Genomic DNA, 181717 nt, shown 5'->3' with positions numbered 1-181717 from the left:
TTTGCTCGCGACAGCGAACAAATTTGCACAGTTATTTTCGAATCAGAACACTAGAATAGCCCCACCTTATTCGGAGCCAGAGCCCGTATGTCAGAGTCGGTTGACGCCCCAGGGCTGTCAGATTTACCGCTGGAAGACCTGGTGGCCTGTCACGAGTGCGACCTGCTGATGCGCAAGCCAATTCTTGCCCATGGCGAGAAAGCGCTCTGTCCTCGCTGCGGTTACGAGTTGTACGCTCACCGTCATAACGTGGTGCAGCGCAGCCTTGCCTTGGTGATTGCAGCGTTATTGTTGTACATCCCGGCAAACTTTTTGCCCATCATGCAGCTCAATATCCTCGGACAGTCTTCGCAGGATACGGTCTGGAGCGGCGTTCTCGGCCTGTTCAACACCGACATGCAGGGCGTTTCGATTGTCGTCTTCCTGTGCAGCATGGCCATACCGTTGCTCAAGTTGCTGTGCCAGTTGTTCGTTTTACTGACGATTCGTTTCAACGTCGGCCGCAGCTACGGTCTGCTGCTCTATCGCATCTACCACCACCTCAAAGACTGGGGAATGCTTGAGGTTTACCTCATGGGCGTACTGGTGGCGATCGTCAAACTGGCGGACATGGCGGCGATTACCGTAGGCCTCGGCCTGGCGTGTTTTATCGGTTTGTTGTTGGTGCAGGTTTGGCTGGAAGTGGTGATGTCACCTCACCAGATCTGGCAGGCGTTATCAGGAGAGGACGCTCATGCGGGCGATTGATGCGGGCATTCTGGTGTGTACCGAATGTCATGAGTTGAACAAACAGGAAGCGGACGCCGACGAGCAAACCTGCACCCGCTGCGGTGCGCTGGTTCACGCTCGCCGTCCGAACAGCCTCGTACGCACCTGGGCACTGCTGATCACCGCCGCGATTATCTATATCCCGGCCAATGTCTTGCCGATCATGACTGTCAGTTCTTTGGGCCAAGGTGATCCGAGCACCATCATGTCCGGCGTGATCCAGTTGGTACAGCACGGCATGATCCCGATTGCCGCTGTGGTGTTCATCGCCAGTATCCTGGTGCCGACCTTCAAACTGGTCGGCATCGCGCTGCTGCTGTTTTCAGTGCAACGACGTCAGCCGTTGTCTGCCCGTCAGCGTATCTGGATGTACCGCTTCATCGAGTTCATCGGTCGCTGGTCGATGCTCGATATTTTTGTGATCGCCATTCTCGTGGCGGTCGTCAACTTCGGCCGGCTTGCCAGTGTCGAAGCCAATCTTGGCGCCATCGCCTTCGCCAGTGTGGTGATTCTGACGATGCTCGCCGCAGTAACTTTCGATCCCCGACTGATTTGGGATAACACGGAGTCGGACGACGACCATGACTGATTTGCCCGTAGCGAAAACCCGACCGGCCTCGAACTGGTCTGCCATTTGGGTCCTGCCTCTGATCGCGCTGATCATCGGTGGCTGGCTCGGCTGGCGTGCCTATTCCGAAACCGGTATCGAAATTCAGATCCGCTTCGAGAGTGGCGAAGGCATCCAGGCCAACAAGACCGAGGTCATGTACAAAGGCATGTCGGTCGGTAAGGTCAAGGCGCTCAAGCTCGACGATGAGGGCAACTCCAAAGGCGTGATTGCCACCGTCGAGATGAATAAGGACGTTGAGCAATACCTCAAGACCAGCACGCGTTTCTGGCTGGTCAAACCAAGCGTGACCCTGGCCGGTATCACCGGTCTGGAAACCCTGGTGTCGGGTAACTACGTGGCCATCAGTCCTGGCGAAGGCGAGCCTGTGCGCAAGTTCAAGGCGCTCTCCGAGGAACCGCCGTTGTCCGACGCCAAGCCGGGTCTGCACCTGACCATCAAGGCTGATCGTCTCGGTTCACTGAGCCGAGGCAGCCCGGTGTTCTACAAGCAGATCAAGGTTGGTCAGATCAAAAGCTACGTGCTCTCGGAAGATCAAAGTACTGTCGAGCTCAAAGTCTTCATCGAACCGACCTACGCCAAACTGGTGCGCAAACACACGCGTTTCTGGAACGCCAGCGGCATCAGCATCGACGCCAACCTGTCCGGTGTGAAAGTGCGCAGCGAATCCCTGGCCAGCATCGTCGCCGGCGGTATCGCTTTCGCCACACCAGAAAACCGCAAGGACAGCCCGCCGACCGATCCGAGCCTGCCGTTCCGTCTGTATGAGGACTTCGACGCTGCCGCTGCCGGGATCCGCGTAAAGGTCAAACTCAGCGACTTCGAAGGACTGCAGGCCGGCCGCACACCGGTGATGTACAAAGGCATTCAAGTCGGCAACATGAAGGCGCTGAAAGTTGATCCTGACCTGAACAGTGCCACAGCCGAGCTCACCCTCGATCCATTGGCTGAGGACTATCTGGTCGATGGCACGCAGTTCTGGGTAGTTAAACCGTCGATTTCTCTGGCTGGGATCACCGGTCTGGAAGCCTTGGTGAAAGGTAACTACATCGCCGTACGCCCAGGCGATAAAGGTGCGGCACCGAAACGCGAATTCGAGGCCCGGCCAAAGGCGCCGCCGCTGGATCTGCGCTCACCGGGCTTGCACCTGGTGCTGTTCACCGATGTCCTCGGCTCGATCGATGTCGGCAGTCCAATTCTGTACAAACAGGTCAAGGTCGGTTCAGTGCAGAGCTATCAGTTCTCCAAGACCAAGAAGCAATTGGTCATTGGCGTGCACATCGATAAGGAATACGAAAACCTGGTCAACGCCTCGACGCGTTTCTGGAATGTCAGTGGCATCACGTTGACCGGCGGACTGACCGGTGGCATTCAAGTCAAGAGTGAGTCGCTGCAGACCCTGATGGCCGGTGGCATCGCCTTCGAGACACCGCAAGCCAAAGCGCCGCTGCAGAAACGTATTCCGCGTTTCCGCCTGTTCGCCAACCATGATGAGGCGAATCAGAAAGGCGCGGTGGTGACGATCAAAGTCGATCGCGCTGATGGTCTGCGCAGTGGCACCCCGGTGCGCTTCAAGGGCCTGGATGTCGGCAAGATCGAAAGTGTCGATCTGACTGACGATCTGCAATCGGTCATCCTCACGGCGCGCATCACTGAAGTGCCGGAGAAGATCGCCCGGGTCGGCAGTCAGTTCTGGGTGGTCAAACCAGAGCTGGGCCTGATCAAGACTGCCAATCTGGAAACCCTGGTGACCGGGCAGTACATCGAAGTGCAGCCGGCGGCGAAAAATCTCGGCCCGCAGAAGAACTTCGTTGCCCTGACCAACGCGCCGGAAGTCACCAAGCAAGAGGCGGGGCTGAGTCTGGTATTGAGCGCTGCCCGTCGTGGATCGCTGAAACCGGGTGTGCCGGTGACTTACCGTGAAATCACTGTGGGTAAAGTCACCGGTTATGAACTGGGACAGACGGCGGATCGGGTGTTGGTGCACATTCTGATCGAGCCGAAGTACGCGCCGTTGGTGCGCAGCGGTAGCCGGTTCTGGAACACCAGCGGTGTTGGTTTTGATATCGGTCTGTTCAATGGTTTGACGGTGCGCACCGAGTCGTTGGAGACGGCGATTCAGGGTGGCATCGCCTTCGCCACGCCGGATGGCGAGCGTATGGGCAACCCGGCGCGTGCGGAGCAGACGTTCCCGTTGTTCGACAAGTTTGAGGATGAGTGGCTGACGTGGGCGCCGAAGATTTCGCTCGGTAAGTAACCTGAAGTTGATGTGGCGTCTATTAAGACGCCTTCGCGAGCAAGCTCGCTCCCACATTTGAAATGCGTTCCAATGTGGGAGCGAGCCTGCTCGCGAAGAGGCCTCCAAGCTGAGCACAAACCCAAAGCCGTAAAAAAGGGCCGCGATCCAGACAGATCGCGGCCCTTTTTTTGTCCTTCAGTTAACGCTGATCAAACCGCATCCAGCTCCGGTTCATCCGCCTCAACATTCAACGTGGCCTTCACCACATCATGGCGACGGATGTACTTCCAGTCCGCCTCATCAATGTAGATCCCCGCCGGGCCGCTGCCGCCTTCCAGGTCGATCGCGACACTGGCGCAGACCTGCGGCTTCACACTCGCCAGAATCGGCACGAAGCCCAGTTGCAGGCTGGTTTCCAGCAGCGCGGCCTGGTTCTTCTCATCGATATCCGCCGCCTCGTCGAGGTAGTACGGCAGACGCACGCGACCGGCCTGATCGCGATCCATCAAGTGCAGCAACAAGTACATGTTGGTCAGCGCCTTGATAGTCATGGTCGTGCCGTTGGAAGCCGCGCCATCGATGTCGGTGTGGATCACCGGTTGACCGTTGACCTTGGTGATCTCGAACGCCAGCTCAAACAAGTCCTTGAGACCGAGCTGGTTGTGGTTTGCTGCGACCAACCGCGCCAGGTATTCCTTGGCCTCTTCGTTCTTGTTGTCCTGCTCGGCGCTTTGGCTGAGATCGAACACCGACAGGGTTTCGCCTTCTTCGTACTGACCGGCGCTGTGGATGATCTGGTCGATGTGCTTGAGCGCTTCTTTGTTCGGCGCGAGGACGATGCGGAAGCTCTGCAGGTTGGAGACCTGACGCTTGTTGATCTCGCGGTTGAACAGCGCCAGTTGATGCTCGAGGCTGTCGTAGTCGCTGCGAATGTTGCGCAACGTCCGGGCGATGTCGGTGACCGCCGCACGGCGGGCCTTGCCCAGCGTCAGCGCTTCATCGGTACGGTGCGCGTAAGCGTTGATCAGCAGCGACAGGCGGCGCTCCATGTCGTCTTCGCTGTCGAACTTGGCCACACCTTTCAGGCGCACTTGCGCGTACAGCGCTTCGATCTGGCCATCGGCGCGCAGCAGGCCTTGCCAGCTGTCTTGATAGTCGTTGAGCAGCGGCAGCAGGTTGTCCATCGAATCGTCGACCGGATCCATGAACGGCGTACCGAACGGCAGATCCGCTGGTAGCAACTGACGACGACGCAGCGCATCGTCGAGGGTGCGTTGCTTGGCTTCCATGTCAGCGATCTGGCGGCCGACCAGTTGCAGCTTGGCCGACAGTTGCTGGACGCGCTCGGTGAAGGCATCGCTGGAACGCTTGAGTTCGTCCTGCGCGCCTTCCATCTGCGCCAGTTGCTCAAGCTTGTCGCTTTCTTCGGCGCTCAGGGTCTGGGTGCGGCGGAAATCTTCCAGCGCCTTCTGCGCGTCCAGCACTTGCTGGTACAGCGCTTCGGTCTGGGTCTTGCTCGCGGCGCGGTCGGCGGCCACGGCCTGCTGGGTTTTCAGTTGCTTGAGTTCTTTTTCCAGGCGTTCTTTCTGATCGCGCAACGCGGCACGGTCAGCCAAGGCTTGCAGGGCCGGTGGCTCGATGTTCGAGATGTCGATCGACAGGCCCGGCACTTCGAAGCGCTCGCCTTTGAAGCCATCGAGAATCAGCTCGACCGATTTCACCCACGCGCCGTCGTCGTCGAGGGTAATTCCGTGTTCGCCCAGCGGCAGGCTGAACAGCGCGCTGTTGAACAGGCGCATCAGACGCTCGACGTCCTGCTGCGAGAACTCTTCGCGCAGACGGGCATAGCTGTTGTTGTCGGCGTGATCGAGTTGCAGTTTCACCGACTTCAGGCGTTTTTCCAGATCGCGCACGCGCTCTTCCAGATCTTCCGCGCTGAACTGACGCGATTGCGCCAGAGCACCGGCCAGTTCGTCGTGGGCGTCTTTGGCCGCGAGCAGTTGTTGCTCCAGCACTTTGACGTCATCGACCAAGGCGAAGCGATTCTTCAACACCGACAGCTCGCCGAGCCAGCGCTGGATGCCGGAAATTTCCCGCTCCAGACGCATCAGTTCCTGAGTGCCACCGCGCTGATCGTTTTGCAGACTGTCCTGCTCGCCACGGTAGTGGTCGGCTTGAATGGTCAGCTCTTCCTTGCGCGCACTGGCGTAGTCCGACCAGGTACCGAGCAACGAGTCGAGCAGTGGCGACAGGCGATGCAGTTTGCCGCGCAGCACGTCGCGTTGTTTCACGCCGTTGGCCAAGGCTTCAACCAACGGGCCGGCAGCGACCAGCGAGTTGTAGTCCTGTTCCATCCGGCGCACGTCGCGGAAAGCTTCTTCGCACGCGGCGATGTAATCGACGCTGCCGGAACGCAGGCTGTGTTCGAAGGCATCGAGGAACAACTGCTTCAACTTGGCGGCAGTGATTTCGCGCATGTGCAGCAGGTTGATGAACAACGCGCGGAAGGTCTTCAGGCTCTGCTCGCTGGTGGAGCGCAGCGGAATCAACGTCAGATCCAAAGGAATCGAGGTGTGACCGCCGACCAGCAAGCGACGCAATTCGTCCGGCTTGAGTTCGTAAGCCTTCAGGCCTTCTTTCTCAAGGTTGCTGAACAGCTCTTTCTGACGCAGGCAGGTGTCGTTCTTCTGGTAATGCGCCAGGTCGAGCTTGCCGGCGTAGGCGAAGAACTGGTGACCGAAACCGCCGCCCGGGCCACGACCGACCACACCAATGACGTGCGGGCCGTGCGGCAGGTTTACTTCGACGAGGATGTAGCTGGTGTCGGAAGCAAAATAGAAACGCCGCGATTGTTCGAGGCTGTACTTGCCGAAACTCATGTCCGACATGCGCGCCAGAATCGGGAACTGCAAGGCGTTGATCGACGCCGATTTACCGAGGTTGTTCGCGCCGTAAACCGACAACGGTTCTTCCAGCGGGAACAGGCCGAGGCTGTAACCGGCGGTGTTCAAAAGGGCAAAGCGGCGGATGCCGTAGCGTTCCTGGCTCATGCGTCGGACTCCTGTTCTTCGGCAATGGCGCGGGCCAGTGCGTCTTCTTCGCTTTCTTCATCGAATTCGGTGAGATCGAGCGGATCGTCGGTTTCGAGGAATTTGGCTTCCGCCGCTTCGTCGATCAGCACCGGCGCTGGCAGCGGCAATACGCTGTGCACGCTGGCTGCCAGATCGCGATCCTGCTGTACCGACAGGCACACATCGAGGAAACGGTGCATCGGCGGCAGGAAGCGGTACACGCCGTTTTCTTCGCCGGCGAAACCGAGTTGAGTCATGCGGCGCATGATCTTTTCTTCGAGCTCTTCCACGGTCTGCACTTCGGCCTGAATGAACAGGTCGCGGTATTTCTCCAGCAGCGATGGCAGCTCTTCGCGGCCGAGGCTGCCGCCATCAAGCACGGCGATCGGGTCGCGGCCCTGATCGGCCAGATGCTCGACGAGGATGAAGGTGAACAACGCCAGACGCTGGGCGGTCTTGTTCACCGCCGCAGCGGCCATGTCCGGCACAAAGTAGTAGAAACCACGGGTATCGCAGACCAGTTCAAAGCCCAGCGCCTTGAACAGCGTGCGGTACTGATCCTGGAAGTTCGACAGCTGCGCGTACAGCTCCGGGTCGCGGCGGCTGACGTGGTAACCCTTGAACAGCTCGCGGAAAATCGGTGCGAGTTGCGACAGTTCGGAAAGATCAAGATGCATTGGGGATGCTCGCAGAATTCTCGGAGGCAGAGTCGCTGGCCGAGAGCAGGGCGAAGGAGCGCAGGCTGACCTGGTGCTCGTGAGTGTGGTATTCGCGGCGTTCCAGACGCTCGCGCTTGAAGCGTTTTTCCCGCGACAGGCGCGAGAACCAGTAGAGCAATTCGTCAGTGGCACCGTCCGGTTCCTGCTCCAGCAGCCAGGTCATCAGATCCGGCATTGGCAGAGCTTCTTCGCAACGGTCGACCATCTCGCGCACAGTGCGTGGCGCGCGTGGGGCTTCGCCTTTCTGCGTCTTGTGCGCCTTGGGGAAGCGTGCCGGTTTTGGCTCGAAACGCGCCAACGCATAAACGTAGGCTTCGACCTGACTGGCGCTGCCGAGGAAGGTGCTTTGCGGGCGGGTGAACAGCGGCATCGCCGCTTGCGGCACGGCGTCGATGCCTTTGCGGCGGATCGCCGCCAGTGCAAGTGCGGCACCACGGGTCACGGCGTTGTGCCGGCGCGCTTCTTCACGCAATGGCAGCAGCAGTTCGCGGGCATGACGTAAGGTCAGTTGTGCGCTGGTCTGCATTTCGAGGATGCGTGCGTGGGTGCGCAGCAACATGTCGTCGTCAACCAGATGGCCGAGACGTTGCTGTTCGCTGAGCATTTTCAGCAGCACGGTTTCGACCTTGCGCACGCCTTGCTCGAAGGCGCCGTCGGCGTTGACCAGATCGATCATCGGCTCGACGTATTCGTCCCACGTCGCCAAGACTTCGGCGTAACGCTGACGCAGCGGAATCTGCCGGTCGCTGGTCTTCGCCCGTTCAGCGACGGCCACCAGCGCCTGTTCGTCGTTGTCGAGTTTCTTCAGCACATCACGCACACGCATGTCGAGCAGGCGCAACTGGCGGGCCAGGTCGTGGCCGTCACGGACTTCGAACGCGTCCTGGATGTAACCGGCCAGGCGCTCGAGGTGGCGCAGATAGGCTTCGATTTCCAGGCACAGGCCCAAGCGGTGTTCACGACGCAAGTAAGCGAGGAAGTCGTGAATCTGTGCGTTCAGCTCGAAACGATTCGGGCTTTTTGCCACCGGAATCAGAATATCGAGGCGAATCCACACGTCGAGCAGGCTGGTGATGTCCTGCGGCGTGCTGTCCAGTTGTTGGGCGGCCAGTTGCGTGCGCAGTTCGTTGAGGCTCAGTGTGCCTTGGTCGAAGTGCTCGCACAGTGGCTCCAGAAGTGCCCAGTGTTCAGCGAGGGCGCGCAAGACGCGCTTGGGTTCGATCATCGGAATGGCCGGCTGGTTGACGATTAAAAGCCGCGATTGTACTGCATCGCGAAGGATGCGATTCACTCTCGGGACGGGCTGTCGCATTTTCCAAGGGGCGAGCTTAGGTAAAGGCTATCGATCAACAGCAAGCGATCTTGAACGAAGGGCGGTAGAATCAGCCCACTTCAGTTATCCACAAGTGGCCGACCCTTTGCTAATCGAGTCCCGCCGCCGCGCCTATTTGAACGCCATGCAGGTGGTCAACTGGCTGCCGCGCACCGAATTGCCCTTCGCCGCGCCTTCGCGGCCCGAGCTGCTGGACATGCCCGAGCCCGAGGTAGAGACCCCGGTGGCGCCTGCGCCGCAGGTCGAAGCGCCTGCGCAGCCTGCCGTTCGTCCGGCCGAACGACCAAAGATCGACGTGCCGCGCCCTTCGTTGGCCAGCACGCGGACCAACGCCAAACCGGCGGAAGAGGCCGACGACACGCCAGTGGTCGCCAAACCGGCGCCCGTGCCACCACCACGTTTTGCTCTGCAATTGCTGCGCGCCGGGCGTTGCCTGCTGTTGGTCGAGTTACCCACAGGCGAACCGTTCCAGAGTCGCGATCCGGCGTATTTGCTGCTGAAAGACATGTTGCGTGCCGCCGGTCTGCCGGATGCTCCGCAGATCGTCGGCGAGCCTGTGCGTTGGCCGTGGCTCAATCGCGGCACCATGGATCAGGGCCCGGAAGCGGCGCGTGACTTTGTGCAGGGTTTCCTTTCCGTGCAAATGGAAGCCGCACCGTGCGCCTGCCTGTGGCTGATTGGCCTGCCGGCGGTGCGTTTTGCCGGCGAAGCGGACGCCGAAGCGTTCAATCGTGAGTTGCAGATCGAAGGTCTGGGCTCGGCCTGGGCCATTCCCGGTCTGGAATTGTTAATGGAAGAGCCACAGCGCAAGGCCGCTGTGTGGCAAGCCATGCGTCGGCTGATGGCGCGCTGGAAAGAATCGAATGAGTGACGCTGTATCGTTCCGCCCGATGACCGAGGCGGATCTGGAAACCGTGCTGAAAATCGAGTACGCCGCCTACAGCCATCCGTGGACTCGCGGAATCTTTCTCGACGGGCTGGGCAAGTACCAGATCTGGCTGATGTTTGAAGGTGAGCAACAGGTCGGGCATGGGGTGGTGCAGATCATTCTGGATGAAGCGCATCTGCTCAACATCACGGTCAAACCGGAGAATCAGGGGCGCGGGCTGGGGCTGACGTTGCTTGAGCATCTGATGTCGCGGGCGTATGCGGCTTCGGCGCGGGAATGTTTTCTGGAAGTGCGTGACAGCAATACGGGCGCGTTCAAGTTGTACGAGCGTTATGGCTTCAACGAGATTGGCCGGCGTCGGGATTATTATCCGGCGGTGGGCGGGCGTGAAGACGCGGTGGTCATGGCCTGCACCCTGGTTGACTGATCGCCTTTAAAAGCTTCGCGAGCAGGCTCGCTCCCACATTGGACTCAGGGCGTTCACCAATTTGTGCGCACCCCAAAACCCCTGTGAGAGCGAGCTTGCTCGCGAAGGCGTTCTGTCAGGCCGCGACGATTAGCGGTTGCCATCCAGCGGATCGCGCCGCGCCAGCTCCGCTTCATCCAGGCCATTGCCGCCGCCGATGTCATCCTCATCGACAATGCTCAAATCCCAATCCGCCTGATTGCCTTGACCCGCTTCCTCGGCATCCCGCGCGCCGTCTTCATGAATCAGCGTTTCCGGGCTCAGGTCATCGTCCGTCGGCTCATGATCACTGATCGAGGCCCCGGTCATACCCGCCTCACGCACCCGTTCACGCGGCATCAACTGCTCACGTTCACGTTGCGGAATCTCATCACCAATCTTCGCGCTGGGCTCGTCTTCATCAAAATCCAGCTCATGCACCGAACCCATGCGGTCTTCGTTATCATCGATGGGTTCTGGTTGCACCGCATCGTAAGGGCGTCGTGAATCATTCATGGCAATTCCTCATACTGTGGGCCTTACTTAGGTGGACTCACCGGGCACACGAGAATTCCAATGAAATCACTTGCGCTGGCGGCGTGACCCCGACGGGCGGTCGTCTGTCATACCAGCGCATCTTTCTTGAGGCCTTACAGCATGCACGACTTACAAGACCTGATTGATAACAACGAGCGTTGGGCTGACGCGATCACCAAGGAAGACCCGGATTTCTTCGCCAAACTGGCGCGCCAGCAAACCCCTGAATACCTGTGGATCGGTTGTTCCGATGCGCGTGTGCCGGCCAACGAGATCGTCGGCATGCTGCCGGGCGATCTGTTCGTCCACCGCAACGTCGCCAACGTCGTACTGCACACCGACCTCAACTGTCTGTCGGTGATCCAGTACGCGGTCGACGTACTCAAGGTCAAACACATCCTCGTCACCGGCCACTACGGCTGCGGCGGTGTGCGCGCGTCGATGCAGGACCGGCAGTTCGGCCTGATCGACGGCTGGCTGCGCTCGATCCGCGACCTGTACTACGAAAAGCGCGAAGAGCTGGCCAAGCTGCCGACCGAAGAAGAGCAGGTTGATCGGATGTGCGAACTCAACGTGATCCAGCAAGTGGCCAATGTCGCCCACACCAGCATCATCCAGAACGCCTGGCATCGCGGGCAGAGCCTGTCGATCCACGGATGCATCTACGGCATCAAGGATGGCCGCTGGAAAAGTCTGAACACCACCATCAGTGGGTTCGAGCAATTACCGCCGCAGTATCGTTTGCGTCCGGTTGGCGCGGTATAGCTCAGCTTTCAGCGCGACCCTGAATGCCGCCAGCGCTGTAGAAAGTGCTGGCCTTCGAGACTGGGTGGTTCGTCGTAACCGGTGATCCACCCACGGCAGCGTGGTGAACCGCAACCGCAGGCAAACTGGTGCAGCAGTTTGTCTTCAGTGGCGGTGTAGTCCATGGTCAGCCGTTCGCCCCGGTGGATATCTTTCAACGCCCACAACCATAACTCGCTCATGTCGAGAAACACGTTGGGGTCGCAGGCGTGTTCGATCAAACCGCAAAAGCGCGGATCGTAGATGTGGATGCCCGTCAGCAATTGTCGGGTCTGGCGACAGCGATACGGCAGTAATTGCCCGGACACCCGGCACATCCGGCGGGTGTGCAGGAACTCGCGCCGCGCGGCGACCGCCGCAGGGGCACCGTATCGATCCTGAAGGATTTCGAAATCGGCGCTGGCCGGAAACCCCAGGCGCACGGGCAGGCCGGCGAAGGGATAGATGCCTTCAGTATCGCGTGGCGGCGAGTGCGCCCTGGCGTGGATATTCATAGCAGTCCTTGTCGCAAGGCTCTTGCGACTTCCTTGGGTTGACGTCCTGTCAGCAGTGCAATTCCTGCGCTTGGATCCAATCGTGGCCTATTAGGTATAGCCGGTCTACTGTCAGATCTGACAGGCGATTTATACGCTTTCCCGCGTCAGCCTTGGCTGACACGGGAAGGCTTCAGGCGATTACAGGTGCGGGGCGGGGATTGCGGTGGCTGGCAGCGGTGCCTGCAATTGTTTCAGTTGCGCCTTGATCGGGGTGGTCGCGCACTTGGCGGTGGCCTGTTCCGGGGTCAGATTGCGGATCGAGGTGTAGAACAGCTCGCAGGTTTTGACTTTCTGCGTGACCTGCCACGTCTGTGTGCAACTGTTGAGCGTTGTTTGCGCATCGCTGCCCGGTTTGCTGCCCATTCCGGCCTGCCAGCAAGCGGCGCTCAAATCCTGACCCATGACTTTCAGACCCGCCGCATCGGCTTTGGCTTGCGCATCGTCGCCGGTGTAGCTCTTCGGGTCGGCGGCGTACCAGATGTAACTCGGGTGGTTGGAGCCCAGCACCGGCACTTTCACGCCTTCGCTCGGGCTGATGGTCGCCAGCCCCAAGACATTCACGGTTGGTCCGTATTGCTGCTTGATCCAGTTACGCACCGGCGCGCCGAACGCGACCATCGGCAGCGTCGTGCCGCTGGCAGTCTGGCTGAACTGTTTGACCAGCGTGGTCTGGTAATCCTTGAAGTAGTCATACACGCCTTCCAGATCGCTGCCGGCATTGGACGGCGCGGCAATCGGGGCGATGTCGATGATGGTTTGATAAGCGGGGGTTTGCCCGGCCGGAATGCCGTTGTCAGTCAGCAACGTCGCCCAGCGATCGGTGGTGTTCGACCGCAGATAATCCTGTGCCTGGGTCAGCGAGTAATCCGGCGGAAAGTGCAGCAACTCGACACTTTTACGGTTTTCCAGGGCCATGCCCAGCGGCAGGAACAGATACCAGCTGTAGGCCCATTTACCGTCGGCGTTGAGTTTGCTGGCGCCGGTGTAGGCCAGATCTCCTGCGTCCAGCAGCGCCGACAACGGTTTGTCGTAATCCTTAGGCACGCCGGTGATTTCGGCGTAGAGCTGGCCGTTATCGGTTTTCACCAGCACTTTGGCATCGGCATAACCATCGCGTTGCACGCTCTGGCTCAGGTAGTGGGTGACAGTCTGTTCCAGCGTCCAGTTGCGGAAGCAGATCACGTTGCAGTTGTTGGGGTAAGCGAAGAGGCGGGTAACGCGTTCGGTGCTGCCCAGTTTCAGATCGACATCGGCGTGGGCGGTCGCGCTCAGCGTGAGTGCGGCTAGAGCGAGTGCGGTCGGGTTAAATCCTGCGAGTTTGAACATGCTCAGATCCTTTTCAGCGTCGGTTCCCCCGCGTATCGGGGGCGGCTCATAGTGGATCAGCCGCGTTTGACAGAGAAGCCGTCATCGGCAGATTTTTGCGCAAACTCGCAGGGCTGGTTTTCAGGCCTGAAAATGCAGAGCGTTGGTCAGATCGCCCATGGGCTTCTGGCCCCGGGCAATCATCGCCTCGTCCCGTTGTTTGAGGCCGTCGAGGGTTTCCAACTGGAAGACGCGAGTGATCAGCCGCAGGATCGACGCCGTGTCGTAGATCGTGTGATCCACCGTGCCTTTGCGCGCAAACGGCGACACCACCAACGCTGGCACGCGTGACCCCGGGCCCCAGCGGTCCCCCTTGGGCGGTGCGACGTGATCCCACCAGCCGCCGTTTTCGTCGACCGTGACGATCACCACCATGTTTTGCCATTGCGGGCTTTCGCGCAGCACTTTCAGCGCGCGGACGATGTGCCGATCCCCGGACGCCACGTCGGCATAGCCGGCGTGCATGTTCAGGTTGCCCTGGGGTTTGTAGAAACTCACCGCCGGTAACTTGCCCGCTTCGGCATCGGCGAAGAATTTGTTGCTGCTCGACTCATCGCCCAGACCGGCATCGCGCAGGCGTTTATTGCGCTCTTGCGGGTTTTCCGGGCCTTGCTGCTTGAAGTAGTTGAACGGCTGGTGGTGATACTGAAAATTGGGAATCTTCGGAATGCCGCCGGAATCCTTGTATTGATCCAGCGTCGCCTGCCACGCGCCGGCGTACCAGGCCCAATCGATGTTCTTTTTCGACAGCTTGTCGCCGATGTGTTCGTGGGTTTGCGGCACCATGACGTTGGGCAGATCCGCTTTGGAGTACGCCGGGCGCTCCGGATCGCGAATCCACGTGGGCCAGTAGGGCGGGGCGAGGGTATTGACGCCGAAGCCATCCGGGGTCAGTGCACTTGGGCCGAACTGCGGCGGGCCGGTCATGGCGCTGGCCGGTGATGCGTCCAGCGGCTTGAGGCGCGGATCGGCTGGATTGTCACTTTGCAGCGCGGCGATCTGTGATTTGGCCACCGAGTTGGCAACGTCCGGATAGAACGGCGCGGTGGCGCTGATCAGGTACTGGTGATTGAGGAACGAGCCACCAAAAGCGCCCTGGAAGAAGTTGTCGCACAGCACGAATTCCTGCGCGACGTCCCACAGGCGCAGTGAATACCGGCTCTGGGCGTAGTGGCCCATGGTCAAGCCACCGGAGTCGGCCCAGGCGACAAAGCCGTCGTTCTTGCCGCCGTTGATCTGCATCTGGTTCTGATAAAACACATGCCACAAATCGCGGGTCACCAGACCGAATGGCAAATCTTCGGCGTTCGGGCCTTTGAGAGCGAACGGTGCGTTGGCCAGGTTTTCCTGAAACTGCGTGGCGCTGGGGTAGGTCACGCCATCGAGGGTTTGCGGGCCGATTTGCAGGACGCCGCCCCAGACGGGCGGCAGGGTTTGCAGCAGCGAGCCGTCGCGGTCACGTTGTTGATAGTCGCCGGGCTTGAGCGCTGCCAGCGGTTTTTCGACACCGGGGAAATCACCGAACAGGTTGTTGAAGCTGCGGTTCTCGGCGTAGATCACCACCACGGTTTTCACCTGATCGCGCAGGGCTTTGTCCAGCTCGGCGGGCGTCAGCGGGCGTTCGGTCGGTTTGCCCGGTTGATCAGCGGCGCTGCCGCATCCGGTCAACGTGGCACCGACGCCCAGTACCGCCACGCCGCCAAGGAAGCGGCGGCGGCTGGTATCGGTCGGGTTATCGGATTCAGGTGCGTCAGTGCTGTCTGTTTCGTCTTTCATCGGTCAGCCCGCTTGCTTAATTGTTTCAGTATGTTTCGGGCGGACGCTAGCAAGTGAATGTGACGGTTGGGTGACAGACGACACTGGCGCTGCATGCCTAGCCGGGCATGAGTTGACTGAGCGAAAAACCCAGTCTGCTGGCCGCCGTAATCGCAGTCATGACCACCAGAAACAGCAATTGCAGCGGACTGAAGTGCGCCCAATGCAACGCTGTCAGCCAAGGGCGGCGGCTGCTCAACTGCGGATCGAGCGAACCGATACGGCGTTTGTGCACCAGCCCGATCAGCAGCGTGCCGACATAAGTGATCGCCCCCAGCGGGCCAAGCATCAGCGAAAACAGCAGCACCATCACCCCTTGCGGTACTCCGTGGCGTATCACCAGCCAGCGCGTGTCAGGGTTCCATTTGCGTGGGATCAGGCTTTCGGTGAGCCACAGGTCCGGCACGATGACATGGGCCGTGAGCACCACCCACCAACTCAGTGCGAAGCGGAAAAACCATACCGGTACGCAGGCAAATATCATTGGAATGAAGATAAGGTCTGCGGAATTTCTTTTCCCAAGGCCCAGATAGATCAGGCATAGCGCCAAGGCAATGGCCGCCCACACGCGCACCCAGGTTTCGGCAGCGATGGGCCGTGGGAAGAACCGCCGCCAGTAAAAAACATCGGCATAAGGTAATCGCGCTAGCAGTTCCGGGAAGCGCCATTTGAGCTTTTCCGACAGATCGTGGCAGGCCTGCCATTCGTTCTGGCCAAAACCGTCGATGATTTTCTTCTGCTGCATCGGCTTGAGCGGATTGATCAGCAGATGCGCCGCTTGCACGTCGGCCGCCCAGGTGCGGTCGCTTTCAGCCTTGGCGCGCAGATTGTCGTAGAAGCTTTCCTGATCGCAGCGTTCGATCAACGTGTCCCAAAGCCAGACCGGTTGCGGGTGCAGGCCTTTGCTGTGATCCCAGCCGAACAGCTGGCCGATGCGGTCGAACAGCGGCACGCTCCACTCGCTGTCATTGAGCAAGTGCAGCAGGGTTTGCTGCCATTGTTCGCGGCGATCGAAAACCTGCAGCCACGGTTGGGCGCTGTAGCGTTTGAGCACGTTGAGGAATTCGCGTTCGCTCTGACTTTCGAGCAGCGCTTGCAGGGTGTTGCGATAGTCGGACATCAGGCTTTCGGCGAGCCGGTCGCGCTGATGATCATTGATCAGGACTTCTTGCCACGGCCCCAACCATCCGAGTTGCTCGACGGCCCAGTGCAGCACCGGAGCGCGCAGTTGTGGCTGTTCAAAACACAGTTGCAGCAACAGCCTTTCGAAGGCCTTGGCGCAGCCTTGCTGTTGCGCCTGACTCCAGCGCTCGTCGAGGTTGTCGGGCGATAGCCCCTCAAGCAGTTGCCGTGCGGCCTGCGCTTCAAGCGCATACGCTTCTGAGTCCGCGGCCGCGGTCACTGGCTCGACAGGCAAAACATCATCCTTCGCCGGCGCTGCAAAAGGCTCAGGAGCGGCCGGGTTGACGGGCGGAAAGTCGAGACCGGCAAAATCCCACGCCGGGTTTTGCGGCTGGCTGTGTTTGTTTGCCAGCGCAGCATCGAATGCCAGTGCGGCAAAGGTACTGGATGCCGTGGCCACGGCGACGTCGTCCTCGTCCGCAGGCTCAGCGTTTTCAAGGCGCCACCGGGCAATCGCCAGCGCCTGTTCGTAGGCTTCGCGCAGGCGCTGGAAACCTTCGGCGTCCTCATCGGGGCGGAAGGTTTTCAACAGGCGCGCATAGGCGCGTTTGATGTCGCGGGCTTCAGCGTCATCGTGCAGGTGCAGCACCGACCAGCAATCCATGGCCAGGCTCCTTATTGCCACGGGGTGCGATCAAGTTCGCTCAGGCGGCGGCTCAAGTCGGTGCGCACTTCACGGATCTGCCGCTCGTCCTGAGAGTCGAGGGCGATCTGGAATTGCTTGGCCCAATCGCCCATCAGATCACGCAGATCGCCCAGGCTCTCCTGATAGAGACGCTCCAGACGTGCAGTCAGCAGCGTGTTGACCTGCTGCTCGCGCGGATGAATTTTCAGCTGTGCCAGGTTTTGCAGGCGTTGCTGGATTTCCTCGGGGGAGAGCACGCCCGGGTTGTTCTCGATGACCAGCGAATGCTGTTGCCCGGTCAGGGGGATTTTCACCTGGGCTTCCAGCAGGCCGTTGTTGTCGTAGGTGAAACGCACATCGAGGGCAACTTCGCCGGCCTTGCGTTTCGGCACCTTGATGTCCAGTTCGCCGAGCGCCACGTTGTCTTTGACCAGACGGCTTTCGCCCTGAAAGATCCGCACGACCACGTGTTCCTGATTGTCGTGCAGCGTGTACACGGTTTTCACCCGACTGACCGGCACGATGCTGTTGCGTTCGATGATCGGCAGGTAGTGGCCGCTCTCATAGTTGCGGCCGACCTGCGTTGAAGTCTCGATACCCAGCGTGTAGGAGCAGACGTCGGTCAGCACCACTTCTTCCAGCGCGGCGGCGCGGGCCTTGAGTGCCGCCTGAATAGCCGCGCCCTGTGCCACCACCTGATCAGGATCAAGGGTGATCGACGGGAACCGGCCGAACAGCCCGGCGGCGAGTTTGCGCACCAGCGGCATGCGTGTGGTGCCACCGACCAGCAGAATTTCGTCGAGGTCGCTGACGCGGATGCGCGCATCGCGCAGTGCCCGTTCAATCGGCGCGCGCAGGCGTTCGAGCAGCGGCATGTACAGCGTCGCCAACTGTTGCTGGGTGATGGTTTGCGTCCACTGCCGCTCACCGAGTTGCAAGCGGAATTCGGCGCTGTCGTCCTGCCCCAGCGCCTTGCGCACACGCTCGGCCTCGCGACGCAGCGGCTGGATGACGCTGCTGCGCTCAGGGAAGTCTGCGGCTGAGCGGTGCTGGCTGATGAAGTGCTCAAGCAGCACAGTGTCGAAGTCTTCGCCGCCGAGGAAGTTGTCACCGGCGCTGGCGCGCACCTCCATGACCCCTTCGAACAGCTCCAGAATCGACACGTCGAACGTGCCGCCACCAAGGTCGAAAACCAGAAACGAAGTTTCCTTGTCCCGTTGGTGCAGTCCATAGGCGAGGGCGGCGGCGGTCGGTTCGTTGATCAGCTTCTCGACCTTCAGCCCGGCCAGTTCGCCGGCGATCCGCGTGGCCTTGCGCTGGGCATCGCTGAAATAGGCCGGGACGCTGATCACGGCTTCGCTGACGGTTTCGCCAAACGCGCGCTCGACGTCTTCTTTCAGACTCTTGAGCACCAGCGCGGAGAGTTCTTCCGGGCGAAACGCTTTGTCGGCCAGATAAACTTCCGTGGCGCTGCCCATGTGGCGCTTGAACAGCGATGCGGTCAGGCGCGGATGCGTGTGCAGACGCTCACGCGCCGCCTGGCCGACCAGAATCCGGCCTTGGTCATCCAGCCCGACAACGCTCGGTGTCAGGAACTGACCCAGGGCATTGGGCACCAACTCGGTGGCATCACCACGCCAGACGGCGACCAGGCTGTTGGTGGTTCCCAGGTCAATCCCTACGATCATTGCAACGAACTCCCTTTGCGCTTGGTAAACAAATGAAACATTTATGGGCGCGCAGAATATTACTGAGGGTGCGATGCGGTAAAGCAGGATGATGGCTCTGAGCCATTATTTGCGACAGACAGCCCGATACACGGCTGTTTCAGGAGCAAAGTGCAGGGCGCGGCCACATGACTGCGCCCGTTTGGGTTTACGGCATGACCGGCGGCGTATACGCCAATGTCGTCCCCAGTGCCCACAGCAACAGCAGCACCAGCGGCGTGTGCACCAGCAACTGCACGAACGAGAAGCCGATCAGATCCCGCGCCTTCAGTCCGAGTACGCCGAGCAGCGGCAGCATGTAGAACGGGTTGATCAGGTTAGGCAGCGCTTCTGCAGCGTTGTAGATCTGCACCGCCCAGCCAAGGTGATATTGCAGATCATTGGCGACCTGCATCACGTACGGCGCTTCGATAATCCACTTGCCGCCGCCCGACGGAATGAAGAAGCCCAGTATCGCCGAGTACACGCCCATCAGCAGTGCATAGGTGTCGTGGGAGGCGATGCTGACGAAGAACGTCGAGATGTGGTGCGCCAGGGTTTGCGCATCGGTGCCTTTGACCGTGGTCATCAGCGCGGCAATCGAGCCGTACAGCGGGAATTGGATCAATACGCCAGTGGTGGTCGGCACCGCACGAGCCACGGCATCGAGGAAACTGCGCGGGCGCCAGTGCAGCAACGCGCCGAGCATGATGAACAGGAAGTTGTAGGTGTTCAGCCCGGAAATCGCGGTGATCGCCGGTTTGGTCGAAAACTCGTGGAACAGCCATCCCGCCGCCAGCAGCACCAGCACGATGATCAGCAGCGGACTGTGTTCCAGCCATTCACCGGGACGCGTACGCGGTTGCAGCGGTGGCAGGTTGAAGGCCGGGTCGATGCCACAGGCCTTGGCATCGCGCGCCGAGTTCGGTCCGGGGGCGGTGGCGTAGGCGATGATGATCGAGATCACGATCAGCGCCAGCAGCATGACGCCGGACTGCCAGAGGAAAATCGTTTCGGTGAATGGAATTACCCCGGTGATCGACAGGATCGACGGCGGCAGGCTGGCGGGGTTGGCCTGTAATTGTGCAGCCGACGACGACAAACCCAGCGCCCACACCGCACCAAGGCCCAGGTAGGCAGCGGCACCGGCGGCGCGGTAATCCATTTTCAGGTCAGTGCGGCGGGCGAGGGCGCGGACCAGCAAACCGCCGAACACCAGCGACAGGCCCCAGTTGAGCAGGGACGCGACCATCGAGATCAGCGCCACCCAGGCCACGGCGGAACGGCCGTTTTTCGGGATCCGCGCCAGGCGATCTATCAGTTTTACAGCGGGTGGCGAGCTGGCGACCACGTAGCCGCCGATCACCACGAAGGCCATTTGCATGGTGAACGGAATCAGGCTCCAGAAGCCGTCACCGAAGGCCATCGCCGCATCGGTGGGTTTGGCGCCCATGGCCAGCGTGGCCAGGGCGACGATGATCACGGCCAGCGCGGCGAATACCCAGGAATCGGGAAACCAGCGTTCGGCGAAACTTGAACAGCGCAGGGCAAAGCGTGCGGAGCGGCTATCTTCGATATCAACGGCCACAGGGAGTACCTCGGATTTTTATGGTTATTGTGGTCCGCGGGAGCAGGCGCCCATCTCGACAGCGCGGAGATCCCCTGTGGGAGCGAGCCTGCTCGCGAAGAGGTCGGCACATTCAACATTGAGGTCGCCTGAACTGACGCTTTCGCGAGCAGGCTCGCTCCCTCATGAGGTTCACTGCGGTTGGCCGGGGTTGGCGTGATCCCGCTGGACAGGCAATAACAGTAATTCAACTGCCGATGCTTTGTGAGCAGGTTTTGCAAAACCGGGACTATGGTCTAACGGGTTGTCCATCCGCGCATTTGCGTAGACCATGGGCGCCTTGGTTTTTTGCCTGTTTCCGAGTTCTTTGCCATGACTGCCCAATCCCCGGCCAAACCTGCGCCGTTCAGCCGTTCCGACTACAAGACCCTCGGCCTTGCAGCCCTTGGCGGTGCGCTGGAAATCTACGATTTCATCATTTTCGTATTCTTCGCCCTGACCCTCAGCCAGTTGTTCTTCCCGCCGGAAATGCCTGAGTGGCTGCGCCTGCTGCAAAGCTTCGGGATTTTCGTCACCGGTTATCTGGCGCGGCCGCTGGGCGGGATTCTGATGGCGCATTTCGCCGACAGACTCGGGCGCAAGAAAGTCTTCAGCCTGAGCATCCTGATGATGGCGCTGCCGTGTCTGCTGATCGGGATCATGCCGACCTATGCGCAGATCGGTTATTTCGCGCCGTTGCTGTTGCTGGCGCTGCGCATTCTGCAAGGTGCGGCGGTCGGCGGTGAGGTGCCGAGCGCCTGGGTGTTCGTCGCCGAGCACGCACCGACTGGACATCGCGGGTATGCCTTGGGCTTTTTGCAGGCCGGGCTGACCTTCGGTTACTTGATCGGCGCATTGACCGCGACGTTTCTCGCGCAAGTCTTCACACCTGCTGAAATCCTCGATTACGCCTGGCGCTACCCGTTCCTGCTCGGCGGCGTGTTTGGCGTAATTGGCGTTTACCTGCGCCGCTGGCTGAGCGAAACCCCGGTGTTCATGGCCATGGAAGCGCAGCGTGAAGCGCGGGTCGAGCTGCCGCTGCGCACGGTGCTGCGCGAGCATCGATTGGCGATGTTGCCGGCGATGTTGCTGACCTGCGTATTGACCTCGGCAGTGGTGGTGTTCGTAGTGATCACCCCGACCATGATGCAGAAAACCTTTGGCATGACCGCCAGCCATACCTTCGCCCTCAGTGCATTGGGCATCGTCTTTCTCAACATCGGTTGCGTGATCGCCGGCCTGCTGGTCGACCGCATTGGCGCGTGGCGCACGGTCATGCTGTATAGCCTGCTGCTGCCGCTGGGTATCGGTGTGCTTTACGGCTGCCTGATCAGCGGTGGCGAGTGGATTGGTATCGCCTACGCCATTGCCGGTCTGGCGTGTGGTGTGGTCGGCGCGGTGCCATCGGTGATGGTCGGCCTGTTCCCGGCGCGTATTCGTGTGTCAGGCATTTCCTTCACCTACAACATCGCCTACGCCGCCTGGGCAAGCATCACACCGCTGCTGCTGATCGGTCTGATGCCGTGGAGCCCGTGGATTTGTGTGATGTTCTGCGCGGTGATGGGCATGGTCGGCATCGTCAGCGCGGCGTATTTTGGCGCGCGCATGCCCCGAGTCGGCAGCCAATCCGTGGCGCCCTGTTCCTGAAGGCGAGTTAACGGCCTCTGCGCAAACCCGCCGAGGCCGTCACGTCAACCAGTGCCACCACAGCAACGTCCCTACCAGGCCCACCACCGAGACGATGGTCTGCAGGATCGACCAGACCCAGATCGTCTGTTTCAGCTGCAAGCCAAAGTACTCGCGAACCATCCAGAAACCGGCGTCGTTGACGTGGCAGAAGAACACCGAGCCGGCGCCAATCGCCAACGCCACCAACGAACTTTGTGTTGCGACGAGGCCCGCCATCATCGGCGCCAGAATCCCCGCCGTGGTGGTCGTGGCCACCGTCGCCGAGCCTGTGGCTTGACGCAATGCCACGGCGATCAGCCAGGCCAGCAACAGGTACGGCATGTGCGCGCCTTCAGCGACTTTACTGATGGTCTGGCTGACGCCGGCATCCAGCAAGGTCTGCTTCAAACCGCCACCAGCACCGATGGTCAGCAACAGCACGGCAATCGGCGCGAGGCTTTTGCGCAGGGTGCCGCCGACGTCTTCGCGGGGCATGCCATTGGCCCAGCCGAGGCAGATCACCGCCGCCATCACTGCAATGCCCAGCGCCACCAACGGTTCGCCGAGGAACTTCAGGGTCAGAGCGACGCTGCTTTCAGGGCTCATCGCGACTTTCGCCAGAGTGCTGCCGAGCATCAGCAGCACCGGCAACAGAATGATCAGCAGCGACATGCCGAAACTCGGCTGGCGCGGCGCTTTCGGCGGCGCACTGAACAGGGCGCCGAGCTCTGCCGGCTCATCGACATGCATGCGTTTCGACAGCCAGTTGCCGTACAGCGGCCCGGCCAGAATCACCGCCGGGATGGCGATGCTGAAACCGAGCAACATGGTCAGCCCGAGATCGGCATGCAGCGCGCTGACGGCAATCAACGGCCCCGGATGCGGCGGCATCAGCGCATGCAGGGTGGTCATCCCGGCCAGTGCCGGAATCGCGATTTTCAGTAGCGGCTGACCTGAACGGCGAGCCATGACGAAGATGATCGGCACCATCATCACCAGCCCCACTTCAAAAAACAGCGGCAGGCCAATCACCATCGCCACCAGCGCCATGACCCACGGCAGTGACTTGCCTTTGCCCAGCCCGAGCAAGGTCGAGGCAATGCGGTCGGCGGCGCCGGATTCGGCCATCAGCGCACCGAGCATCGAACCCAGCGCAATGATGATCCCCGCTTCACCGAGAATCGCCCCGGCGCCTTTGCTGAACGCCTTGGCCACGTCTTCGGGCGGTAAACCGGCGCCGACACCGGCGATGAAAGTGCCAATCAGGATCGATAGAAACGGCGGAAGTTTGGTGGCACTGATCAACACGATGATCGTCGCAATGGCCAGCAGGCAGCAGAGAATCAGGCGGGTGTCATGCACCATCCAGGCAGCGGTCGATAAATCCAAAACGGGACTCCTTATCGGGCGAATACCGGCAACATGTTGTTGCAATTTATCCTGAGAATACCTGATATGGCCGGGCCAGAGCGCTGGGTTTTGTATCTGGCTTGTGGAGGGTGGAGCAGTCCGACGGCCTGTCGAGATTATTTTTGACTGACCGGTCGCAAGCGCTCTTCAGAAAAGATTTTCAAGGCCGATGGCTAGGCTGCATCCCGCTTTCTATCCTGCCCATCGGTACTTTCCCATGTTCAACAAACGCTTGAAGCAAGAGCTGGCCGCTCTTCGTGAAGAACTCTCCAGCCTTGTGCAAGTGAAGGAAAGCCTGGAAAGCGAGATGCTGGTGCTGACCCTTGAGCCCGACGGGCGCATTCAATCGGTCAACCAGAACTTCCTCACCGAGATGCTCTACAAGGGTCATGACCTGATCGGTCGTGCCATTGAAGACATCGTCCCGGCACATGTGAAGTCAGACGAGTTCCACCACCGCTTCAAAAACGCCATGAATCGCGGCGAGCATTTCGCCGGTGCCGTGCGCCTGTTGCGTGGCAATGGTGAAGAAGCGTGGCTGCGTTCGATCGTGCAACCGGTGCGTTCTTCGGATGGGCGCATCAAGCACATTTCGCTGTTTGCCAGCGACCTGACCCGCACCATTGAAGCTTCTCGTGAACATGAAAACCTGATCGGTGCGCTGGTGCGTTCCACTGCGGTGATCGAGTTCGACCTCAACGGCAATGTGCTGAACGCCAACGATCGCTTCCTCAGCGGCATGGGTTACAGCCTGGCGCAGATCAAGGGCAAACATCACCGCACGTTCTGCGCTCCGGAGGAATACAACAGCGCCGAGTACCAGAATTTCTGGCGTCGTCTGAACAATGGCGAGTTCGTCGCTGACCGCTTCAAACGTGTCGACAGCCATGGTCGTACGGTGTGGCTGGAGGCGTCCTACAACCCGGTGGTCGATGCCAACGACAAACTCTACAAAGTGGTGAAGTTCGCCACGGTGATCACCGATCAGGTCAACCGCGAGCAAGCCGTCGCCGACGCAGCCAGCATCGCCTACAGCACTTCGCAGCAAACCGACAGCACCGCGCAACGTGGCACCACCGTGGTGACTGAAGCGGTCAACGTAATGCGAGATCTGTCGCGGCACATGCAGGCCGCCGGCGAAGGCATTGAAGCGCTGAATGAGCAGTCGCAGGTGATCGGCACCATCGTCAAAACCATCAGCGGCATCGCCGAACAGACCAACCTGCTGGCGCTCAACGCTGCCATTGAGGCGGCGCGTGCCGGTGAGCAGGGCCGTGGTTTTGCGGTGGTGGCCGACGAAGTGCGGCAACTGGCCTCGCGTACCAGTCAGGCGACCGAAGAGATCGTCACCGTGGTACGGCAGAACCAGGAAATGGCGCGCAATGCGGTGGCGCTGATGACCGACGGCAAGCTTCAGGCCGAACAGGGGCTGGCGCTGGCGGCAGAGGCAGGTACGGTGATTGTCGAGATTCAGGATGGTGCGCAGAAAGTCGTGAATGCTGTCGGCCAGTTTGCCAATCAACTCTCCCACTGACCTGCACTGAGCCCATGTGGGAGCGAGCTTGCTCGCGAATGCGTCAGTTCACTCAGCAGTGCTGTTGACTGACACGCCGCTTTCGCGAGCAGGCTCGCTCCCACAGGTTTTTCCCCCGCCTTCTTTCTGTGGTCTGGCGCTACAATCGGCTCCTTTTCCCCCGGAGCAGATCCCATGAGCGATTCCCACCGCCGCCCGGTGCCCCTGAACAAAGCCTACCGTCTGCTCAACCACGGGCCGACCGTACTGGTCAGCGCCGCCCACGACGGTCAGCGCAATATCATGGCCGCCGCTTGGGCAATGCCATTGGACTTCGAACCACCGAAAGTCGCCGTCGTCCTCGATAAATCCACCTGGACCCGCCAACTTCTCGAAGCCTCGGGCACTTTCGTGCTCAACGTCCCTTGTGTCGATCAAGCCGACATCGTGCAAACCGTCGGCAATACCTCGGGTCTGGACATCACCCAAACCCAAGGACAAGACAAGTTTCAGGCTTACGGCCTGCAGACGTTTGCTGGCGAACGAGTCGAAGCGCCGCTGCTAGAAGGCTGCGTCGCTTGGCTGGAATGTCGTTTGCTGCCAGAGCCGCGCAATCACGAGCAATACGACCTGTTCCTCGCCGAAGTCATCGCCGCCCACGCCGATGAACGCGTATTCAGCGAAGGGCGCTGGCATTTCGAAGGGCATGACGGTTTGCGCACCTTGCACCATGTGGCGGGTGGGCATTTCCTGAAGATTGGTGATGCGGTGGATGGCAAGACGCTAACGGTTTGAATAATAGCTTTGCGTTGATGTTTGACCTTTGGCCCAATCAAAAAAATCCGATGCCTTCGCGGGCATCGGATTTTTTATACGTCGAAGTAATTACGCCGTCGGCTGAACGTTATCCAGCGCCTGATTCACCGCCAGCTCAGTCAGCATGACGATTTGCGCGATGCCCAGCGCGGTCTTGCGGTGTGAGGTATCAAGCATGGCGGCAAAGTTGTTGAGCATCTCGGTGACCGAGCCGAGGGTTTCGCTGGCATTGGCCAGCAACGATTCCGTGTCGTACACCGGGTTGGCGAGGTACATCGGCTCGTAGGGGCGATTGGACGCCATGAGGTGAGCAGTCGGTTTTAGGTAGTGGTCGAGGGCGCGGTCGGCCGCTTCGTGGAGTTTTTTGCTGTCGATGGAGGCGTAGGGGGAGGTTGGATCGGTGTTTGTTTCGGGGGGATTGGGTGTTGGCTTTTTCATGATGATTACCCTGTGTGACGGTTGTAGCTGGTCCATTCGATTTCCAGGCGAATGGGTGGCAGCTGTACGCAGGCTGGAAATCCGGGACAGAGTAACCCGGCAGACCCGAAGGTCTCCCGCGCACAGCCGCCATAACAGAGTGCACACCATAAGGGCGCGCAAGGATACGTTATGAATGGCGCTGGTGCGCACAACTGTCGTCGGATTTCCAGGCCCGGTCACTGAATTGGCAGCGACGTGCACAGCCTAGAGAGCGGACGTCCGACGGACAACCTGAAAACCTTGTGGGACGGTTCTGTATTTTTACGGCATTTTTAAACATTGAAACCTTGCTCGCGGGACAAACAACGCCCCTTACTCGTTGTTCGCCCCGATAAAAAAAGGCCTACCTCGCGGTAAGCCTTTTTTGTTTGCCTCCTAGCCTCAATCCCCCAAAGCTTCGCCTTCCCGCCGTGGATCCGCGCCACCCTCCAGCGACGCTTTCCCCTGCGCATCCTTGACCCGCACGATGGCCTGGGTGCCGCTGGTCATGTCGATTTCACTCACCGCATGCCCTTTGTCTTTTAGCGCCTTGATCAGCGCCGGGCTGAACTGGCCCTGTTCCAGTTCGGTCGGGCCGTTGCGGCTGCCGAAGTTGGGCAGGCTGATGGCGCTTTGCGGGTCGAGGTTCCAGTCGAGCAGGCCGACGGTGGTTTTCGCTACGTATTCGATGATTTGCGAACCACCGGGCGAGCCGACCGTGGCGACGAATTCGCCGCTGTGGCGATCGAAGATCAGTGTTGGCGCCATCGACGAGCGTGGACGTTTGCCGGGTTCGACGCGGTTGGCGACTTTCTGGCCGTTCTCTTCGGGGATGAACGAGAAGTCGGTCATCTGGTTGTTGAGCAGAAAACCCTGAACCATCAGGTGCGAACCGAACGCGGCTTCGATGGTGGTGGTCATCGACACCGCGCCGCCGAGGTCATCCACCGCGACCACTTGCGAGGTGGAGATGCGCAGCGGCGAACGGTCCGGCGCGTAGGCCACCCGCACGCCCGGCGGTGTGCCCGGTTTGGCGCTGCCCATGCTGCGTTCGCCGATCAGGCTGGCGCGGCTGGCCAGATAACCCGGGTCGACCAGGCCTTTGACCGGCACCGGCACGAAGTCGGTATCGGCGACGTATTGCGCGCGGTCGGCGTAGGCCAGACGCTCGGCCTCGGCGATCAGATGCACGGCTTGCGGATCCGGTTCAATGCCGGCCGGTTTGTCGGTCTTTACCGGTTTCAGCGGCGTCAGGGAAAGACGTGGGTCGCGGGTTTCCAGTGCCTGCAGTGTGCCGAGAATCTGCGCCACGGCGATCCCGCCCGACGACGGTGGCGGCATGCCGCAGACCTGCCAGCGCTTGTAATCGGTGCACAGCGGCGCACGTTCCTTGGCCTGATAGCGCTGCAGATCGTTCAGCGACAGGCTGCCGGGGTTGGCGTGGCCCTGAACCTTGGCGACGATTTCTGCGGCGATCGGGCCTTTGTACAACGCGTCCGCGCCTTCGGTGGCGATGCGTTTGAGCACGGCGGCCAATGCCGGGTTTTGCAGACGCGTGCCAACAGCTTTGACGCTGCCGTCGGCGTTGAGGAAGTACTTGGCCATGTCCGGCGACTGGCGGATCACCGGGTCTGCTTCCAGTAGCGAGTGCAAACGCGGGGATATCGCAAAGCCTTGCTCGGCCAGTTTGATCGCCGGTTCAAACAGCTTCGCCCAGGGCAGGCGACCGTGTTGCTTATGCGCCATTTCCAGCGCGCGCAACACGCCCGGCGTACCGACCGAACGACCGCCGATCTGCGCCTGCGGGAACGACATCGGCTGGCCGTCAGCGCGTAAGAACAGCTTTTCGGTGGCGCCGGCCGGTGCGGTTTCGCGACCGTCATACGTGCGCACCTGTTTACCGTCCCACAACACGATCATCGCGCCGCCGCCGATCCCGGACGATTGCGGCTCAACCAGGGTCAACACCGCTTGCATCGCAATCGCCGCATCAATCGCCGAACCGCCCTGACGCAGCATCTCTCGACCGGCTTCAGCGGCCAGTGGATTGGCAGCGGCGGCCATGTGTTTACTGGCGTGGCGGGTTTGCAGATCGGTGCGGAAACCGGACGCCGCTTCCGGTGCCAACGGCAAGGTCGAGGAGGGTGGGGCGTTGCACGCGGTGAGGGTCAGGGCGCTGATGATCAGCGTCAGGGCAGGCAGGCGAAAGCGGCTCAAGGGCAAGGCTGAAAACACGCGGGCTCTCCGTCCGTGGGATAAAAGTCACAGGGACTTTATCGACCGCTCGGTCGCGACGCAAACCGGTGGGCATTTTTGTCTTTCTTTTCGGGGCGAATGTTCGCTAGGGTCAACCGCAAATCCGTTGAGCTGCACTGAGCACCTGTGGGAGCGAGCTTGCTCGCGAATGCGGTGTATCAGCCAGCCTGAATATTGAATGAAGCACCGCTTCGCGAGCAGGCTCGCTCCCACAAATACAAAACCAACAAGAGGCCAAGCATGCACAGCGAATTCCCCACCGAATCCAGCTACCGCAATCAACGCGAACAGTTTCTGGCCGCCGCCAACGCCGCCGGCGCCACGCTCACCTCCTACGCACATCCACGCTGCGGGCCATTCGGCGAACCGCTGAGCACCGACGTCGCCATACTCGGCGATCCACAGGCCAAACGTCGTCTGGTAGCACTCAGCGGTACTCACGGGGTCGAGGGTTATTACGGCTCGGATTGTCAGATCGATTGGTTTAAGGCATTCGTACCGGGCTCGCTGCCCAAGGATGTCGCGGTGGTGATGGTGCACCTCATCAATCCATGGGGCACGGCGTGGTTACGCCGGGTCAACGAAGACAACATCGACCTCAACCGCAATCACCTCGATTTCACAGGACCCTTACCGGATAACCGCGCGTACGCCGCACTGCATGAAATCTACGCCTGCACCGATTTGCACGGCCCCGAGCGCCAACGCGCCGATGCCTTGCTCGATGCGCAAATCAACGAACACGGTTGGCCAGCGGTGATGTCGATTGTCGAGGGTGGTCAGCACAGCCATCCCGACGGACTGTTTTACGGTGGCCGCGCGCCGAGTTGGTCGAATCGCACTTTGCATCAAATCATCGAAACGCATCTGGCTGGCGCTGAAACGGTGATGTGTTTCGACCTGCACACCGGCGCTGGCGAGTACGGTCATCCGATGTTGCTGACCATCACCCAGGCGCCGTACCCGGCACTCGCGCAGGCCCAGGCAATTTATGGCCCATGGCTTTACACCCTGCACACCGGCGCCGACACCTTGAGCGAAACCGGCATCGCGGCGACAGCCACCGGTTACACATCGCAAGCATTGCTCAATGCTTTGCCGGGTGCGCAACTGATGCCGTTCGTGATCGAGTGCGGGACGTATCCGGGGCCGGATGTGCATCGGCATTTGCGTGATGACCAGTGGCTGCATCTGCATGGTGATCCGCTGGATGCGATAGGGCGCGAGATCAAACTGAATCTGCTCGAGCAGTTCTATCCCGCTGATCCGGATTGGCGCGCAATGGTCGGTTTGCGCACGCGGCAAATCTGGGCGAAAGGGTTGGCGGCGTTGGCTTGCTGAAAAGGCATTTCGCGCCTGTAGTACCTCGCCCCGACCTAGCGGTTGCTCCACATTTCTCCTACAAACCTTTCAGGTCGACAACTTACGCGCCTTTACCTGAGGATGGTTTCTATCGTTTTTCCAGGATGGATTTCAGATGAAAAGGATGAGTCCGTTGCCATTCAACTCTATTTTCAGTCGGCCATTGTCATGAGTATTTCCGATGAGGACCGCGATTTTCTAGTGGCGATGGGAAGTCGCATTGCGCACTTACGCACAGTGCACGAGATCACACAGACTCGGTTTGCAAGGGCTCTAGGTCTTTCCCGGCAAACCTTTCAGGGCTACGAGGAGGGCACGCGCAGCATGCCGGTCACGACGCTGGTGAAGATGGCGTTTGCGCTTCGCGTGCCTGTTGAAGACCTGCTCGGGGTTCCCTCGTACACGGAGACGCCCAGACGCAGCTTGACCTCGACGTGGTATCGACGGTTGCAGTCCATCAATGAGCTTTCGAAGGTCCAACAGAAGGTCATTGCGCAGATGCTCGACGCCCTGATCGCACAGGCAGCGACCAAAGCGAGCGACGAAGAAAAAGATGTTTTGAAGTAACAGATAACCGAGGCTTTTCTCGAGGCATAAAAAAACGGCCTACCTTTCGGTAAGCCGTTTTTAGTACTTGGTGGCTACACAGGGACTTGAACCCCGGACCCCAGCATTATGAATGCTATGCTCTAACCAACTGAGCTATGTAGCCAAGTGGCGCGCATTATTCCCCTGAAATGGAAAAGCGTCAAGCGTAAATTTAAAAATTTTTTCTACGCTTTCAACCGTTTATCAAAATCACTGCCTCAGCAGCGGCGAAGGGCAGCGTTGGAACCAGCGGCTGGCCTGCTCATACGCGTGCGCCAATTGCAGGACAGCGAAGTCGGCCTGGTGCTTGCCGATGATTTGCAGGCCCATCGGTAAACCCTGCGCATTGAATCCCGCCTGAACATTGGCGACCGGGCAGCCCGACAGCGTGCCGGGGATGACCACCTCCATCCAGCGGTGATACGTGTCCATCGCCACGCCTTCGATAGACGTTGGCCACGGCTTGGTTTTGTCGAAAGGGAACACTTGGGCGCTGGGCAGCAGCAGGTAATCGTACTTTTCGAACAGCCGGGAAATCGCCCGATACCAATCGCTGCGCACCACTGAGGCGGCGAACACTTCGCTGGCCGACAGCTTCAAGCCATTCTCCACTTCCCAGATCGCTTCCGGTTTCAGCAACACGCGTTTCTGCGGATCGGCATACGTCGCGCCCAGCGACCCCGCGACCATCCAGTGCCGCAACGTCCGCCAACTGCTCCACAGCTGCTCAGGCGCGAAATCCGGCTGAACGGACTCAACGTGGCAGCCAAGGCTCTCAAAGTCGCCGAAGGTCTTCTGACACAGCGACAGCACGCCTTGCTCCATCGGCAGATAACCATTGAAATCGCCTAACCAACCCAACCGCGTGCCTTTGAAATCACGCTCCAGCGGCGCCGCAAACGCCTCACCGGATTCAGCGATGGACAACGGCGCCCGCGCATCACCGCCAGCCTGCACCGACAACAGCAACGCCGCATCTTTCACACTGCGCGCCATTGGCCCCTCATAACCGAGCTGATCAAAAAACAGATCCGCACTGTCATCGAACGGCACACGACCCTGCGACGGACGAAACCCAAAGATGTTGTTGAACGCCGCCGGATTACGCAGCGAGCCCATCATGTCGCTGCCATCCGCGACAGGCACCAGATGCATCGCCAGCGCCGCCGCTGCACCGCCACTGCTGCCGCCGGCGGTTTTGCTCGGGTCATACGCGCAAGCGGTGGCGCCAAATAACGGGTTGTAACTTTGCGAGCCGAGACCGAATTCCGGGGTGTTGGTCTTGCCAATAATGATCGCCCCAGCAGCCTTGATCCGCTCGACCATGATGCCGTCGCGCTCAGGCACAAAGTCCTTGTACAGCGGCGACCCCAATGTGGTGCGGATGCCTTGGGTCAGTGATAGATCCTTGATCGCATGAGGCAAGCCATGCATCCAGCCACGGTACTCGCCGCGCGCCAGTTCGGCGTCGTGCTCATCGGCCTGAGCCAGCAGATGTTCCGGTGATTGCAGGCTGATCAGCGCATTGACCAACGGGTTGAAACGTTCGATATGGGCAAGGTAAGTCTGCATCACTTCCCGGCAGGACACCTGGCGCAGGCGGATGCGGTCGGCGAGCGCGTGAGCCTGCAACAGGACCAGTTCGCTGATGTTATTAGAGTTCATTGCAAGCGGCCTTTCAGACGGCTGGAAAAGCGCCCCGCCAGTGCGACGGGGCGGTAAAGATCAACGCATCAGGTTGGTCCAGAGACGGTCAGCGAGGCGGATCGCACCCTCGCCGCAGGTCTTGCTGAACACCACGTTAGTGCCCTCGGGAATGTGCAATTCCGGCGCATCCTTGAGCGCTGCGTCGAGGAACGGTTCGACGCCTTTGATCGGGCTCTGGTGCTTGAGGAAGTTCTGCGTCATCGCCGAGTTTTCCGGCTGGCTGAGGAAGGCGATGAACGCCTTGGCATTCGCCGGATTTTTGCTGCCGGTGGGGATGACCATGTTGTCGACCCAGGCCAGCACGCCTTCTTTCGGGTAGAGGTATTTCAGCGTCGGTTTCATCTCGCGGGCGCGCATCGATGAGCCACCCCAGAACATCGACATATCGATTTCACCCGAGGCGAGGTTCTCGCGAATCGAACCGGCCTTGGAGCTGTAGGTTTTTACGAACGGCTTCTGCGCCTTGAGCAGCGTCAGCACCTGCTGCATCTGTTTCGGGTCTTCGCTGCACAGCGGAATGTTCAGGTACAGGCTGGCCATGTCGACCATGTCGCTGACCGAGTCGAACATGTTGATGCGTCCCTGCAATTCGGCTGGCGGCTCATACAAAACCTTGTAGCTGTCGGCCGGGCCTTTGTAGCGCGCGGAGTCCAGCACGACGCTGGTGGTGCCCCAAATGAACGGCACCGAATACGCGCCTTCCGGGTCCCAGCTCGGTTTTTTCAGGTTATCCACAACGCTGGCGTAGTAGGGCTCCTTGACCGGGTCGAAGCGTTCGAGCAGGTTTTCCTTGATCAGGATCGGCACGAACTGGTGCGACGGAATCGCCACGTCATAACCGGCGCCACCCTGCTTCAGTTTGGCCAGCAGCGTCTCGTTGGAATCGTAGGAATCGACGGTGACTTCGATGCCGGTCTGTTTCTGGAACTTGGCAAGAATCTCCGGCGAAAAATAGCCGCTCCAGCTCACCACATTGAGTTTTTCGGCGGCCTGAACGCTGCCTGCCATCACCAGCGGCACAGTCAGGAACAACGAAGTGACGACGCTTTTTATCCACTTGCTCATGCTATTTCTCCACAGGTCGTAGAAGGTTCAGGCGTTCTTTTTGCCCAACAGGTAAGAGAGGCTGACGAACAGCACCGAGACGCCGAGGATCAGCGTCGAGACGGCGTTGACGTCGGGTGTCACGCCCATGCGCAGCAGGCCGAAAATGAAGATCGGCAGGGTCGTGGTGCCAGCCTGCGAGACCATCATCGAGATCACGAAGTTATCCAGCGAGACGATGAAGGCCAGCATCAGCCCGGAGAAAATCCCCGGCATCAGCAGCGGCAGAGTGACCTTGCGAAAGGTTCGCCACGGGCCGGCATAGAGGTCGGCCGAGGCTTGTTCCAGCGACAGGTCCATGTCGTTCAGCCGCGCGCGAATCGGCAGGTAAGCGAAGGGAATGCAGAACACCGTATGGGCGATGATCAGGTTGCCGTAACCCAGCGACAGACCGATGGTCGAGAACAGCGCCAGCGTCGCCACACCGACGACAATCTCCGGTAACACCAGCGGCAACATGATCGCGCCCATCGACAAGTGCAGGCCCTTGAACTTGGCGCCGCGCGAGGTGCCGAGGGCGGCGAGGGTGGCAATCGCGGTGGCGATCATGCTCGCGCACACCGCGATCAACAGGCTGTTGCCGGCGGCCTGGCGCAAGGCCTGATTGGCGAACGCGGCGCGATACCAATCGAGGCTGAAACCGGTCCACACCGTCGCCGATTGGTTGGCGTTGAACGAGAACACCACCAGCACCACGATCGGTGCGTAGAGGTACAGATAGAACAGAAAACTGAAGCCGCCGAAACCGGGGAAGTCCTGCACGCCCAGCCCTTTGCGTTTGAATAGCGCGAGCATTACGCACCTCCTTTGGCGATGCGCTGGCGCTCGGCGCGCAGGGCATACACGGTCAGCACCAGCATCACCGCAGCCATCAGCACCAGCGACAACGCCGCACCGAACGGCCAGTTACGCGCATCGCTGAACTGCCGGAAGATCAGGTTGCCGAGCATCATTCGCGTGCCACCGCCGAGCAGTTCCGGGGCGATCATCGCGCCCAGGCACGGTACGAAAGTGAGGATGGCACCGGCGAGAATCCCCGGTTTGGCGATCGGTAAAACCACTTTGCGCAAGGTACGTATGCGTCCTGCGTAGAGATCCTGCGCGGCTTCGAGCAGACGGATATCCATCTTTTCCAGCGTCGCGTAAATCGGCAACACCACGAACGGCGCGTAGGTGTAAACCAGCCCCAGCAGCACCGCGCCGTCGGTGTACAACAGCTGCAACGGTTCGTGGATAACGCCCATGCCCATCAGACTGTTGTTGATCACCCCGGTGTTGCGCAGCAGCAAAATCCACGCGTAGGTGCGGATCAGCAGGTTGGCCCAGAACGGCACGGTGATCAGAAAGATCAGCAAACCGCGTCGGTGCGCCGGCTGCATCGCCAGCCACACCGCCACCGGAAAACCGATCAGCAAGGTGATGATGGTGGTCAGTCCGGCAATCCCGATCGAGCGCAAAGCGATGATCAAATACGAGTCGGCAAACGCGAGGCTGTCGTCCAGTTGCCGTTCGAACAGCAGCGAGGTGTAGGCGTCGCTGCTGAAAACTTTGTTGACCCCGCCGTAGGGGTTGGCCTCCATCAGCGAATAGCCGATGACGATCAGGATCGGCACCAGCAGAAACAGGCCGATGGCGATCAGCGCCGGGCTGACCCCGAGGAAACTCTGGAAAGCCTTGCGGCGTTCCAGCGTGTTGGCAATCGGTAAGGCGTGCATGGCAATTCCTCCGGCTCAATCGTGCAGGACGCTGGCGCTTCCACGGTCGAACAACAGACCGGCCTGAGAGCCGACGGCAAAGCGCAGGCTCTGGTCGACGCAGTTGGGCGTACGCACGGTGAGACGCGAACCGTCGCTGATGCTGACCTGATATTGCAGGTCGGTGCCCAGATAGATCTGCGCTTCGATCCGGCACGGCAACGCGTTTTCGGTAGCCGCTGGTACCAGATGCAGACGCTCAGGTCGCACCGACAAGGTGACATTGGCGCCGACCTGCACATCGCTGCACGGTTGCGCTGGCAATGGATGACCCGCCGGGCCGGCGAACCACGCCTGACCGTTTTCCACGCGAGTGACGGTGGCTTCGATGAAATTGGTTTCGCCAATGAAGTCGGCGACGAAGCGATTGCGCGGCCGTTCGTAAATGTCTTCCGGCCGCCCGACCTGCTGCACTTCGCCTTCGGACAACACGGCGATGCGGTCGGACATGGTCAGCGCTTCTTCCTGGTCGTGGGTGACGAAGATGAAGGTAATGCCGGTCTTGGCCTGGATGGTTTTCAACTCTTCGCGCATCGCCTGACGCAGCTTGAGATCAAGTGCCGACAGCGGCTCGTCGAGCAAGAGCACTTTCGGATGCGGTGCCAAAGCGCGGGCGAGGGCGACACGTTGTTGCTGACCGCCAGACAGTTGCGCCGGCTTGCGATTGGCGAAGCGCTCCATCTGCACCAGCGCCAACATCTCGCGCACGCGCTCGGCGATTTGCGCCTTGGTCAGAACCTTGCCCATTGGGTGCGATTCAAGCCCGAAGGCCAGGTTCTCGGCGATGGTCATGTGCGGGAACAGTGCGTAATGCTGGAACACCGTGTTGACCGGCCGCTGGAACGGCGGGCGATCAGCGATGTTTTCGCCGTAGAGCAGGATCTCGCCTTCGGTGGGAAATTCGAAACCGGCGATCATCCGCAGCAACGTGGTCTTGCCGCAGCCGGATGGGCCGAGAAGGGTGAAGAATTCGTTGTCGCGGATGTCCAGGTCGATGCTTTTCAGCGCCACCGGACCGGTCTGCGGATCACCGTAAACCTTGCGCACTGAGCGGATCGAGACCGCCAGCGTTTGCAGCGAATGCAGGGCATTCATGCGTTACCTCCGATTCCCCCATCGCCTGCGACTCGCTCTGAAAAGGGTGGTCGGCGGGCCATGGATATTATTTTTTTGGGCAGGATCGAGATTGCGTTCGGGTGTGAAACCAGCTGTTTTTTTGTTCTGCTGTGGCTCGATTATCAGCCAGGGGTTGCGCGTCGCGACACTTCAATTTAAACATGGCAGGTGTTAGTTAATTTAACAGCCGAAGGTGCCAGGAATCATGCCCGACCACCGTTTGCCGCCGCTCAACGCGGTGCGCGCCTTTGATGCCGCTGCGCGTTTGGGCAGCTACGTCGAAGCCTCGAAAGCCCTGCACGTGACCCAGCCTGCGATTGGCCGCCATGTGAAACTGCTTGAGGACTGGTTGGGCATTCAATTGTTCGAGCGCACCTCGCGTGGAGTCAACCTGACGCCAGCGGGGGAGAAGTACCACCGCAAGATCAGCGCCGCTTTGCAGTTGATCATCGAGGCGGGCAAAGAAGCGCAGCCGAAAGATGCCGAGCGCTGGTTGCGGATCATGGTGGTGCCGGGTTTCGCCAAGCGCTGGTTGATGCCGAGGATCGAAGCGCTGCGGCATCTGCGGCCGGGATTGAAACTGGCGATCGAACCGAATTCGACCTTCACCGAAGTCGATGGCAAAAGCGCCGATCTGGGCATCGTCTACGGCCTCGACGGGCAATATGCCGACTCACGGGAAGCGCTGATTTGTCCTCGGGTTTTTCCGATCTGCACGCCGGCGTATCTGGCCAGCATCGCACCGATCAACAGCCCGGCTGATCTGGTCAGCCACGAACTGATCCACGTCGACGACGGCGAATGGTGGAATCTGTGGTTCGCCGCCCACCACCTCGATATTCATCTCAATTCCGACATGCTCTACGTCAACAACGATCACGCGCTGTCCGTGGCCGAGAGCGGGCAGGGCATCGCGCTGGCCAACGAGGTGCTGGTGCGCCATGAACTCGCCAGCGGAAAACTGGTGCGCGCGGTCGACGCTCAGGTGAAGCTTGAGAGCTATCGGGTGCTGACGCCGTCCGCCGAACTTTCGGCGGATGTGGCGTGGTTCATTCAATGGCTCAAGGCTGAACTGGAAACGGACTTCCCCGAGGCCGTGATCAACTGAGGCGAAAGCGTGCGGTGTTGTCGCTCAGCGCCTTGCTGCCTTGGCTCAGGGTATCTGCGGCAAGATTCACCGCCCGCGCGCCTTCGAGCAAACGCACGGCGGCTTGATCGACCTGTTGGATATTGCCGCTGACTTCATCGGCGGTACTCGCTTGCTCCTCAACTGCCGTGGCGATCTGCGCCAGGGTGTCGGTGACGCTCTGCACGGCGCTGGCGATTTCGCCCAGGCGTTCACCGAGACCAGTCACCGACTCGGCATCGGTTTGCGCCTGGCCGCAGGCGGCTTCCATCAAACTCACGGCTTCGTTGACCGTAGCGCGCAGGCTGTCGACGGTGCCGGCGATCTGCGCTGTGGACGACTGTGTGCGTTGCGACAGGCTGCGTACTTCGTCGGCGACCACGGCAAAACCGCGACCTTGTTCACCGGCTCGCGCAGCTTCGATAGCTGCGTTGAGCGCAAGCAGATTGGTCTGTTCGGCGACGCCGCGAATGGTGTCGACGACCAATTGAATCTGCTGGCCTTGCTCGCTGACTCGACCGAGTGCCGCTGCGGTGTCGTTCAAGCGCTGATTGAGCTGCTGAATACTCGCCGTGGTGCGCTGGCTGTCGCGGCTGCTGTCGGCCGCGATGCGCCGGGTGTGCTGAGCGCTGCCGGAGGCCTGCTCGCAACTCTGCGCCACACCTTGCGAGGTCGCGGCCAATTGCGTGGCGGCTGCGGCGATCTGGCTGATCTGCAATTGCTGCGCTTCGACTTCGCCGAGAGCGCCACTGGAGTGCTCGTTGAGGCTGCGCACGGCGTGGCTCAACTGTGAGGTCTCGTGATCGACACCGAGCATGCTCGTGCGCAGTTGCACCACGGCAACGTTGAGTGCGGTGCTGATCGCTGCCAGTTCATCGCGGCCCTCGACCGGCACTTGCAGACTGAGGTTGCCATCGCGCAGGGCTTCGGCGAGCAGGGTGATGCCGCTGGCGCTGCGGCGGATCGAGGCTTGCAGGCAGACAAACAGATACAGCGCAGCGAGCAGCAGGCAGCCGAAGATGGCTGCGACGATGATGAACTGACGGATCGCCGAGCTGTGGTAGGCATCGAGTCGTTGATCCAGCGACACCAGCGACTGCTGGCGCAGGGCGGCGAGGTCGGTCAGTAGCGCATCAAGGTTGCGTTCAAAGTCGTCCGGCTTGAGCGTGATGCTGCCGCCGAACACGCCGTCATCCAGCACCTTCAAACCGTTGTCGAGGCGTTTCAGGCTGTCGTGGTATTGGCCGGCCCAGCTCTGCTGATCTTTCGGCAGGCGTGCTTCGAGCAGCGTGGCAGTTTTGACCAGTTGCTCGCGGGCATCGCCGATACGGCTGCGCAGGTCGCGCAACTGCAAACGGCTTTGCAGGGTGAATTGGCCGGAGACTACCGAGGCCTGGCCGACCGCAGCGAGGCGGCCGACTCGTTCGATGAGGTCTGGCGCGTGTTGGGTCGAGATCTGCGTGAGCAGATAGGTTTCCAGCCACGGCGCGAGGGTCAGGCGGTTGTCCATGACGATTTGTTCGCGCAACGCTTGCAGGGCGCTGAGGGCGTTGGTGAAACGGTCGTAACCGTCCGGCCACCAACCGACGCTGCTGAGGCTTTTCGAATCCAGACCATTCAGAGCAGTTTGCAGCGCCTGATAGCGCGTGAGGGTTTCGCCTTCGGCACCTTCGTTTTTCAGCGCGTTACCCAAGTCCGTGGTGGCTTGCAGAACTGCCGGTTGCACCGCGTCGAATGCGCCCATCGCGGCGAGGGTGGCCGGTGTCGGTTGGCGATTGGTTTCGGTGGCGCGCCAACGGGCGGCGCGGTCACGTTGGGCGGCGAGCAGGTTGTCCAGCGCATCCAGCGCCAGCAACTGCCGCACGCCGGCGCGTTCGCCGGAAATCAGATTGAGCTTGTCGCGATAGTCCTGGCCGATCATCAACAGGCTGCCGGCCAACGGCAGAATGAACAGCAGAAACAACAACTGGAATTTACCTGCGAAGCCAAACCGCCCCAGCAATTTGATCCCCGGTGAAAGGAAAGCCTGCATGCCCCATGACTCCTCTGGACACCACGCACCAATGGCGTGCATCGAGGTCGTGCGACCTGGATGTTGTGCCCTGCTAAAAGGCCTCGAAAGTTCACTCTCGCCCGCTCTGTAGGCCGGCTCTGTAGCGAAACTTCCCATTGTCGGTCGCCTTTGTAAGGCGCCCGCGTTCAAGGGGAGAAGCAAGGCAAGATTCAGACCATGGCGTTGTGCAATCACTTTGCAGTCGACGGTCTGTCAGTTAGTTAGCTGGCTAAGGGGATGGCGCTGACGCACTGAAAAATGGCACATTGACGCACCTGCCTGCGTGCACTCATCTGCTGTCCGGAAATTCCCATGGCTATCAGCAACGTTCAGACCGCCGCTGCCTCGGCGCCCGCTGCTCCCCAAAGCAGTCCATTGGTGATGCGTATCATCGGCGCAGTGGCGCTGGCGCATTTGATCAACGACCTGATCCAGTCGGTTTTGCCTTCTATCTATCCGATGCTCAAGGCCAATTACGGCCTGACGTTTACTCAGGTCGGCCTGATCACCCTGACCTTTCAACTGACCGCTTCGCTGTTGCAGCCGTGGGTCGGTTATCACACCGATCGGCACCCGAAACCGTGGCTGCTGCCGGCCGGTTCGATCTGTACGCTGATTGGCATCGTGATGATGTCGATGGTCGGCAGTTTTCCTTTGATTCTGCTGGCGGCGGCGCTGATCGGTATTGGCTCCTCGACGTTCCATCCTGAAGCTTCGCGGATTGCCCGGCTGGCCTCGGGCGGACGCTTTGGCCTGGCGCAATCGACCTTCCAGGTTGGCGGCAACGCCGGTTCCGCGTTCGGTCCGTTGCTGGCGGCGGCGATCATCATTCCGTTTGGTCAGGCCAATGTGGCGTGGTTCGGTTTGTTCGCAGTGTTTGCGCTATTCGTGCTGTACCGCATCAGTCGCTGGTACGCCCATCACTTGAACCTGTTCAAGCTCAAGGCCGGTCAGGCAGCGACTCACGGGCTGTCGAAGGGCAGGGTGACCAGTGCGTTGGTGGTGCTGGGGCTGTTGGTGTTCTCCAAGTATTTCTACATGGCCAGCCTCACGAGCTATTTCACGTTCTACCTGATCGAGAAGTTCGACCTGTCGGTGGCCAGTTCGCAGTTGCACCTGTTCCTGTTCCTCGGTGCGGTGGCGGCGGGCACGTTCTTTGGCGGGCCGATCGGCGACAAGATCGGGCGTAAGGCGGTGATCTGGTTCTCGATCCTCGGCGTGGCACCGTTTACGCTACTGATGCCCCACGTTGACCTGTTCTGGACCACTGTTCTCAGTGTGGTGATCGGCTTCATTCTAGCGTCGGCGTTTTCAGCGATTGTGGTGTACGCGCAGGAACTGGTGCCGGGCAATGTCGGGATGATTGCCGGGGTGTTCTTTGGTTTGATGTTTGGTTTTGGCGGGATTGGCGCGGCGTTGCTCGGGCATCTGGCGGATGTGCACGGGATCGAGTACGTGTATTTCCTGTGCTCGTTCCTGCCGCTGTTTGGCGTGTTGGCGATTTTCCTGCCACGCACCAAAAAGGCCTGATTCACACATTTCCCATTGTAGGAGTGAGCCTGCTCGCGATAGCGGTGTGTCAGTCAGCACATCTGTAGCTGATAGAACGCTATCGCGAGCAGGCTCACTCCTACAGGGGATTGGTGGTGCGGCGGAAAATATTTCAGACACAAAAAAGCCGCGTATCAAACGCGGCTTTTTCTTGGGCGTGTCGCTTACACGTTGAAGCGGAAGTGCATCACGTCGCCGTCCTTGACGATGTAATCCTTGCCTTCCAGACGCCATTTACCGGCTTCTTTGGTACCCGCTTCGCCCTTGTACTGGATGAAGTCGTTGTAGGCGATCACTTCGGCGCGGATAAAGCCTTTCTCGAAGTCGGTGTGAATCACGCCGGCAGCTTGTGGTGCGGTGGCACCGACTTTGACGGTCCAGGCGCGGACTTCTTCGACACCGGCGGTGAAGTAGGTCTGCAGGTGCAGCATTTCGTAGCCGGCGCGGATCACGCGGTTCAGGCCAGGCTCTTCCAGGCCCAGAGCCTCGAGGAACATGTCTTTCTCTTCGCCGTCATCGAGTTCGGCAATTTCCGCCTCGATCTTGTTGCAGACCGGAACAACCATGGCGCCTTCTTCTTCGGCGATGGCACGAACCACGTCCAGGTGCGGGTTGTTCTCGAAACCGTCTTCAGCGACGTTGGCGATGTACATGACCGGTTTGGTGGTCAGCAGGTGGAAGCCCTTGATCACCGCTTTTTCGTCGGCGCTCATGTTCTTCATCAGGCTGCGCGCCGGTTTGGCTTCGGTGAAGTGCGCGATCAGTTGCTCAAGCAGAGCTTTCTGAACCACGGCGTCCTTGTCACCGCCCTTGGCGTTACGCGCGACTTTCTGCAGTTGCTTCTCGCAACTGTCGAGGTCGGCGAAGATCAGTTCCAGGTCGATGATTTCGATGTCGCGTTTCGGGTCGACGCTGTTGGAAACGTGGATCACGTTTTCGTCTTCGAAGCAGCGCACCACGTGAGCGATCGCGTCGGTTTCGCGGATGTTGGCGAGGAACTTGTTGCCCAGGCCTTCACCTTTCGAGGCGCCGGCAACGAGGCCTGCGATGTCGACGAATTCCATGGTGGTCGGCAGGATACGCTTCGGATTGACGATGGCCGCCAGAGCATCCAGACGCGGATCCGGCATCGGCACGATGCCGCTGTTCGGCTCGATGGTGCAGAAGGGGAAGTTTTCGGCCGCGATACCGGATTTGGTCAGGGCGTTGAACAGGGTGGACTTGCCGACGTTAGGCAGGCCGACGATGCCGCAATTGAATCCCATGGTGTTTCCCCTCGGAGTAGAGTCAGGCCTTCTGGCTGTGCAGGTTTTTCATCGCGCGGTTCCATTCACCGGCGAGGATATCCGGCAGCACGCCGAGGGCAAAGTCGATGCTGGCATCGAGTTTTTCCTGTTCGGCGCGTGGCGCACGACCCAGGACGAAATTTGAAACCATACTGGCGACGCCCGGGTGGCCAATGCCAAGCCGCAGGCGGTAGAACGTATTCTGATTGCCCAGTTGCGCAATGATGTCGCGCAACCCGTTGTGACCGCCATGGCCGCCGCCCTGCTTGAGCTTGGCAACGCCCGGAGGCAAGTCGAGTTCGTCATGCGCCACGAGGATTTCTTCAGGCTTGATGCGGAAGAAACCGGCGAGTGCCGCCACGGCCTGGCCGCTGCGGTTCATGTAGGTGGTGGGAATCAGCAGACGAACATCCTGACCCTGGTGCGAATAGCGCCCGGTCAGGCCGAAATATTTGCGATCGGCCACAAGGTTCACATTCTGTGCGTGGGCGATGCGCTCAACAAAAAGGGCCCCTGCGTTATGCCGGGTCTGGTCGTATTCGGCGCCTGGATTTCCCAGGCCAACGATCAGTTTGATGGCAGTCACGATAGGGGCCCTTCCTTTGAGTGGTGAGTAACATCGCCGCGATCAGGCAAAGCGGCGAAAGTGGACGAAAAATGCTCATTTACCATGGATGTAAACTCCGCGTTCTCGCCCGCTTTCTCGCTACGTTCCAGTCCGCGATGTTACTTGCTCACTCAGGCTAAACAGAGTGAATTACTCTGCTGCGCCTTCTTCGGTAGCTTCTGGAGCAACGCGTGGAGCGTGTACGTTTGCAACAGCTTTGTCGTCACCGTGAGCCAGTGCAACGAACTCAACGCCTTTAGGAGCTTTGAGGTCCGACAGGTGAATGATCGAACCGATTTCAGCGTTAGCCAGATCGACTTCGATGAACTCAGGCAGATCTTTCGGCAGGCAGGAAACTTCGATCTCGGCAACAACGTGCGAAATCTCGCCGCCTTTCTTCACTGGAGCAGCTTCGTTGATGAAGTGCACAGGAACGATAGCGGTCAGTTTCTGGCCAGCGACAACGCGTACGAAGTCAGCGTGCAGAACGTGACCCTTGGACGGGTGACGTTGCAGAGCTTTGATGATGACGTTCTGCTTGGTGCCGCCAACGTTCAGCTCGATGATGTGGCTGTAAGCCGCTTCGTTTTCGAGCAGTTTGGCAACTTCTTTGGCCAGCATGCTGATGGATTCAGGGGCTTTTTCGCCACCGTAAACAACAGCTGGAACCAGAGCGGCGAGACGACGCAGGCGGCGGCTCGCACCTTTCCCCAGGTCGGAACGCAGTTCAGCATTCAGAGTAAAATCGTTCATTGTGTATCTCCAAAATAGCCATGACCGGGTTGACGTTTGCGACCAGCGCCAAACACGGTATGGGCAAAAAAGCCCCGCCCCGGCAGGAATGCCGGGGCGGGGCGCTTTTCGTCAACGAGACATTTCGCGAAGGGCAGGGCCCTTAACGGAACATCGCGCTGATCGATTCTTCATTGCTGATGCGGCGAACCGCTTCGGCAACAACCGGTGCGATATCCAGTTGACGGATACGTGCACAGGCTTGTGCTGCAGCGGACAGCGGGATGGTGTTGGTCACCACCAGCTCGTCCAGCACGGAATTTTCGATATTCTCGATGGCCCGACCCGACAGCACAGGGTGTGTGCAGTAGGCAAAGACCTTGGCTGCGCCATGCTCTTTCAGGGCCTTTGCCGCGTGGCACAGAGTGCCGGCGGTATCGACCATGTCATCGACCAGAATGCAGGTACGCCCTTCGACATCACCGATGATATGCATCACTTCAGAGTGATTGGCTTTCTCACGGCGTTTGTCGATGATCCCGAGATCCACGCCCAGGGATTTGGCAACAGCACGTGCACGCACGACGCCACCAATGTCCGGGGAAACGATCATCAGGTTTTCGAAGCGCTGATCTTCAATGTCATCCACCAGAACCGGGGAGCCGTAGATGTTATCTACCGGAATATCGAAGAAACCCTGAATCTGGTCAGCATGCAGATCAACCGTGAGAACACGGTCGATGCCGACTACGGTAAGCATGTCAGCAACGACTTTCGCGCTGATAGCCACACGTGCGGAACGCGGACGGCGATCCTGACGGGCATAACCAAAATAAGGAATAACAGCAGTGATACGAGTAGCCGAGGAGCGGCGGAAGGCATCAGCCATCACTACCAGTTCCATCAGGTTATCGTTGGTCGGAGCGCAAGTCGGCTGAATAATGAAAACGTCTTTACCGCGAACGTTTTCATTGATCTCGGCAGTAATTTCGCCGTCGGAGAACTTACCGACAGAGATGTCACCGAGAGGGATATGCAGCTGACGTACAACACGCCGAGCCAGATCGGGGTTAGCGTTCCCCGTAAAGACCATCATCTTGGACACGCGCAGTACCTAGAGGCTGAGGGTAACCTGGATGAGTATGGAAAATGGCAGGGGCGGCTGGATTCGAACCAACGCATGGCAGGATCAAAACCTGCTGCCTTACCGCTTGGCGACGCCCCTGTATCTGTTGCATCAAGTGCCGAGCACCTGGTTCCTTTAGAGCAGACTTTGCAGCTTGCGGTGCAACATCGAAACGTTGCTGCCTTTGGCTACAAACCCTGTAAGGGTCTCTGTCAGAAGGGCCGAGACTTTATCAGCTTCAGCTTTGCTTGGGAAGCCCCCAAACACACAACTTCCAGTTCCGGTGAGTTTTGCTTCGGTAAATTTACCTAACAAATCCAATGCGTTACGTACTTCTGGATAACGCCTTGCAACCACCGGCAAGCAGTCATTTCGACTGTTTCCCTCGGGAACGGGGCGCACTTTAATGGGCGGCGTGTTACGTGTCAACAAAGGATCGGAAAAAATTTCTGCCGTACTAACAGAGACTTGCGGCACGAGCACCAGATACCAAGGTTCTTCGGGTTCCACCGGGGTCAGTTTCTCGCCCACGCCTTCGGCAAAAGCCGCATGACCACGAACGAAAACCGGCACGTCGGCCCCCAGTGACAAACCCAGTGCGGCCAGACGATCTTCGTCCCAACCCAGCTGCCACAAATGATTCAGGCCGAGCAACGTCGTCGCCGCGTTCGAGCTGCCGCCACCGATACCGCCGCCCATAGGCAACACTTTATCAATCCAGATATCGATGCCGAGCGAGCAGCCGGACTGTTGCTGGAGCATTTTCGCCGCGCGCACGATCAGATTACTGTCATGCGGCACGCCAGCGAACTCGGTGTGCAGTTGAATCACGTCGTCGTCACGCACGGCAAAGGTGATTTCATCGCCGTAATCGACAAACTGAAACAGCGTCTGCAATTCGTGATAGCCGTCTTCACGGCGACCGAGAATGTGCAGCATCAGGTTGAGCTTGGCTGGCGAAGGCAGGGTCAGGCGTGCAGCGGTCATGCGTTATTGCCCCAACTTGCGCGGTTGCCAGGTCTTGATCACCAGCGTTACGTCGAGATCAGTGCCGTGCAGCTTGATGCGTTCCGGCAACCAGTAACCGTTTTGTTCGGTGTAAGCGGTGTATTCGACTTTCCAGCCATCCTGTTCAAGGTTGGCCAGACGGCTGTTGGCATCCAGATTCAGGCGACTTTTGCTGTCCGGAGCGGGCAGGCCACGCACCCACCAGGCCAGATTCGACACTGGCAGTTTCCAGCCAAGCTGTTCTTCGAGCAGGGCTTCCGGGGACTGCGATTCATAGCGGCCCTGATTGGCGACTTCCAGCGAGACCTTGCCCGGACGCCCGGTCAGGCGTGCGGCGCCACGACCCAGCGGGCCGGACAAACGGATGTCGTAGTAATCCTGACGCTGCAGCCAGAACAGCGTGCCGCTCCCGGAATCTTTTGGTGCGCGGATGCCGATCTTGCCGTCGATCTGCCAGCCATCGAGGCCGGTCAGCTGTTGTTTGTTCGCGGCCCATTGTGCCGGGCTGCCGTGGCCCTCGACCGATTCGCGGGTACCAAAACCCGAGCAACCGGCGAGCAGGGCGATGAAGCTGAAAACAATAACGTGGCGCAAAAACATGGGTTAAAGAGTCTCGGATCCGGTCAGGCGCTTGATGGTGCTGCGCAGAATGGTGCTGTCGGGCTGATCCTTGAGGAATTTGCCCCAGATTTGTTTGGCTTCGCGCTGCTTGCCCTTGGTCCACAACACTTCACCGAGGTGCGCGGCGACTTCGTGATCAGGGAAACGCTCCAGCGCCTGACGCAGATATTTCTCGGCGTCATCCAGATTGCCCATGCGGTAATTCACCCAGCCGAGGCTGTCGAGAACCGCCGGATCTTCCGGATTGATCTGGTGCGCCTGCTCGATCAGCGCCTTGGCTTCAGCGTAGCGGGTGGTGCGGTCAGACAAGGTGTAGCCCAAAGCATTGAGTGCCATGGCGTTGTCCGGGTCGCGCTTGATGATCAGGCGCAGGTCTTTTTCCATCTGCGCCAGGTCATTGCGTTTTTCCGCGAGCATCGCCCGGGTGTACAGCAGATTCAGATCATCCGGGTACTGCTGCAAGGCTGTCTGCAAGACTTTCCAGGCCTTGTCGTCCTGTTTGTTGGCCGACAAGGTTTCCGATTCGATCAGATACAACTGAATCGCGTAGTCCGGTTGCTCGTCGCGCTGGGCAGCGAGTTTGCTTTGCGCTTCAGCGGTCTTGCCGTTGTTCATCAGGATGTCGGCCTGACGCAATTGCGCCGGCAGATAATCGTTGCCCGGGCCGACCTGGGCGTACTCGATGAGTGCGCCTTGCGGATCGTTGCGTTCTTCGGCGATACGGCCGAGGTTCAGATGCGCTGAATCGACGTGGCTTTCACGGGCGATCAGGTCTTCCAGATAACCCTTGGCCTCGTCCCAGGCCTTGGCTTCCAGGCAGACCAAGGCCAGCGAGTAGCGCAGTTCGTCATCTTCCGGATATTGCTGAACCAGGCTGGAGAACTCGGCCTTGGCGTCGTCCATCCGGTCCTGTTCGACCAGCATGCGTGCGTAAGTCAGGCGCAGGCGTTTGTCGTCCGGGTACTTCTTGATGCTTTTTTGCAGCAATGGCAGCGCTTCGTCGCCACGGTTCATCACTTGCAGCAGGCGTGCACGCAGCAGAATCGGGGCGATTTCGCCTTCTTCCGGCGGATGGTCTTCGAGCAGGCTCAGGGCGGCTTTGTTGTCGCCGTCCTGTTGCAGGAGCAGGGCCTTGCCGAAAATCAGCTGACTGTTGTTCGGATGGCGCTGCAACAAACGGTCAAAACTTTTCATCAGGCCGTTGCGGGTTTCCTGATCAGTGTCAGCCGCCGACAGCGCGAGAAAGTCGAAGTGGGTGTCGCCTTTGCCCTGCAGGACTTTCTCCATATAAACCATGGAGTCGTCATAGCGCCCGGCGCGGGCCAGTTGCACGGCGGCGGCGCGTTGCGCTTCGAGATCGTCCGGGGCGTTTTTTGCCCAGATCAGCGCGGTATCGAGGGCCGGTTGATCGGCGCCCAGATATTCGGCGATGCGGAAGGCGCGTTCGGAGACGCCCGGATCCTGGGTGTTGATGGCCTGGGTCACGTAATTGTCCAGGGCAATGTCGAAACGATTGCGCTGGCCGGCGAGTTCGGCGCTCAACAGGCTGAAAACGGTTTCCTCGCTGAACGAGCTGTAAACCTTGGGCTTTTCAGGCGCGGGCGTGGTGTCTTCAACCGACGGCGTACCGTCCGGCGACACGGGTGCCAAGGCCTGGCAGCCGCTGAGGAAGACAAAAGCGAGGAGCAACGCGGAAGATCTATTCATATAGGAAGAGGACGACTAACCTGCGGTCGGATCATCATGACACAAGCCTTCGGCCAAACATAACCGAGTCTCAATTGTGCCCATTATAGGGGCTGACGATTGGGACAATAGTCAGCGGTAGTTGTTCTGAATCTTTCGAAGTAGGACAATTGCCGGCTTCACGTCACCATCAGCGACCTTGAATGGCCTTCCTTGCACTCGGTATCAACCACAAGACTGCGTCAGTAGACGTCCGCGAGCGCGTGGCCTTTACTCCTGAACAGCTGGTGGAGGCCTTGCAGCAGCTCTGCCGACTGACCGACAGCCGCGAAGCCGCGATCCTCTCCACCTGCAATCGCAGTGAGCTTTATATAGAACAGGATCAGCTTTCTGCCGATATCGTGCTGCGCTGGCTGGCCGACTATCACCATTTAAGCCTCGATGAGCTGCGCGCGAGTGCTTATGTGCATGAAGATGATGCGGCAGTTCGTCACATGATGCGCGTCGCCTCCGGGCTCGACTCGCTGGTGCTCGGCGAACCGCAGATTCTCGGCCAGATGAAATCGGCCTACGCCGTGGCCCGCGAGGCCGGTACCATCGGCCCGTTGTTGGGGCGACTGTTTCAAGCGACATTCAATGCGGCCAAGCAGGTGCGCACCGACACGGCGATCGGGGAAAACCCGGTGTCCGTGGCGTTTGCCGCGGTCAGTCTGGCCAAACAGATTTTCAGCGATTTGCAACGCAGCCAGGCCTTGCTGATCGGCGCCGGCGAGACCATTACTTTGGTCGCGCGCCATTTGCACGAGCTGGGCGTCAAGCGCATCGTCGTTGCCAACCGCACGCTGGAGCGCGCCAGTCTGCTGGCCGAACAGTTCGGCGCCCATGCGGTGCTGCTCTCGGACATCCCTGCAGAACTGGTACGCAGCGACATCGTCATCAGTTCCACCGCCAGTCAGTTGCCAATTCTTGGCAAGGGCGCGGTGGAAAGCGCGCTGAAGCTGCGCAAGCACAAACCGATCTTCATGGTCGACATTGCCGTTCCCCGGGATATCGAGCCGGAAGTCGGCGAGTTGGACGACGTTTACCTCTACAGCGTCGATGATCTTCACGAAGTGGTTGCCGAGAACCTCAAGAGTCGTCAGGGCGCAGCCCAGGCCGCTGAAGAGATGGTCTCGGTCGGCGCCGACGATTTCATGGTGCGCCTGCGCGAGCTGGCGGCGGTCGATGTGCTCAAGGCCTACCGTCAACAGAGCGAACGCCTGCGTGATGAGGAGCTGCAAAAAGCCCTGCGCCTGCTCGCCAACGGCGGCAACGCCGAAGATGTGCTCGGGCAACTGGCCCGTGGCCTGACCAATAAACTGTTGCATGCGCCTAGCGTGCAGCTGAAAAAGCTTTCTGCCGAAGGCCGCCTCGATGCGCTGGCCATGGCCCAGGAACTCTTTGCCCTTGAGGGCTCACCGGATAGCTTTTCGGATAAAAAACCGCAATGAAAGCGTCACTGCTCAACAAGCTGGATGTCCTCCAGGACCGTTTCGAGGAACTGACCGCGCTGCTCGGCGACGGCGAAGTCATTGCCGATCAGTCCAAATTCCGTGCTTATTCCAAGGAATACGCCGAACTTGAACCGGTCGTGCAGGCCTATCAAAAGCTGCTCAGCGTACAAAGCGATCTTGAAGGCGCCCAGGCGCTGCTCAAGGACAACGACCCGGATATGCGCGAAATGGCCGTGGAAGAAGTCCGCGAAGCCAAGGAATTGCTGATCACTCTGGAAGACGATCTGCAGCGCATGTTGCTGCCCAAGGATCCGAATGACGGGCGTAACGTCTATCTCGAAATCCGCGCTGGCACCGGTGGCGACGAGGCGGCGATTTTTTCCGGCGACCTGTTCCGCATGTACTCGCGTTACGCCGAACGTCGTGGCTGGCGTGTGGAGATCCTTTCGGCAAACGAAGGCGAACACGGTGGCTATAAAGAAGTCATCGCGCGCATTGAAGGCGACAATGTTTACGGCAAGCTGAAATTCGAATCCGGCGCGCACCGCGTACAGCGTGTACCCGCCACCGAATCCCAGGGTCGTATCCACACGTCGGCCTGCACCGTGGCAGTATTGCCCGAGCCGGACGAGCGCGAAGCCATCGAGATCAACCCGGCGGATTTGCGCGTCGACACTTACCGCTCCTCCGGGGCCGGTGGTCAGCACGTCAACACCACCGACTCGGCGATCCGCATCACGCACATACCGACCGGCACCGTGGTCGAGTGTCAGGAAGAACGTTCCCAGCACAAGAACCGTGCCCGGGCGATGGCCTGGCTGGCGGCTAAACTCAACGATCAGCAAACCGCAGCGGCGGCCAACGCGATCGCCAGCGAGCGTAAATTGCTGGTCGGTTCCGGCGACCGTTCCGAGCGGATTCGCACCTACAACTATGCCCAGGGCCGGGTCACTGACCATCGCGTCAACCTGACCCTGTATTCCCTCGATGAAATTCTCGCCGGTGGCGTTGAAGCGGTGATCGAGCCGTTGCTGGCCGAATACCAGGCTGACCAGCTCGCAGCGATAGGTGAATAAATGACCATCATCGCCAGCCTGTTACGCGCCGCCGAACTGCCGGATTCGCCGACGGCGCGTCTGGACGCCGAATTGCTTCTCGCCGCTGCGCTGGGCAAGTCGCGCAGCTTTCTGCACACCTGGCCCGAGCGCATCGTGCCGAGTGAAGCGGCGCTGACGTTTGCCGAGTACCTGCAACGTCGTCGTGGCGGTGAGCCGGTGGCCTACATTCTCGGTCAGCAGGGTTTCTGGAAACTCGATCTGGAAGTCGCGCCACATACGCTGATCCCGCGCCCGGACACCGAATTGCTGGTGGAAGCAGCGCTGGAATTGCTCCCCGCGACCCCGGCGAAAGTGCTCGACCTTGGCACCGGCAGCGGTGCGATTGCCCTGGCCTTGGCCAGCGAGCGTCCGGCATGGAAAGTCACGGCGGTGGATCGTGTGCTGGAAGCTGTGGCACTCGCTGAACGCAATCGTCAGCGTCTGCATTTGAACAACGCCACGGTGCTGAGCAGCCATTGGTTCAGCGCGCTGGAAGGTCAGCGTTTCCAGTTGATCATCAGCAATCCGCCGTACATTGCCGCCGCCGATCCGCATCTGGTCGAGGGCGATGTGCGATTCGAACCGGCCAGCGCGCTGGTTGCTGGTGAGGACGGGCTCGACGATCTGCGCTTGATCGTCGATCAGGCGCCGGAGCATCTGCGGGCCGCTGGCTGGCTGATGCTCGAGCACGGCTATGATCAAGCCGAAGCCGTACGCGACTTGCTGCTGACGCGCGGTTTTGAAGAAGTCCACAGCCGCACCGATCTGGGCGGTCATCAACGCATCAGTCTGGGGCGCCTGCCGTGCTGAATGATCAGGAATTGCTGCGCTACAGCCGGCAGATTCTGCTGCAACACATCGACATCGACGGGCAACTGAAGCTCAAGGACAGTCGCGTGCTGATCGTCGGCCTCGGCGGTCTCGGGGCGCCGGTTGCCTTGTATCTGGCGGCGGCGGGTGTCGGTGAGTTGCACCTGGCGGATTTCGACACGGTCGATCTAACCAACCTGCAACGCCAGATCATCCATGACACCGACAGCGTCGGCATGAGCAAGGTCGATTCGGCGCTCAAGCGTCTGAGTGCGATCAATCCCGAGATTCAGTTGATCGCCCATCGTCAGGCGCTGGACGAGGATTCCCTCGCGGCAGCTGTGGCAGCGGTGGATCTGGTGCTCGACTGCTCCGATAATTTCTCCACCCGCGAGGCGGTCAACGCGGCGTGCGTGGCGGCGCAAAAGCCACTGGTCAGCGGCGCGGCGATTCGTCTGGAAGGGCAGTTGTCGGTGTTCGATCCGCGTCGCGCCGAGAGCCCTTGCTACCACTGTTTATACGGCCACGGCAGCGAAGCCGAACTGACCTGCAGCGAGGCCGGGGTGGTCGGGCCGCTGGTGGGCCTGGTCGGCAGCCTGCAAGCGCTTGAGGCCTTGAAGGTCCTGGTCGGGTTCGGCGAGCCGCTGGTGGGCCGTCTGCTGTTGATCGACGCACTCGGTTCGCGTTTCCGCGAGTTGCGCGTCAAGCGCGATCCGGGTTGCAGCGTCTGTGGTTCGCGCCATGCGTGAAGCGCCGATCGGCGTGTTCGACTCCGGTGTCGGCGGCCTGTCGGTGCTGGCGGAAATCCAGCGTTTGCTGCCCAATGAAACATTGCTCTATGTCGCCGATTGCGGGCACATTCCTTATGGAGAGAAAACCCCGGAATTCATCCGTCAGCGTTGCAGCGTGATGGCAGGGTTTTTCCGTGAGCAAGGCGCCAAGGCGTTGGTGCTGGCCTGCAATACGGCCACGGTTGCCGGGGTCGCCGATTTGCGCCGCGACTTTCCTGACTGGCCGATTGTCGGTATGGAGCCTGCGGTCAAACCAGCGGCAGCCGCGACCCGCAGCGGTGTCGTCGGCGTGCTCGCCACCACCGGCACTTTGCAGAGTGCCAAGTTCGCCGCGTTGCTTGATCGCTTCGCCACTGACGTGCGGGTAATCACCCAGCCATGCCCCGGCCTGGTCGAACTGATTGAAAGCGGCGATCTGCACAGCGCCGTGTTGCGCCAGTTGCTGCAAGGTTATGTCGAGCCACTGTTGGCCAGCGGTTGCGACACGATCATTTTGGGCTGCACCCACTATCCCTTTCTCAAGCCGATGCTCAGGTCGATGATCCCTGAGGACATCAGCCTGATCGATACCGGCGCAGCCGTAGCGCGGCAACTTCAGCGGCTTTTGGCGGAGCGCGATTTGCTCGCTGCCGGCCCGAACCAGGCGGTCAGATTCTGGACCAGCGCCGATCCTGCGTACTTGAAAAAAATCCTGCCGCTATTGGGCCAGAGTGCCGGTGAAGTGCAAAACTTCAGCTTGTAAAAAAATTGTGAAATAACTAAAACTTCAGCTGAACTTCTGAGCAGGCGCTAGCTTCTATAGCGAAGAGTTACCTAGAAAACCAAACGATCGTTCCGGAAAAGGAAGTTTCAACTTGAAGCGACTATTCTGCTTGGCCGCGATTGCGGCCGCACTGATGGGGCAAAGTATTACTGCGCAAGCGGCCGGTGTGGAGTTCGCGGTGGGGGCCACCAGCGACTCGACCATGACGTACCGCCTGGGCATGAATTTCGACTGGGACAAGAGCTGGCTGCAAAGTGATGTCGGTCGTCTGACCGGTTACTGGAGCGGCGCCTATACCTACTGGGAAGGTGACAAGACCTCCAGTAACAACAGCCTGTCGTTCTCGCCGGTGTTCGTTTACGAGTTTGCCGGTCAGTCGGTCAAACCCTATGTCGAGGCGGGAATTGGCGTCGCGGCGTTCTCCAATACCAAGTACGAGTCCAACAACCTCGGAGGTTCTTTCCAGTTTGAAGACCGCTTCGGTTTTGGTCTGCGTTTCAATGGCGGGCATGAAGTCGGGATTCGTGCGACGCACTATTCCAACGCCGGCCTGGCCAGCAGCAACGACGGTGTAGAAAGTTACTCGCTGCATTACACAATGCCGCTCTGACGGCTAAACGCTTGATCCCTGTGGGAGCGAGCCTGCTCGCGAAAGCTATTTCATGTTCAACGAAGATGTTGAATGAAAGAGCGCTTTCGCGAGCAGGCTCGCTCCCACATTTGTTTTTAGGGGTTCTTGGGATCAGCGGTAAGCGGTCGTGATGCCTTTGCGCTCTTCAATGCATTCCGGCGCGCCCATTTCGAACTCGCGGCAAATCAGCGGACGCTTTTCGTAAATCGTGCACATCATGCTGTCGCGATCCAGCGCCGCGCACCAGCCGTCGTCCAGCCGCAGCATCACTTCGCCGCCCCACTCATCGGTATCGATAAAGCGATCAGGCACGCCGGTGTCGGTGATTAGCATCACTTCGAGCTGGCAGCAGCACGCCGCGCAGGTCGAGCAGGTGACCGCAGGCTCGGTGATTTGCTGGTGGGGTATGGTTTTCATCGCGGCAGTGTAAGGCAGTCGCCGCTGTGCGTGTGAAAGGTCTGACAGACGCTCAGTGCGCCAGCCGTCGCGCCATCGCATGCAGCAGCGGAAACAGCAGTGCCCAGAGCAGGCCGATGCCGATCAGGGTCGGTAACTCACCGTAGGGAAATTGCACCCCGGCCAAGCGTCCGCCGGCGTAATACGACAGCGCTCCACCAACTGCGCCGAGCACACTGGCCAGCCACCACGGCCGGGCGCTCCATTGCAGACAATGGCGCAACGTGGTCGCCAGCAGCGCCCAGAGCAGCATCAGCCACAGCGGAATCAGCGGCGACTGATCCTGAAACTCGAACACGCCGACACCGCGCAACAGACTGTCCACAGCGGTGCCGACAATCACCACGCTCAAAATCAAACGACCTTCAGCCGCCCAACTGCTGATCCAGCGCAGATGGATCACCAGTACCGCCAACGCCAGCAACAACCACAAGCTGTTGCCGCCGAGTACACAGGTCAGCCAGCCGAGCTGGAACAGCACGGCATTGGCAACACGCTCAAGCATCGAAACGCCCGAGCAACGGCGCGGTCATTGCGGCCGGTTTGGCGAGCAACAATTGCGCGGTACCGATAGTGCGTTCGAGGAAGCCGCCCTCGCAGTAGCACAGGTAAAACTCCCACAGGCGCAGGAAGTAATCGTCATAACCCAACTCGCTCAAACGACCATGGGCACGGCGGAAGTTCTCGTGCCACAAGCGCAGGGTTCGCGCGTAATGCAGGCCGAAATCCTCCATGTGCAGCAGGTTCATATCGGTATCGCGGCTGACCACTTCGAGCATTTTCTGCACGCAGGGCAGGGCGCCGCCGGGGAAGATGTAGCGCTGGATGAAATCGACGCCGCGTTTGGCCTGCTCGTAGCGCTGCTCGCGGATGGTGATCGCCTGGATCAGCATCAGGCCATTGCTCTTGAGCAAGTGCGCGCACTGTTTGAAGTAGGTCGGCAGGAAACGGTGACCGACTGCTTCGATCATCTCGATCGACACCAGTTTGTCGTACTCGCCGGTAAGGTCGCGGTAGTCCTTGAGCAGCAGCGTGACCTGATCCTGCAAGCCCAGTTGCTCAATGCGCTTTGCGGTAAATGCGTACTGCTCGTGTGACAGGGTCGTGGTGGTCACGCGGCAGCCGTAATTCTGTGCGGCATACAACGCCATGCTGCCCCAACCCGTGCCGATCTCCAGCAAATGGTCGCCGGGTTTGAGCGCAAGCTTCTGGCAGATCCGCTCCAGCTTGTTCAACTGCGCCTGTTCGAGGCTGTCCTCAGGGGTGAGAAATTGCGCCGCCGAATACATCATGGTCGGGTCGAGAAACTGTTCGAACAGGTCGTTGCCCAGATCGTAGTGGGCGGCGATGTTTTTCTGCGAGCCCTTGCGCGTATTGCGATTGAGCCAGTGCAGGCCTTGCACCAACGGCCGGCTGAGACGGGCCAGACCACGCTCCATGGCATCGAGCACGTCGAGGTTGCTGACGAACACGCGCACCACCGCTGTCAGATCCGGCGAACTCCAATAGCCGTGGATAAAGGCCTCACCGGCACCAATCGAACCATTGCCGGCGACCATGCCCCAGACGGCCGGATCCGTCACATGGATTTCCCCGAGCAAGGCACTGCCCGGTGTGCCGAACATCAGCTGTTCGCCATCCTCGACCACCATCAATTGCCCTTGTTTGAGCTGAGACAATTGACGCAATACGCCGCGACGCAGCAACGACCCGGTCAAACCGTTGGTGCTGAGCCGACTGACCGACAGGCTAGAGGATTTCATGGCGGTGCTCCTTGGGAGGCACAGTGGCGGTTTGAAAGCTGCCGTCGGCAGCCTGATGAGCAAAAATCGGTGCGCGCTTGAGTAGCAGCCGCAGCGCCTGCCAATAAATCGCCAGGGCGGTTTTCGCGGTCATCCACGGAAAGCGCCGCAGGTAACGATGCACGCTGCGGCGATCAAGGTTTTCGCGTCGGAGATTGAGCGTCGCGTCGAACAATTTGTGCTCGCCCTGCCAGTCGGCCATGTGCACGCCGAGGGTTTGCGCAGCGGGGCTGAAGCTCATGCGGTATTCAAGATCGCGCGGCAAAAACGGTGAAACGTGAAAGGCTTTGGCCACGGCGAAGTGCTGATGAAAATCCTGCAGGTCGACAGGCGTGCGTGCCGGCAGCACATAGTGATAACGCTCGCGCCACGGCGTGTTGGTGACTTCGCAGACGATTGCGGCGAGTTGCCCATCCGCCTCATGGCAGTAAAAGAAACTCACCGGATTGAATGACAACCCCCAGCTGCGCGCTTGGGTCAGCAAGCAGATCGAGCCTTGCGGTTCGTGGCCGATGGCGAGGCCAACCTGCTGGCGCACAGCATCGATCAGGCGCACGCCACGGCTGGTAAAAGTCTTGAGATAGTCGGTCTCGCGAAACGAAAAAGGCGCAAAGCGACTGCGCCCGGCCAGCGGCGACAGTGCAAGCACGGCGTCCTGCTCGCTGAGGTCGAGGTAGAGCAAACCGATCCGGTAGCGGAATTCATGGCGGCGCGGCGAGAAGCGCCGATGGCCGATCCAGCCACTGTAAAGGGCGCTGTTCATAAGGTTTCCCCGAACGCGGCGGCCACGCGCAATGCGCTGACCACACCATCCTCATGAAAACCATTGGCCCAGTAGGCGCCGCAATAATGCGTGTGTTGCGCGCCATCCAGTTCGCCCCAGCGTTGCTGTGCGGCCGCTGCCGCGAGGCTGAACTGTGGGTGGGCGTAGGTGTAGCGGGCGAGCACTTTGTCGGGGCTGATGCCGGCACTCTGATTGAGGCTGACGCAGAACGTGGTGTCGCTCTGAATGCCCTGCAGAATATTCATGTCGTAGGTGACGGCGGCGTGGGTATGGCCGGTGCCGCTGAGCCGATAATTCCAGCTCGCCCAAGCCAGTTTGCGTGTCGGCAGCAAACGCGTGTCGGTGTGCAACACCACTTCATTGTCGGCGTAGGGCAGGGCGCCGAGGATCGCGCGTTCGGCATCGCTCGGCACCGCCAGCAGTTGCAACGCTTGATCGCTGTGGCAGGCGAACACTACCTGATCGAAGTGTTCGAGCCCCGCCGGGCTGTGGATAACCACGCCATGCACATCGCGATCAACCCGTGTCACCGGGCAATTGAGACGAATCCTGTCCTTGAACCCAGCTGTCAGCGGCGTGATATAGGCGCTGGAACCACCTTCGATAACTTGCCATTGCGGCCGATCGCTGACCGACAACAGCCCGTGGTTCTTGAAGAACCGCACAAAAAACTGCAGCGGGAAATTGAGCATTTCCGCCATCGGCATCGACCAGATCGCCGAGCCCATCGGCACGATGTAATGCAGGATAAAGCGTTCGCCGTAACCACCAGCCTTGAGGTAGTCGTCGAGGGTGGTGTCAGCGGCGATGCGCAGTTCGATGAGGTCGCGCTGGGCTTCTTTGTTGAAGCGCAGAATGTCGCGCAACATGCCCCAGAATCCCGGCGAAAACAGATTGCTGCGCTGGGCGAAGAGGCTGTTGAGGTTGTTGCCGTTGTATTCCAGACCGGTGTCCGGGTCGGTCACCGAGAAACTCATTTCCGTCGGCTTGAACGCCACGCCGAGCTGGCCGAGCAAGCGGATGAAGTTCGGGTAGGTCCAGTCGTTGAACACGATGAAGCCGGTGTCCACCGCATATTGGCGGCCATCGACGGTCACCGGCACCGTGTGCGTGTGGCCACCGACCCAGTCGCCCGCCTCGAACACCGTCACTTCATGGCGGCGATTGAGCAGGTAGGCGCAGGTAAGCCCGGCGATCCCGCTGCCGACGATGGCTATTTTCATGTCGGATCCGTCAGCGGAGGTGACTTGCGCACCATGCGCTTGCCGATTGCCAGTTGTACCCGCGCCGGCAGTTTCGACAGCGGCCATAGCGCGGCCATGAACAGCGCCGGAAAGGCGATTTCCAATGGCCGATCCTTGAGCTTGGCGAAAATGTGCCGTGCGGCCTTATCCACAGGCCAGCTCAAAGGCATGGGGAAATCGTTTTTGGCAGTCAGCGGTGTTTCGACAAAACCGGGGCTGACCACGGTGACTTCAATGCCTTCGTCAGCCAGGTCAATGCGCAGCGATTCGAACAGGTAGCGCAAACCGGCCTTCGAGGCGCCATAGGCTTCGGCCCGTGGCAGCGGCAGATAGGTCACCGAGCTGGCCACGCCGATCAAATGCGGCGCGGTGCCCTTACGCAACAGCGGCAGGGCGGCCTCGATGCAATAACTGCTGGCGAGCAGATTGGTGCGCACCACATGCTCGATGATCGAGGAATCGAACTGTTTGGCATCCACGTATTCGCAGGTGCCGGCGTTGAGAATCACCGAGTCCAGCGAACCCCAGTCCTGCATGATCTGCTCGCCGATTTCGCGCACCGTCTGGCTGTTGGTCAGATCCCCCGGCACCACCAGTACTTGTCCCGGATAGCGTTGCGACAAGACTTTGAGCGGCGCAACCTGACGGGAACTCACCGCCAGGTGTGCGCCGGTTTTCAGAATTTCCTCAGCCAGAGCTGCGCCGATGCCACTGCTGGCACCGGTCAGCCAATAACGCCGTGGAGGTGTACGACTCATCCCATTCTCCTTTTCAGCCAGGCGATGACCCGGCCCAATACTGGCAAATGTTCATACAGCAGCGCCCCGGCATCGAAATAATCCCGGTGGCGATAAACCTTGTCGTGCCACAGCAAGTGCGAGCAACCGCTGACGCGAATCACACGGCCGCCCGCCAGGCGCGGATGGCGATAACTCATGACCCAGCGCAAATAGCCTTCGCAGTCGCCGATCTGGTCGAAACCATGAAAGTCGAAGCGCAGTTCACTGACGTTGGCGTACAACTCGCCGAAATAGTCGCGTAGCTGCGCCAGCCCCTGAACCTCGTGCAGCGGGTCGGTGAAGTGAATGTCATCGCTGTACAGCTCGCCCAGGCTTTGCAGGTTGTCTTTGTTCAACGCTGAAAACTGCCGGGCGAAGCGGCGCAGGAATTCACTCATCGTCGCCTCCTGTAGACGTACGCGCAGGCAGGTTCTTGAAGGCTGCCAGTGCCCGTTGCCGTGAGTCGCTGAGGTTGACGATCGGCGACGGGTAATCCACCGCACCGAACAAACCACCGAGGTTGGCCGGGTTGTGCAATTCTTTTTTGTTGAGGTCGGCGAGTTCCGGCAACCAGTGCCTGATGAACAGGCCTTCGCTGTCGAATTTTTCCGACTGGCTCAGCGGATTGAAGATGCGGAAATAAGGCGCCGAGTCGGTCCCGGTCGAAGAGCTCCACTGCCAGCCACCGTTGTTCGCTGCCAGATCCCCGTCGATCAGATGACGCATGAAAAAGCGTTCGCCTTCGCGCCAGTCGATCAGCAGGTTTTTTGTCAGAAACATCGCCACGACCATGCGCAGGCGATTGTGCATCCAGCCGGTTTCCAGCAATTGGCGCATGGCGGCATCGATGATCGGCAGACCGGTGCGCGCCTCTTGCCACGCGGCGAGATCGTCCGGCGCATCACGCCAGGCCAGTGCTTCGGTTTCCGGGCGGAAAGCGCGATGCCTTGAGACCCGTGGGTAGCCGACCAGAATGTGCTTGTAGAACTCGCGCCACAGCAGCTCGTTGATCCAGGTGACCGCACCGACCTTGCCGCTTTCGAACTCGCCTTGATTGCTTTGCAGGGCGGCGTGCAGGCATTGGCGCGGCGAGATCACGCCAGCAGCGAGATACGCCGAGAGCTGGCTGGTGCCGGGTTTGGCCGGGAAGTCGCGTTCGCTCTGGTAGTAAACGATCTGCGCGTCGGTGAAGGTGTCGAGACGGCGCCGGGCTTCCTGTTCGCCGGCGGGCCACAGATCGCGCAGGGATTGGCTCGGTGTGGCGAAGCCTTTAATGGACTCGGGAATCGGGTCGCTGTCGACCTCAAGTTTCTCCTGTTTGCCGGGGGCTTTAACCAGGGCAGGCATCGAGCGGTGCAGGCGTTCGTAGCAGACCTTTCTGAACTGGCTGAATACCTTGAAGTAACTGTCGGTCTTGGTCAGCACCGTGCCTGGTTTGAACAGCAGTTGATCAAGATAGCTGTGGAAATCGATGTCCTCGGCCTTCAGCGCCGCGGCGACCGCTGCATCGCGACGATTTTCATGGACGCCATATTCTTCATTGACGTGAACCGCCGCTATCTTCAGTTGCCGGCAGAGCTTGAGCAGTTCCGCAGGGGCCTTATCCCAATGGGTTGCAGTGCGAATCAGCAACGGGATGTTGAGTTTGCCAAGGCTTGCGCTCAGCTCACGCAGGTTGCGCAGCCAGAAATCGACCTTGCAAGCTGCATCGTCATGCTCAAGCCATTGCTGCGGGCTCAACAGGTACACCGCGACCGTCGGGCCGCGCGCTGCGGCGGCCGCGAGGGCGGTGTTGTCATGTAGGCGCAAGTCGCTGCGCAGCCAGATCAATTGCATGTCGGAACTCACTGCGTCCATTAGATCAGCCCACGCTGAACGAGTACCTGGTGCGCCATCAGCGGATCTTCAGCCAGGAACAAATCAACAATCTCGGAAGTTCTTACGGACAACTCGGCGTGGTGGATGCATACCGTTGGTCCGACCAGCATTTTTGGGCAACTGACTCCGTTCAATAGTTTCGGCAACTGCGCAAGGTTCATGGCTTTGCTGGAATACAGCAGTACGCCACGGGCTTGCAGGTGTTCCACGGCCAGTGCCAATTCGCCGGCCGGCAGCGGCCAGTCCAACACTTGCACCGGGCAATCGGCACTGCTGATCAGCCACGCGCATAGCCACAGATGAGGTTCCAGTGGCAGGTCGGAATGATTGATCAACAACAGTGGGGCAGCATTTAACTGACGATTGTTATGGTAGATGCGTGCGCCGAATTTGCTGCGTAACCACGAGTAAAAAAACACCCGCTCCATCTGCGCGCCGAATTGGCCCTGCCAGCGCTGCTCCAGTTCAGCCAGCAGCGGCATCAGCAATTGCTCGCACAACGTGCGTGGCGGGTAGAGCGCCATGGCCTGATTGACGCTGTCATCGAGGCTGCGTTCACTGAGTTGCGTGACGGCGGTCAGCAACGTATGGCGCAAGCGTTGCCAGTCGTTTTCCACCGATTCGCTGAACGCCTGTGGCGTGTCGAGCAGTGGTTTGACCTGACTGACTGCCACGCCACGGTTGAGCCAGGTGAGGATGGTCAGAATTCGCTGCACATGTTCGGCCGAGTAGAGCCGGTGCCCCTTCGGCGTGCGTTGCGGGACCACTAGCCCGTAGCGGCGTTCCCATGCCCGCAGGGTGATGGCGTTGACGCCGGTCTGCCGCGCGACTTCGCGAATCGGCAGCCAGCCTTCGTCGAGGGCTTTTTTAAAATCAGCGCCAAGGTCTTCCCGGGCACTGCTATCGAGTTTGTCGTTCATTAGATGGCGTTTCGCAGACTGAGGTTTTCCGGGTGCGGTTGCAGGTAAACCTGTTGCGCGATGTACGGGTCCGGATGGAGGCGAAAGTGATGCTTGAGCAGCGTCAACGGCACCACCAAGGGCACGATGCCGAGGCGGTATTGGCTGATGACGTGGACCATTTCCTGTTTGTCTTCGGCGCTGATCACTTGTTTCAGATAACCGCTGATGTGCAGCAGCACGTTGCAGTGCGTGCCACGGGTGGCGCATTTTTTCAGCGCCGCCATCAGTTCGCTGAAATAGCGCGGGCCGAGTTCGACGGGATCGGTGTCGGCCATATTGCCGAGCAGTTTGCCCAGCGCCTTGTATTGCAGCGGGTTGTGCGCCATCAGCAAGTATTTGTAGCGCGAATGGAATTCGGTGAGCGTGCGGCGGCTCAAGCCTCGGGCGATGACTTGTTGCCATTCGCTGTAGGCGAACACGCGGGTGATGAAGTTCTCGCGCAGCACTGGATCGTTGAGGCGCCCGGCTTCTTCTACCGGCAGATCCGGATGACGGGCGCAGAACGCTTGGGCGTAGATCCCGCGCCCGCCGCCGTTCACCGGGGCGCCGTTGGCGTGGTAGACCTTGACCCGTTCCAGACCACAGGACGGCGATTGCTGCATGAAGATGTAGCCGCAGATGTCATCCAGTTCGGCGGCCATTTTCTCGCCGTATTCGGCCAGTGGCCGGGTGACGTTGATCGCCGGGTTTACCGTGCCGATGGCTTCAGGATGTTCTGGATCACCGACGAGGCGGATCGGCTCGCGGGGAATGCCCAGGCCGATTGCGACCTCCGGGCAAACCGGGACGAAATCGAAATGCTCGGTGAGGGTGCGGCTGCACAGCCGTGATTCCTTGTGCCCACCGTTGTAGCGCACCTCGGCACCGAGCAGACAGGCGCTGATGGCGATTTTTGGTTTGGCTACGCAAGGATCGGACATGGGCACCTCGAATCTATACCTGTACAGAGGTTTATCTCTGTACAACTTTCTTCAGCATAGATTCATGGGTGTACAAGTCAAATCATTTGTATAACTTTTTCGGATTGAGCGCAGTTTACTGTGGGAGCGAGCTTGCTCGCGAAAGCGGATTAACATTCAACAGATGCTTTGGCTGATTCACCGCGTTCGCGAGCAAGCTCGCTCCCACAGGGGAGGGTATTTACTTCCAGCCCTGCAGCCATTCAGCGTTGTTTTGCAGTACCTGCCAATCGAGGCGTTCGGCGCGTTTGGTCAACACCGCCTGCAATTCAACTTCCAGCACGGTGCCTTCCTCATCACGGAACAACTCAGTCACCAGAAAGTGTTTTTCACGATTCTGCGGGTGAGCTGCTGTCCATTTCGACAGCAGCAATTTTTGCGGATTGATGCGCTTCACTGCAGGTGCTCATGCAAGCGACGTGCAGCCTCCTGACCGCTCAGCCAGGCCCCTTCGACGCGGCCGGAAAGGCACCAGTCGCCGCAGGCATACAGGCCCAGATCGGCGTCGGCCAGCGTGGCCCATTCGTGCCCTGTCGCCGGACGTGCATAGAGCCAGCGGTGGGCGAGGCTGAAGGTCGGCGCGGGCATCGCGCTGTGCAGCAATTCGGCAAACGCACCGTGCAGATGCTCGATCACCGCTTCCTTGGACAGGTCGATGTGTTGCCGGCTCCACGCGCTGGTGGCATGCAGCACCCACGTGTCGAGGGTGGTGTCGCGTCCCGGTTTGCTGCGGTTGCGCGCCAGCCAGTCGAGTGGGCTGTCTTGCACGAAGCAGCCTTCGATCGGCGTATCCAGCGGCGTTTCGAAGGCGAGGGCGACGGCCCAGGTCGGGTCCATTTTCACCCCGGCGGCGGCACCGGCCAGCTTCGGCGCAGCGGCCAGCAATGCCGTCGCTTGCGGGGCTGGCGTGGCAATCACCACGTGGCTGAATGGCCCGTGGGTGAAGCCTTCGGCGTCTTGCAAATGCCAGTGCTCTTCACCGCGAAAAACCTCGGTAATCCGGCAGGCGAAATGCACTTCCAGACCGTCGAGCAAACCACGGGTGATGGCGCTCATGCGCGGCGTGCCGACCCAGCGGGTCTGCTCGTCCGGCGACAGATTCAACTGCCCGCCCTGATAGGTGTAGAGCTGCGGCGTCCACTCGGCGACCCAGCCCTGGCTTTGCCAGCGTTGCACTTCGGTGACGAAGCGGCGGTCGCGCGCGGTGAAATATTGCGCGCCCAGGTCCAGCGAGCCAGCGTCGCTGCGCTTGCTCGACATGCGCCCGCCGCTGCCGCGACTTTTATCGAACAATTGCACGGTATGCCCGGTCTCTGTCAGAGCCTGGGCGGCGGAGAGCCCGGCGATGCCGGTGCCGATGATTGCGATAGGTACAGTCATAGGGGCCTCGTTTACCTTTCTGTACAGACTACGCCGTGGATGAAACCTGTACAATTTTGTTTTTTGGTATAACTTCTAGCGTTCTCGTTCTGACAGCTTGGCCTATGGTTAAACAATAGAGCCTGCCCGATAGAAAAGATCCCTGCTTATAAAAATAGACTAGTGATCCGGGTTAAACGCCACGCGAGGAAGATGTCATGCACATATTGCTGACCGGCGGTACTGGTTTGATAGGACGTCAGCTCTGCCGGCACTGGTTGGGGCAAGGGCATCGCCTGACGGTGTGGAGCCGCAAACCGGAAAAAGTCGCGAAAATCTGTGGTGCGCAGGTGCGTGGCATTGCGCGTCTGGAAGATATTGGCGAAGAGCCTGTCGACGCGATTATCAATCTGGCCGGCGCGCCGATTGCCGATCGGCCGTGGACCCATCGGCGCAAAGCGTTGCTGTGGAGCAGCCGTATAAAGCTCACGGAAACCTTGCTGGCATGGCTTGAAACGCGATCACAGAAACCGGCGCTGCTGATTTCCGGATCGGCGATCGGCTGGTATGGCGACGGCGGTGAGCGCGAGTTGACCGAAGAATCGCCGCCAGTGATTGACGACTTCGCCAGCCAGTTATGCATTGCCTGGGAAGAAACCGCATTGCGTGCCGAGTCGCTGGGTATCCGCGTGGTGCTGGTGAGAACCGGTCTGGTGCTGTCGGCCGAGGGCGGCTTTTTGTCGCGGTTGCTGTTGCCGTTCAAACTCGGATTGGGCGGGCCTTTGGGCAATGGCCGGCAGTGGATGCCGTGGATTCATATCAACGATCAAATCGCCCTGATTGATTTTCTTCTGCACCGCGAGCAGGCCGCTGGTCCTTATAATGCCTGCGCGCCGCAACCGGTGCGCAATCGCGAATTTGCCAAGACGCTGGGCAGCGTTTTACACCGCCCGGCGTTCATGCCGATGCCGACCCTGGCACTGAAGGTCGGCCTCGGTGAGATGTCTTTGTTGTTGCTCGGCGGCCAGAAGGCCTTGCCGGCACGCTTGCTGGAAGCGGGTTTCACTTTCCAGTTCACGGATTTACGCGCGGCCCTGGACGATCTCTCCGGCCGCCTCTGAAATAGGACGTTGCATGACCGATCACGCTTTGCTTCTGGTCAACCTGGGTTCCCCGGCCTCGACTTCTGTGGCCGATGTGCGCAGTTACCTCAATCAATTCCTGATGGACCCGTACGTGATCGACCTGCCATGGCCGGTACGGCGTCTGCTGGTGTCGCTGATCCTGATCAAGCGCCCGGAGCAATCGGCCCACGCCTATGCGTCGATCTGGTGGGATGAGGGTTCGCCGCTGGTGGTGCTCAGTCGTCGTCTGCAACAGCAGATGACCGCGCAGTGGAGCCACGGCCCGGTCGAGTTGGCGATGCGCTACGGCGAACCGTCGATAGAAACCTGTTTGCTGAAACTGGTCGCGGCAGGTCACCAACGCATCACGCTGGCGCCGCTGTATCCACAGTTCGCCGACAGCACCACCACGACGGTGATTGAAGAAGCCAAGCGGGTGATCCGCGAAAAGAAACTCAACGTGCAACTGTCGGTGCTGCAACCGTTCTACGATCAGCCGGAATACCTCGACGCGCTGGTCGAAAGCGCCAGGCCGCATCTGCAACAGGATTACGATCACTTGCTGCTGAGCTTCCACGGTTTGCCTGAGCGGCACCTGACCAAACTCGATCCGACCGGCAATCATTGCTTCAAGAATGAAGACTGCTGCAAGAACGCCTCGCCTGCGGTATTGGCCACCTGTTATCGCGCGCAATGCCTGCGTACCGCAGCGTTGTTTGCTGAGCGCATGGGTCTGCCAGAGGGCAAATGGTCGGTATCGTTTCAGTCGCGTCTGGGGCGGGCGAAGTGGATCGAACCGTACACCGAAGCGCGCCTCGATGAATTGGCGAAAAGCGGCGTGAAGAAGATTCTGGTGATGTGCCCGGCGTTTGTCGCCGATTGCATCGAGACGCTGGAAGAGATTGGCGATCGCGGCAAGGAGCAGTTCCGCGAAGCAGGGGGCGAGGAGTTGGTGCTGGTGCCATGCCTGAATGACGACCGGCAATGGGCCAAGGCCTTGGCGACCCTCTGCGAACGAGCGCCGCTGGCCCTTTAAAAAGCCAAAAGCTTCGTCGGAACGCCGCCCGGAGCAGGCTCGCTCCCACATTTGAATGCATTCCAATGTGGGAGCGAGCCTGCTCGCGAAAGCTATCTTTCAGGCAGCGACGATCTAAAGGTTCAGATCAGCGGCTCATCCGCCTTCTTGTTCTTCCAGCCATCATTGCCCGGCAGAATCAGGTTCAGCGCAATCGCCACCACCGCGCACAGCGCGATGCCTTTGAGGCCGAAGTCGTCCGGGCCAGTCCCGGTGCCGACCAGCACACCGCCAATCCCGAACACCAACGTTACCGACACGATCACCAGATTGCGTGCTTCGCCCAGATCAATCTTGTGACGGATCAGGGTGTTCATCCCCACCGCCGCGATCGAACCGAACAGCAAGCACAGAATCCCGCCCATCACCGGCACCGGAATGCTTTGCAGCAGCGCGCCGAACTTGCCGATGAACGCCAGGGTGATAGCGAAGATCGCTGCCCAGGTCATGATTTTCGGGTTGTAGTTCTTGGTCAGCATCACTGCGCCCGTCACTTCGGCGTAAGTAGTGTTTGGCGGACCACCGAACATGCCGGCAGCGGTGGTGGCAATGCCGTCACCGAGCAGGGTGCGATGCAGGCCCGGCTTCTTCAGGTAATCGCGACCGGTCACGCTACCGACCGCAATCACGCCGCCGATGTGTTCAATGGCCGGGGCCAACGCCACCGGAACGATGAACAGAATCGCCTGCCAGTTGAACTCCGGTGCAGTGAAGTGCGGAATCGCAAACCAAGGCGCAGCGGCAATCTTCGCGGTGTCGACCACGCCGAAATAGAACGCCATGGCAAAACCGACCAGCACGCCGGAAATGATCGGCACCAAGCGGAAGATGCCTTTGCCGAACACCGCCACGATCAGCGTGGTCAGCAATGCCGGCATCGAGATCATCATCGCGGTCTGGTAGTGGATCAGTTCAGAACCGTCACCAGCCTTGCCCATCGCCATGTTCGCGGCAATCGGCGCCATGGCCAGACCGATGGAAATGATCACCGGACCGATCACTACCGGTGGCAGCAAACGGTCGATAAAACCGGTGCCTTTGATCTTCACGGCAAGGCCGAGGAAGGTGTAGACGAAACCGGCCGCCATCACGCCGCCCATGGTCGCAGCAAGGCCGAACTGGCCCTTGGCGAGAATGATCGGGGTGATGAAAGCGAAGCTCGACGCCAGAAACACCGGTACCTGACGCCCGGTGACGATCTGGAACAGGATCGTCCCTAAACCCGCGGTAAACAGTGCCACGTTCGGGTCCAGGCCCGTGATCAGCGGCATCAGCACCAGAGCGCCGAAAGCCACGAACAGCATCTGGGCGCCGGACAGCACCGTGCGCCAGAGCGGATCGTTGAACTCTTGCTGCATGGTTACGCGTCCTTCTGCTTGGTGCCGAAGATCTTGTCACCGGCGTCGCCAAGTCCAGGGATGATGTAACCGTGCTCGTTCAAGCGCTCATCGATGGACGCGGTGTAGATGGTTACGTCCGGGTGAGCTTTTTCTACTGCGGCGATACCTTCCGGCGCGGCAACCAGCACCATCGCGCGGATGTCCTTGCAGCCGGCTTTCTTCAGCAGATCAATGGTCGCAACCATCGAGCTGCCGGTGGCGAGCATCGGGTCGATGATCATCGCCAACCGTTCGTCGATTTCCGGAACCAGTTTTTCCAGATAGGTGTGCGCTTGCAGGGTTTCTTCGTTGCGGGCGACGCCCACAGCGGAAACCTTGGCGCCCGGGATCAGGCTCAGCACGCCTTCAAGCATGCCGATACCGGCGCGCAGAATCGGCACGACGGTGATCTTCTTGCCGGCGATTTTCTCGACCGACACAGTGCCGCACCAGCCTGCAATATCGTAGGATTCCAGCGGCAGATCTTTTGTAGCTTCATAGGTCAACAGGGCGCCGACTTCCTGAGCGAGCTCACGGAAATTCTTGGTGCTGATGTCAGCGCGGCGCATCAGGCCGAGTTTATGGCGGATCAGCGGATGGCGGATCTCAAGGATGGGCATGGAAAAACTCCGGCGGCGGGCAAAAAAACCGGCCTAGATTAATCTATCCGAGGGTGATGTCCTATAGGACATTCTGTACGTTAGTCCATAAAGGCTTGATTCGACCGGGCGGGATGCGTACCTTTGCCCGCTTTTCCAATTCCGCCACCCCCCTGGAGAGCGCCATGTCCGCTGATCTCGAGCATATCCGTCAAATCATGCGAGAGGCTGACTGCCTGTACACCGAATCTGAAGTCGAGGCCGCCATCGCCCGCGTCGGTGCACAAATCAACGAACAACTGGCTGACAGCAACCCGGTGGTGTTCTGCGTGATGAACGGCGGCCTGATCTTCTCCGGCAAACTGCTGACGCATCTGCAGTTCCCGCTGGAAGCCTCCTACCTGCACGCGACCCGTTATCGCAACGAAACCAGCGGCGGCGACCTGTTCTGGAAAGCCAAGCCGGAAGTCTCGTTCATCGACCGCGACGTGCTGATCATCGACGACATCCTCGATGAAGGTCACACCCTCGGCGCGATCATCGACTTCTGCAAACACGCCGGCGCGCGCAAAGTGCACACCGCCGTACTGATCGACAAGGATCACGACCGCAAGGCGCGTCCAGACCTGAAGGCCGATTTCGTTGGCCTGCCGTGCATTGACCGCTACATCTTCGGTTACGGCATGGACTACAAAGGCTACTGGCGCAACGCCAACGGGATCTTTGCCGTTAAAGGCATGTAAGAACCCCGCGCTATCCCCTGTGGGAGCGAGCCTGCTCGCGAAGGCGTCGTGTCAGTCAGCATCATTGAAAACTGACACACCGCTTTCGCGAGCAGGCTCGCTCTCACAGTTGTTTTGTGTGTGCTGATCCATCCGCGATACCCATGCTAGAGTGCTCGGCCCCGCCTTCCGGAGCCTGTCATGCGCCTCTTGATCCGCAGCCTCGCCGCATTTTCCTTGATCTTCTGCCTGCCTCTTTCCGCCGCGCCGATGCACAGTCAATTCCTGCCGCCGGACGATCTGACCGTGCGCGATGCCGAGCCCGAGCAGCAGCAACTCCTGCAGGTCACCGACTACTCAGTGGTGGTCGGCGCACAACGCCAGTCCAATCAGCAGCCGATCCCGGTCACCTCACCGCTGATGATTCGCCTCAAGGGCAAATCCCTGAACAAAGGCGCGACCATCGCTCAGGTGTTGGTCAATTTCGACGGCGAAAGCAAAAGCCTGAAAAAGCCGATCTACGACGACAAAAGCAAAACGTTGACGTTGTTTTATCCACAGGCCCAGTACCGCGTGATCATCGATCTGCTGCGCAATGACACCGTGTATGTGCAGTTCCTCAGTTACGCCAACGGTCATATCTGGGCCGATTTGCACACTGGGGCGGTGCGATCGCGTTGAGCCGGGCGGCCGGGCAGGGGTAAACTGCCCGCCCCGTGTCATGTCTGCGAGCTGGAGTCGGCAATGCGTAAAGATAAGAAACAAGTGATTGGTGACGAGATCGGCGATGAGCAGATCAAGCTGTTCCTCGATTTTGAGCCGGTCGACGCCACTTCGCCGTCGCTGCACAAACTGATCAAGGCTTACCGTGGCCTGCGCATCGATGACTTCGAACGCTTCTTGGGCTTCTTCGTCGAAGCCGGTTACGACGTCGATGGCAAGGACGAGCAGGGTAAGACCTTCGTTGAGCTGATCGCCGATCAGCGCAATGCCCCGGAATACATCGAGCTGATCGAAAAGTCCCGCACCTGAGACTTTTCCCAAGCATAAAAAAACGCCCCGCACTCACTGAGTACGGGGCGTTTTTTATGCGGCGTGATCAAGCGTAGCTTGGGGTCTCGCTGCTTTCTTCAACCAGTTCCAGCGCGATGTTGTTCTGCGTGTTGATCTTGCGATACAGCGCAGCATCGGTTTCCAGAACCTTTTCACGGGCCGGGAAGATTTCCGCCAGTTTGCCAGCCCACTCGCCTTTGGCCTTGGCCGGGAAGCACTTCTCGATCAGCTCAAGCATGATCGAAACGGTCACCGACGCGCCTGGCGAAGCACCGAGCAGGGCGGCGAGGGAACCGTCCTTGGCCGACACCAGTTCGGTACCGAACTGCAGGATGCCGCCCTTTTTCGGGTCTTTCTTGATGATCTGCACCCGTTGGCCGGCCACTTCCAGGCGCCAGTCTTCGGCTTTCGCCTCCGGGTAGAAACGGCGCAGGGAATCCAGGCGCTGTTCCATCGATTGCATCACTTCGCTGACCAGGTACTTGGTCAGGTCCATGTTGTTTTTCGCCACGGCCAGCATCGGCCCGATGTTGCCGGCGCGAACCGACAGCGGCAGGTCCATGAAGGAGCCGTGCTTGAGGAACTTGGTGGTGAAACCGGCGTATGGCCCGAACAGCAGGGATTTCTTGCCGTCAACAACGCGGGTGTCGAGGTGCGGCACCGACATCGGTGGCGAACCTACAGCAGCCTGGCTGTAGACCTTGGCCTGGTGCTGTTTGACCACTTCCGGGTTGTCGCAACGCAGCCACTGGCCGCTGATCGGGAAGCCGCCGAAGCCTTTGCTTTCTTCGATGCCCGAAGCCTGCAGCAACGGCAGGGCCGCGCCGCCAGCGCCGAGGAAGACGAATTTGGCGTCGACTTCACGAGTGCTGCCGCTGTTGACGTCCTTGATGCTGACGGTCCAGCCACTGCCGTTACGCTTGAGGCCGGTCACGCGCTTGCAGTATTTGACTTGAGCATCGGGAGCGCTGGTCAGGTGCTTGAGCAACTGATTGGTCAGGGCGCCAAAGTTGACGTCGGTGCCGTTCATCACGCGAGTGGCGGCGAGGACTTCGTCCGGCGCGCGGCCCGGCATCATCAGCGGCATCCACTCGGCCATCTTGGCCTTGTCTTCGGTGTACTCCATGTCGGCGAACGCGTGATGCTTGTGCAGCACGTCGAAGCGGGACTTGAGGAAGGACACACCATTGTCGCCCTGGACGAAACTCAGGTGTGGCACCGGGCTGATGAAGGATTTGCACGAGCCGAACGTGCCTTTTTTGGTCAGGTACGACCAGAACTGCTTCGACACCTCGAACTGGGTGTTGATGTGCACGGCTTTCTTGATGTCGACGGTGCCATCGGCGGCTTGCGGCGTGTAGTTCAGCTCGCACAGGCCCGCGTGACCGGTACCGGCGTTGTTCCACGGGTTGGAACTCTCCGCAGCACCGGAATCCATCAGCTCGACGACTTCCAGCTTGATCGCGGGGTCGAGCTCTTTGAGCAGTACGGCAAGGGTGGCACTCATGATGCCGGCCCCAACCAGTACTACGTCGACTGCTTCGTTATGCGCCATTTAACGCGTCTCCAAAATCTGCAGCACCAAATTGTCGGCATGGCTGCCAGGCGTTCCGGGACAGGTCAGTGATGTCCGGGCTATCCGTGGTCAGGTTCGCCATGTCCGAATCTTCGCAATTTTTCGCAACTTCGACGGATGTATGCGGCTTGGCTTTCAAGAGCTCCATGAACTCATTTCAGCACGCAGCTGGCAATTCGACTTATGGTCGAGACATCCGTTTTTGTGCAACCAAATCCGTAGCGGACAGGCTTCAGGCTCCGATATTCGAGGTATACCCGGTCCTGTGTCGTTGGGCTGTTTCAGACGCTAATGGTGCATGTTCAGACGCAAAACTTTTCATTTGCTCGCCACACTCTTGTGAAGTTGTGAAAACCCGTTTTTTTCACGCTCTTTTGAAGACGTGAACCTCAAAAAAGGGCTGTCCAGGCCTGGCACCTTGCCCGCAAAGGCAAAACAACGCGGTGGCCGAGCGTCATGACAGCTCTGCAGATTCGCGAAAAGCGGGGTTTTTGCCGGAAGAACAGGCAAGCGCGCCAACTTCACTCGATCTGTGTGGGCGGCTCTCTGTGGGCGATTTTGGGTGTCGATGCATGCGCATTGACGCTGTTGCGGGGCCCGATCAGGAGACGTCCTTATAATCGGGGGGAGATTGTATCGAAGAAATGCGGGCAGTTGCTCGTGTTTAATGACTTTTATTAGGCATCCGGTCAGATGCTCAACATCGCTTGCACCCGTGCGCGGGGCTGCGACGCTATGACGCGGGCGCTGGCGGGGAGTGGCTGGTGCAACCAGTTGAGGCGGATTTCTTCGATTTCCACCCAGCCGTCACCCATCGGTTGAAGGCTGCACTGCTTGAATGCCTGGCAATGGCCGTTGCGATCGAGCAGAGCGAAGCTGCGGTGCAGCGGGCGTGGCGCGAACAACGAGATCAGATAACGCATGATTGAGTACCTTGTGGGGACTGATTGCAAGGTTGTCAAAGCGCCGTGACGTGAACGTGTATGCCGGGTGAATAATCTGTGACAGGAACCGCTTTCCCAGGGGTTTGTCAGACATTTCAGTATTCACTGTGCGGTGCTGGTGACCCACAGTGGCCCACCGCTATACTGCCGGCCTGTTTGTGCCTGATTCTGGAGAGAAGAGCATGTTGCAACGCCTGTTGTTCGGTTTGATCACTGTGGCCGGTTTGACCCTGGCCGGCTGCGCCCACAGCCCGCAACAACTGAGCCCGGAGCCGAAGCTGACCACCCAGCTGGCACCGGTCGGCCGTGGCCAGCCAGTCGTCGTGCGTGTGGTCGACGGTCGTCCGTCGCCAACCCTCGGTACCCGTGGCGGCCTGTACCCGGAAACCAGCGCCATCACCGTGCAGCGCGAGCAGATCCTGCCGAAGCTGCAGGCTCAGGCTGAAGCCGCCGTGCGTCTGCTCGGCTTCACCCCGACCAACAATGCGCCAAACGCTCCGCAGCTGACCGTGACCCTGGCCGAGCTGAAGTATCAGTCGCCGAAAGAAGGCATGTACGTGACTGAAGCGACCATCGGCGCGACCTTCCGCTCTGATGTGCAGAACGCCAACCGTCGTTACAGCGGTCGTTACGGCGCTTCGCTGGACCAGCGTTTCGGCATGGCGCCGAACCAGGAAACCAACACCAAACTGGTCAGCGATGTGTTGAGCGATGCGTTGACGCGTCTGTTCAAGGATCCGACTGTGGGTCAGGTGCTCGCTGAGTAAGTTTTCGGCGGATGTGAAAAAGCCCGGGATCAGTGATGAGCCCGGGCTTTTTTGTGGGTGTCAGGGTTGGAATTTGTGTCGTATGGGAGATCGATCCCCCTCACCCCAGCCCTCTCCCCCAAGGGGGCGAGGGGGAAGGGAGCCGATCGGTGTTGTTCTTGAGACCTGCATTCATCTCGGACTTTCAGGTCGATGTACCTCGAATAAACAACTCGGTCAGTCCCCTCTCCCTCTGGGAGAGGGCTAGGGTGAGGGGCTCTTGACTCAGGCAGCCTGCGAGTAAAAGTCGAGGACACTGACGCCAGTCAGTAAGTCAGTCTCGGGCAAATCCGCATGCTGATGCCCGCCCAGCGCGCAATACACCAGCCAATGGCGATCCTGAACATTGAAGGCGAGGCTGCCGACGAGGCTCTGTTGTTCGTCGTAAGGGGTGATGAGGTACAGACGATCCTGGTTTTCAGCGTGAAGCATGTCGCGTTCCATGTGTGTTTCGAGGCGCGCAGGGTGGCCTATCCATATGACGAAGCCGTGACACAGGACAGCCATCGGTCGATTGTCAGGTTATTTGTCGCAAAGGCTGGGGTTGAACCGGCAGGTTTGGGTAGAATCCGCGCCGCGGTCGTCGATCTGGCGTCTGCCACACCGGTTCAGATAGAGGTCTGTGATGTCGCTGCACTTGATGACGCTGTTTACCGCCCATCCCGCCAAGTTGATCAACTTGCTGGCGTTGTTGTTGGCGTTTCCCGGCAGTTGGCTGCTGCACGCCACCCGCCGCCGTGAACAGCGCGCGATGGCCAGCATTGCCGCCCAGCGTCAGGCGCAGCCGAATGCCGAGCCGATCCTGGACTGGGCGACCTTGCGCATGAACCGGTTTTTCTATCGTTTCGGTTTTGCTTGCCTCGCTCTGGCCCTGATCGTTTCTTGGATCAGTACGCGCTTCTGAAAGCTTCAGGCATAAAAAACGGCGCCCGAAGGCGCCGTTTTTGCGTCAGCTGGAAACCGCTTATAGCGGCAACCCAGCCTTGACCCGGTACTGATTACGCACCGGCGTCGCATATTGCAGCACCAGATACGGACGATGCTCTTGCGGGCACGCGTCCAGCCGGCTCTGCCATTCTTCCTGCGCCTTGGCCAGCTCATCCGCCGGGAACACCTCGGCCGCCTTCGGCACATTCAATTGCGGATCGGCATCAGCCCACTGCGAATACGCCAGGTAATGCACCGGGAATAACCGGTAACCGCCGAGAATCTGCTTGTCCATCTCGACCGCCAATTGCTTGGTGTCCTCGAACGGCTCGGTGATCGGCGCGGCAAAGTTCACGTGCACCCGGCCCTTGTAGCCGGTGATGCCCTTGGCAATGCTCACATCATCCTCGCCCGGCGCTTTCGCGTAGGTGCCGGTGGTGGCGCGGATGTACAGCTCGCGAGCCTTGGCCTGGTCGCACGGGTCGTATTCGTAGCTGATCGACACCGGGGTGACGTTCAGCGAGCGGATGACTTCGCCGAACGGCTCGTCCTTGCGGCTCATGTGGAACATCTTGAGGATCGCCGACTCGGTGCGGTCATCGCCGTCCTTCGCCCGGCCTTCAGCCTGAGCGATCCAGATCGAGGCGCAATCGTTGCGTATCGAATGGTTGATGTACGCCGACAACAGTTGATACGCGGCCATTTTTTCGCGACGGCCGGTGATTGAACGGTGGACGATGAAGCTCTTGTTCAGACGCATCAGGTCGCTGACAAACGGCTTCTGCAGCAGATTGTCACCAATCGCAATGCGCGGCGTCGGCAGGCCGGCGTGGTACACGGCGTAGTTGACGAAGGCCGGGTCCATGACGATGTCGCGGTGGTTGGCGATGAACAGATAGGCGCTGCCGGACTTGAATTGCTCGACACCGGTGTAGGTCACGCCGTCGGTGGCGCGCTCGATGGTGTGGTCGACGTAGGACTCGACCTTGTCCTGCAACGTCGCCACTGATGTCACGTCGGCGAACTCACGACGCAGCCGATGGGCTATAAGTGGTTTGAGCATCCAGCCGAAGGCACCGGCAAAACGCGGGAAGCGGAAGTGGGTGAGGATATCTAGAAACGCCTTGTCGCCGAGCAGTCTTGCCAGTACCACAGGTACTTCGCTGTCGTCGTAAGGTCGGATGGCATCGAATTCGCCCATCATGCTCTCTTGTTGGAAACGGCTAGGGTAAGTAAAGATTTTGATCGAAAACCCGCGGGGCACGGTCTGAAAAAGTAGCCAGACAAAAATAGCCCTGCAAATAGACCGGCGATTATACGCACAAGTCACTTGGGAGACCGCGATGCTGGAAACCGCTGAATACGAATGTCCTTATTGTGGTGAAACGGTCGAGACGACAGTAGACCTGTCCGGCGGCGATCAGACCTATATCGAGGACTGTCAGGTGTGTTGTCGGCCGATCACGTTTGTCTTGCAGGTCCACGGAGAAGATTGGTTTCTGGAAGTCTTCAGCGAAAACGAGTGAGGCGCGCCCATGCAGCGAATCTACGAGCCGGAAAACCTGATGGAAGGCGAAATGCTCAAGGGCATGCTCGCCAGTGAAGGCATCGAGGCGCATCTGGTTGGCCGCGATCTGCTCGGCGGCACCGGTGAGTTGCCGATCTTCGGCCTGCTCGGGCTGTCGGTGGATAACGATCAGGCTGAATACGCCCGCGAGCTGATCACCGCGTACAATGCCGCGCTGCCGCTGCCCGGCGATGAACCGGAGAGCTTCCCCGGCACGCTGGTCTGTTAGGCTGAGCTTCGTTTTAATTCAGAGTCGTGTTGCCCCATGTGTGGACGTTATGCCCTGTTTCGCTGGAACCGCGATTTCGCGGCCCTGCCAGGTTTTCCCGCCGATCAGCAGGCGCAGTGGAACATTTCCCCCAATGATTCGGTGTTGATGCTGCGTGCCGGTGAAGATGGCCAGCGCACCTTAGCCCGCGCCCGTTGGGGCCTGACGCCGCCGTGGCTGACCGATCTGTCGAAGACGCCGGCGCATGCCCGTGCGGAAACGGTTGCCGAGCAACCGATGTTTCGTGAGGCGCTGCGCCAGCGTCGCTGCCTGCTCCCCGCCAACGGTTTTTACGAATGGCGCGGCACCCAGCGCAAGCGGCCCTACTGGCTGACGCCGGGGGAGGGCGCTTCGCTGTTTTTTGCGGCGATCTGGGAGGCGTATCCGGTGCAGGAGCAGGTCTGGTTGAGCACGGCGGTGATTACTCAACCGGCGTCGAGTCAGCGGCGGCCGTTGATTCTTGATGAGGCGGGGCAGGCGGCGTGGCTCGATCCCGAGACGCCGTTGCATGTGTTGCAGGGGTTACTGGCCAGTGAACCCGCTGCATTGCGTGAGCGGGTGTTGGCGAATCTGATCAATGATCCGAAGCTCAATGGGCCGGAGTGTTTGACCCCGGGTTAAAGCCTGTGGATCAAAAGCCCCTCACCCTAGCCCTCTCCCGGAGGGAGAGGGGTCTGATTGGGGGATATTGACGAAATACACCGACTTGAACGCTCAGCTTTGAATCCATAATCGACTGCTTATTTCAGGTCGATGTATGACGGGAGACAACTCGGTCAGTCCCCTCTCCCTCTGGGAGAGGGCTAGGGTGAGGGTGCTCTTGGCTTTTCAGACCTTGAACTGATTGATCAACCGCCGCTGCTGCTCCGCCAGCTTGGTCAGATCGGCGCTCGCCGAACTCGACTCATCCGCACCGCCCGCCACTTCATTCGCTACCTGCCCGATGTTGATCACATTGCGGTTGATGTCATCCGCCACCGCGCTTTGCTCTTCGGCCGCACTGGCAATCTGCGTGTTCATGTCGTTGATCACCGACACCGCCTGAGTAATCGTTTCCAGCGCTTGAGCCGCTTTCGCCGCGTGCTGCACGCTTTCATCGGTACGGTTCTGGCTGTCTTCCATGACCCGCACGACATCGCGTGTGCCCTGCTGCAGTTGCTGGATCATGCTCTGGATTTCTTCAGTGGCTTTCTGGGTTTTCTGCGCCAGATTGCGCACCTCGTCGGCCACCACGGCAAAGCCGCGACCTTGCTCCCCGGCGCGCGCTGCTTCAATTGCCGCGTTCAGCGCCAGCAGGTTGGTTTGCTCGGCAATCCCGCGGATCGCCGTGAGAATCGCATTGATGTTTTCGCTGTCCTTGGCCAAGGTTTGCACCACGTCTACGGCCTTGCCGATTTCCACGGCCAGTACGCCAATCGAATTGGACGTGTCACGCACGATTTGCATGCCCTGACTCGCTGCCTGATCGGCATGGCTGGCCGCTTGCGCAGCCTGCGTAGCGTTGCGCGCGACATCCTGAGCAGTGGCGGTCATTTCCTGCACCGCCGTGGCCACCTGATCGATCTCGGCCATTTGTTTCTGGATACCGATGTTGGTGCGAATCGCGATGTCGGCGGTGTGTTCCGAAGAATCGCTGACGCTCTGCACCGACGTCACCACCTGGGTGATCATCGCCTGCAACTTGGCCAGGAACGTGTTGAAGCCTTTGGCGATCGAGCCCAGTTCATCACTGCGGTCGCTGCTCAGGCGACGGGTCAGATCACCTTCACCTTGAGCGATGTCATTGAGCATCGCGACCATCTGCTTCAGCGGCCGGGCAATGCCGTGGCCAACCAGCCAGATCACCAGCAGGCCGAGGCCGGCGATGAGCAGACCAACCATGGCCATGCCGAAGGTGTCGGACTTGCGTTGCGCATCGAGGTCGGCCTGCAGTTTTTGCAGATCCGCCATTACCGCGTTCAAAGGCAATTGCAGCATCAGTGTCCAGCGTGCGTCGGTCTGGCCGATGCCGAATGGCAGGTACAGTTCGATGCGACCCTTGTCCTTGTTGACCGAGTAAGTCACTTCGCCGCGCTTGAGATTGGCCATGTTGGCAATCTGCTCGGCGTCGAGGATGTCGCTGACTTTCTCGCCGAATTTGCTGGCGTCTTTGGTGTAGGCAACGATGCGGCCGTTGCCGCCGATCAGGGCCATTTTCCCGGCGCCGCTGTAGAGCTTCTGGTTGGCAGCGAGGAGCATTTCCTGGATGAAGTTCACCGACAGGTCAGCACCGACGATGCCCTGGAAGGCGCCGTTGAGCATGATCGGTTCAATAAAGGAGGCGAGCATGACGATCTTGTCACCGACCTTGTAGGGTGCCGGATCGATCACGCAGGATTTTTTGCTCTCTTTCGAGCACAAGTAGTACTCGCTGGCGCGTACACCGGTGGACAGGGTTTTCTGGTCGTCGACGTCGACCAGTTTGTCCAGGCCGAGGGTGCCGTCATCGTTGCGGAACCACCATGGCAGGAAGCGTCCGTTGGCCGCGTCGATGCCAACCACGCTGGTGCCGACGTAGGCCGCGTCGTTGTGGTCGAGGGCGTTCTTTTCCCAGCCGATGTAAGTGCCGAGAATCTTCGGGTTCTTTTCGACGTTCTCTTTGATCAGGCTGATCAGTTGCTCGCGGCTGACAGTGAGGCGCGGCTGACCATCGGCGCCCGGTGTGCCGAGCAGGGCGTTGACCCGCACCAGCCCGCCGGCAATCAGCAGCGGCGCTTCGAGTTCACGCTGGATCTGACTGACCTGGGTTTGTGCCAGCGAAGTCAGGCGCTGCTCGATGACTTGCTCGAACTGCGCCTGGGTGCGCTGCTGCACCATCTCTTGCGTACGGGCGCCGGAAAACAGCGCATACAGCACCAGCGCAGCGACCACGCTGAGGACGATGGCGCCAGCCAGGGCGGCGACGGAAAACTGGATCGACTTGAACTTCATGGGAGCTCCGCACGCAAGAGGACGTCTGCGGTGATGTATCGGCAGGCGGCATTGGGCCATGAGTGCGAGCCAGTGCAATTGCAAGCCGATGTCGCAAATGGATCTGTGCGCGACGCAGTTGCACGGGGCTTGGCAGTCGCTGTGAATTTTTTACGACAGCTCTGGTGGGAAACGTCTGAAAGTCGCTGCAACACGTCCGTTGTATCTGGCGTCGATACAATTACCCGCCTAGGATACGCGCAGGTTTTCAGGGAGCTTTTGAATGAACAAGACATTGGTTGTAAGTGCACTGAGCGCAGCGCTGTTGCTGGCCGGTTGTCAGTCGGTCAACACCACCAGCGGCGGCGCCGTGGGTGTGGAGCGCAAGCAGTACATGTTCAGCATGCTGTCCTCGCAAGAGGTCGACCAGATGTATGCCCAGTCGTATCAGAAGACTGTCGGTGAAGCCTCCAGCAAGGGTGTGCTGGACAAGACCAGTCCTGAGGCCAAACGGGTTCAGGCAATTGCCAATCGCTTGATCGCCCAGGCGCCGAATTTCCGTCCGGATGCGGCGCAATGGCAGTGGGAAGTCAATCTGATCAAGAGCGATGAGCTCAACGCCAACTGCGGGCCTGGCGGCAAGATCATTTTCTACACCGGGCTGATCGACAGCCTGAAACTCACCGACGATGAGATCGCCGCAGTCATGGGCCATGAAATCGCCCACGCCTTGCGCGAGCACGGTCGTGAAGCGATGTCCAAGGCCTACGGGATTGAAATGGCCAAGCAGGGCGCGGGTGCATTGCTCGGTCTGGGTCAGGACAGTCTGGCGCTGGCCGATACCGTGGCCAACTACGGCATGACCCTGCCGAACAGCCGCGCCAACGAAAACGAAGCTGATCTGATTGGCCTGGAGCTGGCCGCACGCGCCGGCTACAACCCGAACGCCGCGATCACCTTGTGGAACAAAATGAGCAAGGCGTCGGAAGGTGCACCGCCGGAGTTCATGAGTACTCACCCGGCCTCGGCCAGCCGGATTGCCTCGTTGCAGGCGGCGATTCCGAAGGTTATGCCGCTGTACGAACAGGCTCCGAAATCCTGATGGTTTTGCAGCGAGGCTGATGGCCCCTTCGCGAGCAGGCTCGCTCCCACTTTGAAATGCATTCCATTGTGGGAGCGAGCCTGTCTCCGGGCGGCGTTCCGACGAAGAACGCTGACGCGGTCTATCGACTTACGCCGTCACACCCAGCCACTGCTCTGCATCGCCTTGTACACCGCAACGATCGCCAGAATCATGAACGCCGAAGCCGCGAGGCGGCGGATCAAGGTCAGCGGCAGTTTGTCCGCAGCAAAATTACCCGCCAGAACCACTGGCACGTTGGCAATCAACATGCCCGCAGTAGTACCGATAATTACCAGCCACAGTTCCGGATATTGCGCGGCGAGCATCACTGTCGCGACCTGAGTCTTGTCGCCCATTTCCGCCAGGAAGAACGCAATCAGCGTGGTCAGGAACGGCCCGAACTTGCGCGCGGTGCTGGTTTCATCGTCGTCCATTTTGTCCGGGACCAGCGTCCACAACGCCGTGGCCGTGAAGCTTGCGGCGAGGATCCAGTGCAGTGTCGCATTCGAGAAGAAACTGCCGAACCAGGCGCCTACCGCACCGGCTGCTGCGTGGTTGGCCAGGGTCGCAGCGACAATGCCGGCAATGATCGGCCAGGGTTTGCGGAAGCGAGCGGCGAGAATCAGCGCGAGCAGTTGCGTCTTGTCGCCGATTTCGGCCAAGGCAACGATTGCGGTGGGAACGAGTAACGAGTCCAGCATCAGGATTTCCTAAGGGGCGGGTCGACACGGCTATGACACGTACAGCCTTCCCGCCCCGGGTAAGGTGTGCGTGTCATAGGTCTTGTCAAACCCTGCGATCCGTCTGCTGCGGACGCTTGGGTCGCATACGCCATGATCTGAGGATCAAGTATGTTGACGTATGCCGGACGAGCTTGGCGCTCGTGGGAGACTACTCCCCTAGGACGGAGCGGATTCTGCCTAGGCAAATCCGATTGAGCAAGCCTCTTTTTTAAAAGAGGTTTCAGCCGCGCTTGGCTCGGTAAATCCGGAAACCATTGCCCTCGGCCTTGATCGCACACACGCCCAGATGTTCTTCGATCAGCGGCTGATACTTGAGGAAGCTGTTCGCCACCAAGCGCAGTTCGCCGCCGTTTTTCAGATGTTTGGCCGCTTTTCGCAGCAAGTTTTCCGTAGCGAAATAATCGGTGTGTACGCCGACATGAAACGGCGGGTTGCTCAGAATCGCGTTCAAACCCATCGGCGCAGCGTCGATCCCGTCCCCGGTCAACACTTCGGCTTCCAGACCGTTGGCAGCCAGCGTCAGACGGCTGCTGGCAGCAGCGAAAGCATCCACGTCCAGCAACGTCACTTGATTGTGCGGATAGCGACGTTTTACCGCAGCCCCCAGCACGCCAGCGCCGCAACCGAAGTCGAGCAAATGGCCGCTCGGCAATTTGTCCAGATGCTCCAGCAACAGGGCGCTGCCGCGATCCAGGCGACCGTGGCTGAACACGCCCGGCAGGCTGATGACTTTCAATGGGCCTTCAGCCAGTGGCAGTTCGTAAGTCTGTGCCAGACTTTCCAGGGATTTCGCTTCCGGGGCGTTGGCCACAGTCACTTGCCACAACTGGCAGTGGCGCGCGCTGTCGAGCTTGCGTGGCTTGCCGAACGGATTGAGCTGCTTGGATGCACCCTCGATGCCGCTGCGTTTTTCCCCGACCAGAAACACTTCACGCCCGGCCAGACGCGCAGCCACGGCGTTGAGGATGTAATCGGTCAGGTCCTTGGACTTGGGCAGAAACACCACGGCGCTGTCGAACTCGCGCTCCGGCACGTTCACGCCGAAATGGCTGCGACCTTCGAAACGTGCGTCCAGCGCGGCCTGGTCGCCGGCATGCCAGCACCAGCCGAACGCGTTGGGCAGGCGACCGAGCAAATCGTCGGCGGGCAAACCGGCCAGCAACAGCGAACCTTGAAACAACTCGGGCTGACGAAGCAGTACTTCACTGCGCGGATCCATAACTGCTCCTCAAAAAAAAGTGCCGCAGTTTATCAACTGACGACCCGCAGCGCCTTACCGCTGAAGAACGCCTGAGCGTTTTCGCGCAATTGGCCGACAATGCGCTGGCGTGCCTCGCGACTACCCCAGGCGTTGTGTGGCGTAACGATCAGGCGTGGAATGTCCGCCGCGAGCAACGGATTGCCTTGGGTCGGTGGCTCGACACTCAACACATCGGTAGCCGCGCCGCCGAGGTGGCCATTGCGCAAGGCATCGGCCAGCGCCTGTTCATCGATCAGACCGCCACGGGCGGTGTTGACCACGAACGCACCGGGCTTCATCGAGGCCAGTTCGCGGGCACCGATGAAGTGGCGCGTGTGCTCGTTGAGCGGGCAATGCAGAGTGAGGGCGTCGATTTGTGGCAGCAATTGATCCAGCGGCAGACGATCCGGGCGAGCAGGGCGCCCGGGAATCTGCCCGAGCAACACGCGCATGCCGAAGGCTTCGGCCAGCCGCGCTACCGCGCCACCGAGTTCGCCATGACCGAGCAGGCCGAGGGTTTTGCCTTCCAGCTCAACGATCGGATAGTCGAGCAGACAGAACTGTTTGGCCTGCTGCCAACGGCCTTCGCTGACGGCTTTCTGGTAATCGGCCAGGCGGGTGGCGAGGTTGAGCAGCAGCATGATCGTGTGCTGCGCCACCGACGGCGTGCCGTAACCCTGGCAGTTGCACACGGTGATGCCCTGCGCGCGGGCGGCAGCGAGGTCGACGTTGTTAGTGCCGGTGGCGGTGATCAGGATCAGTTTCAGATCGGGATTGGCGGCCATCGCGGCGGCGTCGATCAGGATCTTGTTGCTGATCGCCACGGTGGCGCCTTGCAGGCGCTCGGCAACCTGCTCGGGCAAAGTCTGGGCGAACAACTGCAAATCGCTGAAACAATCACGCAATGGACTGAGGTCCAGATCGCCGAGATCCAGCGAAGGGTGATCAAGGAATACCGCGCGGCGCGTGTTCGTCATCAACTGTACCTTTTGTGCTGTGAGCGTAGGGCGTAATCTGCCGAGCCTACCAGATGAAACAAATTGATACGCTTGGCCGAAAGGAGCCCCCATGTACTGGACCGAGTTCGTGACCGTTGCACTGATCCATCTGTTGGCCGTGGCCAGCCCCGGCCCGGACTTTGCCGTGGTGGTGCGCGAGAGCGTGACCCACGGTCGCCGCGCCGGCACCTGGACCGCACTGGGTGTGGGCACGGCAATTTTCCTCCACGTCGGTTATTCGCTGCTCGGTATCGGCCTGATCGTTTCGCAGTCGATCGTGCTGTTCAACGCCTTGAAATGGGCCGCTGCGGCTTATCTGCTGTACATCGGTTTCAAAGCCTTGCGTGCGCAACCGGCAAAAACCGTGACCGATGATCTGCACAAAGAGGCCGGCGTGCGCACCGCTCGCGGCGCGTTCACCTCGGGCTTTGTGACCAACGGTCTGAATCCGAAAGCCACGCTGTTCTTCCTGTCGCTGTTCACCGTGGTGATCAACCCGCATACGCCGCTGGCGATACAGGCCGGTTACGGGGTTTATCTGGCGGTCGCAACGGCCCTGTGGTTTTGCCTCGTCGCGATGCTGTTCAGCCAGCAACGCGTGCGCGCCGGTTTCGCCCGCATGGGCCACTGGTTCGATCGCACGATGGGCGCGGTGCTGATCGCTCTCGGCGTGAAAATCGCCTTCACCGAGATGCATTGAGAAAACACCGAGAACAACCTGTGGGAGCGAGCCTGCTCGCGAAGGCGTCTTGTCAGTCGATATCGTTAGCGGCTGATTTACCGCCTTCGCGAGCAGGCTCGCTCCCACAAGTTATTGGGGTGATTTCTAAAGGAGTGCGCTGAGCTTGCTCAGGGTATTCAAGTAGTCGCGGGGATTCTCCCCAAGCAAACGCCGAAACATCGCGCTGAACGCCCGCGCGCTGCCGTAACCCAGGTCCTGCGCCACACGCTGCACGCTGTCTCCGGCGAGCAGGCGCGGCAGGGCTTCCATCAGGCGCAATTGCTGGCGCCAGGCGTTGAAACTCATCTGCAATTGTTGCTGGAACAACCGCGCCAATGTCCGTGAGCTGGCACCGACCTGCTGAGCCCAGTCTTCCAGCGTATTGGGATGATCGGGCGTGTGCAGCAGCGCCAGACAGATGTTCTGCAGGCGCCGGTCAGTGGGCATCGGGATATGCAGCGGCAGGTTTTCCAGGCTGGCCAGTTCTTCGAGCATCAATTGCTGAATCAACGGATTGTCGGCGTGCGGCGGGCCTTGCACGGCACGCAGGATCAGCTCGCGCAACAACGGCGTCACCGCCAGCACACAGCATTGCTGCAGGGCGGCGGGCGACAGCTCGGGAGCGATGAACAGCGAGCGCATTTGCACATCGCCACTCATGAAAATCTCGTGCCCCACCTCTGGTGGAATCCATACCGCGCGGCTCGGCGGAATCACCCACGCCCCGCGTTCGGTGACCACGCGCATGATCCCGCTGACGGCATACAACAACTGCGCCTCGCGATGCAGATGCAACGGCTGGTGCGCGCCGTCCAGATAATCCCGGGGATAGGCGCTCACCGGGCCGTGTTCGAAGTGGCTGATCAACATGTCGGATTCGATGACTTGTTTGGCAGGAATGCGCTTTTTCGCCAACTTAGCATAAGCGGTACACAACAACGTAAAAGCGTGCAGCCATGAATCAATCGAGAAACGTCATCCGCTACATCAACGCCGCGCATGTGATCGATCACATGTTCATGCTGATTTTTCCCGCCGCCGTGCTCGGCATGACCGAGGCCTTTGGTCTCGACTATGCCGCGCTGATCGGCCTGTCACTGGGGGGCTTCATTGCCTTCGGTGCCTGCTCGCTACCCGCCGGTTGGCTCGGCGATCACTGGAGTCGGCGGCAGATGATGCTGGTGTTTTTCTTCGGTATTGGCGCTTCGGCGATTTTCACCGGCCTGAGCAACAGCCCGACCATGCTGGTGACCGGCCTGACCCTGATCGGCATTTTCGCAGCGATTTATCACCCGGTGGGCACGGCGATGCTGGTGGCTTATGCGCAAAACCGTGGCCGTGAAATTGGCATCAACGGCATGTGGGGCAATCTGGGCGTGGCGTTTTCGGCGCTGATCACAGGCTTGCTGGTGGCGCAGTTCGGCTGGCGCTCGGCGTTTCTGTTACCGGGCGTGGTGGCGATTGTGTTGGGCATCGGTTTCGCCTTGCAGGTGCGAGAAGAACCGATCCCGAAACGCCCGCACACGCCGCTCAAAGGCGCCGCGGGCCAGCGCATTTCGATGGTCATGGTGTTTGGCGTGCTGGCGCTGGCCACCGCCACTGGCGGCGTGGTGTTCAACGCCACCACCATGACTTATCCGAAACTGTTTCAGGAACGTTTGCATGAGCTGTTCGCTTCGCCGCAAACCCTCGGTGTGGTGGTCAGTCTGGCTTATGCGTTTGGCGCGGTGGCGCAGTTGAGCATTGGCCGAGTGTTGCACCGCTTCAGTCTGAAGTGGCCGTTCATTGTCCTGACGTTGTGCCAGGCACCGCTGCTGTTCGCGCTGGCTTATGCCGACGGCTGGACGGTAATCGCCCTCGGCGCAGCGTTCATGTTCGTGGTGTTTGGTCAGGTAACAGTGAACGATGCAATGGTTGCCAACTTCGTCGCCCCGCAATGGCAATCGCGAATCTTCGCCCTGCGTTACTGTTTATCGTTCGGTGCCAGTGCGACGGCGATTCCGCTGATTTCCTATGTCGAACCGCGCCAAGGTTTCGTAGGCCTGTATTTGATTCTTGCGGGCTTCGGCGCGTTGACCTTCCTCGCTGCGGTGGTTTTCCCACGTACGCCTTCTGAAGAGGCTGTAGGACAAACCGCCTGACAGATAACGAAAACCGGCAAATGCTGGCGCAAAGCTAGCATTTGTACGGCTTTGCAAATCATTCCTTTGGCTGATTTGGCTGGCGTATAAGGGTTCTAGAGTACCAATCTCTACGCCAACACCGTGCAGTCAGAAAAGGGATTCTTATGTTGCAGACTCGCGTCATTCCCCCGGCCGATGGGGCCTACCAGTATCCATTGCTGATCAAACGGCTGCTGATGTCCGGCGCCCGTTACGAGAAAACCCGCGAGATCATCTACCGTGACCAGTTGCGCTATAGCTACCCGACGCTGATCGAACGGGTGGCACGCCTGGCCAATGTGCTCACGGCGGCCGGTGTGAAGGCCGGTGATACGGTGGCGGTGATGGACTGGGACAGCCACCGTTATCTGGAATGCATGTTTGCGATTCCGATGATTGGCGCGGTGATCCACACGATCAACGTGCGTCTGTCGCCGGAACAGATCCTCTACACCATGAACCACGCCGAGGACCGCTTTGTGCTGGTCAACAGCGAGTTTGTTGGCCTGTACCAAGCGATCGCACCGCACCTGACCACGGTCGAGAAAACCCTGCTGCTGACCGATCTGCCGGAGAAAACTGCCGACTTGCCGAATCTGGTCGGCGAGTACGAGCAACTGCTGGCCGCCGCGAGCCCGCAGTACGACTTCCAGGACTTCGACGAAAACTCCGTCGCCACCACGTTCTACACCACCGGCACCACTGGCAACCCGAAAGGCGTGTATTTCACCCATCGGCAACTGGTGCTGCACACCATGGGCGTGTCGACGATCATGGGCTCGATTGACAGCGTGCGCCTGCTTGGCACCAACGATGTGTACATGCCGATCACGCCGATGTTCCACGTTCACGCCTGGGGTCTGCCGTACGTGGCGACCATGCTTGGCCTTAAACAGGTTTATCCGGGGCGTTACGATCCCGAGTTTCTCGTCGAGTTGTGGCGCAAGGAAAAGGTCACCTTCTCTCACTGCGTGCCGACCATCCTGCAAATGCTGCTCAACGCCAAAGGCGCGCAGAACACTGATTTCGGCGGCTGGAAAATCGTCATTGGCGGCAGCGCGCTCAATCGCACCCTGTACGAAACCGCCAAGGCGCGCGGCATTCAGCTCACCGCCGCCTACGGCATGTCGGAAACCGGGCCATTGGTTTCCTGCGCGCACCTCAACGATGAGCTGATGGCCGGCACCGAAGACGAACGCACCACTTACCGGATCAAGGCTGGCGTACCGGGGCCGCTGGTGGAAGCGGCGATCGTTGACGGCGAGGGTAAATTTCTCCCCGCCGACGGTGAGACCCAAGGCGAATTGGTGCTGCGCGCCCCGTGGCTCACCGAGGGTTATTTCAACGAGCCGCAGAAGGGCGCCGAGCTCTGGGCCGGCGGCTGGCTGCACACTGGCGACGTCGCCACACTCGACAGCATGGGCGTGATCGATATCCGCGACCGCATCAAGGACGTGATCAAGACCGGCGGCGAATGGATCTCTTCTCTGGACCTCGAGGATTTGATCAGCCGTCACGTCGCGGTACGCGAAGTAGCAGTGGTGGGCATCGCCGATCCGCAGTGGGGCGAGCGTCCGTTTGCTCTGCTGGTGATCCGCGAAGGGCACGTGATCGGGGCGCGTGAGCTCAAGGAACACCTCAAGCCGTTCGTGGAGTTGGGCCACTTGAGCAAGTGGGCGATTCCGAGTCAGATCGCCCTTGTTACCGAAATTCCCAAGACCAGCGTCGGCAAGCTCGACAAGAAGCGCATCCGCCTCGACATCACCGAATGGCAGGCCAACAACAGCACCTTCCTCTCGACACTTTAAGTGTCTGCTGGCGCGCCGAAACCGGCGCGCCAGACCCACCAAGCAAGCGCTTGGCTTGTGAAATCGAAAAATTAGGCCATCCTTGCCGTGCCGACATCTGTCGGACTGGCGAAAGGACTGTTCCAGAGTGGTTGGCAGCTGCAAATCACACTTTAGAGGGATCAAGCAGTACCACCTGCTGGCTATAGTCCGCTCAAGGATTTTTAAGAACGGGGCAAACGCACAAAACGGGGCGATGCATCTTTGGAGTGACTTCGGGCTGTCTCTGGCACCCGGTCCTTCAGGCGTTTTTAAAAGTACTCACTGCCATAACAATAATGCACATGGAGTAGCGTCGATGACCTCAGTAAACCAGTTCTGGCGCCGGGCGAAACTGCCTCTGGCGGTCAGTCTTGCCTCTTCGCTCGCCGGGCCCGCATTCGGCGTCAGTTTCAACGTCGGTGAAATCGAAGGCCAGTTCGACTCATCCCTGTCGATCGGTGCCAGTTGGTCTACTCAGAACCCGAACAAGAACCTCATCGGCGTCAACAACGGCGGCCACGGCCTGTCGCAGACGTCCGACGACGGTCACGCCAACTTCAAGAGCGGTGAAACCTTTTCGAAGATCTTCAAGGGTATCCATGACCTTGAATTGAAGTACGGCGACACCGGCGTGTTCGTCCGTGGCAAATACTGGTACGACTTCGAACTCAAGGATGAAAGCCGCGAGTTCAAGGACATCAGCGATTCGGGCCGTAAAGAAGGCGCCAAGTCTTCGGGCGCCGAGATACTCGACGCCTTCGTCTACCACAACTACTCGATTGCCGATGAGCCGGGTTCCGTGCGACTGGGCAAGCAGGTAGTGAGCTGGGGTGAAAGTACCTTCATCGGCGGCGGCATCAACTCGATCAACCCGATCGACGTCTCCGCTTTCCGTCGTCCGGGTGCCGAGATCAAGGAAGGCCTGATCCCGGTCAACATGTTCTACGTCTCGCAGAGCCTGACCGAAAACCTCTCGGCCGAAGCGTTCTATCAACTGGAATGGGACCAGACCGTTGTCGACAACTGCGGCACGTTCTTCTCGCAGCCGGATATCGTGGCCGACGGTTGCAACGACAACCTGCGCGTGCTGAACAAGCGTTCACAAATCCCGGCCATCGCCCTGGGACCATTGGCCGCCAACGGTGTCAACGTCAACGAAGAAGGCGTTCTGGTGCGCCGTGGTCCGGACCGCGATGCCCGCGACAGCGGTCAGTGGGGCGCATCCTTCAAATACATGTACGAGCCGCTCGACACCGAGTTCGGCGCCTACTTCATGAACTACCACAGCCGTGCGCCGATCTTCAGCGCCACCGGTGCGCCACAATCGGTCTACAACACGGCACGCGCGCTGCCAGGTCCTTTTGCGGCACTCGCCCCATTGCTGGTCGCGGGCAACTCGAATTACTTCATTGAATACCCTGAAGACATTCGCCTCTACGGTCTGAGCTTCTCCACCACGCTGCCTACCGGTACGGCGTGGAGTGGTGAGATCAGCTACCGTCCGAACGCACCGGTACAACTGAACTCCACCGACATCCTGTTCGCCGGTGTGCGTCCGATCGGCGGCGCACTGACCAACGCTTCGATACTGAACGGCGTGCCGGGTCAGGATCTGCACGGTTACGAGCGCAAGGAAATCACCCAGATCCAGACAACGTTCACGCACTTCTTCGATCAGGTCATGGGCGCCAGCCGTCTGACCCTCGTCGGCGAAGTCGGCGCGACCTACGTCGGCGGGCTGGAAAGCCGTTCCGACATGCGTTATGGCCGCGATCCGGTGTACGGCCCGGGTGAGTTGCCGGCCACTGGCGGTGTCAACACCTGCGCCAACATCCTCAATGCCAGCACCATCAACGGTGCAGGGGCAGGTTCGCCGCAGAACAACCGCAGCCGCAACTGCGACAACGACGGCTTCACCACGTCGATGTCGTGGGGCTACCGCGGTCGCGCCATCTGGGAATACAACGACGTCTTCGCCGGTGTGAACCTCAAGCCGAACGTGGCCTGGTCCCACGACGTCAGCGGTTACTCGCCAGGCCCTGGCGGTAACTTCGAGGAAGGTCGCAAAGCGGTCAGCCTGGGCGTCGATGCCGAATACCAGAACACCTACACCGCGAGCCTGGCTTACACCAACTTCTTCGATGGCAAGTACACCACTGTGGATGATCGCGACTTCGTTGCGCTCAGCTTCGGCGTGAACTTCTAAGCACTGCATTTCAGGACGAACGAATTTATGAAAATAACAAAGAGTCTGTTCCACGCCAGTGTTCTGGGCCTGTCGCTGCTGGCGACCGGGGTCATGGCTGCGGTGCCTGCTGCAGAAGCCGACAAACTGGGCAAGAGCCTGACGCCGATGGGCGCTGAAATGGCCGGTAACGCCGATGGTTCGATCCCGGCGTGGAAGCCGCTGCCGAAGAATGCCGGCAGCGTCGACGCGCGTGGCTTCCTGTCCAACCCTTACGCCAGCGAACAACCGCTGTTCACCATCACCGCCAAGGATGTCGACAAGTACAAGGACAAGCTGGCGCCGGGTCAATACGCGATGTTCAAGCGCTACCCGGACACCTTCAAGATGCCGGTTTACCCGTCCCATCGCGGTGCGACCGTGCCAGATGACGTGTTTGCCGCGATCAAGAAAAACGCCACCACCACCAACCTGGTGTCCGGCGGCAACGGTCTGGAGAACTTCGAAACGGCCGTGCCGTTCCCGATTCCGAAGAGCGGTGTGGAAGTCATCTGGAACCACATCACCCGCTATCGCGGTGGCAGCGTGACTCGTCTGGTGACTCAAGCCACGCCGCAACCGAACGGCTCGTACAGCCTGGTGTACTTCCAGGATCAGTTCGTGTTCCGCGACAAGATGAAGGACTACGACCCGAAAAACCCGGGCAACATCCTGTTCTACTTCAAACAGAAAGTAACCGCGCCGGCGCGTCTGGCCGGTGGTGTGCTGCTGGTGCACGAGACCCTCGACCAGGTGAAAGAGCCACGTTCGGCGTGGGTCTACAACGCCGGTCAGCGTCGTGTGCGCCGCGCGCCACAGGTGTCCTATGACGGTCCGGGGACTGCGGCGGATGGCTTGCGGACCTCCGACAACCTCGACATGTTCAACGGTGCGCCGGATCGCTACGACTGGAAGCTTGAAGGCAAGAAAGAGATGTACATCGCCTCCGACAGCTACAAGCTCGACGATCCGAAGCTGAAATACGCCGACATCATCAAGGCCGGTCACATCAACCAGGATCTGGCGCGTTACGAGCTGCGCCGCGTCTGGCATGTGGTTGCGACACTGAAGGAGGGTCAGCGCCACATCTACGCCAAACGTGACTTCTACATCGACGAAGACACCTGGCAGGCAGCGGTGATCGACCACTACGACGGTCGTGGCCAACTGTGGCGCGTTGCCGAAGCGCATGCCGAGAACTACTACGACAAACAAGTGCCGTGGTATGCCTTGGAAACCCTCTACGACCTGCAGTCCGGCCGCTACCTGGCACTGGGCATGAAGAACGAAGAGAAGCAGGCGTATGACTTCGGTTTCACTGCCACCACCAGCGACTTCACCCCAGCCGCATTGCGTCAGGATGGTGTTCGCTAACCCGGTGTAACCCGAGGCCGCATCCTCGTGAAAACGCCCCGACCGGTTCGGGGCGTTTTTTTTGCGCGGCCTGCGCGCCTTCGAACCGCTTTTGTAGGAGTTGCCGAAGGCTGCGATCTTTTGATCTTTTGTTTGGACCGTGGGTTTTGGGGGCATATCCGTTGTTGCGGTTGGGGCCTCTGGCGGTTTCGCTCTTACAGCGAGTCCCTTTTTCAAACGCCAAAAAGGAATCAAAAGGCTTGGCCCCCGGCGTACGGCACTTCGCTTAGGCTCAGTGTTCCCTCGCTACGGTGTTCATCCGGGGGCATCGCCTACGGTTTGCTTCGCTGCACCTCCTCTCGATGTATGCGGCTACGCCGCACGGCGCTGCGCGCCTGCCCCGGATGAACGCCTTCGCTCGGCCTGCCGATGGGGGCGAAAATCAAAAGCCAGATCAAAAGCAGATCAAAAGATCGCAGCCTTCGGCAGCTCCTACAGGTCGAAATGGGGGGGGAATGGCGCATTCTGGAAAGACTTTTGTAGCCATTTGTAGCAGCAACCTTCATTCCCGGTACGTTTAAGGCTAGTCTGCGGACATCTGCAACGCCGCCAACAGCAATTCGAACAAGAGCCGGCCATGACTGATCTGTCCCCACTTCCGGGTCCCGCAAGCGTTGCCGTCGCGGCACTGGACGGGCGTTTTTTTCGCCCGCCGCTGCCCGACGGCTACGTCTTGCGACCACGTCTTTGCGAGCGCCTGCAGGCCGGGCTCGGTGGACGGCTGTTGCTGGTCAGCGCCCCCGCCGGGTTCGGCAAGAGTTCGCTGGCGGTGGAGTTCTGTCAGAGTCTGCCGGCGCACTGGCAAAGCCTCTGGCTGGGGCTGAGTCCTCGTGACAGCGACCCGGGGCGGTTTCTCGAACGTTTGCTTGAAGGCCTGCAGGACTACTTTCCGCAACTGGGCAGTCGCGCACTCGGCCTGCTGAAAATGCGTCAACGTCATCAGCCGTTTGCCTTCGAAGAATGGCTCGACGGCTTGCTTGATGAGCTGGCGCTGCACCTCGATCCTGCTGCGCCGTTGCTGCTGGTGCTCGACGATTACCATCTCGCGCAAGGCCCGGTGCTTGACCGTTGCCTGCAGTTTTTCCTCAATCATCTGCCTGATGGCTTGCTGGTGATGGTCACCAGTCGCCAGCGTCCGGACTGGCATCTGGCCCGCTTGCGTCTGTCGCGGCAGTTGCTGGAGTTGCATGAAGCGGATCTGCGCCTGACCCACGACGAAGCTTTGACCTTGCTCGATCGCCACAGCAGTTCTCTGCGCGGTGAAGCCCTGGAAAACCTGATTCAGCGCAGTGAAGGTTGGGTTGCCGGTTTACGTTTCTGGTTGCTGGCGATGTCTGAAGCCGGCAGCGATGCAGCATTGCCGCAAACGTTGAACGGCGGGGAAGGGCTGATCCGCGATTATCTGCTGGAAGAAGTCATCGATTGCCTGCCGGCCGAAGTGCAGGCCTTTCTCTACGACACCGCACCTCAGGAGCGCTTTTGCAGCGAGTTGTGCGATGCCGTTCGCGAGGCCCATGACAGCGCCGAGATTTTGCGTTTCCTGTTGGCCCATCAGGTCTTTCTGGTGCCGCTGGACGAGCACGGTCACTGGTATCGCTATCACCATTTATTCTCTGATTTATTGCGCAGCCGGCCGATTGCGCAAGCGATGGTGCCGACCGCCACGCTGCACCTGCGCGCCTGTCGCTGGTTCAACGCCCAAGGCTTGCTCGACGAGGCGGTAGAACAGGCGTTACGCGCAGGCCACCTCGATGTGGCGGCAAATCTGGTGCAAAACCTTTCCGAAGAACAACTGCTGGCCGAGCAAAATGTCGGCATGCTGCTGCGCTGGAAAATGGACTTGCCCGACAGTTTGCTGATAAGCACGCCGCGCTTGATCGTGCTTTACAGCTGGGCGTTGGGCTTGGCCTGTCAGCTCGATGCCGCCGAAGAGTTGTCCAGCCACCTGAGCCGGTTCCTGCCGGCGCCTTCCGCTACCGCGCAGAAATCGATGCTGGCGCAATGGCTGGCACTGAGCGGAATCATTGCCCGTGGTCGCGGCCATCGTGAGCTGACGCTCAGATACTGCAGTGAAGCTTTGGAAAGCCTGCCGGCGAAACGTTATGGCCAACGGCTGATGTGTTTATCAACCTTGTCCAATCTGGCCATTGCCGATGGCGATCTGTGGCGCGCACGCGGTCTTAACCGAGAGTCCCTGGAGCTGGCGCAGCGTGTCGGCAATCCGTTGTTCGAAGCGCTGGCGCATTACGACCGTGCGCGGGTGTTGCAGGCTCGCGGCGAGATCCTGCGCGCCCTCGATGAAGTCCATCAGGGGCTGGAGCGTTTGCGCGGCTTGTCACCACAACGCCTGTATGCGGTGCGCGCACGACTGACGCTGTATGAGGGCTTCCTGTTGGCGATGCGCTTGCAGCCGCAGGCTGCGCGTGTGCGTTTGTTGGCCGGCATCGGCGAAGCACGCGCCTGTCGCGATATCAGCGTGTTGATCGGTCACTGCGTCATCGCGCGACTGGACGGCAGCAGCGGCGATTTCGCCAAGGCCTTTGCCGAACTCGCTGAAGCCGAACGCCTGATGCACATCTGGGACGTACCGCCGATCTACTATCTGGCGATGATCACCCTGGTCAAATGTGAGCTGTGGCTGGCGCAGGGCCGTACCGATCTTGCCGAGGCGTGGCTCGCGCGTCTTGGTCAGACTTACACAGGCGAGCGCGGCGCCGCGCCACCTGAGTTTCATCCACAGCTGCCGTTGCATGTGGAACTGCAACAAGCGCTGCTCGACATGATTCAGGGGCAACCGATGCTCGCCGAAGGGCGATTGAACGTGTTGCATGAAAACGGCCAGCAAACCGGCCGGCAGTTGCTCAGCGTGATGGCGTTGACCCAGAAGGTTTCGTTGTTGCTGGCCAGTGGTCGTGAGCCGGAAGCACGCAAGGCTTTGAGTCAGGCGCTGGAAGCTGCGGCTGGGGGAGTGTTGCAGCCATTCGATGTGTTGGTGAAAGGGCACGCTGACTGGTTGCGGGGGCAGTTGCAGAATTCGCCCGCGCTGGCAGGACAGCAACTACTTGAACACTTCCCCGCGGCAACGCTTCGTCCGGTTGTCGAGTCCGGCGTGGCTGAACAACTCAGCAGCCGCGAACTGGCGGTACTACGCCTGATCGCCCAAGGCTGTTCGAATCAGGAAATCAGCGAGCAGTTGTTCATTTCCTTGCATACGGTGAAAACCCACGCCAGCCATATAAACAGTAAGTTGGGAGTTGAGCGGCGAACGCAGGCGGTGGCGCGGGCCAAAGGACTGGGCATTCTTTGATGGAAACCTAGCGACAAAGGTTAGATAGTTGCGTTTCCAAGTCAAAGATTATCGCTTTAAGTTTGTCTGGCGAACATGCAGTTATTTTGGAAACTGCCATTCTTCGGAAGGAAATTTCCTCGTTGGCTTTAATGAGCTTTTGTATAGCTACATCGTCAACCTTCTTACTAATTGACTCCATGCTCAAACTGATCAGTGGTATTCCAGTTCCTTCTTCGTCAGTCCGGCAGGCAAGATGTTGTACGTCAAAGAGTGTTCCTAGCTCATAGAGCTTGGTTTCCGAGGTTGCTACGTAGGATACGTTTATTTCTGGAAGGTAGTTTGGAGTTAGAAGAGTTTCTGGCATTTTAAGAAGGAATATATCCCATGCGGTTGCCTTGAGATCATGTATAGCATGTTCCAATGGCATATTCGCTTGAGTGTTGACAAGTTTTCCTGCCAATCCGCTGAAATAGTACAGAGCTAAACCTGACTCCCTCGCGAGGCGAATGCCCAGTTCGTCAATCATGAATTTTTCGAACTGTTCACATTTTTTTACGACGCCTTTATTGTCGACGAATTTAATTAGTACCATCTTTAATAGGCTGGCGTAGGTGAAATCTATTAAATGTGTTGTATCTTTTTTGTTTATGCCGGAAGCGATTTGTTTTACCCAGGCATTCGCGCAGTCATCAAGGTTGTCTTCACCGTAGAGGTTGCAATAGTGAGCTATAGCATCTGGTTTTAGCTTGATTTTTCTTTCTTTAATGAAGGTGTTTTCGCACATGGCCTGTAGCTTTAATATTGAGGCTAATACCTTGGGGACATATCGATTGAAATCTTCAGATGTGGATTTTAGGTAGGCTTCTGTAACATAAAACAATGGGGAGAAGTCACACTTTGTTTCAGCTAAATGAAGTATGAAGGCTTCAGCGGTCTGATATTTTTCAGGTGATAGCGGTTCTGGGTTTTCTACGTATTCGTGTAGCAAGCTTGCGACGTGTGAGTCTAGGGTTATTGAGCACCAAAACATAAGTTCCAGTTGAGAGTTATTTGTGCAGAATTGATGGTTGAAAAGGGCGGGACGCTTTCCACAAAACTGATCGATGATATGTATTCTGTGCGAGTCATTGCCGAAAAAAAGGGACTCCTCGTAGAAAAACGACGGATAGGGCGATGCTGCAATTTCAAAAAAATGAGCGTTGGTGTCATCGGTGGATGTGAAATAGTTTTTATACTGCTGATACATGTGTTTGGCTCATGAAGGGTTATAAGGTGGTGGTGTTTAGGCAGAGAATGTGATTGAGTTGCGCGATGAGCGTTTTCGTTAACGTTGTGTCGCCATTGAGAAAATGCAATTACCTGTTCAAGCTACTATTAACAGAATGATCTCTTGCTGAGGATGCCTTGCGCAAACTTAATACGATTAGACCTTAGGAGTATCTATGGGAGATTTATTGCCCGCGCTCATCCGCGAAACCTTCCCCGTCGGCCCGCTCCAGTGCAACTGCACCATCATCGGCGATCCGATCACCAAAAAAGCTATCGTCGTCGACCCGGGCGGCAATCCTGACCTGATCATGGCCCGCCTCGATGCGCATGGCCTGAAAGTCGTCAGCATCATCCACACCCACGCGCACCTCGATCACTTCCTCGCTTCCGGGCAAATGAAGGAGAAAACCGGTGCAACCCTGCATTTGCACAAGGAGGACCAGTTCCTCTGGGACAACCTCGAAATGCAGTGCCAGATGTTCGGTGTGCCATACACTCCAGTGCCATCGCCAGACCGCTGGTTGAGCGACGATGAGGAACTGGCCTGCGGTTGCGGCGTGGCCCTGCATACGCCGGGACATACACCCGGTTCCATGAGCTTTTGGTTTTCCGAGGCTAAGCTGTTGATAGCCGGCGACACGTTGTTTCGTCGCGGCGTAGGGCGCACGGATTTGTGGGGAGGCGATCAGGCGACCATTGTGCGCTCGATCAAGCAGCGGCTGTACACGCTGGACGAGGATGCGACCGTGGTGACCGGACATGGGCCGGACACGCGTCTGGGTGACGAAATGCGCGAAAACCCGTTTGTGCGCGCCTAAATATTTTGTCACGAGTGCCCGTCGGAATTTTTGTGCATTGTCATGATCCAACGCCCGCGCAGGTCCATTTTACCCAGTGGCCGCTGCACCACAGAATGCGAAAAACCAGGAGCTCTCCATGTTCACCAAGCGTCGTTTGATTATTGTCGCTACTGCCGTGGCCTTGCTGTCCGGCTGCGCCTCGCCTAACCCGTATGACAATCAGGGCCAGGCTGACAGCGGCTCTCAAGGCATGAGCAAAACCGCCAAATACGGCGGCCTCGGTGCACTTGCCGGCGCACTGGCCGGTGCCGCCATCGGTCACGACAACCGTGGCAAAGGGGCATTGATCGGCGCCGCTGTGGTCGGTGCTTCCGCTGCCGGTTACGGTTACTACGCCGACCAGCAAGAAAAGAAACTGCGCGCGAGCATGGCCAACACTGGCGTTGAAGTGCAGCGCCAGGGCGATCAGATCAAGCTGATCATGCCTGGCAATATCACATTCGCCACCGATTCGGCGAACATCGCTTCCAGCTTCTATCAGCCGCTGAACAACCTCGCGGGCTCGCTGAAAGAATTCAGTCAGAACCAGATCGAAATCGTTGGCTACACCGACAGCACCGGCAGCCGCCAGCACAACATGGACCTGTCCCAGCGTCGTGCGCAGAGCGTGGCGACTTACCTGACCTCGCAAGGTGTCAGCGGTGCCAACCTGTCGGCTCGTGGCGCCGGCCCGGATAACCCGATTGCCAGCAACGGTGATGTGAATGGCCGGGCGCAGAATCGTCGGGTTGAAGTCAACCTGAAAGCGATTCCGGGTCAGCAGTATGGTGGTCAGCAGCAACAGCAGCCGGGTACGGTTCAGCAGTATCCGTAAGTGCTTGCCTGAATGAAGAAATGCCCGGTCCGCTGATCGGGCATTTTTTTGTGTGGTCAGCGCCGGCCCCTTCGCGAGCAGGCTCGCTCCCACAGGTATTGAAGGTGTACACAAAATTTGTGTTCCACACCTAACCCTGTGGGAGCGAGCTTGCTCGCGAAGGGGCCATAACATTCACCCACAATCATCGGACACAAAAAAGCCCCCGGACACATCGTTGTCCGGGGGCTTTTGTTTGTCAGCGAAGACTGATTACTTCTTCAACCCGTAATGCTCATCGAGCATGCCCGGCGAGTTCGGGGTCTTCGGTGCGTAGTCGCGCGGCGGCTCCTGATCGCGCGGTGGCGTCAGGCGTTCACGTGGCGCGACTGCCGCGTCAGCGTGCAGGGCAGCGATCAGGCGCTGGCGGGTCTGCTCGTCCAGGGCCAGACGATTGGCGCCCTCGGCGAGATGATCCTGCACTTCCTGATAGCTCTGGGTCAGTTTCTTGACCAGCATCGCAGTGCTGTTGAAGTGGGTGACCACCTCGTTTTGATAACTGTCGAAACGCTCCTGGATATCATCCAGTTGACGCTGCGTACGGCTCGGCGCGGCGTTCGGCGCAACGCGCGCGATCAGGAATCCAATGGCGACACCCACAACCAGGGCAACAGTCGGTAACAACCAAACTAAGAGCGAGTGTTCCACGAGTCCTTCCTCTATAAACGGCTTTGCTTTACGTTAACGGCTCGAACCTGCGCTGTATACCGCGATTCACTCGCAATAGATTGGCACAGACAATTTGCTAGACGAGTCGACCCGATTCGAGGTCACGGAGTTCCTTCCTTGCTGATGCGTGAAACCCCAGTTGTGATTGATGGCCCGGTGGGTCAACTTGAGTCTCTGTACCTGGACAACGAGCAGCCGCGCGGCATCGCGCTGATCTGCCATCCGAACCCGGTGCAGGGCGGCACCATGCTCAACAAGGTTGTCTCGACCTTGCAGCGCACCGCGCGCGACGCGGGCCTGATCACCTTGCGCTTCAACTATCGCGGCGTCGGCGCCAGCGAAGGTTCCCACGACATGGGCACCGGTGAAGTCGATGACGCCCAGGCTGCCGCCGCATGGCTGCGCGAGAAACACCCGGATCTGCCGTTGACCCTGTGCGGTTTTTCCTTCGGTGGGTTTGTTGCAGCAAGTCTCGGCGGTCGTCTCGAAGCCCAAAGCGTGCAGCTCAAGCACCTGTTCATGGTCGCGCCGGCAGTCATGCGTCTGGGCGAGCAGGATCAACTGCCGCAACATGGCGAACTCACCGTGATCCAGCCAGAAACCGACGAAGTCATCGATCCGCAGCTGGTTTACGACTGGTCTGACAAACTCCAGCGCCCCCATGAGCTGCTGAAAGTGGCAGAATGCGGACACTTTTTTCATGGCAAGCTGACCGATCTCAAGGATCTGCTCCTGCCGCGTCTCTCGAATTGATTGCAGTCTGACAAGCGATTACCCATGACGAACCGTACCCGCATCCTCACCGGCATCACTACCACCGGCACGCCGCACCTGGGCAACTACGCCGGCGCCATCCGCCCGGCGATCCTCGCCAGCCGCGACAGCAATGCCGATTCGTTCTACTTTCTGGCCGACTACCACGCCCTGATCAAATGCGATGACCCGCTGCGCATCCAGCGCTCGCGTCTGGAAATCGCCGCGACCTGGCTGGCCGGTGGCCTCGATGTCGACCGCGTGACCTTCTACCGCCAGTCCGACATCCCGGAAATCCCTGAGCTGACCTGGCTGCTGACCTGTGTCGCCGCCAAAGGCCTGCTCAACCGCGCGCACGCCTACAAGGCCTCGGTGGACAAGAACGTCGAAACCGGTGAAGACCCGGATGCCGGCATCACCATGGGGCTCTACAGCTATCCGGTGCTGATGGCGGCGGACATCCTGATGTTCAACGCGCACAAGGTGCCGGTCGGTCGTGATCAGATCCAGCACGTTGAAATGGCCCGCGATATCGGCCAGCGTTTCAACCACCTGTTCGGTCAGGGCAAAGAATTCTTCACCATGCCCGAAGCGCTGATCGAAGAAAGCGTGGCGACGTTGCCAGGCCTCGACGGTCGCAAGATGTCGAAGAGCTACGACAACACCATTCCGCTGTTCTCCAGCGCCAAAGAGATGAAGGATGCGATCTCGCGGATCGTCACCGACTCCAAAGCGCCAGGCGAAGCGAAAGACCCGGACAACTCGCACTTGTTCACCCTGTTCCAGGCCTTCGCCACGCCAGCGCAGGCTGACGAGTTCCGTAGCGAATTGTTGGGCGGTCTGGGTTGGGGCGAGGCGAAGAACCGTCTGTTCCAGTTGCTCGATAACGATCTCGGTGAAGCGCGCGACAAGTATCACCAGTTGATCGAGCGTCCGGCGGATCTGGAAGACATCCTGCAGATCGGTGCGAAAAAGGCCCGTGCCGTGGCAACGCCGTTCCTCAACGAACTGCGCGAAGCCGTCGGCCTGCGCTCCTTCGTCAATCAGGTTCAGGTTGCTGCGACGACCAAAAAGAAAGCCGCGAAAGCCGCGCGTTTCGTCAGCTTCCGTGAGGACGACGGCAGCTTCCGTTTCCGCATGTTGAACGCTGATGGCGAGCAAATGTTGCTGTCTCGTAATTTTGCTGACGGTAGAACCGCAGGAAGTTTTAGCAAGCTACTGCAGGCGGATGAGCAGGTAGAGGTACGCGTCGAAGCATTGAGCTTCAGCGTATGGATAGGTGGCATTGCAGTCGCTGACAGCCCGGCGTTCGCCGACGCTGCTGCGCGGGACGCGGCCATCGAGGCGCTGCGCGTCGCGCTGACCCCGGTTCAGGACTAATCGGCGGCACGGTCCGACCAAGGGCCGATTGCCATTCCCACGGGCCGTCGCTACAGTGACGGCCCGTTTTTGTTGCCTTGCTAACGAATTATGACGCCCCTAGAACGATACCAAGCTGATCTGAAACGCCCGGACTTCTTCCATGACGCCGCGCAGGAGACTGCTGTGCGTCATTTGCAGCGTCTGTACGACGATCTGATCGCCGCCGATCAAAACAAGCCGGGTCTGCTGAGCAAGCTGTTCGGCAAGAAGGATCAGACGCCGGTCAAGGGCCTGTACTTCTGGGGCGGCGTGGGTCGCGGCAAAACTTACCTGGTCGACACCTTCTTCGAAGCGCTGCCGTTCAAGGAAAAGACCCGCACCCACTTCCACCGCTTCATGAAGCGCGTGCACGAAGAGATGAAAACCCTCGGCGGCGAGAAAAACCCGCTGACCATCATCGCCAAGCGTTTTTCCGACGAGTCGCGAGTGATCTGCTTCGATGAATTCTTCGTTTCCGACATCACCGACGCGATGATCCTCGGCACGCTGATGGAAGAGTTGTTCAAGAACGGCGTGACCCTGGTCGCAACGTCGAACATCGTTCCGGACGGTCTGTACAAGGACGGTCTGCAACGTGCACGCTTCCTGCCGGCGATTGCGCTGATCAAGCAGAATACCGAGATCGTCAACGTCGACAGCGGCGTCGACTATCGCCTGCGTCATCTCGAACAAGCGGAGCTGTTCCACTATCCGCTCGACGAAGCCGCTCATGAAAGCCTGCGCAAGAGCTTCAAGGCGCTGACGCCGGAGTGCACGGCTGCGGTCGAAAACGATGTGCTGATCATCGAGAATCGTGAAATCCGTGCCCTGCGTACTTGCGACGACGTGGCCTGGTTCGACTTCCGTGAACTGTGCGACGGTCCGCGTAGCCAGAACGACTACATTGAACTGGGCAAGATCTTCCACGCCGTGTTGCTCAGCGGTGTCGAGCAGATGAGCGTCACCACTGACGACATCGCTCGCCGCTTCATCAACATGGTCGACGAGTTCTACGACCGCAACGTGAAGCTGATCATTTCCGCTGAAGTCGAGCTGAAAGATCTGTACACCGGCGGCCGCTTGAATTTCGAATTCCAGCGCACGCTGAGCCGTCTGCTGGAGATGCAATCGCACGAATTCCTGTCGCGGGCGCACAAGCCTTAAGCAGAATCGCGAAACAAAAAAGGGCCTGCAATTGCAGGCCCTTTTTATTTGCACTGAATATCCCCTGTGGGAGTGAGCCTGCTCGCGAAGACGGTGTGTCAGCCAACAATCTTGTTGAATGTGAAACCGAATTCGCGAGCAGGCTCGCTCCCACAGGGGTACTGCGCTGTTCTGGGAGGGTTACGCAGCCTGCTGAAACTGCTGCCGATACTGGTTCGGCGACAATTCAGTGTGCTGACGGAACAACCGCGCAAAGAAGCTCGCATCGTCGTAACCGACCTCATAACTGATGGTCTTGATGCTCTTGCGGCTGCCCGACAGCAAGCCCTTCGCCGTCTCGATACGCAGGCGTTGCAGATAGTGCAGCGGCTTGTCGCCGGTGGCGGTCTGGAAGCGTCGCATGAAGTTACGGATGCTCATGCCATGCTCGCGGGCTACGTCTTCGAAGCGGAACTTGTCGGCGAAATGCTCTTCGAGCCAGTGCTGGATCTGCAGGATGATTACGTCCTGATGCAGCTTCTGGCCGCCGAAACCGATGCGTCCCGGCGAGTAGCTGCGCTGCACTTCGTAGAGGATGTCGCGGGCCACGGCTTGTGCGACGTTGGCTCCGCAGAAGCGTTCGATCAGGTAGATGTAAAGGTCGCAGGCTGAGGTGGTGCCGCCGGCGCAATACAAGTTGTCGGCATCGGTCAGGTGCTTGTCCTGATTGAGATAGACCTTTGGAAAGCGCTCGGCGAAGGCATTGAAGAAACGCCAGTAGGTGGTCGCTTCCTTGCCGTTGAGCAGGCCAGCCTCGGCCAGCCAGAACACCCCGGTGGCTTCGCCGCACAACACGGCGCCGCGTGAGTGTTGTTCGCGCAGCCACGGCAGGACTTGTGGATAACGGCTGCACAGCGTATCGAAATCGTCCCAGAACGCCGGAAGGATAATGACATCGGCGTTTTCCAGTCCGCCGTCGACCGGCATCACGACGTCACTGAAACTGTTCACCGGTTTGCCGTCGGGGCTGACCAGGCGTGTTTCGAACGCCGGTGTCAGGCCGTGGCCCAATTGTTTGCCATAACGCAGGCTGGCCAGATGGAAGAAATCCTTGGCTTGCATGAGAGTGGAGGCGAAAACCCGGTCGATTGCCAGGATGCTGACGCGCCGCAAGGGCGTGGAGACTTGCTTGGACATAATTCAACTTTTGTTTTGTTTTTATAAGGGAAAGTGGTCACCAGACGGCTGGATCGTCTTATTTTTTGTCGGATGTGTCCAGTGTCCTGTGTCAGAGGGGAGGCTTAGTCTCTGAAGGTCATCTCCCGCCAACAACAAAGAAAGGTGCCGCATGATCCCCAGAACCTTGTTCAGCTCCGAGCACGAATTGTTTCGCGACAGCGTACGAACCTTCCTCGAAAAAGAGGCCGTGCCGTTCCATGCGCAATGGGAGAAACAAGGCTATATCGACCGCAAACTCTGGAACAAGGCAGGCGAGGCGGGGATGCTCTGCTCGCACCTGCCGGAAGAGTACGGCGGGCTGGGGGCGGACTTTCTCTACAGCGCAGTGGTGATCGAAGAGGTCGGTCGATTGGGTTTGACCGGTATTGGTTTCTCGCTGCATTCGGACATTGTCGCGCCGTACATCCTGCATTACGGCAGCGAAGCGCTTAAGCACAAATACCTGCCGAAACTGGTCTCGGGCGAGATGGTCACGGCCATTGCCATGACCGAACCGGGCGCCGGTTCCGATCTGCAAGGTGTGAAGACCACGGCGGTGCTGGACGGTGACGAGTATGTGATCAACGGTTCGAAAACCTTTATAACCAACGGCTTTCTGGCGGATCTGGTGATCGTGGTCGCCAAGACCGACCCGAAGGCCGGCGCCAAGGGCACCAGCCTGTTTCTGGTGGAGGCGAACACGCCGGGCTTCGACAAGGGCAAGCGCCTGGAGAAGGTCGGGATGAAGGCGCAGGACACCTCGGAGCTGTTCTTCCAGGATGTGCGCGTGCCCAAGGAAAACCTCTTGGGGCAGGCCGGCGCAGGGTTCGCTTATCTGATGCAGGAATTGCCACAGGAGCGTCTTACCGTGGCCATCGGCGGTCTGGCATCGGCCGAAGCCGCGCTGCAATGGACGCTTGATTACACCCGTGATCGCAAGGCCTTCGGCAAGGCGATTGCCGATTTCCAGAACACCCGTTTCAAGCTGGCAGAGATGGCCACCGAGATTCAGATCGGCCGAGTGTTCGTCGACAAATGTCTGGAACTGCATCTGCAAGGCAAACTGGATGTGCCAACCGCGGCGATGGCGAAATACTGGGGCACCGACCTGCAATGCAAGGTGCTCGACGAGTGCGTGCAGTTGCATGGCGGTTACGGCTTCATGTGGGAGTACCCGGTGGCCCGGGCGTGGGCGGATGCGCGCGTGCAGCGGATTTATGCCGGCACCAATGAAATCATGAAGGAGATCATTGCGCGCTCGCTCTGATGATCGTTCCCACGCTCTGCGTGGGAACGCCGCCGGGGACGCTCCGCGTTCCGCTTTGAAGGTGATCTGATAGGCCTCTTCGCGAGCAGGCTCGCTCCCACAGGGGATCACCGTACCTGTGGGAGCGAGCCTGCTCGCGAAGCTTTTAACGGTCGATCAAGGCGCAGGATTCGGATGATCCTTGTGAATCGCCTCAATCCCCGCCAGCACTTCATCGGAAAGCTTCAGATCGAAACTGGCAATGTTGCTGTCCAGTTGCTCAAGCGTCGTCGCCCCAATGATATTGCTGGTGACAAACGGTTGCTGAGTCACAAAAGCCAAAGCCATCTGCGCGGGATCCAGACCGTGTTCACGAGCCAGCGCCACGTATCGGCTGCATGCCGCTTCCGATTGCGCGTTGAAATAGCGGCTGAAGCGGCTGTAGAGGCTCAGGCGACCTTTCGGCGGCCGCGCACCACCCTCGTACTTGCCTGACAGGAAACCAAACGCCAGCGGCGAATAAGCGAGCAGACCGCATTGTTCGCGGATGGCGATTTCCGCCAGACCCACCTCGAAGCTGCGGTTGAGCAGGTTGTACGGGTTCTGGATCGACACCGCGCGCGGCCAGCCACGGGCTTCGGCCAGCGCCAGAAAACGCATGGTGCCCCACGGCGTTTCATTGGACAGGCCGATATGGCGGATCTTGCCGGCCTTCACTTGTTCGTCGAGTGCTTCGAGGGTGTCTTCGAGCGGGGTCAGGTTGGCTTCGATCTTGTGTTTGTAGCCCAGCTGTCCGAAAAAGTTGGTGCTGCGCTCCGGCCAGTGCAATTGATAGAGGTCGATGTAGTCGGTCTGCAGGCGCTCGAGGCTGGCATCCACTGCTGCGGTGATGTGCTGGCGGTTATGGCGCAGGTTTTTGTCGCGGATGTAGTCGATGGTGTTGCCCGGGCCGGCGATCTTGCTGGCGAGAATCCAGTCGGCACGGTCGCCGCGACTTTTGAAGTAATTGCCGATGTAGCGCTCGGTGGTGGCGTAGGTTTCGGCTTTTGGCGGCACCGGGTACATCTCGGCGGTGTCGATGAAATTGATCCCGGCCTCTTTGGCGCGTTCAATCTGCGCGAAGGCTTCAGCTTCAGTGTTTTGCTCGCCCCAGGTCATGGTGCCGAGGCAGATTGCACTCACGTTCAGGTCGGTACGGCCTAGCTGGCGATAGTCCATCGGGTGCTCCTTGGGCAAAACAATCATAAAAGCAGGTTGAAATATTTTTCGCAATCTGCATAATTGCCGACCTCTTTCTGCAGTGGAAGTGATGCGCCGCCGCCGAAGAATCTTGCCGTTGAACGGACGCGCCGACCCGAGCCCCCGAAAGCGTCTGTATCCGGCTGCCTTTGACTTGTCAAAGTACGCACTATTCAGTAAGATCCGCCGTCTAATTTACAGGGCGGCCCCTGAGGCTATAAAGAATGAAAACTTTTACTGCTAAACCGGAAACAGTAAAGCGCGACTGGTTTGTCGTCGACGCTGCTGGTCAGACCCTGGGTCGTCTGGCCACCGAAATCGCGAGCCGTCTGCGTGGCAAGCACAAGCCTGAGTACACTCCTCACGTTGACACCGGCGACTACATCGTCGTAATCAACGCTGAGCAGATTCGTGTTACCGGTGCTAAAACCACTGACAAAATGTACTACTCCCACTCCGGTTTCCCGGGCGGCATCAAGTCGATCAACTTTGAAAAGCTGATCGCCAAAGCCCCTGAGCGCGTGATCGAGACCGCGGTTAAAGGCATGCTGCCTAAAAACCCACTGGGTCGCGACATGTACCGTAAGCTGAAAGTCTATGCGGGCGCTGCACACCCACATACTGCTCAGCAGCCCCAAGAACTGAAGTTTTAACGGAATAGTACATTATGTCGGCGACTCAAAATTACGGCACTGGCCGTCGCAAGACCGCAACCGCACGCGTTTTCCTGCGTCCGGGTACTGGTAACATCTCCATCAACAACCGTTCGCTGGAAAACTTCTTCGGCCGTGAAACTGCCCGCATGGTAGTTCGCCAGCCGCTGGAGCTGACTGAGACTGTCGAGAAGTTCGACATCTACGTCACCGTGATCGGCGGTGGTGTAAGTGGTCAAGCTGGCGCAATCCGCCACGGCATCACTCGCGCTCTGATGGACTACGACGAAACCCTGCGTGGCGCTCTGCGCAAAGCTGGCTTCGTTACTCGCGACGCCCGTGAAGTTGAACGTAAGAAAGTTGGTCTGCGTAAAGCGCGTAAGCGTCCGCAGTACTCGAAGCGTTAATTCCGCTTCCACGTTCAAAAAGAACGCCCGCCTCCTCACGGAAGCGGGCGTTTTTTTATGTCTGTGATTTATCAAAGAATTGCGCTGCGACAACTTGCCACTTCCGTAGACCCCCTATACTGCAAGGCTTGAGGGTAAGAGCTCCGGGTAATTCCCTTGTCAGAATTGGGGCTTTTCATTACCATTCGGCAAAATTTTTATAAGTAACATTGATTTATTTAGTAGATGCCTGATTTAACAGGCCACAAAAGCTGATGGGAGAGGACTGAATGAGCAATGACGGCGTGAATGCAGGCCGGCGTCGCTTCTTGGTAGCAGCCACATCCGTGGTGGGTGCTGCAGGAGCGGTGGGGGCTGCGGTCCCGTTCGTGGGGTCATGGTTTCCCAGTGCCAAGGCGAAAGCCGCCGGTGCACCGGTGAAAGTGAATGTCAGCAAAATCGAGCCAGGACAGCAGATGATTGCTGAGTGGCGCGGCCAGCCGGTGTTCATTGTCCGCCGTACTACGGAAATCCTGGGGAATCTCAAGAAGATCGAGGGCCAGCTCTCCGATCCGAACTCCAAAAACTCCACGCAACCCACCTATGTCGACCCTGAAACGCGTTCGATCAAGCCGGAAATTCTGCTGCTGATCGGGATCTGCACGCACCTGGGTTGCTCACCAACCTTCCGTCCCGAAGTGGCACCTGCGGATCTCGGTAAAGACTGGGTTGGTGGCTATTTCTGCCCTTGCCACGGTTCCCACTACGATCTGGCTGGCCGCGTCTACAAGTCGCAACCTGCGCCTTTGAACCTGCCAGTCCCGCCGCATTCCTATGAGACCGATGACCTGATCATCATTGGTACTGATCCGGAGAAAGCGTGATGAGCAAGTTCATGGATTGGGTTGATGCGCGCTTTCCTGCGACCAAGATGTGGGAAGACCATCTCAGCAAGTATTACGCTCCAAAAAACTTCAACTTCTTCTATTTCTTCGGCTCCCTGGCGCTGCTGGTTCTGGTCAATCAGATCGTTACCGGTGTCTGGTTGACGATGAGCTACACCCCGTCAGCGGAAGAAGCCTTCGCTTCCGTTGAATACATCATGCGTGACGTCGAGTACGGCTCGATTCTGCGTCTGCTGCACTCGACCGGCGCTTCGGCGTTTTTCATTGTGGTTTATCTGCACATGTTCCGTGGCTTGCTCTACGGTTCTTACCAGAAGCCGCGCGAGCTGGTCTGGGTCTTCGGCATGCTGATTTACCTGGCGCTGATGGCTGAAGCGTTCATGGGTTACCTGCTGCCGTGGGGCCAGATGTCGTACTGGGGTGCCCAGGTGATCATCTCGCTGTTCGGTGCGATTCCGGTCATCGGCAACGACCTGACCCAGTGGATTCGTGGTGACTACCTGATCTCCGGGATCACCCTGAACCGCTTCTTCGCCTTGCACGTTGTTGCGCTGCCGATCGTGATTCTCGGTCTGGTGGTGCTGCACATTCTGGCGTTGCATGAAGTGGGTTCGAACAACCCTGACGGCGTCGACATCAAGAAGCACAAAGACGAAAACGGCATCCCGCTGGACGGCATTGCCTTCCACCCGTACTACACCGTGAAGGATATTGTCGGTGTCGTAGTGTTCCTGTTTATCTTCTGCTTTATCGTGTTCTTCTTCCCGGAAATGGGCGGTTATTTCCTCGAAAAACCAAACTTCGAGCAAGCCAACCCGTTCAAGACGCCAGAACACATTGCCCCGGTTTGGTACTTCACGCCGTTCTACGCAATCCTGCGTGCAATCCCGGACAAACTCATGGGCGTTATCGCTATGGGGGCGGCGATTGCGGTGCTGTTCGTGTTGCCATGGCTCGATCGCAGTCCGGTCAAATCGATGCGCTATAAAGGCTGGATGAGCAAAATCTGGCTGCTGGTGTTCTGCATTTCGTTCGTGATTCTCGGCGTTCTTGGTGTGCTTGCGCCGACGCCGGAGCGAACCTTGCTGTCGCAGGTCTGCACCTTCCTGTACTTCGCCTACTTCATTCTGATGCCGTTCTACACCAGGCTCGAGAAGACCAAACCGGTTCCGGAAAGGGTGACTGGCTGATGAAAAAGTTATTTTTTGCTCTGATTTTTGCTGCGTTGCCTGTGCTGTCTTTCGCCGCTGAACACGGTGGTCCGGAGCTGGAAAAAGTCGACATCGATGTCTCCGACAAAGCTGCCTTGCAGGACGGTGCGCGCACCTTCGCCAACTATTGCATGGGGTGCCACAGTGCCAAGTTCCAGCGTTACGAGCGCGTTGCCGATGATCTCGGTGTGCCGCACGAACTGATGCTGGAGAAGCTGGTGTTCACCGGCGCCAAGATCGGTGATCACATGACCATCGGGATGCAGCCGGCGGACGCCAAGACCTGGTTCGGCGCGGCACCACCGGATCTGACTCTGGTCGCTCGTGTGCGTGGCACTGATTGGCTCTACGGTTACCTGAAGTCGTTCTACGAAGATCCGGCACGCCCATGGGGTGTGAACAACAAGGTCTTCCCGAACGTCGGCATGCCTAACGTGCTGGTCGGCCTGCAGGGTCGTCAGGTCGTGGGCTGCAAGCAAGTGCAGATCGTCGAAGACGGCAAGAAGCAATATGATCCGCTGACCGGTACGCCTCTGACTCATGAAGCGTGTGATCAGCTGACCATCGTGCCGAAATCCGGCGCTCTGAACGAAGAGCAGTTCGATGAGAAGGTCAAGAATCTGGTAACCTTCCTGGCTTACTCGGCTAACCCGGTTAAGCTGCAACATCAGCGCATCGGTACTTATGTCTTGCTGTACCTGGCGTTCTTCTTTGTGTTCGCCTACCTGCTCAAGCGTGAATACTGGAAAGACGTGCACTGATACGCTTCAAGCATTGCTGTTAATCGCGCGCGCCCAAGGGCGCCTCCGATAGCGCAACATCTGGTCCGCCAGGTGTTGCGGGAGGCGCCCTCTGGGCGCGCGCGTTTTTCCGGTTCCGACAAATTCAACAAGCGAGGAGGATCGCCATGGGCGTGACCAATCGGTTGGCCTGTTACTCCGACCCCGCCGACCACTATTCCCACCGAGTGCGCATTGTGCTTGCAGAGAAGGGTGTCAGCGCCGAGATCATTTATGTGGAAGCTGGTCGCCAGCCGCCTAAACTGATTGAGGTAAACCCTTACGGCAGTCTGCCGACGCTGGTCGATCGTGACCTGGCGTTGTGGGAGTCGACCGTGGTGATGGAATATCTGGATGAGCGTTACCCGCATCCGCCATTGATGCCGGTTTACCCGGTGGCGCGTGCCAACAGCCGTTTGCTGATTCATCGTATTCAGCGCGACTGGTGTGGTCTGGTGGATCTGATTCTGGATCCCAAGTCCAAGGAGGCCGCGCGAGTCGTGGCGCGCAAGGAATTGCGTGAAAGCCTGACGGGCGTGTCGCCATTGTTTGCCGACAAGCCGTTTTTCCTCAGTGAGGAACAAAGTCTGGTGGATTGCTGCCTATTGCCAATACTCTGGCGTTTGCCGATTCTGGGTATTGAACTGCCGCGGCCAGCCAAGCCGCTGCTTGATTATATGGAGCGCTCGTTTGCGCGTGAGGCTTTCCAGGCGAGTCTGTCTGGTGTCGAACGCGATATGCGCTAAGGCTTAAGGAGCCGCTATGAACTCCAGTCGACCTTATCTGGTCCGCGCGCTCTACGAGTGGATTGTTGATAACGATTGCACCCCGCACATGCTGGTCAATTCCGAATACCCGGCGGTGCAGGTGCCGCAGGGTTTCGCCAGTGACGGCCAGATCGTCCTGAACATCTCGCCAAGTGCCGTGCGTCATCTGCACATGGACAACGACGTGGTGACCTTCGAGGGTCGCTTCGGTGGTGTTCCGCACAGCTTGTACGTGCCGATCAGCGCGATTCTGGGTATTTATGCCCGGGAGAACGGTCAAGGCATGGTGTTCGATCTCGAGTCACCGATGGATGACGAAGAAGAGATCGAGGCGGATGACGACTTGCCGCCACCGGACAGTGAGCCACCGCGCCCTAGCGGCCGGCCTAGTTTGAAAGTGGTGAAGTAATAAAAAAGGCGATCCGGATGGATCGCCTTTTTTGTGTGCGCGTTTCGGCTGTCAGTCGATGTATTCGAACAGCTTGACGATTTTCTGTACGCCGGAAACACCCTGAACCAGGTTGGTCGCCTGAGTGGCTTCCTGTTTGGTCAGCAGACCCAGCAGATAGACGATGCCGTTCTCGGTCACGACCTTGATGCGCGAACCGGGAATGCTGGCGTCGGTGAGCATCTGGGTTTTGATCTTGGAGGTCAGCCAGGTGTCGTTCTGGCGCGCCAGGAAGCCGGAGGGCGGTATGACTTGCAGTTCGTTGTGAACGGTTTTCACCCGCTGGACGGCTGCTGCCGCTTGTTCAGCCTTGGCTTTCAAATCTGCGCGAGGCGTTTGACCGGCCAGCAATACCACGCCGTTAAAACTGGTGACGACGATGTGCGAATCGTTGTCCAGGGCCGGGTCGGCTTTGGCCACGTTTACGCCCACTTTGGTTTCGATCAACGAGTCGTCGATCTTGCTGCCGAAGGTGCGGGTACCGCGGTCGTCATCGATCGGTGCTTCACGGCTGGCGTTCACCACCGAGGTGCAGCCGCTGATGCCGAGGCACAGGGTCAAGGCCAGAAGGCCAAGGCGATTAGGGGTCATTCTTCACTCCCGAACAGTTGGCTGTCGATCAGATCGCAAAGGCAATGGATCGCCAGCAAGTGGACTTCTTGAATACGTGCAGTGACATTGGCCGGTACGCGAATCTCGACGTCCTCGGGCAACAGCAGCGACGCCATGCCGCCGCCATCGCGTCCGGTCAAAGCTACGACAATCATTTCGCGATCATGTGCGGCCTGGATCGCTTGAATAATGTTTGCCGAGTTACCGCTGGTCGAAATCGCCAGCAAGACGTCGCCCGGCTGACCGAGCGCGCGGATCTGTTTGGAGAATATTTCGTTGTAGCTGTAGTCGTTGGCGATCGAGGTGATCGTCGAGGTGTCGGTGGTCAGGGCGATAGCCGGCAGGCTCGGGCGCTCGCGCTCGAAGCGGTTGAGCAGCTCCGAAGAGAAGTGCTGGGCATCACCGGCCGAGCCGCCATTGCCGCACGAAAGCATTTTGCCCTCGTTGAGCAGGGCGTTGACCATGATCTGGCTGGCTTGCTCGATGTGCGGTGCAAGTACGTCCATCGCCTGTTGCTTGGTGTCGATACTGGCCTGGAAAAGCTGGCGAATTCGGGATTGCATGTCCATCTGTGTGACCTTAAGTAGCGCGGCTGTCCGGCACATGAATGTGCAGCCCGCAAAGCAAAGAGCAAAATTTGTCGGTGGGATTGTCCGGGTCGCAACGCCGACGATCAACTGTCGAAAGCATTCTGCAACCAGTTCAGCTGATCCGGATGGCTGTCGATGGCCACCACGTCGAAGCGGCAAGGGGAATTGGCCCAACGCGACTCGCGCTGAAGAAAATACTGCGCAGCGAAAATCAGTTTCTGCTGCTTGCGCTCATCGATGCTAGCGAGCGCGCCACCCCATTGAGTGTTTTTTCTGTAGCGAACTTCAACGAATACTACTGTATCGCCATCAAGCATGACCAGATCAAGCTCGCCGCGTTTACAAAACCAGTTCTGCGCCAGCAAACGCAGACCTTGTTGTTGCAGATGCTCGAGCGCTTGGCGCTCGGCATCCTTGCCGCTTTGCGAGCGTGACCTGTCGGGCATTAGCGCGGGGTGTCCGGCAGGCGCTGAACCTGGCCGCTGACGAACTGCGCCCAAGGCAACTGACGCACAACGCGTTGAGTCTGGGTCATGCCGAGGCTGCCCGACTCACCGTCGATGCGGCTGTCCGGCAGAGCCTTGAGTTGACCCAGGCGCGGTGCCAGGCGGTAGGCATCGACACCCATCGCGTACAGGCGACCGAGGCTGCCGGCGGCTTGCGGCCATTGTGCAACCACTTGCTGACGCAGTGGATCGCTGTTGTCCAGCAGCCACGGCGTTTCGCAGAAGCGAATGCCGTTCATGTCGTTGTACTGGTTGACGTCGCCGCTGGCGCTGTAAACGTGCGAAGTCGCGTAAACCGGAACATCGCCTGCGTATTGGAAGTTCAGGGTCGGCTTGATCTGCTGCGCCTGTTGCGGCGTGGCGGCCAGGAAGATGAATTCGATGTCCTGACGACGCGACGGCTGCGCTGCTACGTTGGTACCGGCAGCATTCTGCAGGCTCTTGGCGCGGGCTTCGCTTTGGCGCAGCTGGAACATGTCGGCAATCTGCTGGGCCAGTTGCACCGGCTGATCAACGCGTTCGGTGGCGACGATGCTGCCACCGTTAGCCTGCCAGTCCTGGCTGAATGCGCGCAGGACGCGGTCGCCCCATTCGCCTTTCGGCACCATGATCGCAGCGCGGTGCAGACCATCGGCACGGGCACGGCGCGAGACTTCGCGGGCTTCGTCTTCGGCGGCCAGACCAAACTGGAAGAGTTGCGCCGGGCCTTGATCGCCTTCGCTGTAGTTCAGCGCGAGGGTGGTGATCGGCAGTTGCGGACGGGTGCTCAGTTGTTTGACCAGTGGTTTTTCCAGCGGTCCGACGACCAGTTGCACGCCGTCAGCCTGAGCCTTGCGGTAGAACTCGTCCATCGAAGTCAGTTTCGAGCTGTCGTAGAACTCGATCGCTGGCGGCTTCTGTCCGGCCTGCTGCGCCTGATAGTGCGCAGCCATGAAGCCTTCACGCAGTGCCTTGCCAACGGCGGCCAGTGGACCGTCTTGTGGCAGCAGCAGGGCGATCTTGCTCAGCGGCTGGCTGGCCAGTTCCTTGAGTTTGGTCAGCGGCAGCGGCAGGTTGATTGCGGCCGGGTGCTTTGGATTCTGCGCGCGCCAGGTGTCGATCGCGGCTTGCTGCTGTTCCAGAGTGCCGGCAGATTTCACTGCCATGGCCAGGCCCATCCAGCCGCCGAGGTCGTCGGTGGTGTTGGGTTGCAGCTGGTCGGTCGGCAGCGAGCCGATCAGGGTCCAGATCGCTTCGTGGTTCTTGCTCGCGGCTTCGCCTTGCAGCATCGGTGCGATGAATACGCGCTCGCGAGCGGCAGCCAGTGTCTGGCCGTCGGCTTCAAGGGCGCGGGCATGCACGGTGCCGGTGCGCACTTGCTGCTCTTCAGGCATCTCGCCCAGGTGTTGCAGGCTTGGATGGCTCAGGGCAGTCAGCGCAGCTTTCGGCTGATTGCGGGTCATGGCCAGTTCGGCATTCAGCGTGCTGGCAAAAATCTGCTGGCCTGGCTTGAGTTGCTCCATCGGCACTTGTTGCAGGATCTGCGCAGACTGACCGGCATTGCCCTGGCGGTAAGCCAGATCCGCAGCGCTGAGGCGCAACAGAGCGGCTTTTTCCGGGGTTTTCGCCTGGGTCGCCTGTTCGAGCAGTTGCTCGATGCTGGCATCCGGGGTCCGTGGAAGTTCGCCAAGGCTGGAGGAAGGGGAGCTGGCGCAAGCCGCCAACAGGGCAGCGAGGCAGAGGGCAGTGAACAGCCGCAGGCAAGCGATCATGTAAGTGTTCCTGATACTCGATCAAATTAGCGTCGAATTGTACCCAAGCACTGGCCGGGGCGCGATGTTAGTGGCGTGAAACGGACAATTTAGCTGGAGTAAATGTTGCGGCGGCGCACAACTGCGTACAAAACCGGGCTCGGCTTGAACGCATCGCAAGTCTCGTGACGCGCTACAATGGCCGCTTTTACCGATCACGAGGTGTGCGCTTTGACTGCTCCAGGTTCCCTGAATTCCGCTGCTGGCTCGCTTTATGTGGTGGCGACGCCCATCGGCAACCTGGACGACATCAGCGCCCGGGCCCTGAAAATCCTTCGTGAAGTGGCACTGATCGCTGCCGAAGACACTCGCCACTCGGCGCGCCTGATGCAGCATTTCGGGATTGCCACGCCGCTGGCCGCTTGTCACGAACATAACGAAAGAGATGAAGGTAGCCGCTTTATTACCCGTTTGTTGGCGGGCGATAACGTCGCGCTGATTTCCGATGCGGGGACGCCACTGATTTCCGATCCGGGTTATCACTTGGTGCGTCAGGCCCGCGCGGCCGGGATCAACGTAGTCCCGGTGCCTGGCGCCTGTGCGCTTATCGCGGCGCTGTCGGCGGCCGGACTGCCGTCTGACCGTTTCATCTTCGAAGGTTTTCTGCCGGCCAAATCGGTCGGGCGCAAGGCGCGACTGGAAGCTGTTAAAGAAGAGCCGCGCACGCTGATCTTCTATGAAGCTCCGCATCGCATCCTTGAATGCCTGCAGGATATGGAAGAAGTGTTTGGTGGTGAGCGTCAGGCATTGCTCGCCCGTGAAATCACCAAAACCTTTGAAACGCTCAAGGGCCTGCCTTTGGCTGAGTTGCGCGCGTTCGTCGAGTCGGATAGCAATCAGCAGCGCGGCGAATGCGTCGTGCTGGTGGCCGGATGGACTGCGCCAGAGTCTGAAGATGCAGTCAGCAGCGAGGCGATGCGCATCCTCGAGCTGCTGCTCGAAGAAATGCCGCTCAAGCGCGCCGCCGCGTTGGCAGCGCAGATCACCGGCGAACGCAAAAACGTGCTGTATCAGGTCGCGCTGGAGAAACAGAAAGGCGTGTAAGCCGTCGCCCATAGCGGTCTTGAGGCTTTTAGCGCTTGTTCTTCAGGCGCTCTGCCGTTAACCTTCGCGGCGGAGAGTCGATCGGACAGTCGCTGCCCTCTATGAAAATTAGGGGGGGGAGGAAAGTCCGGGCTCCATAGGGCGAAGTGCCAGGTAATGCCTGGGAGGCGTGAGCCTACGGAAAGTGCCACAGAAAATAACCGCCTAAGCGCTCAAGCGCCGGTAAGGGTGAAAAGGTGCGGTAAGAGCGCACCGCACGTCTGGCAACAGTTCGTGGCTAGGTAAACCCCACTTGGAGCAAGACCAAATAGGGTCCCAAGGCGTGGCCCGCGCTGGGACCGGGTAGGTTGCTAAAGATGTCCAGTGATGGCCATCGTAGACGAATGACTGTTCAAGACAGAACCCGGCTTACAGATCGACTCTCCACCTTTTTCTTTCCCTGCTTGAATCAATGGCAACAGGGCTGTGTAATATCAGCAGGCCTGCTCTGAAAGTTCGGCAGCGGCAAACGCAGTAATAGCCATTTCCCACCTTGCTTCAATCATCAGCAGAAGCGCTTTTGTAATACCGAAAAAATCTTACTCTTAACAAATCACTTTAACTTTCGAGCGCAGCTATCAGTGCTGCATCAAGTTATGGGTCGAAAGTCTGCGCCAGATTGTCGTTACACCTCCTTTTAAGCTCCTAAATCTCCGTTCTGTAAGGGTTTTCCTTTAATCCGCGCCTTGACGGTGTGGTGGGCGCATTCCTATAGTGTGCGCAAGTGGCGGAAAGTGGCATGAAGTGGGTTTTTTGAGCTCAAAACGATAAAAATTGGAGAAACGCAGACGTGTTTCGCGGAGCTAACGCTATCAGTCTCGACGCAAAGGGCCGTCTCGCCATGCCGAGCCGGTACCGTGACGAGCTCGATTCGCGCAGTTCGGGCCAATTGATCGTGACCATTGATGCCGTTGATCCATGTCTGTGTGTCTATCCGCTCGACGAGTGGGAAATTATTGAAACCAAGTTGCGCGCGCTTCCTTCGCTTCGCGAAGAGAACCGTCGCCTGCAACGTTTGCTGATTGGTAATGCCGTCGACCTCGAACTCGATGGCAGTGGTCGTTTTCTGGTTCCACCGCGTCTGCGCGAATACGCCAAGCTCGATAAGCGCGCAATGCTGGTAGGCCAACTGAACAAGTTCCAATTGTGGGACGAGGATGCATGGAACGCGGTATCTGCCGCTGACCTTGCTGCTATTCAACAACCGGGCGCGATGCCTGATGAACTGCGTGATTTGATCCTGTGACTATTGATAGCGGCTTTAACCACATCACCGTACTGCTTGACGAAGCCGTCGAGGCTCTCGCCGTACGTCCTGATGGCTGCTATCTGGACGGAACGTTCGGGCGCGGCGGACACAGCCGGCTGATCCTCAGCCAGCTCGGCACGGACGGTCGGCTCATCGGATTCGACAAAGATCCTCAAGCGATTGCCACCGGGCAAACGCTAGCGGCCGAAGACGGCCGCTTTGTCGTTGTGCAGCGCAGCTTTGCCGAGCTCGGTTCGGTGGTCGCCGAACAAGGTCTGAGTGGCAAGGTCAGCGGCATTCTGCTCGACCTCGGCGTGTCTTCGCCGCAGCTCGACGACGCTGAGCGCGGCTTCAGTTTCCTCAACGACGGCCCGCTGGACATGCGCATGGATCCGTCCCGTGGCATCAGCGCTGCCGAATTCGTCAACACCGCGCCGGCTGAGGAAATCGCCCGGGTGTTCAAGGAATACGGCGAAGAACGTTTCTCCGGTCGCATGGCTCGCGCTGTCGCCGAGCGTCGCGACATCAAGCCGTTCGAGCGCACTGCCGATCTGGCCGAAGTATTGAAAGTCGCCAACCCGGCATGGGAAAAGGGCAAGAACCCGGCCACCCGTGCATTCCAGGGTTTGCGCATTCACGTCAACAACGAACTGGGCGATCTGGAAGCCGGCCTCGAAGCCGCACTGGATGCTCTGGAAATCGGCGGCCGTCTGGTGGTGATCAGCTTCCACTCGCTGGAAGACCGTATCGTCAAACTGTTCATGCGCAAACTGGTGAAAGGCGAAGCCGACAACCTGCCGCGCAACCTGCCGGTTCGCCACGTCGCGTTCGAACCGAAAATCAAAGTCCATGGCAAAGCGCAGACGGCCTCCGACGCCGAACTCAAAGCCAACCCACGTTCCCGTAGCGCCGTCATGCGCGTCGCGGAGAAGTTGCGGTGAGCAAGCTTTTCGCCAAGCCATTGCCCGGCGGCAGCTTTCTGATGCTGCTGCTGTTCATCGGCGTGCTCGTCTCGGCCATCGCCGTGTCGTACAGCGCGCACTGGAACCGGCAGTTGCTCAACACTCTTTACAACGAACTCAGCGTGCGCGACAAGGCGCAGGCCGAGTGGGGCCGCCTGATTCTCGAACAGAGCACCTGGACCGCGCACAGCCGCATCGAAGTGCTGGCCACCGAACAACTGAAAATGCACATTCCCGGCGCGGCTGACGTGAAGATGGTGGCGCCATGATGAAACTCGAAGGCGCACTGTTCCCATGGCGCTTCCGCCTGATGGTGGCGCTGCTCGGCGTGATGGTCGCGGCGATCTGCTGGCGCATCATCGACCTGCAAGTGGTTGACCGTGACTTCCTCAAAGGTCAGGGCGACGCGCGCAGTCTGCGTCACATTCCGATTCCGGCTCACCGTGGTCTGATCACCGACCGTAACGGCGAGCCTTTGGCCGTGAGTACCCCGGTGACCACACTGTGGGCCAACGCCAAGGAAATGCAGACGGCGAAAGAGAAGTGGCCGGCACTCGCTGCCGCGCTGGGGCAAGATCCGAAAGCCCTGACCGAACGCCTCGAAGCCCAGGCCAACAAAGAATTCATTTACCTGGTGCGCGGGTTGACCCCCGAGCAGGGCCAGGCTGTGCTCGACCTGAAAGTGCCGGGCGTTTATGGCATCGAAGAATTCCGCCGGTTCTACCCGGCCGGTGAAGTCACCGCACACATGGTCGGGTTTACCGACATCGATGACCACGGTCGCGAAGGTGTCGAACTCGCTTATGACGAATGGCTTGCCGGGGTGCCCGGCAAGCGGCAGGTCATCAAGGATCGGCGCGGTCGGCTGATCAAGGATGTTCAGGTCACCAAAAACGCCAAGGCCGGCAAGCCCTTGGCGTTGTCCATTGACCTGCGTTTGCAATACCTGGCCAACCGCGAACTGCGTAACGCAATCATCGAGAACGGCGCCAAGGCCGGCAGTCTGGTGATCATGGACGTCAAGACCGGCGAGATTCTGGCCATGGTCAACCAGCCGACCTACAACCCGAACAACCGTCGCAACCTGCAACCGGCGATGATGCGTAACCGCGCGATGATCGACGTGTTCGAACCGGGTTCGACCATGAAAGCCATCTCGATGAGCGCCGCGATCGAAACCGGTCGCTGGAAACCGAGCGACACCGTCGAGGTGTATCCGGGTTCCCTGCAGATCGGCAAGTACACGATCAAGGACGTTTCCAGGACTGAAGGCCCGGTGCTCGATCTGACCGGCATTCTGATCAATTCCAGTAACGTCGGCATGAGTAAGGTCGCCTTCGATATCGGCGGCGAAACGATTTTCCGCCTCGCACAGAAAGTCGGTCTCGGTCAGGACACCGGCCTCGGCTTCCCGGGCGAGCGTGTCGGCAACCTGCCGAACTATCGCGAGTGGCGCAAGGCTGAAACCGCGACGCTGTCCTATGGCTACGGTATTTCCGTGACCGCGATTCAGCTGGTTCACGCGTTCTCGGCGCTGGCCAACAATGGTCGCCTCGCACCGCTGACCCTGATCAAAACCGACAAGATGCCGCAGACCACCCAAGTGCTGCCGGAAGCCGTGGCGAAAACCATGCAAGGCATGCTGACCCAAGTGATCGAGGCGCCGCGCGGCGTATTCCGTGCGCAGGTGCCGGCGTATCACGTGGCGGGCAAATCGGGTACTGCGCGCAAGACCTCGGTGGGCACCAAGGGCTACGCCGAAAACTCTTACCGCTCACTGTTCGCCGGTTTCGGCCCGATGAGCGATCCGCGTTACGCGATTGTGGTGGTGATCGATGAGCCGTCCAAGGCCGGTTACTTCGGTGGTCTGGTATCGGCGCCGGTGTTCAGCCGCGTGATGTCCGGCACCCTGCGCCTGATGAACGTCACGCCGGACAACTTGCCGACGACGCAACAAGCCAACGCCACCCCGGTCGTTCCGCTGAAAGCCAATGGAGGGCGCGGCTGATGTCATTAAGTCTGAACAAGATATTCCCCCACGCCGGCCACGATCTGTTGATCCGTGAATTGGCGCTGGACAGCCGCAACGTGCGCGCGGGCGATCTGTTTCTCGCCGTGCCCGGCGGCAAATTCGATGGCCGTGCGCACATTGCTGACGCACTGCAACGCGGTGCTGCGGCTGTAGCTTATGAAGTCGAAGGCGCCACCGTGCTGCCGATCACTGACGTGCCGCTGATTCCGGTCAAAGGTCTGGCGGCACAGTTGTCGGATATCGCCGGGCGTTTTTACGGTGAGCCGAGCCATCACCTGAATCTGATCGGCGTGACTGGTACCAACGGTAAAACCAGCGTGACCCAATTGGTTGCGCAGGCACTGGATCTGCTCGGCCAGCATTGTGGCATCGTCGGAACCTTGGGTTCCGGCTTCTATGGCGCACTGGAAAGCGGTTTGCACACCACGCCGAATCCGATTGCCGTGCAAGCGACTTTGGGCGACCTGAAAAAGGCCGGCGCCAAAGCCGTGGCCATGGAAGTCTCGTCCCACGGTCTGGATCAGGGCCGCGTCACTGCACTGGCGTTCGATGTCGCGGTGATGACCAACCTGTCCCGCGATCACCTGGATTATCACGGCACCATGCAGGCGTACGCCGAGGCCAAGGCCAAGCTGTTCGCCTGGAATGACCTGAAGTGCCGCGTGGTCAACCTCGACGACGATTTCGGCCGGCAACTGGCCGCTGAAAAACGTGAATCGCGCTTGATTACCTACAGCCTGCTCGACAGCAGCGCCTACCTGTATTGCCGCGAAGCGCAGTTCGACGACCACGGCGTGCGCGCCACGCTGGTCACGCCGCAGGGCGAACATCATCTGCGCAGCACGCTGCTCGGCCGTTTCAACCTGAGCAACGTGCTGGCGGCGGTCGGCGCGCTGCTCGGTCTGGATTACGCGCTCGACGAAATTCTCAAAGTGCTGCCGAAACTCGAAGGCCCGGCCGGGCGCATGCAGCGTCTCGGTGGTGGTACGCAGCCGTTGGTGGTGGTCGATTACGCCCACACCCCGGACGCGCTGGAAAAAGTCCTGACCGCGCTGCGCCCGCACGTCAAAGGTCAACTGCTGTGCCTGTTCGGCTGCGGCGGCGACCGTGATCGCGGCAAGCGTCCGTTGATGGCTGAAGTAGTTGAGCGTCTTGCCGATCAGGTGCTGGTCACCGACGACAACCCGCGCACCGAAGATCCAGCGGTGATTTTCGACGACATCCGCGCCGGTTTCACGGCTGTGGATAAAGTCACTTTCGTCGCCGGCCGTGGTCAGGCGATTGCACAACTGATTGCCGGCGCGTCCGCCGATGACGTGATTGTCCTGGCCGGTAAAGGTCACGAGGACTATCAGGAAATCAACGGCGAGCGCCACGCTTTCTCCGATCTGGTCGAGGCTGATCACGCCCTGACCGCGTGGGAGGTGGCCCATGCTTAAGGCTTTGAAACTCAGCGAACTGACCAACGCGCTCGATGCCCGTTTGATCGCGGCTGATGCCAGTTTTGACGGCGTCAGCATCGACAGTCGTGCAATTCAGCCTGGCCAACTGTTCATTGCCCTGACCGGTCCGCGTTTCGACGGTCATGACTATTTGAATGACGTCGCTGCCAAAGGCGCCGTGGCTGCGCTGGTCGAGCGTGAAGTCGCCGACAGCACGCTGCCGCAACTGCTGGTCAAGGACACCCGTCAGGCCCTCGGCCAGTTGGGTGCGCTGAACCGTGCCGCCTTCACCCAGCCTGTCGTCGCGATCACTGGCTCCAGCGGCAAGACCACGGTCAAGGAAATGCTCGCGAGCATCCTGCGCACGCGCGGCCCGGTACTCGCCACCCGTGGCAATCTGAACAACGACCTCGGCGCACCGCTGACCCTGCTCGAACTGTCCCCGGAGCACACTTCGGCGGTGATCGAACTGGGTGCTTCGCGTCTCGGCGAAATTGCTTACACAGTCGGGCTGACCAAGCCGCACGTGGCGATCCTCAACAATGCCGGCACCGCGCACGTCGGTGAGTTTGGCGGGCCGGAAAAAATCGTCGAAGCCAAAGGTGAAATCATCGACGGGCTCGCGGCCGACGGTGTCGCCGTGCTCAATCTCGATGACAAGGCTTTCGGTATCTGGAAGACCCGTGCCGGCGCGCGCAAAGTGCTGACCTTCGCCCTGAGCAACACTCAGGCGGATTTCCATGCCAGCGATCTGACCACCGATGCGCGTGGTTGCCCGGCCTTCAATCTGCACACACCTGAAGGTGTCGAACGCGTTCAACTGAACCTGCTCGGCACCCACAACGTCGCCAATTCCATGGCCGCCGCCGCTGCCGCGCACGCCTTGGGCGTGTCGCTGTTCGGCATCGCCACCGGGCTTGGCGCCGTGCAACCGGTCAAGGGCCGCACTGTCGCGCAACTGGCGAAAAACGGCATGCGCGTGATTGATGACACTTACAACGCAAACCCCACCTCGATGTGCGCGGCCGTTGATATACTCGCCGGCTTTTCCGGCCGCACCGTCCTGGTGCTCGGAGATATCGGCGAGTTGGGCGATTGGGCGGAGCAGGGGCACCGCGACGTGGGCGAGTACGCCCGTGGCAAGGTTTCCGCGCTTTATGCCGTTGGGCCAAACATGGTTCACGCCGTAAACGCTTTCGGTGAACAGGCGCATCACTTCGGCACGCAAGCCGAACTGATTCAGGCCCTCGACGCCGAGCAGGACACAAACACCACCATTTTGATCAAGGGTTCGCGCAGTGCAGCGATGGAAAACATCGTTGCGGCTCTGTGCGGGTCCAGTCTGGAGAAACATTAATGCTGCTGCTGCTAGCGGAGTATCTGCAACAGTTCTACAAAGGCTTCGCGGTCTTTCAGTACCTGACCCTGCGCGGGATTCTCGGTGTACTGACCGCGCTGGTTTTGTCGCTGTGCTATGGCCCGTGGATGATCCGCACCCTGCAGAACCGTCAGATCGGTCAATCCGTTCGTAACGACGGTCCGCAATCGCACCTGTCCAAGTCGGGCACCCCGACCATGGGCGGCGCGCTGATTCTCTCTTCGATCGGCGTCAGCACCCTGCTTTGGGCTGACCTGAGCAACCGTTATGTCTGGACTGTTCTGCTGGTGACCCTGCTGTTCGGCGCCATTGGCTGGGTCGACGATTACCGCAAAGTCATCGAGAAAAACTCCCGTGGCCTGCCGAGCCGCTGGAAGTATTTCTGGCAATCGGTGTTCGGCCTCGGCGCGGCGATCTTCCTTTATATGACCGCTTCCACGCCGGTGGAAACCACGCTGATTCTGCCGATGCTCAAGGATTACAGCATTCCGCTGGGCCTCGGTTTTATCGTGCTGACTTACTTTGTGATCGTCGGTTCGAGCAACGCGGTCAACCTGACTGACGGCCTCGACGGTCTGGCGATCATGCCAACCGTGATGGTTGGTGGTGGCCTCGGCATCTTCTGCTACCTGTCGGGTAACGTGAAATTCGCTGAATATCTGTTGATTCCTTATGTGCCGGGCGCGGGCGAGCTGATTGTGTTCTGCGGTGCGCTGATCGGTGCCGGGCTGGGCTTCCTCTGGTTCAACACTTACCCAGCGCAAGTGTTCATGGGTGACGTCGGCGCACTGGCACTCGGCGCGGCACTGGGCACCATCGCGGTGATCGTCCGTCAGGAAATCGTCCTGTTCATCATGGGCGGCGTGTTCGTGATGGAAACCCTGTCAGTCGTCATTCAGGTTGCGTCCTTTAAGCTGACCGGTCGCCGTGTGTTCCGCATGGCACCGATACACCACCATTTTGAACTCAAGGGCTGGCCCGAGCCGCGCGTGATCGTCCGTTTCTGGATCATCACCGTGATTCTCGTGCTTGTCGGCCTTGCCACCCTGAAGCTGAGGTAGAACGAGTGTCTCTGATCGCTTCTGACCACTTCCGCATCGTTGTCGGCCTCGGCAAGAGCGGCATGTCCCTGGTTCGCTTCCTGGCGAACCGGGGCACGTCGTTTGCCGTGGCGGACACGCGGGAAAATCCACCGGAACTGGCCACGCTCAAGCGTGACTATCCGCACGTGGAAGTGCGTTGTGGCGAGCTGGACGTCGAATTCCTCTGCCGTGCCGACGAGCTCTACGTGAGCCCCGGCCTGGCGCTGGCGACCCCGGCCCTGCAAGCCGCTGCGGCCCGTGGCGTGAAACTGTCCGGCGACATCGAGCTGTTCGCGCGTAACGCGCAGGCGCCGATCGTGGCCATCAGCGGTTCCAACGCGAAAAGCACCGTCACCACTCTGGTCGGCGAGATGGCGGCTGCGGCCGGCAAGCGCGTCGCCGTCGGCGGCAACCTCGGCACCCCGGCGCTGGACCTGCTCAGCGACGACGTCGAGTTGTACGTGATGGAACTGTCGAGCTTCCAGCTGGAAACCACCGACCAGCTCAACGCCGAAGTGGCCACCGTGCTGAACATCAGCGAAGACCACATGGATCGCTACAGCGGTCTGCCGGCGTACCACTTGGCCAAGCACCGGATCTTCCGGGGGGCGAAGCAGTTCGTGGTCAATCGTCAGGATGCGCTGAGCCGTCCGCTGATGGGCGAGGGCCAGCCGTGCTGGACCTTCGGCCTGACCAAACCGGATTTCAAGGCCTTCGGTATTCGTGAAGAAGACGGCGAGAAATATCTGGCCTTCGAATTCCAGAACCTGCTGCCGGTACGTGAACTGAAGATTCGCGGCGCACATAACCAGTCCAACGCCCTCGCGGCACTGGCGCTGGGTCATGCCGTGGGCCTGCCGTTCGACGCCATGCTCTCGGCCTTGCGCAACTTCGCCGGTCTCGAACATCGCTGCCAGTGGGTACGTGATCTCGACGGCGTCGCTTACTACAACGATTCCAAAGCCACCAACGTTGGTGCCGCACTGGCCGCCATCGAAGGCTTGGGCGCGGACATCGACGGCAAGGTCATCCTGATCGCCGGCGGCGATGGCAAGGGTGCCGAGTTCAACGATCTGCGTGATCCTGTCGCGGCCAACTGCCGCGCCGTGATCCTGATGGGCCGCGACTCCGACAAGATCGGTGAAGCCATCGGCGATGCCGTGCCACTGATTCGCGCGACCTCGCTGGTCGACGCCGTCGCGCAATGCCGCGCCGCCGCCCAACCGGGGGATGTGGTGCTGCTGTCGCCGGCCTGCGCCAGTTTCGACATGTTCAAGAATTACGAAGACCGTGGTCACCAGTTCGTCCGCGCTGTGGAGGAATTGGCATGAGCCTGCGCAATATCATCAAACCGTATCCGTCGCCGATCATCACCGGGCGCGGCATCGACCTCGACTTCCCGATGCTCGCCGGTTGCCTGGCGTTGCTCGGTCTCGGTTTGATCATGATCGCCTCGGCGTCCACTGAAGTGGCAGCCGCGCAGTCGGGCAGTCCGCTGTACTACATGATTCGCCACCTTATTTATGTGGTGCTGGGCCTGGGCGCGTGCATCGTCACCATGATGATTCCGATCGCCACCTGGCAGCGCCTCGGCTGGCTGATGCTGATCGGCGCGTTCGGCTTGCTGGTGATGGTGATCATTCCCGGCATCGGTCGCGAAGTGAACGGTTCGATGCGCTGGATCGGGTTCAGCTTCTTCAACGTGCAGCCGTCGGAAATCGCCAAGGTGTTCGTGGTGATCTACCTCGCCGGTTATCTGGTGCGGCGTCAGAAAGAAGTACGCGAAAGCTGGATGGGCTTCTTCAAGCCGTTCATCGTGCTGCTGCCGATGGCCGGTCTGTTGCTGATGGAGCCGGACTTCGGAGCCACCGTGGTGATGATGGGCGCTGCGGCGGCCATGCTGTTCCTCGGCGGGGTCGGACTGTTCCGCTTCTCGCTGATGGTGGTGTTGGCGGTCGGGGCCGTGGTGCTGTTGATTCAGATGCAGCCATATCGAATGGCGCGTCTGACCAACTTCGCTGACCCGTGGGCTGACCAGTTCGGCGCCGGTTATCAATTGTCGCAAGCCTTGATCGCTTTCGGTCGCGGTGAGTGGCTCGGCGTCGGCCTGGGCAACAGCGTGCAGAAACAGTTCTACCTGCCGGAAGCGCACACCGACTTCGTGTTCTCGGTTCTGGCTGAAGAATTAGGCGCCGTCGGCTCGCTGTGCACCGTCGCGCTGTTCGTGTTCGTGTGTATTCGCGGCATGTACATCGGCCTGTGGGCGGAGAAAGCCAAACAGTTCTTCGCTGCTTATGTGGCCTACGGTCTGTCGTTCCTGTGGATTGGTCAATTCCTGATCAACATCGGGGTGAACGTCGGCCTGCTGCCCACCAAAGGTCTGACCTTGCCGTTCCTCAGTTACGGCGGCAGTTCGTTGGTGATCTGCTGTGCCTGTCTCGGCTTGTTGCTGAGGATCGAGTGGGAGAGTCGAACCCACCTGGGCAGTGAAGAGATGGAATTCCATGAGAGCGACTTCGCCGAGGAGCCGAATCATGGGCGCTAACGTATTGATCATGGCCGGCGGCACCGGCGGCCACGTGTTCCCGGCGCTGGCCTGTGCCCGCGAGTTTCAGGCGCGCGGTTACACCGTGCACTGGCTCGGCACACCACGCGGGATCGAAAACGAACTGGTCCCGGCCGCTGGGCTGGAACTGCACCGCATCAACGCTACCGGCCTGCGCGGCAAGGGCAAGCTGTCGCTGCTCAAGGCTCCGTTCATGCTGCTGAAATCGGTATGGCAGGCGCGGGCGATCATTCGTCGCTTGAAGCCGGTGTGCGTGGTCGGCTTCGGTGGTTATGTGACTGGCCCCGGTGGCCTCGCCGCAAAACTGGCCGGTGTGCCGGTGATCGTTCACGAGCAGAACGCCGTGGCCGGCACCGCCAATCGGTTGCTGGTGCCGTTCGCCGCCCGGGTGTGTGAAGCGTTCCCCGACACCTTTACTCTGTCGGACACCCGCCGTACCACCGGCAACCCGGTGCGCAGCGAGCTGTTCCTCGACACATCGCGACCTGCTCTGGCAGGGCGCAAAGCGCGTTTGCTGATCCTCGGCGGAAGCCTTGGCGCAGAACCGTTGAACAAATTGCTGCCTGAAGCCCTGGCCCAAGTCGCTGCCGATTTGCGCCCGGAAGTGTTTCATCAGGCCGGCAAAAACCACGATGAAGTGACTGCAGAGCGCTACCGCGCCGCCGGCGTCGATGCGCAGGTGCAGCCGTTCATCAAAGACATGGCCCAGGCCTATGGCTGGGCTGACCTGGTGGTGTGCCGCGCAGGCGCGTTGACCATCAGTGAGCTGGCTGCCGCCGGTCTGCCCTCGATGCTGGTGCCTTTGCCCCACGCGATCGACGATCACCAGACCCGCAACGCCGATTATTTGGCCCGTGAAGGCGCTGCCTTCCTGATGCCGCAAAGAACGACTGGTGCCGCGGACCTTGCCGCGCGCCTGACAGAGGTCTTGATGCAACCGCAACGACTCGAAGATATGGCCCAAGCGGCCCGCCGTCTGGCGAAACCCGATGCCACCCGTAGCGTGGTCGATACCTGTCTGGAGGTGGCCCATGGTTGAGAATCAGAAGGCCATGCCACAACCGGAAATGCGCCGCATCCGTCGCATCCACTTCGTCGGCATCGGCGGCGTGGGCATGTGCGGGATTGCTGAAGTGTTGTTGAACCTGGGCTATGAAGTCTCCGGTTCCGACCTGAAAGCTTCGCCGGTGACCGAGCGTCTGGAATCGTTCGGCGCGCATATTTTCATCGGCCACCGTGCCGAGAACGCCGCGACCGCCGATGTGCTGGTGGTGTCGAGCGCTGTGAACACCTCCAACCCGGAAGTCGCGACCGCGCTTGAACGTCGTATTCCGGTAGTGCCGCGTGCCGAAATGCTCGCCGAGCTGATGCGCTATCGCCACGGCATCGCCGTCGCCGGTACCCACGGCAAAACCACCACCACCAGCCTGATCGCTTCGGTGTTCGCTGCCGGTGGTCTGGACCCGACGTTCGTTATCGGTGGCCGTCTGAATGCTGCGGGCACCAATGCCCAGCTCGGCACCAGCCGTTACCTGATCGCCGAAGCCGATGAAAGCGATGCGAGCTTCCTGCATCTGCAACCGCTGGTGGCCGTGGTCACCAACATCGACGCCGACCACATGGCGACCTACGACGGCGACTTCAACAAACTGAAGAAAACCTTCGTCGAGTTCCTGCACAACCTGCCGTTCTACGGTTTGGCGGTGATGTGCCTGGACGATCCGGTGGTGCGCGAAATCCTCCCGCTGGTGAAGCGTCCGACCGTGACCTACGGCTTCAGCGAAGACGCTGACGTGCGCGCGATCAATGTTCGCCAGCAAGGCATGCAGACCTTCTTCACCGTGCTGCGTCCTGACCGCGAGCCGCTGGATGTTTCCGTGAACATGCCGGGCAATCACAACGTGCTCAATTCGCTGGCAACCATCTGCATCGCCACCGACGAAGGCGTCAGTGATGAAGCCATCGTTCAGGGCCTATCGGGCTTCCAGGGTGTTGGTCGGCGCTTCCAGGTCTACGGCGAACTGCCGGTGGACGGCGGCAACGTGATGCTGGTCGATGACTACGGTCACCACCCGACCGAAGTCGCGGCGGTGATCAAAGCCGTACGCGGTGGCTGGCCGGAGCGCCGTCTGGTGATGGTCTACCAGCCGCACCGCTACAGCCGCACCCGCGATCTGTACGACGACTTCGTCAATGTACTGGCCGATGCCAACGTGTTGCTGCTGATGGAAGTCTATCCGGCCGGCGAAGAGCCGATCCCCGGCGCCGACAGCCGCAAGCTGTGCAACAGCATCCGCCAGCGTGGTCAGCTCGACCCGATCTACATCGAGCGTGGCGTCGATCTGGCGCCACTGGTCAAGCCGCTGCTGCGTGCCGGCGACATCCTGCTGTGCCAGGGCGCCGGTGATATCGGCGGTCTCGCGCCGAAGCTGTTGAAAAGTGAATTGTTCGCTGGCGCCGTGGCGGCGTCGGTCGAGGGGAAGTTGAAATGACTGCTGCCTACGCCAAGCTGTTTTCCACTATCGCGCCGAAAGACTTCGGCCGCGTTGCCGTGCTCTTCGGCGGCCTGAGTGCCGAGCGTGAGGTGTCGCTGAAATCCGGTAACGCCGTGCTCGACGCGCTGCAAAGCGCTGGCGTGGACGCGTTTGGCATCGACGTTGGCGACGACATTCTGCAGCGTCTGCTCAGCGAAAAGATCGACCGCGCCTTCATCATTCTTCACGGCCGTGGCGGTGAAGACGGCTCCATGCAGGGCCTGCTCGAAGTGGCGGGTATTCCGTACACCGGCAGCGGCATTCTGGCTTCGGCACTGGCGATGGACAAACTGCGCACCAAGCAGGTCTGGCACAGCCTCGGGATTCCGACGCCGCGTCACGCCGTACTGTGCAGCGAAGCCGATTGTATTTCGGCAGCGACGGAACTGGGCTTCCCTTTGATCGTCAAACCGGCGCATGAAGGTTCAAGTATCGGGATGGCCAAAGTGAGTTCTGCGTCCGAGTTGATCGACGCATGGAAAGCGGCCAGTACCTACGATTCGCAAGTCTTGGTTGAGCAATGGATTCAAGGTCCGGAGTTCACCATCGCCACCCTGCGTGACCAGGTGTTGCCTCCTATCGCCCTGGGTACACCGCACACGTTCTACGACTACGACGCCAAGTACATCGCCAACGATACCCAGTACCGCATTCCGTGCGGGCTGGATGCCGCCAAGGAACAGGAACTCATGGATCTCACGGCCAAGGCCAGTGAGGCGCTGGGTATTGCCGGTTGGGGCAGGGCGGACGTGATGCAGGACGCCGACGGGCAGTTCTGGTTCCTGGAAGTGAACACCGCTCCGGGCATGACCGATCACAGTCTGGTGCCGATGGCCGCGCGTGCGGCCGGTCTGGATTTCCAGCAACTGGTTCTGGCCATTCTGGCCGCCAGTGTTGAAGACGCTCGAGGTTAAGACGATGCAAGGCGCTCAGCTCCGACATCAGCCTCCCGCACCCGGCCGCAAGCCGGTGCCGCGGGGTGCCAGCCGCATGGTGGCGAAAGAGCCGATGTCCGCGCGCCTGCCGAAAGCCAATTTCAGCTTTCTGAAAAGTCTGTTCTGGCCGGTGCTGTTGGTCGCGCTGGGCTTTGGTACATACGAAGGGGCAACGCGTCTGCTGCCATACGCTGACCGGCCGATCACCAAGATCGCCGTGCAGGGCGACCTGAGCTACATCAGCCAGCAAGCGGTGCAGCAGCGGATCGCGCCGTACGTGGCGTCGAGCTTCTTCACCATCGACCTGGCCGGCATGCGCACCGAGCTTGAGCAGATGCCATGGATCGCCCACGCCGAAGTACGTCGGGTGTGGCCGGACCAGGTGGTGATCCGCCTCGAAGAGCAACTGCCGGTGGCGCGTTGGGGCGACGAGTCGTTGCTGAACAACCAGGGCCAGGCATTTACGCCCAAGGAACTGGCGAACTACGAACACCTGCCACAGCTGTTCGGCCCACAACGGGCCCAGCAGCAAGTCATGCAGCAGTATCAGGTGCTGAGCCAGATGCTGCGGCCGTTGGGCTTCTCGATTGCACGCCTGGAACTGCGTGAACGCGGGAGTTGGTTCCTGACCACCGGTGCCGGCAGTTCCGGCCCCGGCATCGAGTTGCTGCTGGGACGCGGCAACCTGGTGGAAAAGATGCGCCGCTTTATCGCCATCTATGACAAGACGCTTAAAGACCAGATTACGAACATTGCGCGCATCGATCTGCGCTACGCCAACGGCCTCGCTGTTGGCTGGCGGGAACCTGTAGCGCCGACGACAGCCCAACCCGCTGTCGCAAAGAATTAAGAAGAGGCAGGACCCATGGCAAACGTGCAAAGCGGCAAAATGATCGTCGGTCTCGATATCGGCACCTCCAAAGTGGTGGCGCTGGTCGGCGAGGTTTCCGACGACGGCTCGCTGGAAATCGTCGGGATCGGTACCCATCCGTCCCGTGGCCTGAAGAAGGGCGTGGTGGTCAACATCGAGTCCACCGTGCAATCGATCCAGCGCGCGATCGAAGAAGCCCAACTGATGGCGGGCTGCCGCATTCACTCGGCGTTCGTCGGCGTGGCGGGCAATCACATCCGCAGCCTGAACTCCCACGGCATCGTCGCGATCCGCGATCGTGAAGTCAGCTCGGCCGACCTTGAGCGCGTGCTCGACGCCGCTCAGGCCGTGGCGATCCCGGCTGACCAGCGTGTGCTGCACACCCTGCCGCAGGATTACGTGATCGATAACCAGGAAGGCGTTCGCGAACCACTGGGCATGTCCGGCGTACGTCTGGAAGCCAAGGTTCACGTGGTCACCTGCGCCGTCAACGCCGCACAGAACATTGAAAAATGCGTGCGCCGCTGCGGTCTGGAAATCGACGACATCATTCTTGAGCAACTGGCTTCGGCCTACTCGGTGCTGACCGATGACGAGAAAGAGCTGGGTGTGTGCCTGGTCGACATCGGCGGCGGCACCACCGACATCGCGATCTTCACCGAAGGCGCGATCCGTCACACCGCAGTGATCCCGATTGCCGGTGATCAGGTGACCAACGACATCGCCATGGCGTTGCGCACCCCGACCCAGTACGCCGAAGAAATCAAGATCCGCTACGCCTGCGCCCTGGCCAAACTGGCCGGTGCCGGTGAAACCATCAAGGTGCCAAGCGTTGGCGACCGTCCACCGCGCGAACTGTCGCGTCAGGCCCTGGCCGAAGTGGTCGAGCCGCGTTACGACGAACTGTTCACGCTGATTCAGGCCGAGCTGCGTCGCAGCGGCTACGAAGACCTGATCCCGGCCGGCATCGTCCTGACCGGCGGTACGTCGAAGATGGAAGGCGCCACTGAACTGGCCGAGGAAATCTTCCACATGCCGGTACGCCTCGGTGTACCGCATGGCGTGAAAGGCCTGGATGACGTGGTGCGCAACCCGATTTATTCCACTGGCGTTGGCTTGTTGATGTACGGCCTGCAAAAGCAGTCCGACGGGGTTTCGTTCTCCGGCATCGGCAGCCGCGACAGCTACAGCAACGAAGAGCCACAGGCGCCGTTGCTGGACCGATTGAAGAAGTGGGTTCAAGGCAACTTCTAAAGATTTACCGCAACACCGCAACAAAAAAGCAGTAGGCGAAAAAACTAGAGAATGTAAGGAGAGGGAAAATGTTCGAACTCGTAGACAACATCCCCGCAAGCCCGGTAATCAAAGTTATCGGTGTTGGCGGTGGCGGCGGCAACGCTGTCAATCACATGGTCAAGAGCAACATCGAAGGCGTCGAGTTCATCTGCGCCAACACTGATGCTCAAGCGCTGAAAAACATCGGCGCGCGCACCATTCTGCAACTGGGTACCGGCGTGACCAAAGGTCTGGGCGCTGGCGCCAACCCTGAAGTAGGTCGTCAGGCCGCTCTCGAAGACCGTGAGCGCATTGCCGAAGTCCTGCAGGGCACCAATATGGTGTTCATCACCACTGGCATGGGCGGCGGTACCGGTACCGGTGCTGCGCCGATCATCGCCGAAGTGGCCAAGGAAATGGGCATTCTGACCGTTGCGGTAGTAACGCGTCCGTTCCCGTTCGAAGGCCGCAAGCGTATGCAGATCGCCGATGAAGGCATCCGCATGCTCTCGGAAAGCGTTGACTCGTTGATCACCATTCCCAACGAGAAGCTGCTGACCATCCTCGGTAAAGACGCCAGCCTCTTGTCGGCTTTCGCCAAGGCTGACGATGTACTGGCCGGTGCCGTTCGCGGTATCTCCGACATCATCAAGCGTCCGGGCATGATCAACGTCGACTTCGCCGACGTACGTACCGTGATGAGCGAAATGGGCATGGCGATGATGGGCACTGGCTGCGCCAGCGGTCCGAACCGTGCACGTGAAGCCACTGAAGCGGCGATCCGCAACCCGCTGCTGGAAGACGTGAACCTGCAAGGCGCACGCGGCATCCTGGTGAACATCACCGCCGGTCCTGACCTGTCCCTGGGTGAGTACTCCGACGTGGGTAGCATCATCGAAGCCTTCGCTTCCGAGCACGCCATGGTCAAGGTCGGTACCGTTATCGATCCGGACATGCGCGACGAACTGCATGTAACCGTGGTTGCCACTGGTCTGGGCGCGAAAATCGAGAAGCCTGTGAAGGTCATCGACAACACCGTTCATACCTCCATGGCTTCCGCCCAGGTACAACAACCGGCTCCGGCCCGTCAGGAAGCGCCAGCGGTCAATTACCGTGATCTGGACCGTCCGACCGTCATGCGCAACCAGGCTCAGGCCGGTGCTGCGGCTGCCGCGAAGATGAATCCGCAGGATGATCTGGACTATCTGGACATCCCGGCTTTCCTGCGTCGTCAGGCCGATTGATGGAATGTATCAGGGCTATGAAGGTGATTGGTGTTCAGCAAAGGCTCGGTCTGCTATTATCGCCAGCCTTTGTTGATACCAGTTCGCAATTTGCGCTGAAGCGGCCCAAGCCATGATTAAACAACGCACACTGAAAAATATTATCCGTGCCACAGGTGTAGGCCTGCACTCCGGTGAGAAGGTCTATCTGACCCTCAAGCCTGCGCCTGTCGACACTGGCATTGTGTTTTGTCGCGCTGACCTCGACCCTGTGGTGCAGATTCCTGCCCGCGCGGAAAACGTCGGTGAAACCACTATGTCGACGACGCTGATCAACGGCGACGTCAAAGTGGACACGGTAGAGCACTTGCTCTCGGCCATGGCTGGCCTGGGCATCGATAACGCCTACGTCGAGCTCTCCGCGTCCGAAGTCCCGATCATGGATGGCAGCGCTGGACCCTTCGTATTCCTGATTCAATCGGCAGGCCTGGAAGAACAGGACGCCGCCAAGAAATTCATCCGCATCCTGCGTGAAGTGACAGTGGAAGACGGCGACAAGCGCGCCACTTTCGTCCCTTTCGAAGGGTTCAAGGTGAGCTTCGAGATCGATTTCGATCACCCGGTTTTCCGGGACCGCACCCAAAGTGCAAGCGTGGATTTTTCCAGCACTTCGTTCGTAAAAGAAGTCAGCCGCGCCCGTACCTTTGGTTTCATGAGTGATATCGAGTACCTGCGCAAGCACAACCTCGCACTCGGCGGCAGCGTTGAAAACGCAATCGTGGTCGATGCTGATGGCGTGTTGAACGAAGACGGTCTTCGCTATGAAGACGAATTCGTGAAGCACAAGATCCTCGATGCCATTGGCGACCTGTACTTGCTGGGTAACAGCCTGATTGGTGAGTTCAAAGGCTTCAAGTCCGGTCATGCACTGAACAACCAACTGCTGCGAAAGTTGATTGAGCAGACAGATGCGTGGGAAGTGGTGACGTTCGAAGACGCCAGCACCGCACCAATCTCTTACATGCGCCCGGTTGCGGCGGTGTAAGTAAAAAACCTCTCTAGTTTTTTGAAGGCCATCCTCGGATGGCCTTTTTTTATGCCTGTGGTTTTTCTAGTGCCTGATCCGGCCTCTTCGCGAGCAAGCTCGCTCCCACAGGGGAATGCATTTCAAATGTGGGAGCGAGCTTGCTCGCGAAGGCGCCAGCGCAAACTGCGCAGAACATTCAGGAAGCCACCACGACTCGATTACGCCCTCCCTCCTTGGCCTGATACAACGCCTTGTCCGCCGCAAACAACAACTGCTCCAGCGTCATTTCACTCGCCACCGCCCACGTCGCGATACCAATGCTCACCGTCATCGGCCGCTCAGCCCCGTCGACCAACGGCAACTGCTCCACTGCCTGACGAATATGCTCGGCAATCTGCTGCGCGCCATGACCATCGGTCTCGGCGAGAATCACCGAGAACTCCTCGCCGCCATAACGCGCGACCAGATCCGCCGGTCGCCGGACATTTTCAGTGATGACACGGGCCAGCGTCTTCAGTGCCTGATCCCCGCCCTGATGGCCATGTCGATCATTGAATGCCTTGAAGTGATCGGCATCGATCATCATCACCGACATCGGTTTACCCGAGCGCTGAGCGCGGAACCACTCGTGACGCAATGCCTGATCAAGCATCCGACGATTTGCCACACCGGTCAGCGCGTCGGTGGCGGCCAATTGCGCCAGTTCGTGCTCGGCACGCTGACGTCGGCGCAACTCGCGGGCCAGCAACCAGGTCAGCCATAACAAACCCACGCACAGCACGCCGGTGGCCCCACTGATCAACATCGCGGTGCGCCGCCAGGTGCCGAACACTTCATCGCTGGACAGCGCGACCATCACTGTCAGCGGCAAATTGCCGACTCGCGAATAGGTATAGAGACGCTGTTGATGATCCATGCTCGAAGTACTGGTGAAACTGCCATTGCCATCCTTGTCGCGCAGGATCCGTATCACGTTGGGTCGGTTACCGAAGCTCTTGCCGATCGAATCACTCTGCAGATAGGGCTTCTGCGCCAACAGGACGCCGTCGTTGTCGATGATGTTCAGCGTGCTGTCCTTGCCGATGTCGAGGCTGTTGAACAGCTGATCGAAGTAGTCGAGCTTCATCGACGCCACCGCTACGCCGGCGAATTCACCGGTGTCCGAGGAAATCCGTCGGCTGAAACTGATGCGCCATTGATTGGCTTCGTCGCAATCGCAACGGGTCTTGAACGGTCGGCTGATGAACATGCCGATGTCACGGTTGAATGCGTGGGCGAGGAAGTAATCCCGGTCGGCAAAATTGCCCGGTTTCGGCTCGACCCGCGAAGAATCGGCAATGACGTTGCCGTGTTTGTCGAGCAACAGAATGTCGCCCTTGAAGCGCGCGGTGGTTGAGCGGTCGAACAGCGCCAGATGACGAATCTGCGGTGAGACAGTTTGCAGATCATCGCGTTGGGCGGCAGCGATCAGGCCTTGCAGGGTCAGGTCGTACAGCTCGACCGTGCGCAGCACATCGGCGTCGATCAGTTGCGCGATGGTGGTGGCGCTGCGGGTGGCCGATTCCCGAGCGTTGGCGTGCTCGCGGATCAGCAGGAAAGTGACGATGCCGACAATCGCGATCACGCTCAGCAAACTGCCGCAGATCAGCAGCAGCTCGGGGCGTCCGGTCTTGCCCGAAACGGGTGGGGTACGGCTCGCGATCATGATTGGGCTGTCGGTTGGGAATTCTTATAAGCGTAGTAGGCCAAACACTGCAGCCGAAGCCAGAAACCATGCCCATTGTGGGAGCGAGCCTGCTCGCGAAAGCGCTGTGTCATTCAACATAGATGTTGAATGGTAGACCGCTTTCGCGAGCAGGCTCGCTCCCACAGGGTGCATCACTGAATTCAGGACGGTGTTATGGCGCCGATCTTAGAAGACGTTGATCGGGTAGTCGATGATGACGCGGTATTCATCTGTGTCCGAATCGATCACGCCGTAACCGTTGCCGCCACGGTTGGTTGCCCATTGCAGGTGCACCGCCAGATCCTTGGCCAGACCGCTCTGCACGACGTATTTCAGATCGAGATCGCGTTCCCAGTGTTTGGCGTTGCGGCCGTCGGCGCTGTACCAGTTGGAATAGCCTTTGCTGTCGGCGTCGACCTTGGTCAGGTCTACGGTCCCGCGCGAGTAGGAGACCGACGAGGTCAGTCCCGGCATGCCGACACCGGCGAAGTCATAAGCGTATTTGAGCTTCCACGAGCGCTCGTTCGGGCCGTTGAAATCGGAGTACTGCTGCGAGTTGTCGAGGTAAACGCTGTCGCCCTGGCTGATGTAGTCGAACGGGGTGTTGCCGTTGACCCGCTGATACGCAGCAGTAACGCTGTGGCTACCGATACCCACGGTGAAATGCAGGCTGTAGGTGTTGTTGTCGATGTTGCCTAGCAGCGCATCGCCGGTGTCTTGCGTGTGATAGAAGTGCAGGCCCGGGTTGAGGCTGACCAGATCGCTCAACTGCCAGGTGTAGTCGAGGTCGTAGTAGTACTGGTTCCAGATGTCCTTGAGCTCAGAGGCGTAGAGGCTGCTGGTCAGACCTTCGACGCCGCTCCAGGCCACACCGGCCCAGTTCAGGTGCTGGCTCTCGTCGCCGTCAGCCAAGGTGCCGTAGGAAGTGCCGATACGCGTGTGACCGCTTTGGTTGTACGGCTTGGTGAAACTGGCCTGACCACCCTCGATCAGCCAGCCGTCGAAGCTGTGGTTGCTCAGACTCACACCACGGAAGGTCTGCGGCAGCATGCGCGTGTCACCGCCGGCAATTACCGGGTTGGTGAGGAACAGGTCACCGGCCTTCAACTCGGTATCGAACGCGCGCATTTTCAGCGTGCCGCCCGCCGTGGAGAACGAGCCCGGCGCTTTGCCGTTACCGTCGCTGACCGGCAGGATGCTCGAGCCGTCCGTGCCGCCACCACCATCGAGCTTCAGCCCGAGCATGGCGTGGGCATCAATGCCGAAACCGACCGTTCCTTCGGTGTAACCCGACTTGAAGATGCCTAGAAAGCCCTGGCCCCACTCGATGTTGTCGTCCGCTTTCTGCAAGCGGTTGCGATTCATGTAGTAGTTGCGGGCGTTGAGGTTGAGGCTCGAATCTTCGACGAAACCTTGTTTGGCAGGCTCGTCGGCGTGAGCGGCAGGGGCAATCGTTGCGGCAATTGCAATGAACAACGGAGAGAAGCGGACTGGGTAACGCACTTGCGATGGAGCTCCTTGGGTCAACTGGCCCCTCAATGTCCTGAGGGGCGTGATGTTTCTTGTTGTTACAGACGAACCAAACGGCTTTCAGACCACAACGAAAAAAGGCCGCTGAAAGGCAGCGGCCTGGAATGACGACGGTTGAACGGGAATAGCCAAACAACCGCGTCGAGGGAAACGTTGGCGCGGTGCGCGACTCAGCTGTCTTTCTCGGATGCTTGAGCCTGGGAAGTGGCAGCCTGCGGGGCTTGCGAGGCGTCTTGAGCCTTGGCCATCACTTCGGCCTGATACTGATCGTAGGCCTGAGCGCGAGCGACGTTGTGCGCCACGAACGACTGCGATTCTTCGGCCATCGCCATTGGCGACAGGATCAATGAGGACAAAACGAACGCGCTGACAATACCCATACTGTTGGACATCTTGAAAACCTTCTCGCTTGGCGAGTGCTGTTTGGTGCGGGCAAAGATAAGGTTGCCGGGCGTTGGGAAACAGCGTGATTTTCATAAATGACTGTTGCGCAGGAGGTAAAAGTCGAAGTTCGCGGTGTAGCCAAGAGCAACCCCCTCACCCCAACCCTCTCCCCCAAGGGGGCGAGGGGGAAGGGAGCAGATTGGGGGCTTTTCAAAGCCTGAGTTCGACTGGATATTTCAGGTCGGTGTAACTCGAGAGAACAACTCGGTCAGTCCCCTCTCCCTCCGGGAGAGGGTTAGGGTGAGGGGCTTTTCAGACCGGCAAATAAATCCCGAAGGTATTCATCCCCCGATCACTGCGCACGAACACATCGCCGCCATGCATCAGCGCAATCGCCTTGACGATCGCCAGCCCCAGCCCATGGTTATTGCCACTGTTGCTACGCGACGCATCGACCCGATAAAAGCGCTCGAACAAGCGCGGCAAATGCTCGCTGGCAATTGGCGATCCCGGATTGGCCACACCAATACTCACCTGATGCGCTTCCACCTCAATACGCACCTCGATCACCTGGCCCGGCCCGGTGTGCTGCACCGCATTGCTCAACAAATTGATCAGCGCCCGACGCAGATGCGCGACCTCGATCTGCACCAGCGCATCACCGCTCACCTGCACTTCGACCTGTGCATCTTCAAGAATGAAATCCAGATATTCCAGCGTCGTTGCCACCTCATCAGCCAGCGAAGTCGAGGTGAGTTTGGTCGCCTTGTTGCCCTGGTCGGCACTGGCGAGAAACAGCATGTCGTTGATGATCGAGCGCAGCCGTTCCAGCTCTTCCAGATTGGATTGCAGCACTTCGAAATAATGTTCGGCAGAGCGCCCACGGGTCAGCGCCACTTGCGTCTGGCCGATCAGATTGGTCAGCGGTGAACGCAATTCATGGGCGACGTCGGCGTTGAACGACTCCAGTCGCGAGTAGGCCTGCTCGACCCGTTCCAGCGTCGAGTTGAACGAGTCGACAAACTGCGCAAGCTCCGGTGGCAGCGGCGACAAACGCAAGCGCCCGGCGCGTAGTGGTGGCGCCAGTCGCTGAGCCTCGTGGGACAGTTTGATCAACGGCTTCAAACCAATCCGGGCGACCCAATACCCCAGCGCCGAAGCCATCAGCACGCCGACAATCGCCAGCCCGATCAGCGCGATCAGCAGGTTATGCTGAGTCTCGTGGAAGGTCTCGGTATCAATGCCGATCATGAAGCGCAGCGGCGGTCGCTGATCCTTGGCCGGCAACTCGGTCAGCAGCACTTTCAGCGGATAAGGATGGTCGGGCAACTGCAGGTCATGCATGCCCAACGGGCCTTGGGCAAACGCGCGAATCGCCGCATCCGGCTGACCGTATTCGTAACCCGGATCACCACTCACCACCCAGAAACGAATGCGTTTGTCTTCCTCACCGAGCAGCTTCAACTTGGCGTTGATCTTCACCCAGTGCTCCGGCGTGCCGAAGCGATTGAGCGCCGATTCGAGCACGCTGTAACGCGCCTCCAGCTCGGCTTCCGGCAGCAGCCCCAAGCCTTTATCGACCTGCTGATACAACGCGCCGCCAATCAACAGAAACACCACTAACGCCACCAGCGTGAACATTCCGCTCAGGCGCAGGGCAATCGAATTGTGAGGGTAGGTCATCATTCATTTCCTGCGCCGCGCCGAGTCTGCTGTTGTGCAGGGCAAGGCGCGAGGAGCGCGGTTTGGTCGTTCCAAATAAGCTCCGAGCAACGCAGCCCTGCACAACAGCAGGCTCGGCCCTCCGGGTTGTCGTCTGAAAGCGGGCCATGCTGCGTTACAGCCCTCGGCAAGGAAACAACCCTTACCGTCGGGCTGCGCCTTGCCTGGCCCGCTTTCAGACGGCAACGCGGCGCAGGAAATGAATGATGACCTACCCTAAACACCACGGCTCTCCAGCACATAACCCATGCCGCGAATGGTGTGCAGCAGTTTCTCGTCGAACGGTCCGTCGAGTTTGGCGCGCAAGCGTTTGATCGCGACTTCGACGACGTTGGCGTCACTGTCGAAATTGATGTCCCAGACCATCTCGGCGATGGCGGTTTTCGAAAGGATTTCACCTTGCCGACGGGCCAGTACGCTCAGCAGCGAAAACTCTTTGGCGGTCAGATCAAGCCGCGTGCCGGCGCGGGTGGCCTTGCGGCTGATCAAATCTATCCACAGGTCGGCGATGCTCACTTGCACCGGTTCATGCCCGCCGCTGCGCCGGGTCAACGCTTGCAAACGTGCGACCAGTTCAAGGAAGGAAAACGGTTTGCCGAGGTAATCGTCGGCCCCGTCGCGCAGGCCTTTGATGCGGTCTTCGACGCGCTCGCGGGCGGTGAGCATGATCACCGGGGTCTGCTTGCGCGCACGCAACGCGCGCAGCACGCCGAAGCCATCGAGGCCCGGCAACATGACGTCGAGGACGATCACCGCGTAGTCGCTTTCCAGCGCCAGATGCAGGCCCTCGACGCCGTCGCGGGCCAGATCCACGGTGTAACCCTGTTCCGTCAGACCGCGGTGCAGATAGTCCGCGGTTTTTTCCTCGTCTTCGATAATCAGAACGCGCATGACCCTGCCTCAGTCTGTGGTCGCCAACGCCGCTACGGGCGCGGGTTTGGGCCTGTGGAACAGCCGCTCAAGCCACAAGTATATGACCGGAGTGGTAAACAACGTCAGCATCTGGCTGACCAGCAAACCGCCCACCACCGCGATCCCCAGCGGCTGGCGCAACTCGGCGCCGGTGCCGTAGCCGAGCATCAGCGGCAGCGCGCCAAGCAGGGCGGCGAGGGTGGTCATGATGATCGGCCGAAAGCGCGTGATACACGCCTCGAAAATCGCATCCTGCGGCGACAGGCCTCGGTGGCGCTGCGCTTCGAGGGCGAAGTCGATCATCAGGATGCCGTTCTTCTTGACGATACCGATCAGCAATACCAGGCCGATCAGCGCCATGATCGAAAAGTCCTGGCCGCAGATCCACAGCATGATCACCGCGCCCAAGCCTGCTGCCGGCAACGTTGAAATGATCGTCAGCGGGTGCACGAAGCTTTCATAAAGCACACCCAAAATGATGTACACCGCCACCAGCGCCGCAAGAATCAGCCACGGCTGGCTGGCCAGCGAACTCTGGAACGCCTGCGCCGCGCCCTGGAAATTGCCGCTGATGGCGGTCGGCATGCCGATTTCTGCCTTGGCCTGATTGAGCAGAATCACTGCATCACCCAACGCCACGCCGGGCGCCAAGTTGAACGACAGGTTGGCGGCCGGGAACATCCCATCGTGGGCAATCGACAACGGGCCGATGGTCGGCGCATCGAATTTGGCCAGCGCCGACAGCGGCACCATCTCGCCACTCAGCGGCGAGCGCAGGTAGAAGTAGTTAAGGCTTTCGGCCTTGCCGCGCTGTTTGGTGTCCAGTTCCAGAATCACGTTGTACTGATTGACCTGGGTCTGGAATTCATTGATCTGGCGTTGGCCGAAGGCGTCGTACAGCGCCTCGTCGACATCACTCGCGGTCAGGCCGAAACGTGCGGCGGCGCTGCGGTCGATGCTGATGTGAGTGATGCTGCCGCCCAGTTGCAGGTCGTTGGAAATGTCGCGGAACGCCGGGTTGCTGCGCAGTTTTTCGGTGAGGCGTTGCGTCCATGTCGCGAGGGTTGCGCCGTCGTTACTCTTCAGCACGTATTGATACTGCGCGCGGCTTGGGCCGGAGCTGAGGTTGATGTCCTGGCCGGCGCGCAGATAGAGAACTATGCCGGGGACTTTCATCAGTTGCGGGCGGATGCGGTCAATGAACTGGCTGGCGCTGACGTCACGGTCGCCGCGTTTTTTCAGGGCGATCCAGAAGCGGCCGTTGGCGATGGTCTGGTTACTGCCGGACACACCGACCGAATGGGAGAACGCCTGCACGGCGGGGTCGGCAGCGACGATTTCGGCCATCGCCAGGTGTTTTTTCACCATGTCGCCGTAGGAAATATCCGCAGCGGCTTCGGTGGTGCCGAGGACGAACCCGGTGTCCTGCACCGGGAAGAAACCCTTGGGGATAAAGATGTAACCGCCGATGGCCATGGCCAGTGATAAACCGAACACACCAATCATCAATTTCTGATGGGCGAGGGCGCGGCGCAGGCCTCGTTCGTACCAGCCGAGCAGGCGTTCGCTGAAGCCCGGTTTGTCGTGGGCGTGGTGCACCGGTTTACGCATGAACAATGCAGCGAGAGTCGGCGCCAGGGTCAGCGACACCACCACGGAAATCATGATGGTCGAGGTCGCGGTCAGGGCGAATTCCTTGAACAGTCGCCCGACCACACCGCCCATGAACAGCAGCGGAATAAACGCCGCCACCAGCGAGAAACTGATCGAGACCACGGTGAAGCCGATCTCGCCGGCACCTTTGATGGCCGCCTCGCGCATATCATCGCCGGCCTCTAGGTGTCGGTGAATGTTCTCCACCACCACAATCGCATCGTCGACCACAAATCCCACGGCCACCACGATCGCCACCAGCGTCAGGTTGTTCAGGCTGAATCCGAGGATGTACATCAAAGCGAAACTGGCGATCAACGACACACCGAGCACCGCCGACACAATCAGGGTTGCCGACAATTGGCGCAGGAACAGTGCCATCACCGCGACCACCAACATGATCGCAATCAACAGGGTGATCTCGACTTCATGCAGCGAGGCACGAATGGTCTGGGTCCGGTCGATCAGGGTTTTTACTTGCACCGAGGCCGGCAACATCGCTTCGAGGCCGGGCAGGGCGGCTTGAATGCGGTCGACGGTTTCGACGATGTTGGCGCCGGGTTGGCGCGAGATCACCAGGTTCACCCCCGGTTGATCACCGGCCCACGCTTGCACGTAGGCATCTTCCGAACCGTTGACGACTTTGGCGACATCGCGCAGGTGAACCGGGGCGCCATCCTTGTAGGAAACGATGAGTTGGCTGTAGTCCTCGGGGTGGAACAACTGGTCGTTGGTCGACAGCGTGGAAATACTCGATTCGCCGTAGAGCGCACCTTTGGCCAGGTTGAGGCTGGTCTGCTGGATCGCCAGACGAATGTCGGCAAGGGTCAGGCCGATCGCCGCGAGTTTGTCCGCCGAGGCTTGTACGCGGATCGCCGGACGTTGCTGACCGGTGATGTTGATTTGGCCTACGCCGTCGATCTGACTGATCTGACGCGAGAGCAGGGTTTCCACCAGGTCGCTGAGTTCGGTGCCGGGCATTTGCGTCGAGCTGACGCTGAGAATCAGCACCGGGCTGTCGGCCGGGTTGACCTTCTTCCAGGTCGGTAGCGTCGGCATGTCCTTGGGCAGTTTACCGGCGGCGGTGTTGATCGCGGCTTGTACTTCTTGCGCGGCGGTGTCGATGCTTTTATCGAGGGTGAATTGCAGGGTCAGCAGACTTGAGCCCAGCGCACTGCTGGAGGTCATCTGGGTCATGCCGGGGATGGCGCTGAATTGCACCTCCAGCGGCGTGGCCACGGACGAGGCCATGGTGTCGGGGCTGGCGCCGGGCAACTGCGCGGAAACCTGAATCGTCGGAAATTCCGCTTCCGGCAGTGGGGCGATTGGCAGGCGCGGGAAGGCGATCAAACCGACCAGCACCAGCGCGATGGTCAGCAGAATCGTCGCCACCGGATGATCGATGCACCACGTGGAGACGCCTTTGTGTGCCTTCATGGTTTCGGCTCCGCTTGCACCACCTGCGCCGGTTCGGTCATGACTTGCACGGTCGAACCGGGTTTTAGTCGCGACTGGCCGTCGGTGACCAGCACATCGCCGGCCTTCACGCCTTTGATGATGTCCTCGCCGCTGCCCTGATAAACCATCTGCACCTGCACCGCTTCGACCTTGTCGCCGTTCACCCGGTAAACGAAGTGTTGGTCGAGGCCGCGTTGTACGACGGTGGGCGGTACAACCAGCGCATCTTTGTCGAGGGCTGTCTGAATTTTTACCGTGACCAGCAGGCCGGGCCAGAGCTTCTGGCTGGCGTTGTCGAATTCGGCCTTGGCGCGGATGGTGCCGGTGTTGGCGTTGATCTGGTTGTCGATCAGGGTCAGGTGACCGTCGCCGAGCAGGTTGCCGGTTTCGCCATCGGTGTCTGCGCCGATGTAGGCCTTGACCTGAGCGCGTTGCGGGTCGCTGATCAGGCCTTGCAGGGTCGGCAGCATTTGCTGCGGCAGCGAAAATTCGACGGCGATCGGATCGATCTGGGTGACGGTGAACAGGCCGGCGGTGTCGGTCATGCGCAGGAAGTTGCCTTCGTCTACTGTGCGAATACCGACGCGACCGGTGACCGGGGAGCGGATCTGTGTGTAGGAAAGTTGTACTTGTGCCGCATCAATAGAGGCTTGGTTGCCTTGGGCGGTGGCCTTCAACTGGTTGACCAAGGCTTGTTGCTGGTCGTAGGTCTGTTTCGAGATGCCGTCGTCGACGGTGAGCAGTTTGTAGCGCTTGAGGTTGACCAGGGCGACTTGCAGTTGCGCCTGGCTTTCGCCCAGTTGCGCGCGGGCCTGATCGAGGCTGGCGCGGATGGAGCGGTCGTCGATGGTGGCCAGCAGGTCGCCTGCTTTGACGAGTTGGCCTTCTTTGACGAGGATTTTGGTGAGGATGCCGTCGATCTGGGGGCGTACTACGACGCTGTGTAATGAGAGGACGGAGCCGATGCCGCTGGTGTAGCGGGGGACGTCTTTTTCGCTGACCGCTATGACTCGCACGGGGATTGCTGTGGGGGTGGCGAGTTTGGTTGGGGCGGGTTTCAGGGCGTACCACAGACCTGCGCCTGCGAGGACGATCAATAGGGTGGCGAGCAGGGTTTTGTTCTTTTGGATTCGCATGCGGGGTGGGCGCCAAGGGTATGGAGTTTGGGCAGGTTGGGTAGTTATAAACTTGTTTGGGGGTCAGGAGGGTGACGGCTAGCTGTCGGCGCTGTCAGTTTCGCTGGGTACATATCCGTTGCTGCGGGGGTTGCTGATTAGGGTTCCGCCCTTACGGCGGGTCACTTTTTCCAGACGCCGAAAAAGTAACCAAAAAGGCTTGCTCCTACGTGCGGCCCGCTCGCTGGGGCTCGGGGTTCCTTCGCTGCGGGATCGATCCGGGCGCAGCGCCTACGGTTTGCTTCGCTGCACCTCCTCTCGCTGTGTTTGGCTTCGCCAAACGGTCGCTGCGCTCCCACCCCCGGATCAATCCCTCCGCTCAGCCTTCCGACGTCGCCCGTGGATCAAGATCAAGAGCAGGCGAGCTGACACTCGGCCTATTGAGTGGTGAAGAGCGGGGCGTGGTCGGCTATGGATTTGTGGTGGATTTTCCCCTCACCCCAGCCCTCTCCCGAGGGAGAGGGGGCCGATTTGTGTGCTGTTCAAAGCCTGAGTTCAACTCGGTATTTCACGTCGGCGTACTTCGTCCAAACACCACGGTCAGTCCCCTCTCCCTCCGGGAGAGGGTGAGGGTGAGGGTTGGCTTTGGCTGTTTAAATTTGTGTCAAATAACCAGAACCTTCCCACAAGGTTTTCAGGTTGTCCGTCGGACGCGCGCTCTCTAGTCTTTGGTTGTCGCCGAAAACTCGGTGATCGGGTGTGAGAACCCGCTGAGATGTTTTAATCAAACACGAGTACGACCATAATCGCCGCCAGCTCATCTGCTGCCGGCAATTCTTTATGGCGGCTGTGTGCGGGCGAACTTCGGTTCGGCCGGGTTGCTCTCTTACCGGTTTCTCACTCCGCACATAGCTGCCACCTCTTCGTCGCGTGAGAAACGACAAGTGATGGCTTCAAATCATTTGATAAGAGAGTTTTCCAATGACTAAGCCAGTTCCAGATCCACCCATCGATCCCACCACCCCACTCGAAGACGCCCTCCGCGCCGACGACCAGATAAAAACCCGCGAAGCCATCAAGCGCGCGCTCGATTTCTACCTTTGCCCCGAACCAGTCAAACCGCGTCAGCCCAGCACAATGTTCCTCATCCACCCGGACATCGATACCGAAAGCCTGCTCGCCCACGCCTGTGAATCGCTGGCCTCAGCCAATGTCATGGCCGGTGATCTGGCTGATCAGCTCAGTCGTCCGCAGCGCAGTTCGGCGCTGGCGATCCAGCAGATCGTCATGCTCGCCGAGCTGGCGGTAAACCGGGCGCTGGATCGGGTTGATCCACAAACGTAATCCGTCTGAGCACCGCGTCATCGTTCTTCGCGAGCAGGCTCGCTCCCACAGTTTGAAACGCAGTCCACCTGTGGGAGCGAGCCTGCTCGCGAAGACGTCTGATTGGGCACCGCATCTCTAACGGCCATTTTTTTGTTAAGCAGTCCCAAAAAGGGACCGGTCAGTCCCTATTCGGGACCTATCGCCCACTACGCTTCTCAAGATCCGTCCCTGCACGCGGATAAACATTGTGTAGCCCGGGTTCTCTGGGCCGCTCAATCCGGGAGTGTCTTGAAATGAAGCTGAAAACCGCTCTGCCGTCTGTGCTTCTCTTGCTTCCACTCGCAGCCTTCGCCGCGCCTGCCAGTCAATCCGGCGAGATCCGTTTTACCGGGCAAATTGTTGACTCGGGCTGTCAGGTCGGACCGGTCGGGGCGTTTGCGTCTCGTGAGTCTCGCCAGATCGAAATCAAGCCCGGCGTGAAAGTCGATGTCGACACTGAGCGCAACGCCTGCAGTCATCAGGCGCTGCCGATTTCCATGCGCTATGAAGCGCTGAAGACCTCGACCGACAAAGGCATCGTCATCATCAGTTACCTGTAAACCGTTCGGCGTGCGCTGCAAATCTTCAGGTGCCCAACCTTGGCGCACAGGTATACTGCGCGCCTTCGCGGCTCACTGATCGGGCCCGACTTTTTGCTTTCCGGAGCTTTTATGACTTCCCCGACCCTGCCGCCGGTTGACGACGCCGTGAGCGATGTCCCGGCTGAACTGGCCGACACCAGCGATACCAAAGCCGAAATCCCGGCGTTCAAATTTCCGTTCAAGCCGGGCGAACTGGCTTCTGCCAAAGGCTCGAACCAGCCGTGGTACAAGAACGGTGCCAAGAATGGCCACACCAAGACCCCGGGCATGGCGCCGCCGGGCACCCGTCGTTCGATGGGCAAGCGCTGAGTTTTATTCCTGCCTGCGCTCAACGCGGCGATTGATACTGCCTGTGCCGGCCCTTTCGCTGGCAAGACAGCTCCCACAGGGTTCACTGTCGTACACAAATTATGTGAACGCCCGAGATACCTGTGGGAGCTAGCCTGCTAGCGATGTGGCCAGTTCGATCGCTGCAAAAACCCGATCAAGCCGCGCGCAACGAGATAAACGCATAGGTCTGCGCCGGCTCCGTCACCACCTGCGCCCCGGCTGCCAACACCTGCCCGGCAACATCCTCGCCCGACAGATGAAACACCCACTCACTCGGCGCCATCGTCAACGGCTGTGCCGTCACCTGATCAATCACCGCAGCAAACGCCTCCATGTTCGGCAAGTACGCAGTAAACCCGTCACCCTTCAACGCTGTGGTGCGAATCCCGAGCATCGCGCAAATCGCGTCCTTGATGCCGATGTCATCCCGATCCGCCTGACGCGAACGTTGAATCAACTCCACCAGTTCCAAATCCACAAGCTCGCCGCCAGCAATCAACACCGGCCCCTGTTGCCAAGACTCCGGCGGGCAGTCCTTGGCGGCAGGATTGAGCGGGATATGCGGGTTGATTTCCGCCGGATAAATGCGGCACACCAACGGCCGCCGCTCGTAGATCCGGCACAGCTTGTCCTCGTCAAGATTCCGGCAGGGGCCGACGTTGTACGCGGCGAAGGTGATTGCCACATGGGCGTCTGTCGCGCCGCTGCGAACGACCGCTGAGCGACGTTCGGCGTGTTCCCGCTGCTGCGCCGGCAAACCCAGGCCATTACCAAGAAAAGCCTCGACCAGCACGATCACCTGACCGCCATCCGCCGCCCACATACGGGCTTCGGCCAAGGTCAACGGGACATGGTGGTCGGTGCAGCATTTGCCACAGCCTACGCAGGAAAACGTCGTATTCATTGAGCGATCTGTCTTCAATCAGGGTGTGAAACGGTGGCGGAAAACCACCGCACAGAACTGGATCGAAGCAAGTTATGCGCCATTCACTTGGTTTTAACGGGCGGGCGGATCGAGTCCCACTCGGTGACGAAAGCGGTTTTCGACTGTTTGTTGTACAGACACAGTTCGGTGCCTTGCTGACCTTTCATGTGTTTTTGCGGGTATTGGCCTTGCAGCAACACGGCGGTGTAGCCGACGCGGTCATCGAATTGTGCGGGCGTGCCGACCGGTTTGGCGTTTTTCAGGCCGCTGGCTTTGGTGCAACTGGCGAGCACGGTTTTGTCGTAGGCGGCCCAGGCGTCGGGGCTGGAGGCGTGCGCCTGGGAGGCTAGGGCGGTGAGGCAGAGCAGGCTTGCGGTGAGGGTTTTCATGGTGGGCGTCCTTGGGCGTGGGTGGCCAAGGTTGGAGTGTGTCTGAGAAGGGAAGTTGCCTGCGCTGGCCTCTTCGCGAGCAGGCTCGCTCCCACCGTTTGAAATGCATTTCAGGGTGGGTGCGAGCCTGCTCGCGAAGACGCTCGATCAGTCCGGCACCCGTTCCCGGCGGACCACATACATCCCGGCACTTTCATACAAGCGCTGCGCCCGCCGGTTGTCTTCCAGCACCTTCAGATCGACAAACCCTTCGCGGCGTTGCTGAAACACCTTGAATGCATTGAACAACAACGCCCGACCCAATCCGCGGCCCTGCATGCGCGGATGCACCACCAGATTCTTGATATAGGCGCTGGTCCAGCATTGCGCCACACCGACCACGCCTTCGCCATCACGGGCAATTAAACACAGGCTCGGATCATATTCAGGATCGGTCTCGAACTGCTGCTGCCAAGCGTCCAGTGCTGGCACCCGGCCGCCGCCTTCGCGATAGCCGAGTTGCATCAAATGATGCACGTCCGCCGCCAGTTCGACGGAGTACGTGCACAGTTCAATGTCTTGTGGCCAAGGCACATCCGGTGCGTCCTGACCGAGGTCGCGCCGCATCAAAAAACAGTACGTCTCGGCCAAGACTCAGTGTCCGTGGGCGGCGACGTGTTTGGCCGCTTCGATCAGGCAGTGGGTCAGTTCCGGCGAGGAGAACTTGGTCAGCACACCGTTCGCCCCGGCCAGACGCGCTTTTTCGCTGTTCATCGCGCTGTCGAGCGAGGTGTGCAGCAGCACGTACAAATGGGCGAAGTCCGGGGTTTCACGCAGGGTGCGGGTGAAGGCGTAACCGTCCATCTCGGACATCTCGATGTCGGAGACGATCAGGTTGATTTGCTGCGCGGTGCCTTGCAGGTCGAGCAGGCAGTCGATGGCTTCCTTGGCGCTGCGTGCGGTGTGGCATTGCAGGCCGAGGTTGCGCAGGGTGTGCACCGATTGTTGCAGCGCTACCTGGCTGTCGTCGACCACCAGAATCCGCGCGTTGCCGAGCACTTCGGCGTCTTCCATGGTCAGGTCGGTCGGGGCCATTTCGATCTGCGCCGGGGCGATGCTGTGGATAACCTTTTCGATGTCGAGCACCTGCACCAGCGTGCCGTCCACCGAGGTCACGCCGGTGATGTAGGCGCGCGAACCTCCGGAACCAAATGGCGGCGGTTTGATGTCGGTGGTCAGGCAGTGGACGATTTTGCTCACCGCCTGCACGTGCAGACCCTGCTTGGAGCGACTGACGTCGGTGACGATCAGGCAGCCACCGTTCGGGTCCTCCAGCGGACGTTCACCGATGGCGCGGCTGAGGTCGATAACCGACAGCGAGGCGCCGCGCAACGTGGCGATACCTTTCACGTGCGGGTGCGACTCCGGCAGTTTGGTCAGCGGCGGGCAGGGGATGATTTCACTGACTTTCAGCAGGTTGATCGCCATCAACTTGCCGCTGCGCAAGGTAAACAGCAGAAGCGAAAGTGAGTCTGCGCGGGCTTTTGTGGAGGACATATGAACCTTCTGTGGAAAGGTGGTGGGCGAGGGTACAAATCGCCAGAAACTATTGATGCCGGGTTATCGGCGTTAAAGGGGTGGGCTTTAGGTTAGTTGTCGGGTGGCGTTTCGATCAAAAGCCAAAGCCAAAGCCCCTCACCCCAGCCCTCTCCCGGAGGGAGAGGGGGCCGACCGAGTTGTTCGATGTTATGCATCGACCTGAGAAACCGAGTTGATTATGGATTCGGCAAAGCAGGGTCACGTCGGCGGAATTCTTGAATATCTCCCAATCAGTCCCCTCTCCCTCAGGGAGAGAGCTAGGGTGAGGGTGTGCTTTTAGCTCTTCATGCCCAGTCGTTTGGCCATGCGCCCAAGATTCGCCCGATCCAGCCCCAACTCCCGCGCCGCACTCGCCCAGTTATCCTGATTGCGCTCCAGCGCCGCACTGATCAACCGCCGCTGATATTGCTCGGTCGCACTGCGCAAATCCCCGCTGACCAGCGGCATCTCAGCCACCGCACCGGCAACCGCCTCAACCGAGTTATCCACAGCCTCGCGCGGCAGATCCAGATCCGCCGCGCTCAGGCTGAGAATCTTCGGCCGCACTTTGCAGTTGCCCAGCGCCTTCAGCGCACTGCGGCCGATCAAGTGTTCCAGCTCACGCACGTTTCCCGGCCAAGTGTAGGCGAGCAGTGCTTCCTGGGCGTCGCTGTTCAGGCGCAGGCTGTTGAGGCCCATGCGCGAGCGATTCTGTTCGAGGAAGAAGCCACTGAGCAGCAACACATCGCGGCCGCGATCACGCAGCGCCGGCACGCGCAACGGGTAGACGCTGAGGCGATGGTAGAAGTCGGCACGATAGCGACCGCTGCGCACTTCTTCCGCCAGGTCGCGGTTGGTCGCGGCAATCAGGCGCACATCGACCTGATGCTCCTTGTCCGAACCCAAACGCTGCAATTGGCCGCTCTGCAAGACACGCAGCAATTTCGCCTGCACGGTCAGCGACAACTCGCCGACCTCATCGAGAAACAGTGTGCCGCCATTGGCCAGTTCGAATTTGCCACGACGGTCGCTGGTAGCGCCGGTGAAGGCGCCGCGCACGTGGCCGAACAGTTCGCTTTCTACCAGCGTGTCAGGTAGCGCGGCGCAGTTGAGGCTGATGATCGGTTTGTCGGCGCGTGCAGAAGCGGCGTGAATGGCCTGGGCGACCAGCTCTTTGCCGACCCCGGTTTCGCCGGTGATCAACACGGTCAGATCACTGCCGCCGACCAGATTGATTTCTTCTACTAACTTCTTCAGCGCCTTGCTCTGGCCGATCATTTCGCGATTCTGCTGGCCGCTCGCCTGACGATAAACCTCGGCGCGCTGATGTTCGTCTTCTGCGCGATTGGCCAGGCGTTGAATACGTTCGGCGGCATTGACCGTGGCCGAGGCGAGGCTGGCGAAAGCTTGCAAGGCATCGAGTTCGATCGGCTCGAAACGCTCGGGATCGAGAGCATCGAGGGTTATCAGGCCCCAGAGCTTTTCATCGACGAATAAAGGACAGCCGAGGCAATCGTGAACCTCTAGATGCTCGTCGAGGCCATCGACCAGGCCGTCATAAGGATCGGGCAAGTCACTGTCGGCGGCGAACCGCGTGGGCCCGGCACCGCTGAGGAGTATTTCGAAGCGCGGATGCTCGCTGACCTTGAAGCGGCGGCCGAGGGTGTCGGTGCTCAGACCGTCCACCGCCAGCGGCACCAGCGCTTCGCCGTCGAGGCGCAGTAACGCCGCCGCATCGCAGGGCAGCAGGGCGCGCATGGCTTCGAGCAAACGTCGATAACGTTCGCCTTCCGGAAGTTCGCGGGACAGGTCGGAGACGAGGGGCAGCAGGGCAGTGAGCAGGGATTTGGCGGTCATGGTCTTGTAGTCAAAGAGACAAGATGTAGTCCGGATGACTATAAGGGTCTTTAGGTCTTTATGACTACGATATTTTTAACATATTGATTTATATAGATAAATAAGTTGGCACGGAACCTGATAACTCTAAGGTAACTTTTCAAAGAAGCTCAGGAGTCAACCTTATGCTTAGCGTCCAGGATCGTGCCATCGTCAAATCCACCGTGCCTCTGCTGGAGAGCGGCGGTGAGGCGCTGATCACTCACTTCTATCGCATGATGCTCTCTGAATACCCGGAAGTCCGGCCGCTGTTCAACCAGGCCCACCAGGCCAGCGGTGACCAGCCACGCGCTTTGGCCAACGGCGTATTGATGTACGCGCGGCACATCGATCAGCTCGACCAGTTGGGCGATCTGGTGGTGAAGATCATCAACAAGCACGTTGCCCTGCAGATCCTCCCGGAGCATTACCCGATTGTCGGCGCCTGTTTGCTGCGCGCCATCTCCGAAGTGCTCGGCGAAGAGATCGCCACGCCAGAAGTGATGAGCGCCTGGGGCGCGGCGTACGGGCAACTGGCGGATATTCTGATCGGCGCCGAAACCGCGATCTACGACCAGAAGGAACAAGCCGTCGGCGGCTGGCGCGGTGCACGTGAGTTCATCGTTGCGGCCAAAGTCGAGGAGAGCGCAGAAATCATCTCCTTCTACTTCGAGCCCGCGGACAAAGGCCCGATTCTCGCGGCCGAACCGGGTCAGTACATCGGCATGAAGCTGATCCTCGATGGCGAAGAAATCCGCCGCAACTACTCGTTGTCGGCCTTGGCGAACAACGGTCAGTACCGCATCAGCGTCAAACGCGAACCGGGTGGCCGTGCGTCCAATCACTTGCACGATCAACTGCATGTCGGCGCGAGCATTCAGCTGTTCCCGCCATCGGGTGAGTTCACCTTGACCGCGAGCGACAAGCCATTGGTGTTGATCAGCGGTGGCGTCGGCATCACGCCGACTCTGGCGATGCTTGAAGCGGCGCTGGAGACCGAGCGTCCGGTGCACTTTATCCACTGCGCGCGCAACGGCAGCGTGCATGCGTTCCGTGACTGGATTGATGAGTTGGCTGAACGTCATCCGCAGTTGAAGCGTTTTTACTGCTATGCCGAAGATGATGGTGTCAGCCCGGAGGCGGATAAGGTCGGCATGCTTGATCAGGCACTGCTTGGCGAATGGCTGCCGCAGCAGCGTGATGTCGATGCGTACTTCCTTGGGCCGAAGGGCTTCATGGGCGCGATCAAGCGGCATCTGAAAGCACTGGGTGTGCCGGAGAAGCAGAGCCGTTATGAGTTCTTCGGGCCGGCTTCAGCTCTGGAATAATCCAGAACCGGGTTGCCGTCATTCGCGAGCAGGCTCGCTCCCACAGGGGATTTGTGTTCGACGCAGATCCAATGTGGGAGCGAGCCTGCTCGCGATCGCCGTTACGCGGTCTCGATTCTTAAATTCTGTTTAAAGGTTAATCGTTTCTTAACCGCTTTATCGTTTATTCCCCCGGTGTAGACTTGCGACAACCTTCAGCCGCGAGCCGGTTGAACCATGGACATATAAAGGAAACGCGATGAGCGAGGAAACGATTCGACTGGGACGTGAGCGGCGCTTTCTGGTGCTGTTGGGCATCATCTGCCTGGCACTGATCGGCGGTGCGCTGTACATGCAGATCGTACTTGGCGAGGCGCCGTGCCCGCTGTGCATTCTGCAGCGCTATGCGTTGCTGCTGATCGCGCTGTTTGCGTTTATCGGCGCGGCCATGCGCAGCCGTCGCAGCATCACCGTATTCGAAGTACTGGTGGTGATTTGCGCGCTTGCCGGGGCGGCTGTGGCCGGGCATCACGTGTACACCCAGTTCTATCCGGCGGTGAGCTGCGGCATCGATGTGCTGCAGCCGATTGTCGATGATCTGCCGCTGGCGAAGATCTTCCCGCTGGGCTTCCAGGTCGACGGTTTCTGCTCGACGCCGTACCCGCCGATCCTCGGTCTGTCGTTGGCACAATGGGCACTGGTGGCGTTCGTGCTGGTGGTGATCCTGGTGCCGCTGCTGACCTCGCGTAACCGAAAAGCACTGCGCTGAATCAACTAATCGGCAGTCTGGCCGATACAGAAAACGCCCCGATTTGCGGATCAGCCAATCGGGGCGTTTTGCATTTTCAGAGTGTTGGTGAAAACACCGTGACGGACGGCAAGGCAGGGTGTGGCAGGTGTGCGACATGTTGTCACACACGCCGTGTCGCAGGGCGCTTCGGTGAAGCGGAATCGGCCGTTGTTACAAAAAAGGATTGGTCTGTTTCGGGGTTTTTCGGCTTTAGCACGCGAGTGCCAGAGCAGGCAGTTTTAACAAGCGCCGGCATAGGGCCAAAAGCCTTGGGTTATCGGGCTTTGCGCTGTTCAGGTGTCAGGAAAAAGCCTTCAGAGCTGTCTGAACTGACGCGGGTACACCTACAATTTTTGGTGTTTTTGTTGAGAATCGATTTCGATAACATGCGGCACTTTTGCAAAAATGGCGATGGATTGTTGCTCGAACGGATAAAAATTATTTCGGGATAAGACATGGTGTATAGGGCGCTACCTATCTACAATCGCCCGCACTGAATTCCCGGCACTGTTCAGCCTTTATTAAGGAACTGATCAGAAAGTCGGGTGTCGAGCAAGTCGAAAGGCTTTCAAGACACCCAGGTGTCGGTGCCTTCCAACTTTCCGCACCAAATGGAATTGGTCTGTAACAAGGCCTTTGACCACGAATTCGAATAAGAACTGACCGCTGTCCCAGGTTTTGTCGAGCGTCTGACGCGCGACGGGCGGCCCTTATTCAATCCAAAGAAAATGCCAACCCTTGGCAGGGTGAAGTGTTGGCGATCAAAACCCAACTGCATTGCGCAAGCTGCTTTAGAGGTCGTGAGATGAGTAAAAACAGGTACCCCAGATTACTAGGCCTAGTGCCGCTGCTCGGCACGTTGTTGCTGGGAGGCTGCAACATGACCTTGCTCAATCCAACGGGCCAGGTTGGCCTGGAACAGCGAAACCTGATCATCACCGCGACCCTGCTGATGCTGTTGGTCGTCGTGCCGGTTATCGTCATGACCTTTCTGTTCGCCTGGAAGTACCGCGCGTCGAACAAGAACGCCGTCTACACCCCGAAATGGTCGCACTCGACCAAAATCGAAGTGGCAGTCTGGACCATCCCGGTCCTGATCATCATTGCCCTGGGTTACATCACCTACATTTCGACCCACGAACTGGACCCGTATCGTCCGATTCAGTCCGACGTCAAGCCTGTGACCATCGAAGTGGTCGCGCTGGACTGGAAGTGGCTGTTCATCTACCCGGAACAAGGCATTGCCACGGTCAACAAGATCGTGTTCCCGGCGCACACGCCAATCAACTTCAAGATCACCTCTGACGCTGTGATGAACTCGTTCTTCATCCCGGGTCTGGGCGGCCAGATCTACGCGATGGCGGGCATGCAGACCAAACTGCACCTGATCGCTGACCGTAACGCTGAAATGGACGGTATCTCCGCCAACTACAGCGGCGCGGGTTTCACCGGTATGAAATTCAAGGCTATCTCCACCACTCAGGAAGATTTCGACGCCTGGGTAAGTGAAGTCAAGAAGTCACCTAAACAGCTTGATCAAGCTGAATACGCGGCCCTTGCCAAACCGAGCCAGAACAACCCAGTCGAGCTCTACTCCTCGGTCACGCCGAACCAGTTCCAGATCATCGTCGACAAGTACGAAGGTATGAAGCCGGGCAAGCCGCTGAAGCACGAGAAGAAAGAGAAAGAAGTGGCGGCCACGGAAATTGACTCGAGTTCGCATTCAGCTGCCGGGGCAGAGGAGTAAACGATGTTTGGTAAATTAAGTTGGGAAGCGATCCCGTTCCACGAACCGATTGTGATGATTACCATCTCCATGATCGCGCTCGGTGGTCTGGCGTTGTTCGCTGCAATCACCTACTTCAAGAAGTGGACGTACTTGTGGACCGAGTGGTTGACCTCGGTTGACCACAAGAAAATCGGCGTGATGTACATCATCGTCGCCATGGTCATGCTGCTGCGCGGTTTTGCCGACGCCATCATGATGCGTACCCAGTTGGCCATGGCCACCGAGGGTTCGCCTGGCTACCTGCCACCTGAACACTATGACCAGATCTTCACCGCTCACGGTGTGATCATGATCATCTTCATGGCGATGCCATTCTTCACCGGCCTGATGAACCTTGCAGTGCCGCTGCAGATCGGCGCGCGTGACGTTGCGTTCCCGTTCCTGAACTCCCTGAGCTTCTGGCTGCTGGTATCCGGCGTAGTACTGATCAACCTGTCCCTGGGCGTCGGCGAGTTCGCCAAGACCGGTTGGGTTGCCTATCCACCATTGTCGGGTCTGCAATACAGCCCTGGCGTGGGCATGGACTACTACATCTGGGCGCTACAGCTATCCGGGTTAGGTACGACGCTAACGGGGGTTAACTTCCTCGCGACCGTACTGAAAATGCGCACCCCTGGCATGAAACTGATGGACATGCCGATCTTCACCTGGACCTGCACCTGGGCAAACGTTCTGATCGTGGCTTCGTTCCCGATCCTGACCGCTACCCTGGCACTGCTGACCCTTGACCGTTACATGGATTTCCACATTTTCACCAATGAACTTGGTGGCAATCCAATGATGTACGTCAACCTGTTCTGGGCGTGGGGCCACCCTGAGGTTTACATCCTGATCCTGCCGGCATTCGGCATCTTCTCGGAAGTGATCTCGGCGTTCACCGGCAAAAAACTGTTCGGCCACCACTCGATGATCTACGCCTCGGGCGCGATCTCGGTACTGGGCTTCATGGTTTGGCTGCACCACTTCTTCACCATGGGTTCGGGTGCCAGCGTCAACGCCTTCTTCGGTCTGGCGACGATGCTGATTTCCATCCCGACGGGTGTGAAGCTATTCAACTGGCTGTTCACCATCTACCAGGGCCGTCTGCGCTTCACCAGCCAGGTTCTGTGGACTCTGGGCTTCATGGTGACCTTCGCCATCGGCGGCATGACCGGCGTACTGCTGGCCATCCCGGGTGCTGACTTCGTTCTGCACAACAGCCTGTTCGTGATCGCGCACTTCCACAACGTGATCATCGGCGGTGCGGTATTCGGTTACATCGCTGGTTTCGCGTTCTACTTCCCGAAAGCGTTCGGCTTCAAGCTGCACGAAGGCTGGGGTAAAGCAGCGTTCTGGTTCTGGATCTCGGGCTTCTTCGTCGCGTTCATGCCGCTCTATGCACTGGGCTTCATGGGCATGACCCGTCGTCTGAACGCCACCACCAACCCTGAGTGGGTACCGTACCTGTACGTTGCCATGTTCGGTGCGGTGATGATCGCTGTGGGTATCGCCTGCCAGCTGATCCAGCTCTATGTGAGCGTGCGTGACCGTAACAAGCCAGAGAACGTTTGCGATCACGGTGACCCGTGGAATGCACACACTCTGGAATGGTCGACCTCGTCGCCACCACCGTTTTACAACTTTGCCGTGCTGCCTAAGGCTGACTGCATCGACCCGTTCACTGAAGCCAAGGAAAACGGTACTGCGTACCAGCGTCCGGCCAAGTACGAGCCGATCCACATGCCGAACAACACCGCCACTGGCGTGGTGATGGGCGCACTGTTGACCGTCTTCGGTTTCGCGATGATCTGGCACATCTGGTGGTTGGCGATCGCCAGCCTGGCCGGCACCGTCATCTACTTCGTGATCCACGCTGCACGTGACGACCAGGGCTATATGGTTCCGGTTGAAACGATCGAGCGTATCGAAGCCGAGCAGCACAAGCGTCTGGTTGCGGCAGGGAAAATCCCGGCCGGTGCCACCCGTGTTGAAACCTCGTTGGAACAGGCTTAAACCATGTCGAACTTAGTGACCAATGTTGGACACGCCCATGGTGACCATGGGCACGATGACCATCACCACGACTCGGGCGAGATGACCGTATACGGTTTCTGGCTCTACCTGATGACCGACTGCATTCTGTTTGCGTCGATCTTCGCGGTGTACGCAGTACTGGTAAACAACGTAGCCGGTGGCCCAGCGGGCCACGACATCTTCGAACTGCCATACGTGCTGGGCGAAACCGCTCTGCTGTTGTTCAGTTCGATCACCTACGGCTTCGCCATGCTGGCGTTGTTCAAAGGCAAGAAGCAGCAGGTTCTGGGTTGGTTGTTCATGACCTTCCTGCTGGGCGCAGGCTTTATCGCCATGGAGATCAACGAGTTCCACCTGCTGATCTCCGAGGGCTTCGGTCCTAGCCGTTCGGGCTTCCTGTCGGCGTTCTTCACCCTGGTCGGTACCCACGGTCTGCACGTGTCCGCTGGTCTGATCTGGATGGGCATCATGATGTACCAGGTCAACAAGCACGGCCTGACGGCGACCAACAAGACCCGTCTGAGCTGCCTGAGCCTGTTCTGGCACTTCCTGGACGTGGTGTGGATCTGCGTATTCACCGTTGTTTACCTGATGGGGACTCTGTAATGGCTAATGCACACTCCCATGACAGCCATGATGCTGGCCACGGCAGCGTAAAGTCGTACGCCATTGGCTTCATCCTGTCGGTGATCCTGACCGTGATTCCTTTCGGTCTGGTGATGTACCCGAGCCTGCCGAAAGCCACCACGCTGGCAATCGTTCTGCTGTTCGCAGTGATCCAGGTGATCGTTCACCTGTATTACTTCCTGCACCTGGACCGTTCCATTGCTCAGCGTAACAACGTGATTGCATTCGTCTTCACGGCGATCGTGATCGTGCTGCTGGTTGGCCTGTCGCTGTGGATCATGTTCAGCATCCACACGTACATGATGGCGAAGTGAGGTAGACCCGATGTCGCTCAAGCACTTTATCCAAATCACCAAACCGGGGATCATTTTCGGTAACGTGCTTTCTGTGGCAGGCGGGTTCTTCCTGGCCTCGAAAGGGCATGTCGATCTGGCGGTGTTTCTGGCTGCCATGATCGGTACATCCCTGGTTGTCGCTTCCGGTTGCGTGTTCAACAACTGCATCGACCGCGACATCGACCTGAAGATGGAACGCACCAAGAACCGGGTGCTGGTGCAGGGCTTGATCTCCCTGAAACTGGCCCTGGTCTATGCGACCATCCTTGGTGTTCTCGGCGTTGCATTGTTGTACAAGGTGGCCAACCCGTTGGCCGCTCTGTTCGCGGTAATCGGCTTCATCATCTACGTCGGCTTCTACAGCCTGTACCTCAAGCGCAAGTCGGTTCACGGCACGCTGGTGGGCAGTCTGTCGGGCGCCATGCCGCCAGTGATCGGTTACGTTGCCGTAACCAACAGCTTCGACATGGCCGCGCTGACGTTGCTGGTGATGTTCAGCCTGTGGCAGATGCCGCATTCCTACGCCATCGCGATCTTCCGCTTCAACGATTACCTGGCCGCATCGATTCCGGTGTTGCCAGTGAAGCGCGGGATTCAAGTGGCCAAGAAGCACATCCTGCTCTACATCCTGGCGTTCCTCGTAGCGACCTTGATGCTGACCTTCAGCGGTTACGCCGGCATGAGCTACCTCGCCGTCGCCGCGGCCATGGGCATGTACTGGTTGTACATGGCCTGGACCGGCTACAAAGCGGTGGATGACACGGTCTGGGCACGCAAGCTGTTCGTGTTCTCGATCTTCACCATCACTGCGTTGAGCGTCATGATGTCCCTGGACTTCAAGGTGCCCGCAGAGCTGCTGCTGACGTACGCGCCGTAAGGCTCAAAGGCTTGAAGAAAAACCCCGCACATTGAGAGATGTGCGGGGTTTTTTGTTGGGTGCTATTTAAGGTTGAGCGTGTCTTTGGGAAACGACTGTCTGCTTATAGAGAGATTTCCTACCTTCAGAAAACTTTTCATTAGTTAGGATCCCAGGGGCTATTTTCTAATGGGGCAGGTTTGGATGAAAAAGCGCGATCTGTTTGCGGAGTTAATGCAGGGCGTCGCAGAGATGGCGGCTCACCGTGAAAATGTGGCGAAGGATGCCTTAGCGGCCGGTTGCTATCACTTCGTGAAACACCTAGATTTGGATCCAACTATGTCGATGGCCTGCCACAAATCGAATCTCCGGCAATCATCGGTCTTAACCTACGGTTCTTCATGCACTGATCATAAGGCTGGGCGAAATGACTGAGAGGATGACCTGCGACGAGCGTTTTATTGCCCTGGCCCAAGAGCTGAACTACGACATTTATGGTGAGAACACCGCCGGCGGCAATTACGCGCCGCTGATCCGTCATCACGATGAGTTGTACATCAGCGGTATGGTGCCGCGCACCCACGGCAAGATTCAGTACCCCGGTCGGGTTGGGCTGGAACTGAACCTCAAGGATGCGCAAGCCGCCGCGAGTATCAGTGCAATGCGTTGTCTGGCGCTGATCGTCGATGCCGTCGGTTCGCTGGACAAGATCAAGGCGTTGTTGCGGGTCACCGTGTACGTGAAGTCGACGCCGGACTTCGTTGACCTGAGTGAAGTGGCCAACGGTGCGTCGGACGTGTTCAGTCATGTGCTTGGCGATGCCGGTCGGCACACGCGCACCACGGTCGGTGTGTATCAGTTGCCGAAGAATGCGGCGATTGAAGTGGACATGATTGTGGCGTTGCATCCTTCGGCTTGAGATCGGCGGTGGCTGCCCTAACCCTCTCCCGGAGGGAGAGGGGACTGACCGGGGTGGTTGGGCGGGGATGCGTCGAAACGGAGTATCGCGTCGAACACGAATCTTGAACGGCACGCAGATCGGCTCCCTCTCCTGGGGGAGAGGGCTGGGGTGAGGGGCTACAATTCAAGCAACACCGCTAATCCCAAGCCGAGCAACAAAAAGCCCCGCCTGAATCTCAGCGCGGGGCTTTTTTGTACAGCGGCTGCGCTATTACTGCGCGGCGATGCTGTAACCATCAAACGCAGTCTGCTGTTGCAGCGCGGTGATGATGTTCTTGCGGTTCACCGCCTGCTCGGTACCAGCGTTATCGACGAATACTTCGCTTTCCAGCTCAGCTTCTTCGCCTTCACCAACGAAGGTGAAACCGAGGAACTCCAGCGCTGCACGGTCAACGTTCAGACGCGAACGTGGCGTGCGCATTGGCAGGGTCACGCTGATGCCGTCCTTGCTGATGGTGAAGATTTCGACTTCTTTCTTCTTCGCAGCCTTGCTCTTGCCGCCGCTCGGATTGCTGATCGCCTGATGGGTCTGGTTCAGCACTTTGAGGGCCAGGCCGTATACGATTTCCTGGAACGCCGGATCGTCCTTGAAGCTGGACAGAATGCGGCCGATCGAGAACTTGCTGCTGAGGTCTTCGAGAGCGGCGAGGTCGGCAGCTTCGGCATCTTTCAGCGCCTTGAGTTCGCCCATCAGCTCGTAGGCCTTGTCGTCATCGAAGCTGTCGTGAGCCTGACGGATCGCCGCGCGCAGCTCGCGGATCTGGTCGCTTTCGCGGGTCGACTGGAAAGCATCCAGGACCATCTCGCTGATGATTTTGGCTTGTGGCAGGTGTTGTGAAAGATTGATGGAGTTTTCGTATTCCGCTTTGGACGATTCGGTGACTACGGATTCAGCGGTGTTGAAATCGGACATTGAAATTTCACTACTTTTTAACTTGAGTGGAGATGAGAAAACCCGAGGGCTTTTTCAGGCCGACTAATTTAGGGGAGCGGCGCGGCGTTGTCACGGAGCAACGGGCCGGCGGTCTCAACTATTTGCCGGGGCTGTGCAAATTCATTGAACGCATCATCCACTGTTCGGCGCTTTGCTGATCTGTTGATAGCGAGAAGCGGAACGTCGCGCCGCGCCCGCTCATGTCCAGTAACTGGATATCACGCCCGTGCAATTGCAGGATACGGTGCACGATACGCAGGCCCAGTCCCCCGTCACGCCTTGCGCCACCGATATTGAACGGGCGCAGGAACAACCCTTCGCGCAACTCGGGAGCGATGCCGGGGCCAGTGTCATTGACCGTCACATCGACCAAAGCCCCGTGATGTTTCAGATCGAATTCGATTTCGCCGCCCTGAGGGGTATGTCGCAATGCGTTGTCCACCAGATTGGTCAGCACCCGCTCGATTAACCCGAGGTCGGCGCAGACCGTCGGCAGATTGGGGACGAAATGAGCCTTGAGTTCGACTTGCCGCGCTTCCGCCGTCAGTTCGAATTTCTGGAAGATGTCCTGCACCAGATCGATCAGGGAAAAGCGCTCCAGTATCGGCTGCACAAAACCATGTTCAAGACGCACCAGTTCCAGCAGCGATTGCGCCAGGCCGCCGACCTTGCGGCTTTGATCCAGAGCAATGCCCAGATAGCGTCGGCGTTCCTCGGCCGACAGCGTGGCGTCCTTCAGCTGCAGGGTTTCCAGATACCCGTGCAACGAAGCCAGCGGCGTGCGCAAATCGTGGGAAATATTCGCCACCAATTCGCGGCGCTCCTGATCCTGTCGCGTAAGCGAGCGCCATTGTTCGCCGAGGCGGTTCTGCATCTGGCGGAAGGCAGCATCAAGCACGGCGATTTCATCCGGGTCAGCGGTTTTATCCACCGCTGTCGTTATCGGCAGAGGTTGCGGCGCGCCATCGATGTCGAAGCGGCTGACGGTTTCGGTGAGTCGCCGCAATGGCCGAGTGATCAGGTTGAATGCCGTCAGACCGGCGATCAGGCACAGCAACGCGACCAGTCCAATGGATAACAATGCGGTGTTGAGCGCGGCGCTGGTGGCGCCTCGCTCGGCATAACGATCATGGGCTTCGCTCAGCAGCACCACATACAGATAACCGGCAGCTTTACCGTTGACCTGCAGCGGCGCAGCACTGAACACCTTGCGTCCATCGACACTGCGCGGGTCATCACCGAGGATCGGTAATGGCTGGTCGTCGAGCAGTTGGCGGATCGGCGCCAGATCGACCTGTTGGCGCCGCATCCTTCCTTCGGGTGCGGCGTTACCGACAATGCGCCCCTCGGTGTCGAGCAGATACACCTCGACACTCGGGTTGACCAACATCAACTGGCTGAACAGTTCGCGCACGGCACCGGGCATCAGACCGTTGCTGTCCATCAGCACCGTGTCGTGGGCGATGTGTTGCGCCAGATCCCGAGACAGCCCCTGCACCACTTCCAGTTCATGCATCTGGCTGGAACGTACTTGCAGCCATGCCGATGTGCCGCAGCACACCAACAGCAGCACGGCGAATACCACGGACAGGCGCTGCGTCAGGGTCAGTTTCATGGCTGCTCGGTACCGAATTTATAGCCGCGACCCCACACGGTGAGGATGCGAGAGGGCTGGGCCGGGTCTTTTTCGATCTTCGCCCGCAGGCGATTGATGTGGGTGTTGACCGTGTGTTCGTAACCTTCGTGGCTGTAACCCCAGACCGCGTTGAGCAGATCCATGCGCGAGAACACCTTGCCCGGTTGGCGGGCGAAGAAATACAACAGGTCGAACTCACGAGGCGTGAGGTCCAGACGCTGAGCGTCGAGGCTGACTTCGCGGGTGATCGGATCGATGCTCAACCCGTCGAGACTGAGACTGCCGGCGTCCATTTTCAGATTGCGCGCCATCGCATCGACCCGGCGCAGCAAGGCTTTGACCCGCGCCACCAGCTCGAGCATGGAGAACGGTTTGGCGAGGTAATCGTCGGCGCCCAGCTCCAGGCCAAGAATGCGGTGCAATTCACTGGAACGGGCGCTGGTAATGATGATCGGTGTGTAGCGGGCCATCGCGCGGGCGCGGCGGCAGATTTCCAGACCGTCGACCCCCGGCAACATCAGGTCGAGGATCAGTGCATCCCAGTGACCTTGCTGCAGCAGGCGCATGCCTTCGTCGCCGTCGGCGCTGTGTGTCACCTCGAATTGTTCATCCCGCAGATGCAGGCAGATCAGGTCGGCGATGTGTTGGTCATCCTCGACCACAAGGATGCGTTTGGTCTGTTCCATGGAGCTCAATCCTTCGGCGCGATAAGCGCATTGTGCGGGTTTTCCTCCGGGCGAGTTATCACGAATTCGTTAACTCCCCGTGAGGATTTGGCGATCAATCCAAGCCTAGGCTGTGTTCCATGAAGGGCATCTGGAATTTTTGGAGACGGCCATGTTTTCACGGCGACAGATTCTGTTAGCGGGCGGCGGGCTGGGGGTTGCAGCCCTGGTGGCGGGTGTATTGCCAAAATTGTCGACTGCCACGGCAGTGATCGGCGAGGCACACGCGGACGAGGCGTTCGAGGTGACACACAGCGACAGTGAATGGCACTCGATCCTGAGCGACGAGCAGTACCAGATCCTGCGTGAGGAAGGCACCGAACGGGCCTATACCAGCGCGCTCAACAACGAACATCGCACTGGCACGTTTGCCTGTGCCGGCTGTGATCTGGCGCTGTTTTCATCCGCCACCAAATTCGACAGTCGTACCGGTTGGCCGAGTTTCTGGGCGCCGCTGGAACACGCGGTGGCGACGCGTCAGGACCGTTCGTTCGGCATGTCCCGCGACGAAGTTCACTGTCGCCGTTGCGGCGGCCATCTGGGCCATGTCTTCGATGACGGTCCCAAGCCCACCGGTCTGCGCTACTGCATGAACGGCCTGGCGATGACCTTCAAAGCCGCGGCGGCTTGAGTCATGACCCGCTCGCGATCTTCACTTCAGACAGGACGAATTTATGTGGCTCTTGGTTCTCGCTTATCTCGGTGGTGTGCTGACGATCGTCAGCCCGTGCATCCTGCCGGTGCTGCCTTTTGTCTTCGCTCGCACCGGTCAGCCGTTTATCAAAAGTGGCTTGCCGCTGCTGGCGGGGATGGCGGTGACCTTTGCGCTCGTCGCCTCGTTGGCAGCGGTGGGCGGCGGTTGGGTGGTGCAAGTCAATCAGTACGGGCGCTGGCTCGCGTTGCTGTTCGTTGCTCTGTTCGGGTTGACCTTGCTGCTGCCGCGTGTGGCCGAGCGCCTGACCCGGCCGCTGGTGTCGGCCGGCAGTCGGCTGTCGGAAGCCGCCGGGCAGGACAATCGTCCGCGTCCCGGCGCTTCGTTTCTGATCGGCGTCGCCACGGGACTGTTGTGGGCACCGTGCGCCGGACCGATTTTGGGGCTGATTCTGACCGGTGCCGCGCTGCAAGGGGCAAGTATCGCCACCACGCTGTTGTTGCTCGCCTACGCGGCGGGTGCGGCCACCTCGCTGGCCGCAGCGCTGTTGCTGGGCGGTAAGGTATTTGCGCTGATGAAACGCTCGATTGGCACCGGTGAGTGGATCCGTCGGGGTCTGGGCGTAATGATGTTGGCCGGCGTCGCAGCCATTTCGCTGGGGCTCGATACCGGGGTTCTCGCACGGTTGTCGACGGCTTCCACCGGAGGCCTGGAGCAGGCACTGGTCGGCAAGCTATCGGGTAAATCTGCTAACGCCAACGGCACGATGATGGCGCAGATTCCTACTGAGGAAGGCGCTGCGAACGGCAGCATGATGGCCGCCGGCGGTGCAATGAAAATGGCCGCGAAGGCTCCGGGCACTTTACCGGTTGAAGGTCAGTTGCCGCCGCTTGAGGGGGCGGTGCAATGGCTCAATTCGCCGCCTCTGGACGCCCAGGCATTGAAGGGCAAAGTGGTGCTGGTGGATTTCTGGACTTACTCCTGCATCAACTGCTTGCGCACTTTGCCGTATGTCAAAGCCTGGGCTGAAAAGTATCGCGATCAGGGCCTGGTGGTGATCGGTGTGCACGCACCGGAGTTCGCCTTCGAACGTGATGTGAGCAATGTCATCAAAGCCATGAAGGAACTGGGTATCAACTACCCGGTCGCCATCGATAACGACTACAAGATCTGGCGTGCTTTCAACAATGAATATTGGCCAGCGCATTACTTTGCCGACGCTCAGGGACGTATTCGTTACCACCATTTTGGCGAAGGGGACTACGCCGAGTCGGAACGCGTCATACAACAGTTGCTGCGTGAGGCGGGTGCGAAAACCGTGGCGGACGGCTTGATCAATGCTGACGCCAAGGGCGTGCAACTGGCGCCGGACATGAACGAAGTGCAGTCGCCAGAAACCTATGTCGGCTACCAGCGTGCGGAACATTTCGTACCGGAAATCAGCCTCGTGCCTGACAAGGTCGCGGCCTACAACCCACCGGACAAACTGGCACTCAATGACTGGAGCCTCGGTGGTCAATGGTCGGTGGGCGCCGAGCGTGCCACGGCCAGTGCGCCGGCCAGTCGCATCGTTTATCGCTTCCATGCCCGCGACTTGCATCTGGTGCTCGGTCCGGCAGCGGACGGCAAACCCGTGCGCTTCAAGGTGATGATCGATGGCCAGGTTCCGGGCGATGCCCATGGCGTCGACGTCGCTCCTGACGGCACGGGCCATGTGACCGAACAACGCCTGTATCAGTTGGTGCGGCAAAACGACGGCGTGCAGGACCGAACCTTCACCATCGAATTTCTCGACCCGGGCGTATCGGCATACGCCTTTACCTTCGGTTGATCAGGAGTCATTGAAATGAAAATCACATGGCGTCGCGTGTTGTTGGGGGTTGCAGTGGCCGGAGTGATCGGCCAGGTTTCGGCGTTCTCCTTTGGGGGCGAGGATGCTGTGCTGATTCCGCCACCAACTCTTGATGAAGTGACCCAGGCGCACAGCGAAACTGCGGTGTTCGCCGGTGGCTGCTTCTGGGGTGTGCAGGGTGTTTTCCAGCACGTCAAAGGCGTGCAGAAAGCCGTCTCCGGATATGCCGGCGGCGCTGCCAATACGGCGGAATATGAGCGTGTCAGCGAAGGCGATACCGGCCACGCCGAGTCCGTGCAGGTCACCTTCGATCCGACTCAGGTCAGCTACGGCAGTCTGTTGCAGATCTACTTTTCGGTGGCGCACAACCCAACTGAGCTCAATCGCCAAGGCCCTGACAGCGGCACGCAATATCGTTCGGCACTGTTCCCGGTCAACGCCGATCAGTTGAAGGTCGCGCAGGCCTACATCGCCCAACTGGATGCGGCTCACGCCTACAGCAAACCCATTGTCACCAAACTTGAAAGCTTCAACGGTTTCTATCCGGCAGAGGACTATCACCAGGATTTCCTGACCGAGCACCCGAGCTATCCGTACATCGTGATCAACGACATGCCGAAAGTGGCGAATCTGAAGCAGATGTTCGCGCAGCGTTATCAGGAGAAACCGATGTTGGTGAAGGACGGGTCTTGATCAAGGCTCGTTATTTGAGCCTCGGTCGCTCCATGGCAATCACTGACGTCTCGAAACCCAGACTGGCAAAAAATGCCTCGGCGCCTTCTCGCCCGGCACGTAGCATCCAGGTGATGTCGGGGTTATCGCCCATGACATGTTTAACCAGTCTGCGGCCAATGCCTGCGCGCCGATGCTGGCCATCGACCACGACCATCGAAAGATAGCCGTTGCACAAACCATCGCTGATGCCACGGGCGAAGCCGACGACTTGGGTGCCGTGCAGGGCAATCACCGTGCGTTGAGAGTTCTTGATGAGTTGCGCGAAATGCTCGCTGGAACCGGTTCGGTGAGCCCAGCCGTTTTGGCCGAGGAACAGTCGTACCGGCTCCACTTCGTCAGGCAGCAGGTCGCGTACGGTCAGATTGCTATTCATCTACGGTTTGATTCCTTGTCGGTTGTCGCTCGGCATCATTATCTGCCCCACGTCTGCATCGCAAATTCGACGAAGCGGCGCAGCTTTGGCAACCGATAGCGATCCGGCGCATAAAGCAAATGCAGGGGACGGCTGGGCGGTTGATAGTCGGGAACGACGGTCACCAGTTTGCCGTCGCGCAAATCCTGTTCCACCAGCGCATCGGGCAGCATCACGATGCCCATGCCGGTGCGTGCGGCCTGGTGCAACCCGGCGGACGTGTTCATCAGCATCGGTCCGCTGACGTCGACGAGAATTTCCCCGTTCGGTCCACTGAGGCGCCAGCGTTTCTCCACCGACTGCCAATCGTCGCCGGCAGGGTAGGCGAACGACAGGCAGTCGTGTTGCTGCAGGTCTTCAGGGGTTTGCGGCATGCCGCGACGGGCCACGTATTGCGGGGAGGCACACACGGTCAGTGTGTAATCGATCAGCGGCCGGGCGATCAGGTTTGACTCCTCAAAATGCCCCAGCCGAAACGCTACGTCGAGGCCGCTTTCCAGCAAGTCTGGGCGACTGTTGGTCAGCACGACGTCCATTTTGACCTGTGGATATTGCAGGGAAAAATCGCTGAGCGCAGGTGCCAGGCGTTCTACGCCAAAGGTCAGTGGTGCGGTAATGCGTAGCAGGCCACGAGGCTCATCGAGTGCTTGTTCCGCCAGGCGTTCGGAGTCAGCCACCAGTCCCAAGACATCCAGGCACCGCTGGTAGTAAACGCTGCCGAATTCGGTAAGACGCTGCCGTCGAGTCGTGCGCTGCAACAGTTGCACACCGAGCCGCTGCTCCAGCGCGCGCAGGTGATTGCCAACCATGGTCGTCGACATGTCGCACTGCAACGCGGCCGCCGTCATGCTTCCGGCTTCGACAACTTTGACGTACACGCTCATCGACTGGAACAGGTCCATTATCAAGCCCTGCTTTTAAATGAATGAAGTTTTACCGAGTTTATCCAGTTTCGGTGGCTAACCATACTGCCAGCACACCGACCTTCACTGGAGTTTGAAGTCATGACCGCCGCCCTGATGAACACCTACCAACCGCTGGCCCTGAGTTTCACCAAAGGCCTCGGCACTCGCCTGTGGGATCAGGCCGGTCGCGAATATCTGGATGCGGTGGCCGGTGTCGCGGTGACCAATGTCGGGCACTCGCACCCGCGAATCGTTTCGGCGATCAGCGAGCAGGCGGGATTGCTGCTGCACACGTCGAATCTGTACAGCATCGACTGGCAGCAACAACTGGCGAACCGGCTGACTGAGCTTTCGGGGATGGAGCGTGCGTTCTTCAATAACTCTGGCGCCGAGGCCAACGAAACAGCGCTGAAACTGGCGCGTTTGTTCGGTTGGAGCAAGGGCATCGAACAGCCGCTGGTAGTGGTCATGGCCAACGCGTTCCACGGCCGCACACTTGGCACTTTGTCGGCCAGTGATGGCCCGGCGGTGCGCCTGGGTTTCAACGAATTGCCGGGGGATTTCCTCAAAGTGCCGTTCGGTGATCTCGCAGCGCTGGAGCAACTGCAGCAAAAGCACGGCGAGCGCATCGTGGCGATTCTGGTCGAGCCGATTCAAGGTGAAAGCGGTGTACAACTGGCGCCGCCCGGTTACCTGAAAGCGCTGCGCGAACTGTGCAATCGCCATGCGTGGTTATTGATGCTTGATGAAATCCAGACCGGCATCGGCCGCACCGGCCGCTGGTTTGCGTTCCAACATGAAGGCATCGTCCCGGACGTCATGACGTTGGCCAAAGGACTGGGCAACGGCGTGCCGATCGGCGCTTGTCTCGCGCGGGGCAGGGCAGCGGATCTGTTCACACCCGGCAGTCATGGCAGCACCTTCGGCGGCAATCCACTCGCGTGCCGGGTCGGTTGCACGGTGCTGGACATCATCGAAGAACAGGGCCTGTTGGAAAACGCCCGGATTCAGGGGGAACGGCTACTAACTCGTCTGCGTGCAGAGCTGGCGGACAATCCCAATGTGCTGGCGATTCGTGGCCAGGGCTTGATGATCGGTATCGAGCTGAAACAACCGGTGCGTGATCTGACCCTGATCGCGGCGCGGGATCATGGGCTGTTGATCAACGTCACGCGGGGCAAGACGATACGGCTGCTGCCACCGTTGACGATTGATGAGCGGGAGGTGGAGATGATTGTCAGAGGCGTGGGATGTGTCGTTCAGTCGTGACGATTTTCACTCTTCGATCAAATGTCTGACTTTGGCTTTTCCTGCGCGCATTTCGCCGATCGATTTGATCAACCGGTCGGCGTTTGCGGATGAGCTCATCAAGTAGGCTGTTTCTTCGAGTGTGCTGTTTTCGCTAAGAGGCATCATCACGACAGGCTCAGATTCTTGTCGGGATTGCGAGGTTAGGTCTCGATCCTCGCTGGATGCCAAGAACGTATGGAGGTGAGTACAGGATGACAAGGCGACACCTACTAGTGGCTGTTTCGCAGAAAGGCTTACTGCGAGCACCTTCAGTATCACTTGAGAACGCTGGAGACGTTTCTGAGAAGGTTGTAATCCTTGTCCACTGTCTCGGGCAGTGAGAAACCGCCGCGTTGTCAGTATCCGGCATTCCCGGTGTAGGAAAAAACTATGTCTAGTCCGGATAATCCGCCAGATCCGGCGCCAGCATCCGCGTCTTCGCCTTGCCATTCGAATTGTGCTGAATGATCTCCCGCGGCTGCCCCTGCTCATTGAAAAACACCTGACCGATCCCTGCCGAGTTCCACAAGCGTTCGCCTGCCTCAGCATGTTCTGGCGTATACGGCACGATGCGCATGCGGCGGCGTTTGGTGAACCAGTTCAGCGGTGAGCGTGGCGAGTAGAGCCAGCGGTTGAGGCGGTCGAACCATTCCAGCAGGGTTTTCGGAAACTCGTTTTTGATGCCGCTGCTGGTGATCTGCCAGATTCGCGGACCGGCCTTGCGGTGTCGGATAAGTACTTCGTAGACGAAGGAATAATGCACGTCGCCCGACAGAACCACGTAGTTACCCGGTGTGCGCGAGTGTCGGAAAATATTCAGGATCACCTGCGCAGCACCGCGATGGGCCATCCAGTTTTCCGCGTCGACCAGCAGCGGGTAACCGCACCAACTGAAGACCTTCTGCACGGTTTCAATCAACTTCACGCCGAAGATTGGCGCGGGAGAAACGATGATCGCTGACGGGTGATCGAGCAGCTCCTGTTGCAGTTCGCTCAGCGCCTCCCAATCGAGCAAGCCCGAGGGTTGCTTGAGCGCCATCTCACTGCGCCAGCGCCGGGTGCGCGTGTCGATGACCACCAGCGCCGGGCTGGTTGGCAGCACAAAATGCCAATGTTGAAAGCGCAGCAAGTCATCAATCAGGTCGTCCTGCACCGGGCTGTCGAGATACTGGTCATTGCCACTGGCGCTCAGCCCCAGGGTTTTTGCCAGCACATCCTTGAACGCATCGGGATTGTTGCCCCAGCCCTGACACAACATATAGGCGATCAACGCGTTGCCGATGATGCGTTTGGAGAACGGATGGCCGTAGGCCGTTTCCTCCCATTGCGCAGACAGGTTCCAGTCATCGGTGATGTCGTGATCGTCGAAAATCATCAGGCTCGGCAGATGCGCCAGCGCGCGGGCGACCTTGCTCAATCCAGCCTTGAAGGCATCGATGCGAGTCTGTTCGAGGGCGTAGCGCTTGAGGCGTTCGGGCGTCAACTCGGGTGCTTGCGGATCGATCAGCGACCAGGCCGTTGGCGACCACACCAACAGATACATCGCCATGACTTCGGCGAACGTCACCAAGTGATTGTCAGCGCTGCTGCTGGTGAAAATCGGCTTACGCGCACCACCGAAAAATCGCTCACGCAAGGTCTCGTTGCTCTCCAGTGCCGGTAACAAATCCGCACGGTGGTAGTAACTGGCCGGGTGTTCGTAGAGCTTGGCGCTGTCGCTGACCACCGCGCCTTCGAGGTGTTCGTCGAACAGTCCGAGACGCTCGATCAAGGCATGAATCGCCCGCAGCATCGGGCCAGCCACATCGTCGGCGTAGACCTGATCACCGCTCATCATCAACAGGGCGGGGCGTTGTTGCGGATCGGTTTCCGTTGCCAGCAATTGGTCGACGCAAAGCAAACCATCCGCCGCCGGATGATGCGGTTTGCGGCAAGAGCCGTGCAGCAGTTGATCGATCCGCGAGCGCAGGACGAAGTTTGGGCTGACTGCGTCGCCGTACAGCAGATGGGCCGCCCAGTCGGCGATGCCCTCAGCGTTGTCGATCAACAGGTCATAGTCGATCCGCGTATCGCAGGGCAGGGCGTTATCGAGGGAAACATCGACGAGATGAACAAACGCCTGACGACCTACGGGAATGACCGTGCATTTCTCCGCGTCGAGAGGAATGTCTCCTACACCTTGCAGGCGCAGAGTCAGCGCCAGTGGCCGCGTGCCGACAAGCCACATCACCACGCGTGTCGGCTCCAGCCGGCGCAGCAGTGGGCCGGCCAACACGGCAGGCAACAAAGAGGGATCAACGAAGTGTCGGGACATCGAAGGGCAAAGCTCAAGGCGCACAGGCCGGCGATGATAGCGCAGCCGGCGCCTTGAACCCTTAAATCAGCCTTAAGAGTCGGCTTTTTGCAGTTTCAGACTCAACAGGCGCCATTGCGCAGGTGCCGCGTCAACTCGCGGCTGCTCTTGTACCGAGCAATCGAAACGGTAGGTGACATCGTCGCCGTTCATGTTGCGCGCGGTGACGGTGTTGTTGAAGGTGTAGACCTGATCCTTGAAGCGGTGGCTGACCAGCGCTTTGCTGTCAGCAAAACGCGCCGACACGGGAAAGCGCAACGTGCTGGTCACAAACGGGCTGCACATGACATAGGCGATCATCGACTTGTCGGCCTGTGCGTCGCCGCGCAATTTCTTGTTCAGCGCTGCCAGCGCCATGCGACCGTCATAGTCGCTTTGATCCAGCACGGTCTGTAACCCGATTGATTTCGGCGCCCGGCCGGCGTAGTTCGGCAACAGCGCGGAGTCGGCGGGAGAGGGCTTATCGTCCGGCTCGATGGCAGCAAAAGCCGGCGCATCCTTCAGTTCAGCGGCGGGTGTTACTGCCTCGGCTTCAGGCAATAAAGAGCTCGGCTCGGTGACTTGGGCGTTTTCAGCCTGTACCGGTTCGTAATCATGCGACGAAGGAAACAACGACAACGTGATCGACAGCACTACCATCGCCACAATGAAACCGCCCGCTGCGCCAACGATGTTGCCGTAGAAAATATTCCAGCTGCCACGGTTCTGCACCACCCAGCGCCACATGAATCCCCAAACCGCGACAATCGCCAGAAAACGCAGAAACTCCATTTGATCCTTTCCTTAAACCTTCAAAACCCTGAAATCAACGCACGCCCACAGTGAACGCTGACGATGGGCGGCAAGATAACAAAACACACGTGTAATGCCAGTGACGATAGTGGCGTTCAGTGAAAGTTGAGCGCAAAAAATACCAGCGTCGTCACACCCGCAGCCAAACCACAGATGCCCGCGAAAAGTTGGCGAGCCAGCGGATGCTCTGGCCGAGGGCGCCTGACCAGCCACATCCAGACGCCCACCAGAACACCGAATGTGGTGATCATCTGCAACACGCTACTGGCCAGGTTCTCAGGTGCAGGAGGCACGTGCGCCGGGAAAAGGCCTGAACAGACCACCGAAAAAATCATCGCTACGATAAAGCCGCTGGCGGCACCCGCCAGGTTGGCAAGGATCAGATTCCAGGCACCACGAGTCTGCACGACCCAAGCCCAAACGGCAGCCCAGACGAAAAAGTACAACACGGCCATCAAGGTGTTTCTCCCTCTGAAAATTGACTCCATTGAGGTGCTGGCGACCTCGTTACTGGCAGTGGACGGCAAGATAGCAAAATAGTAGCGTCGCGCCACCGCTCTATCTCCGTAATGGATTACCTATGCCAGCAAGTCCCCACTCTTTGCGCCTGCTCTGCGCAATCACCCTCGCCGTGGCAATGACCCCGGCATTCGCCGCCGTGCAAGAACACCCGGAAAACAGCTGGAAGTACTACGCCGGCAATTGCCAGCGCGTTCAGGAAAAGATGGCCGACGTGCAAAGCGGTCGGACCACGGCCTATGACGTGATGTTCGCCCTGGAAAGCAACCTGCAAATCATGAATGAACACCGCTCGAACCTGATGCCCAATCACCTCGGCTCACAGGAGTTCGCGCAATGCGAAAGCATAGCGGGCCAGGCCGAGGCGATGATCGCCCAAGGCAAAGCCGAGTTCGCCGCGAAAATGCAAGGCGCTGCCGAGGAAGGCCGCATCGCCCACCAGAATTCCCCCGCCTACCAACGCGCCCGCGCCCTCGGCTACAGCGACGTCGGCGACATCTCCTTCCTGAAACTGCACGAAGACACCGACGGCGAAGCACGCTTGAAAACCATGCTGATCACCGTCGACGAAATCTGCGGCCAATACTTCCGCGCCACGCAATACGTGAAGCCGTATGTGATCTATACGGTTCGGCCTTCTGACGGCGGTTGTGGTGAGGTGAAACGCGTAGCGGTGGTTGGCGGCCGATCGGTGGAGAAGGGCGATTACATTGATGAGAAGGGCGAGTTTCAGTATCTGGGCTGGAAAAAGCTTGTTGGCGTCGATGGGTTTCCGACCGATATTCGCGTGCTGAAAGTCCGTCGTTGAAACTAAGAAATATCGGGATGTTTTCTTGAAGATTCTGCTGTAACGGCGCAGCCGATCACAGGATGTCTTTCAAATAACCTTTGAGCGCGAGGAGCGGCTGATCCAGCTGCTCCAGCGAACGCGCCTCGCTGAACTCAGCGGACAACTTGTGCAACTCCCGCCCCAGCGGCTTCTCGATACCGCCCAAAGCATCCATCGCCAGGCCCAGGCATTCATTCATCTTGAACTGAATGGTCTCGACATCCCCGCGCCGCACCAATAGTTCGAAAATGTCTTTCTGATAGTCACCCATGACCATGTCGTCCCGCAGGATCGGGCTCAGGCCTTCTTCCTCGTAAGCAAGTTTGAGGGAGAAAAGGGCGACTGTTTCCAGTGACGTTTCCATGGTGTGCCTTTAGCGACGTCCGTCAATGTGGGTGTTGATGCGCAGATGCAACCACCGATGCGGTGGACTACTTTCAGAGGGGCGTGATTATACGGAGCGGGATCAACAAGTGCAGCCCAAAGGCGAGGCCGGGCACACTGAAGCCGATCAATAACCTTCACGGGATTGAGCGGTATTTCCATCGAAGGCCGGCGAGTATTATGGTGAACCTTCACACACTCGACGTTAACTGTTGGATACGAATGGAGTGACGACCATGGAATACGACGACAAACTGATGGAAGACGCCGTGCTTGCCCTGTTGGCAGCACTCAGTTCCGATAAAGGAAATGCCTGGAAAGGGTTCGACTTCGAGATCATGAACCGATTGCATGAACAGGGTTTCATCAGTAACCCGGTGAACAGGAACAAGTCGGTCTGGTTGACGGAGGAGGGGCTGGAGCGGGGGCGGGCGATAGCGGCGCGGATGTTTGGGGGAAATGCTCAGGCTGAGCCTGCAAACCACTCCGACACCTGAGTCCGCGCAATGTCACGTGCGACCCGCGCAGTGGCGAGCGTTCAGCATTGCGCGTCCACTTTATTGCAGACGAAAAAAAAGGCCTTGCTAAGCAAGACCTTTCTTAATTTTGGTGCCCCGAGGGAGACTCGAACTCCCACTCCTTTCGAAAACGGATTTTGAATCCGCCGCGTCTACCAATTCCGCCATCAGGGCTCAATGGCGGCGAAGTATAGAGATGAGATTACCGTCGGTCAATCAGGTACATAGAGAATTTTCGATATTTCCGCTAGACTTTCCGGCCCTGCTAGACGAACCCCATCATGCGCGTTGCTGACTTTACTTTCGAGCTCCCTGATTCGCTGATCGCCCGCCACCCTTTGGCCGAGCGTCGCGGTAGTCGCCTGCTGACCCTTGACGGGCCGAGCGGCGCCCTCGCACACCGTCAATTCACTGATTTGCTTGAGCATTTGCGCCCGGGCGATTTGATGGTGTTCAACAATACCCGGGTGATTCCGGCGCGGCTGTTCGGGCAGAAAGCGTCCGGCGGCAAGCTGGAAATCCTTGTTGAGCGGGTGCTCGATACGCATCGCGTGCTGGCCCATGTGCGTTCCAGCAAGTCGCCGAAGCCGGGTTCGAAGATCCTTATCGACGGCGGTGGCGAGGCAGAAATGCTCGCGCGTCACGATGCGTTGTTCGAGCTGGGCTTCGCTGAAGAAGTGTTGCCGTTGCTCGACCGTGTCGGGCACATGCCGTTGCCTCCTTATATAGACCGCCCGGACGAAGGCTCGGATCGCGAGCGTTATCAGACCGTGTACGCCGAGCGTCTGGGCGCGGTGGCGGCGCCGACCGCCGGGCTGCATTTCGATCAGTCGCTGATGGAAGCGATTGCCGCCAAGGGCGTCGAGACCACATTCGTTACGTTGCACGTGGGCGCGGGGACATTCCAGCCGGTGCGTGTCGAGAAGCTTGAAGATCACCACATGCACACCGAGTGGCTGGAAGTCGGCCAGGATGTGGTCGACGCGGTCGCTGCGTGCCGTGCGCGCGGTGGTCGGGTGATTGCGGTCGGCACCACCAGTGTGCGTTCGCTGGAAAGTGCGGCGCGCGACGGCGTGCTCAAGCCGTTCAGCGGCGACACCGATATCTTTATCTACCCGGGCCGTCCGTTCCACGTGGTCGATGCCTTGGTGACCAATTTCCATTTGCCGGAATCCACGCTGTTGATGCTGGTTTCCGCGTTTGCCGGTTATCCCGAAACCATGGCCGCCTACAAGGCTGCCGTCGACAACGGATACCGCTTTTTCAGCTACGGTGATGCGATGTTCATCACCCGTAACCCCGCACCTACTGCCCCTAAAGAAACCGGCCCAGAGGAAACAGAATGAGTCGCGAATGTCGCATGTCCTTTGAGCTCCTTGCCACCGATGGCAAGGCCCGTCGTGGTCGTCTGACCTTCCCGCGTGGCACCGTCGAGACCCCGGCGTTCATGCCGGTGGGCACCTACGGCACGGTCAAGGGCATGTTGCCGCGTGACATCGTCGCCACTGGCGCAGAAATCATTCTCGGCAACACCTTTCACCTGTGGCTGCGCCCTGGCACCCAAGTGATCAAGGAACACGGCGACCTGCACGACTTCATGCAGTGGAAAGGCCCGATCCTCACCGACTCCGGTGGCTTCCAGGTGTTCAGCCTCGGCGCGATGCGCAAGATCAAGGAGGAGGGCGTGACCTTCGCCTCCCCGGTCGACGGCGCGAAAGTGTTCATGGGCCCGGAAGAGTCGATGCAGGTGCAGCGCGATCTTGGCTCCGACATCGTGATGATCTTCGACGAATGCACGCCATACCCGGCTGACGAAGACGTCGCCCGCGTATCGATGGAGTTGTCGTTGCGCTGGGCGCAGCGCTCGAAAAATGCCCACGGTGAAAACACCGCGGCGCTGTTCGGTATCGTGCAGGGCGGCATGCACCAGGATCTGCGCATGCGCTCGCTGGAAGGCCTCGACAAGATCGGCTTTGATGGCTTGGCCATTGGCGGTCTGTCGGTGGGCGAGCCGAAGCACGAGATGATCAAAGTATTGGATTATCTGCCGGGCATGATGCCGGCTGACAAACCTCGTTACCTTATGGGCGTTGGCAAACCGGAAGATCTGGTTGAGGGTGTGCGCCGCGGTGTGGACATGTTCGATTGCGTGATGCCAACCCGTAATGCCCGCAATGGGCATCTGTTCATTGATACAGGCGTGCTGAAGATCCGTAACGCGTTCCATCGCCATGATGAATCGCCGCTGGATCCGACCTGCGATTGCTATACCTGCCAGAACTTCTCTCGCGCTTATCTGCATCACCTGGACAAGTGCGGCGAAATGCTGGGAAGCATGCTCAATACCATCCATAACTTGCGCCATTATCAGGTGCTGATGGCTGGTTTGCGCGAGGCTATTCAACAGGGTACATTGGCCGCCTTTGTCGATGCCTTCTACGCCAAACGCGGGCTCCCCGTTCCGCCTTTGGACTGAGTTTTCTGACCCCAAGATTCAACATTTGCAACTGGAGTGCTAAATGAGCTTTTTTATCTCTAACGCCATGGCTGACGCGGCTGCACCGGCTGCTGCCGGCCCAATGGGCGGCGGTTTCGAGTGGATTTTCCTGGTCGGCTTCCTGGTCATCTTCTACCTGATGATCTGGCGTCCACAGGCCAAGCGCGCCAAAGAGCAGAAGAACCTGCTGAGCAGCCTGCAGAAAGGCGACGAAGTTGTGACCACTGGCGGCATCGCCGGCAAGATCACCAAAGTGGCCGATGACTTCGTGGTTCTGGAAGTTTCCGACACCGTGGAAATGAAGTTCCAGAAAGGCGCCATCGCCGCCACGCTGCCAAAAGGCACGCTGAAAGCGATCTAAGGGCAACAACTTCTACTCAATCGACGGGGCGCGCAAGGCGCCCCGCGTCATAACGGGCGGCGTGATGCTGAACAAATATCCTCTGTGGAAATACATTCTGATCCTGGCGGTGCTGGCGATCGGTCTGATTTATTCCGCTCCGAATCTATACCCCGATGACCCGGCCATTCAGATCAGCGGCGCCAGCACGGCCCTGCAGGTCAATCAGGCCGATCTGGATCGCGTAAGCACCGCGCTTCACGAGTCCGGTATCAACGTCAAGGCGGCCACACTGGCGGCAAACGGCAAGGGCGGTCTGATCCGTCTGTCCAAGGCTGAAGATCAGTTGCCGGCCAAAGACGTTGTGCGCAAGGCATTGGGTGATGACTACGTCGTCGCGCTGAACCTGGCACAGACCACCCCGCAATGGCTGCGCAATCTGGGCGCGCACCCGATGAAGCTGGGTCTGGACTTGTCCGGTGGTGTGCACTTCCTGTTGGAAGTGGACATGGACAAAGCCCTCGATGCACGCCTGAAAGTCTACGAAGGCGATGTCAAGAGCCTGCTGCGTAAAGAAAAACTGCGTTATCGCAGCCTGCCGCAACTGGGCGGTGCCATTCAGCTGGGCTTCAGCGATGAAGACTCCCGCGAACAGGCCCGTGCACTGATCCGCAAGAACTTCAACGATTTCGACATTGTTCCGGCCGACCTCAACGGTCAACCGGTGCTGCGTCTGGCGATGACCCCAGCCAAGCTGGCGGAAATCCGTGAATACTCCATCAAGCAGAACTTGACCACGGTACGTAACCGCGTCAACGAGCTGGGTGTTGCCGAACCGATCGTTCAGCGTCAGGGCGCCAACCGCATCGTGGTTGAGCTGCCGGGCGTGCAGGACACTGCCGAAGCCAAGCGTATTCTCGGCAAGACGGCCAACCTTGAGTTCCGTCTGGCTGCAGAGCCGGGTGCTTCGAAAGCCACTTCGGAAACCTTCGAGTTCCGTGAAGGCAAGCGTCCGCCAGCACAGATCGAGCGTGGTCTGATCATCACCGGTGACCAGGTTACCGACGCCAAGGCCGGTTTCGGCGAGCACGGCACACCTGAAGTGAACATCCGTCTGGATGGCCACGGTGGTGAGCTGATGAGTCGCGCGACCCGTTCCAACGTCGGTCGTAGCATGGCGGTGATCTTCATCGAGCAGCGTCCGGTCACCACTTACACCAAGCAAGTGGTCGATGGCGTCGAGAAAGACGTTGCGGTGCAAACGTTCAAAGAAGAGAAGAAGATCATCAGTCTGGCGACCATTCAGTCGCCGCTGGGTGCTCAGTTCCGTATCACTGGCCTGAACGGTCAGGGCGAATCGTCCGAACTGGCGCTGCTGCTGCGTGCCGGTGGTCTGGCGGCACCGATGTACTTCGCTGAAGAGCGCACAATCGGCCCGAGCCTGGGTGCTGACAACATCACCAAAGGTATCGATGCGTCGCTGTGGGGCATGCTGTTCGTGTCGCTGTTCATCATCGCCATCTACCGCTTCTTCGGCATCATCGCCACTGTCGCACTGGCAGTGAACATGGTGCTGCTGCTGGCGTTGATGTCGCTGCTGGGTGCAACGCTGACCCTGCCGGGTATCGCCGGTATCGTGCTGACCATGGGTATGGCGGTCGACGCCAACGTGCTGATCTTCTCGCGGATCCGTGAAGAGATCGCCGCCGGCATGACCGTGCAGCGTGCAATCAACGAAGGCTTCGGCCGGGCATTCACCGCGATTCTCGACGCCAACCTGACTACCTTGTTGGTCGGCGGGATTCTCTTTGCCATGGGCACCGGCCCGGTCAAAGGTTTCGCAGTGACCATGTCCCTCGGGATCTTTACCTCGATGTTCACGGCCATCATGGTGACCCGCGCAATGGTCAACCTGATCTTCGGCGGACGTGACTTCAAGAAGTTGTGGATTTAAGGGGCTGCCATGTTACGTACAATCAACTTCATGGGCGTTCGCAACTTCGCGTTCGGCGTCACAGTGTTTCTCACGTTGCTGGCTATTTTCAGCGTCGCCACCAAGGGCATGAACTGGGGCCTGGACTTCACCGGCGGTACGCTCATCGAGCTGACCTACGAGCGTCCGGCTGACGTCACCAAGGTGCGTGAAGAGCTGGTAACTTCCGGTTACCACGAAGCCATCGTGCAGAGCTTCGGTGCAACCACCGACTTGCTGGTGCGCATGCCGGGTGAAGACCCGCAACTGGGCCATCAGGTCGCGGAAGCGCTGCAGAAGCTCGGCGGCGACAACCCGGCGACGGTCAAGCGTGTCGAATTCGTTGGCCCGCAGGTCGGTGAAGAGCTGCGTGACCAGGGCGGCCTCGGCATGCTGCTGGCGCTCGGCGGTATTCTGATCTACCTGGCGTTCCGCTTTCAGTGGAAGTTCGCGGTCGGCGCCATCGTTTCGCTGATTCACGACGTGATCGTGACCATCGGTATCCTGTCGTTCTTCCAGATCACCTTCGACCTGACGGTGCTGGCGGCGGTACTGGCGATCATCGGTTACTCGCTGAACGACACCATCGTGGTATTCGACCGGGTTCGTGAGAACTTCCGCGTCCTGCGCAAGGCTTCGCTGATCGAGAACATCAACATCTCGACCACGCAGACCCTGCTGCGGACCATGGCGACGTCGATCTCCACTTTGCTGGCGATCGCGGCACTGCTGTTCTTCGGTGGCGACAACCTGTTCGGTTTCTCGATTGCGCTGTTCATCGGTGTGCTGGCGGGTACTTACTCGTCGATCTACATCGCGAACGTGGTGCTGATCTGGCTGAACTTGAGCACTGAGGATCTGATTCCTCCGGCCAGCACCGAGAAGGAAGTCGACGACCGTCCATAACGGCCATCGTTTTCCCGGCTGTCAGGCCAAGAAAGGCGCGAGTTGAACTCGCGCCTTTTTTTATGCTCCAAGGCTGGGAGAAGCGCGGGCGTGTCCCGCATGTGATGGTCAGGAGGTTCATGTGAACAAGTCGTTGCTGGTTGGTGCGGTATTGGGTGCTGTCGGTGTGACTGCCGGGGGTGCTGTTGCCACCTACAGCCTGGTTAAAAGCGGCCCTGAGTATGCGCAAGTGTTGGCCGTTGAACCGGTTAAAACACAGATCAAGACTCCACGTGAAGTGTGCAAGGACGTGACAGTGACTCGTCAGGCACCGGTAAAAGATCAGCATCAGATCGCCGGTACGGTGGTCGGTGCACTGGCAGGTGGTTTGCTGGGTAACCAGATCGGCGGCGGCACCGGCAAGAAAATTGCCACGGTAGCCGGTGCGGTCGGTGGCGGTTATGCGGGTAACAAGGTACAGGAAGGCATGCAAGAGCGTGACACCTATACCACTACGCAAACCCGCTGCAACACGGTCAATGACATCAGTGACAAGGTCGTCGGTTACGACGTGCGTTACTCGCTTGATGGCAAGGAAGGCAAGGTGCGGATGGATCGCGATCCGGGCAACCAGATTCCGGTCGACAAGGAGGGCAAGCTGATTCTGTCGCAGAATGAGCCGGGTCAGTAAAGACCGACTGTTTTAACAAGAAGCACCCTGCGGGGTGCTTTTTTTGTGCCCGCGATTTTTGGTTGCACCGACCCCCTTGTGGGAGCGAGCCTGCTCGCGAATGCGGTGTCCCAGCCGGCATCAATGTTGATTGTCAGAATGCATTCGCGAGCAGGCTCGCTCCCACATGAAGATCTTGGTGATCTGAAGATCGAATTCCAGACATAAAAAAAGCACCCCGAAGGGTGCTTTTTTCGTTTCGCGGGAAGCTTAGCGCTTCAGCGAAGCCGGCAGGTGCGGCTGGATCGCCGTCAGAACTGCCTTGAAGCATTTGGTGTTACCGGCAACGATGTGGCCTTTTTCAAGGAAGTCGTGACCGCCGGTGAAGTCGCTCACCAGGCCGCCGGCTTCTTGAATCAGCAAGGCGCCTGCAGCCATGTCCCACTCGGACAGGCCCGACTCCCAGAACGCATCGAAACGACCGGCAGCCACGTAAGCCAGGTCCAGGCTTGCCGAACCGGCGCGGCGGATGCCGGCAGTCTGGCCAACCAGAGCGCGGAACATGCCTAGGTAGTTTTCCAGGTTGTCCATTTGATCGTCACGGAACGGAAAGCCAGTACCCAGCAGGGCGCCGTCAAGGCTGGTGCGACCGCTGACGCGCAAACGACGACCGTTCAGTTGGGCGCCGCGACCACGGCTGGCGGTGAATTCTTCCTGGCGAACCGGGTCCAGAACCACTGCGTGTTCCAGGCGACCACGGTATTTGCAGGCGATGCTGACGGCGAAGTGAGGAATGCCGCGCAGGAAGTTGGTGGTGCCGTCCAGTGGGTCGATGATCCACAGGTACTCTTCGCCTTCGATGCCGGTGCCGGCGTGCAGGCCGGTCTCTTCGCCGCGGATGGAGTGGTTCGGGTAAGCCTTGCGCAGGGCATCGATGATTTTCTGTTCAGCGGCGCGATCGACCTCGGATACATAATCCTTGGCGTCTTTTTCGTCGACCTTGATGGTATCCAGGCGCTCGATGGAGCGGAAGATCAGTTCACTGGCGCTGCGGGCGGCGCGCAGCGCGATATTCAGCATGGGCTGCATGGATGTGTCACCTAAGGTTGTTAAAGAAAGCCGCGCATTCTATCAGAACTTTTCTTCAGGTGAAGGACGCTGTTCGCTTTCATAGCTTAACGGTAGGCTGTTCTGTAAGATTTGCACCCCTTTCCTGTGTCCGAGAGCGCCTCCCTTGCTGCAGAACATTCGTGTTGTCCTGGTCAATACCAGCCACCCCGGCAA

The 181717-nt window shown here is 59.4% G+C and carries 170 protein-coding genes, 3 tRNA genes, 1 other RNA gene, 1 pseudogene and 1 riboswitch (1 of these 176 only partly in view); of the genes and pseudogenes, 92 read left to right on the top strand and 83 right to left on the bottom strand.

Annotation, left to right across the window (positions count from 1 at the left end; genetic code table 11):
* Window positions 1–87: 87 nt before the first annotated feature.
* Genes L8H52_RS09445 through L8H52_RS09435 form a run of 3 tightly spaced genes read left to right on the top strand, consistent with a single transcriptional unit; the run spans window position 88 to window position 3653 of the window.
* Window positions 88–747 (top strand): paraquat-inducible protein A, encoded by a 660-nt coding sequence (locus L8H52_RS09445; RefSeq protein ID WP_242206858.1) that lies wholly within the window; start codon window positions 88–90, stop codon window positions 745–747.
* Entirely contained in the window at window positions 734–1357 is a 624-nt protein-coding gene (locus L8H52_RS09440) for a paraquat-inducible protein A (protein ID WP_160059432.1), read from the top strand. The genes L8H52_RS09445 and L8H52_RS09440 overlap by 14 nt, the downstream gene beginning before the upstream one ends.
* A complete protein-coding gene (locus tag L8H52_RS09435; RefSeq protein ID WP_242206857.1) occupies window positions 1350–3653 on the top strand; it encodes an MlaD family protein in 2304 nt (767 codons plus the stop codon). The genes L8H52_RS09440 and L8H52_RS09435 overlap by 8 nt, the downstream gene beginning before the upstream one ends.
* 191 nt (window positions 3654–3844) lie before the next feature.
* Here the strand turns inward: L8H52_RS09435 and mksF are convergent, their stop codons facing one another.
* Genes mksF through mksB form a run of 3 tightly spaced genes read right to left on the bottom strand, consistent with a single transcriptional unit; the run spans window position 3845 to window position 8650 of the window.
* Entirely contained in the window at window positions 3845–6685 is a 2841-nt protein-coding gene (gene mksF, locus L8H52_RS09430) for an Mks condensin complex protein MksF (RefSeq protein WP_242206856.1), read from the bottom strand.
* Entirely contained in the window at window positions 6682–7383 is a 702-nt protein-coding gene (gene mksE / locus L8H52_RS09425; RefSeq protein ID WP_034156067.1) for an Mks condensin complex protein MksE, read from the bottom strand. Before mksE ends, mksF begins: the two co-directional genes overlap by 4 nt.
* Window positions 7373–8650, bottom strand: a complete 1278-nt coding sequence (gene mksB / locus L8H52_RS09420; protein ID WP_171057284.1) for an Mks condensin complex protein MksB — start codon at window positions 8648–8650, stop codon at window positions 7373–7375. Before mksB ends, mksE begins: the two co-directional genes overlap by 11 nt.
* 232 nt (window positions 8651–8882) lie before the next feature.
* Between mksB and L8H52_RS09415 the strand changes: the two genes are divergently transcribed.
* Both L8H52_RS09415 and rimI read left to right on the top strand, forming a co-directional pair.
* Window positions 8883–9629, top strand: coding sequence for an energy transducer TonB (locus L8H52_RS09415; RefSeq protein WP_242206866.1), 747 nt, complete (start codon window positions 8883–8885; stop codon window positions 9627–9629).
* On the top strand, window positions 9622–10074 hold the full coding sequence (rimI, locus tag L8H52_RS09410) for a ribosomal protein S18-alanine N-acetyltransferase (RefSeq protein WP_007912963.1): 453 nt from the start codon (window positions 9622–9624) through the stop codon (window positions 10072–10074). The genes L8H52_RS09415 and rimI overlap by 8 nt, the downstream gene beginning before the upstream one ends.
* Window positions 10075–10203: 129 nt before the next feature.
* Here rimI and L8H52_RS09405 read toward each other — a convergent pair whose 3' ends face one another.
* A complete protein-coding gene (locus L8H52_RS09405; RefSeq protein WP_242206855.1) occupies window positions 10204–10608 on the bottom strand; it encodes a serine kinase/phosphatase in 405 nt (134 codons plus the stop codon).
* A gap of 141 nt (window positions 10609–10749) precedes the next feature.
* Between L8H52_RS09405 and can the strand changes: the two genes are divergently transcribed.
* Window positions 10750–11394, top strand: coding sequence for a carbonate dehydratase (gene can, locus L8H52_RS09400; RefSeq protein WP_064120416.1), 645 nt, complete (start codon window positions 10750–10752; stop codon window positions 11392–11394).
* A gap of 8 nt (window positions 11395–11402) precedes the next feature.
* On the opposite strand, the gene L8H52_RS09395 is transcribed toward can, so the two are convergent.
* The 6 genes from L8H52_RS09395 to L8H52_RS09370 form a co-directional block, all read right to left on the bottom strand.
* Window positions 11403–11927: an SET domain-containing protein-lysine N-methyltransferase gene (locus tag L8H52_RS09395; RefSeq protein ID WP_242206854.1), complete on the bottom strand. Its 525-nt coding sequence runs from the start codon at window positions 11925–11927 to the stop codon at window positions 11403–11405.
* A 180-nt stretch (window positions 11928–12107) separates the two neighbouring features.
* Window positions 12108–13295, bottom strand: coding sequence for a hypothetical protein (locus tag L8H52_RS09390; RefSeq protein ID WP_242206853.1), 1188 nt, complete (start codon window positions 13293–13295; stop codon window positions 12108–12110).
* Window positions 13296–13415: 120 nt separating this feature from the next.
* Window positions 13416–15110, bottom strand: coding sequence for an acid phosphatase (gene acpA / locus L8H52_RS09385; RefSeq protein WP_242206852.1), 1695 nt, complete (start codon window positions 15108–15110; stop codon window positions 13416–13418).
* A 97-nt stretch (window positions 15111–15207) separates the two neighbouring features.
* Window positions 15208–16935 (bottom strand): J domain-containing protein, encoded by a 1728-nt coding sequence (locus L8H52_RS09380; protein WP_242206851.1) that lies wholly within the window; start codon window positions 16933–16935, stop codon window positions 15208–15210.
* Between the two features lie 11 nt (window positions 16936–16946).
* Entirely contained in the window at window positions 16947–18644 is a 1698-nt protein-coding gene (locus tag L8H52_RS09375) for a molecular chaperone HscC (protein WP_242206850.1), read from the bottom strand.
* A gap of 187 nt (window positions 18645–18831) precedes the next feature.
* Window positions 18832–20250, bottom strand: coding sequence for a TIGR00366 family protein (locus L8H52_RS09370; protein WP_007912940.1), 1419 nt, complete (start codon window positions 20248–20250; stop codon window positions 18832–18834).
* A 351-nt stretch (window positions 20251–20601) separates the two neighbouring features.
* On the opposite strand from L8H52_RS09370, the gene L8H52_RS09365 reads away from it, so the two are divergent.
* Window positions 20602–21915 (top strand): MFS transporter, encoded by a 1314-nt coding sequence (locus L8H52_RS09365; protein WP_242206849.1) that lies wholly within the window; start codon window positions 20602–20604, stop codon window positions 21913–21915.
* A 39-nt stretch (window positions 21916–21954) separates the two neighbouring features.
* On the opposite strand, the gene L8H52_RS09360 is transcribed toward L8H52_RS09365, so the two are convergent.
* Window positions 21955–23325: a gluconate:H+ symporter gene (locus L8H52_RS09360; protein WP_242206848.1), complete on the bottom strand. Its 1371-nt coding sequence runs from the start codon at window positions 23323–23325 to the stop codon at window positions 21955–21957.
* A gap of 238 nt (window positions 23326–23563) precedes the next feature.
* Here L8H52_RS09360 and L8H52_RS09355 point away from each other — a divergent pair, with 238 nt between their 5' ends.
* Together L8H52_RS09355 and L8H52_RS09350 are read left to right on the top strand one after the other, a co-directional pair.
* Window positions 23564–24880 carry a PAS domain-containing methyl-accepting chemotaxis protein gene (locus tag L8H52_RS09355; RefSeq protein ID WP_242206847.1) on the top strand — a complete coding sequence of 439 codons (1317 nt, stop codon included), beginning with the start codon at window positions 23564–23566 and terminating at the stop codon, window positions 24878–24880.
* Window positions 24881–25054: 174 nt separating this feature from the next.
* Window positions 25055–25654, top strand: coding sequence for a flavin reductase family protein (locus tag L8H52_RS09350; protein WP_242206846.1), 600 nt, complete (start codon window positions 25055–25057; stop codon window positions 25652–25654).
* Between the two features lie 90 nt (window positions 25655–25744).
* Here the strand turns inward: L8H52_RS09350 and L8H52_RS09345 are convergent, their stop codons facing one another.
* Complete coding sequence (locus tag L8H52_RS09345) at window positions 25745–26113, bottom strand: DUF6124 family protein (RefSeq protein ID WP_242206845.1); 369 nt, start codon at window positions 26111–26113, stop codon at window positions 25745–25747.
* Window positions 26114–26536: 423 nt separating this feature from the next.
* A complete protein-coding gene (ggt, locus tag L8H52_RS09340; RefSeq protein WP_242206844.1) occupies window positions 26537–28369 on the bottom strand; it encodes a gamma-glutamyltransferase in 1833 nt (610 codons plus the stop codon).
* A 261-nt stretch (window positions 28370–28630) separates the two neighbouring features.
* On the opposite strand from ggt, the gene L8H52_RS09335 reads away from it, so the two are divergent.
* Both L8H52_RS09335 and L8H52_RS09330 read left to right on the top strand, forming a co-directional pair.
* Complete coding sequence (locus tag L8H52_RS09335; protein WP_242206843.1) at window positions 28631–29731, top strand: DUF2817 domain-containing protein; 1101 nt, start codon at window positions 28631–28633, stop codon at window positions 29729–29731.
* A 189-nt stretch (window positions 29732–29920) separates the two neighbouring features.
* Window positions 29921–30319 carry a helix-turn-helix transcriptional regulator gene (locus tag L8H52_RS09330; protein ID WP_242206842.1) on the top strand — a complete coding sequence of 133 codons (399 nt, stop codon included), beginning with the start codon at window positions 29921–29923 and terminating at the stop codon, window positions 30317–30319.
* A gap of 68 nt (window positions 30320–30387) precedes the next feature.
* Here L8H52_RS09330 and L8H52_RS09325 read toward each other — a convergent pair.
* The 6 genes from L8H52_RS09325 to L8H52_RS09300 form a co-directional block, all read right to left on the bottom strand.
* Window positions 30388–30464 (bottom strand) — tRNA-Met (locus tag L8H52_RS09325).
* Between the two features lie 86 nt (window positions 30465–30550).
* Window positions 30551–32005, bottom strand: coding sequence for an amidase (locus tag L8H52_RS09320; protein WP_242206841.1), 1455 nt, complete (start codon window positions 32003–32005; stop codon window positions 30551–30553).
* Between the two features lie 60 nt (window positions 32006–32065).
* Complete coding sequence (locus L8H52_RS09315) at window positions 32066–33100, bottom strand: extracellular solute-binding protein (RefSeq protein ID WP_242206865.1); 1035 nt, start codon at window positions 33098–33100, stop codon at window positions 32066–32068.
* Window positions 33101–33139: 39 nt separating this feature from the next.
* A complete protein-coding gene (locus tag L8H52_RS09310; protein ID WP_007912916.1) occupies window positions 33140–33946 on the bottom strand; it encodes an ABC transporter permease in 807 nt (268 codons plus the stop codon).
* Window positions 33946–34866 carry an ABC transporter permease gene (locus L8H52_RS09305; protein WP_064120432.1) on the bottom strand — a complete coding sequence of 307 codons (921 nt, stop codon included), beginning with the start codon at window positions 34864–34866 and terminating at the stop codon, window positions 33946–33948. The genes L8H52_RS09310 and L8H52_RS09305 overlap by 1 nt, the downstream gene beginning before the upstream one ends.
* A gap of 15 nt (window positions 34867–34881) precedes the next feature.
* Complete coding sequence (locus tag L8H52_RS09300) at window positions 34882–36000, bottom strand: ABC transporter ATP-binding protein (protein WP_242206840.1); 1119 nt, start codon at window positions 35998–36000, stop codon at window positions 34882–34884.
* A 226-nt stretch (window positions 36001–36226) separates the two neighbouring features.
* On the opposite strand from L8H52_RS09300, the gene L8H52_RS09295 reads away from it, so the two are divergent.
* Complete coding sequence (locus L8H52_RS09295; RefSeq protein WP_242206839.1) at window positions 36227–37129, top strand: LysR substrate-binding domain-containing protein; 903 nt, start codon at window positions 36227–36229, stop codon at window positions 37127–37129.
* Here L8H52_RS09295 and L8H52_RS09290 read toward each other — a convergent pair.
* Window positions 37122–39179 carry a methyl-accepting chemotaxis protein gene (locus L8H52_RS09290; protein WP_242206838.1) on the bottom strand — a complete coding sequence of 686 codons (2058 nt, stop codon included), beginning with the start codon at window positions 39177–39179 and terminating at the stop codon, window positions 37122–37124. The genes L8H52_RS09295 and L8H52_RS09290 overlap by 8 nt on opposite strands.
* A gap of 333 nt (window positions 39180–39512) precedes the next feature.
* On the opposite strand from L8H52_RS09290, the gene L8H52_RS09285 reads away from it, so the two are divergent.
* On the top strand, window positions 39513–40730 hold the full coding sequence (locus L8H52_RS09285) for an MFS transporter (RefSeq protein WP_129395496.1): 1218 nt from the start codon (window positions 39513–39515) through the stop codon (window positions 40728–40730).
* 185 nt (window positions 40731–40915) lie between these two features.
* Here L8H52_RS09285 and ychF read toward each other — a convergent pair whose 3' ends face one another.
* From ychF to L8H52_RS09245, 8 genes are all read right to left on the bottom strand, one after another.
* Window positions 40916–42016 carry a redox-regulated ATPase YchF gene (gene ychF, locus L8H52_RS09280; protein WP_016987222.1) on the bottom strand — a complete coding sequence of 367 codons (1101 nt, stop codon included), beginning with the start codon at window positions 42014–42016 and terminating at the stop codon, window positions 40916–40918.
* Between the two features lie 22 nt (window positions 42017–42038).
* Window positions 42039–42623 (bottom strand): aminoacyl-tRNA hydrolase, encoded by a 585-nt coding sequence (gene pth, locus L8H52_RS09275; RefSeq protein WP_008079560.1) that lies wholly within the window; start codon window positions 42621–42623, stop codon window positions 42039–42041.
* Window positions 42624–42794: 171 nt separating this feature from the next.
* Window positions 42795–43397, bottom strand: a complete 603-nt coding sequence (locus tag L8H52_RS09270; protein ID WP_242206837.1) for a 50S ribosomal protein L25/general stress protein Ctc — start codon at window positions 43395–43397, stop codon at window positions 42795–42797.
* Window positions 43398–43539: 142 nt separating this feature from the next.
* Window positions 43540–44481, bottom strand: a complete 942-nt coding sequence (locus L8H52_RS09265; RefSeq protein ID WP_003171603.1) for a ribose-phosphate pyrophosphokinase — start codon at window positions 44479–44481, stop codon at window positions 43540–43542.
* A gap of 45 nt (window positions 44482–44526) precedes the next feature.
* Window positions 44527–44601: transfer RNA gene (locus L8H52_RS09260), tRNA-Gln, on the bottom strand.
* A 36-nt stretch (window positions 44602–44637) separates the two neighbouring features.
* Window positions 44638–45489, bottom strand: coding sequence for a 4-(cytidine 5'-diphospho)-2-C-methyl-D-erythritol kinase (gene ispE / locus L8H52_RS09255; RefSeq protein ID WP_242206836.1), 852 nt, complete (start codon window positions 45487–45489; stop codon window positions 44638–44640).
* A gap of 3 nt (window positions 45490–45492) precedes the next feature.
* Complete coding sequence (gene lolB, locus L8H52_RS09250; RefSeq protein ID WP_038360912.1) at window positions 45493–46110, bottom strand: lipoprotein insertase outer membrane protein LolB; 618 nt, start codon at window positions 46108–46110, stop codon at window positions 45493–45495.
* A gap of 3 nt (window positions 46111–46113) precedes the next feature.
* Window positions 46114–47838 carry a tetratricopeptide repeat protein gene (locus L8H52_RS09245; protein ID WP_242206835.1) on the bottom strand — a complete coding sequence of 575 codons (1725 nt, stop codon included), beginning with the start codon at window positions 47836–47838 and terminating at the stop codon, window positions 46114–46116.
* 182 nt (window positions 47839–48020) lie between these two features.
* Here L8H52_RS09245 and hemA point away from each other — a divergent pair, with 182 nt between their 5' ends.
* From hemA to L8H52_RS09215, 6 genes are all read left to right on the top strand, one after another.
* The gene (gene hemA, locus L8H52_RS09240) at window positions 48021–49307 is read left to right on the top strand and encodes a glutamyl-tRNA reductase (protein ID WP_007951716.1); all 1287 of its coding nucleotides are present in this window, start codon (window positions 48021–48023) and stop codon (window positions 49305–49307) included.
* Window positions 49304–50386 carry a peptide chain release factor 1 gene (gene prfA, locus L8H52_RS09235; RefSeq protein WP_242206834.1) on the top strand — a complete coding sequence of 361 codons (1083 nt, stop codon included), beginning with the start codon at window positions 49304–49306 and terminating at the stop codon, window positions 50384–50386. Before hemA ends, prfA begins: the two co-directional genes overlap by 4 nt.
* Entirely contained in the window at window positions 50387–51217 is an 831-nt protein-coding gene (gene prmC / locus L8H52_RS09230) for a peptide chain release factor N(5)-glutamine methyltransferase (RefSeq protein ID WP_242206833.1), read from the top strand. It abuts the gene before it with no gap.
* A complete protein-coding gene (locus tag L8H52_RS09225; RefSeq protein WP_242206832.1) occupies window positions 51211–51966 on the top strand; it encodes a molybdopterin-synthase adenylyltransferase MoeB in 756 nt (251 codons plus the stop codon). Before prmC ends, L8H52_RS09225 begins: the two co-directional genes overlap by 7 nt.
* Window positions 51959–52750 carry a glutamate racemase gene (gene murI / locus L8H52_RS09220; protein WP_242206831.1) on the top strand — a complete coding sequence of 264 codons (792 nt, stop codon included), beginning with the start codon at window positions 51959–51961 and terminating at the stop codon, window positions 52748–52750. The genes L8H52_RS09225 and murI overlap by 8 nt, the downstream gene beginning before the upstream one ends.
* A gap of 112 nt (window positions 52751–52862) precedes the next feature.
* Window positions 52863–53381, top strand: a complete 519-nt coding sequence (locus L8H52_RS09215) for an acyloxyacyl hydrolase (RefSeq protein WP_034156029.1) — start codon at window positions 52863–52865, stop codon at window positions 53379–53381.
* Window positions 53382–53513: 132 nt separating this feature from the next.
* Here the strand turns inward: L8H52_RS09215 and L8H52_RS09210 are convergent, their stop codons facing one another.
* From L8H52_RS09210 to L8H52_RS09155, 12 genes are all read right to left on the bottom strand, one after another.
* Window positions 53514–53819, bottom strand: a complete 306-nt coding sequence (locus tag L8H52_RS09210) for a YkgJ family cysteine cluster protein (protein ID WP_007912865.1) — start codon at window positions 53817–53819, stop codon at window positions 53514–53516.
* Window positions 53820–53871: 52 nt separating this feature from the next.
* On the bottom strand, window positions 53872–54363 hold the full coding sequence (locus L8H52_RS09205; RefSeq protein ID WP_242206830.1) for a DUF2878 domain-containing protein: 492 nt from the start codon (window positions 54361–54363) through the stop codon (window positions 53872–53874).
* Entirely contained in the window at window positions 54356–55621 is a 1266-nt protein-coding gene (locus L8H52_RS09200) for a cyclopropane-fatty-acyl-phospholipid synthase family protein (RefSeq protein WP_242206829.1), read from the bottom strand. The genes L8H52_RS09205 and L8H52_RS09200 overlap by 8 nt, the downstream gene beginning before the upstream one ends.
* Entirely contained in the window at window positions 55608–56423 is an 816-nt protein-coding gene (locus tag L8H52_RS09195) for a DUF1365 domain-containing protein (RefSeq protein WP_242206828.1), read from the bottom strand. The genes L8H52_RS09200 and L8H52_RS09195 overlap by 14 nt, the downstream gene beginning before the upstream one ends.
* Window positions 56420–57667, bottom strand: coding sequence for an FAD-dependent oxidoreductase (locus tag L8H52_RS09190; RefSeq protein WP_242206827.1), 1248 nt, complete (start codon window positions 57665–57667; stop codon window positions 56420–56422). The genes L8H52_RS09195 and L8H52_RS09190 overlap by 4 nt, the downstream gene beginning before the upstream one ends.
* Window positions 57664–58446, bottom strand: coding sequence for an SDR family NAD(P)-dependent oxidoreductase (locus L8H52_RS09185; RefSeq protein WP_242206826.1), 783 nt, complete (start codon window positions 58444–58446; stop codon window positions 57664–57666). The genes L8H52_RS09190 and L8H52_RS09185 overlap by 4 nt, the downstream gene beginning before the upstream one ends.
* Window positions 58443–58865, bottom strand: a complete 423-nt coding sequence (locus L8H52_RS09180; RefSeq protein WP_016987206.1) for a nuclear transport factor 2 family protein — start codon at window positions 58863–58865, stop codon at window positions 58443–58445. The genes L8H52_RS09185 and L8H52_RS09180 overlap by 4 nt, the downstream gene beginning before the upstream one ends.
* A complete protein-coding gene (phrB, locus tag L8H52_RS09175) occupies window positions 58858–60303 on the bottom strand; it encodes a deoxyribodipyrimidine photo-lyase (RefSeq protein WP_242206825.1) in 1446 nt (481 codons plus the stop codon). Before phrB ends, L8H52_RS09180 begins: the two co-directional genes overlap by 8 nt.
* A gap of 20 nt (window positions 60304–60323) precedes the next feature.
* Window positions 60324–61265, bottom strand: a complete 942-nt coding sequence (locus L8H52_RS09170) for a MerR family transcriptional regulator (protein WP_242206824.1) — start codon at window positions 61263–61265, stop codon at window positions 60324–60326.
* Window positions 61265–62227, bottom strand: a complete 963-nt coding sequence (locus L8H52_RS09165) for a DUF523 and DUF1722 domain-containing protein (RefSeq protein WP_122663033.1) — start codon at window positions 62225–62227, stop codon at window positions 61265–61267. The genes L8H52_RS09170 and L8H52_RS09165 overlap by 1 nt, the downstream gene beginning before the upstream one ends.
* 220 nt (window positions 62228–62447) lie before the next feature.
* Window positions 62448–62663 (bottom strand): TIGR02450 family Trp-rich protein, encoded by a 216-nt coding sequence (locus L8H52_RS09160; protein ID WP_242206823.1) that lies wholly within the window; start codon window positions 62661–62663, stop codon window positions 62448–62450.
* Window positions 62660–63646 carry an NAD(P)/FAD-dependent oxidoreductase gene (locus L8H52_RS09155; RefSeq protein ID WP_242206822.1) on the bottom strand — a complete coding sequence of 329 codons (987 nt, stop codon included), beginning with the start codon at window positions 63644–63646 and terminating at the stop codon, window positions 62660–62662. Before L8H52_RS09155 ends, L8H52_RS09160 begins: the two co-directional genes overlap by 4 nt.
* A 197-nt stretch (window positions 63647–63843) precedes the next feature.
* On the opposite strand from L8H52_RS09155, the gene L8H52_RS09150 reads away from it, so the two are divergent.
* Window positions 63844–64746 (top strand): TIGR01777 family oxidoreductase, encoded by a 903-nt coding sequence (locus L8H52_RS09150; RefSeq protein WP_242206821.1) that lies wholly within the window; start codon window positions 63844–63846, stop codon window positions 64744–64746.
* A 13-nt stretch (window positions 64747–64759) separates the two neighbouring features.
* Entirely contained in the window at window positions 64760–65785 is a 1026-nt protein-coding gene (gene hemH, locus L8H52_RS09145) for a ferrochelatase (protein WP_242206820.1), read from the top strand.
* Window positions 65786–65907: 122 nt separating this feature from the next.
* Here the strand turns inward: hemH and L8H52_RS09140 are convergent, their stop codons facing one another.
* The gene (locus L8H52_RS09140; RefSeq protein ID WP_242206819.1) at window positions 65908–67182 is read right to left on the bottom strand and encodes a uracil-xanthine permease family protein; all 1275 of its coding nucleotides are present in this window, start codon (window positions 67180–67182) and stop codon (window positions 65908–65910) included.
* A gap of 2 nt (window positions 67183–67184) precedes the next feature.
* Window positions 67185–67823 carry a uracil phosphoribosyltransferase gene (upp, locus tag L8H52_RS09135; RefSeq protein ID WP_007912842.1) on the bottom strand — a complete coding sequence of 213 codons (639 nt, stop codon included), beginning with the start codon at window positions 67821–67823 and terminating at the stop codon, window positions 67185–67187.
* A gap of 164 nt (window positions 67824–67987) precedes the next feature.
* On the opposite strand from upp, the gene L8H52_RS09130 reads away from it, so the two are divergent.
* The 3 genes from L8H52_RS09130 to L8H52_RS09120 all read left to right on the top strand — a co-directional run bounded on the left by L8H52_RS09130 (window position 67988) and on the right by L8H52_RS09120 (window position 69556).
* Window positions 67988–68545, top strand: a complete 558-nt coding sequence (locus tag L8H52_RS09130) for a hypoxanthine-guanine phosphoribosyltransferase (protein WP_016987197.1) — start codon at window positions 67988–67990, stop codon at window positions 68543–68545.
* A 180-nt stretch (window positions 68546–68725) separates the two neighbouring features.
* On the top strand, window positions 68726–69205 hold the full coding sequence (locus L8H52_RS09125; RefSeq protein ID WP_242206818.1) for a hypothetical protein: 480 nt from the start codon (window positions 68726–68728) through the stop codon (window positions 69203–69205).
* Window positions 69206–69268: 63 nt separating this feature from the next.
* Window positions 69269–69556, top strand: a complete 288-nt coding sequence (locus L8H52_RS09120; protein ID WP_201228458.1) for a PA4642 family protein — start codon at window positions 69269–69271, stop codon at window positions 69554–69556.
* Window positions 69557–69623: 67 nt separating this feature from the next.
* On the opposite strand, the gene mqo is transcribed toward L8H52_RS09120, so the two are convergent.
* Entirely contained in the window at window positions 69624–71132 is a 1509-nt protein-coding gene (gene mqo, locus L8H52_RS09115) for a malate dehydrogenase (quinone) (protein WP_242206817.1), read from the bottom strand.
* Between the two features lie 710 nt (window positions 71133–71842).
* A complete protein-coding gene (locus L8H52_RS09110; RefSeq protein ID WP_007912834.1) occupies window positions 71843–72076 on the bottom strand; it encodes a hypothetical protein in 234 nt (77 codons plus the stop codon).
* 203 nt (window positions 72077–72279) lie between these two features.
* Here L8H52_RS09110 and L8H52_RS09105 point away from each other — a divergent pair, with 203 nt between their 5' ends.
* Window positions 72280–72864 (top strand): YajG family lipoprotein, encoded by a 585-nt coding sequence (locus L8H52_RS09105; protein ID WP_034154336.1) that lies wholly within the window; start codon window positions 72280–72282, stop codon window positions 72862–72864.
* A gap of 264 nt (window positions 72865–73128) precedes the next feature.
* On the opposite strand, the gene L8H52_RS09100 is transcribed toward L8H52_RS09105, so the two are convergent.
* Window positions 73129–73335: a hypothetical protein gene (locus L8H52_RS09100; protein ID WP_008083982.1), complete on the bottom strand. Its 207-nt coding sequence runs from the start codon at window positions 73333–73335 to the stop codon at window positions 73129–73131.
* 193 nt (window positions 73336–73528) lie between these two features.
* Here L8H52_RS09100 and L8H52_RS09095 point away from each other — a divergent pair, with 193 nt between their 5' ends.
* The gene (locus L8H52_RS09095; protein WP_007912825.1) at window positions 73529–73807 is read left to right on the top strand and encodes a hypothetical protein; all 279 of its coding nucleotides are present in this window, start codon (window positions 73529–73531) and stop codon (window positions 73805–73807) included.
* A 60-nt stretch (window positions 73808–73867) separates the two neighbouring features.
* Here the strand turns inward: L8H52_RS09095 and L8H52_RS09090 are convergent, their stop codons facing one another.
* A complete protein-coding gene (locus L8H52_RS09090) occupies window positions 73868–75031 on the bottom strand; it encodes a 1-acyl-sn-glycerol-3-phosphate acyltransferase (protein WP_242206816.1) in 1164 nt (387 codons plus the stop codon).
* A 142-nt stretch (window positions 75032–75173) separates the two neighbouring features.
* Between L8H52_RS09090 and L8H52_RS09085 the strand changes: the two genes are divergently transcribed.
* Genes L8H52_RS09085 through L8H52_RS09075 form a run of 3 tightly spaced genes read left to right on the top strand, consistent with a single transcriptional unit; the run spans window position 75174 to window position 76286 of the window.
* The gene (locus tag L8H52_RS09085; protein ID WP_093441321.1) at window positions 75174–75356 is read left to right on the top strand and encodes a CPXCG motif-containing cysteine-rich protein; all 183 of its coding nucleotides are present in this window, start codon (window positions 75174–75176) and stop codon (window positions 75354–75356) included.
* Window positions 75357–75365: 9 nt separating this feature from the next.
* Complete coding sequence (locus tag L8H52_RS09080; RefSeq protein ID WP_025109321.1) at window positions 75366–75626, top strand: DUF2007 domain-containing protein; 261 nt, start codon at window positions 75366–75368, stop codon at window positions 75624–75626.
* Between the two features lie 36 nt (window positions 75627–75662).
* Window positions 75663–76286, top strand: coding sequence for an SOS response-associated peptidase (locus L8H52_RS09075; protein WP_123376569.1), 624 nt, complete (start codon window positions 75663–75665; stop codon window positions 76284–76286).
* Window positions 76287–76493: 207 nt separating this feature from the next.
* Here the strand turns inward: L8H52_RS09075 and L8H52_RS09070 are convergent, their stop codons facing one another.
* Complete coding sequence (locus L8H52_RS09070; protein WP_242206815.1) at window positions 76494–78635, bottom strand: methyl-accepting chemotaxis protein; 2142 nt, start codon at window positions 78633–78635, stop codon at window positions 76494–76496.
* A gap of 262 nt (window positions 78636–78897) precedes the next feature.
* On the opposite strand from L8H52_RS09070, the gene L8H52_RS09065 reads away from it, so the two are divergent.
* Entirely contained in the window at window positions 78898–79716 is an 819-nt protein-coding gene (locus L8H52_RS09065) for a M48 family metallopeptidase (RefSeq protein WP_175553232.1), read from the top strand.
* Window positions 79717–79853: 137 nt separating this feature from the next.
* Here the strand turns inward: L8H52_RS09065 and L8H52_RS09060 are convergent, their stop codons facing one another.
* The 3 genes from L8H52_RS09060 to L8H52_RS09050 all read right to left on the bottom strand — a co-directional run bounded on the left by L8H52_RS09060 (window position 79854) and on the right by L8H52_RS09050 (window position 82697).
* Complete coding sequence (locus tag L8H52_RS09060) at window positions 79854–80438, bottom strand: TMEM165/GDT1 family protein (RefSeq protein WP_077574495.1); 585 nt, start codon at window positions 80436–80438, stop codon at window positions 79854–79856.
* Between the two features lie 88 nt (window positions 80439–80526).
* A riboswitch (yybP-ykoY riboswitch) is annotated at window positions 80527–80649 on the bottom strand.
* 51 nt (window positions 80650–80700) lie between these two features.
* The gene (locus L8H52_RS09055) at window positions 80701–81699 is read right to left on the bottom strand and encodes a class I SAM-dependent methyltransferase (RefSeq protein ID WP_122604818.1); all 999 of its coding nucleotides are present in this window, start codon (window positions 81697–81699) and stop codon (window positions 80701–80703) included.
* 32 nt (window positions 81700–81731) lie between these two features.
* Window positions 81732–82697, bottom strand: coding sequence for a 2-hydroxyacid dehydrogenase (locus L8H52_RS09050; RefSeq protein ID WP_242206814.1), 966 nt, complete (start codon window positions 82695–82697; stop codon window positions 81732–81734).
* Window positions 82698–82788: 91 nt separating this feature from the next.
* Between L8H52_RS09050 and L8H52_RS09045 the strand changes: the two genes are divergently transcribed.
* A complete protein-coding gene (locus L8H52_RS09045) occupies window positions 82789–83418 on the top strand; it encodes a LysE family transporter (protein ID WP_242206813.1) in 630 nt (209 codons plus the stop codon).
* Window positions 83415–83537, top strand: a pseudogene (locus tag L8H52_RS09040) (metal ABC transporter ATP-binding protein); the annotation flags it as partial. The gene L8H52_RS09045 and the pseudogene L8H52_RS09040, both read left to right, overlap by 4 nt.
* A 7-nt stretch (window positions 83538–83544) precedes the next feature.
* Here L8H52_RS09040 and L8H52_RS09035 read toward each other — a convergent pair.
* Window positions 83545–84309: a helix-turn-helix transcriptional regulator gene (locus L8H52_RS09035; protein ID WP_242206812.1), complete on the bottom strand. Its 765-nt coding sequence runs from the start codon at window positions 84307–84309 to the stop codon at window positions 83545–83547.
* A gap of 86 nt (window positions 84310–84395) precedes the next feature.
* Here L8H52_RS09035 and L8H52_RS09030 point away from each other — a divergent pair, with 86 nt between their 5' ends.
* The 5 genes from L8H52_RS09030 (at window position 84396) to L8H52_RS09010 (ending at window position 94374) form a co-directional block, all read left to right on the top strand.
* Window positions 84396–85580, top strand: coding sequence for an MFS transporter (locus L8H52_RS09030; RefSeq protein WP_242206811.1), 1185 nt, complete (start codon window positions 84396–84398; stop codon window positions 85578–85580).
* A 146-nt stretch (window positions 85581–85726) separates the two neighbouring features.
* Entirely contained in the window at window positions 85727–87409 is a 1683-nt protein-coding gene (locus L8H52_RS09025) for a fatty acid--CoA ligase (protein ID WP_242206810.1), read from the top strand.
* 337 nt (window positions 87410–87746) lie between these two features.
* On the top strand, window positions 87747–89636 hold the full coding sequence (locus L8H52_RS09020) for a DUF1302 domain-containing protein (protein ID WP_242206809.1): 1890 nt from the start codon (window positions 87747–87749) through the stop codon (window positions 89634–89636).
* Between the two features lie 27 nt (window positions 89637–89663).
* Complete coding sequence (locus L8H52_RS09015) at window positions 89664–91028, top strand: DUF1329 domain-containing protein (RefSeq protein WP_242206808.1); 1365 nt, start codon at window positions 89664–89666, stop codon at window positions 91026–91028.
* 616 nt (window positions 91029–91644) lie between these two features.
* On the top strand, window positions 91645–94374 hold the full coding sequence (locus L8H52_RS09010; protein ID WP_242206807.1) for a LuxR C-terminal-related transcriptional regulator: 2730 nt from the start codon (window positions 91645–91647) through the stop codon (window positions 94372–94374).
* A gap of 7 nt (window positions 94375–94381) precedes the next feature.
* Here the strand turns inward: L8H52_RS09010 and L8H52_RS09005 are convergent, their stop codons facing one another.
* Complete coding sequence (locus L8H52_RS09005) at window positions 94382–95602, bottom strand: hypothetical protein (RefSeq protein WP_242206806.1); 1221 nt, start codon at window positions 95600–95602, stop codon at window positions 94382–94384.
* A gap of 196 nt (window positions 95603–95798) precedes the next feature.
* Between L8H52_RS09005 and L8H52_RS09000 the strand changes: the two genes are divergently transcribed.
* Window positions 95799–96443: an MBL fold metallo-hydrolase gene (locus L8H52_RS09000; RefSeq protein WP_242206805.1), complete on the top strand. Its 645-nt coding sequence runs from the start codon at window positions 95799–95801 to the stop codon at window positions 96441–96443.
* Window positions 96444–96561: 118 nt separating this feature from the next.
* Complete coding sequence (locus L8H52_RS08995) at window positions 96562–97299, top strand: OmpA family protein (RefSeq protein ID WP_077574486.1); 738 nt, start codon at window positions 96562–96564, stop codon at window positions 97297–97299.
* Between the two features lie 252 nt (window positions 97300–97551).
* On the opposite strand, the gene L8H52_RS08990 is transcribed toward L8H52_RS08995, so the two are convergent.
* Window positions 97552–97986, bottom strand: a complete 435-nt coding sequence (locus tag L8H52_RS08990; RefSeq protein WP_242206804.1) for a DUF1043 family protein — start codon at window positions 97984–97986, stop codon at window positions 97552–97554.
* Window positions 97987–98130: 144 nt separating this feature from the next.
* On the opposite strand from L8H52_RS08990, the gene L8H52_RS08985 reads away from it, so the two are divergent.
* From L8H52_RS08985 to zapE, 3 genes are all read left to right on the top strand, one after another.
* Window positions 98131–98760: an alpha/beta fold hydrolase gene (locus L8H52_RS08985; RefSeq protein ID WP_242206803.1), complete on the top strand. Its 630-nt coding sequence runs from the start codon at window positions 98131–98133 to the stop codon at window positions 98758–98760.
* A gap of 24 nt (window positions 98761–98784) precedes the next feature.
* Window positions 98785–100140: a tryptophan--tRNA ligase gene (locus tag L8H52_RS08980; protein WP_242206802.1), complete on the top strand. Its 1356-nt coding sequence runs from the start codon at window positions 98785–98787 to the stop codon at window positions 100138–100140.
* A 90-nt stretch (window positions 100141–100230) separates the two neighbouring features.
* Window positions 100231–101325 carry a cell division protein ZapE gene (zapE, locus tag L8H52_RS08975; RefSeq protein WP_242206801.1) on the top strand — a complete coding sequence of 365 codons (1095 nt, stop codon included), beginning with the start codon at window positions 100231–100233 and terminating at the stop codon, window positions 101323–101325.
* A gap of 180 nt (window positions 101326–101505) precedes the next feature.
* Here zapE and L8H52_RS08970 read toward each other — a convergent pair whose 3' ends face one another.
* On the bottom strand, window positions 101506–102402 hold the full coding sequence (locus tag L8H52_RS08970) for a GlxA family transcriptional regulator (protein WP_242206864.1): 897 nt from the start codon (window positions 102400–102402) through the stop codon (window positions 101506–101508).
* A 250-nt stretch (window positions 102403–102652) separates the two neighbouring features.
* On the opposite strand from L8H52_RS08970, the gene L8H52_RS08965 reads away from it, so the two are divergent.
* Window positions 102653–103789 carry an acyl-CoA dehydrogenase family protein gene (locus L8H52_RS08965; protein WP_007917034.1) on the top strand — a complete coding sequence of 379 codons (1137 nt, stop codon included), beginning with the start codon at window positions 102653–102655 and terminating at the stop codon, window positions 103787–103789.
* A 156-nt stretch (window positions 103790–103945) separates the two neighbouring features.
* Here the strand turns inward: L8H52_RS08965 and L8H52_RS08960 are convergent, their stop codons facing one another.
* Window positions 103946–104986, bottom strand: a complete 1041-nt coding sequence (locus L8H52_RS08960; RefSeq protein WP_007917033.1) for an NADP(H)-dependent aldo-keto reductase — start codon at window positions 104984–104986, stop codon at window positions 103946–103948.
* A 245-nt stretch (window positions 104987–105231) separates the two neighbouring features.
* On the opposite strand from L8H52_RS08960, the gene rplM reads away from it, so the two are divergent.
* The 7 genes from rplM to L8H52_RS08925 all read left to right on the top strand — a co-directional run bounded on the left by rplM (window position 105232) and on the right by L8H52_RS08925 (window position 110117).
* Window positions 105232–105660: a 50S ribosomal protein L13 gene (rplM, locus tag L8H52_RS08955; protein ID WP_007917032.1), complete on the top strand. Its 429-nt coding sequence runs from the start codon at window positions 105232–105234 to the stop codon at window positions 105658–105660.
* Window positions 105661–105674: 14 nt separating this feature from the next.
* On the top strand, window positions 105675–106067 hold the full coding sequence (rpsI, locus tag L8H52_RS08950) for a 30S ribosomal protein S9 (RefSeq protein ID WP_008080273.1): 393 nt from the start codon (window positions 105675–105677) through the stop codon (window positions 106065–106067).
* 269 nt (window positions 106068–106336) lie between these two features.
* Window positions 106337–106930: a ubiquinol-cytochrome c reductase iron-sulfur subunit gene (gene petA / locus L8H52_RS08945; RefSeq protein WP_242206800.1), complete on the top strand. Its 594-nt coding sequence runs from the start codon at window positions 106337–106339 to the stop codon at window positions 106928–106930.
* Window positions 106930–108141 carry a cytochrome bc complex cytochrome b subunit gene (locus tag L8H52_RS08940; RefSeq protein ID WP_186624761.1) on the top strand — a complete coding sequence of 404 codons (1212 nt, stop codon included), beginning with the start codon at window positions 106930–106932 and terminating at the stop codon, window positions 108139–108141. Before petA ends, L8H52_RS08940 begins: the two co-directional genes overlap by 1 nt.
* On the top strand, window positions 108141–108923 hold the full coding sequence (locus tag L8H52_RS08935; protein ID WP_008080280.1) for a cytochrome c1: 783 nt from the start codon (window positions 108141–108143) through the stop codon (window positions 108921–108923). The genes L8H52_RS08940 and L8H52_RS08935 overlap by 1 nt, the downstream gene beginning before the upstream one ends.
* Before the next feature lie 146 nt (window positions 108924–109069).
* The gene (locus L8H52_RS08930) at window positions 109070–109687 is read left to right on the top strand and encodes a glutathione S-transferase N-terminal domain-containing protein (RefSeq protein WP_007917025.1); all 618 of its coding nucleotides are present in this window, start codon (window positions 109070–109072) and stop codon (window positions 109685–109687) included.
* Between the two features lie 16 nt (window positions 109688–109703).
* The gene (locus L8H52_RS08925; RefSeq protein WP_064120489.1) at window positions 109704–110117 is read left to right on the top strand and encodes a ClpXP protease specificity-enhancing factor; all 414 of its coding nucleotides are present in this window, start codon (window positions 109704–109706) and stop codon (window positions 110115–110117) included.
* Window positions 110118–110168: 51 nt separating this feature from the next.
* On the opposite strand, the gene L8H52_RS08920 is transcribed toward L8H52_RS08925, so the two are convergent.
* The 4 genes from L8H52_RS08920 to L8H52_RS08905 form a co-directional block, all read right to left on the bottom strand.
* Window positions 110169–110747 carry a BON domain-containing protein gene (locus L8H52_RS08920; protein ID WP_007917023.1) on the bottom strand — a complete coding sequence of 193 codons (579 nt, stop codon included), beginning with the start codon at window positions 110745–110747 and terminating at the stop codon, window positions 110169–110171.
* Window positions 110744–111337 carry a phosphoheptose isomerase gene (locus tag L8H52_RS08915; protein WP_242206799.1) on the bottom strand — a complete coding sequence of 198 codons (594 nt, stop codon included), beginning with the start codon at window positions 111335–111337 and terminating at the stop codon, window positions 110744–110746. The genes L8H52_RS08920 and L8H52_RS08915 overlap by 4 nt, the downstream gene beginning before the upstream one ends.
* Before the next feature lie 104 nt (window positions 111338–111441).
* The gene (locus tag L8H52_RS08910; protein WP_127929715.1) at window positions 111442–111804 is read right to left on the bottom strand and encodes a YraN family protein; all 363 of its coding nucleotides are present in this window, start codon (window positions 111802–111804) and stop codon (window positions 111442–111444) included.
* The gene (locus L8H52_RS08905; RefSeq protein ID WP_242206798.1) at window positions 111804–113615 is read right to left on the bottom strand and encodes a penicillin-binding protein activator; all 1812 of its coding nucleotides are present in this window, start codon (window positions 113613–113615) and stop codon (window positions 111804–111806) included. Before L8H52_RS08905 ends, L8H52_RS08910 begins: the two co-directional genes overlap by 1 nt.
* A gap of 177 nt (window positions 113616–113792) precedes the next feature.
* Between L8H52_RS08905 and rsmI the strand changes: the two genes are divergently transcribed.
* The 18 genes from rsmI to lpxC all read left to right on the top strand — a co-directional run bounded on the left by rsmI (window position 113793) and on the right by lpxC (window position 133331).
* On the top strand, window positions 113793–114698 hold the full coding sequence (gene rsmI / locus L8H52_RS08900) for a 16S rRNA (cytidine(1402)-2'-O)-methyltransferase (RefSeq protein WP_242206797.1): 906 nt from the start codon (window positions 113793–113795) through the stop codon (window positions 114696–114698).
* Window positions 114699–114771: 73 nt separating this feature from the next.
* An RNA gene (gene rnpB, locus L8H52_RS08895) (RNase P RNA component class A) lies at window positions 114772–115125 on the top strand.
* Between the two features lie 402 nt (window positions 115126–115527).
* Window positions 115528–115983 carry a division/cell wall cluster transcriptional repressor MraZ gene (gene mraZ, locus L8H52_RS08890; RefSeq protein WP_007917012.1) on the top strand — a complete coding sequence of 152 codons (456 nt, stop codon included), beginning with the start codon at window positions 115528–115530 and terminating at the stop codon, window positions 115981–115983.
* A gap of 2 nt (window positions 115984–115985) precedes the next feature.
* Complete coding sequence (gene rsmH, locus L8H52_RS08885) at window positions 115986–116927, top strand: 16S rRNA (cytosine(1402)-N(4))-methyltransferase RsmH (protein ID WP_085989806.1); 942 nt, start codon at window positions 115986–115988, stop codon at window positions 116925–116927.
* Window positions 116924–117217: a cell division protein FtsL gene (gene ftsL, locus L8H52_RS08880; RefSeq protein ID WP_007917008.1), complete on the top strand. Its 294-nt coding sequence runs from the start codon at window positions 116924–116926 to the stop codon at window positions 117215–117217. Before rsmH ends, ftsL begins: the two co-directional genes overlap by 4 nt.
* Complete coding sequence (locus L8H52_RS08875) at window positions 117217–118956, top strand: penicillin-binding protein 2 (protein ID WP_242206863.1); 1740 nt, start codon at window positions 117217–117219, stop codon at window positions 118954–118956. The genes ftsL and L8H52_RS08875 overlap by 1 nt, the downstream gene beginning before the upstream one ends.
* Window positions 118956–120419 carry a UDP-N-acetylmuramoyl-L-alanyl-D-glutamate--2,6-diaminopimelate ligase gene (locus L8H52_RS08870; protein WP_242206796.1) on the top strand — a complete coding sequence of 488 codons (1464 nt, stop codon included), beginning with the start codon at window positions 118956–118958 and terminating at the stop codon, window positions 120417–120419. The genes L8H52_RS08875 and L8H52_RS08870 overlap by 1 nt, the downstream gene beginning before the upstream one ends.
* Complete coding sequence (gene murF / locus L8H52_RS08865) at window positions 120412–121779, top strand: UDP-N-acetylmuramoyl-tripeptide--D-alanyl-D-alanine ligase (protein WP_242206795.1); 1368 nt, start codon at window positions 120412–120414, stop codon at window positions 121777–121779. The genes L8H52_RS08870 and murF overlap by 8 nt, the downstream gene beginning before the upstream one ends.
* Complete coding sequence (gene mraY / locus L8H52_RS08860) at window positions 121779–122861, top strand: phospho-N-acetylmuramoyl-pentapeptide-transferase (protein ID WP_008082775.1); 1083 nt, start codon at window positions 121779–121781, stop codon at window positions 122859–122861. The genes murF and mraY overlap by 1 nt, the downstream gene beginning before the upstream one ends.
* A 5-nt stretch (window positions 122862–122866) precedes the next feature.
* Window positions 122867–124213 (top strand): UDP-N-acetylmuramoyl-L-alanine--D-glutamate ligase, encoded by a 1347-nt coding sequence (gene murD / locus L8H52_RS08855; protein WP_242206794.1) that lies wholly within the window; start codon window positions 122867–122869, stop codon window positions 124211–124213.
* 2 nt (window positions 124214–124215) lie between these two features.
* Entirely contained in the window at window positions 124216–125427 is a 1212-nt protein-coding gene (gene ftsW, locus L8H52_RS08850; RefSeq protein WP_171057289.1) for a putative lipid II flippase FtsW, read from the top strand.
* A complete protein-coding gene (gene murG, locus L8H52_RS08845) occupies window positions 125417–126487 on the top strand; it encodes an undecaprenyldiphospho-muramoylpentapeptide beta-N-acetylglucosaminyltransferase (RefSeq protein ID WP_064392864.1) in 1071 nt (356 codons plus the stop codon). Before ftsW ends, murG begins: the two co-directional genes overlap by 11 nt.
* Window positions 126480–127940, top strand: a complete 1461-nt coding sequence (gene murC, locus L8H52_RS08840; protein WP_102356595.1) for a UDP-N-acetylmuramate--L-alanine ligase — start codon at window positions 126480–126482, stop codon at window positions 127938–127940. The genes murG and murC overlap by 8 nt, the downstream gene beginning before the upstream one ends.
* A complete protein-coding gene (locus L8H52_RS08835; RefSeq protein ID WP_242206793.1) occupies window positions 127937–128896 on the top strand; it encodes a D-alanine--D-alanine ligase in 960 nt (319 codons plus the stop codon). Before murC ends, L8H52_RS08835 begins: the two co-directional genes overlap by 4 nt.
* Before the next feature lie 4 nt (window positions 128897–128900).
* Complete coding sequence (locus L8H52_RS08830) at window positions 128901–129767, top strand: cell division protein FtsQ/DivIB (protein WP_180700005.1); 867 nt, start codon at window positions 128901–128903, stop codon at window positions 129765–129767.
* Window positions 129768–129782: 15 nt separating this feature from the next.
* A complete protein-coding gene (ftsA, locus tag L8H52_RS08825; RefSeq protein ID WP_007916987.1) occupies window positions 129783–131042 on the top strand; it encodes a cell division protein FtsA in 1260 nt (419 codons plus the stop codon).
* 68 nt (window positions 131043–131110) lie between these two features.
* On the top strand, window positions 131111–132307 hold the full coding sequence (gene ftsZ, locus L8H52_RS08820) for a cell division protein FtsZ (protein WP_016986475.1): 1197 nt from the start codon (window positions 131111–131113) through the stop codon (window positions 132305–132307).
* Window positions 132308–132419: 112 nt separating this feature from the next.
* Window positions 132420–133331 carry a UDP-3-O-acyl-N-acetylglucosamine deacetylase gene (gene lpxC, locus L8H52_RS08815; RefSeq protein ID WP_007916984.1) on the top strand — a complete coding sequence of 304 codons (912 nt, stop codon included), beginning with the start codon at window positions 132420–132422 and terminating at the stop codon, window positions 133329–133331.
* Window positions 133332–133509: 178 nt separating this feature from the next.
* Here the strand turns inward: lpxC and L8H52_RS08810 are convergent, their stop codons facing one another.
* From L8H52_RS08810 to L8H52_RS08780, 7 genes are all read right to left on the bottom strand, one after another.
* Window positions 133510–135018 (bottom strand): sensor domain-containing diguanylate cyclase, encoded by a 1509-nt coding sequence (locus L8H52_RS08810; protein WP_242206792.1) that lies wholly within the window; start codon window positions 135016–135018, stop codon window positions 133510–133512.
* Window positions 135019–135225: 207 nt separating this feature from the next.
* The gene (locus L8H52_RS08805; protein ID WP_242206791.1) at window positions 135226–136542 is read right to left on the bottom strand and encodes an OprD family porin; all 1317 of its coding nucleotides are present in this window, start codon (window positions 136540–136542) and stop codon (window positions 135226–135228) included.
* A gap of 197 nt (window positions 136543–136739) precedes the next feature.
* Window positions 136740–136961, bottom strand: a complete 222-nt coding sequence (locus L8H52_RS08800) for a hypothetical protein (protein WP_242206790.1) — start codon at window positions 136959–136961, stop codon at window positions 136740–136742.
* A gap of 304 nt (window positions 136962–137265) precedes the next feature.
* Window positions 137266–138636: a heavy metal sensor histidine kinase gene (locus L8H52_RS08795; protein ID WP_242206789.1), complete on the bottom strand. Its 1371-nt coding sequence runs from the start codon at window positions 138634–138636 to the stop codon at window positions 137266–137268.
* 255 nt (window positions 138637–138891) lie between these two features.
* The gene (locus L8H52_RS08790) at window positions 138892–139566 is read right to left on the bottom strand and encodes a heavy metal response regulator transcription factor (protein WP_242206788.1); all 675 of its coding nucleotides are present in this window, start codon (window positions 139564–139566) and stop codon (window positions 138892–138894) included.
* 9 nt (window positions 139567–139575) lie between these two features.
* A complete protein-coding gene (locus tag L8H52_RS08785; RefSeq protein WP_242206787.1) occupies window positions 139576–142677 on the bottom strand; it encodes a multidrug efflux RND transporter permease subunit in 3102 nt (1033 codons plus the stop codon).
* Window positions 142674–143834, bottom strand: a complete 1161-nt coding sequence (locus L8H52_RS08780) for an efflux RND transporter periplasmic adaptor subunit (RefSeq protein ID WP_242206786.1) — start codon at window positions 143832–143834, stop codon at window positions 142674–142676. Before L8H52_RS08780 ends, L8H52_RS08785 begins: the two co-directional genes overlap by 4 nt.
* A gap of 960 nt (window positions 143835–144794) precedes the next feature.
* Here L8H52_RS08780 and L8H52_RS08775 point away from each other — a divergent pair.
* The 3 genes from L8H52_RS08775 (at window position 144795) to L8H52_RS08765 (ending at window position 146089) form a co-directional block, all read left to right on the top strand.
* Complete coding sequence (locus L8H52_RS08775; protein ID WP_242206785.1) at window positions 144795–145157, top strand: DUF6124 family protein; 363 nt, start codon at window positions 144795–144797, stop codon at window positions 145155–145157.
* Window positions 145158–145432: 275 nt separating this feature from the next.
* Window positions 145433–145738: a type 1 fimbrial protein gene (locus L8H52_RS08770; RefSeq protein WP_242206784.1), complete on the top strand. Its 306-nt coding sequence runs from the start codon at window positions 145433–145435 to the stop codon at window positions 145736–145738.
* A 111-nt stretch (window positions 145739–145849) separates the two neighbouring features.
* The gene (locus tag L8H52_RS08765) at window positions 145850–146089 is read left to right on the top strand and encodes a hypothetical protein (RefSeq protein WP_007916963.1); all 240 of its coding nucleotides are present in this window, start codon (window positions 145850–145852) and stop codon (window positions 146087–146089) included.
* 175 nt (window positions 146090–146264) lie between these two features.
* Here the strand turns inward: L8H52_RS08765 and L8H52_RS08760 are convergent, their stop codons facing one another.
* From L8H52_RS08760 to norR, 5 genes are all read right to left on the bottom strand, one after another.
* Window positions 146265–147014 carry a YkgJ family cysteine cluster protein gene (locus L8H52_RS08760; RefSeq protein WP_242206783.1) on the bottom strand — a complete coding sequence of 250 codons (750 nt, stop codon included), beginning with the start codon at window positions 147012–147014 and terminating at the stop codon, window positions 146265–146267.
* A gap of 83 nt (window positions 147015–147097) precedes the next feature.
* A complete protein-coding gene (locus L8H52_RS08755) occupies window positions 147098–147424 on the bottom strand; it encodes a hypothetical protein (protein WP_242206782.1) in 327 nt (108 codons plus the stop codon).
* 147 nt (window positions 147425–147571) lie between these two features.
* The gene (locus tag L8H52_RS08750) at window positions 147572–148030 is read right to left on the bottom strand and encodes a GNAT family N-acetyltransferase (protein WP_242206862.1); all 459 of its coding nucleotides are present in this window, start codon (window positions 148028–148030) and stop codon (window positions 147572–147574) included.
* Between the two features lie 27 nt (window positions 148031–148057).
* Window positions 148058–148960 carry a chemotaxis protein gene (locus tag L8H52_RS08745; RefSeq protein WP_008084803.1) on the bottom strand — a complete coding sequence of 301 codons (903 nt, stop codon included), beginning with the start codon at window positions 148958–148960 and terminating at the stop codon, window positions 148058–148060.
* A gap of 318 nt (window positions 148961–149278) precedes the next feature.
* Complete coding sequence (norR, locus tag L8H52_RS08740; protein ID WP_242206781.1) at window positions 149279–150838, bottom strand: nitric oxide reductase transcriptional regulator NorR; 1560 nt, start codon at window positions 150836–150838, stop codon at window positions 149279–149281.
* A 164-nt stretch (window positions 150839–151002) separates the two neighbouring features.
* On the opposite strand from norR, the gene hmpA reads away from it, so the two are divergent.
* From hmpA to L8H52_RS08700, 8 genes are all read left to right on the top strand, one after another.
* The gene (gene hmpA / locus L8H52_RS08735) at window positions 151003–152184 is read left to right on the top strand and encodes an NO-inducible flavohemoprotein (RefSeq protein ID WP_242206780.1); all 1182 of its coding nucleotides are present in this window, start codon (window positions 151003–151005) and stop codon (window positions 152182–152184) included.
* Between the two features lie 238 nt (window positions 152185–152422).
* The gene (locus tag L8H52_RS08730; RefSeq protein WP_160059334.1) at window positions 152423–152932 is read left to right on the top strand and encodes a disulfide bond formation protein B; all 510 of its coding nucleotides are present in this window, start codon (window positions 152423–152425) and stop codon (window positions 152930–152932) included.
* Window positions 152933–153758: 826 nt separating this feature from the next.
* Window positions 153759–154700: a ubiquinol oxidase subunit II gene (gene cyoA, locus L8H52_RS08725; protein WP_007916947.1), complete on the top strand. Its 942-nt coding sequence runs from the start codon at window positions 153759–153761 to the stop codon at window positions 154698–154700.
* 3 nt (window positions 154701–154703) lie between these two features.
* Window positions 154704–156734 (top strand): cytochrome o ubiquinol oxidase subunit I, encoded by a 2031-nt coding sequence (gene cyoB, locus L8H52_RS08720; protein ID WP_242206779.1) that lies wholly within the window; start codon window positions 154704–154706, stop codon window positions 156732–156734.
* Between the two features lie 3 nt (window positions 156735–156737).
* The gene (gene cyoC / locus L8H52_RS08715) at window positions 156738–157361 is read left to right on the top strand and encodes a cytochrome o ubiquinol oxidase subunit III (protein ID WP_016985612.1); all 624 of its coding nucleotides are present in this window, start codon (window positions 156738–156740) and stop codon (window positions 157359–157361) included.
* Window positions 157361–157696: a cytochrome o ubiquinol oxidase subunit IV gene (gene cyoD, locus L8H52_RS08710; RefSeq protein ID WP_007916940.1), complete on the top strand. Its 336-nt coding sequence runs from the start codon at window positions 157361–157363 to the stop codon at window positions 157694–157696. The genes cyoC and cyoD overlap by 1 nt, the downstream gene beginning before the upstream one ends.
* Before the next feature lie 10 nt (window positions 157697–157706).
* On the top strand, window positions 157707–158594 hold the full coding sequence (gene cyoE / locus L8H52_RS08705; protein ID WP_007916939.1) for a heme o synthase: 888 nt from the start codon (window positions 157707–157709) through the stop codon (window positions 158592–158594).
* Between the two features lie 406 nt (window positions 158595–159000).
* Entirely contained in the window at window positions 159001–159492 is a 492-nt protein-coding gene (locus L8H52_RS08700; protein ID WP_016985615.1) for a RidA family protein, read from the top strand.
* Window positions 159493–159744: 252 nt separating this feature from the next.
* Here L8H52_RS08700 and L8H52_RS08695 read toward each other — a convergent pair whose 3' ends face one another.
* The 3 genes from L8H52_RS08695 to L8H52_RS08685 form a co-directional block, all read right to left on the bottom strand.
* Entirely contained in the window at window positions 159745–160446 is a 702-nt protein-coding gene (locus L8H52_RS08695) for a hypothetical protein (protein ID WP_242206778.1), read from the bottom strand.
* 118 nt (window positions 160447–160564) lie between these two features.
* Entirely contained in the window at window positions 160565–162082 is a 1518-nt protein-coding gene (locus L8H52_RS08690) for a HAMP domain-containing sensor histidine kinase (RefSeq protein ID WP_242206777.1), read from the bottom strand.
* Window positions 162079–162789 (bottom strand): response regulator transcription factor, encoded by a 711-nt coding sequence (locus L8H52_RS08685; RefSeq protein ID WP_242206776.1) that lies wholly within the window; start codon window positions 162787–162789, stop codon window positions 162079–162081. Before L8H52_RS08685 ends, L8H52_RS08690 begins: the two co-directional genes overlap by 4 nt.
* A 151-nt stretch (window positions 162790–162940) precedes the next feature.
* On the opposite strand from L8H52_RS08685, the gene msrB reads away from it, so the two are divergent.
* The 3 genes from msrB to msrA are packed head-to-tail and all read left to right on the top strand — an operon-like array spanning window position 162941 to window position 166025.
* Window positions 162941–163459, top strand: coding sequence for a peptide-methionine (R)-S-oxide reductase MsrB (msrB, locus tag L8H52_RS08680; RefSeq protein ID WP_242206775.1), 519 nt, complete (start codon window positions 162941–162943; stop codon window positions 163457–163459).
* Between the two features lie 43 nt (window positions 163460–163502).
* Window positions 163503–165311 (top strand): cytochrome c biogenesis protein DipZ, encoded by a 1809-nt coding sequence (locus L8H52_RS08675; RefSeq protein WP_242206774.1) that lies wholly within the window; start codon window positions 163503–163505, stop codon window positions 165309–165311.
* A gap of 15 nt (window positions 165312–165326) precedes the next feature.
* The gene (msrA, locus tag L8H52_RS08670) at window positions 165327–166025 is read left to right on the top strand and encodes a peptide-methionine (S)-S-oxide reductase MsrA (protein WP_242206773.1); all 699 of its coding nucleotides are present in this window, start codon (window positions 165327–165329) and stop codon (window positions 166023–166025) included.
* 10 nt (window positions 166026–166035) lie between these two features.
* Here msrA and L8H52_RS08665 read toward each other — a convergent pair whose 3' ends face one another.
* Both L8H52_RS08665 and L8H52_RS08660 read right to left on the bottom strand, forming a co-directional pair.
* Entirely contained in the window at window positions 166036–166440 is a 405-nt protein-coding gene (locus L8H52_RS08665; protein WP_242206772.1) for a GNAT family N-acetyltransferase, read from the bottom strand.
* Window positions 166441–166478: 38 nt separating this feature from the next.
* On the bottom strand, window positions 166479–167381 hold the full coding sequence (locus L8H52_RS08660) for a LysR family transcriptional regulator (protein WP_242206771.1): 903 nt from the start codon (window positions 167379–167381) through the stop codon (window positions 166479–166481).
* Window positions 167382–167483: 102 nt separating this feature from the next.
* On the opposite strand from L8H52_RS08660, the gene L8H52_RS08655 reads away from it, so the two are divergent.
* The gene (locus L8H52_RS08655; RefSeq protein WP_242206770.1) at window positions 167484–168653 is read left to right on the top strand and encodes an aspartate aminotransferase family protein; all 1170 of its coding nucleotides are present in this window, start codon (window positions 167484–167486) and stop codon (window positions 168651–168653) included.
* Between the two features lie 6 nt (window positions 168654–168659).
* On the opposite strand, the gene L8H52_RS08650 is transcribed toward L8H52_RS08655, so the two are convergent.
* The 4 genes from L8H52_RS08650 to L8H52_RS08635 form a co-directional block, all read right to left on the bottom strand.
* Complete coding sequence (locus tag L8H52_RS08650) at window positions 168660–168863, bottom strand: hypothetical protein (RefSeq protein ID WP_093430710.1); 204 nt, start codon at window positions 168861–168863, stop codon at window positions 168660–168662.
* Between the two features lie 205 nt (window positions 168864–169068).
* Window positions 169069–170988: an alkaline phosphatase D family protein gene (locus tag L8H52_RS08645; protein ID WP_242206769.1), complete on the bottom strand. Its 1920-nt coding sequence runs from the start codon at window positions 170986–170988 to the stop codon at window positions 169069–169071.
* 72 nt (window positions 170989–171060) lie between these two features.
* Window positions 171061–171798, bottom strand: a complete 738-nt coding sequence (locus L8H52_RS08640) for a hypothetical protein (protein WP_242206768.1) — start codon at window positions 171796–171798, stop codon at window positions 171061–171063.
* Window positions 171799–171914: 116 nt separating this feature from the next.
* Complete coding sequence (locus L8H52_RS08635) at window positions 171915–172373, bottom strand: hypothetical protein (RefSeq protein WP_242206767.1); 459 nt, start codon at window positions 172371–172373, stop codon at window positions 171915–171917.
* Between the two features lie 26 nt (window positions 172374–172399).
* Between L8H52_RS08635 and L8H52_RS08630 the strand changes: the two genes are divergently transcribed.
* The gene (locus L8H52_RS08630; protein WP_242206766.1) at window positions 172400–173146 is read left to right on the top strand and encodes a hypothetical protein; all 747 of its coding nucleotides are present in this window, start codon (window positions 172400–172402) and stop codon (window positions 173144–173146) included.
* A 55-nt stretch (window positions 173147–173201) separates the two neighbouring features.
* On the opposite strand, the gene L8H52_RS08625 is transcribed toward L8H52_RS08630, so the two are convergent.
* Window positions 173202–173531 carry a hypothetical protein gene (locus tag L8H52_RS08625; RefSeq protein WP_064392109.1) on the bottom strand — a complete coding sequence of 110 codons (330 nt, stop codon included), beginning with the start codon at window positions 173529–173531 and terminating at the stop codon, window positions 173202–173204.
* A gap of 256 nt (window positions 173532–173787) precedes the next feature.
* Between L8H52_RS08625 and L8H52_RS08620 the strand changes: the two genes are divergently transcribed.
* The gene (locus tag L8H52_RS08620; RefSeq protein ID WP_242206765.1) at window positions 173788–174048 is read left to right on the top strand and encodes a DUF6429 family protein; all 261 of its coding nucleotides are present in this window, start codon (window positions 173788–173790) and stop codon (window positions 174046–174048) included.
* 110 nt (window positions 174049–174158) lie between these two features.
* Here L8H52_RS08620 and L8H52_RS08615 read toward each other — a convergent pair.
* Window positions 174159–174243 (bottom strand) — tRNA-Leu (locus tag L8H52_RS08615).
* Between the two features lie 107 nt (window positions 174244–174350).
* On the opposite strand from L8H52_RS08615, the gene queA reads away from it, so the two are divergent.
* The 6 genes from queA to L8H52_RS08585 all read left to right on the top strand — a co-directional run bounded on the left by queA (window position 174351) and on the right by L8H52_RS08585 (window position 180454).
* The gene (queA, locus tag L8H52_RS08610) at window positions 174351–175415 is read left to right on the top strand and encodes a tRNA preQ1(34) S-adenosylmethionine ribosyltransferase-isomerase QueA (protein WP_242206764.1); all 1065 of its coding nucleotides are present in this window, start codon (window positions 174351–174353) and stop codon (window positions 175413–175415) included.
* A gap of 14 nt (window positions 175416–175429) precedes the next feature.
* Window positions 175430–176545 (top strand): tRNA guanosine(34) transglycosylase Tgt, encoded by a 1116-nt coding sequence (gene tgt, locus L8H52_RS08605; RefSeq protein ID WP_163004798.1) that lies wholly within the window; start codon window positions 175430–175432, stop codon window positions 176543–176545.
* A gap of 43 nt (window positions 176546–176588) precedes the next feature.
* Window positions 176589–176927, top strand: coding sequence for a preprotein translocase subunit YajC (gene yajC / locus L8H52_RS08600; protein ID WP_007916913.1), 339 nt, complete (start codon window positions 176589–176591; stop codon window positions 176925–176927).
* A gap of 64 nt (window positions 176928–176991) precedes the next feature.
* Window positions 176992–178860 carry a protein translocase subunit SecD gene (gene secD, locus L8H52_RS08595; RefSeq protein ID WP_242206763.1) on the top strand — a complete coding sequence of 623 codons (1869 nt, stop codon included), beginning with the start codon at window positions 176992–176994 and terminating at the stop codon, window positions 178858–178860.
* A gap of 9 nt (window positions 178861–178869) precedes the next feature.
* Window positions 178870–179784, top strand: coding sequence for a protein translocase subunit SecF (secF, locus tag L8H52_RS08590; RefSeq protein ID WP_242206762.1), 915 nt, complete (start codon window positions 178870–178872; stop codon window positions 179782–179784).
* Window positions 179785–179905: 121 nt separating this feature from the next.
* Window positions 179906–180454 carry a glycine zipper 2TM domain-containing protein gene (locus L8H52_RS08585; protein ID WP_007956693.1) on the top strand — a complete coding sequence of 183 codons (549 nt, stop codon included), beginning with the start codon at window positions 179906–179908 and terminating at the stop codon, window positions 180452–180454.
* Between the two features lie 249 nt (window positions 180455–180703).
* On the opposite strand, the gene suhB is transcribed toward L8H52_RS08585, so the two are convergent.
* Window positions 180704–181522 (bottom strand): inositol-phosphate phosphatase, encoded by an 819-nt coding sequence (suhB, locus tag L8H52_RS08580; protein ID WP_034156254.1) that lies wholly within the window; start codon window positions 181520–181522, stop codon window positions 180704–180706.
* A 145-nt stretch (window positions 181523–181667) separates the two neighbouring features.
* Here suhB and trmJ point away from each other — a divergent pair, with 145 nt between their 5' ends.
* Window positions 181668–181717, top strand: the start of a protein-coding gene (gene trmJ / locus L8H52_RS08575) for a tRNA (cytosine(32)/uridine(32)-2'-O)-methyltransferase TrmJ (protein ID WP_008084663.1). It continues 721 nt past the right edge of the window; the window shows 50 of its 771 coding nt (coding positions 1–50); its start codon is at window positions 181668–181670; its stop codon lies beyond the right edge, outside the window.

This window comes from Pseudomonas sp. CROZ-RG-20F-R04-15 (genome assembly GCF_022662375.1).
GTDB lineage: Bacteria > Pseudomonadota > Gammaproteobacteria > Pseudomonadales > Pseudomonadaceae > Aquipseudomonas.
This window is presented reverse-complemented; position numbering and strand designations above follow the sequence as displayed.

Excerpts from the sequence above, each read along its gene's own strand:
- L8H52_RS08620 (WP_242206765.1), top strand. The coding sequence starts at position 173,788 with ATGGAATACGACGACAAACTGATGGAAGACGCCGTGCTTGCCCTGTTG.
- cyoD (WP_007916940.1), top strand. The coding sequence starts at position 157,361 with ATGGCTAATGCACACTCCCATGACAGCCATGATGCTGGCCACGGCAGC.
- murI (WP_242206831.1), top strand. The coding sequence starts at position 51,959 with ATGCGTGAAGCGCCGATCGGCGTGTTCGACTCCGGTGTCGGCGGCCTG.
- yajC (WP_007916913.1), top strand. The coding sequence starts at position 176,589 with ATGAGCTTTTTTATCTCTAACGCCATGGCTGACGCGGCTGCACCGGCT.
- ispE (WP_242206836.1), bottom strand. The coding sequence starts at position 45,489 with ATGACCGCTGCACGCCTGACCCTGCCTTCGCCAGCCAAGCTCAACCTG.
- L8H52_RS09185 (WP_242206826.1), bottom strand. The coding sequence starts at position 58,446 with ATGAGTCGTACACCTCCACGGCGTTATTGGCTGACCGGTGCCAGCAGT.
- L8H52_RS08940 (WP_186624761.1), top strand. The coding sequence starts at position 106,930 with ATGAGCAAGTTCATGGATTGGGTTGATGCGCGCTTTCCTGCGACCAAG.
- ftsA (WP_007916987.1), top strand. The coding sequence starts at position 129,783 with ATGGCAAACGTGCAAAGCGGCAAAATGATCGTCGGTCTCGATATCGGC.
- L8H52_RS08625 (WP_064392109.1), bottom strand. The coding sequence starts at position 173,531 with ATGGAAACGTCACTGGAAACAGTCGCCCTTTTCTCCCTCAAACTTGCT.
- L8H52_RS08690 (WP_242206777.1), bottom strand. The coding sequence starts at position 162,082 with ATGAAACTGACCCTGACGCAGCGCCTGTCCGTGGTATTCGCCGTGCTG.
- L8H52_RS08810 (WP_242206792.1), bottom strand. The coding sequence starts at position 135,018 with ATGATCGCGAGCCGTACCCCACCCGTTTCGGGCAAGACCGGACGCCCC.
- lolB (WP_038360912.1), bottom strand. The coding sequence starts at position 46,110 with ATGTTTTTGCGCCACGTTATTGTTTTCAGCTTCATCGCCCTGCTCGCC.
- L8H52_RS08985 (WP_242206803.1), top strand. The coding sequence starts at position 98,131 with ATGCGTGAAACCCCAGTTGTGATTGATGGCCCGGTGGGTCAACTTGAG.
- mraY (WP_008082775.1), top strand. The coding sequence starts at position 121,779 with ATGCTGCTGCTGCTAGCGGAGTATCTGCAACAGTTCTACAAAGGCTTC.
- cyoA (WP_007916947.1), top strand. The coding sequence starts at position 153,759 with ATGAGTAAAAACAGGTACCCCAGATTACTAGGCCTAGTGCCGCTGCTC.
- zapE (WP_242206801.1), top strand. The coding sequence starts at position 100,231 with ATGACGCCCCTAGAACGATACCAAGCTGATCTGAAACGCCCGGACTTC.
- L8H52_RS08795 (WP_242206789.1), bottom strand. The coding sequence starts at position 138,636 with ATGACCTACCCTCACAATTCGATTGCCCTGCGCCTGAGCGGAATGTTC.
- mqo (WP_242206817.1), bottom strand. The coding sequence starts at position 71,132 with ATGGCGCATAACGAAGCAGTCGACGTAGTACTGGTTGGGGCCGGCATC.
- tgt (WP_163004798.1), top strand. The coding sequence starts at position 175,430 with ATGTCCTTTGAGCTCCTTGCCACCGATGGCAAGGCCCGTCGTGGTCGT.
- L8H52_RS08835 (WP_242206793.1), top strand. The coding sequence starts at position 127,937 with ATGACTGCTGCCTACGCCAAGCTGTTTTCCACTATCGCGCCGAAAGAC.
- L8H52_RS08790 (WP_242206788.1), bottom strand. The coding sequence starts at position 139,566 with ATGCGCGTTCTGATTATCGAAGACGAGGAAAAAACCGCGGACTATCTG.
- L8H52_RS08930 (WP_007917025.1), top strand. The coding sequence starts at position 109,070 with ATGGGCGTGACCAATCGGTTGGCCTGTTACTCCGACCCCGCCGACCAC.
- L8H52_RS09095 (WP_007912825.1), top strand. The coding sequence starts at position 73,529 with ATGTCGCTGCACTTGATGACGCTGTTTACCGCCCATCCCGCCAAGTTG.
- L8H52_RS09365 (WP_242206849.1), top strand. The coding sequence starts at position 20,602 with ATGACTGCCCAATCCCCGGCCAAACCTGCGCCGTTCAGCCGTTCCGAC.
- L8H52_RS09005 (WP_242206806.1), bottom strand. The coding sequence starts at position 95,602 with ATGTATCAGCAGTATAAAAACTATTTCACATCCACCGATGACACCAAC.
- L8H52_RS08910 (WP_127929715.1), bottom strand. The coding sequence starts at position 111,804 with ATGCCCGACAGGTCACGCTCGCAAAGCGGCAAGGATGCCGAGCGCCAA.
- L8H52_RS09345 (WP_242206845.1), bottom strand. The coding sequence starts at position 26,113 with ATGAAAAAGCCAACACCCAATCCCCCCGAAACAAACACCGATCCAACC.
- L8H52_RS09335 (WP_242206843.1), top strand. The coding sequence starts at position 28,631 with ATGCACAGCGAATTCCCCACCGAATCCAGCTACCGCAATCAACGCGAA.
- L8H52_RS09440 (WP_160059432.1), top strand. The coding sequence starts at position 734 with ATGCGGGCGATTGATGCGGGCATTCTGGTGTGTACCGAATGTCATGAG.
- L8H52_RS09065 (WP_175553232.1), top strand. The coding sequence starts at position 78,898 with ATGAACAAGACATTGGTTGTAAGTGCACTGAGCGCAGCGCTGTTGCTG.
- L8H52_RS08785 (WP_242206787.1), bottom strand. The coding sequence starts at position 142,677 with ATGAAGGCACACAAAGGCGTCTCCACGTGGTGCATCGATCATCCGGTG.
- L8H52_RS08755 (WP_242206782.1), bottom strand. The coding sequence starts at position 147,424 with ATGAAAACCCTCACCGCAAGCCTGCTCTGCCTCACCGCCCTAGCCTCC.
- murF (WP_242206795.1), top strand. The coding sequence starts at position 120,412 with ATGCTTAAGGCTTTGAAACTCAGCGAACTGACCAACGCGCTCGATGCC.
- murC (WP_102356595.1), top strand. The coding sequence starts at position 126,480 with ATGGTTGAGAATCAGAAGGCCATGCCACAACCGGAAATGCGCCGCATC.
- L8H52_RS08760 (WP_242206783.1), bottom strand. The coding sequence starts at position 147,014 with ATGAATACGACGTTTTCCTGCGTAGGCTGTGGCAAATGCTGCACCGAC.
- L8H52_RS09395 (WP_242206854.1), bottom strand. The coding sequence starts at position 11,927 with ATGAATATCCACGCCAGGGCGCACTCGCCGCCACGCGATACTGAAGGC.
- L8H52_RS09165 (WP_122663033.1), bottom strand. The coding sequence starts at position 62,227 with ATGTCCGATCCTTGCGTAGCCAAACCAAAAATCGCCATCAGCGCCTGT.
- msrA (WP_242206773.1), top strand. The coding sequence starts at position 165,327 with ATGAAAATCACATGGCGTCGCGTGTTGTTGGGGGTTGCAGTGGCCGGA.
- L8H52_RS09070 (WP_242206815.1), bottom strand. The coding sequence starts at position 78,635 with ATGAAGTTCAAGTCGATCCAGTTTTCCGTCGCCGCCCTGGCTGGCGCC.
- L8H52_RS08965 (WP_007917034.1), top strand. The coding sequence starts at position 102,653 with ATGATCCCCAGAACCTTGTTCAGCTCCGAGCACGAATTGTTTCGCGAC.
- L8H52_RS09210 (WP_007912865.1), bottom strand. The coding sequence starts at position 53,819 with ATGAAAACCATACCCCACCAGCAAATCACCGAGCCTGCGGTCACCTGC.
- L8H52_RS09125 (WP_242206818.1), top strand. The coding sequence starts at position 68,726 with ATGCGCCTCTTGATCCGCAGCCTCGCCGCATTTTCCTTGATCTTCTGC.
- L8H52_RS09150 (WP_242206821.1), top strand. The coding sequence starts at position 63,844 with ATGCACATATTGCTGACCGGCGGTACTGGTTTGATAGGACGTCAGCTC.
- hmpA (WP_242206780.1), top strand. The coding sequence starts at position 151,003 with ATGCTTAGCGTCCAGGATCGTGCCATCGTCAAATCCACCGTGCCTCTG.
- L8H52_RS08660 (WP_242206771.1), bottom strand. The coding sequence starts at position 167,381 with ATGGACCTGTTCCAGTCGATGAGCGTGTACGTCAAAGTTGTCGAAGCC.
- L8H52_RS09330 (WP_242206842.1), top strand. The coding sequence starts at position 29,921 with ATGAGTATTTCCGATGAGGACCGCGATTTTCTAGTGGCGATGGGAAGT.
- murG (WP_064392864.1), top strand. The coding sequence starts at position 125,417 with ATGGGCGCTAACGTATTGATCATGGCCGGCGGCACCGGCGGCCACGTG.
- L8H52_RS08645 (WP_242206769.1), bottom strand. The coding sequence starts at position 170,988 with ATGTCCCGACACTTCGTTGATCCCTCTTTGTTGCCTGCCGTGTTGGCC.
- L8H52_RS09140 (WP_242206819.1), bottom strand. The coding sequence starts at position 67,182 with ATGCAGCAAGAGTTCAACGATCCGCTCTGGCGCACGGTGCTGTCCGGC.
- L8H52_RS08775 (WP_242206785.1), top strand. The coding sequence starts at position 144,795 with ATGACTAAGCCAGTTCCAGATCCACCCATCGATCCCACCACCCCACTC.
- L8H52_RS08700 (WP_016985615.1), top strand. The coding sequence starts at position 159,001 with ATGACTGAGAGGATGACCTGCGACGAGCGTTTTATTGCCCTGGCCCAA.
- L8H52_RS09090 (WP_242206816.1), bottom strand. The coding sequence starts at position 75,031 with ATGGGCGAATTCGATGCCATCCGACCTTACGACGACAGCGAAGTACCT.
- lpxC (WP_007916984.1), top strand. The coding sequence starts at position 132,420 with ATGATTAAACAACGCACACTGAAAAATATTATCCGTGCCACAGGTGTA.
- L8H52_RS09045 (WP_242206813.1), top strand. The coding sequence starts at position 82,789 with ATGTACTGGACCGAGTTCGTGACCGTTGCACTGATCCATCTGTTGGCC.
- rplM (WP_007917032.1), top strand. The coding sequence starts at position 105,232 with ATGAAAACTTTTACTGCTAAACCGGAAACAGTAAAGCGCGACTGGTTT.
- L8H52_RS09270 (WP_242206837.1), bottom strand. The coding sequence starts at position 43,397 with ATGAACGATTTTACTCTGAATGCTGAACTGCGTTCCGACCTGGGGAAA.
- secF (WP_242206762.1), top strand. The coding sequence starts at position 178,870 with ATGTTACGTACAATCAACTTCATGGGCGTTCGCAACTTCGCGTTCGGC.
- suhB (WP_034156254.1), bottom strand. The coding sequence starts at position 181,522 with ATGCAGCCCATGCTGAATATCGCGCTGCGCGCCGCCCGCAGCGCCAGT.
- L8H52_RS09110 (WP_007912834.1), bottom strand. The coding sequence starts at position 72,076 with ATGCGTTATCTGATCTCGTTGTTCGCGCCACGCCCGCTGCACCGCAGC.
- L8H52_RS09375 (WP_242206850.1), bottom strand. The coding sequence starts at position 18,644 with ATGATCGTAGGGATTGACCTGGGAACCACCAACAGCCTGGTCGCCGTC.
- mksB (WP_171057284.1), bottom strand. The coding sequence starts at position 8,650 with ATGATCGAACCCAAGCGCGTCTTGCGCGCCCTCGCTGAACACTGGGCA.
- L8H52_RS08995 (WP_077574486.1), top strand. The coding sequence starts at position 96,562 with ATGTTCACCAAGCGTCGTTTGATTATTGTCGCTACTGCCGTGGCCTTG.
- L8H52_RS09245 (WP_242206835.1), bottom strand. The coding sequence starts at position 47,838 with ATGAATAGATCTTCCGCGTTGCTCCTCGCTTTTGTCTTCCTCAGCGGC.
- L8H52_RS08925 (WP_064120489.1), top strand. The coding sequence starts at position 109,704 with ATGAACTCCAGTCGACCTTATCTGGTCCGCGCGCTCTACGAGTGGATT.
- L8H52_RS08935 (WP_008080280.1), top strand. The coding sequence starts at position 108,141 with ATGAAAAAGTTATTTTTTGCTCTGATTTTTGCTGCGTTGCCTGTGCTG.
- queA (WP_242206764.1), top strand. The coding sequence starts at position 174,351 with ATGCGCGTTGCTGACTTTACTTTCGAGCTCCCTGATTCGCTGATCGCC.
- L8H52_RS09445 (WP_242206858.1), top strand. The coding sequence starts at position 88 with ATGTCAGAGTCGGTTGACGCCCCAGGGCTGTCAGATTTACCGCTGGAA.
- L8H52_RS09205 (WP_242206830.1), bottom strand. The coding sequence starts at position 54,363 with ATGCTTGAGCGTGTTGCCAATGCCGTGCTGTTCCAGCTCGGCTGGCTG.
- can (WP_064120416.1), top strand. The coding sequence starts at position 10,750 with ATGCACGACTTACAAGACCTGATTGATAACAACGAGCGTTGGGCTGAC.
- L8H52_RS08765 (WP_007916963.1), top strand. The coding sequence starts at position 145,850 with ATGACTTCCCCGACCCTGCCGCCGGTTGACGACGCCGTGAGCGATGTC.
- L8H52_RS08695 (WP_242206778.1), bottom strand. The coding sequence starts at position 160,446 with ATGTCCGATTTCAACACCGCTGAATCCGTAGTCACCGAATCGTCCAAA.
- L8H52_RS09310 (WP_007912916.1), bottom strand. The coding sequence starts at position 33,946 with ATGCTCGCGCTATTCAAACGCAAAGGGCTGGGCGTGCAGGACTTCCCC.
- L8H52_RS09290 (WP_242206838.1), bottom strand. The coding sequence starts at position 39,179 with ATGCAGGCTTTCCTTTCACCGGGGATCAAATTGCTGGGGCGGTTTGGC.
- L8H52_RS09190 (WP_242206827.1), bottom strand. The coding sequence starts at position 57,667 with ATGAAAATAGCCATCGTCGGCAGCGGGATCGCCGGGCTTACCTGCGCC.
- L8H52_RS08905 (WP_242206798.1), bottom strand. The coding sequence starts at position 113,615 with ATGATCGCTTGCCTGCGGCTGTTCACTGCCCTCTGCCTCGCTGCCCTG.
- L8H52_RS09170 (WP_242206824.1), bottom strand. The coding sequence starts at position 61,265 with ATGAACGACAAACTCGATAGCAGTGCCCGGGAAGACCTTGGCGCTGAT.
- acpA (WP_242206852.1), bottom strand. The coding sequence starts at position 15,110 with ATGAAAGACGAAACAGACAGCACTGACGCACCTGAATCCGATAACCCG.
- cyoC (WP_016985612.1), top strand. The coding sequence starts at position 156,738 with ATGTCGAACTTAGTGACCAATGTTGGACACGCCCATGGTGACCATGGG.
- L8H52_RS08800 (WP_242206790.1), bottom strand. The coding sequence starts at position 136,961 with ATGTCCAACAGTATGGGTATTGTCAGCGCGTTCGTTTTGTCCTCATTG.
- L8H52_RS08920 (WP_007917023.1), bottom strand. The coding sequence starts at position 110,747 with ATGACCCCTAATCGCCTTGGCCTTCTGGCCTTGACCCTGTGCCTCGGC.
- L8H52_RS08675 (WP_242206774.1), top strand. The coding sequence starts at position 163,503 with ATGTGGCTCTTGGTTCTCGCTTATCTCGGTGGTGTGCTGACGATCGTC.
- L8H52_RS09030 (WP_242206811.1), top strand. The coding sequence starts at position 84,396 with ATGAATCAATCGAGAAACGTCATCCGCTACATCAACGCCGCGCATGTG.
- petA (WP_242206800.1), top strand. The coding sequence starts at position 106,337 with ATGAGCAATGACGGCGTGAATGCAGGCCGGCGTCGCTTCTTGGTAGCA.
- norR (WP_242206781.1), bottom strand. The coding sequence starts at position 150,838 with ATGACCGCCAAATCCCTGCTCACTGCCCTGCTGCCCCTCGTCTCCGAC.
- L8H52_RS09380 (WP_242206851.1), bottom strand. The coding sequence starts at position 16,935 with ATGGATTGCTGGTCGGTGCTGCACCTGCACGATGACGCTGAAGCCCGC.
- L8H52_RS09300 (WP_242206840.1), bottom strand. The coding sequence starts at position 36,000 with ATGAATGCCCTGCATTCGCTGCAAACGCTGGCGGTCTCGATCCGCTCA.
- prfA (WP_242206834.1), top strand. The coding sequence starts at position 49,304 with ATGAAAGCGTCACTGCTCAACAAGCTGGATGTCCTCCAGGACCGTTTC.
- secD (WP_242206763.1), top strand. The coding sequence starts at position 176,992 with ATGCTGAACAAATATCCTCTGTGGAAATACATTCTGATCCTGGCGGTG.
- L8H52_RS09080 (WP_025109321.1), top strand. The coding sequence starts at position 75,366 with ATGCAGCGAATCTACGAGCCGGAAAACCTGATGGAAGGCGAAATGCTC.
- L8H52_RS09355 (WP_242206847.1), top strand. The coding sequence starts at position 23,564 with ATGTTCAACAAACGCTTGAAGCAAGAGCTGGCCGCTCTTCGTGAAGAA.
- L8H52_RS09435 (WP_242206857.1), top strand. The coding sequence starts at position 1,350 with ATGACTGATTTGCCCGTAGCGAAAACCCGACCGGCCTCGAACTGGTCT.
- cyoE (WP_007916939.1), top strand. The coding sequence starts at position 157,707 with ATGTCGCTCAAGCACTTTATCCAAATCACCAAACCGGGGATCATTTTC.
- L8H52_RS08875 (WP_242206863.1), top strand. The coding sequence starts at position 117,217 with ATGAAACTCGAAGGCGCACTGTTCCCATGGCGCTTCCGCCTGATGGTG.
- L8H52_RS08640 (WP_242206768.1), bottom strand. The coding sequence starts at position 171,798 with ATGGAGTTTCTGCGTTTTCTGGCGATTGTCGCGGTTTGGGGATTCATG.
- L8H52_RS09180 (WP_016987206.1), bottom strand. The coding sequence starts at position 58,865 with ATGAGTGAATTCCTGCGCCGCTTCGCCCGGCAGTTTTCAGCGTTGAAC.
- L8H52_RS08915 (WP_242206799.1), bottom strand. The coding sequence starts at position 111,337 with ATGGACATGCAATCCCGAATTCGCCAGCTTTTCCAGGCCAGTATCGAC.
- prmC (WP_242206833.1), top strand. The coding sequence starts at position 50,387 with ATGACCATCATCGCCAGCCTGTTACGCGCCGCCGAACTGCCGGATTCG.
- L8H52_RS09295 (WP_242206839.1), top strand. The coding sequence starts at position 36,227 with ATGCCCGACCACCGTTTGCCGCCGCTCAACGCGGTGCGCGCCTTTGAT.
- L8H52_RS08745 (WP_008084803.1), bottom strand. The coding sequence starts at position 148,960 with ATGTCCTCCACAAAAGCCCGCGCAGACTCACTTTCGCTTCTGCTGTTT.
- L8H52_RS09000 (WP_242206805.1), top strand. The coding sequence starts at position 95,799 with ATGGGAGATTTATTGCCCGCGCTCATCCGCGAAACCTTCCCCGTCGGC.
- L8H52_RS09020 (WP_242206809.1), top strand. The coding sequence starts at position 87,747 with ATGACCTCAGTAAACCAGTTCTGGCGCCGGGCGAAACTGCCTCTGGCG.
- phrB (WP_242206825.1), bottom strand. The coding sequence starts at position 60,303 with ATGCAATTGATCTGGCTGCGCAGCGACTTGCGCCTACATGACAACACC.
- L8H52_RS09285 (WP_129395496.1), top strand. The coding sequence starts at position 39,513 with ATGGCTATCAGCAACGTTCAGACCGCCGCTGCCTCGGCGCCCGCTGCT.
- hemH (WP_242206820.1), top strand. The coding sequence starts at position 64,760 with ATGACCGATCACGCTTTGCTTCTGGTCAACCTGGGTTCCCCGGCCTCG.
- L8H52_RS08685 (WP_242206776.1), bottom strand. The coding sequence starts at position 162,789 with ATGGAACAGACCAAACGCATCCTTGTGGTCGAGGATGACCAACACATC.
- L8H52_RS08655 (WP_242206770.1), top strand. The coding sequence starts at position 167,484 with ATGACCGCCGCCCTGATGAACACCTACCAACCGCTGGCCCTGAGTTTC.
- L8H52_RS09405 (WP_242206855.1), bottom strand. The coding sequence starts at position 10,608 with ATGAATGATTCACGACGCCCTTACGATGCGGTGCAACCAGAACCCATC.
- ychF (WP_016987222.1), bottom strand. The coding sequence starts at position 42,016 with ATGGGATTCAATTGCGGCATCGTCGGCCTGCCTAACGTCGGCAAGTCC.
- L8H52_RS09200 (WP_242206829.1), bottom strand. The coding sequence starts at position 55,621 with ATGAAATCCTCTAGCCTGTCGGTCAGTCGGCTCAGCACCAACGGTTTG.
- rsmI (WP_242206797.1), top strand. The coding sequence starts at position 113,793 with ATGGCCGCTTTTACCGATCACGAGGTGTGCGCTTTGACTGCTCCAGGT.
- L8H52_RS09195 (WP_242206828.1), bottom strand. The coding sequence starts at position 56,423 with ATGAACAGCGCCCTTTACAGTGGCTGGATCGGCCATCGGCGCTTCTCG.
- L8H52_RS09415 (WP_242206866.1), top strand. The coding sequence starts at position 8,883 with ATGCAGGTGGTCAACTGGCTGCCGCGCACCGAATTGCCCTTCGCCGCG.
- L8H52_RS09155 (WP_242206822.1), bottom strand. The coding sequence starts at position 63,646 with ATGACTGTACCTATCGCAATCATCGGCACCGGCATCGCCGGGCTCTCC.
- L8H52_RS09350 (WP_242206846.1), top strand. The coding sequence starts at position 25,055 with ATGAGCGATTCCCACCGCCGCCCGGTGCCCCTGAACAAAGCCTACCGT.
- L8H52_RS09320 (WP_242206841.1), bottom strand. The coding sequence starts at position 32,005 with ATGAACTCTAATAACATCAGCGAACTGGTCCTGTTGCAGGCTCACGCG.
- L8H52_RS08730 (WP_160059334.1), top strand. The coding sequence starts at position 152,423 with ATGAGCGAGGAAACGATTCGACTGGGACGTGAGCGGCGCTTTCTGGTG.
- L8H52_RS09120 (WP_201228458.1), top strand. The coding sequence starts at position 69,269 with ATGCGTAAAGATAAGAAACAAGTGATTGGTGACGAGATCGGCGATGAG.
- L8H52_RS09100 (WP_008083982.1), bottom strand. The coding sequence starts at position 73,335 with ATGCTTCACGCTGAAAACCAGGATCGTCTGTACCTCATCACCCCTTAC.
- L8H52_RS09035 (WP_242206812.1), bottom strand. The coding sequence starts at position 84,309 with ATGTTGATCAGCCACTTCGAACACGGCCCGGTGAGCGCCTATCCCCGG.
- upp (WP_007912842.1), bottom strand. The coding sequence starts at position 67,823 with ATGCCCATCCTTGAGATCCGCCATCCGCTGATCCGCCATAAACTCGGC.
- rimI (WP_007912963.1), top strand. The coding sequence starts at position 9,622 with ATGAGTGACGCTGTATCGTTCCGCCCGATGACCGAGGCGGATCTGGAA.
- mksE (WP_034156067.1), bottom strand. The coding sequence starts at position 7,383 with ATGCATCTTGATCTTTCCGAACTGTCGCAACTCGCACCGATTTTCCGC.
- L8H52_RS09105 (WP_034154336.1), top strand. The coding sequence starts at position 72,280 with ATGTTGCAACGCCTGTTGTTCGGTTTGATCACTGTGGCCGGTTTGACC.
- L8H52_RS08870 (WP_242206796.1), top strand. The coding sequence starts at position 118,956 with ATGTCATTAAGTCTGAACAAGATATTCCCCCACGCCGGCCACGATCTG.
- msrB (WP_242206775.1), top strand. The coding sequence starts at position 162,941 with ATGTTTTCACGGCGACAGATTCTGTTAGCGGGCGGCGGGCTGGGGGTT.
- L8H52_RS08770 (WP_242206784.1), top strand. The coding sequence starts at position 145,433 with ATGAAGCTGAAAACCGCTCTGCCGTCTGTGCTTCTCTTGCTTCCACTC.
- L8H52_RS09060 (WP_077574495.1), bottom strand. The coding sequence starts at position 80,438 with ATGCTGGACTCGTTACTCGTTCCCACCGCAATCGTTGCCTTGGCCGAA.
- L8H52_RS08960 (WP_007917033.1), bottom strand. The coding sequence starts at position 104,986 with ATGGACTATCGCCAGCTAGGCCGTACCGACCTGAACGTGAGTGCAATC.
- L8H52_RS09050 (WP_242206814.1), bottom strand. The coding sequence starts at position 82,697 with ATGACGAACACGCGCCGCGCGGTATTCCTTGATCACCCTTCGCTGGAT.
- ftsZ (WP_016986475.1), top strand. The coding sequence starts at position 131,111 with ATGTTCGAACTCGTAGACAACATCCCCGCAAGCCCGGTAATCAAAGTT.
- mksF (WP_242206856.1), bottom strand. The coding sequence starts at position 6,685 with ATGAGCCAGGAACGCTACGGCATCCGCCGCTTTGCCCTTTTGAACACC.
- hemA (WP_007951716.1), top strand. The coding sequence starts at position 48,021 with ATGGCCTTCCTTGCACTCGGTATCAACCACAAGACTGCGTCAGTAGAC.
- L8H52_RS08750 (WP_242206862.1), bottom strand. The coding sequence starts at position 148,030 with ATGCGGCGCGACCTCGGTCAGGACGCACCGGATGTGCCTTGGCCACAA.
- cyoB (WP_242206779.1), top strand. The coding sequence starts at position 154,704 with ATGTTTGGTAAATTAAGTTGGGAAGCGATCCCGTTCCACGAACCGATT.
- rpsI (WP_008080273.1), top strand. The coding sequence starts at position 105,675 with ATGTCGGCGACTCAAAATTACGGCACTGGCCGTCGCAAGACCGCAACC.
- L8H52_RS09010 (WP_242206807.1), top strand. The coding sequence starts at position 91,645 with ATGACTGATCTGTCCCCACTTCCGGGTCCCGCAAGCGTTGCCGTCGCG.
- L8H52_RS08665 (WP_242206772.1), bottom strand. The coding sequence starts at position 166,440 with ATGAATAGCAATCTGACCGTACGCGACCTGCTGCCTGACGAAGTGGAG.
- L8H52_RS08980 (WP_242206802.1), top strand. The coding sequence starts at position 98,785 with ATGACGAACCGTACCCGCATCCTCACCGGCATCACTACCACCGGCACG.
- L8H52_RS08830 (WP_180700005.1), top strand. The coding sequence starts at position 128,901 with ATGCAAGGCGCTCAGCTCCGACATCAGCCTCCCGCACCCGGCCGCAAG.
- L8H52_RS09085 (WP_093441321.1), top strand. The coding sequence starts at position 75,174 with ATGCTGGAAACCGCTGAATACGAATGTCCTTATTGTGGTGAAACGGTC.
- L8H52_RS08780 (WP_242206786.1), bottom strand. The coding sequence starts at position 143,834 with ATGCGAATCCAAAAGAACAAAACCCTGCTCGCCACCCTATTGATCGTC.
- L8H52_RS09130 (WP_016987197.1), top strand. The coding sequence starts at position 67,988 with ATGTCCGCTGATCTCGAGCATATCCGTCAAATCATGCGAGAGGCTGAC.
- L8H52_RS09390 (WP_242206853.1), bottom strand. The coding sequence starts at position 13,295 with ATGTTCAAACTCGCAGGATTTAACCCGACCGCACTCGCTCTAGCCGCA.
- L8H52_RS09305 (WP_064120432.1), bottom strand. The coding sequence starts at position 34,866 with ATGCACGCCTTACCGATTGCCAACACGCTGGAACGCCGCAAGGCTTTC.
- L8H52_RS08630 (WP_242206766.1), top strand. The coding sequence starts at position 172,400 with ATGCCAGCAAGTCCCCACTCTTTGCGCCTGCTCTGCGCAATCACCCTC.
- L8H52_RS09025 (WP_242206810.1), top strand. The coding sequence starts at position 85,727 with ATGTTGCAGACTCGCGTCATTCCCCCGGCCGATGGGGCCTACCAGTAT.
- L8H52_RS09055 (WP_122604818.1), bottom strand. The coding sequence starts at position 81,699 with ATGGATCCGCGCAGTGAAGTACTGCTTCGTCAGCCCGAGTTGTTTCAA.
- L8H52_RS09075 (WP_123376569.1), top strand. The coding sequence starts at position 75,663 with ATGTGTGGACGTTATGCCCTGTTTCGCTGGAACCGCGATTTCGCGGCC.
- L8H52_RS09015 (WP_242206808.1), top strand. The coding sequence starts at position 89,664 with ATGAAAATAACAAAGAGTCTGTTCCACGCCAGTGTTCTGGGCCTGTCG.